237 protein-coding genes, 1 tRNA gene, 1 pseudogene, 2 riboswitches and 2 other annotated features (2 of these 243 only partly in view) are annotated in these 230686 nt (G+C 37.2%); of the genes and pseudogenes, 68 read left to right on the top strand and 171 right to left on the bottom strand.

The features are described from left to right. Positions 1 to 564, top strand: partial view of a YitT family protein gene (locus tag V2145_RS06300; RefSeq protein ID WP_094910542.1) — the 3' portion only. It extends 66 nt beyond the left edge of the window; 564 of the gene's 630 nt are visible here — the last part of the coding sequence; its start codon lies beyond the left edge, outside the window; its stop codon occupies positions 562 to 564. Between the two features lie 45 nt (positions 565 to 609). On the opposite strand, the gene V2145_RS06295 is transcribed toward V2145_RS06300, so the two are convergent. Further along, the gene (locus V2145_RS06295) at positions 610 to 1608 is read right to left on the bottom strand and encodes an NADP-dependent oxidoreductase (RefSeq protein ID WP_094913296.1); all 999 of its coding nucleotides are present in this window, start codon (positions 1606 to 1608) and stop codon (positions 610 to 612) included. Between the two features lie 132 nt (positions 1609 to 1740). Between V2145_RS06295 and V2145_RS06290 the strand changes: the two genes are divergently transcribed. After that, a complete protein-coding gene (locus V2145_RS06290) occupies positions 1741 to 1968 on the top strand; it encodes a hypothetical protein (protein ID WP_094913295.1) in 228 nt (75 codons plus the stop codon). A 1-nt stretch (position 1969) separates the two neighbouring features. Here V2145_RS06290 and V2145_RS06285 read toward each other — a convergent pair whose 3' ends face one another. Beyond that, complete coding sequence (locus V2145_RS06285; protein WP_094913294.1) at positions 1970 to 2404, bottom strand: hypothetical protein; 435 nt, start codon at positions 2402 to 2404, stop codon at positions 1970 to 1972. A gap of 203 nt (positions 2405 to 2607) precedes the next feature. Between V2145_RS06285 and V2145_RS06280 the strand changes: the two genes are divergently transcribed. Beyond that, positions 2608 to 3084, top strand: coding sequence for a GyrI-like domain-containing protein (locus V2145_RS06280; RefSeq protein WP_094913293.1), 477 nt, complete (start codon positions 2608 to 2610; stop codon positions 3082 to 3084). A 25-nt stretch (positions 3085 to 3109) separates the two neighbouring features. Here V2145_RS06280 and V2145_RS06275 read toward each other — a convergent pair whose 3' ends face one another. From V2145_RS06275 to V2145_RS06260, 4 genes are all read right to left on the bottom strand, one after another. Next, positions 3110 to 3745: a FusB/FusC family EF-G-binding protein gene (locus V2145_RS06275; protein ID WP_094913292.1), complete on the bottom strand. Its 636-nt coding sequence runs from the start codon at positions 3743 to 3745 to the stop codon at positions 3110 to 3112. Positions 3746 to 3872: 127 nt separating this feature from the next. Then, complete coding sequence (locus V2145_RS06270; RefSeq protein WP_131887971.1) at positions 3873 to 4130, bottom strand: CD3324 family protein; 258 nt, start codon at positions 4128 to 4130, stop codon at positions 3873 to 3875. Between the two features lie 325 nt (positions 4131 to 4455). Then, complete coding sequence (locus tag V2145_RS06265; RefSeq protein ID WP_094913290.1) at positions 4456 to 4935, bottom strand: hypothetical protein; 480 nt, start codon at positions 4933 to 4935, stop codon at positions 4456 to 4458. Between the two features lie 111 nt (positions 4936 to 5046). Beyond that, a complete protein-coding gene (locus V2145_RS06260) occupies positions 5047 to 5202 on the bottom strand; it encodes a YvrJ family protein (protein WP_094913289.1) in 156 nt (51 codons plus the stop codon). 154 nt (positions 5203 to 5356) lie between these two features. On the opposite strand from V2145_RS06260, the gene V2145_RS06255 reads away from it, so the two are divergent. Then, positions 5357 to 5839: a DUF2798 domain-containing protein gene (locus V2145_RS06255; protein WP_094913288.1), complete on the top strand. Its 483-nt coding sequence runs from the start codon at positions 5357 to 5359 to the stop codon at positions 5837 to 5839. Between the two features lie 98 nt (positions 5840 to 5937). On the opposite strand, the gene V2145_RS06250 is transcribed toward V2145_RS06255, so the two are convergent. From V2145_RS06250 to V2145_RS06225, 6 genes are all read right to left on the bottom strand, one after another. Further along, positions 5938 to 6339 carry a disulfide oxidoreductase gene (locus tag V2145_RS06250; RefSeq protein ID WP_094913287.1) on the bottom strand — a complete coding sequence of 134 codons (402 nt, stop codon included), beginning with the start codon at positions 6337 to 6339 and terminating at the stop codon, positions 5938 to 5940. Further along, on the bottom strand, positions 6336 to 7052 hold the full coding sequence (locus tag V2145_RS06245; RefSeq protein WP_094913286.1) for a DsbA family protein: 717 nt from the start codon (positions 7050 to 7052) through the stop codon (positions 6336 to 6338). Before V2145_RS06245 ends, V2145_RS06250 begins: the two co-directional genes overlap by 4 nt. A gap of 64 nt (positions 7053 to 7116) precedes the next feature. Then, positions 7117 to 7938, bottom strand: coding sequence for a M56 family metallopeptidase (locus V2145_RS06240; RefSeq protein WP_330987420.1), 822 nt, complete (start codon positions 7936 to 7938; stop codon positions 7117 to 7119). After that, on the bottom strand, positions 7935 to 8354 hold the full coding sequence (locus V2145_RS06235; RefSeq protein ID WP_094913284.1) for a BlaI/MecI/CopY family transcriptional regulator: 420 nt from the start codon (positions 8352 to 8354) through the stop codon (positions 7935 to 7937). The genes V2145_RS06240 and V2145_RS06235 overlap by 4 nt, the downstream gene beginning before the upstream one ends. A 64-nt stretch (positions 8355 to 8418) precedes the next feature. Further along, complete coding sequence (locus V2145_RS06230; RefSeq protein WP_094913283.1) at positions 8419 to 8631, bottom strand: DUF2922 domain-containing protein; 213 nt, start codon at positions 8629 to 8631, stop codon at positions 8419 to 8421. A gap of 15 nt (positions 8632 to 8646) precedes the next feature. Next, on the bottom strand, positions 8647 to 8868 hold the full coding sequence (locus V2145_RS06225; protein ID WP_094913282.1) for a DUF1659 domain-containing protein: 222 nt from the start codon (positions 8866 to 8868) through the stop codon (positions 8647 to 8649). Between the two features lie 120 nt (positions 8869 to 8988). Here V2145_RS06225 and V2145_RS06220 point away from each other — a divergent pair, with 120 nt between their 5' ends. After that, on the top strand, positions 8989 to 9438 hold the full coding sequence (locus V2145_RS06220; protein WP_094913281.1) for a hypothetical protein: 450 nt from the start codon (positions 8989 to 8991) through the stop codon (positions 9436 to 9438). A 59-nt stretch (positions 9439 to 9497) separates the two neighbouring features. Here the strand turns inward: V2145_RS06220 and V2145_RS06215 are convergent, their stop codons facing one another. From V2145_RS06215 to V2145_RS06190, 6 genes are all read right to left on the bottom strand, one after another. Continuing rightward, positions 9498 to 10448 carry an L-lactate dehydrogenase gene (locus tag V2145_RS06215; RefSeq protein WP_330987419.1) on the bottom strand — a complete coding sequence of 317 codons (951 nt, stop codon included), beginning with the start codon at positions 10446 to 10448 and terminating at the stop codon, positions 9498 to 9500. 18 nt (positions 10449 to 10466) lie between these two features. Continuing rightward, positions 10467 to 11132, bottom strand: a complete 666-nt coding sequence (locus V2145_RS06210) for a methionine ABC transporter permease (RefSeq protein ID WP_094913279.1) — start codon at positions 11130 to 11132, stop codon at positions 10467 to 10469. 1 nt (position 11133) lies between these two features. Next, the gene (locus V2145_RS06205; protein ID WP_094913278.1) at positions 11134 to 12147 is read right to left on the bottom strand and encodes a methionine ABC transporter ATP-binding protein; all 1014 of its coding nucleotides are present in this window, start codon (positions 12145 to 12147) and stop codon (positions 11134 to 11136) included. A gap of 12 nt (positions 12148 to 12159) precedes the next feature. Further along, entirely contained in the window at positions 12160 to 12978 is an 819-nt protein-coding gene (locus V2145_RS06200; protein ID WP_094913277.1) for a MetQ/NlpA family ABC transporter substrate-binding protein, read from the bottom strand. Between the two features lie 82 nt (positions 12979 to 13060). Then, positions 13061 to 13174, bottom strand: a riboswitch (SAM riboswitch). A gap of 158 nt (positions 13175 to 13332) precedes the next feature. Further along, positions 13333 to 13452 carry a YjcZ family sporulation protein gene (locus V2145_RS06195; RefSeq protein WP_076512449.1) on the bottom strand — a complete coding sequence of 40 codons (120 nt, stop codon included), beginning with the start codon at positions 13450 to 13452 and terminating at the stop codon, positions 13333 to 13335. An 85-nt stretch (positions 13453 to 13537) separates the two neighbouring features. Beyond that, a complete protein-coding gene (locus V2145_RS06190; RefSeq protein ID WP_094913276.1) occupies positions 13538 to 14002 on the bottom strand; it encodes a GNAT family N-acetyltransferase in 465 nt (154 codons plus the stop codon). Between the two features lie 118 nt (positions 14003 to 14120). Here V2145_RS06190 and V2145_RS06185 point away from each other — a divergent pair, with 118 nt between their 5' ends. Beyond that, on the top strand, positions 14121 to 14600 hold the full coding sequence (locus V2145_RS06185) for a DinB family protein (RefSeq protein ID WP_330987418.1): 480 nt from the start codon (positions 14121 to 14123) through the stop codon (positions 14598 to 14600). A 67-nt stretch (positions 14601 to 14667) separates the two neighbouring features. Here the strand turns inward: V2145_RS06185 and V2145_RS06180 are convergent, their stop codons facing one another. The 10 genes from V2145_RS06180 to V2145_RS06135 all read right to left on the bottom strand — a co-directional run bounded on the left by V2145_RS06180 (position 14668) and on the right by V2145_RS06135 (position 22022). Beyond that, on the bottom strand, positions 14668 to 14826 hold the full coding sequence (locus V2145_RS06180) for a hypothetical protein (RefSeq protein WP_165932575.1): 159 nt from the start codon (positions 14824 to 14826) through the stop codon (positions 14668 to 14670). A gap of 185 nt (positions 14827 to 15011) precedes the next feature. Next, the gene (locus V2145_RS06175; protein WP_256993424.1) at positions 15012 to 16340 is read right to left on the bottom strand and encodes an AlbA family DNA-binding domain-containing protein; all 1329 of its coding nucleotides are present in this window, start codon (positions 16338 to 16340) and stop codon (positions 15012 to 15014) included. 76 nt (positions 16341 to 16416) lie between these two features. Beyond that, the gene (locus tag V2145_RS06170) at positions 16417 to 16620 is read right to left on the bottom strand and encodes a zinc ribbon domain-containing protein (RefSeq protein WP_094913274.1); all 204 of its coding nucleotides are present in this window, start codon (positions 16618 to 16620) and stop codon (positions 16417 to 16419) included. An 84-nt stretch (positions 16621 to 16704) separates the two neighbouring features. Beyond that, positions 16705 to 17694 (bottom strand): ornithine cyclodeaminase family protein, encoded by a 990-nt coding sequence (locus V2145_RS06165; protein WP_094913273.1) that lies wholly within the window; start codon positions 17692 to 17694, stop codon positions 16705 to 16707. 13 nt (positions 17695 to 17707) lie between these two features. Then, entirely contained in the window at positions 17708 to 19027 is a 1320-nt protein-coding gene (locus V2145_RS06160; protein ID WP_094913272.1) for an MFS transporter, read from the bottom strand. Positions 19028 to 19070: 43 nt separating this feature from the next. Further along, positions 19071 to 19751: a FadR/GntR family transcriptional regulator gene (locus V2145_RS06155; RefSeq protein WP_094913271.1), complete on the bottom strand. Its 681-nt coding sequence runs from the start codon at positions 19749 to 19751 to the stop codon at positions 19071 to 19073. A 183-nt stretch (positions 19752 to 19934) separates the two neighbouring features. Beyond that, complete coding sequence (locus V2145_RS06150) at positions 19935 to 20207, bottom strand: hypothetical protein (RefSeq protein ID WP_442956780.1); 273 nt, start codon at positions 20205 to 20207, stop codon at positions 19935 to 19937. A 159-nt stretch (positions 20208 to 20366) separates the two neighbouring features. Then, positions 20367 to 20792: a hypothetical protein gene (locus tag V2145_RS06145; protein ID WP_094913270.1), complete on the bottom strand. Its 426-nt coding sequence runs from the start codon at positions 20790 to 20792 to the stop codon at positions 20367 to 20369. A gap of 20 nt (positions 20793 to 20812) precedes the next feature. Further along, positions 20813 to 21301: a VOC family protein gene (locus V2145_RS06140; RefSeq protein ID WP_256993423.1), complete on the bottom strand. Its 489-nt coding sequence runs from the start codon at positions 21299 to 21301 to the stop codon at positions 20813 to 20815. A 142-nt stretch (positions 21302 to 21443) separates the two neighbouring features. After that, complete coding sequence (locus tag V2145_RS06135) at positions 21444 to 22022, bottom strand: poly-gamma-glutamate hydrolase family protein (RefSeq protein ID WP_094913269.1); 579 nt, start codon at positions 22020 to 22022, stop codon at positions 21444 to 21446. Positions 22023 to 22159: 137 nt separating this feature from the next. On the opposite strand from V2145_RS06135, the gene V2145_RS06130 reads away from it, so the two are divergent. After that, on the top strand, positions 22160 to 22984 hold the full coding sequence (locus V2145_RS06130; RefSeq protein WP_094913268.1) for a glycosyl transferase family 2: 825 nt from the start codon (positions 22160 to 22162) through the stop codon (positions 22982 to 22984). A 102-nt stretch (positions 22985 to 23086) separates the two neighbouring features. After that, positions 23087 to 23413, top strand: a complete 327-nt coding sequence (locus V2145_RS06125) for a DMT family transporter (RefSeq protein ID WP_094913267.1) — start codon at positions 23087 to 23089, stop codon at positions 23411 to 23413. 31 nt (positions 23414 to 23444) lie between these two features. On the opposite strand, the gene V2145_RS06120 is transcribed toward V2145_RS06125, so the two are convergent. The 4 genes from V2145_RS06120 to V2145_RS06105 all read right to left on the bottom strand — a co-directional run bounded on the left by V2145_RS06120 (position 23445) and on the right by V2145_RS06105 (position 27322). Beyond that, entirely contained in the window at positions 23445 to 25022 is a 1578-nt protein-coding gene (locus tag V2145_RS06120; protein ID WP_094913266.1) for a peptide chain release factor 3, read from the bottom strand. Between the two features lie 142 nt (positions 25023 to 25164). Beyond that, positions 25165 to 25362 carry a cold-shock protein CspD gene (gene cspD, locus V2145_RS06115; protein WP_025909909.1) on the bottom strand — a complete coding sequence of 66 codons (198 nt, stop codon included), beginning with the start codon at positions 25360 to 25362 and terminating at the stop codon, positions 25165 to 25167. Positions 25363 to 25632: 270 nt separating this feature from the next. Further along, positions 25633 to 27123 carry a hypothetical protein gene (locus tag V2145_RS06110; protein WP_330987417.1) on the bottom strand — a complete coding sequence of 497 codons (1491 nt, stop codon included), beginning with the start codon at positions 27121 to 27123 and terminating at the stop codon, positions 25633 to 25635. A gap of 22 nt (positions 27124 to 27145) precedes the next feature. Next, positions 27146 to 27322: a hypothetical protein gene (locus V2145_RS06105; protein ID WP_165932576.1), complete on the bottom strand. Its 177-nt coding sequence runs from the start codon at positions 27320 to 27322 to the stop codon at positions 27146 to 27148. 335 nt (positions 27323 to 27657) lie between these two features. Here V2145_RS06105 and V2145_RS06100 point away from each other — a divergent pair, with 335 nt between their 5' ends. Both V2145_RS06100 and fabZ read left to right on the top strand, forming a co-directional pair. Beyond that, entirely contained in the window at positions 27658 to 28272 is a 615-nt protein-coding gene (locus V2145_RS06100) for an NAD(P)-dependent oxidoreductase (protein WP_094913264.1), read from the top strand. A 386-nt stretch (positions 28273 to 28658) separates the two neighbouring features. Next, complete coding sequence (fabZ, locus tag V2145_RS06095) at positions 28659 to 29096, top strand: 3-hydroxyacyl-ACP dehydratase FabZ (protein ID WP_025909904.1); 438 nt, start codon at positions 28659 to 28661, stop codon at positions 29094 to 29096. A gap of 371 nt (positions 29097 to 29467) precedes the next feature. On the opposite strand, the gene V2145_RS06090 is transcribed toward fabZ, so the two are convergent. Continuing rightward, on the bottom strand, positions 29468 to 30157 hold the full coding sequence (locus V2145_RS06090; RefSeq protein WP_025909903.1) for a FadR/GntR family transcriptional regulator: 690 nt from the start codon (positions 30155 to 30157) through the stop codon (positions 29468 to 29470). A 551-nt stretch (positions 30158 to 30708) separates the two neighbouring features. Between V2145_RS06090 and V2145_RS06085 the strand changes: the two genes are divergently transcribed. Beyond that, entirely contained in the window at positions 30709 to 32196 is a 1488-nt protein-coding gene (locus tag V2145_RS06085; protein ID WP_330987416.1) for a UDP-N-acetylmuramoyl-L-alanyl-D-glutamate--2,6-diaminopimelate ligase, read from the top strand. A 33-nt stretch (positions 32197 to 32229) separates the two neighbouring features. On the opposite strand, the gene V2145_RS06080 is transcribed toward V2145_RS06085, so the two are convergent. Next, entirely contained in the window at positions 32230 to 33555 is a 1326-nt protein-coding gene (locus V2145_RS06080; protein WP_131887983.1) for a D-serine ammonia-lyase, read from the bottom strand. 153 nt (positions 33556 to 33708) lie between these two features. Here V2145_RS06080 and mgrA point away from each other — a divergent pair, with 153 nt between their 5' ends. After that, entirely contained in the window at positions 33709 to 34701 is a 993-nt protein-coding gene (gene mgrA / locus V2145_RS06075) for an L-glyceraldehyde 3-phosphate reductase (RefSeq protein ID WP_131887984.1), read from the top strand. Between the two features lie 48 nt (positions 34702 to 34749). On the opposite strand, the gene V2145_RS06070 is transcribed toward mgrA, so the two are convergent. From V2145_RS06070 to V2145_RS06060, 3 genes are all read right to left on the bottom strand, one after another. After that, positions 34750 to 34896 carry a hypothetical protein gene (locus V2145_RS06070; RefSeq protein WP_025909900.1) on the bottom strand — a complete coding sequence of 49 codons (147 nt, stop codon included), beginning with the start codon at positions 34894 to 34896 and terminating at the stop codon, positions 34750 to 34752. 66 nt (positions 34897 to 34962) lie between these two features. Further along, a complete protein-coding gene (ppc, locus tag V2145_RS06065) occupies positions 34963 to 37722 on the bottom strand; it encodes a phosphoenolpyruvate carboxylase (protein ID WP_131887985.1) in 2760 nt (919 codons plus the stop codon). A gap of 166 nt (positions 37723 to 37888) precedes the next feature. Next, positions 37889 to 38329 carry a DUF5392 family protein gene (locus tag V2145_RS06060; RefSeq protein ID WP_094912199.1) on the bottom strand — a complete coding sequence of 147 codons (441 nt, stop codon included), beginning with the start codon at positions 38327 to 38329 and terminating at the stop codon, positions 37889 to 37891. A 307-nt stretch (positions 38330 to 38636) separates the two neighbouring features. Between V2145_RS06060 and V2145_RS06055 the strand changes: the two genes are divergently transcribed. After that, positions 38637 to 38918: a 3-isopropylmalate dehydratase gene (locus V2145_RS06055; RefSeq protein ID WP_210610512.1), complete on the top strand. Its 282-nt coding sequence runs from the start codon at positions 38637 to 38639 to the stop codon at positions 38916 to 38918. A gap of 60 nt (positions 38919 to 38978) precedes the next feature. Here the strand turns inward: V2145_RS06055 and V2145_RS06050 are convergent, their stop codons facing one another. Both V2145_RS06050 and V2145_RS06045 read right to left on the bottom strand, forming a co-directional pair. Further along, positions 38979 to 40061 (bottom strand): iron-containing alcohol dehydrogenase family protein, encoded by a 1083-nt coding sequence (locus V2145_RS06050; protein WP_311857443.1) that lies wholly within the window; start codon positions 40059 to 40061, stop codon positions 38979 to 38981. Positions 40062 to 40180: 119 nt separating this feature from the next. Next, positions 40181 to 41026: an SDR family oxidoreductase gene (locus V2145_RS06045; RefSeq protein WP_311857441.1), complete on the bottom strand. Its 846-nt coding sequence runs from the start codon at positions 41024 to 41026 to the stop codon at positions 40181 to 40183. 351 nt (positions 41027 to 41377) lie between these two features. Between V2145_RS06045 and V2145_RS06040 the strand changes: the two genes are divergently transcribed. Next, on the top strand, positions 41378 to 42454 hold the full coding sequence (locus V2145_RS06040; RefSeq protein WP_094912195.1) for a cyanophycinase: 1077 nt from the start codon (positions 41378 to 41380) through the stop codon (positions 42452 to 42454). A 55-nt stretch (positions 42455 to 42509) separates the two neighbouring features. Here V2145_RS06040 and V2145_RS06035 read toward each other — a convergent pair whose 3' ends face one another. Beyond that, on the bottom strand, positions 42510 to 42773 hold the full coding sequence (locus tag V2145_RS06035) for an excalibur calcium-binding domain-containing protein (RefSeq protein WP_330987414.1): 264 nt from the start codon (positions 42771 to 42773) through the stop codon (positions 42510 to 42512). Positions 42774 to 42923: 150 nt separating this feature from the next. Between V2145_RS06035 and V2145_RS06030 the strand changes: the two genes are divergently transcribed. After that, positions 42924 to 43394: a hypothetical protein gene (locus V2145_RS06030; protein ID WP_094912193.1), complete on the top strand. Its 471-nt coding sequence runs from the start codon at positions 42924 to 42926 to the stop codon at positions 43392 to 43394. A gap of 2 nt (positions 43395 to 43396) precedes the next feature. Continuing rightward, positions 43397 to 43891, top strand: a complete 495-nt coding sequence (locus V2145_RS06025) for a hypothetical protein (RefSeq protein ID WP_330987413.1) — start codon at positions 43397 to 43399, stop codon at positions 43889 to 43891. A gap of 147 nt (positions 43892 to 44038) precedes the next feature. On the opposite strand, the pseudogene V2145_RS06020 reads toward V2145_RS06025, so the two are convergent. After that, positions 44039 to 44238 (bottom strand): annotated as a pseudogene (locus tag V2145_RS06020) (aldo/keto reductase); the annotation flags it as partial. A gap of 292 nt (positions 44239 to 44530) precedes the next feature. On the opposite strand from V2145_RS06020, the gene V2145_RS06015 reads away from it, so the two are divergent. Beyond that, positions 44531 to 45826, top strand: coding sequence for an aldehyde dehydrogenase (locus tag V2145_RS06015; RefSeq protein ID WP_330987412.1), 1296 nt, complete (start codon positions 44531 to 44533; stop codon positions 45824 to 45826). A gap of 67 nt (positions 45827 to 45893) precedes the next feature. On the opposite strand, the gene V2145_RS06010 is transcribed toward V2145_RS06015, so the two are convergent. From V2145_RS06010 to V2145_RS05940, 15 genes are all read right to left on the bottom strand, one after another. After that, on the bottom strand, positions 45894 to 46571 hold the full coding sequence (locus tag V2145_RS06010) for a DUF1796 family putative cysteine peptidase (RefSeq protein ID WP_131887989.1): 678 nt from the start codon (positions 46569 to 46571) through the stop codon (positions 45894 to 45896). Between the two features lie 499 nt (positions 46572 to 47070). Further along, on the bottom strand, positions 47071 to 47676 hold the full coding sequence (locus V2145_RS06005; RefSeq protein ID WP_094912190.1) for a hypothetical protein: 606 nt from the start codon (positions 47674 to 47676) through the stop codon (positions 47071 to 47073). A 128-nt stretch (positions 47677 to 47804) separates the two neighbouring features. Next, positions 47805 to 48806, bottom strand: a complete 1002-nt coding sequence (locus V2145_RS06000) for a DUF3231 family protein (RefSeq protein WP_094912189.1) — start codon at positions 48804 to 48806, stop codon at positions 47805 to 47807. A gap of 220 nt (positions 48807 to 49026) precedes the next feature. After that, a complete protein-coding gene (tyrS, locus tag V2145_RS05995; protein ID WP_094912187.1) occupies positions 49027 to 50271 on the bottom strand; it encodes a tyrosine--tRNA ligase in 1245 nt (414 codons plus the stop codon). A 39-nt stretch (positions 50272 to 50310) separates the two neighbouring features. After that, positions 50311 to 50526, bottom strand: a binding site (T-box leader). Next, the gene (locus V2145_RS05990; protein ID WP_131887990.1) at positions 50521 to 51033 is read right to left on the bottom strand and encodes a MarR family transcriptional regulator; all 513 of its coding nucleotides are present in this window, start codon (positions 51031 to 51033) and stop codon (positions 50521 to 50523) included. (Overlaps the previous feature by 6 nt.) 134 nt (positions 51034 to 51167) lie before the next feature. After that, on the bottom strand, positions 51168 to 52031 hold the full coding sequence (locus tag V2145_RS05985) for a LysR family transcriptional regulator (RefSeq protein ID WP_094912186.1): 864 nt from the start codon (positions 52029 to 52031) through the stop codon (positions 51168 to 51170). A gap of 30 nt (positions 52032 to 52061) precedes the next feature. After that, entirely contained in the window at positions 52062 to 52667 is a 606-nt protein-coding gene (locus tag V2145_RS05980) for a substrate-binding domain-containing protein (RefSeq protein WP_311857424.1), read from the bottom strand. A gap of 65 nt (positions 52668 to 52732) precedes the next feature. Then, positions 52733 to 53020, bottom strand: coding sequence for a putative quinol monooxygenase (locus V2145_RS05975; RefSeq protein WP_094912184.1), 288 nt, complete (start codon positions 53018 to 53020; stop codon positions 52733 to 52735). Between the two features lie 16 nt (positions 53021 to 53036). Further along, positions 53037 to 54203: an iron-containing alcohol dehydrogenase gene (locus tag V2145_RS05970; protein WP_094912183.1), complete on the bottom strand. Its 1167-nt coding sequence runs from the start codon at positions 54201 to 54203 to the stop codon at positions 53037 to 53039. A gap of 13 nt (positions 54204 to 54216) precedes the next feature. Beyond that, complete coding sequence (locus V2145_RS05965; protein ID WP_330987411.1) at positions 54217 to 55200, bottom strand: zinc-binding dehydrogenase; 984 nt, start codon at positions 55198 to 55200, stop codon at positions 54217 to 54219. Between the two features lie 63 nt (positions 55201 to 55263). Continuing rightward, positions 55264 to 55926 (bottom strand): type 1 glutamine amidotransferase domain-containing protein, encoded by a 663-nt coding sequence (locus V2145_RS05960; RefSeq protein ID WP_311857419.1) that lies wholly within the window; start codon positions 55924 to 55926, stop codon positions 55264 to 55266. 136 nt (positions 55927 to 56062) lie between these two features. Further along, complete coding sequence (locus tag V2145_RS05955; RefSeq protein ID WP_330987410.1) at positions 56063 to 57676, bottom strand: putative polysaccharide biosynthesis protein; 1614 nt, start codon at positions 57674 to 57676, stop codon at positions 56063 to 56065. Positions 57677 to 57825: 149 nt separating this feature from the next. Then, entirely contained in the window at positions 57826 to 58305 is a 480-nt protein-coding gene (locus V2145_RS05950) for a DUF4188 domain-containing protein (protein WP_311857416.1), read from the bottom strand. 717 nt (positions 58306 to 59022) lie between these two features. Then, entirely contained in the window at positions 59023 to 59667 is a 645-nt protein-coding gene (locus V2145_RS05945) for a peroxiredoxin-like family protein (protein WP_330987409.1), read from the bottom strand. Between the two features lie 76 nt (positions 59668 to 59743). Then, positions 59744 to 60313, bottom strand: coding sequence for a histidine phosphatase family protein (locus V2145_RS05940; RefSeq protein ID WP_330987408.1), 570 nt, complete (start codon positions 60311 to 60313; stop codon positions 59744 to 59746). A gap of 189 nt (positions 60314 to 60502) precedes the next feature. On the opposite strand from V2145_RS05940, the gene V2145_RS05935 reads away from it, so the two are divergent. Then, positions 60503 to 60979, top strand: a complete 477-nt coding sequence (locus V2145_RS05935; RefSeq protein WP_330987407.1) for a DUF4825 domain-containing protein — start codon at positions 60503 to 60505, stop codon at positions 60977 to 60979. Positions 60980 to 61027: 48 nt separating this feature from the next. Here V2145_RS05935 and V2145_RS05930 read toward each other — a convergent pair whose 3' ends face one another. Beyond that, positions 61028 to 61762: a DsbA family oxidoreductase gene (locus V2145_RS05930; protein WP_330987406.1), complete on the bottom strand. Its 735-nt coding sequence runs from the start codon at positions 61760 to 61762 to the stop codon at positions 61028 to 61030. Between the two features lie 637 nt (positions 61763 to 62399). On the opposite strand from V2145_RS05930, the gene V2145_RS05925 reads away from it, so the two are divergent. Beyond that, the gene (locus V2145_RS05925) at positions 62400 to 62942 is read left to right on the top strand and encodes a hypothetical protein (RefSeq protein ID WP_330987405.1); all 543 of its coding nucleotides are present in this window, start codon (positions 62400 to 62402) and stop codon (positions 62940 to 62942) included. 107 nt (positions 62943 to 63049) lie between these two features. After that, complete coding sequence (locus V2145_RS05920; RefSeq protein WP_330987404.1) at positions 63050 to 63946, top strand: LysR family transcriptional regulator; 897 nt, start codon at positions 63050 to 63052, stop codon at positions 63944 to 63946. Between the two features lie 42 nt (positions 63947 to 63988). Here the strand turns inward: V2145_RS05920 and V2145_RS05915 are convergent, their stop codons facing one another. The 6 genes from V2145_RS05915 to V2145_RS05890 form a co-directional block, all read right to left on the bottom strand. Continuing rightward, a complete protein-coding gene (locus tag V2145_RS05915; RefSeq protein WP_131887998.1) occupies positions 63989 to 64765 on the bottom strand; it encodes a 3-hydroxybutyrate dehydrogenase in 777 nt (258 codons plus the stop codon). Between the two features lie 19 nt (positions 64766 to 64784). Then, positions 64785 to 66062 (bottom strand): GntP family permease, encoded by a 1278-nt coding sequence (locus tag V2145_RS05910; RefSeq protein ID WP_131887999.1) that lies wholly within the window; start codon positions 66060 to 66062, stop codon positions 64785 to 64787. 249 nt (positions 66063 to 66311) lie between these two features. After that, the gene (locus V2145_RS05905; RefSeq protein WP_094912170.1) at positions 66312 to 67781 is read right to left on the bottom strand and encodes a glycoside hydrolase family 32 protein; all 1470 of its coding nucleotides are present in this window, start codon (positions 67779 to 67781) and stop codon (positions 66312 to 66314) included. 11 nt (positions 67782 to 67792) lie between these two features. Then, the gene (locus V2145_RS05900; protein ID WP_094912169.1) at positions 67793 to 69031 is read right to left on the bottom strand and encodes an MFS transporter; all 1239 of its coding nucleotides are present in this window, start codon (positions 69029 to 69031) and stop codon (positions 67793 to 67795) included. A gap of 136 nt (positions 69032 to 69167) precedes the next feature. Next, on the bottom strand, positions 69168 to 70151 hold the full coding sequence (locus V2145_RS05895) for a LacI family DNA-binding transcriptional regulator (protein WP_330987403.1): 984 nt from the start codon (positions 70149 to 70151) through the stop codon (positions 69168 to 69170). A 101-nt stretch (positions 70152 to 70252) separates the two neighbouring features. Beyond that, complete coding sequence (locus tag V2145_RS05890; protein WP_094912167.1) at positions 70253 to 71566, bottom strand: DPP IV N-terminal domain-containing protein; 1314 nt, start codon at positions 71564 to 71566, stop codon at positions 70253 to 70255. Between the two features lie 241 nt (positions 71567 to 71807). Here V2145_RS05890 and V2145_RS05885 point away from each other — a divergent pair, with 241 nt between their 5' ends. After that, a complete protein-coding gene (locus V2145_RS05885; protein WP_094912166.1) occupies positions 71808 to 72950 on the top strand; it encodes a fused response regulator/phosphatase in 1143 nt (380 codons plus the stop codon). 29 nt (positions 72951 to 72979) lie between these two features. On the opposite strand, the gene V2145_RS05880 is transcribed toward V2145_RS05885, so the two are convergent. Both V2145_RS05880 and V2145_RS05875 read right to left on the bottom strand, forming a co-directional pair. Beyond that, positions 72980 to 73831: a CheR family methyltransferase gene (locus V2145_RS05880; RefSeq protein WP_094912165.1), complete on the bottom strand. Its 852-nt coding sequence runs from the start codon at positions 73829 to 73831 to the stop codon at positions 72980 to 72982. A 26-nt stretch (positions 73832 to 73857) separates the two neighbouring features. Further along, positions 73858 to 76611, bottom strand: a complete 2754-nt coding sequence (locus V2145_RS05875; protein ID WP_330987402.1) for a CHASE3 domain-containing protein — start codon at positions 76609 to 76611, stop codon at positions 73858 to 73860. Between the two features lie 206 nt (positions 76612 to 76817). Here V2145_RS05875 and V2145_RS05870 point away from each other — a divergent pair, with 206 nt between their 5' ends. Beyond that, positions 76818 to 77588 carry a DUF2628 domain-containing protein gene (locus tag V2145_RS05870; RefSeq protein WP_094912163.1) on the top strand — a complete coding sequence of 257 codons (771 nt, stop codon included), beginning with the start codon at positions 76818 to 76820 and terminating at the stop codon, positions 77586 to 77588. A gap of 52 nt (positions 77589 to 77640) precedes the next feature. On the opposite strand, the gene V2145_RS05865 is transcribed toward V2145_RS05870, so the two are convergent. The 5 genes from V2145_RS05865 to V2145_RS05845 form a co-directional block, all read right to left on the bottom strand. Then, entirely contained in the window at positions 77641 to 77949 is a 309-nt protein-coding gene (locus tag V2145_RS05865) for an MGMT family protein (RefSeq protein ID WP_094912162.1), read from the bottom strand. 76 nt (positions 77950 to 78025) lie between these two features. After that, the gene (locus V2145_RS05860) at positions 78026 to 78433 is read right to left on the bottom strand and encodes a hypothetical protein (RefSeq protein WP_094912161.1); all 408 of its coding nucleotides are present in this window, start codon (positions 78431 to 78433) and stop codon (positions 78026 to 78028) included. A 112-nt stretch (positions 78434 to 78545) separates the two neighbouring features. After that, positions 78546 to 80267 carry an assimilatory sulfite reductase (NADPH) hemoprotein subunit gene (gene cysI / locus V2145_RS05855; protein WP_094912160.1) on the bottom strand — a complete coding sequence of 574 codons (1722 nt, stop codon included), beginning with the start codon at positions 80265 to 80267 and terminating at the stop codon, positions 78546 to 78548. A gap of 22 nt (positions 80268 to 80289) precedes the next feature. Continuing rightward, complete coding sequence (locus tag V2145_RS05850; protein WP_330987401.1) at positions 80290 to 82095, bottom strand: assimilatory sulfite reductase (NADPH) flavoprotein subunit; 1806 nt, start codon at positions 82093 to 82095, stop codon at positions 80290 to 80292. A 467-nt stretch (positions 82096 to 82562) separates the two neighbouring features. Continuing rightward, positions 82563 to 83330, bottom strand: coding sequence for a class I SAM-dependent methyltransferase (locus V2145_RS05845; RefSeq protein WP_311857394.1), 768 nt, complete (start codon positions 83328 to 83330; stop codon positions 82563 to 82565). A gap of 114 nt (positions 83331 to 83444) precedes the next feature. On the opposite strand from V2145_RS05845, the gene V2145_RS05840 reads away from it, so the two are divergent. Then, positions 83445 to 84335 carry a LysR family transcriptional regulator gene (locus tag V2145_RS05840; protein WP_131888009.1) on the top strand — a complete coding sequence of 297 codons (891 nt, stop codon included), beginning with the start codon at positions 83445 to 83447 and terminating at the stop codon, positions 84333 to 84335. 16 nt (positions 84336 to 84351) lie between these two features. Here the strand turns inward: V2145_RS05840 and V2145_RS05835 are convergent, their stop codons facing one another. The 6 genes from V2145_RS05835 to pbp4b all read right to left on the bottom strand — a co-directional run bounded on the left by V2145_RS05835 (position 84352) and on the right by pbp4b (position 91646). Next, positions 84352 to 84948 carry a DUF6944 family repetitive protein gene (locus V2145_RS05835; RefSeq protein ID WP_094912157.1) on the bottom strand — a complete coding sequence of 199 codons (597 nt, stop codon included), beginning with the start codon at positions 84946 to 84948 and terminating at the stop codon, positions 84352 to 84354. A gap of 114 nt (positions 84949 to 85062) precedes the next feature. Further along, on the bottom strand, positions 85063 to 86277 hold the full coding sequence (locus tag V2145_RS05830; RefSeq protein ID WP_311857389.1) for a multidrug effflux MFS transporter: 1215 nt from the start codon (positions 86275 to 86277) through the stop codon (positions 85063 to 85065). Positions 86278 to 86324: 47 nt separating this feature from the next. Further along, complete coding sequence (locus tag V2145_RS05825) at positions 86325 to 86498, bottom strand: hypothetical protein (protein ID WP_165932578.1); 174 nt, start codon at positions 86496 to 86498, stop codon at positions 86325 to 86327. Between the two features lie 270 nt (positions 86499 to 86768). After that, positions 86769 to 88961 (bottom strand): alpha-galactosidase, encoded by a 2193-nt coding sequence (locus V2145_RS05820; RefSeq protein ID WP_330987399.1) that lies wholly within the window; start codon positions 88959 to 88961, stop codon positions 86769 to 86771. 27 nt (positions 88962 to 88988) lie between these two features. Then, positions 88989 to 90023, bottom strand: a complete 1035-nt coding sequence (locus V2145_RS05815; protein ID WP_311857385.1) for a LacI family DNA-binding transcriptional regulator — start codon at positions 90021 to 90023, stop codon at positions 88989 to 88991. A 264-nt stretch (positions 90024 to 90287) separates the two neighbouring features. Beyond that, the gene (gene pbp4b / locus V2145_RS05810; protein WP_330987398.1) at positions 90288 to 91646 is read right to left on the bottom strand and encodes a penicillin binding protein PBP4B; all 1359 of its coding nucleotides are present in this window, start codon (positions 91644 to 91646) and stop codon (positions 90288 to 90290) included. 240 nt (positions 91647 to 91886) lie between these two features. On the opposite strand from pbp4b, the gene V2145_RS05805 reads away from it, so the two are divergent. After that, positions 91887 to 93299 (top strand): right-handed parallel beta-helix repeat-containing protein, encoded by a 1413-nt coding sequence (locus V2145_RS05805; RefSeq protein WP_330987397.1) that lies wholly within the window; start codon positions 91887 to 91889, stop codon positions 93297 to 93299. Between the two features lie 71 nt (positions 93300 to 93370). Here the strand turns inward: V2145_RS05805 and V2145_RS05800 are convergent, their stop codons facing one another. Both V2145_RS05800 and V2145_RS05795 read right to left on the bottom strand, forming a co-directional pair. After that, the gene (locus V2145_RS05800) at positions 93371 to 94549 is read right to left on the bottom strand and encodes an MFS transporter (RefSeq protein ID WP_256993376.1); all 1179 of its coding nucleotides are present in this window, start codon (positions 94547 to 94549) and stop codon (positions 93371 to 93373) included. Positions 94550 to 94631: 82 nt separating this feature from the next. Continuing rightward, the gene (locus tag V2145_RS05795) at positions 94632 to 95615 is read right to left on the bottom strand and encodes a ring-cleaving dioxygenase (protein ID WP_094912152.1); all 984 of its coding nucleotides are present in this window, start codon (positions 95613 to 95615) and stop codon (positions 94632 to 94634) included. A gap of 307 nt (positions 95616 to 95922) precedes the next feature. On the opposite strand from V2145_RS05795, the gene V2145_RS05790 reads away from it, so the two are divergent. From V2145_RS05790 to V2145_RS05780, 3 genes are all read left to right on the top strand, one after another. Continuing rightward, positions 95923 to 96093 (top strand): hypothetical protein, encoded by a 171-nt coding sequence (locus tag V2145_RS05790; protein WP_179289263.1) that lies wholly within the window; start codon positions 95923 to 95925, stop codon positions 96091 to 96093. Between the two features lie 137 nt (positions 96094 to 96230). Beyond that, positions 96231 to 96413, top strand: coding sequence for a hypothetical protein (locus V2145_RS05785; RefSeq protein ID WP_256993375.1), 183 nt, complete (start codon positions 96231 to 96233; stop codon positions 96411 to 96413). Between the two features lie 10 nt (positions 96414 to 96423). After that, on the top strand, positions 96424 to 96825 hold the full coding sequence (locus V2145_RS05780; RefSeq protein ID WP_311857370.1) for a LysE family translocator: 402 nt from the start codon (positions 96424 to 96426) through the stop codon (positions 96823 to 96825). Positions 96826 to 96855: 30 nt separating this feature from the next. Here the strand turns inward: V2145_RS05780 and map are convergent, their stop codons facing one another. From map to V2145_RS05765, 3 genes are all read right to left on the bottom strand, one after another. After that, a complete protein-coding gene (gene map, locus V2145_RS05775) occupies positions 96856 to 97599 on the bottom strand; it encodes a type I methionyl aminopeptidase (protein WP_094912151.1) in 744 nt (247 codons plus the stop codon). A gap of 178 nt (positions 97600 to 97777) precedes the next feature. Continuing rightward, positions 97778 to 98245 (bottom strand): DUF3278 domain-containing protein, encoded by a 468-nt coding sequence (locus V2145_RS05770; RefSeq protein ID WP_311857367.1) that lies wholly within the window; start codon positions 98243 to 98245, stop codon positions 97778 to 97780. A gap of 2 nt (positions 98246 to 98247) precedes the next feature. Next, the gene (locus V2145_RS05765; protein ID WP_078989520.1) at positions 98248 to 98442 is read right to left on the bottom strand and encodes a helix-turn-helix transcriptional regulator; all 195 of its coding nucleotides are present in this window, start codon (positions 98440 to 98442) and stop codon (positions 98248 to 98250) included. Positions 98443 to 98596: 154 nt separating this feature from the next. Here V2145_RS05765 and V2145_RS05760 point away from each other — a divergent pair, with 154 nt between their 5' ends. Then, positions 98597 to 99133 carry an HAD-IIIA family hydrolase gene (locus V2145_RS05760; RefSeq protein ID WP_311857364.1) on the top strand — a complete coding sequence of 179 codons (537 nt, stop codon included), beginning with the start codon at positions 98597 to 98599 and terminating at the stop codon, positions 99131 to 99133. A 224-nt stretch (positions 99134 to 99357) separates the two neighbouring features. Here V2145_RS05760 and V2145_RS05755 read toward each other — a convergent pair whose 3' ends face one another. From V2145_RS05755 to V2145_RS05740, 4 genes are all read right to left on the bottom strand, one after another. Further along, positions 99358 to 100674, bottom strand: coding sequence for a hemolysin family protein (locus V2145_RS05755; protein WP_094912148.1), 1317 nt, complete (start codon positions 100672 to 100674; stop codon positions 99358 to 99360). 639 nt (positions 100675 to 101313) lie between these two features. Continuing rightward, entirely contained in the window at positions 101314 to 103395 is a 2082-nt protein-coding gene (gene ggt, locus V2145_RS05750; protein WP_330987396.1) for a gamma-glutamyltransferase, read from the bottom strand. A 192-nt stretch (positions 103396 to 103587) separates the two neighbouring features. Continuing rightward, positions 103588 to 104796: an MFS transporter gene (locus V2145_RS05745; RefSeq protein WP_094912146.1), complete on the bottom strand. Its 1209-nt coding sequence runs from the start codon at positions 104794 to 104796 to the stop codon at positions 103588 to 103590. 75 nt (positions 104797 to 104871) lie between these two features. Next, positions 104872 to 105441, bottom strand: a complete 570-nt coding sequence (locus V2145_RS05740; protein WP_094912145.1) for a DUF2087 domain-containing protein — start codon at positions 105439 to 105441, stop codon at positions 104872 to 104874. A 154-nt stretch (positions 105442 to 105595) separates the two neighbouring features. Here V2145_RS05740 and V2145_RS05735 point away from each other — a divergent pair, with 154 nt between their 5' ends. After that, the gene (locus tag V2145_RS05735) at positions 105596 to 106111 is read left to right on the top strand and encodes a GNAT family N-acetyltransferase (RefSeq protein WP_062686895.1); all 516 of its coding nucleotides are present in this window, start codon (positions 105596 to 105598) and stop codon (positions 106109 to 106111) included. Positions 106112 to 106172: 61 nt separating this feature from the next. Here V2145_RS05735 and V2145_RS05730 read toward each other — a convergent pair whose 3' ends face one another. Next, the gene (locus tag V2145_RS05730) at positions 106173 to 107705 is read right to left on the bottom strand and encodes an AbgT family transporter (RefSeq protein WP_330987395.1); all 1533 of its coding nucleotides are present in this window, start codon (positions 107703 to 107705) and stop codon (positions 106173 to 106175) included. 224 nt (positions 107706 to 107929) lie between these two features. On the opposite strand from V2145_RS05730, the gene V2145_RS05725 reads away from it, so the two are divergent. After that, a complete protein-coding gene (locus V2145_RS05725; protein ID WP_330987394.1) occupies positions 107930 to 108298 on the top strand; it encodes a VOC family protein in 369 nt (122 codons plus the stop codon). A gap of 37 nt (positions 108299 to 108335) precedes the next feature. Here V2145_RS05725 and brnQ read toward each other — a convergent pair whose 3' ends face one another. The 3 genes from brnQ to V2145_RS05710 form a co-directional block, all read right to left on the bottom strand. Next, positions 108336 to 109676, bottom strand: coding sequence for a branched-chain amino acid transport system II carrier protein (gene brnQ, locus V2145_RS05720; RefSeq protein ID WP_311857350.1), 1341 nt, complete (start codon positions 109674 to 109676; stop codon positions 108336 to 108338). 198 nt (positions 109677 to 109874) lie between these two features. After that, complete coding sequence (gene megL / locus V2145_RS05715; RefSeq protein ID WP_094912141.1) at positions 109875 to 111050, bottom strand: methionine gamma-lyase; 1176 nt, start codon at positions 111048 to 111050, stop codon at positions 109875 to 109877. Positions 111051 to 111169: 119 nt separating this feature from the next. Further along, entirely contained in the window at positions 111170 to 112222 is a 1053-nt protein-coding gene (locus V2145_RS05710; RefSeq protein WP_094912140.1) for an NAD(P)/FAD-dependent oxidoreductase, read from the bottom strand. 184 nt (positions 112223 to 112406) lie between these two features. On the opposite strand from V2145_RS05710, the gene V2145_RS05705 reads away from it, so the two are divergent. The 5 genes from V2145_RS05705 (at position 112407) to V2145_RS05685 (ending at position 116444) form a co-directional block, all read left to right on the top strand. Then, entirely contained in the window at positions 112407 to 113189 is a 783-nt protein-coding gene (locus tag V2145_RS05705) for an ABC transporter ATP-binding protein (RefSeq protein WP_330987393.1), read from the top strand. A 15-nt stretch (positions 113190 to 113204) separates the two neighbouring features. Then, the gene (locus tag V2145_RS05700; protein WP_094912138.1) at positions 113205 to 114122 is read left to right on the top strand and encodes an iron-hydroxamate ABC transporter substrate-binding protein; all 918 of its coding nucleotides are present in this window, start codon (positions 113205 to 113207) and stop codon (positions 114120 to 114122) included. Between the two features lie 74 nt (positions 114123 to 114196). Then, entirely contained in the window at positions 114197 to 115207 is a 1011-nt protein-coding gene (locus tag V2145_RS05695) for a FecCD family ABC transporter permease (protein ID WP_094912137.1), read from the top strand. After that, positions 115204 to 116211, top strand: a complete 1008-nt coding sequence (locus tag V2145_RS05690) for a FecCD family ABC transporter permease (protein WP_094912136.1) — start codon at positions 115204 to 115206, stop codon at positions 116209 to 116211. Before V2145_RS05695 ends, V2145_RS05690 begins: the two co-directional genes overlap by 4 nt. A gap of 92 nt (positions 116212 to 116303) precedes the next feature. Beyond that, positions 116304 to 116444: a hypothetical protein gene (locus V2145_RS05685; RefSeq protein ID WP_179289262.1), complete on the top strand. Its 141-nt coding sequence runs from the start codon at positions 116304 to 116306 to the stop codon at positions 116442 to 116444. Positions 116445 to 116489: 45 nt separating this feature from the next. On the opposite strand, the gene V2145_RS05680 is transcribed toward V2145_RS05685, so the two are convergent. Together V2145_RS05680 and V2145_RS05675 are read right to left on the bottom strand one after the other, a co-directional pair. After that, positions 116490 to 116663: a YfhD family protein gene (locus tag V2145_RS05680; protein WP_094912135.1), complete on the bottom strand. Its 174-nt coding sequence runs from the start codon at positions 116661 to 116663 to the stop codon at positions 116490 to 116492. A 74-nt stretch (positions 116664 to 116737) separates the two neighbouring features. Further along, complete coding sequence (locus tag V2145_RS05675) at positions 116738 to 116890, bottom strand: YpzG family protein (RefSeq protein WP_078989514.1); 153 nt, start codon at positions 116888 to 116890, stop codon at positions 116738 to 116740. Positions 116891 to 117135: 245 nt separating this feature from the next. Between V2145_RS05675 and rluF the strand changes: the two genes are divergently transcribed. Both rluF and V2145_RS05665 read left to right on the top strand, forming a co-directional pair. After that, a complete protein-coding gene (rluF, locus tag V2145_RS05670) occupies positions 117136 to 117843 on the top strand; it encodes a 23S rRNA pseudouridine(2604) synthase RluF (protein WP_035321142.1) in 708 nt (235 codons plus the stop codon). 284 nt (positions 117844 to 118127) lie between these two features. Then, entirely contained in the window at positions 118128 to 119204 is a 1077-nt protein-coding gene (locus V2145_RS05665; protein ID WP_094912134.1) for a DNA alkylation repair protein, read from the top strand. Between the two features lie 32 nt (positions 119205 to 119236). Here V2145_RS05665 and V2145_RS05660 read toward each other — a convergent pair whose 3' ends face one another. From V2145_RS05660 to V2145_RS05645, 4 genes are all read right to left on the bottom strand, one after another. Next, positions 119237 to 121663 carry an EAL domain-containing protein gene (locus tag V2145_RS05660; RefSeq protein WP_330987392.1) on the bottom strand — a complete coding sequence of 809 codons (2427 nt, stop codon included), beginning with the start codon at positions 121661 to 121663 and terminating at the stop codon, positions 119237 to 119239. Between the two features lie 161 nt (positions 121664 to 121824). Beyond that, positions 121825 to 122328 carry a GNAT family N-acetyltransferase gene (locus tag V2145_RS05655; protein ID WP_094912132.1) on the bottom strand — a complete coding sequence of 168 codons (504 nt, stop codon included), beginning with the start codon at positions 122326 to 122328 and terminating at the stop codon, positions 121825 to 121827. Between the two features lie 49 nt (positions 122329 to 122377). Then, a complete protein-coding gene (locus tag V2145_RS05650) occupies positions 122378 to 122638 on the bottom strand; it encodes a hypothetical protein (RefSeq protein ID WP_397428334.1) in 261 nt (86 codons plus the stop codon). A 17-nt stretch (positions 122639 to 122655) separates the two neighbouring features. Next, on the bottom strand, positions 122656 to 122880 hold the full coding sequence (locus V2145_RS05645) for a hypothetical protein (RefSeq protein WP_094912131.1): 225 nt from the start codon (positions 122878 to 122880) through the stop codon (positions 122656 to 122658). A gap of 168 nt (positions 122881 to 123048) precedes the next feature. Between V2145_RS05645 and V2145_RS05640 the strand changes: the two genes are divergently transcribed. Both V2145_RS05640 and V2145_RS05635 read left to right on the top strand, forming a co-directional pair. Next, entirely contained in the window at positions 123049 to 123753 is a 705-nt protein-coding gene (locus V2145_RS05640; protein ID WP_094912130.1) for an MBL fold metallo-hydrolase, read from the top strand. Between the two features lie 16 nt (positions 123754 to 123769). Further along, positions 123770 to 124336 carry a TetR/AcrR family transcriptional regulator gene (locus V2145_RS05635; protein ID WP_131888026.1) on the top strand — a complete coding sequence of 189 codons (567 nt, stop codon included), beginning with the start codon at positions 123770 to 123772 and terminating at the stop codon, positions 124334 to 124336. 26 nt (positions 124337 to 124362) lie between these two features. Here the strand turns inward: V2145_RS05635 and V2145_RS05630 are convergent, their stop codons facing one another. Then, a complete protein-coding gene (locus V2145_RS05630) occupies positions 124363 to 125529 on the bottom strand; it encodes a CapA family protein (RefSeq protein ID WP_286175447.1) in 1167 nt (388 codons plus the stop codon). A 299-nt stretch (positions 125530 to 125828) separates the two neighbouring features. Between V2145_RS05630 and V2145_RS05625 the strand changes: the two genes are divergently transcribed. After that, complete coding sequence (locus tag V2145_RS05625) at positions 125829 to 126236, top strand: carboxymuconolactone decarboxylase family protein (protein WP_330987391.1); 408 nt, start codon at positions 125829 to 125831, stop codon at positions 126234 to 126236. 32 nt (positions 126237 to 126268) lie between these two features. Here the strand turns inward: V2145_RS05625 and V2145_RS05620 are convergent, their stop codons facing one another. Beyond that, a complete protein-coding gene (locus V2145_RS05620) occupies positions 126269 to 127285 on the bottom strand; it encodes a S66 family peptidase (RefSeq protein ID WP_330987390.1) in 1017 nt (338 codons plus the stop codon). A 139-nt stretch (positions 127286 to 127424) separates the two neighbouring features. After that, positions 127425 to 127646, top strand: a binding site (T-box leader). A gap of 302 nt (positions 127647 to 127948) precedes the next feature. Here V2145_RS05620 and thrS point away from each other — a divergent pair. Further along, on the top strand, positions 127949 to 129145 hold the full coding sequence (gene thrS, locus V2145_RS05615) for a threonine--tRNA ligase (protein WP_330987389.1): 1197 nt from the start codon (positions 127949 to 127951) through the stop codon (positions 129143 to 129145). A 41-nt stretch (positions 129146 to 129186) separates the two neighbouring features. Here the strand turns inward: thrS and V2145_RS05610 are convergent, their stop codons facing one another. Beyond that, on the bottom strand, positions 129187 to 129669 hold the full coding sequence (locus tag V2145_RS05610) for a GNAT family N-acetyltransferase (RefSeq protein ID WP_094912125.1): 483 nt from the start codon (positions 129667 to 129669) through the stop codon (positions 129187 to 129189). A gap of 109 nt (positions 129670 to 129778) precedes the next feature. Here V2145_RS05610 and V2145_RS05605 point away from each other — a divergent pair, with 109 nt between their 5' ends. Continuing rightward, the gene (locus V2145_RS05605; RefSeq protein WP_025910872.1) at positions 129779 to 130024 is read left to right on the top strand and encodes a hypothetical protein; all 246 of its coding nucleotides are present in this window, start codon (positions 129779 to 129781) and stop codon (positions 130022 to 130024) included. 422 nt (positions 130025 to 130446) lie between these two features. Here the strand turns inward: V2145_RS05605 and V2145_RS05600 are convergent, their stop codons facing one another. The 9 genes from V2145_RS05600 to V2145_RS05560 all read right to left on the bottom strand — a co-directional run bounded on the left by V2145_RS05600 (position 130447) and on the right by V2145_RS05560 (position 141184). Further along, complete coding sequence (locus tag V2145_RS05600; protein WP_330987388.1) at positions 130447 to 131349, bottom strand: AEC family transporter; 903 nt, start codon at positions 131347 to 131349, stop codon at positions 130447 to 130449. A 71-nt stretch (positions 131350 to 131420) separates the two neighbouring features. After that, positions 131421 to 132854 carry an aldehyde dehydrogenase family protein gene (locus V2145_RS05595; RefSeq protein ID WP_311857324.1) on the bottom strand — a complete coding sequence of 478 codons (1434 nt, stop codon included), beginning with the start codon at positions 132852 to 132854 and terminating at the stop codon, positions 131421 to 131423. Between the two features lie 24 nt (positions 132855 to 132878). Then, a complete protein-coding gene (locus tag V2145_RS05590; protein ID WP_094912122.1) occupies positions 132879 to 133613 on the bottom strand; it encodes a GntR family transcriptional regulator in 735 nt (244 codons plus the stop codon). Positions 133614 to 133643: 30 nt separating this feature from the next. Beyond that, on the bottom strand, positions 133644 to 134990 hold the full coding sequence (gene sftI, locus V2145_RS05585; protein ID WP_311857321.1) for a sulfoquinovose isomerase: 1347 nt from the start codon (positions 134988 to 134990) through the stop codon (positions 133644 to 133646). Between the two features lie 131 nt (positions 134991 to 135121). Then, entirely contained in the window at positions 135122 to 137155 is a 2034-nt protein-coding gene (locus V2145_RS05580; protein ID WP_311857318.1) for an alpha-glucosidase, read from the bottom strand. Between the two features lie 30 nt (positions 137156 to 137185). After that, positions 137186 to 138964: a solute:sodium symporter family transporter gene (locus V2145_RS05575; protein ID WP_311857316.1), complete on the bottom strand. Its 1779-nt coding sequence runs from the start codon at positions 138962 to 138964 to the stop codon at positions 137186 to 137188. Between the two features lie 36 nt (positions 138965 to 139000). Continuing rightward, positions 139001 to 139666 (bottom strand): DUF4867 family protein, encoded by a 666-nt coding sequence (locus V2145_RS05570; RefSeq protein ID WP_210610365.1) that lies wholly within the window; start codon positions 139664 to 139666, stop codon positions 139001 to 139003. 98 nt (positions 139667 to 139764) lie between these two features. Then, positions 139765 to 140445 (bottom strand): transaldolase family protein, encoded by a 681-nt coding sequence (locus V2145_RS05565; protein ID WP_094912118.1) that lies wholly within the window; start codon positions 140443 to 140445, stop codon positions 139765 to 139767. Positions 140446 to 140620: 175 nt separating this feature from the next. Beyond that, the gene (locus tag V2145_RS05560; protein WP_330987387.1) at positions 140621 to 141184 is read right to left on the bottom strand and encodes a DUF3267 domain-containing protein; all 564 of its coding nucleotides are present in this window, start codon (positions 141182 to 141184) and stop codon (positions 140621 to 140623) included. Positions 141185 to 141301: 117 nt separating this feature from the next. Between V2145_RS05560 and V2145_RS05555 the strand changes: the two genes are divergently transcribed. After that, entirely contained in the window at positions 141302 to 141466 is a 165-nt protein-coding gene (locus V2145_RS05555; RefSeq protein ID WP_205687719.1) for a YvrJ family protein, read from the top strand. An 82-nt stretch (positions 141467 to 141548) separates the two neighbouring features. Here V2145_RS05555 and V2145_RS05550 read toward each other — a convergent pair whose 3' ends face one another. From V2145_RS05550 to fosB, 3 genes are read right to left on the bottom strand one after another with little or no spacing between them, the layout of a single operon-like run. Further along, the gene (locus V2145_RS05550) at positions 141549 to 142625 is read right to left on the bottom strand and encodes a dipeptide epimerase (protein WP_311857307.1); all 1077 of its coding nucleotides are present in this window, start codon (positions 142623 to 142625) and stop codon (positions 141549 to 141551) included. Positions 142626 to 142643: 18 nt separating this feature from the next. Continuing rightward, a complete protein-coding gene (locus V2145_RS05545) occupies positions 142644 to 143072 on the bottom strand; it encodes a hypothetical protein (protein WP_311857304.1) in 429 nt (142 codons plus the stop codon). Beyond that, positions 143069 to 143503, bottom strand: coding sequence for a metallothiol transferase FosB (gene fosB / locus V2145_RS05540; RefSeq protein WP_330987386.1), 435 nt, complete (start codon positions 143501 to 143503; stop codon positions 143069 to 143071). Before fosB ends, V2145_RS05545 begins: the two co-directional genes overlap by 4 nt. 145 nt (positions 143504 to 143648) lie before the next feature. On the opposite strand from fosB, the gene V2145_RS05535 reads away from it, so the two are divergent. Further along, positions 143649 to 144890, top strand: coding sequence for an erythromycin esterase family protein (locus V2145_RS05535; protein WP_330987385.1), 1242 nt, complete (start codon positions 143649 to 143651; stop codon positions 144888 to 144890). Between the two features lie 158 nt (positions 144891 to 145048). Here V2145_RS05535 and V2145_RS05530 read toward each other — a convergent pair whose 3' ends face one another. The 6 genes from V2145_RS05530 to V2145_RS05505 form a co-directional block, all read right to left on the bottom strand. Continuing rightward, a complete protein-coding gene (locus V2145_RS05530; RefSeq protein ID WP_330987384.1) occupies positions 145049 to 147454 on the bottom strand; it encodes a heavy metal translocating P-type ATPase in 2406 nt (801 codons plus the stop codon). Positions 147455 to 147530: 76 nt separating this feature from the next. Continuing rightward, complete coding sequence (gene copZ, locus V2145_RS05525) at positions 147531 to 147737, bottom strand: copper chaperone CopZ (protein WP_094912112.1); 207 nt, start codon at positions 147735 to 147737, stop codon at positions 147531 to 147533. 17 nt (positions 147738 to 147754) lie between these two features. Continuing rightward, positions 147755 to 148084 (bottom strand): metal-sensitive transcriptional regulator, encoded by a 330-nt coding sequence (locus tag V2145_RS05520; RefSeq protein ID WP_094912111.1) that lies wholly within the window; start codon positions 148082 to 148084, stop codon positions 147755 to 147757. 110 nt (positions 148085 to 148194) lie between these two features. Continuing rightward, complete coding sequence (locus tag V2145_RS05515; RefSeq protein WP_131888038.1) at positions 148195 to 149490, bottom strand: ABC transporter substrate-binding protein; 1296 nt, start codon at positions 149488 to 149490, stop codon at positions 148195 to 148197. Between the two features lie 62 nt (positions 149491 to 149552). Further along, positions 149553 to 150380 (bottom strand): carbohydrate ABC transporter permease, encoded by an 828-nt coding sequence (locus V2145_RS05510; RefSeq protein ID WP_094912109.1) that lies wholly within the window; start codon positions 150378 to 150380, stop codon positions 149553 to 149555. Beyond that, the gene (locus V2145_RS05505) at positions 150380 to 151342 is read right to left on the bottom strand and encodes a carbohydrate ABC transporter permease (protein WP_094912108.1); all 963 of its coding nucleotides are present in this window, start codon (positions 151340 to 151342) and stop codon (positions 150380 to 150382) included. Before V2145_RS05505 ends, V2145_RS05510 begins: the two co-directional genes overlap by 1 nt. 247 nt (positions 151343 to 151589) lie before the next feature. Here V2145_RS05505 and V2145_RS05500 point away from each other — a divergent pair, with 247 nt between their 5' ends. After that, entirely contained in the window at positions 151590 to 151778 is a 189-nt protein-coding gene (locus V2145_RS05500) for a hypothetical protein (RefSeq protein WP_094912107.1), read from the top strand. A 67-nt stretch (positions 151779 to 151845) separates the two neighbouring features. Here the strand turns inward: V2145_RS05500 and V2145_RS05495 are convergent, their stop codons facing one another. Then, a complete protein-coding gene (locus tag V2145_RS05495) occupies positions 151846 to 153474 on the bottom strand; it encodes a family 14 glycosylhydrolase (protein ID WP_131888039.1) in 1629 nt (542 codons plus the stop codon). 244 nt (positions 153475 to 153718) lie between these two features. Here V2145_RS05495 and V2145_RS05490 point away from each other — a divergent pair, with 244 nt between their 5' ends. The 5 genes from V2145_RS05490 (at position 153719) to V2145_RS05470 (ending at position 160145) form a co-directional block, all read left to right on the top strand. Next, on the top strand, positions 153719 to 154459 hold the full coding sequence (locus V2145_RS05490) for a Cof-type HAD-IIB family hydrolase (RefSeq protein ID WP_094912105.1): 741 nt from the start codon (positions 153719 to 153721) through the stop codon (positions 154457 to 154459). Between the two features lie 412 nt (positions 154460 to 154871). Then, positions 154872 to 155969 carry a GerAB/ArcD/ProY family transporter gene (locus tag V2145_RS05485; protein WP_165932580.1) on the top strand — a complete coding sequence of 366 codons (1098 nt, stop codon included), beginning with the start codon at positions 154872 to 154874 and terminating at the stop codon, positions 155967 to 155969. 82 nt (positions 155970 to 156051) lie between these two features. Next, positions 156052 to 156612: a maltose O-acetyltransferase gene (gene maa, locus V2145_RS05480; protein WP_311857290.1), complete on the top strand. Its 561-nt coding sequence runs from the start codon at positions 156052 to 156054 to the stop codon at positions 156610 to 156612. 312 nt (positions 156613 to 156924) lie between these two features. Further along, positions 156925 to 158094: a S8 family peptidase gene (locus tag V2145_RS05475; protein ID WP_311857288.1), complete on the top strand. Its 1170-nt coding sequence runs from the start codon at positions 156925 to 156927 to the stop codon at positions 158092 to 158094. Between the two features lie 242 nt (positions 158095 to 158336). Continuing rightward, positions 158337 to 160145 (top strand): acyltransferase family protein, encoded by a 1809-nt coding sequence (locus tag V2145_RS05470; protein WP_311857286.1) that lies wholly within the window; start codon positions 158337 to 158339, stop codon positions 160143 to 160145. A gap of 70 nt (positions 160146 to 160215) precedes the next feature. Here V2145_RS05470 and V2145_RS05465 read toward each other — a convergent pair whose 3' ends face one another. Both V2145_RS05465 and V2145_RS05460 read right to left on the bottom strand, forming a co-directional pair. Further along, positions 160216 to 160923, bottom strand: coding sequence for a TerC family protein (locus tag V2145_RS05465; protein ID WP_131888044.1), 708 nt, complete (start codon positions 160921 to 160923; stop codon positions 160216 to 160218). 156 nt (positions 160924 to 161079) lie between these two features. Further along, on the bottom strand, positions 161080 to 161631 hold the full coding sequence (locus V2145_RS05460) for a hypothetical protein (protein WP_094912101.1): 552 nt from the start codon (positions 161629 to 161631) through the stop codon (positions 161080 to 161082). 118 nt (positions 161632 to 161749) lie between these two features. Between V2145_RS05460 and V2145_RS05455 the strand changes: the two genes are divergently transcribed. Next, the gene (locus V2145_RS05455; protein ID WP_210610339.1) at positions 161750 to 162349 is read left to right on the top strand and encodes a TetR/AcrR family transcriptional regulator; all 600 of its coding nucleotides are present in this window, start codon (positions 161750 to 161752) and stop codon (positions 162347 to 162349) included. Here V2145_RS05455 and V2145_RS05450 read toward each other — a convergent pair. After that, positions 162346 to 162951, bottom strand: a complete 606-nt coding sequence (locus V2145_RS05450; protein ID WP_330987383.1) for a poly-gamma-glutamate hydrolase family protein — start codon at positions 162949 to 162951, stop codon at positions 162346 to 162348. The genes V2145_RS05455 and V2145_RS05450 overlap by 4 nt on opposite strands. A gap of 199 nt (positions 162952 to 163150) precedes the next feature. Here V2145_RS05450 and V2145_RS05445 point away from each other — a divergent pair, with 199 nt between their 5' ends. Both V2145_RS05445 and V2145_RS05440 read left to right on the top strand, forming a co-directional pair. Continuing rightward, positions 163151 to 163780, top strand: coding sequence for a TVP38/TMEM64 family protein (locus V2145_RS05445; protein ID WP_094912098.1), 630 nt, complete (start codon positions 163151 to 163153; stop codon positions 163778 to 163780). Positions 163781 to 163889: 109 nt separating this feature from the next. Beyond that, positions 163890 to 165335, top strand: coding sequence for an MDR family MFS transporter (locus V2145_RS05440; protein WP_094912097.1), 1446 nt, complete (start codon positions 163890 to 163892; stop codon positions 165333 to 165335). A 159-nt stretch (positions 165336 to 165494) separates the two neighbouring features. Here V2145_RS05440 and V2145_RS05435 read toward each other — a convergent pair whose 3' ends face one another. From V2145_RS05435 to V2145_RS05410, 6 genes are all read right to left on the bottom strand, one after another. Continuing rightward, positions 165495 to 165995, bottom strand: a complete 501-nt coding sequence (locus tag V2145_RS05435; RefSeq protein WP_311857277.1) for a GNAT family N-acetyltransferase — start codon at positions 165993 to 165995, stop codon at positions 165495 to 165497. After that, positions 165970 to 166359, bottom strand: coding sequence for a hypothetical protein (locus V2145_RS05430; RefSeq protein WP_094912095.1), 390 nt, complete (start codon positions 166357 to 166359; stop codon positions 165970 to 165972). The genes V2145_RS05435 and V2145_RS05430 overlap by 26 nt, the downstream gene beginning before the upstream one ends. Then, entirely contained in the window at positions 166356 to 166661 is a 306-nt protein-coding gene (locus V2145_RS05425; RefSeq protein WP_094912094.1) for an antibiotic biosynthesis monooxygenase family protein, read from the bottom strand. Before V2145_RS05425 ends, V2145_RS05430 begins: the two co-directional genes overlap by 4 nt. A gap of 134 nt (positions 166662 to 166795) precedes the next feature. After that, positions 166796 to 167215: an organic hydroperoxide resistance protein gene (locus tag V2145_RS05420; RefSeq protein ID WP_094912093.1), complete on the bottom strand. Its 420-nt coding sequence runs from the start codon at positions 167213 to 167215 to the stop codon at positions 166796 to 166798. Between the two features lie 99 nt (positions 167216 to 167314). Next, on the bottom strand, positions 167315 to 167617 hold the full coding sequence (locus tag V2145_RS05415) for a DUF2325 domain-containing protein (protein ID WP_094912092.1): 303 nt from the start codon (positions 167615 to 167617) through the stop codon (positions 167315 to 167317). Between the two features lie 198 nt (positions 167618 to 167815). Then, a complete protein-coding gene (locus V2145_RS05410; RefSeq protein ID WP_330987382.1) occupies positions 167816 to 169291 on the bottom strand; it encodes a glycoside hydrolase family 32 protein in 1476 nt (491 codons plus the stop codon). A 334-nt stretch (positions 169292 to 169625) separates the two neighbouring features. Here V2145_RS05410 and V2145_RS05405 point away from each other — a divergent pair, with 334 nt between their 5' ends. After that, positions 169626 to 170090, top strand: a complete 465-nt coding sequence (locus V2145_RS05405) for a YtxH domain-containing protein (protein ID WP_131888050.1) — start codon at positions 169626 to 169628, stop codon at positions 170088 to 170090. Positions 170091 to 170130: 40 nt separating this feature from the next. On the opposite strand, the gene V2145_RS05400 is transcribed toward V2145_RS05405, so the two are convergent. From V2145_RS05400 to V2145_RS05355, 10 genes are all read right to left on the bottom strand, one after another. Next, a complete protein-coding gene (locus tag V2145_RS05400; RefSeq protein WP_165932582.1) occupies positions 170131 to 170280 on the bottom strand; it encodes a hypothetical protein in 150 nt (49 codons plus the stop codon). 117 nt (positions 170281 to 170397) lie between these two features. Beyond that, positions 170398 to 170892 (bottom strand): PCYCGC motif-containing (lipo)protein, encoded by a 495-nt coding sequence (locus V2145_RS05395; RefSeq protein WP_094912089.1) that lies wholly within the window; start codon positions 170890 to 170892, stop codon positions 170398 to 170400. A gap of 182 nt (positions 170893 to 171074) precedes the next feature. Then, positions 171075 to 171203, bottom strand: coding sequence for a hypothetical protein (locus V2145_RS05390; protein ID WP_256993372.1), 129 nt, complete (start codon positions 171201 to 171203; stop codon positions 171075 to 171077). A 214-nt stretch (positions 171204 to 171417) separates the two neighbouring features. Further along, positions 171418 to 171810, bottom strand: a complete 393-nt coding sequence (locus V2145_RS05385; RefSeq protein ID WP_094912088.1) for a DoxX family protein — start codon at positions 171808 to 171810, stop codon at positions 171418 to 171420. 137 nt (positions 171811 to 171947) lie between these two features. Continuing rightward, positions 171948 to 173375: a glycosyltransferase family 2 protein gene (locus V2145_RS05380; RefSeq protein WP_131888051.1), complete on the bottom strand. Its 1428-nt coding sequence runs from the start codon at positions 173373 to 173375 to the stop codon at positions 171948 to 171950. A 15-nt stretch (positions 173376 to 173390) separates the two neighbouring features. Beyond that, complete coding sequence (locus tag V2145_RS05375) at positions 173391 to 174617, bottom strand: nucleotide sugar dehydrogenase (protein WP_131888052.1); 1227 nt, start codon at positions 174615 to 174617, stop codon at positions 173391 to 173393. Continuing rightward, positions 174607 to 176196, bottom strand: a complete 1590-nt coding sequence (locus V2145_RS05370; protein ID WP_286175448.1) for a glycosyltransferase family 2 protein — start codon at positions 176194 to 176196, stop codon at positions 174607 to 174609. Before V2145_RS05370 ends, V2145_RS05375 begins: the two co-directional genes overlap by 11 nt. Then, positions 176138 to 176338, bottom strand: coding sequence for a hypothetical protein (locus tag V2145_RS05365; protein ID WP_094912084.1), 201 nt, complete (start codon positions 176336 to 176338; stop codon positions 176138 to 176140). The genes V2145_RS05370 and V2145_RS05365 overlap by 59 nt, the downstream gene beginning before the upstream one ends. Positions 176339 to 176355: 17 nt before the next feature. Then, a complete protein-coding gene (locus V2145_RS05360; protein WP_094912083.1) occupies positions 176356 to 176703 on the bottom strand; it encodes a DUF2642 domain-containing protein in 348 nt (115 codons plus the stop codon). 221 nt (positions 176704 to 176924) lie between these two features. Continuing rightward, positions 176925 to 177593: a C40 family peptidase gene (locus V2145_RS05355; protein ID WP_094912082.1), complete on the bottom strand. Its 669-nt coding sequence runs from the start codon at positions 177591 to 177593 to the stop codon at positions 176925 to 176927. Positions 177594 to 177842: 249 nt separating this feature from the next. On the opposite strand from V2145_RS05355, the gene V2145_RS05350 reads away from it, so the two are divergent. After that, positions 177843 to 179132 (top strand): globin-coupled sensor protein, encoded by a 1290-nt coding sequence (locus V2145_RS05350; protein ID WP_311857256.1) that lies wholly within the window; start codon positions 177843 to 177845, stop codon positions 179130 to 179132. A gap of 39 nt (positions 179133 to 179171) precedes the next feature. Here the strand turns inward: V2145_RS05350 and V2145_RS05345 are convergent, their stop codons facing one another. The 3 genes from V2145_RS05345 to V2145_RS05335 form a co-directional block, all read right to left on the bottom strand. Beyond that, entirely contained in the window at positions 179172 to 180293 is a 1122-nt protein-coding gene (locus V2145_RS05345; protein ID WP_311857254.1) for a S8 family peptidase, read from the bottom strand. Between the two features lie 973 nt (positions 180294 to 181266). Next, positions 181267 to 182592, bottom strand: coding sequence for a TrkH family potassium uptake protein (locus tag V2145_RS05340; protein ID WP_311857251.1), 1326 nt, complete (start codon positions 182590 to 182592; stop codon positions 181267 to 181269). A gap of 3 nt (positions 182593 to 182595) precedes the next feature. Then, entirely contained in the window at positions 182596 to 183255 is a 660-nt protein-coding gene (locus V2145_RS05335) for a potassium channel family protein (RefSeq protein WP_094912078.1), read from the bottom strand. Positions 183256 to 183386: 131 nt separating this feature from the next. Then, positions 183387 to 183526, bottom strand: a riboswitch (cyclic di-AMP (ydaO/yuaA leader). Positions 183527 to 183717: 191 nt separating this feature from the next. On the opposite strand from V2145_RS05335, the gene V2145_RS05330 reads away from it, so the two are divergent. Next, on the top strand, positions 183718 to 184173 hold the full coding sequence (locus tag V2145_RS05330; protein ID WP_094912077.1) for an Lrp/AsnC family transcriptional regulator: 456 nt from the start codon (positions 183718 to 183720) through the stop codon (positions 184171 to 184173). A gap of 437 nt (positions 184174 to 184610) precedes the next feature. Here V2145_RS05330 and V2145_RS05325 read toward each other — a convergent pair whose 3' ends face one another. Together V2145_RS05325 and V2145_RS05320 are read right to left on the bottom strand one after the other, a co-directional pair. Further along, a complete protein-coding gene (locus tag V2145_RS05325; protein WP_094912076.1) occupies positions 184611 to 185237 on the bottom strand; it encodes a hypothetical protein in 627 nt (208 codons plus the stop codon). Next, positions 185234 to 186454, bottom strand: coding sequence for a S1C family serine protease (locus tag V2145_RS05320; RefSeq protein ID WP_094912208.1), 1221 nt, complete (start codon positions 186452 to 186454; stop codon positions 185234 to 185236). The genes V2145_RS05325 and V2145_RS05320 overlap by 4 nt, the downstream gene beginning before the upstream one ends. Positions 186455 to 186727: 273 nt before the next feature. Between V2145_RS05320 and V2145_RS05315 the strand changes: the two genes are divergently transcribed. Together V2145_RS05315 and V2145_RS05310 are read left to right on the top strand one after the other, a co-directional pair. Beyond that, positions 186728 to 187399 carry a response regulator transcription factor gene (locus V2145_RS05315; protein WP_094912075.1) on the top strand — a complete coding sequence of 224 codons (672 nt, stop codon included), beginning with the start codon at positions 186728 to 186730 and terminating at the stop codon, positions 187397 to 187399. Beyond that, positions 187396 to 188772: a sensor histidine kinase gene (locus V2145_RS05310; protein WP_094912074.1), complete on the top strand. Its 1377-nt coding sequence runs from the start codon at positions 187396 to 187398 to the stop codon at positions 188770 to 188772. Before V2145_RS05315 ends, V2145_RS05310 begins: the two co-directional genes overlap by 4 nt. A 23-nt stretch (positions 188773 to 188795) precedes the next feature. Here V2145_RS05310 and V2145_RS05305 read toward each other — a convergent pair whose 3' ends face one another. Then, positions 188796 to 190943 carry a SpoIID/LytB domain-containing protein gene (locus V2145_RS05305; RefSeq protein ID WP_094912073.1) on the bottom strand — a complete coding sequence of 716 codons (2148 nt, stop codon included), beginning with the start codon at positions 190941 to 190943 and terminating at the stop codon, positions 188796 to 188798. A gap of 281 nt (positions 190944 to 191224) precedes the next feature. On the opposite strand from V2145_RS05305, the gene V2145_RS05300 reads away from it, so the two are divergent. After that, positions 191225 to 191743: an acyl-CoA thioesterase gene (locus tag V2145_RS05300; RefSeq protein ID WP_094912072.1), complete on the top strand. Its 519-nt coding sequence runs from the start codon at positions 191225 to 191227 to the stop codon at positions 191741 to 191743. A gap of 75 nt (positions 191744 to 191818) precedes the next feature. Here V2145_RS05300 and V2145_RS05295 read toward each other — a convergent pair whose 3' ends face one another. From V2145_RS05295 to V2145_RS05275, 5 genes are all read right to left on the bottom strand, one after another. Continuing rightward, positions 191819 to 192580 carry a MerR family transcriptional regulator gene (locus tag V2145_RS05295; RefSeq protein WP_094912071.1) on the bottom strand — a complete coding sequence of 254 codons (762 nt, stop codon included), beginning with the start codon at positions 192578 to 192580 and terminating at the stop codon, positions 191819 to 191821. A 52-nt stretch (positions 192581 to 192632) separates the two neighbouring features. Next, positions 192633 to 193040 carry a ribosomal maturation YjgA family protein gene (locus V2145_RS05290; RefSeq protein ID WP_131888061.1) on the bottom strand — a complete coding sequence of 136 codons (408 nt, stop codon included), beginning with the start codon at positions 193038 to 193040 and terminating at the stop codon, positions 192633 to 192635. Between the two features lie 56 nt (positions 193041 to 193096). Beyond that, the gene (locus tag V2145_RS05285) at positions 193097 to 193375 is read right to left on the bottom strand and encodes a hypothetical protein (RefSeq protein WP_094912070.1); all 279 of its coding nucleotides are present in this window, start codon (positions 193373 to 193375) and stop codon (positions 193097 to 193099) included. A gap of 88 nt (positions 193376 to 193463) precedes the next feature. After that, positions 193464 to 193655 (bottom strand): hypothetical protein, encoded by a 192-nt coding sequence (locus V2145_RS05280; protein WP_094912069.1) that lies wholly within the window; start codon positions 193653 to 193655, stop codon positions 193464 to 193466. A 174-nt stretch (positions 193656 to 193829) separates the two neighbouring features. Then, positions 193830 to 194408: a suppressor of fused domain protein gene (locus V2145_RS05275; protein ID WP_330987381.1), complete on the bottom strand. Its 579-nt coding sequence runs from the start codon at positions 194406 to 194408 to the stop codon at positions 193830 to 193832. Between the two features lie 330 nt (positions 194409 to 194738). On the opposite strand from V2145_RS05275, the gene zupT reads away from it, so the two are divergent. Then, complete coding sequence (gene zupT / locus V2145_RS05270; protein WP_094912067.1) at positions 194739 to 195542, top strand: zinc transporter ZupT; 804 nt, start codon at positions 194739 to 194741, stop codon at positions 195540 to 195542. 29 nt (positions 195543 to 195571) lie between these two features. Here zupT and V2145_RS05265 read toward each other — a convergent pair whose 3' ends face one another. Together V2145_RS05265 and V2145_RS05260 are read right to left on the bottom strand one after the other, a co-directional pair. Next, positions 195572 to 196675 (bottom strand): M24 family metallopeptidase, encoded by a 1104-nt coding sequence (locus V2145_RS05265; protein WP_311857241.1) that lies wholly within the window; start codon positions 196673 to 196675, stop codon positions 195572 to 195574. Positions 196676 to 196778: 103 nt separating this feature from the next. Next, positions 196779 to 197426 carry a hypothetical protein gene (locus V2145_RS05260; RefSeq protein WP_330987380.1) on the bottom strand — a complete coding sequence of 216 codons (648 nt, stop codon included), beginning with the start codon at positions 197424 to 197426 and terminating at the stop codon, positions 196779 to 196781. Between the two features lie 309 nt (positions 197427 to 197735). Between V2145_RS05260 and V2145_RS05255 the strand changes: the two genes are divergently transcribed. Together V2145_RS05255 and V2145_RS05250 are read left to right on the top strand one after the other, a co-directional pair. Continuing rightward, positions 197736 to 198620, top strand: a complete 885-nt coding sequence (locus V2145_RS05255) for an LCP family protein (RefSeq protein WP_397428339.1) — start codon at positions 197736 to 197738, stop codon at positions 198618 to 198620. Positions 198621 to 198737: 117 nt separating this feature from the next. Continuing rightward, positions 198738 to 199103 carry a cupin gene (locus tag V2145_RS05250; protein WP_311857238.1) on the top strand — a complete coding sequence of 122 codons (366 nt, stop codon included), beginning with the start codon at positions 198738 to 198740 and terminating at the stop codon, positions 199101 to 199103. A gap of 213 nt (positions 199104 to 199316) precedes the next feature. Here V2145_RS05250 and V2145_RS05245 read toward each other — a convergent pair whose 3' ends face one another. The 3 genes from V2145_RS05245 to V2145_RS05235 all read right to left on the bottom strand — a co-directional run bounded on the left by V2145_RS05245 (position 199317) and on the right by V2145_RS05235 (position 202049). Continuing rightward, positions 199317 to 200846, bottom strand: a complete 1530-nt coding sequence (locus tag V2145_RS05245; protein WP_311857235.1) for an ABC transporter permease/substrate-binding protein — start codon at positions 200844 to 200846, stop codon at positions 199317 to 199319. Then, positions 200846 to 201805 carry an ABC transporter ATP-binding protein gene (locus V2145_RS05240; RefSeq protein WP_094912061.1) on the bottom strand — a complete coding sequence of 320 codons (960 nt, stop codon included), beginning with the start codon at positions 201803 to 201805 and terminating at the stop codon, positions 200846 to 200848. Before V2145_RS05240 ends, V2145_RS05245 begins: the two co-directional genes overlap by 1 nt. A 171-nt stretch (positions 201806 to 201976) precedes the next feature. After that, positions 201977 to 202049, bottom strand: a tRNA-Thr gene (locus V2145_RS05235). A 198-nt stretch (positions 202050 to 202247) separates the two neighbouring features. Between V2145_RS05235 and V2145_RS05230 the strand changes: the two genes are divergently transcribed. After that, positions 202248 to 203300, top strand: a complete 1053-nt coding sequence (locus V2145_RS05230; RefSeq protein ID WP_311857231.1) for an aromatic ring-hydroxylating oxygenase subunit alpha — start codon at positions 202248 to 202250, stop codon at positions 203298 to 203300. Positions 203301 to 203335: 35 nt separating this feature from the next. Here V2145_RS05230 and V2145_RS05225 read toward each other — a convergent pair whose 3' ends face one another. Both V2145_RS05225 and V2145_RS05220 read right to left on the bottom strand, forming a co-directional pair. Continuing rightward, positions 203336 to 203869 carry a GNAT family N-acetyltransferase gene (locus V2145_RS05225; RefSeq protein WP_311857226.1) on the bottom strand — a complete coding sequence of 178 codons (534 nt, stop codon included), beginning with the start codon at positions 203867 to 203869 and terminating at the stop codon, positions 203336 to 203338. Between the two features lie 105 nt (positions 203870 to 203974). Beyond that, positions 203975 to 205468 carry a DHA2 family efflux MFS transporter permease subunit gene (locus V2145_RS05220; RefSeq protein WP_094912058.1) on the bottom strand — a complete coding sequence of 498 codons (1494 nt, stop codon included), beginning with the start codon at positions 205466 to 205468 and terminating at the stop codon, positions 203975 to 203977. 189 nt (positions 205469 to 205657) lie between these two features. On the opposite strand from V2145_RS05220, the gene V2145_RS05215 reads away from it, so the two are divergent. Continuing rightward, positions 205658 to 206563: a TetR/AcrR family transcriptional regulator gene (locus V2145_RS05215; protein ID WP_311857223.1), complete on the top strand. Its 906-nt coding sequence runs from the start codon at positions 205658 to 205660 to the stop codon at positions 206561 to 206563. Between the two features lie 13 nt (positions 206564 to 206576). Here V2145_RS05215 and V2145_RS05210 read toward each other — a convergent pair whose 3' ends face one another. The 13 genes from V2145_RS05210 to V2145_RS05150 form a co-directional block, all read right to left on the bottom strand. Beyond that, positions 206577 to 208502, bottom strand: coding sequence for a glycoside hydrolase family 3 protein (locus tag V2145_RS05210; protein WP_330987379.1), 1926 nt, complete (start codon positions 208500 to 208502; stop codon positions 206577 to 206579). Positions 208503 to 208523: 21 nt separating this feature from the next. Next, positions 208524 to 209777 (bottom strand): exo-beta-N-acetylmuramidase NamZ family protein, encoded by a 1254-nt coding sequence (locus V2145_RS05205; protein WP_330987378.1) that lies wholly within the window; start codon positions 209775 to 209777, stop codon positions 208524 to 208526. Between the two features lie 107 nt (positions 209778 to 209884). Further along, positions 209885 to 210898 (bottom strand): MupG family TIM beta-alpha barrel fold protein, encoded by a 1014-nt coding sequence (locus V2145_RS05200; RefSeq protein WP_330987377.1) that lies wholly within the window; start codon positions 210896 to 210898, stop codon positions 209885 to 209887. Next, a complete protein-coding gene (locus tag V2145_RS05195; protein WP_311857211.1) occupies positions 210895 to 212256 on the bottom strand; it encodes a PTS transporter subunit EIIC in 1362 nt (453 codons plus the stop codon). Before V2145_RS05195 ends, V2145_RS05200 begins: the two co-directional genes overlap by 4 nt. Before the next feature lie 51 nt (positions 212257 to 212307). Further along, complete coding sequence (locus V2145_RS05190; RefSeq protein WP_094912052.1) at positions 212308 to 213165, bottom strand: MurR/RpiR family transcriptional regulator; 858 nt, start codon at positions 213163 to 213165, stop codon at positions 212308 to 212310. Between the two features lie 16 nt (positions 213166 to 213181). Continuing rightward, positions 213182 to 214087: an N-acetylmuramic acid 6-phosphate etherase gene (gene murQ / locus V2145_RS05185; protein WP_311857208.1), complete on the bottom strand. Its 906-nt coding sequence runs from the start codon at positions 214085 to 214087 to the stop codon at positions 213182 to 213184. A gap of 174 nt (positions 214088 to 214261) precedes the next feature. Beyond that, the gene (locus tag V2145_RS05180; protein WP_131888072.1) at positions 214262 to 215089 is read right to left on the bottom strand and encodes a carbohydrate ABC transporter permease; all 828 of its coding nucleotides are present in this window, start codon (positions 215087 to 215089) and stop codon (positions 214262 to 214264) included. A 12-nt stretch (positions 215090 to 215101) separates the two neighbouring features. After that, entirely contained in the window at positions 215102 to 215944 is an 843-nt protein-coding gene (locus tag V2145_RS05175; RefSeq protein ID WP_330988122.1) for a carbohydrate ABC transporter permease, read from the bottom strand. A 93-nt stretch (positions 215945 to 216037) separates the two neighbouring features. After that, positions 216038 to 217279 carry an ABC transporter substrate-binding protein gene (locus V2145_RS05170; protein WP_094912049.1) on the bottom strand — a complete coding sequence of 414 codons (1242 nt, stop codon included), beginning with the start codon at positions 217277 to 217279 and terminating at the stop codon, positions 216038 to 216040. Between the two features lie 61 nt (positions 217280 to 217340). Further along, on the bottom strand, positions 217341 to 219458 hold the full coding sequence (locus tag V2145_RS05165; protein WP_094912048.1) for an amylo-alpha-1,6-glucosidase: 2118 nt from the start codon (positions 219456 to 219458) through the stop codon (positions 217341 to 217343). An 89-nt stretch (positions 219459 to 219547) separates the two neighbouring features. Continuing rightward, positions 219548 to 220564: a LacI family DNA-binding transcriptional regulator gene (locus V2145_RS05160; protein ID WP_094912047.1), complete on the bottom strand. Its 1017-nt coding sequence runs from the start codon at positions 220562 to 220564 to the stop codon at positions 219548 to 219550. A 90-nt stretch (positions 220565 to 220654) separates the two neighbouring features. After that, the gene (locus tag V2145_RS05155; RefSeq protein WP_094912046.1) at positions 220655 to 221941 is read right to left on the bottom strand and encodes an ATP-binding protein; all 1287 of its coding nucleotides are present in this window, start codon (positions 221939 to 221941) and stop codon (positions 220655 to 220657) included. A gap of 118 nt (positions 221942 to 222059) precedes the next feature. Beyond that, positions 222060 to 223025 (bottom strand): NAD(P)H-dependent flavin oxidoreductase, encoded by a 966-nt coding sequence (locus tag V2145_RS05150; protein ID WP_311857200.1) that lies wholly within the window; start codon positions 223023 to 223025, stop codon positions 222060 to 222062. Between the two features lie 159 nt (positions 223026 to 223184). Here V2145_RS05150 and V2145_RS05145 point away from each other — a divergent pair, with 159 nt between their 5' ends. Beyond that, positions 223185 to 223934: a sulfite exporter TauE/SafE family protein gene (locus V2145_RS05145; protein ID WP_311857199.1), complete on the top strand. Its 750-nt coding sequence runs from the start codon at positions 223185 to 223187 to the stop codon at positions 223932 to 223934. Positions 223935 to 223968: 34 nt separating this feature from the next. Here V2145_RS05145 and V2145_RS05140 read toward each other — a convergent pair whose 3' ends face one another. After that, a complete protein-coding gene (locus V2145_RS05140) occupies positions 223969 to 224820 on the bottom strand; it encodes a VOC family protein (RefSeq protein WP_330987376.1) in 852 nt (283 codons plus the stop codon). A gap of 212 nt (positions 224821 to 225032) precedes the next feature. Between V2145_RS05140 and V2145_RS05135 the strand changes: the two genes are divergently transcribed. From V2145_RS05135 to V2145_RS05125, 3 genes are all read left to right on the top strand, one after another. Then, positions 225033 to 225653 carry a LysE family translocator gene (locus V2145_RS05135; RefSeq protein ID WP_094912042.1) on the top strand — a complete coding sequence of 207 codons (621 nt, stop codon included), beginning with the start codon at positions 225033 to 225035 and terminating at the stop codon, positions 225651 to 225653. Between the two features lie 93 nt (positions 225654 to 225746). Continuing rightward, complete coding sequence (locus tag V2145_RS05130) at positions 225747 to 226466, top strand: DUF421 domain-containing protein (RefSeq protein WP_094912041.1); 720 nt, start codon at positions 225747 to 225749, stop codon at positions 226464 to 226466. A 164-nt stretch (positions 226467 to 226630) separates the two neighbouring features. Beyond that, positions 226631 to 227737 carry a mechanosensitive ion channel family protein gene (locus V2145_RS05125; protein WP_094912040.1) on the top strand — a complete coding sequence of 369 codons (1107 nt, stop codon included), beginning with the start codon at positions 226631 to 226633 and terminating at the stop codon, positions 227735 to 227737. Between the two features lie 44 nt (positions 227738 to 227781). On the opposite strand, the gene safA is transcribed toward V2145_RS05125, so the two are convergent. The 3 genes from safA to V2145_RS05110 all read right to left on the bottom strand — a co-directional run. Further along, complete coding sequence (safA, locus tag V2145_RS05120) at positions 227782 to 228408, bottom strand: SafA/ExsA family spore coat assembly protein (protein ID WP_165932583.1); 627 nt, start codon at positions 228406 to 228408, stop codon at positions 227782 to 227784. Between the two features lie 111 nt (positions 228409 to 228519). Beyond that, on the bottom strand, positions 228520 to 229881 hold the full coding sequence (locus tag V2145_RS05115; RefSeq protein ID WP_311857194.1) for a hemolysin family protein: 1362 nt from the start codon (positions 229879 to 229881) through the stop codon (positions 228520 to 228522). A 665-nt stretch (positions 229882 to 230546) separates the two neighbouring features. Further along, positions 230547 to 230686, bottom strand: partial view of a 5-methyltetrahydropteroyltriglutamate--homocysteine S-methyltransferase gene (locus tag V2145_RS05110; protein WP_094912037.1) — the final stretch only. Its footprint extends 988 nt past the window's final position; only the last 140 of its 1128 coding nucleotides appear in the window; the start codon falls outside the window, past its right edge — the gene reads right to left on this strand; the stop codon is at positions 230547 to 230549.

Genomic DNA, 230686 nt, shown 5'->3' with positions numbered 1-230686 from the left:
TTTTTAACTGCTTCAAGCCTCGTTATTGGCGGAACAGCAGGATTGGGGATTGTACTTGAACAATTAAGTAACATTTCATTTGGCATGCTTTTCTTTATTATTAACCTACCATTTTATTTCATGGCCATTACTCAAATTGGTTTGCAGTTTACAATCCGAAGCTTCATAAGCGTTAGCTTAATGTCTATTATGTCAGATATTCTTGCAAGCATGTTGTCATTTCAGCTACCTCATCCACTACTCTCTGCAATTACAGCAGGTATTATCATTGGAATTGGGCTTATTATTTTGTTCCGAAACGGCTCTTCACTTGGTGGTATTAATATGCTTTGCGTTTTTTTAGACAAAAGGTTTGGAGTGAATCCTGGAAAAACGATGCTTATTACGGATCTTTTTATTGTCGGATCAGCAACTGCCGTATTTGGAGTCATTCAGGTGCTTTATTCTCTATTAGCAATTTTCATTATGACAGGGTTACTTGGTCGTTACCATAAACGCTCAGCTATTGAGCGTAATCACAAACAAGAAAGTACAGAGGAACAGCAAACGGTGTCTGTTCTTTAACAAAAACCCAGCTTTGTATAAAGGCTGGGTTTTTAATATAAGCCGTTACTCGGCTACTTTTACAAGCTGCTTTCCTAGGTTTGCACCACTAAACAATCCTAAAAATGCTTCTGGAACGTTTTCAAATCCTTCTACAATATTTTCACGATACTTGAGCTTTCCTTGCTGCACCCATTCCCCTAACTGTTGAATTCCCTCTTGAAAGCGATCTGCGTAATCAGCCACAATAAACCCTTTCATTAAAGCACTGTTAATTAAAAGCTGTGTTTGAATACGAGGACCAACATCCGGTTTTTCTAAATTATAAAGAGAAATTTGTCCACATAGTGGGATACGTGCATGCTTATTTAGAAGCCCTGCAACCACATCTGAAATTTCGCCACCAACGTTCTCAAAATATACGTCTACTCCGTTTGGACATGCTTCTTTTAAAGCCTCTTTTACGTTATCTGTTTTGTAGTTAATAACTGCATCAAAGCCAAGTTCGCCTTTTAAATAAGCAATTTTTTCTTCAGCACCTGCAATTCCAACTACGCGTGCGCCTTTTATTTTTGCGATTTGACCTACAATCATTCCAACTGCTCCTGCTGCGCCGGAAACAACTACCGTTTCGCCAGCTTTTGGCTGACCAATATCTAAAAGTCCGAAATAAGCAGTTAGACCTGGCATCCCTAATACTCCTAGTGCCGTTGAAACCGGAGCCAGTTCAGGGTCTATTTTTTGTATATGATCATCTAACACGACCGTATAACGCTGCCATGGTAGTAACCCTGTTACAATATCCCCTTGCTTATATGAGCTTGACTTTGTTTGAATAACTCGTCCAACAATTCCACCGACAAAAGGTTCACCAACTTGAAATGGGGGTACGTAAGACTTTTGGTCATTCATTCGTCCGCGCATATAAGGATCCACTGACAAATAAAGAGTTTGAACAACTACCTCTCCTTCTTTTGCTTCTGGCATAGGAATTTCTTCAAATTGAAATGTATCTGCTTCTGGCATTCCAGCTGGTCTTTTGGCAAAGATAATTTGTTCATTCATTTGTCTCGCTCCTTTTCATTCTGATTCTTTTTTTAAATATGTTAAAATAACCTTGCTTCTCTTATTGTAAAGAGAGTGCGTGCGATAATGCAAAGAATATGCTATACATATGGATAAAGGAGAAACGATTTTATGGAACTTATTCGTTGTAAACAAGACGTTGTTAAGAAACTAAATGATTATGTAGAAGTAACCCCTCCCGTCATTTTGTTTAAAGAAGGACATTTTTACTCTATTAAAATGGACATTAACTATAACTGGTTAGCACTAGATGAGGAAGGAAAAGAGCATATCCTTGCTTCTAATACTCGCAACATTCAAGAGGATTATTGGTTTAACTATCACTTCGAACTTTGCTGAGCTAGGAGATAACGTTTAGGCTTCTTGTATTTGTTTGAATGGTCACTCCGCTTGTTGAACGTGTAAAGAATTGAAGCGTCACGGTATACGTATTCGTTCCTTGAACAGCATTTTGATCTACCCATGAAAAAGGGATAGTATTATTTTGAATGAATCCCAGCGTTAATACCGCAGCTGCACCTTGGCGTAGGTTTTGGCTCATTAGCTGTTGACCATTTCGATACAAGCGCATCGTCACACCATACTCATAGCTTGTTAGTCCCAGTGGAATATTCGCTTCTACTCCTACAATTCCATCGATTTTTTTGGGCTGCTGAGGAATGGTTGTAGGCACAGCTAGTGTTAAAACTGTTGTCTCAGTGTTAAACGGAATCGATAAAGAGTTCGTAGTTTGGGTAGCAGACATTTGAATTCGGCTTTTGAATAAACTAATCATAGCGTTCGCTCCTTTATATTCGATTCATCAATGAAGAATAGACATTATTGAATATATACGAGAGCCAATTATGTCCTATACACATTTATTACATTTTATGTAAAGAAGAATTCTTTCACCTTTTTTTATCTGTTTTCCAATGCCTCATTGTATGTTAAAATCACGATAAGCTTCACTTTATCCCATTACATACGAGGTGGATTATGCAAGGTCAAATCGTTTATAAAGAAGGATTTTCAGTAGTTGGTGTTGCTCAAAAAAGATCTAAACTCAATAAAAGAGATGACGAGATAGTAAGAGCTCTTTGGGAGCAGATGGAACAGAATCAAAGTACCATTCCTCATCGAACGCATGATTATATCATGACAGGGATTTGTCTCCCTCCATGTGAAAATGACTACTTTTATATCGCTGGTATAGAAGTAAACGATTCAACCACTATCCCAAAAGGAATGAATGTTCACACGTTTCCCGCTTATACATATATACAATATGAGCACAAAGGAACATTTAAAAGCCTTGATAAAACTTACGAAATGATTCAAAAAAATTGGCTCTCTCAATCAGGATATCAAGCAATTCCTGGACCGACTTTAGAAATAGTTGATACATCTACACACTTTAACGTAGATAACGATATTGTAATAAAGATTTATATTCCTATAAAAATTGGTCAATAAAAAGCGAGGATTTACTCCTCGCTTTTTAATATAACCACTCAATAAATTCAGTTAACTTATCTCGATTTGTTAAGTGATTATTACACCATTCACTATCTTGGCAAATATAGTTTCCACGCTTTGTAAACGTGCCGTCTGAGCTTGCTTTTTTCTGGTTCATAAATAACCCTACATCAGAAATACGATGACAAATGGTACATACACCTTTATCCTGAATACGGTTAAATTCACCCGCAACTCCAATTAACTTTCCATGATGTTCTACGATAAGATATTTTTTATTGGCTCCATAATCATTCCACCCAATATAGGAGCAGAAGTTTAGATTGTCTTTAATTGTAGCAGGCACCTTTAATTTTTTTATTTTTTTAAATAGCTTTTTAATTGTTGTTTCGCTCATTTGTGGAAAAGGAATGATCAGCGAACTTAAGTGATTGAGCAGCAGCTCGCCTTCCTTACTGTCTGACAACATTGAAATAGGTGACAAGATATCTTTTTGCAACGGTGTTAGCTCTTCAAATTGATTAAACACTCGCTCAGCGGCAAGTGCTTTAATAGCACTTGTTACGTCGTGACTATTAGATTTCGCATAACTGTCAGAGATTAACTTTACTTGCTCACGTATAAGGTTGTATTGATGATGATTAATAAATGCTTCCATATTAAATCAAGCCTTTCTTTTATTCTACTTCTTATTATATGCTCAAGTCACTTTGCTAACATGGCAAAAACAGTTCTAAAAAAAGATATACATAAAAGCACTCATCATTTGATGAGCGCCTTCATAACTACTTTTTATAGACAATCTTTTTAATTGTTTCAACAGATAAAAAGTATTGCTCTGCTAGTTCATATATTGTATGGCCTTCTTGAAATGCTGTTTTAATGTCACAATTTCGTTTTTTCGTCCACTCTCGCGTACCTGAGCACGCTCCCCATTCTTTTCGGGTTGTACTTGGCACATAAATTGTTTCTCCTTGAACATATTTCTGAAGTTCTTTAACTAGCTCAGTAGGTAAAACCGTCGTTGCGTTCACATATTTCATTTCCGCTCGCTCCTTATTCTTTACTATAAATAAGGTGGCAAAGCCTATTAAATGAAGTGAACTAAGCAATGGGCGACTTAATCAAGCGTTTATCCCCATGCAAAGTATCGCCTTTCCATTTGTAGGCTTTGCATGAGTACGAACAGAAGCAGGTAAACAGCTGTTTACCATTCCCGATCACCTCCCCAAAACGAGATATCCACCTAATTATACCATTTCTCCATCCATATTCATGAAAAAAGCCGAGAAAATGTTCTCGGCTTTTCTTTCTCTTTATCCAATCTATAATTAATGATTTTATGTTCAGCTACATTATTTTTCAGAATTAGTTACGGTTCTTAAATTGTAAAAAGTCTCGATAAAGAGTAAATCGAAAGCGAGGGTAACGCTCCTTATGCTCGCGATATCCATAGGGAAGCATTAACGCAAACTTTCCTTTTTCAATTCCCATTACAAACTTGGTAGAGTCAAGAGGATATCCACGAACAACCCAGCGAGCTTTTTCAATATTTCTGACTACAACTTCTCCTAAATAAACGCCTAAACAACGTTCAAACTCTTCTTTGGTCAGATTAAAAAATGAAAAAGAATGCTGCTCTTCTACATCATAATATAGAAGTTCAATTATCTTTAAACTGTCTGGTGAAAAGTCCAAGTCAAATTCATCAACTAACTTGCTGATTTCTTTTAACTTTTGTAAGCACTGCTCTCTCACTTCATGATAATAATAGCTTGCTTCAAATTGGTTTTCACATGCTATTAAATCTGCTCCATAGCTTGTTGCGATGTCAGGGTATATGTTCATTACTTGAATCCCTCCACTTTTTATCTTAACAGCTAGACCAAGTATAACATGTCCATAAATGCAAAAAGCTTTTTTCCTCTATTTTACTAACACATGGATATTTCTCCACTTTTAAGTTGATTTATTTTCCCGCTGCCTTAGCTCATACGGTAACTTTTGAATTGACGTTACAACCATATCAAGCTTTGCTTCAATCCGATGTAGCAAATATAACGTCACTACAACCGGAAAGCCAACGTCTGAAATTAAAGAAAGCCAATCCGTCATTTTATCTTTCCCCCTTTAATGCTCTACTGCTGTATATATAGAGACTTCTCTCTTACAAAGGGATACACACATTAAAAAGTTCACACAATGTTCACTTACGAAGGAATTTTGAAATCTCTATACTTAACAAAGAATTCAAAAGGAGGATTATAATATGCCAACAACAAAAAAACAGGAAGTTTATTTTGGGATGATGATGTGCCTAGGTATGGTGTTTATTATGACAACGTATAATTTCATGCTAAGTGGAATGCTGGACGTGCTAACCCCGCTGCAAATGCTAAAAGAAATGATAATTATTTTTATTATTGCTCTTGCACTTGAATTAATAATAGTAGGTCCTATAGCTCACAAAGTTGTCTTTTCGCTACCTTTTAAGAAAGAGAAGAAACTTTATATGATCTTAACTTTATCTACTTGCATGGTAATAGGAATGGTGTTTTTCATGTCAATCTATGGACTTATTCATGCATCTATCGCTGGTTCTCTGACAAATCAACATGTACTAACTAGTTTCTTTACAATTTTTTCAAAAAATATAATGATCGCCTACCCAGCACAGATTCTTATTGTAGGACCTGCTGTCCGATTTCTCTTTTCAAGATTTCTTTCTATTAAACAAGCCTCTTCTTTGTAAGGACAGTACCTTTAGTTAATGTATAATGTGTTTATTTAGAACATATTTTATTTAAAAATAAGTAAGAGACCCTAAGCTAACAACTTAGGGTCTCTTACTTATTTTTGTCTTTTTAACATTACCATTAAAACTGTAATGATTGTAAACGCGACAAATGCTAAGAATGGTATTGTAATAAAACCAAGCCAATTAATATACTGACCTGAGCAAGGTATACCGCTTGTGCATGTTTCAAACGCTTGTAATGCAGGTATTTTCTGTAATGCATAGTGATAGCCTGATACAAGCATACCTACCACTGAAAAAGGCAGTACGTATTTACAAATTCTGTCATTTTGTTCATATACAGCTACGCCTAAAATGAGCACAAGTGGATACATTAAAATTCGCTGATACCAGCAAAATGTACATGGAATAAAATTAAATAATTCACTAAACGATAAGCTGCCAAGAGTTGCAACAATTGCAACAATCCAGCTTCCTATTAACGTTTTTTTCATTCTTGTCCCTTCTTCTCAGCTGCTTCTTTAACCATCTTATCAAAGTCTTCAGCAGTTGATCCTTCAAACGGCTTTCCATCTACAAAAAGAGCTGGTGTTCCAGAAACGTTTAGTTTTTTGGCATAAGACATGTCTTTTCGGAACGCTTCTTTAAACTCTTCGTTTTCATAAGCTTTCACTACTTTTTGCACATCTTCCTCATTTGCTACCTCACTAAGGGTATCTTGTAAAAATTGATCTGTAAAAATATCCTGCGTTTCAGCACCTGCTGAATCAGGTTGCTTCTCGTAAAGCAACTTATGGAACTTCCAGAATGTATCATTGCCTAGCTCTTTGTAAACCGTTTCAGCAAACTGAGCCGAACGAGTTGAGTCTACGTTAATAAAGGCATAGTTCATAAAGTAAAACTTCACTTTGCCTGTTTGAATGTAATCTTGATCAATCAATTGAAAGAACGTGTTGTTGAACTCTTTACAATGAGGACATTTATAATCACCAAATTCAATTACTTCAACTGGTGCATTTTCTTTCCCCAAAAATGGTTGATTTTCGTAACTAATATCAGCTTGTTCACTGCCTTTATTGATATTACCAAAGATAATAAACGCTAAAACAGCGACGCTCACAATTCCAATTGTCCAAAACAACCATTTAGAATTTGCAGACTGCTTTTTTTGAGCTCCTGTTTTTCCTTTTTTCTTTGACTTTGCCATTTTGCTTGCTGCAACTTAAATAGAAGCAGCTTTCACCTCTTTCTCAATATATTTTATTCATGCATTAATAAGCAAATACTGACCAAAGCAGTACAAACACTGTCACTGACTTTACCATCGTGAATGTTGGAATGTTCCAGGTGATAGTCATCCTTGGATTTACTAAGCACTTTATGCGATAATTTACTGCTGTTTCCGCAAAGGGTGCATATGTACAAGAAGCTTGCTCCCTTTGGTACTTAATCAGCTTTAAAAGCGCACTTCCAATTGGAAGTGGTGAATCTAGTGAATTAATTGCAGCACGATCAGCTAATAGTTCACTTATTAATTTGTAACGTTCATTGCTCCACCTAAGCACAGGGAGATACCACAGTGTGGACGCGCACAATGATAAAAGAAAAATTTTCAGTGGATCTTTATTGCGCGCATGAAACCCCTCATGATATAACACTGCTTCAAGTTCCTTTTCATTTAACAGGTTAACTAAGTTCGTTGAAACAACAATTTGAGGCTTCAGAAATCCTTTAGTTAAAGCAAACGGACGGGGGGATTTGACTACAATAACCCCTTGATAAATATTTTCATGCTTGTCTATGTAACAAGTTAAGCTTGATACTTTACTGACTTTGATTTGATAATGAAATTGGGACAAAAGCCAAAGCTGTTTAGTTAGCTTCCAGAAAACCAGCAAAAGAGTGTAAACCACAAACCCATATAAAACATACTGTGCCCACTTCCAACCGATATGCTCTACAGCGTGATAGCATAGAGTAAACACATTTAAATGGTGATCTGGATTTATGAGATAAACTGTCATTTGTACAAGCAAACTAATGGCTACTAGTATGGATGCGTAAAAAAGAATAAGAGATTGCTTTTTATTCATATTTCCTCGCTCGCTTTTAACGTTTTAATTTTTTGTTCCAAAAGCAAAAGCAGCTCTTCATCTGCTTCTTCTACTGCATCTAGCATATGACTCACGGCCAAAAGTCCAAATTCATCAATTAATTCAGACGTTAATTCCTTAGATTGCCCTTCTAAAAATTCCTGCTGTGACAGCACAGGTTGATAAACGGAAACTCTTCCTTTTACGCGCTTGTCCAATAGCCCTTTTTCTACAAGACGATTCATAACGGTCATAACCGTATTGAAATTGACTACCTTATCTTTTTCAAGGGCAATTTGAACATCTTTAATAGTCATTTGTTTTCCACGCCATATACATTCCATTACCTTTGCTTCTAGAGGTCCAAAAAAACGATTCAAGCCACTTTCCTTAAACTTAAACTGTTGAATCTTCATAAAAAAACCACCTCACACTACTCATTGTAGTGTGGAGGTGGTTTTTGGTCAAGGCAAAGCATCTTTAGATTTCAAATTCCGTTATGTTTCGCTCAATAATCTGTGCGCCTTTTTTTGATGTAAGCGTTCCACCATTTGATGTGAAAACATTGCTTGCTAGAATCTGATCCATTACTGCGCCAATGTCAGTAGCTTCAAGTCCTTCTTTTGGTTGCTCAATTGAAATACCCACTGTTTTTTGTTCTAAATTCAAAAATTGCATCGTTAATGTTTTCATTTAGCTCCCCCTCTATCATTCATTTACAAGCGTATATGTTACGACTTCTGCCACTTCAACAAGTGGCAGTAGCTGTAGACTCGCAATAGCTTTACTAGCTGTTAGCAACGCATCAGGTGAAGAAGCTAGTGCGATATTTGAGTATAATTTGGATTTTAAAATCATCGTTCCATCCTCCTTATCCCCGTTGTGAAATGTCATACGAAGCTGGCTTTTTTCCTGGATTTTTTCTGCCATTCTTCATTCCCCCTTTCGCCTTATATATAGAAATCTAAATAGGACCGAGGGATGATAGATACAAAAAAAAATCTCCTTTATAATAAAAGAAGATTGTGATAGAGAAAGAGGATTTTAACTATGAAAAGATGGATCTCACTGCTTATTTTTTTACTCACCTTGCCTATTGCTTCACATGTCTCAGCAAGTAACCATCACGTTGATGAACAAAAGCTCGGGCCGTTTTATTACACAGTATATAATGATGCACCTTCTCAAAAGTGGGATATTGGGGTATTAAACCATGAAGAAAAAACAAACATTTCTGAAACAAAGCTTAACAATGAAGGCCTACTCTTATTTAAAGAAACCATTGATGAGTTAGCAAAACTCTCTATCCAACTTGGTATTGCTTGTATGGTGTTAATGGGAATTATACTTTTTCTTATTTATCGGTTATTCAAAAGGAAGCGTTTATTTTTACGTATTTCCCTTTTAGCCTCGAGCGTTGCTTTTGCTTTTTTGCTTATTACAACTATAGAAATTTTTAAAAAGACTGAGCAAGCGAAAACTTTATTTTATTTAGTATAAGCCATGTACTTACGATAATCCATCGTTAAAAAGCACGCTTTTTAGAAAAGCGTGCTTTTTTATTGCTCTATTTTTTCAGAATAGATTGCAGAAATTGCTGTTTGAATAATGGTTGCTGAATATTCCAGCTTACGATGTTCTTCTAGTGATAAATGAAGAGGAATTCGTTTCTCAATTCCTCCGGTTCCAATAACAGATGGAATACTAATAGCTACGTCATGTAAGCCATACTCTCCCTGCAATATCGTAGAAACTGGAAAAACAGCTCGTTCGTTACTGATAATGGCTTTGGTTAGCTGTGCAATCGCGTTTCCAATACCAAATTCCGTATTTCCTTTTAGCCAATAGATTTCAAAACCTAGTTTGATCACTCCTTTTTCAATTTTTTCTTTATCTAAAGTAGACTGCTCATGTTGGTAGTAATCTTCTAGTTTTTGTCCAAAAATTGTTGAATGTGACCATAGTGCAAACTGCGAATCGCCATGTTCGCCAAGCATATACGCATGAACGTCATGTGGCTTTACCTTGAGTTCATTTGCAACAACTCGCCGAAGACGCGAACTATCTAACAAGGTTCCTGTTCCAATTACACGCTCTCTTGGCAGTCCAGACAAACTCCATACATGGTATGTAATAACATCACATGGATTTGTGGCTACAACGTAACAGCCTGAGAAACCAAGCTCTTTTAGAGTTGTAACTACTTCAATAATAATAGGTGCAGTTGCTTTTAATTCATCAAGCCTCGTTTCACCTTTTTGAGGTCTCGGACCGGCAACGCTTATAATAATTACATCTGCATCTTTAATATCGACCAATCCACCTGCATATACGTTTGTAAACCCAGACGCAGTGACAGTTGCATCCTGTAAATCAAGCGCGTCACCTTCCGCTTTTTCCTTTAAACAATCCACAAGCACCAATTCTTCTATTGCTTGCTGATTAACTAATGAAAAAGCTGTCGCTGAGCCAACATTTCCACATCCAATAATTCCAACTTTCCTTCCCATGAGCTCTTCTCCTTTCTCTTATCCCTCTCTTTTCAATCGCTTAGCTAGGTGACTACCAAATGATTGAATTACCTGCACCATGATAATTAATACGAGAATAGTGGTATACATGACCGTTGGTTCGAAGCGCAAGTGTCCGTATTGGAAAGCAATATCTCCAAGTCCACCAGCCCCAACAAGACCAGCCATTGCCGTAGCACCAATAAGACCAATGGTTGCAATTGTTAGTCCTAAAATAATACCAGAACGTGCTTCTCTTACGACTACATACCAAATAATTTTTGGTGTTGAAATTCCCATTGACTGATACGCTTCTACTATTCCTTTATCAACTTCTAACAGCGCAGACTCCATTAATCTCGCAATATAAGGTGCCGTATACACTACAAGGGGAACAATTACGCCTTGTACACCGATTGTTGTTCCAGCAATAAGTTTAGTAAATGGTAGAATAAAAAATAAAAGGATAATAAAAGGTATTGAACGAATAATATTAATAATCCAGTTAAGAGCTTGATATAACCATCTGTTTTCTGATTGCCCTCCCTGTCTAGTTACAACAAGTAAAATACCAAGCGGTAAACCAATTAAGATGGCAATAACTAATGAGATGCTTGTCATTGTTAACGTTTGAAGGAATCCTTCCCAAATAACGTCGCTCCACTCTACAAAAAATTCAGCCACCTTACTTCCACTCCTCTACAATAACGCCTTCGCTCTCTAAATATTCAATGGCTTCTTCGTAAGCTACTTTATCTCCTCTTAAATGAACAAGCAGCTTTCCTAGCGTTTCATTTTTTAATTGTTCAATTCCACCAGCTAAAATACTTGGTAACACATCAAATTTGCGTGAGACCATTGCCAGTGCCGGCTCGTTGGACTTTTCACTTCCTTTAAAATACAGTGATACCAGCTTACCAGTTTTACGATACTCGGTTTTTAAAGCCTCTGGTAGATTAAATGCAGACTCTGATCCAATAAAACGCTGAGTTGTTGGATGGTGTGGATGAGTAAACACATCCACTACTCTTCCTTCTTCTACAACTCTCCCATTTTCCATCACTGCAACACGGTCACAAATACGCTGAACAACGTTTAATTCGTGCGTAATTAGAAAAATTGTTAAGCCTAGTTCTCGATTAATTTTTAATAGTAACTCCAAGATAGCTTCCGTTGTTTCTGGATCTAAGGCACTTGTTGCCTCATCGCTTAATAAGATTTCCGGTTCGTGTGCTAAAGCTCTTGCGATGGCGACACGCTGCTTTTGACCACCTGATAGCTGAGATGGATAATGGTTGATTTTATCTGACAGCCCAACAATTTCTAAATACTTATCTGCACGCCTTTGAATGGTTTGTTTATCGATTCCTTCTAACTTTAGTGGAATTGCAATATTTTCATATACCGTTGCTGTTTTTAACAAGTTATACCCTTGAAAAATCATACCAATTTTCCGACGTGTTTTTTGCAAGTCCTGCTTCGAAAGGGAAGGTAAACTAATGCCATTAATTAACACGTCTCCAGACGTTGGCTGCTCTAACAAATTGACGCAGCGAATTAGCGTACTTTTGCCCGCACCGCTATATCCAATTACCCCAAATACTTCTCCTTTTTCAATGGTTAAGGATACATCTTTCACAGCCTCCACTTTCTTGCCGTTGACTTCATATGTTTTGGAAGTCTGCTTTAATTCAATCACATTCACCACTCCTTAAAATGCTGGGACAACTGATCCGTTAAACTCTTCTTCAATAAATTGACGAATTTCATCTGAATGGAAATATTCTTCTAACTGTTTTACAACTTCATCATCTTTATTTTCCGTGCGCACAACAACGTAGTTTGGATATGGGTTGTTTTCAATTTCTTCATGGAAAATAGCATCCTCATTAATTGTTAGTCCTGCTCCCATGGCAAAGTTTGTATTGATTGCAGCAGCTGCTACTTCACCTAATTGAGATGGAATTTGTGAAGCTTCTAGCTCAACAATCTCAAGACCCAGTTTATTTTCAGCAACGTCTTTCTTCGTAGCTTTTTCTTCAACGCCTTCTTTTAGCTTAATAACTCCAGCTGCTTCAAAGAGTTTTAACGCGCGATATTCATTACTTGGATCATTAGGTACAGCGATTTTGTCACCTTTTTTTAGCTCCTTTATATCTTTAATTCCTTCGGCATAAATACCCATTGGAAACGCTACTGTTTTAAATGCATCTTCAATTTTATAACCCTTATCTTTTACCTGCTGTTCTAAAAACGGTAGTGTTTGGTAGTTATTTAAATCTAAATCGCGCTCATCAAGTGCTGTATTCGGTGTATTATAATCGTTAAACGTTTTAATAGTAATGTCGAGCCCATCTTTTTCTGCTAGCTTTTTCACTTCTTCGTTAATTTGTTGATGAGGACCACCAGTTACGCCAATTGTAATTTTTTCTGTGCTTAAAGTTTTTGCTTCTTCTTTTCCGCACGCAGCCGTTACAATCAGTAATGCTGATGCCAATGTTACTCCTAGTACTTTTGCTGTTTTTTTCATTATGCCAATCGCTCCCTTTTCTTTTTCCCATAAAAAAAACGCCTCTTACAGATAAAGAGAAGCGATTTTAAACAATCCACTTCTCTTATCTTTCAGTGTATAAAAATACACCGCAGGATTTAGCACCGTTACAGCACGATTGCTGTTAGGTTGCCGGGTTTCATAGGGCCAGTCCCTCCACCACTCTCGATAAGAGTTGCTTTTTTATTCACTTTGTTATGATGGCTATTCTACAGGTAGTTTGTATATAGTGTCAATATTTTTTTAATTTTATTTTATGAAAATTTTTAGATTAGTTTTAATTCATACAAAAAAAGCATACAAAAGTTTCCTTTTGTATGCTTCTTTTCTTTATTAATTCCAGCAAACGCATCCTACAATCACAAGAAGAATAAACAGAACCAAGATTAAGGCAAACCCACTGCCGCCTTTATTATAGCCGTATCCTCCACAATAACCGCCGTAAAAACACATAACATACACCATCCTTTCTATCTCAGTGTATGCACACATCATCCTTTTGCTTGTCTAAACGCCCATTTTCTAAAAATATGTACCGCTAACTCAATATTTGTCGTAAGCGAATCATATCACGACATTGAATACCATTTTCATAGATTTCTTCTTCATAGTTATGAACAAAGTGATCAATTTCAATTCCTGTAATACGAAATCCACATTTTTGGTACAACGCTAGCTGTTCAATACTTGAATTACCTGTTGCAATTTCTACGCTTTTATATCCGTAGTGCTTTGAAAGCTTTAACGCTTCTTCCACCAATAGCTTGCCATATCCTTGATTTCGCACATTTTTCTTTACAACAATATTAACGATTTCAACCGTGTTAGGCCTTGTAGGAAGTAGCACAATGAGACCTACCAGCTCGCCATTTGCTATTCCCGCAATACACGTTCCTCGTTCAATATATCCTGCAATGACTTCTTCTGATGGATCAGCTTCCTTTAACAACTCAATATGACTCTTTGACACTTGCAATATTTTTTCAAAACGTAAACTAGACATGCTATCGCCCCTTCTTTCTACTATTTTCGTTAAACAAATTACACCGTAATTGACGGTTTCCCTGTTATAATTAAAAGATATTACTAGAGAAGAAACAAGTCTAAAGGAGGAATTATTTATGAATTCATTGTTATTACATCACTTAGAAACCGTTCGAAGTATTACTCTAAACGTTTTATCAACCGTAACTGAAGAAGAAGGTTTACTAACTCCCAATGGCTTTTCAAACAACATTGTGTGGAACTTAGGACACATTGCATATATTCAAGAAAAACTGGTTTTTGAACTTGCTGGACAGAAGAATCAGTTACCTGCCTCATATGAGCAATTATTCGCGGCCGGAACAAGGCCTTCTCAATGGGAAGAAGAACCTCCTACCTTAACTCAATTACAAGAAGAACTGACGGTTCAAACTGAGCGTATTAAAGAATTCATACCCGCTCATTTTGATATGAAACTAGCCAAACCATTTACTAATAAAGCTGGCATTTCGTTTGATCATGTTGGCAGCACATTTTTATTCAGCTTCTATCATGAAGGAATGCATGTGGAGACAATTAAACAAATTAAAAAAGCCGTTCAAACACAAAAATCCTAACAGATGTTAGGATTTTTGTTGCTTTTTTTTCATTTATTTACTAAAAGATTTTCGTATTACAATTACTTTATATTCGACTTTTCCCTATTTCTACTATGTATGTTTTATCCACAACAAACTTATCTACTGCTTCTTTTTGCTGCTCAAAGTGATAGTAAGCAGCACACACCCCTCCCAATCCTGCTAGCGCTAACACGATTAACAGAATGGACCCAACCTTTTTCATGTTTCATTCTCTCCCCTATGTCTCACAAAGTCTGATAGAAACCTTTTGTGATCGCCCTTTTGTCTAAAAGGTTCATTCAAGCGAGCGTGAGGAATCCCCCTTATCCTCCTCACTCTATTAGATGGTACCATACCTTTTCCAAAAAATGTGTAAATGTTTTCATCTGTTAAAAAATTGTCATTTTTTTACTTAGATTGATAAAAAGATTGCATAAGAAAATGAAGAGCTTTGTTTTTTGAAAGGCCAAATGCATTAATAATATAGTCAACGTATTGAAATAAAGACTCACCGTTTTTTTCTTTCAGCTTCATAGCGCGAAAAGATTTATTAAATCGATAATGTTTTTTGTCAGAAAACACTAGACCTTCTTCTCTGAGAAAATCTTTATATACTTCATGATTAAAATACAAAACATCATTCCGCACATTTTCAAGGTCAATCACAACAATCATATCCTCTAATTCAGCATTAAGCTGCGTCATACATTCAATATACTCACCCAGACAGCTGAGTAATAATGTTAAAAATTGATGACCATCAACGTATTGAAACTGATCAAAGATAGAGGCGTTCCTGTAGCTTGGAACACACTCTTGCAAGACAGACTTTACTTCATCAAGTTCTTCCACGTATGGAATTGGAATATGAAACTTAGCCGCTCCATTGACAAACTGTTCCCAAGCAACGGTTTCATCGTACGAGTCAATCACATCGGTGTTTCGAAAAATAATAGATTCAGCTGAATGCGATGCTTTAACAAACGGTAAATGAACGTTCATCTCAACTTCTTCATACATTGGATAAGCTTTAGGTTCATTTGATTTTGATAAAATGTACTGTTTTAATTTATCTTCATCCATGTGTTCCAGTAAGTACAGGTCATAAATTGGAATAACGTACATATTACACATTCCATAGTAAACATAGCCTTCGCCGTGGGTAAGCCCCTTTCGATTATAAATGGATAATTCCTTTGTACAAAATGCTTCTAAGCGCATCATTCGATCTTTTGATTTTTGATATAGCCGGTCCAGGTGATAGCGATCATCAATTTCTGAGATAGGAGACGTTCCACTCCCGATACGTCGATAAATTTTCCCGTATGACATATATGGGGGGTATAAGCCTTCTGGAATCCAAATGATAAAGACACCGTACTCTGTAGTATGTTCAGGCGATAGAAACCGAGTGAAGATACGAGGAATTGGATTCGTTACATCCTTCAGCATATTATGGATAAAGAGTTCATACTCTTTTCTTTCAAGTAAATTGATTGAGTAATCATCTTCATCAACTCCAAAGATTAGCCACCCACCCATTTCATTAGCAAACGATGCAATAATGTTTGGAATCTTTCTCTTCACAGTAGAACTAATTTCCCGCTTAAATTCAAGCTGATATCCTTCTTCTAGCTGTTTGGCAACCATCACTTCTACATCAGAGAAACAAATTTCAGCAATCGTTAGCTTTCTTCCCTCTTCGTTTATGAACGGCGAATAAAACGAATCACTCACAGTTTCCCCTCCTCATCATATGCCTATAACTTATCCATATGATGAAAAGTGGCTAAACAGTCGTATTTCTTCTAAATTAACCAAAGAACAAATCGAGGATATTAGATGCTTTAGACGCTTCTTTATTATAAAACTCTGAGTAACCACATGACTTACAATAGATAACAACAAATCGGTTATGCTGAACGTCTAGAAGCTTTGAGAGCCCTGTTCCTGTCATTGCAACTTCCTTTTGCCCAACGCTCTGTCCACCACATTTTATACATCCTGCCTCTTTCATTTCTATCATCTCCTTTATTAAAATAAAAACCATTTCGTATTAAGTAATACGAAATGGTTTTTAAAAAGTTTCATATTTTTCCATTTAAAACTCAAATGTTGTCCCTATTCCTAACTCAACAGCTTTTTCATATACGCTTTTTGCCACCATCGTATCTAAATAAGCAATGCCAACTGATTCATAAAATGTAATCTCTTCCTCAGCTGTGCGTCCTCCTTTACGTTCACATACAATTTCTCCTAACTCTCCGTAAATAGCTGTAGCCTCCCACAGCCCTTGATCTATAGGAACAAGTAAATCTCCAGCTTCATGCATAGCTCCTTCATACGTATCTACAACCACTTTATCGCTTTTTAAAAGTGTCTCAACATCAACTTCCTGCATATGTGGCTGATATGAGCCAATTGCATTTACATGAGTACCTGGTCGAAGTAAGCTGCCATTAAACAAAGGCGTCGAGGACTTTGAACTACAAATAACAATATCCGCTCCTTGAACAGCTTGATCTGCGTCATTTACAACTGTAATATCACCACTCCATGTAGGATACAGTGCTTTTATTTCGTCTTTTAGCGCATATGCTTTTTTCACTGTACGGTTATATAGCAAAATTTGTTCTAAACTTCTCACTTCCATCATTGCTTGAACTTGACCGATAGATTGGGTACCACATCCTAAAACAGCGCAGACTTTAGCATTATTTCGTGCGAGATACTTCGTTGCAACACCACTTGATGCGCCTGTCCGCAAAACTGTTAAATAGCTCGCGTCGAGGAGGGCCACATGCTCTCCAGTTAGCGCATTGGTTAATAGAATCATTCCTTGTAATACTTTTTTTCCTTCATTTGCGTTTTCAGGAAAAATGCTCACAACTTTAACAGCTGTGTAATCAACAGGCTCAACATAAGAAGGCATATAAAGCGTCTCTGCTTGCTTCTTTTCATGAGCTAATGATAATCTTACAGGTGCTTTCGCTTTCCCTTCTGTTCCATATCGAAACCCCTGTTCTACATCTCTTATACAATCTTTCATCGTATAAAGCTCTCGAATCATTTTTTCATTTAAAAGCAACAACGAAATCTCTCCCTTATGATTGTGTAAAATCAATATTTTGTTTGTCTTCCACTACTTTATTCTTTTTTTCTTTTACAAATAAAACCGTCACAAGTGAAATGATAGCCGTCACAATAATATACAGAGCCACCGGAACAAACGAGTTGTTGTAAGCGCTTAGTAAAGCTGTAGCCACAAGGGGAGCTGTTCCTCCTGCTAAGGCTGCGCCTAACTGATAACCAACCGTTACCCCCGTGTATCGAACATTTGTTGAAAAGATTTCAGAGAACATTGTCCCAAGAACCGCAGTAATAGGACTCCAAATCAACCCTAATCCGATAATGGTTGCAACTGTTAACAGCAAGACGGACCCCTGTGAAAGTAAATAAAAATATGGAAATGCATACAAAATCATGGCAACTGTTCCAGCAATGTATAGCGGCTTACGGCCAATCGAATCAGACCATCTTCCCATAATAGGAATTAAAATTGTCGTAACAAGTGTTGCTATGGTTACAGCATTTAAAGCTGCGCTTTGTTCAAAAGATAAAATACCCGTTGCATAGGAAATGATAAATGTTGAAAAAATGTAAAATGGAGCAGTCTCAACAAATTTAGCTCCTACAGCAATTAATACAGAGCGCCAGTGATACTTAAATGTATCTACAATTGGAACTTTTGCAATGTTTCCTGTTTCTTTCGCTTGTTTAAATGCTGGGGTTTCATCTAAACCATTTCGAATCCAAAGACCTAGAAAGACCAGTACAGCGCTTAATATAAATGGAACACGCCAGCCCCATGCTAGGAAAGCTTCATCTGGTAAAAGTGTCATCAGTGAAATCGATAACGTTCCTAACAACATTCCAATTGTCACACCCATTTGAGGAATACTGCCAAAAAAGCCTTTTTTGTTTTCGGGTGCGTATTCAACTGCTAATAGCAACGCTCCGCCCCACTCTCCGCCAATACCAAGGCCTTGCACTAATCGAAGAAAAATTAAAAGGATTGGAGCCCAAATTCCAATTGTTTCGTATGTAGGCAACAAACCAATTAAAATGGTTGCAATCCCCATTAATGACAGCGTCATGACAAGTGTTTTCTTCCGTCCAATCTTATCACCAATATGACTAAAGATTACCCCTCCAAGCGGCCGAATAAAAAATGGAATAGCAAACGATGCGTAGGCTAGCATGAGCCCTACAGTTGGATCATCGGATGGAAAATACAGCTTGCTAAATACGAGCGCTGCAACTGTCCCATATAAAAAGTAGTCATACCATTCAATTGAACTTCCAATTAAACTTGCAATTAATGCTCTGTTTGCTGTTTTCCGCTCAACACCTGTTTCCTTCATACTATACCCCACTCCTCGTATTTCGATGGCGTACGCTATGTATTTACAAGAGCTGTCTAATTGCCGATTCGACGACATCTATCAATTGATTTACTTTCTCTCGTGCTTCTTTAGGCTTTTTTTCTTTTACTGCACAAAATAATTCTTCATGTAGGTGATAGGTATCTTCAAAGATTGTCGCTAAATCAAAAGGAAAATGCCAAGATTCATAAAAAGAGTCATACACAGAGTTAATGATTTGGCAGAGAATTAGATTATGAGAAGCCTCATATAGCGTTCGGTGAAAAAGCAAATCAGCTTCTGCTGTATCTTCATTCAAAGTGCGTAACTTTTCAAAAACTGCTAAATGCTTGCTCATTTTTTGAAGCTGAGCCTCTGTTGCTAGTTCTGCTGCGAGCTCCGCCGCTCTCCCTTCTAATCCTCGGCGAACATCACAAAGGTCTAATAAAAATTGCTTTTTATCCTTTATGGTTATACGAGTTTGAATACGATGGCCCTCCACGTCTTTAACTAATACACCTTTTCCATTTACTATTTCAACGACATGTAATGCTTCCAGCACACGTAGACCTTCACGAATACTCGTTCGGCTCACACTAAACTCTGTTGCGAGATCAGCAATAGATGGTAATGACTCCCCTTTCTTGAGAGCATTGACTTTAATATATCTTTTCACTTCTTCTGCAACGATTTCATGATTTAACTGTTTTTTCCTTTTTTTCATAGATGCTTCTTTCCTTTCTTTGCTGTATCTATCTACCTATCATATAGGTAAGTATACTACATATTCAGAAAATTTAAATTATTAAAATAAATTTTTCGACAAAAACTTACTTTTTTGTTTTCTATCAAGGTTCTTTTTAAACAATGGATGCTCTTACATCATTGCTCTTCATTTATTTAAGACTTACGAAATCAGAGATCGCGTTTGTAAAAATGATACAGATTGATGGATCAGGTGTCTAAGTACGTAATCATTAAGGTCATAAAGCGTATTGGTATAGACACATTTTTTTCCAGCTTTGTTCTTTCCACGCTGTTTCAAAAGAAAGGCTCCTTGCTGATCTCCAGTTGCAAAATAAAGACTAAACTTCGCTTTATGAGGAGCAAACCCAAACAGAAACATCTCTCTCTCATGACATAGTTCATACCGATAATGAGACGTACCAAGTCCAATCATACTTTTGGAACATATCCTGTTTCTTCAACAAGAATATCTAGCAGTCGATAAACATCTTCTCTCTTTCTTATACTTTTCACCTAGTCAATCAATCCCCATGCATTTGCATCCGCTTCTTTTGTTTTCAACTGATAGCTGATACATGTTTGTCCTGCCTTTCTAGCTATCAGCCCCAAGCTCAAGCACATACAGTACATCTTTTGCATCAAATACAAAATATTGACCGTGTGCATGCCAGTAATCATTTCCTTCAATTTCATACACGTTTACATTTGCTTCGTCTATTAATTTAAATAAAAGTTGTAAAAACCCCTCAACTCGATTATCTCTTTCTGGAAGTGCAATACGATAACGCTCTTTACATTCATCTTCTCTTGCAAAAAACCAGCCGTATAGTGCATCCGTTAACCTCGGCTCATACTCTAAACAAAGTGCATGGTCCACATATTCTTCTTGAAAGTATTCCTTTATCGACTGCTCAATGGTTTCTAAGCGGGGAATTTGATCAAATACAAACGTACAGACATGATTTGTATAATGATTTACATGTTCCATTGCAAGCAAATAGCCATTGAGTTCATTCATTATTAACCCTCCCTATTTAACTAGTTCTCTGCCACTTTTTTTGCGTAATCTTTGGCCATTGATTTTGTATAGAATTCAATAATATTTGATTCCGTATCTTTAAAATACACTCTTGTTTCATTTGCTTCTTTCATTACCTTCATCTCGATACGCTCCTGTTTCAAAACCGTAAGCGCACCCTCAAAATGTTGCTTCTGCACGTGTAGAGCCAAATGAACGTGAATACCACCTTCATCATAAAGATTTTGCCAGCTCGAAACACTTCGCTGCTTCATCTTCTGATCAGCTTTTGAAAACATACGAGGAAGCCAGAGTCCTAGCCTTGTTGGGCCTCCAACGTAGAGCCATGTTGCCCAAACTTCATTTAATTCCTCGACAAACTGTCCGTTATCATATCCCCATTGTTCCACGATTGGAAAACCAAGCTGATTAGACCAAAACTGCACGGCTCGTTCCATTGACTGTACTTCAAGAACAACTTCTGATATTCCTTCTGTTTTGATTTTCATCTAATCTCCTCACTTTATAAACCAAACATTAAAGGCACAACACTTTTTTCTATATTTTAGCATATCTTCCATATGGAAAATGTGCTTTTTGACTATCTTGCAATAAAAATACAGCGCCTATTTTTTCGGCGCTGTATACATGCTATTCGCTTTCTTTAATTGCTTTGACTAGTGATTCAAGAAAAGAGTGCTTTTTCTCTACGTTAGTTAATAGTTCATCATACTGAGGCACAGTCAATTCTAACTGAAGTCCCTGATGGCGGGTATTATCATTTGCAATATTATCTGGCGAAACTCCTCTTAAATGAGCAGGAGGTTCACTGACAATAAACTGTGGTGTTAAGAATTCTTCTACGCGAGACGCAAGAGATTCATCTCGTCCTCCTATATAAATCTCTCGTTTCGTACCACGTGCACCGTGAAATGAAATAGTTATATCTGACTGATTGACTAATGATCTTGCCAGCTCTTCATCGTAATGAGTAGATGTTACATGCAATTCAAAAGGATCTTCTTCTTTCAAGCATTTAAACGCATAGAACGTCCCTTTGACTTCCTGCGCTAATTCCCTTGCTATTTCAAGTGTACCCTCTTCCATTGTACCGCCGTGAATTGCCAATACAACAATATCTTTCTTACGAATGATGCACTCAATTTCATAGTCAATTCCAGCTCGCTCACACTGAGATAACTCTTGAAACGTTTGATATACATCTCGCACAACGATCACTTCCTTTCCATTGTTTCTTAATATGACTCGATTTGTACAGAGTATACATCAAACGTACAAGCACTTTTTTTGCTCCTGCATATTATGGAATGAATGCTTTTTATTATATAGAAAGTGGTGTTAAACAATTGATTGAAAACTACAAACGTATTGAAATCAAAAAGCATCAGTTATATGATGTTGATTTGTTGAATAACAAGCCGTATGTCCTTGCAATTGAGTGGGACGGCGTATTATATGAATTTTTAATCAAGCTAAAAGAAAGCTCTTCAAACATGATTCTATTAGGCTCTGGTGCAGGCGCTAAGCAAGAACACCCGCAAGGCCCTCCTTATTTTCAGCGTCATTCATGGATGGATCTATTTGATGCATCGGTTATTTACTACAACGACCCTACTTTATATTTAGGTCCTCTCTCTTTAGGATGGGGGCAAGGAACGAAAGAACGGTTTTACCTTCAGGAAATCTCCGTGTTGCTAAAAGAAATCTTAGAAAAATTACACATACCTCTCCTAAAGGTCACCTGTTACGGTTCATCAGGAGGAGGCTTTATGTCCCTCATATTAGCCGGCTATTTAAAAGGTGCTAAAGCAGTTGTGAATAATCCGCAAACATGCTTAACAAAATGGCTTAAGACTCCCGTTCGCAACGTATTTTCCTTATCTTATCCAGATATGTCACAGGAAGAAGTGGTTCAAACGTTTCATGAACGAATTAATGTCCTAGCATTTTATCAGAAAATTGGTTACGTCCCCCCCATTGATTACCTTCAAAATGCAGCCTCAGAATTCGATATGCTAAACCACCTTATCCCTTTTTTATCAGGCCTTCACGCACTAAGCGATGATTGTGAGGTTCATGAAATTAAAGTGATATTAAACTATAACAAAAAACAAGGACACGCCGCTTTAGGAAAGCAAGAAACTGTAGATTATTTATCTCAAAAAAAATAGTAGCGAGTTTTTTTATCCTGTGATAAGATGTCGAAGTTCAATTCATCATATCTTACAGTATAGGTCGTAAAAATGTTTTTACGCAGCAAGGAGTGACTTCGAATGCAAGCCTATTTATTTTTAGCACTTGCTATTACAGCAGAACTTTTTGGAACATCCATGTTAAAAGCATCTCAGGGATTTACGAAACTTTGGCCAAGCATTGGTGTAATTGTTGGGTTTGGAATTGCGTTTTATTCACTCTCTGCTTCACTTCAACAAATCCCACTAAGCATCGCTTACGCAATCTGGTCAGGAGTAGGAACTGCTATTACAGCTATTATCGGTGTTGTCATTTGGAAGGAAAGCGGCAGCATCTCAATGGTCATTGGCATTACGTTAATTATTGCAGGGGTTGTTATTTTAAATCTAAAATCATTTGCACATTAAAGAAACGCTTGGCAGCTGCCAAGCGTTTTTTTTATAAGTTAAATGGATCTAAAAACTTTACGTCAGGATACTTATCTTGGAATAAGCGCCATACAAAATCATTTTCAAACATGAGTACAGCATGGCCATCACGATCTTCAACAAGCATAACACGAGAATCAAACATGCTGTCCTTAATTGTCTCTTTGTCCACCCATTTTGCAATGCTATGGGACATACGAACAAACTCTAAATCTACGTTATACTCGCCTTTCATGCGGTGTTCAAACACTTGAAACTGAAGCTCACCAACCGCACCTAAAATATAATCTCCAAAGAACGGTGTACGATAAAGCTGAACAGCTCCTTCTTGTACGAGCTGATTAATCCCTTTTTCAAAATGCTTTGATTTCATGGCATTTTTAGCACGCACTTTTACAAATAACTCTGGTGGGAACTTCGGAAGCGCATCAAATTGAAATACTTTACCATCGCCGACGATTGTATCTCCAATTTGATACGTACCTGAATCATAGAGACCAATAATATCTCCTGGGTATGCTGTATCAACTGTTTCACGACTTGATGCTAAAAATTGATGTGACTGAGCAAGCTTCATTTTACGATTTGTACGAGCAAGCGTTACGTTCATGCCACGCTCAAACTTTCCTGAACACACGCGCACAAAAGCAATTCGATCGCGGTGGGCTGGGTTCATATTTGCTTGAATTTTAAAGATAAAGCCTGAGAAATTGTTATCCGTCGGTTGAATTGTCCCAACAGATGATTCACGTGGCTGTGGTGGTGATGTTAATTGTAAAAATGAATTAAAGAACGACTGTACTCCAAAGTTTGCAATGGCACTACCAAAAAACACAGGTGTTAAAAGACCTTGCTTTACTTTTTCAATTGAAAAGTCGTTACCCGCTTCATCAAGAAGGGATAATTCATCCACAAGCGTCGGCAAATACATTTCATCCACGTGCTTTTTCACTTCATCATCAATGTTTTCACCATCAAAGTCTGCAAAATATGATTCTTTATTTCCTTGATACACTTCAATTTGCTTCGAAAAGCGGTCGTACGTACCTTGAAATCTTTTTCCCATTCCGATTGGCCACGTAACGGGGTATGACTCAATTCCAAGTACTTCTTCAATTTCTTCCAATAGCTCTAGTGGATCTTTCCCTTCTCGATCGAGCTTATTGATAAATGTTAAAATTGGAATTCCGCGCATACGACATACTTTAAATAACTTTAACGTCTGCGCTTCAATCCCCTTTGTACCATCAATAACCATGACAGCACTATCTACCGCGGTTAGTGTTCGATATGTATCTTCACTGAAGTCTTCGTGTCCTGGTGTATCTAGAATGTTAATAAAATGATCTTTATATTCAAACTGCATTACACTTGATGTAACGGAGATTCCACGTTGCTTTTCAATTTCCATCCAGTCAGATGTTGCAAACTTTCCTGACTTTTTACCTTTCACTGTTCCAGCAGAACGAATCATTCCACCTAGTAATAACATTTTTTCAGTTAATGTTGTTTTTCCAGCATCCGGGTGGGAAATGATCGCGAACGTACGACGTGAGTCGACCATCTGCTGTTGCTGTTGATTGCTCATAAGTTCAATTATCCTTTCTACTATACAATTCCTATTTTCATCATTTCATTATACGCTTTTTTTATACAAGATGACCAGCCTTTTTCAAAGGAAAAGAAAAAAGGCCCCCATTTGGGAGCCTCTGATAATCCTATAAAAAGAATTACTTTTGAACGTTAGCAGCTTGTGGTCCACGAGCACCTTCAACGATTTCAAATGTAACTTCTTGGCCTTCTTCTAAAGTTTTGAAGCCTTCGCCTTGGATAGCTGAGAAGTGTACGAATACATCGTCTTGTCCTTCAACTTCGATGAAACCGAAACCTTTTTCAGCGTTGAACCATTTTACTTTACCTTGTAACATAATCTCTTTTCCTCCTCGTGCAGCAAGCTACACCTTGTGTATTACTCCATTCTTGCTCTTACAATAAGTCAAGACGAAACCTATCGAACTATCCTTATGGAACAAAAATAAGCACTTTTATTGTACCAAATTATCAAAAAAATTTCAAAGGGATTTGTATAATCTTCTACTTATTTTTTCAAAAAAATCTCACTTTTTTTTGCTTTTTCATTCTCACTAACCTAGGTTAATTTTAGAAATATTCACATTTATCTCTTAATCTTTTTCAAGCTAAGAAATTGGCTCTAATTCTTTGATAGCTAATCCATAATAGACTTTTTCTAAGCGCTTAATTTCCGCCTCATATCGCTTAAGTTTACCGCTTGTTAGCCCTCGAGAGCTTTTGGTTTCGTCCAACAGTTCAAGATGCTGATTAAGCTTCAACAATGTTCTGGTTAAGCGCTCCTGTAACTCTTCGATTTCATTTTGTATATCCACACAAATCGGAAGCCGATTAGCTAGAATAAAATCCGTCATTTGCATTAGTATTTTTTTGCGCTCAACTTCCTTCACCTTACTTTTCACTACACGTTCAGCAGACCGAAACGTAAGTCGAATTCGTTCCATAATATCGCCTTTTATTGAAAGCTTTCTTCTTAATTCGTCTACATCTTCTTTTAAGGCTTCATGCTCTTCAATCATCCTTTTCATGACAAGACCGCAGTTGAGGGTTTTTAAATCCATTTGATTTAGCTGATGGCGAATAGATTCTTTTAAGCTATCTATTTTTTTAGTAAGCTGCTTTTCTATGCCTTTAAGCTGCCTAATATCTTGTTCTCCATTGTAAATAAGACCTTCTAGGCGCTCAACATCAAATTGAGCTTGTTCTTTTTTTATTTGAAAATCTTCGTACCGACGATATACAGATGACCATTTAATTAATAAAGATTGATAGTTGAGCAGCTCATCTTGGTGCTCCACCTTACACATCCACATTAAATGAACAACGGCCGCTAACAGCGGTAAAAAAGGTTCTGCTTCCTTACGCTTGGCTACAATTTCATGACTTTCCAAGCTCGCTAGCGTCCATAAAGGTGCATTGAACCCCACTAGAAGTGACGGTCCATACTGAATCGGAACAAACAAAGGCATGACTGCACAAAGTAAAGATGACAATAAGTCATATGCGTTCGGAGGAAGTTGTTTAAAAAAACTGATAATCCCTTGTCTTTGTAAGATCTCTTCCATTGCTTTTTGAGTAACTTCTCTGCTGAACAATTCCAAAATCCGATCTTGATATAAGCTTGGTAACTGTTCAATCCAAGTTAAAAGAGCTGTTTGTAAAATCAGTTGTTCTCGCTTTGAAGCGATTAAGTACTGTGAATCTGCAAGGTGAATAAACAACCGAATTTGGTGACGCAAAACGTCGTCTAGGGAATGACAGCGAGCAATAGAAAACAATTCATTATATTTCGCAACAAACATATTGGCTATTTCTTCACTAAGTTCGTATAGCTCTCCATTCGTTGTAGTGTGAGAAACAGGGAGTCGAAAATATTCAGCCATATGCAAAAACAGTTGAAGATGCAAATCTACCTCAGGCTGCTTAGCAATTTTTCTCATATTCTGCTGGAGATTTTGCTGAAACTGGACATGTTCATCCTTTTCGTTTGGTAACGTTGGTTGTAGCTTTACAATTTTATATTTACTTATAACAAACGCACTTTGTAATCCTTGTCCATTTGCTGTTAGCAAACTATAAAGAAGCTGTTGACCATTCATTTCCTCATCTCCTTTTTGACTTTTAAGACTCTTCTTGCTTTCGTAAAACCACAAGTGCAGTCCAACAAGACATTAACGCAGGTGGTATACTCCACGTTAAATATCGCCAGTCTTTTGTGATGATGGATACGATGACAAAAACGAGTGGTAGCCCTATCAATATAACGCCAATCCGAACCTTACTTATCTTTTTTCCCATTCCTGATCGCTCCCTTTTCGCTCCATTTGCTTATATACAAAATTCGCTTTCTATTGAAAAACACCTTTATAAACCGTTCGTTCATTTCTCTCTTTTCTAGACAGTCTATGACAGGAGTTTAAAAATTAGCCATCCTTTTGTCAGACGGTGGATGCAAGACTCATTCCTTTTTCCCCTCATCTTGCAAATCTCGCATTAAAACGCTAGTTTTCTGTTTTTTTCAGCAATTGCATACTTTTTATGAGAAATCCACCGTAAAATATGCTATGTTACGTATAGAATGTTTTTTATAAGAATGATATACGATAGTAATTCCACAGAAAAGGATGATGATCATGAAATTTGTTGTATTTGGAGCTAGTGGACGCACTGGACAAGCTTTCGTGACTCAGGCTTTAGAAGAAGGACATTTCGTCACAGCATTCGTTCGAACACCAGATAAGCTCACACTAACAGATAGCAATTTACACATTATAGAAGGAAATGCAACGGATTTCTTTCAGGTGTCTCATGCCATTAAAGACCATGATGCTGTTGTTTCCTGCCTAGGCACAGATGGTTTAGGCCCTTCTACGTTTTTAGAAGAAGCAATATCTACCATTATTAAAGCAATGCAAGAGCATGGCGTACACCGAATCTTATATACCGCTTCAGCTGGAATTGAAGGAGAAATTCCAGGTATGACAGGTTGGCTTGCTCAAAACATTTTAAAAAATCCACTGCGCGATCATTTAAGAGCTGTACAGCTGCTAAAAACAAGCAATCTTAATTGGACAGTCGCTCGACCGATGGGGCTAACAAATGGACCCGTAACCGCTCAATATCGAAAAGCAGTAACGGGTGTACCAGAAGACAGTAAAAATATTAGTCGTGCAGACGTAGCCCACTTTTTATTACACGCTGCAAATACAGAAATTCATTTAAAGCAATCCGTGGCTCTTTCCTATTAAAAAGCTCAGAGAATTTTTTCTCTGGGCTTTTTTATAATAAGCCCATCATAACCATATATGATAAAATATGGTATATGATTCTTATAAAAGGAAGGTCTAATTCATGACAAGCAAACTAGTCATTTACCTATTGATAATAACAGCATGCTTTTTACTCTTTTCTATAAGCATACTGCTTTCGGAAAAGTACCTTTTCTTAATTCCACTTGGCATATTGGGTTTATTTGGTCACTGTTATTTCACTTATCGTTTTACCCAAACCTTATTAGCAAAACCGAAATGAGATTCGTGCACTTTATTGATTTTACTCTTTACAAGTTGACTTTGTACGTATATAGTTTGATACTAGTATCAGGTATAAGTTTTTACATAAAGGAGAGACCATTATGCTAACAATAGAGCAAATTAAAGAAATTATCCCTCATCGCTATCCATTTTTACTTGTGGATCGTATTATTGAAGTCGAAGAAGGCAAAAGTGCCGTTGGTATTAAGAACGTGACGGCTAATGAAGAATTTTTTAATGGACACTTCCCAGAATATCCAGTTATGCCGGGTGTTCTAATTGTCGAAGCACTTGCTCAAGTCTGTGCCGTTGTTATGTTGAAAAAAGACGATAATAAAGGAAAGCTCGGTTTATTTGCAGGTATTGACAATTGCCGCTTTAAAAAGCAAGTTGTTCCTGGAGATCAGCTTCGTTTAGAAGTAGAGATGACGCGCGTGCGTGGTACAATTGCGAAAGCTCGTGCTGTTGCGTCAGTCGATGGCGAAGTGGCTTGTGAAGCGGACGTAACATTTGCACTATTTGACCCAAAACAAGCATAATTACTTAAGGTGCTAAGACATAAGTAGTTCAGCAAATGAGATATCTAAACTATCATGAGTTAATGACTTTTGATAGTTTGGGTATTTTTTATTGTTTTGAAAACAGTAGACTAGAGGGAAGAACGAGACCTGCCGAAAGCGCCTGTCTGTAGCGTAATGGCACAAACTAATTGTTAGCTCCTCAATAATCATTTCATTATGTCTCAGTCTCTTATCATCTTCTAATAATTCCTCAACTTAGCTTATTGATAACGTCTTGTTCGTCTGTATACCTAGCCCATACTGACATTGCTTCTGTTTTTAACTTTAGAGAGTTTTAGAGCTATAAAAAAAGAACGCTATTGCTAGCGTTCTTTTTTTGTAAATCTATATTAACCTTGCATTACTTTCATACGAACATGCTCTAAATGTTCACGAACTGCTTCTGCTGCGCCTTGAGCATCCCTATTTTTAATCGCTTCAAAAATGCGATCATGATCTTCATGGACCTGCTTGCGACTTTCAGGCCTTTGCGTTAACGAATATGCTAGCGCTTTTCGGTATAGATGACCTAGGTTCTCTACTGTATGAAGCAAAAATGAATTATGTGCCGCTTTTACAATATCATGGTGAAAGCGATAATCTGCTTCATAACCAATTTCAGCACTATTCTTAATGGTACCTTTGAATGCTTCTAAAGATTCTTTAATTTCTAGTAGCTCTTCTTCCGTATGACGAATAGCCGCTAGGCTTGCTGCTTCTGATTCAATGATAATTCGCATTTCAACTAACTCTAGCACTTGATCTGCTTCAACCATTTCAAACGTCATCGGATCAAGCATTCCTGCTAAATTTACTCGCTTAACGTAACTTCCTCCACCTTGTCTAGATTCAATTAATCCACTGGCCGACAAAACGCTTAACGCTTCGCGGATTGGTGCACGACTAACGCCAAACATTTTCGAAAGCTCATGTTCAGAAGGTAAGCGAGATTCAGGTGGAAACGTCTTTTCCTTTATCATCTTCTTTAACTGGTCAAGAACTTGACTTGATACTTTCTTACGCTCAATTGGTACAAACATTATTATTCCCCTCTCTGTTTGCTTTTTGTCTTATTCGTCTACAACATTCTTCTCCCTGCACGAAAGAGGGATTCACGTGCTGTAAAATCCCCCCTACTCTGTACTGAGTCCCCTTGATGAAGTGTAAACCTCTCGTATGTAACCGCTTTAAACTTTCTTTGTATTACAAGTATACATTAATTTTTAAAAAAATGTAAAAAAATTTCTATAATTATCACAATTTTCACATGAAAACAAATTATAAATGAATGAATGTTCATGTTTTTTTGACATAATTATTCCACTATTTCCCTTTTCATCAACTATTTGCAACCCTCTTTATGAATACCCGGTTACTAAGGATTAAGAAGGGATTTTTTCCATATTACCCCTTGTTTATCATGCTTATCTTTAGGGAAAAGAGTCAGAACTTGAAATCTTGTTTAGATATTTTGTATGGTTCATATATGTTCTTGCGAATAGTTCATTTCAAACTGACAAATAGTAAGAACAATATAAACGGTAATTTCTGCAAGTTGACTTGTAAAATAAACTAAATGGTGAGGAAAATCATGATACTAAACTTTGAACAGTTACCTGACATTCAAATTAAGCAATTAGTCGGCCCAGCTTCTCAGCGCGTCTTACATCTCTCTTATCACTCGAAATATGTCAAAAACTCGTCATTATTTTTTAGCATGAAAGGTGAAAACGCGGACGGATATCAATTTATAGAAGAAGCTATTCAAAAAGGCGCTGTAGGAGTCTTTGGGTCCGTTCATCATTGTTTTCAACAACTTCATGATAAATATCCGCACTGTACGTTTATCGTTGTCGATGATGTTCGAAAAACAATGGCAAGACTCGCTAAATACTACTTCCAACGAGCGGATGAAAAGCTCAAAACAATTGGTGTAACGGGTACAAATGGGAAAACAACAGTAGCTGCTTACGTACGTTCATTATTAACGCTGCTCGGATTACCAACGGGTTCAATCGGCACCACGGGGATTTGGTCTTCGCATAAAAAATTAACCTATCAAAAAAGTACTCCTACGACGCCTGAATCAACTGATTTACACCAAATTTTTCATGACTTAGAGACGTTCGGAGATCAGGCAGCTGTCATGGAAGTTTCATCCATCGCCATTGATCAACAGCGCGTTGAAGGAATTTTATTTGATGTGGCCATTCATACAAATTTTTCAGAAGAACATCTGGAATATCATAAAACAATGGAGCACTATAAAAACTGTAAAATGAAGCTATTTGAACAAGCTAAAACAGCCGTTATAAATGTTGATGATGATTTAATGGGTCAAGATTTGCTTCAATCATTTAAAAACCCAATGATTACTTATAGCCTCAACAGAAACTCTAACGCAACGCTGCGCGCTGATTCCATCACCGTAGAAGAAAAAGGGTCAACGTTTGAGCTTCATTATAATGACAACGTCTATCCAGTAACTGCACCTGTATTTGGGGAATATAATATTGCTAATGTATTGTCAGCTATCGGTACAGCGCTACTGCTTGATTATCACATTGAAGATATTCTTAACGTTCTACCACAGCTTGCTAGCCCTGAAGGACGCTTTCAAGTAATTAAAGGGCCACAAAATCAAAAGATTATCCTTGACTATGCTCATACACCTGTAGCTTTAACTCGTCTTTTACAAGAGGTAAAGAAATTAAAACATAATCGTTTAATTGTGATGATTGCTGGAATTGGCATCCGAGACTTTAACAAAATGCCCAAAATGGCAAGCATTATTGAGGGACAAGCCGATGAAGTGGTTGTTACTGTTGATCATCCTGGCTTTCATAACCCTAATGATATCATTGACCAAGTATTTACAGGATTTGCTCATCCCAATGCTTCGAACCTTCACCGAGCTCCAACAAGAAAAGAAGGAGTCTTAAAATCCTTAGAGCTTGGAGGACCAGATGATATTATTTTATTAACAAGCGGCTGTATCAACGGTTCACAAATTGTAAAAGGAGAATATATTCCTCATTCCGATGAAGATATTATTGAATCTTATTATGTAGCATTATAAGAACTCCCCTCATGTGCATGAGGGGAGTTCTTATCATCTCCTTAAAGCTTGTTTTCCTTTTTCATAGTATTCTTTTTTTATTTCTAGTGGCACCATGCTTCCGCCCGTTGCCCATACAATATGAGTCGCATGTTCAAGTGTTTCTGGAGACAGCTGTCTGTTTGTCACTATCGGTCCTATCATACCAGCTAGTGCCGATGGCTCTAATTCAATTCCTTCGCTATCAGCTAAATCTGCTAGCAGTCGATGCATTTCATCATCACTGATTGTGTAGCTTCCCTCTAGAACAGGACCAATTACTTTACCAACAAATCCAGATGGTCGCCCTACAGCTAGTCCATCTGCTTCTGTTAAATTATCAAGCCCAATATCTTGCACAGAGATTCTATCATGCAAATTTGTTGCTAAACCTAACAGCATACAAGGTGAGTGAGTTGGCTCAGCAAAAAAACAGCGAACATCATCGCCATACATAAGCTTTAAGCCAAAAGCCACTCCCCCTGGACCACCTCCCACCCCACACGGTAAATAAACGAATAAAGGATGCTTTTTGTCTACTTTCACTTTCATGTCAGCGAGCTGTTTTTTCAAACGAATGGCGCTTACAGCATAACCTAAAAATAAGTGCTTTGAATTTTCATCATCTACAAAATAGCACATCGGATCACGTAATGACTGTTTACGCCCTTCTTCTACAGCTTTACTGTAGTCATCTGTGTACTCGATAACCGTTACCCCTTTGCTTCTTAACAAATCTTTTTTCCATTGCTTTGCATCAGCAGACATGTGAACAGTTACTTGAAAGCCAAGCTTAGCACTAATTATTCCAATACTTAATCCCAAATTGCCAGTCGACCCTACCGCAATTGTATACTGCTGAAAAAACAAACGGAATTTTTCACTATCAAATTTTTGGTAATTATCCTTAAATGAAAGCATGTTATGTTTAATAGCTAAGTCTTCAGCATACTTTAAAATTTCATAAATACCACCTCGTGCTTTAATCGAACCTGAAATAGGCAAATCATGATCACACTTAAGCAAAAGCTCCCCTTCGATTTGTTGATTAAAACGGCTTTCCAAACGTGCTTTCATAGTAGGAATACCAGTTAAAGGTGACTCAATTATTCCTTTTGTCTCTTTCGTCTCAGGAAAGACTTTCTGTAGATAAGGTGCAAACCGTTCAAGCCTTGCTTCTGCATCCTTAACGTCCTGCTCAGTGAGGAATATGTTTTGTTTATGTAGTTGAAAAGACTGCTTATCTGGATTCATCCAGCAGGTTTCGGTAAGTTGAATAAGTTCTTTTATAATAGGGAATGTTTCTGTTAACCTTACTACGTCCTGTTTGACTATTTCCATCCTTATTTCCCCCTCTTGTTTCTATCCTTTATTATCATTTTATCACGAACTATTCTGTTATTAAGGCTAATCCAAAAGATAAATTAAGTGACTTTTTTTGATTTCCCTATTATCATTAAAGCGATTTCACTAAACAAAAGGGGTAGATGTGTGATGACTTACAGCGCAAATGAACAGCGGTATAAAGAAATGATTTATAACAGGTGTGGAAACTCTGGCTTACTGCTTCCCGCACTTTCACTGGGACTTTGGCATAACTTCGGAGGGGTGGATTCGTTTGAAAATGGAAAAGCCATGCTAAGACGTGCTTTTGACTTAGGAATTACTCATTTCGATTTAGCAAACAACTACGGGCCACCACCTGGCTCTGCTGAAGAGATGTTTGGCAAAATGTTAAGAGAAGATTTCGCCTCTTATCGAGATGAGTTAATTATCTCCACAAAAGCTGGCTATCGAATGTGGGAAGGGCCTTACGGAGAATGGGGGTCAAAGAAATACCTTGTTGCTAGTTTAGATCAAAGTTTGAAACGCATGGGTCTTGAATATGTAGATATTTTCTATTCTCATCGTCCCGATCCCAATACACCTCTTGAAGAAACTATGCAAGCACTTGATTTAATCGTAAAACAAGGCAAAGCGCTTTATGTAGGAATTTCAAGCTATAGCGCTGAACAAACAAAAGAAGCCGTACATATTTTAAATGAGCTGGGCACACCTCTCCTTATTCATCAGCCAAGCTACTCGATGTTTAATCGTTGGATAGAGGATGGACTTCAAGATGTGCTAACAGAGCATCAAATTGGATCCATTGCATTTTGCCCCCTTGAGCAAGGGTTACTTACAAATAAATACATACATGGCATTCCAAAAGACTCCAGAGCAGCAAAAGAAACTGGATTTTTAGATGCGGAGCGCGTAACTGCAAAGGTGGTTAACCAAGTGCAAAGACTTCATCAAATTGCACAAGAACGAGATCAAAGCTTGGCTCAAATGGCTCTTTCTTGGGTGTTAAGAGATGGAAATATTACCTCTGCTCTCATAGGAGCAAGTCGCGTAAGTCAAATTGAAGAGAACGTTGCAGCTCTTCATAACCGATTATTTACCCAAGACGAACTTCGTCAGATTGATGCGATTTTAAATAGCTAAAAAACCTTCTACTCTCTATTTGAGAGTAGAAGGTTTTTTATATCGCAGTTAGATTTTCCCATCATATTTGCGACCATCATTATGCTTTTGATTGCGCTCATCTGTCATACGCATTTGCTCAGCTTTCTCCTGAGCATTCACATGATTGGCATCAGTCGGTAAATTTTTCTTTGAACGTCCTTTTGCATTGCTCATGTTATCACCTCCAGCTTTATACCCCGTTAGCTTCTCCACTTTTTTAGGGCATCATACGCTAGAAAATCAGCCTGTATTACGCAAGCCAGCCGCAATTCCATTGATAGTTAACAACACTTCTTGTAGAAGTCTATCAGCCTGCTCTTCATCTGCTTGACGAAGCTTAGAAATAAGCTCGACTTGGAAAAAGCTTAGCGGATCAACGTATGGATTTCGCAAACGAATAGACGATTGAATATTCGGTAGGTGCTCCATTAATTCTTCTTGATTTGTAATTTGAAGAATTGCTTCTTTCGTTTCGGTATACTCTTTCTCAATTGCCCCGAAAATTCGATCAGCAATCGCTTTGTCTTCAACCATTGAAGTATAGTTTTTCGCAGTCATTAGGTCCGCTTTCGTTAAAGCCATCTGCAAGTTATCAATTGTTGAGCGGAAAAATGGCCACTCTTTATACATTTGCTGGAGTAAAGAAAGGCTTCCTTCTTTTTTAATAAGATGTACAAGCCCTGTTCCAGCTGCATACCAAGCAGGTAAAAGTTGGCGGCTTTGCGTCCAAGCAAATACCCATGGAATAGCTCGCAGGTCTTCAAAACGGTCACTGCCTTTTCGGCTCATTGGACGAGACCCAATGTTAAGAGCACCTAACTCTGGTAACGGTGTTGCTTGTTTAAAATATGTTAAAAAGTCTGGATCTTCAAACACAAGATGCTGGTAATGAGCGAGCGCTTCTTTTGATGCAATGTTCATCGCTTCTTCCCACTGAGATGTACGCACGTCTGTTTGTTCAGCTTCAGACGACACTTTGGCAGCTGCTGTTAGCAAAGTTGAAACCGCTTGTTCCAAGCTTCGATGTGCAATGTCGTATAGCGAATAGCGAGAGGATAATACTTCCCCTTGTTCTGTAATTTTCACGCCGTCTCCTAACGTTTCAGCAGGTTGTGATAAAATGCTTCGGTTTAATGGACCACCGCCTCGACCAAGAGATCCACCTCGGCCATGGAAGAACTTAAGGCGCACGTTATAGCGCTTTGCCATATCATGAATTTCCTGCTGAGCTTTGTAGAGCTTCCAGTTTGCCGTTAACGTCCCGCCGTCCTTGCTTCCATCGGAATACCCCAGCATAATCTCTTGTAAATCATTTTGTTCTGCCAAATGTTTTCGATAAAAATCTAGCTGGAACAGTTCCTCCATAATTTTTGGCCCAGCTGTTAAGTCATCAATTGTTTCTAATAAAGGAGCAACGTTTAAATAACTTTCAATTTCTCCGTTGGCATGCAAACGATAAATCCCTGCTTCTTTTGCCAAAACCATCACTTCTAATAAATCGCTAGCTGATTGAGTCATGCTAATTAAGTAAACTTCAATCGAACGCTTTCCAAATTCTTCATGCGCGCGCTTTATCATTTGAAACGCTTCAATTATTTGCTTTGTTTCTGGCGAATAGTCTTCGGTGAACGAAATGAGTGGACGAGGGTCTTGTAAAATTCCGCTTAGCAGCTCCAACTTTTCTTTTTCTGTCAAGGAAGAATAGTCTTCTACAATGCCAACGGAATATAAGATCTCTTTAATCGCAGCTTCATGTTCACCGCTATGATTTCGAATATCAAGCGTTGCTAAATGGAAACCAAATAATTCTACTTGACGAATCAATTGACGAACGCTTTTTAACTCGTACTGCATTGGATGATGTAAACGTAAGCTTTTTTGAATAAGCTTAATATCGCTAAGTAGCTCGTCTGCTTGCTTATATCCACCTTCTTGTCCAACATTTTCTAACTTGTGAAGCATAATCGTTAATTTACAGCGATATACCTCATGAGGCACACGCCATCTTTTCTTTTGAGGCAGAAGCTGCTTTTCTTGTTCAACCGATTGCACCAAGTCATCTAAAATTAAAACTCGCTTTGTTGATTGACTTAGGCGCTCCCTTAAATTCAACAAAGCTGCTCTATACTTTCGAACTGCTACGCTACGATGCTTCGTTAAAGTTTGCCATGTTACCTTTGGTGTTACGTTCGGGTTACCATCTCTGTCTCCACCAATCCAAGATCCAAAACGCAGCACGTTTGGCACTTGCCACTGTTGTTCAGGATAGTAACGTTTTAATGAATCCTCTAGCTCTTGATGAATATGTGGTAATACCTCAAACAACGTTTCATCAAAATAATATAACCCATTTGCTACTTCGTCCATTACGCGCGGCTTACGATCTCGTAGTTCAGCTGTTTGCCATAAAACCATAACTTCGTTAAAAAGCTGCTCTTCTAGCTCTTCTCTTTCACGCTTTGTTACTGATTTTTGTTCAAATGCTTGTAAAATATCGGCGATTCGCTTATGAATGTCCAGCACACTTCTTCTCGTTGCTTCTGTTGGATGTGCTGTGATAATTAACTCTAAAGACAGCGTTTGGAGAAGTTTTGTGATAACATCTGCTGTTACGCCGCTATCTTTCAAATCACTGACTGCTTTTTCAAGTGAGCCAGGCTGTACATTTGCTTCTTCTTGCTGCTGATACTCACGTTTACGGCGAATGCGATGGTTTTGTTCCGCAATATTAACTAGATGAAAATAAACAGAAAACGCACGAATAACCTGCTGTCTCATTGGGTCCTCAATGCTTGTTATTTCAGATTTTAACTGTTCGTAGATATCCTGATCATTATGTTCACGAAGCATTTTGGCTACTTCACGTATTTTTTCAACTTTATTAAGTAAATCTTGGCCACCCTCATAAATTAAAACATTCCCTAGTAGTTGTCCGAGAAACTTGACGTCTCGACGCAATGCGACGCTGTTGTCTTGCTCAGTAGTTTGTAAAACCGTCATTTCTTCTTCCACCCCTTGACAAAAAATCTAACGTTTCATTTTTTAGAAAATTGAAACTAGTTATAGTATATCATAAATAAATTCAATTTTCATGTAAAAAAACCTAACATAGTTTTTATTATATAAAAAAACAGGTACTCACGACGTAGTACCTGCCATTACAAAGTTACATATCTGCACGTTTCATTCTATTTTCTTCTTCGCTTAAAAATTGTATAAAGTGAGCCATCATTGCAAGCGGCTGTGCTTTAATTCGCTCAATATATTCTTCTTTACGATAGGAAGAGACGACTTCACTTTTTTGAATGCGCTCAATGGCGTATTCTGCCCCTACCTTCTGCATTTCTTTACGCTTTAATTTGGTCTCTCTCGATAAAGCCATACCGATTGCTCCAATCAAAGCATAGATACCTAACATCGGTAGTGCTTCACGAGTAACGGGCTCAGTAAAGAGCATGAACCCTAAATTGAAGACTGAAACCGCAATAAGCGGCAGTGACCAAAACATATAGCGTGATACTTTCTTTGTAAAAGGTGACAGTTTTTCTTGAAGCTGTTCCACCTCTTTTTGAATATACGCTGACATTTGTAATGATAATAATTTCACAAAATCCCCAACCTTATATTTAAATATGTAAATAGCCGTTACCAATTAGGTAGCGGCATATCCATAACCTAAAAGACCTCTATCTGATTTGTTGGCAAGGTCTTGCTAACAACAAAATTGTTGCCAACAAAGCCGAGAGCATATGCTCTGTACTGACGACCTTGTTGTAAAAGCTACTCCCCTTAGAGCAACATCCTATAATGACTATCATTTTAGAAAATGTAAGTTTCCTTGTCAAATGTTTCGCTTTTTTACACTGCCATGCTATCATAGCCATACAAAAGAACTTTAGGAAGGAGTTTATGACATGCCAATTTCAAGTATTATGTATTCATATGTTGTCAGAAAAGTCGATCGTTTTCAGCAACATTATATAAAAAAGGAATACGAACTCCAGCTTTTCACTAATCAAGTAAAGTGTAATGCGCGGTCGTTCACACTTGAACAGGTTTTAGACATTTCATATAAACCTTTCTCTTCAGAAAAAGGTTTATTGTATTTACATACCCACCAAGGTGTTTTTAAATATGAAATTCAAGCAGACCCTTCAGCTTTTATTAATGAATATAAGCGCTTAAAGACAACATAAGGCATGAAAAAATGATTCTCTGAAACGAGTCATTTTCTCATGCCTTTTATTTACTTTCTTCTATAGATTAGCGGTTGATGTAAATATTTCTACACGATCCATAGCATCCATTACCTCTTCTTTTGTAAACTTCCCAATAAAACGAAGAGCCTCTTCTTCCTTGATTGCATGAGCTGCTACTAGCTGTTTTGCTTCTTCTTTTTCTGTAACCCCTAAATCTGAGAGAGTCCGCGGAAATTCTAACGCTTCGTAAAATGGCATAAGTTTTTTAACTACTTCTCGTTGATTTTCTAACATGAGCTGAACCAAAATACCATACGTTACTTTTTGACCATGAAGAACATGATGAGCTTCTTTAACAAAGCTAAGTCCGTTATGAACTGCGTGTGCACCTGATACCCGACCATACTGAACCGCGAATCCTCCAACGGTTCCGGCAATCATAATAATAGATTCTACTACTCGTGTAAATGCTGGAGTAACCTTCTGTTCTTGTAAACTTTTAATAGCAGCTTCGCTATCTGCCATCAATATATCTCTGATGTATTGCGCTTGATTAAGCCCGGAGTATACCATTGCTGAAAGCTCGTGGGCGTTTTTTGTATTTCGAATAATCGCATCTGCTTCGTACCATTTTGCTAGAGTATCTCCAATGCCGCTTTTAACATAGTTAACAGGAGATGAAAGAAGAAGCTTCGGGTCTACAACTGTTAAAAAGCTCGCTCTCTTATGGTAATCAACCCGAACATACTGCCCGTTTTCATCATACATCACGCTAAGAGGCGTTGTTGCTGCACATGTTCCAGGAACCGTTGGCACAAGAATAACTTCAACGTCTAAATAATCCGCTAACGATTTTGCACTATCTAATACAATACCTCCACCAATACCAATTACTAAATCAACGTTATAAAGTTCTTTTGCATAGATATGAATATCTTCATCATAACAATATCCTTTATGCTGAATAACCGGGATGTGTTCAGGCAACGCGCTGTATTGATTAAAAGCATCAAATGATTTGAATCCTGTAAAAACTACTGGCTTAGAAAAGCTGGCTATGTATTGGTCCATTTTCTTCGCAGCACCTATTTCACAAATATAGTGATTAGGACCACTTCTTACAATATTGGGTTCACTCATGTTGTCCTCCTTAACCGTTTCATAATTTTAAATTTTTCGTTAATTAACTCAGTATACGATAGAAGAATTTAGCATGCAAACCCTAAAAACCTTCACTTATGTAAAAGGCTTTCAAGGTCTTATTTCAACAACTTTTTAATGATGATTCTCTCCCAAACGCTCCACGGAAGCATACGTTTTAACCATACAGATACCTTAACCCCTTTACCAACAGGGTATCTAAGTTTTTTTAGCTGACGTTGGTTGCATAAAGAAAGAAGTAAAGAAACAACTTGATCAGGGTCACCGAGCTTTTTCTCACCAGCCTGTAGCTCATTCTCAATTGCACGCATATAAGCACGGTAAGCAGATCCTTCATTCAATGAATGCTTTGATACCTTCTTGCCTGTTGTCCAAATATTCGTCGCATAAGAACCTGGTTCAATTAAAGCAACATCAACTCCAAACGGCTTTAGCTCAAGCCGTAAACTTTCACTATAACCTTCGAGTGCATGTTTAGATGATACATACGGTGATAGTCCTGGAAACCCAATTAACCCACTGATGCTGCTAATATTAATAATTTTGCCCTTGCGCTTTTCTCTCATAAATGGGAGCACTGCCTGAGTTACCCTCATGACACCGAATACGTTCGTTTCAAACTGCTCTTTATATTCATCTATATGAATTTCCTCGCTAAAGCCACCAAACGCAAATCCTGCGTTATTAATTAATATATCAATGCCGTTTGTGTTATGTAATAGCGTAGTTAATTCGTCAATTGAACGTTGAGACGTAACATCTAGTTCAACAAATACTACTCTTTCTTTTAACTTATCCTTTTCTAACATCCTTAACAGAGCACTTTTCTTTTCTAAATTACGCATTGAAGCAATGACTTTATATCCAGCTTTAGCTAGCTGATATGCGCTAAGTAAACCAAATCCACTTGAGGTTCCTGTAATTAATACCGTTTGTGTCTTCATCCCTATCCCTCCGTTTATCCACAGCTTGATATAGACTATATTACAGTACCAAATAAAAGATAAAAATATATTTTAAAATAAACCTAAACCATTCCAAACCTTCCTACAACATATAGGGTAAGTCGAATAAACTGACTCCCCTTCAAAAAACCATATGCTTTCTTGAACTCTGGAAATTGACTCCCAGTATCACATGCTCTCTGTCTTAGTGGTTGTTTAGCACAAATTTATTTAACCATATACACCCAATATAAATTAATTATGTATAGAAAACCTACTTGTACCTATCTTTTTAATCTTGGCACACATTTTGCAATACCTTTATGTAATTCGATTAAAGGAGGTAAACAAATGAAGAACACAAAAAAACGAAACCACTTTGGTAAACGTATGATCACATGCATCGCTTTAACGGGGGGACTACTTCTATCCACGTTACCAACCTCAGCAGCTGCAGCTAACTATACGCTCTATACAACGGGCAGTTCAGTTGATAAAACAACAACCACGACTTTTGGGCAAGTGTACATGGGAGGCAGTACCGATGTAGACGAAGCGTTTAAATGGATGATTAATAAAGCGAATGGTGGCGACTTTTTAATTCTTCGTGCAACGGGTTCAGACGGATATAATCAATATGTTTATGATTTAGCTAACTCAATAGGAAAGCCATTAAACTCTGTTAGTACAATCGTTGTAACTGACCTAGCCAGAGCAGGTTCAGACTCCTCACTAATAAGTCGCATTAATAAAGCAGAAGGAATCTTCTTTGCAGGAGGTAATCAAGCTGATTACGTTGATTTTTTAGAAGGAACACCCGCTCTTACTGCACTTAATAACCGTATTGCACAAGGAATTCCTTTTGGAGGCACAAGTGCCGGCACTATGATTCAAGGAGATCATATTTATGATTCGATATCAGCAGGTTCAACAACGCTTGATTCTGCAACAGCACTAAGAAATCCGTATAGCTCACTTATTTCTTTTACAGATTATCTCATTCAAACTCCGCATAATAATCATGTACAAACCGACACTCATTTTGAACAAAGAGACCGAATGGGGCGTTTTTTAACATTCTTAGCTCGTAATATTAAAGACGGTGAAGAAACTGGAACAAGCGCCAAAGGTATTGCTGTAAATGAACAGTCTGCTCTTTTAGTTGAGAAGGACGGGACAGCAAAGGTTGTTACGCAGCCTGGCGCTGTGAACGCTGCAGTTTATATGGCAAAAACAAACCAAGCCCCAACTACTTGTGTAAGTGGGGTACCCCTAACGTTCAACAACGTTTCTATTTATAAGCTGTTTAACGGTAACACATTTAATCTTTCAACATGGTCAGGTTCTGGCGGACTGTCTTACACGCTGAACGTCAACAATGGCACTATCACTTCTTCTACAGGCAATATTTATGGTGGAAATCGTTAAGTCGTCGTTCATAAAATAGCCCTCTTCTAACAAGAAGAGGGCTATTTACATTTGATTATTTTTCACAAGCAATAAGATCTTTGTCCCTATCTAACTTTGAATTCACATCATATAACGCTTTTGATACATAGGGCTTATGATATGTTTTTCCACCTTTATTTTTAATGTTTTCTGCGCGAGCTGCGCCTCCCTTATATGCTTTGTTTAACTCCGCACAGTTTTTATATGATTTTGGAGCGGCATCTGCAGTTAAAGGAATCATCGATGAAGCACCTACAACTAAACCAAAAGACATCACAAAAGGTAATATCCTCTTCATAATCAGTTCTTCACTCTCATTACTTTTATCATATTTTGTTCATCAATTTCCATCAATCTTTTTTGAAGTTCTCTCTAAAATACTCTTACCATTTTGGTCTTCGTATAGTTCTGCTTTCTAAAACAAATAACTATATAAAGGAGGTTTACCATGGTCTTATCTATTTTTGTTTTTATTTCATTCCTTACGATATCCCTTTTTTATATGCAGCATAAAGTATTGTCTGTTGTTGAAAATACGTTTTTGTTTTTAATCGTACTAATTATTAATATTAATGCTGCTTGGATTATTAACGAAGAGCTCAACTTGATTAATACACCAACAACCCCTATTCCCTATACAGCCTTTATCTTAGATCGAAGTCTTATCTTTCCAATGCTATTTGTTATTCAATTTAACCTTCTCTATCGCTATTCTGGGATCAAACGTTGGTTTGGCATTACACTCTTATTTTTAGCAGGGTTTGTTTGCTTAAGATTTCTGGCTGTTCGGTTGGAGGTTTACACTTATGAACAGTGGAACTTTTTGTATGATGCTGGATATACGCTCATACTACAGTTTATTTTATTTTACGTATTTAACATGTATCGCAAAATTACCTTACGAAAGGTGATGTTATAAATATGTGGTTTGGTGAATGGAGTAAGAACGAAGTCATCTTATTATGTATGATTGGATTTGCTATCGTTATTGCATTGCTGTTACCTAGAAAGTTGACGAAAGAAATTACCATTTTAAGCTGGCTTTGGGGACTTGCTAGCGGCCTTGTATTTGATTTTACAATCGGTGGTGGAATTATTGATTTTTACACGGTAAATGACTCTCCACACTATGAATTGTTTGATGGTCTCTATTATGTATTGTTTGCGCCTTTTGGCTACTTTTTCATTTATTTCTATGAGACGTTTCATATTTCAAAATATACGTTTATTTACTACATTCTTATTTGGACATTAATTGGTATCGGAATGAATTGGATTTTTATTAAGTCGGATATCATTGCGTTCCAAAACGGATTTTCACTTACATACTCATTTTCTGTCTTTTTGCTTACGCAAACTATTACCGCTTTAGCATATGAACAGTTAAAGAAAGCACAACAGCATACGGCTACCTAGTGGTAGAGCAGCCTACTCATTGTTAAAATATGCTCGCTAAAAAACTCCCCGTTGGTTGAATAAATAAAACTTAAAGGGAGCTTTTTTATGCCGCTATCACGAATTTATTAACTTGCGAAAGAACTGATCAACTTCTTCTATTCCAACCTTTGTAGCTATAATTATCTCAGAACGGTCCCTTTTTTCGCTTAGCACTTCACCGATGAGCTCTTCTGAACGTTCTGATATGCTGTATCTAAAAAGTTCATTACTTGGTTTAATACTGTGCGAACCAACTCTTTACCTGCTTCTTCATTCAAGTTCAGATATAAATTATGCCCTCCTACAGTGTTTGCACCAAAGCCAATTGAATTAACATATCAATCAGATTTCCCTAAACGATTTTGTTGAATTATTTTATCCATCTCCTTTTTTTCATTTTGTTTCCCCATCCATTCCTAAGCACAATTCTTGCTATTGCTATATAGGTATACTATATTAGTTTCCGTCGACTTATTACATTGCACAAAATTAAATAGAATACCATTTCTATCTTTGACTTAGATGATTAGACTCTAATCAAAACGGGAATGTTAGTTGGGCTACAGATTATCATTTACATTTACAATTAAATAACGATTGTTAAAGGGGACTATTAAAATGACTAGCTACCAAGAACTTGTCAAAAAACAGCGTTCATTCTTTTACAGTGGTAAAACAAAAGACGTTGCATTTCGAATTGAAACACTAACAAAGTTAAAAGAGCTAATTCAAAATCATGAACAAGATATTTTAGATGCGCTAAAAGCAGATTTAAATAAGCCAGAAGCGGAAGCTAAGCGCGCAGAGGTTGGTTTAGTATTAGGAGAGATTGAATTTACACTAAAACATCTCGAAGAATGGGCAGCTACTAAAGAAGTACCAACACCAGCTACTCACGAAGGTGCAAAAAGCTTTATCCAACCCGACCCTTACGGTGTTGCGCTTGTAATCGCACCTTGGAACTACCCTTTCCAATTAGCTGTAACTCCTCTTGCCGGAGCCATTGCTGCTGGTAACTGTGCGGTATTAAAGCCATCTGAATTGACACCAAGAACATCAAGTTTACTTGCTGCACTCATTAACGAAAACTTCCCTGAAGAGTACCTATGCGTAGTAGAAGGAGAAGTAGAAACAAGCACTGCTTTATTAAAGGAAAACTTTAATTATATCTTCTTCACAGGGAGTACGGCTGTAGGTAAAATTGTTGCAAAAGCTGCAGCTGAATACTTAACACCTACTACCCTTGAATTGGGAGGAAAAAGTCCAACCATCGTTCATAGTGATGCAAATATAGAAGAAGCTGCAGTCCGTATTGCACGCGGAAAGTTTGCGAATGCTGGACAAACATGCGTAGCACCAGATTATATCCTTGTACAAAAAAATAGTAAGCAAGCTTTAATTGAAAAGCTAAAAGAAGTAATTATAACTTCATATGGTGAAAACATTTCATCTGATTTAGATTTTTCACATATTGTTAGCGAAAAACATTTCGAGCGTCTAACTAACTATTTAGATAATGGTAAGCTTGTTGCTGGAGGAAATAGCGATCGTTCTAAGCTTTTCATTGAACCAACAATTCTTGATGAGATTTCATTTGACGATTCGGTTATGCAGGACGAGATCTTCGGTCCGATTTTACCTATTATTGAATATGACGAGTTATCAGAAGTTATAGCAGCTGTTCGTAATCGTCCAAATCCGCTAGCTCTTTATGTATTTACACAAGACCAAAGGGTACAGGACTATATTTTAAATAACTTATCGTTTGGCGGTTCTGCTGTAAACGATACAATTAGTCATATGACTTCTCACTACCTACCTTTTGGTGGAGTGGGTGAAAGCGGAATGGGCGCTTATCATGGAAAAGCAAGCTTCGATACATTTTCACACTTTAAAAGCGTGCTAATCCGTTAAATCAATTAAAAAAGCTATTTCGGTTACTTATACCGAGATAGCTTTTTTGTCTTACTGAAAACGTACACTATTGCTTTGCTAATGTAATACCGCTCAGTACGTATCGCCACGTGTCATCATCAAACGGAATATTCGGTACTTTTAGTGCACAAACGTGCTTTAAATCCCAATTTAACTCTTCCACTCCCTGAAACCCATCTTCTGGACACAGTAAAAGAATAGAAAACTTACCTCGTGTCATCGTTTTAACTGTCTCTTGTAATTCAGCGGCTTCTTCATATGACCCAGCCCAGCGAACAAACAAAATGGATGGACTCTTTTTGATTGCGTGTAAAAAGCGACGTATGCGAAACACTAACTTTCTTCTAAATGCTGGATATGTGGCATGCCAATGCTGCTGTTGAACAATAGGGAAATCATGTACGGAAATCACGTTATACAGCGTATCTTTTACAAAATAAGATCTAACTAACTTACTTTCATTAGCATTTTCTTCCTTTTCAGCTTCTTCTTCGTTAAAGAAAAAGTCCGTATCATCTAAAAGCATCATATTTCTTAATTCCATAAACCCTTGAAATCGATTCTTTAATAATCGGTTTACATCTGACAGAAACAGAGTAACTTTCCAATCCAGCGGTCCAGAAAATGTGCGGAGATTATACTCTTTCAGTTTTGAAGCAGGGTTACACGCACTTCCCAAACTTAAAACAACGTGATAAGAACCTTTGAGTTCCTCTAAGTTCAACTTCCTTCACCTTACTTTATTTAGTTTATTATTATCATATGGTGAAGGGCCAAAAAAGCTTGGACAAACGAATATTTTTTGAATTTTTTCCCACAAAGAAGTAGATTTAATTTTTATCCCATGTAAATAAAGACTTCATTTTTAACGATACAGTCCACATAAGAAGCCATGCTCTGAAATCATTCAGTTATCTCTTCCTTGTTATTAATCCAGCTTTTTTATCAAACTTGTTTAAAAGAACGGCTGGTAGAACAGCTCTTCAATAGAAAACTGAGGCTGGAATATCACGAACTAATTCCTTCCCAAAGATAACTCATTATACTTTTTTATAGTAGTTAGTTTGTTGGGACAATCTCGTTTCATTGTGCTAAAGCTACTCCCTTCCCCCCCAGTTTGTTTAATGGTTTTTCGAACCAACAAAAAATATCCAAACCATCAAAAGTAGTTAACTCAAGATAGTTTGGATATATCATTAATTAAAAGGCGCTTTTCTCATTTTTTATTTTTGTTCCTCAATATATTGTACTAATTCAAACAATACGTGATAAATTAACTCGAATGTATCATGTAGAGAAAGGCTTTCATCAAACCCCGTCATTGATTCAATATCAATATTAATGTCCCACATGCCGTCTTTATCATTAAATAGTGCTTGGAAGCTATTTTGTCCTTCTGCTAACTCATTTGTTAAAAATGCTTTAATATGAGAACCTACTTTTTTTGGCTGGCGCAGTCCGAAAAGCACTTTATAGGTACGAAACACATCATCAAGCTCTACAGAAACCCCTTCAACACGAATCACATCAAATGATTGACATTCAATATAAATAAACTCTTTTGGATGGGTTTTCACATATTGAATTGACTCTTTTAAGAATGTACTAGCAGCTTCTTCAGATAATAAATTTTCAGACTCTTTGTCTACTCTCTCCACGTACGCGTCCGCAAATCGAGTGTGATCACTTTTGGAAGAGATTGTGACGCCTTCTGGAATTAATTCATTTTTCATTGCAAAAATCTTCTCCTCTTCATAAAGCTCTACTTCTTGTCCAGAACAACCTTTTAGTTCTTCTTTAATATACTCTTTTACCGTTTCTTTTAACATTGATTTCCCCTACCCTATTACGGTTAGCCACCTAATTATCTAACAACTCATTTTCCTTTTATAATAACTGAAATGAAGGGTAATTTCTACCATGTACAAACGATTGTCTTTCACTTTTTTTACTTTTTTTATTTTGTTAAATCGATTCGATCTTCCATCTGGGGTGGTTCTTCCATCCAACCATTTTTCGCCATGATTTTTCCGCCATCTTGACCATAGGTTAAGATATCTTTCGCCGTATCAATCAAAGATAGTGGAAGATCATTTCGTAAGCTAAATGCAGTTCCTAGTGCATTGCTTCCCAATCCGAAGCTGCAGAAAATACTTGTACAGTACATCATGAGTTTATCTGAAAATGGTGCTATTTGAGAATTTGTCGCTTTACCAGCCCACGTTGATGCAGCTTGAATATCACTAGCGAGAAGTAGCTGCGTATAGTTAGCTACAATTTTCTTTGATAATTCTTTTCCTTTAATAAAGTATTTACGTACTTCAGGCTCATTCGCCACTTGTGCAAAGCCTGTTATCATTTGCATACCTAAAATATTTGTGTCGACTGCATAATGAATATGCGCTACTTCCACCGTATTAAGCGCTCGCTTTTCAGAAAACAGTTTTATGCCATTCATATACCCCGTACCTTTAGCAAACTTTACTTCTTTTGGCATGGATACCACAGGTGGTCTCACTAGAACACCTTTTTTTTGTAAATAATCTACGCATTGGCTATATACACCTTGCGTAAATCCTGTTAGCTCTTGATATAGAGATACGACATCATCACGTTGTGCCATGCTTAAATGAAGTGTATGCAATCCCATGCTCATTTGCTTTAATAAGCGTAAAAACATAATGTCAAATAGATGATCGTAAAGTTTTGGCACCCCTGGATTCACGTCTTGCTCTGTAAATCCAACGGGTACAACCGCTCCTTCTTGTTCGAAAATTTGCTTTATTCTTCCTATATAGTGAACAATTTTATTATGGGTAGATGTTAAAATTTCTTTGGCGCCTTCGTCTTCTGCATGCTCAATAAAATGTTCCAGTAGCCGCTGAGACATTGTTTTTTGTTGATATGTCATCCATAGTGTTGCTAGTTCGCTTGAACTAAGTGGTATATGACTTGTCATGTATGTTGCCCCCTATACTTTATCAGGATAAATAAAAAATTTTCGATTATTTTTTTATGTAAATTCTGAGTAACTCCTGCAAAAGCTCTACTAAATAGCATGGCTTCTAAATTGGACACTTTTCTCTCTATCTTTACTTTTTTGATACTACTACTATTTACATTTTTAATCATAATATGTAGTCCATAAAAAAAGCTCTCTATTATGAGAGCTTTTTCCATTATTTTTTAAGCTGAACAAATTTTCTTTTGCCTACTTGGACAATCAAGTCATTTTCTATTGCTACTTGTAAATTTTCATCTGTCACTTTTTTTTGATTTAGTTTTACTCCACCATTTTTTATCATTCGACGCGCTTCACTTTTAGAGGTTTGAAGTCCTAGTTCAACCAATAGTTCAATAATGGGAAGTTGTTCTGAACCTCTCCAGTTCACCACCGGAATATCATCAGGTAAAGCTCCTTTTTGAAAGACCGTTTTGAAATGATTCTCAGCTTCTTGTGCAGCTTTTTCACCATGGTACATTCGCACAATCGTTTTCCCCAGCTGCATCTTTACATCTCTAGGATGTTTCGTGTTTATTGTTAAACCTCGTTCCATTTCCTCAATCTCTTCTAAAGGGACATCCGTAGCAAGTTTGTAATACTTTATCATGAGCTCATCTGGAATTGACATTGCTTTTCCGTACATATTCCAAGGTTCTTCATCGATACCAATATAGTTCTGTTTAGATTTAGACATCTTCTCTATTCCATCTAACCCTTCTAATAAAGGCATAAGCATGGCCACTTGCTTTTCTTTTCCATACTTCTCTTGAAAGTGACGTCCCATTAAAATATTAAAGTGCTGATCGGTTCCACCAAGCTCAATGTCACATTCTAGTTCTACAGAATCGTATCCCTGCATAAGTGGGTAGAAGAATTCGTGAAGAGAAACTGGCTTTCCTTCTCCTAAACGCTTTTCAAAGTCATCTCGCTCTAATAAGCGTGATACGGTAATTTTCCCTGCCAAATTAATGACATCTTCAAAATTAAGCTTTGATAGCCAAGAGGAATTATAGTGAAGTTCTACTTTGTTCATATCTAGCACTTTTCCAAATTGTTCAAAATACGTTTTCGCATTATGTTTGACTTCCTCATCGGTTAATTGTTTTCTCGCAATAGACTTGCCGGTTGGGTCACCAATTTTACCTGTGAAATCACCAATTAAAAGCTGAATAACATGCCCATTTTCTTGAAATTGACGAAGCTTATTTAATACGACTGTATGCCCTAAGTGAACATCGGGTGCTGAAGGATCTAATCCCAGCTTAATTTTTAGCGGTACACCTGTTACAATTGACTTTGCTACTTTTTGTTTCAGCTCATCGGCAGGGATAATTTCCTGAGTCCCAACACTATATAATTTGTACTGCCTTTCAATCTCTTCTTTTTGATTCTCTGTTGCTTGCGCTAAAAAGTTTTCCATTTTACTTCCTCCTTAAAATAATAAAAACCACGCCCCTAAATAAGGGACGTGGTTCTTACACGCGTTACCACCCTTGTTGAAGAGAGTTCCCTCTCTTCCACTTCATTTTTTAACGGCTCTTCACCGTTCTTTGCTTCTACACAAAGAAAGCTCAAGGAATGTAATTCACTTTTATCTATATACCAGTTCACACCGTCCACTGGCTCTCTGAAAATAGGGAGATAAAAGCTACTAAGATCCTCTCAATGCCTATACGTTATTAATATTTTGAATTATATAGCGAAGCTGCTCAGCTAGCCGTTCTTGCTCACTTACTTCCATTGAATGAACAAGCTTCTTTTCACCTTGATGAAATTTTGGATACAGCTCTTTGATTACTTGTTCACCTTTCTTTGTTAAGCTAATGCTAACACGCCGTCGATCTCTTGGATCAGCACTGCGCTCACATAGGCCTTTGCGCTCTAATGTATTCGTAATAGTACTAATTGTGGCCGTCGTAACGCCTGAAGAAGCAGCTAATTCTTTTGTTTCCATCGGACCCCATACCCACACATCATATAATAATGAAAATGCAGTCCACGATAGCTTATGAGCTGAGAGTACGTCCCGTTCCATTACAATACGTAAAGATTGAGCTGCTCGGTAGAGGTTTGTAGCAACCGCTACTGCGTGTAAATCAACGTCTTTTCCTAGACTTTCAGATAAAACCTTTAAGCGATCTACTTCTTCTATTCGATGTTTATATTTATTTTTCTTATCCATTCGCACCTTACCTTTAATTTTCAGAATCATTAGCTACCTAACGATTAATTTGTATAGGTGTAATTAAACTATAGTTTCATCTAAAAAGCAAGCCCTACTATAAAAATAGCATGAAGCCAACACGGGGCTTCATGCTATTTTTGCAGCTTCAAAAGTGTCTCTTGAAACGCTGGATGGCTTTTATGATCCGATTTATAAGCTGCATAAATTGTATTCGATACGCACATCGTTGAAAACAATACTTTAGAGCGGTTTTGTGCAATTGAATCTTGAATTAAATATGTTGGTAGGATACTTATACCCATACCTTGCTCAATTGCTTCTAATATGGCTCTTAAATCTGGAATAACGTGAGAAGGCTGAATATCCGGACGCTTTTTAAAATGCTCGCGCCAGTATCTTCTAATAATCGGAAGCTCCAAGCCATATGTGAGCCACGTTTGTTTTTTCAACCATACTTCTAGTTCATCCTGTTGTAAGCTTGGCTCTTCAAGCTGAGCGGGAGCAGCAACCACAAACGTTTCCTCTTCAATTTTCACACAATCAATTCCAGCCTGCTGAAGCTTTTGAGTTGTAATAATGAAATCTACTTCGTCTCGCTCAAGCTTTTCTAATAGAATCTGTGCGACTCCAAACTGAACGGTAAAGCGCAGATTCAAATCTTTAATTTTGGGAAGAGATCCTTTTGTAAAATATTCAACAGGTGACCCAATTCGCATAACCGGCGCTAACGAGGAAGACTCATGCCGAAGTTCTAGAGACGCTGTCTCAAGACTTTCAATCAAGGGAACAATTTTGGTATAAAGTTCTTTTCCTTTATCTGTTGGAATCATTTTACGTGGTGCTCGAATAAAAAGAGGTTCTCCTACTTCCGCTTCTAATGCAGACAAATGCTGACTCATCGCAGGCTGTGTCAAAATACGTGCTCTAGCAGCAGCGGATACTGAACGATGTTTATATATGCTAATAAAACTGCGGTACCATTCAAAATCAATCATGTTCTATCCTCCGAGCTTATAAACTTATCTTTAGTATACCAAAAGTGCTACTTTTTCGTCGCAAGCTTGGACAATTGGCTTCACAACCTCTGCATTTCGGTAAGCTAAGTAAATTTGATTTGTAACAGCTAGGTCTAAGAAAAGAACTTGGCACTTTTTTTCAGCAACGGATTGCTCAATCAAATATGTCGGCAAGACACTCATTCCCATACCCGCTTCTATGCCTTTTAGAATTCCTCTTAAGTCAGGAATAACGTGAAAAGGTTCCATTTCTGCTCTTTCATTAAAATGTTGCTTCCAAATTCGTCGAATAATAGGAAGTTCTCTACCATAACTAATCCAGTTCTGTTGCTCCAGCCACGCTTTTCTATTACTTGCCGGAATTGCTTCAAAACTATTCGGTGCTACAATCACGAACTTCTCTTCCTCAATTTTTAAGTAGTTTACACCATCTACTTCATATTTCTTTGTCGCCAACACGGCATCAAGATTACCTTCTACAAGTTCCTCTAGCAGTGGATAGGTAAGACCAAATTGAATATCATAGCGACAGTTCGCCTGACAAAGGTAATTTAACGCTCTTTTAACAAAAAACTCAGATGGAGCCCCCATACGAATTTGATGACAAGATTCCATAGTATACATATCCTTTCTTATACACATAAACAAAGCACCGCTCCTTTCAGAAGCGATGCTTTCATTTAAAATAACCGGAGTTGGTGTACTTCTCTCAACTCAATAATGTCTCGAATAGCTTCTCGGTATTGTTGATAATGAGAGGAGTTAATATGAAGCTGAAAAGCTTTTTCTGAAGCCCAGCGTTCATAGAAAATAACTGTGCCCTTTTCCTCTTTAGACGAGTGAGCAGCATAAAGAATGCAGCCTTCTTCTTGCTTAGAAGGTTGAACAACATGAGCAACAGCTTTTTGCAATTCTTCTTCATAGCCCTTTTTGGCTTTTAACTTTGCATGGATAATAACTGGTTCCATTGAATAAATTCCTTCCTTACAAAGAGCGACGTAAGATATCTTTTACGTCTTCTTTACGAAGGGGAACATAGCTTCCTAATGTTTCACCGCGAACCATTGAACGATCTGCCATTAAATCTAGCTTTTCATCATCGATATTGTAGTCAGCTAACTTAGAAGGTGCTCCAATTGAAGTCCAGAAGGTACGTAAAGCAGCAATGGTTTCACTTGCAACTTGTGAATCTTCTTTTCCTTCACGATTAATATCAAACACTCGTTCTCCAAGCTGTGCTACTTTGGCTGGATTTTGACTAGCAACAAATTCCATCCAGTTAGGGAATAAAATAGCAAGACCTCCGCCGTGGGGAATATCATAGACAGCAGACACTGCGTGCTCAATCATATGCGTAGCCCAATCAGTTTTTACCCCCATTGAAAGCGTGCCGTTTAGCGCAAAAGTTCCGTTAAGGAGCATAACTTCACGGTGCTCATAGCTTTCTAGATTTTTCATAAGTTTCGGAGCGGTTTCAATCATTGTGCGAAGGATTGACTCACCGATACGCTCTTGAAGAGGCGCATTTTGAGAAGCATGAAAATATTGCTCAAATACATGAGACATAATATCCACGATTCCATATACCGTTTGATCTTGAGGTACAGTATACGTAAGCTGTGGATCTAAAATGCTAAACTTCGGATAAGTATGAATTGATCCAAACGAACGCTTTTCATTTGTTTCCCAGTTGGTGATAACTGCTCCACCGTTCATTTCAGAGCCCGTTGCAGCTAATGTTAGAATGGTTCCAATAGGTACAGCAGATGTCGGAACAGCTTTTTTCATGACAATATCCCAAGCACTACCTTCATAATGGGACCCAGCAGCGATCGCTTTTGCACAGTCGATAACACTACCTCCACCAACTGCTAAAATAAGGTCTACTTCATGTTGACGAACAAGCTGAATCCCTTTTTCAACCGTTGTTAGACGTGGGTTCGGCTCCACTCCACCTAATTCAACCACCTGTACATCTGCTTCATTTAAAAGCTCTTGCACTTTATCGTATAAACCGCTGCGCTTAATGCTTCCACCACCATATAGTAGTAAAACACGGTTGCCATAAGCTTTCACTTCTGCTGGTAAAGCCGCTAATTGGTCTTTTCCAAAAATTAATTTTGTGGGATTATGATATTGAAAATTTTCCATTGTTTCTCTCCTTTTATTTGTTCATATCAACGACAATTTTTCCTTTTACATGGCGCTCTGACAGCTCCGCTAGAGCTTGTGGTACTTCACTTAACGAAATCACTCTTTCAACGAGCGGAGATACTTTTTTCTCTTGTACTAACTGTAAAAATTCGTCACCCATTTTTGCCAAGTCACGTTCGGCAATTTCATCATGGTTATGATGAATAGCGTTCAGCGCTACTTCATGGAACGAAATGACTTTCGTAAAAGGCTTCACTTTCGTATAGTCAGGTGCTCCAGCAATATGGGCAATATGTCCATTGTAAGCAATTAAATCTAAAGAAGCAGTTGCGTTATCACGACTTACCGTGTCTAACACGGCATCTACGCCTCGTTCGTTTGTGATTTCCATCACTCGTGCTTTCACGTCTTCTTCTCGGTAATCAATTACATAATCTGCTCCTAGTGATTTTACGTACTCGTGATTATGAGCAGAAGCTGTTGAAATGACGGTTTTCCCTGCTGCTTTTGCTAATTGAATTCCAAAACCACCAACACCACCAGCACCTCCATGAATTAAAATTGTATCAATCGCATTCATTGGAAGTTTGCGAAATAATGCTTGGTAGGCTGTATAACCAGCTGTTGGAAGTGCTGCTGCTTCTACAAAAGTAATAGAATCTGGAATACGAGAAATCGTATGAGCCGTTGTTACACCGTACTCTGCATATCCACCTTTTTTATTGAAATCACCGTGATACACAACACGGTCACCTTTTTTCCATTCCGTAATTCCTTCTCCAACTTCTTCTATCGTACCGGCTACGTCTAACCCTAAAATATGTGGATAAACCCAGCTAGGGTTGCCGTTTGTAGCCGTTTTATAATCAACTGGATTTAAACTTGCTGCTTCTACTTTTACAACAACTTCTCCCTTTTTCGCTACAGGCTTTGCCATTTCTTCAATTTTCATTTCACGCCATGTGTTTGGCTCATGTAATAATAATGCTTTCATTGCTGATCACTCCTATTCAGAGATTCCCCCTATAAAAGCTTGTACTTCTATAGGAGGTTTTATTTATGCTAATTGTTTAATTACTTCTTTCGCTACGCTAATTGTTGATTGTGGATTTTGACCTGTAATCAAGTTTCCTTCTACTTGAAGATGGTTTGTCCAGTTCGCTGCTCCTACAAAGTTAGCACCTAGTTCACGAAGACGTGTTTCTAAAAGAAACGGCATAAACTGGTCAAGCGTTGTTTCTCTTTCTTCTTCATCTGTAAATGCTGTAACTGATTTCCCTGCTACTAGCGGTGTACCATCTGACAGTGTCACTCCAACTAAACCAGCTGGTCCGTGACAGACCGCTGCCACAATTTTGTTATCTTCATAAAGTTCACGAATAACAGCCTGCAACTTTTCATTGTCTGGAAGATCAAACATTGTACCGTGTCCACCAGGTAAGAAAATCGCATCAAATATTGATACATCCGCAATACTATCTAGTTTTACCGTATTTTCTAAATGAATAGCCGTATCAAGCATTTCTTGTGGAACATCCCCTTCAAGGCTTCGGTCATCAACCGGTGCTTTTCCACCTAAAGGACTTGCTACTGTTACGTTGTATCCCTTCTTTGTAAATTCAAGATATGCTTCACCAAACTCTGAAAGCCATAGTCCTGTTTTATGATCATCGTTCATTTTATCTGCTGTTGTTACAACCATTAAAATATGTTTTGACATATTAAGTTCCTCCTAAAAGCTTGTATTGTTTTGTACTACAAGTCATATTGTACGACCTGATTTCCGATAATACAAATTAGAAAATATATCTTTATCTATAAATATATTTATAGATAAAGAACCAAGGAGAAAAGCATCATGATGCTTTTCTCCTTGGCTTTTTAAATAGCTCTCGTATTTGCTTGTTACTAAAACTGCATCCCGCGTAAATACATGCTCCTGCTATCGTTGAAAGAGTAGCGGTAAGAACAGAAACCATGTGATCCTGCACAACGCCTGTTAACTGAACCGTTAACAATTTGTTCATGATAAACACAACGATTCCCATTAATGCAACGTGCATAATGGATATTTTCACTTTGGCAAGCTCAGGTATAATACGATACGACAGAGCTTTTTTAATAAGGTGAAAATTATATAAAACGGATACACCGTACCCTATGTACGTAGCCAAAATTGGTGCAAGTTCTTTAAAAGATGAAAGCAGTGCAATATTTAGAATGAACTTCAGTATAATACCAGTTAGTAGACCAACAATTACTTTTTTCTGCTGGTTAACCCCTTGTAAAATAGCTGCTGTAATAGTGAATAAACCAAATAAAATGGCCATGGGTGCGTACCATTGGAGAACAAAACCTCCCAGCTCATAGCTGCTGCCTGATGGAAAAATCATTCGATAAATAGGTTTTGCTAACAGCGATAAACCAACCGCAGCCGGAAACGTCAAAAAGAAAAAGAGCTGCAGAACCTGCGTGATTTTCTGCTTAACTTCATTTTCGGCGCCTTTTGTATAAGAAGTCGTAATGCTTGGTAGCAGCGACATCCCAAAAGCAGTTGCTAGTGAGACTGGAATCATTACCAAAATTTGCGCAAGGCCAATAACTGCGTTGATTGTTTCAGCTTTTTCCTGGGTATAGCCAATTGACTGAAACAATGCATTAACTGTAAACGTATCAATATTTTGATAGATAGGAATGGCTAATCCAACAATCACAAATGGAATGCTATAACTTAATAGCTCTTTTAACATTGAAGCAATGGAAATGCTTTTATTTTCTTGGCTGTTCTGTACTTGTTTGTAAATAAAATGCTTGCGCTTTTGATACACAATAACTAATACAAGAAGACCTGCGCCCCCTCCTACTGCTGCGCCAAATGTCGCCACTCCAACCGCGCTCGTTATACTACCATTAAACATCGTTAACACAGCATACGCTCCACATACAATAAATACAACGCGAACGACCTGCTCAATTACCGTACTCAAAGCCGAAGGTCCCATTGATTGATTACCTTGAAAATATCCTCGTAGCAAGCTCATTGCTGGAATAATGAGAAGAGCAAAGCTGACCATTCGAATTACGTAAATTACGTCATCCATACTATTTCCACTTCCGTCTTGCCTTCCAACGACGAAATGAGCTAGAGTTGGAGCTAAAGCATATAAAGTTGCGCATGCTATAAACCCAGTCACCATCATTAAAAATAAGCCAAACCTTAATAAATCTTGACTTGCCCGATAGTTTCCTAGCTCATTATATTTTGACACATATTTAGAAACGGCTAGCGGGAGACCCATTGTCGACAAGCTAATCATAAGACCATAAGGCCCATACGCATATTTGTAAAGAGCGTATCCTTCATCTCCGACCAAGTTCATAAATGGAATAATATAAACAAACCCTAAGATTTTTGAGATAAGCGTAGCAGCTGTTAAAAAGAGCGTGCCACGTACTAACTTGTTATTCATATTTCTCTCCTCGCTAAAAAAGCAGCTACCAGCTACTTTTAACCTCTTCACCTTTCGCTTCAACCTTGAACGTTTCATTACTTTTTTCTATTTTTCTACAAAAACGTTTGAGCACTATTAGTACTTTGAAAGTGTAACTAGCAATGAAATTATAACTGCTCTTTCGTCAATCTTTCTCTCGCAGACTCTAACCCTCGATTTACAGGTCTGTGTCCTTTTGCTTTTGCAAGCCCAAACAGCGGCATGTTTGCATAAATGGACTCATATGCATTTTCTTCGACTTTATACGTTTCATGATAGATTCCAACTGTTCCATCGCTTCCAATTCGCTGATTAAACTTCTTCCATGCTTTTAAATGACGAGATCCTTTTGCATAAGACTCAAGTTGTTCAAAGCTTTTCCAGTATTGTATTAAAGTAATGGTTTTCCATGAAAAAGATATTTCCGTATGTAAAAAACCAAGCTCTTTGTTTTGATAAAGTTCTTTAATCATAGGCGGCATGGCCATAAATACAGGAAGCCATTTTGAGAAAGAAAATAGTTTATTAATTCTCATACCGATAATAAACACAACCATATTTTCGCTTGAATCTACCGTATAGCGCCCGCTGTGAATCTGCTTTGCCAACACCTTCACCTCCCAGTAATCATGTATATTTTACCAATAATTCCAAAGGAACACTATAACTAAAATTACATTTTTTACATATTATCTGTTGATTACAGTTAGTAGAGATAGTAAAAAAATAAGTTACAGTTAACTGTAACTTCATCATTAAAATGTAAAAGTTGATAATATGCGAGTGTATACCGCTAATGAACTTACAGAAATTACACAGCAATACAATTCATAAAACTTACAACTATTCGCTACTGTACCTAACTCGGCTTATTTCCACCACTAGAACTCATTCACAATAAGCGCACATACACAGATAAACACCTCACATATGGAAAAGACACCTTAACACTCAGTCGTACAGAAGAAACACTTGATAATATCCAAAAATCTCTTCAGTCTGTTTCTTATGAAGACATTGTAAGAATTGCTGGTCAAATTAGGGACTGTAGACAAAACGTAACGTACCATCGCCAATATCAAACAAAATCAGTTATGGAAACAAAACGAAAAATTTATGCTGACTTCATAGACGTTACAATTCTTTCTGTAGGTAAAATTGTAGAAGAAGAATGATGAGGGCAGGAAATAAGCATTTCAAAACGTTATGCTTCTGAATTGTTCATAACTTCTATGTAATTCAACGATGTAGTTGAACAGCATAATGCAATATTATTCTCAAAAAAGTCACCTGCTCTATTGATAAAACAGGTGACTTTTTGGTATTTATAGATTTTTTAACACGTCTATAACTTTAGAAGGTTCTGTACGTTTTGTATAATCTGAATCAACGTCAGCAAATACCACTCTACCTTGTTGGTCAACAACAAAAGTAGCTGGCTTTGGTAGTTCCCAGTCGTTATTTCCATTATGTCCACTTACATCAAGGCCTGACTCTTTATACAAATCAATTAAATAGTCCGGCATTTTAAACACCAAGTTAAACTCTTCTGCTACTTTATTTCCTTCATCACTTAAAACAATAAACTCAAGTTCATTTTTCTCTTTTGTTGATAACGAAGAATCTGGCAATTCAGGACTAATAGCAACTAGTTCCCCACCAGCTTCTTTAATTGCTGTAAGTTCACGTTGGTAAGCTTTTAATTCAAGGTTACAATAAGGGCACCAACCTCCGCGATAGAATGTTACAATTACAGGTCCCTTTTGAAGGAGGTTTTTAAATGAAACCTTTTGGCCAGTAGCATCTAATAGTGTAAAATCAGGTGCTTGATTACCAACTTTTAAACCTTGAGCAATACCTGATTTCTCAAGCTCTTCTGTGGCTTGTTTCATTTTTTCTTGCTTTTCTTTGGACGCTTTTTGCTTAAATACTTTTTTATAGTCTTGAATTTCTTCTTGTAATGTTGACAAAGTATCTTCCTCCTTATACAAGTTTAAATCCATATTACCAACAACTTATCTGTTTTTCATCTATACTGCTCATACTTCACTCCATGACAAACTCATATGTAATGCATTTCCAATGTTTGCTGCTCATTTTTTCATATGTAACCCAGCCCATTTTCTCCAGTTCTTTTGCGAGTAAACGATTAAAAAATCCGTGACCAACAAGGACAACTGTCTGTTTATTTTTGGCATATTGAACTAAGCGTTCTGCTCCAATTTTCGCTCGCTTTTTCGCCTGTTTGTAAGATTCACATGACTGACTATAACCAGCCATCCATAAAAGTCTTAACATGACAAGCCAAACAGCTGGTTTGCATTTAATGAACTGACCAAATGTACATTGAGGGAGCTCTACTTCTCTAAAGATGCTGTCTGAGTTTAAGCGTGATCCTCTCGTCAATAGATTAGCTGAGTGTTGACTTCTTTTTAAGTCACTCGTTAGTACGATGCCGCTGCTAGCAACAATTTCGACAGTTGACTGCGGATACTCTTTTTCTTCCTGAACGCCTTTTTCGTTATAAGCTGACACCCATTGACGAAATTCTTCACTGCTTATTTTTTTATTTTCTTTCCAAGCAGATTTACCATGTCTTATAAATACTATTTTCATAGATACCCCTTTTCCCAGTTGTCCCACTTATACATTACCAAAATATTCAATTTATTTCTATTGTCAATATTGTGAAACTCAAGCTGATTTCTTGAAAGAGCGCTACATATTTGTTTAATTTTAACAATTGAGTTCTCATCTATGTTACGATTAGCAATGGGGATTGGAGATAAATCAGGAGGTCGAAAATTGCTTAAGTATATGAAACTATTTTTATTTTCCTTATCGGTACTACTCCTTTTAAACGGCTGTAGTTCAGCTAATACGACTAAAAATTTATTCGAATTTAAAGATTCCTACATCGGAGATAATAGCGCAGTGGTACATATTGTTCACCAACTCTTACATGAAGAAGAGTTTAAAAAGCTTAAGCTTCAGACAAAAAAACAGCCGTATGGTATCCATTTAACATATGAAGACATCAGTGGAGCAGACAATGAGCGTGAGAAAGTAGCTATTTATAACGCTACCTTTATCTTCGCATTAATTCAAAATGTAGATTGGATTATCTTTCAATTTGATAATGCTGAATATAAGCTTACAAAAGAGGAGCTGGAAGGCTGGTATGGTAAACAGCTAAGCGATTTCTCAAATGAAAAGTCATTAAAAGAATTGGCTACAAATTATCTAAACGACGAAGAAAAAGTGAAGAAACTATTCCATTAAAAAAAAGAGGAGCTTAGGCTCCTCTTTTTTTGTGATACAACTCACTAGTTATTGTTCATCTTTTGGTGGAACGGCACAATTGCCATCCACACAGGCTGCATCTGCAGAGCCATCTCCAGACAAATCCTGTAGCTTAGGAGCAGGGTTTTCTTCTGCCCATACTTTTTCAAGAGCACTAGTGAACGTTTCTTTTGGCTGAGCACCTGAAATTGCATACTTTTGATTAATTACGAAAAACGGAACACCTGTTACGCCGTATTGCTGGGCTAAGCTTTCATCAATACGAACATCATTTGAGTAAGCTGTTTTATCTTCTAGAACTGCTAAAGCTTCTGAGCGATTCACCCCAGCTTCTTCCGCTACGCTTACTAACACATCACGATCCCCAAGATCTTTTGAGTCCGTAAAATACGCATATAGTAATTTTTCAGTAATTGCTTCTTCTAGACCTTTTGTTTTAGCAAACTTTGCTAAACGGTGAGCATCAAAGGTATTCGTCGGCTTCATGTTATCGAAATTAAACGTTAATCCAACACTTTTAGCCTGCTGGCCAATACCTTCATTCGCTTGCTGCGCTTGTTCAACCGTCATACCATACTTTTTGGCTAACGCTTCATTAATAGTTTGACCCGTATTTAACGGAGCATTTGGATCAAGCTCAAAGCTTTTAAATTCTACTTCAACATCGTCTCTATGCGGAAACTGCGCAAGAGCATCTTCTAAACGACGTTTTCCAATATAACAAAACGGACAAACAAAGTCTGACCATACTTCAATTTTCATTTTCGCACCTCTTCAATTCAAGATATTTGTTATCATACCATATGACTGAAGAAATTATTAATAAGATGCTCAGTGCTGGCGCTTAAATATAGTAAGGTAAAATCGTTTTCGCTCAACTTCCTGCACGTGTAGTTCGTGAATGGTTTTTACTACATAGTCATTTACGTAAATCATATTCGTTCCTCCTTTTATTTCGTTGCAATGAGGGCTTTGATTATTTCATTCCAGTATTCTTTAAACATATGCTTTTTCGTTTCAACATTTTGTTTAGCTAGCATTATTGCTTCCTCCTCTGTTACTAACGCTCTCTTTCTTTCTATCTTCATTGTATGAGCAAAGAGCTTTTATCGTATCCATCACCTGCCGTATCTTTTGGCATGTTTTTCTACAACTTTAGCCTGAGTTTTTACTACGACTTTAAAAAATGATTTTTTTTCCTTTTATTGTGTTACTTTATTTAAAACAAGAAGTTATACTTTTGATATACGTATAGTGGGAGTATAGGGATTTTTCCTATTTATTAGATTTAATAGTTCCGTATTATGATTGAGAATTTAATTCTATAAAAGCATCTAGTTGAGGTGGTTGTCATATGGGATACAACTAACCTTGAATTAAGAAGGAGGAAATAAGGTAGATGAATCCGATTTTTCTAGCTATTATACTTGGAGAAGTAGCGTTTTGGATGTTCTTATCCCTAGGCTTGCTTTCTCGATACGTGTGGAAAAAAGAAAGGCTCTCTCTTATTCTATTAGCAGCAACACCGCTCATCGATTTATTTCTGCTCGGAGTTACGTTTATGGATTTGTCAAACGGAACCAAGCCAACCTTTTTTCACGGCTTATCAGCAGCATATATTGCCTTTTCAATCGTTTATGGTCATCAAACCATCAAGTGGGCAGACCAGTGGGCGAACTATCGTTGGAACAACGGTACGCTTCCCGAAAAAATAACGTTAGTAGGCGAAGTTAGAAAACAAGAGCAGTGGCGTTCCTTCTATCGCTTTTGTAAATGCTCTTTTATTATGCTTATATTAATTGGATCTGCTTTTTTTATCGTTCCCTTTCAAGATGCTTTTTGGCTCATTTACTGGCTTGTAGCAATTATTTCCTCCATATTTATTTGGTTCATTATGGGTCCGCTTCGATTCACAACAAAAAAGCAGGACACCTCTCTTTGACCATAGCTCTTTTCAATTAGAAAGGAGTTCTTTTTTAGCTAAGCCATTTACAAGTTGCACACGACTCACTAGAATGAAAGTAGACAAACAACAATGTGGGGTTTCATATGGAAATTAGAGATTTACACTATTTTATTGAGGTAGCTAACCATAAAAATTTTACAAAAGCTGCTGCTTCTGTTCATCTATCACAAACAGCGCTAAGCAAAGCCGTTAAAAAAATTGAAACAGAACTAGGTGTTGAGTTACTGGACCGCTCAATGCGTGAGCTAAAGCTCACTGATGCTGGACAAGTTGTTTATAACCAAGCATTAAAAGCGCTTTCTACATTAGATAAGCTCCCTAACCTACTTGATGACTTAATGAATTTACAAAGCGGCGAGCTAAAGCTCGGGATTCCACCGCTTATTGGTACGTTGTTTTTCCCTAGAATCGCCAAAGGGTTTAATGACCTTTATCCTAATGTTTCGCTAGAACTAGTCGAATACGGTGCAAAGCGAATCGAAACGCTTGTTGAAGAAGATCAAGTGGATTTGGGAATTATTATGCTTCCAGTTAACAAGCACCAAGATGCTTTTCATATTTATCCTTTTATTGAAGAGCAATTTTTACTTTATGTACACGAAAGCCATCCTTTTGCTAGCCGCCAATTCGTAACGCTTGAACAGCTAAAAGATGAAAAATTCATTATGTTTAGCGAAGAGTTTACCCTTCATCACCGGCTAATTCAAGAGACTTTACGCACCGGCTTTATGCCTAATATTGCTTATAAAACTTCACAGTGGGATTTAATTATTGAGTTAATCGCAGCAAAGCTGGGCATTGGTATCCTGCCTGAATCTTTGTCTAAAAAAGTAACGGACCCTTCCGTAACAACTGTGCCTATTCATGATGAATTATTAAGGTGGGAACTAGGCGTTATTACGCGTAAAGAAAAATATATGTCATTTGCCTTAAAGGAGCTTCTTGCTTTTTTAACTTCTTCTACGGACAAGAAACAATAAAAAACCTATCAAATCGGTTTCAGCGATTCGATAGGTTTTTCATTATTGAGCCGTATAACCGCCGTCCATTACAACAGCTTGACCTGTGACACCTTTAGCTTTGTCACTTGCTAAGAAAATTGCATAATCTGCAATTTCACTAACGTCTAGTAAGCGTTTTTGTGGTACGAGTGGATAGATGACTTCTTCTAATACGCTTTCCAATGGTACGTTACGTGTTTTTGCTAAGTCTTCCATTTGACCACGAACAAGTGGAGTATCAACGTAGCCCGGACATAAAGCGTTCACGGTAATACCGTGCTCAGCACCTTCTAATGCCGCTACTTTTGTCAAACCAATTACGCCGTGCTTAGCACTGTTGTATGCTGCTTTCCCAGCAAAGCCGATTAACCCGTTAATAGATGAAACATTAATAATGCGACCAAAACCTTGCTTCTTCATAAGTGGGAACGCATGCTTAATCGCCATAAATGGAGCTGTTAGCATAATTTTGAGCATCAATTCATACTTTTCAGTCGGAAACTCTTCAATTGGTGATACGTGCTGTAAGCCAGCATTGTTTATGATTGTGTGAACTGCACCAAAGTGATTGTTAGCTGTATCAATTAAGTTTTTAATCTCTTCTTCACTGGTTACGTCTGCTTTTACACCAATTGCTTCGTAACCTAAATCCCGAAGAGACGCTGCTGCTTTTTCGACTGCGTCTTGATTAATATCAGAAAGAACAATTTTTCCACCATTTTCAGCAAATTGCTTTCCAATTTCAAATCCAATCCCACGTGCTGAACCTGTAATAACAATAACTTGATCTTTAATCATGCTAATCTCCTCCTACTTTTTATACAATTCCAACTGCTGCTAGCATTATCCCTACTATTAATGCAAGCGTTGGGATAATTAACGCAACCACAAATACATCTTTATACGTTTCTTTATGTCTTAAACCCGTTACGGCAAGCAGTGTTAATAATGCCCCATTATGAGGTAATATAGAGGCACCTGATGCCACGCTGGCAATACGATGTAGCGCATCTGCACTAACTGCTCCAGTTTGAGAAAGCTGATACCAGGTATCTCCCAATGCTTGAAGCGCAATTCCCATACCACCTGATGCTGAACCGGTAATCATTGCAAGCACCTGTACGCTTAGTCCTTCTGAAACAAGCGGATTGCTTGATACGTTTAGAAGCAAATTTGTAATATCTTTAAATTCAGGAACAGCTGTAATAACTGATCCAAACCCAACAGCAGCACTTGTATTAATGACTGCCATTACTGAACCTTTGGCTCCTTCATTAACAGATGAAACAAATGTTTTATACTGCTTGGCATTTAAAATAAAAATAGAGACAATCCCAATTAATAAAGAGATAATTGGTTCCCACTTCAAGATGTTAAGAGTAAAAACAACCACGAGTAATGGAAGCAATGCAACAACAAAATTCCCTGCTGGTTTATCATTCCTTTCTTCTTTCCATCCAGCTGGTTCTGTAAAGCCCTCACCTTTGGCCTTTAGCTTTTTGTCACGATAAGCTAACCACAAATAGCCCCCGACTGCCATCATTAAGCCCGACACTATTCCAATAATGGAACCTGCCATCGCATCTGTCTTAAACGTATCAGTTGGGATTAAATTTTGAATCTGTGGCGTTCCTGGAATCGCTGTCATTGTAAAAGTAAACGCTCCAAGTGCAATTGTCGCTGGCAGCAAATTACGCGAAACGTTCGCTTCACGAAATAACGCAATGGCAAGTGGATAAATAGCAAATACAACAACAAATAAACTCACGCCGCCATATGTTAAAATTGCACATGCTACTAATACACCAAGAATTGCTCGTTTGCTGCCAAATACTTTTGCAATTCGCTGTGCCAATGATTTAGCAGCTCCTGTATCCTCCATTAGCTTCCCAAAAATTGCTCCTAATAGGAAAATTGGAAACCACTTCGCAGCAAAATCAACGAATCCTCCCATATACACATCGGCATACGTAGGAAGCACGTCCAATCCGCTAAAATAAGCCACGAATGTTGCTACCACAGGCGCTACCCAGATAATAGACCAGCCTAGATAAGCAAAAAACATAAGCAGCAGTAAACCAAGTAAAATCACCATATTATGCACCTCCTTCTAGCTGTATGTAATACGTATGTAGTAATAATTGAATCAAAACTAGTGTACATCTACCTATTCGATAAGTGAAATGAATAAAAAGAATAGAAACTATGAGAAAAAGTCGTAGTAAAAGCTTTGATAAGTAAGCGTATAACCGAATGGCACGCCCACAGTTGAAGAAGAACAAAATTTATTGAGAATAATTTTGCAAAGTAGCAAAAAGCACGGAAATAGTCCCGTGCTTTTTGCTTATTTCTCATTCCAAATATCTTTTAACTTCCAACACGTTGCTTCTTTCAGCATACTTTTTCCTGAATAGCTCGTAAATTCTACACTGCAATAGGACTCTGTTGGATAAATACGGCTTGTCATCGTAGCTTCTCCTTCATTAATAAATACTTCAATTGAAGAACGGTCAACAAAAATGCGTAGCTTCAGCTGATTGCTAGCTGCTAGTTTAACGCGACGAATTCCATCTTTTTTCTTTCCTGACTTAGAGCAATCAAGCGTGAGCTTATTTGTAGATTTGTTATAGGTAAGAACCGTGGCCTCATTCTTCTGTCCCCGAAGTACTATCTCTACTTGTTCCGCAGTTACTAAATCCATCTCAGCTTGAAACTCAAACATTGACTCTTGAACATTCATTTCATACGTAGAGGTAATCATTTTATCTTTAGCTGCTGATACCTGCTCTTTTCGAAGCTTTTTCACTTCTGTCACAGGCACCATTTTTATCTTTCCATCAGCTGCAAGCGTAAGTTCTCTAGGTAATGTAAGGGCACCGCACCAACCATCTTTCTTTGTAGGCATATCTGATTCCCACATATCCATCCACCCAATGGCAATGCGGCGGTTTTTATCATCTAAAAATGTTTGAACGGCATAAAAGTCATGACCATGATCTAACTCAATAAATTCTTCGTGAGTAAACTTGTTCTGGCAATACTCATACTCTCCAATCATATAGCCCGTTTGAAACAAGTTTTTATAGTGGTCTCCATCTTCTTTTATCCCCTGTGGTGATATCATCAGCACATGTTTACCATCAAGCTCAAAGAAATCTGGACATTCCCACATATAACCAAGGTGCTCGTTTCCTTCTGCCAGTACCCCAATATACTCCCAGTTTCGAAGATTTGGAGAGCGATATAAAATAACGCGGCCAATGTTGTTTTTAGCATTTCCTACTATCATGTACCAGTGGCTTTCGTACTTCCATACTTTTGGGTCACGAAAATGATGAGAGCTATCTGCTGGTGGTTTTTCAATAACTGGATTTTCTACTACTTTTTTAAAATGTACTCCATCTGTACTAACTGCAATATTTTGATTTTGATAAAACAAGTCTTTTTCTTTATCGATATAATGATGACCGGTATAAATTAGCGTAAGCTCTCCATCATTATCAACTGCGCTACCAGAAAAGCAGCCATCTTTATCACAAGCATCTTCTGGAGCAAGTGCAATCGGAAGATGTTCCCAATTTACTAAATCTGAACTTTTCACATGTCCCCAATGCATCGGACCCCAATTCTCATCATAAGGGTGATGCTGATAAAAGACGTGATACTCTCCTTTAAATTGAACGAGACCATTTGGATCATTGATCCAATTTGCTGGAGCCATAATATGATAGCCGAGACGATGACGGTTGTTTACCTTTTTCTTTGCTTGTTCCACTGCTTCTGTTGCTTGTTGAATTCCATTTGTTGTTAACATATTCATTCCCCCTACACTATTTTAGGTACGTTGTCAGCTTGCTTCAGGCCAGTTCTCTTTTTATGATTTAACAATGTAAAGATTGATAGAATTGTAAAAAACAATACAAATCCACCCATAATTAAATACGTAGTTCTAAAACCAACTAAATCGTATAGCCTTCCTGCAAGAGGAGACATAATAGAGGCTCCTACTTGTGAGGCAAACTGAAAGCCAACTAAGTAAAGAATAGATGATAAACGTGTATCAAAGTTAGCTGCTAAATATTTAAAAATAGCAATTAACATGATTGGTAGTTCAAGTGCATGAATGAGTTTCATAGATGAAATCCCAATTGGCCCACCAACCAAACCAGAGCCGATAATGCGAAGTGCCATCAGAAAGCCAGCTAGAATTAAGCTATTCTTTGCCCCAAGCTTATTAACAATAAAAGGTGCTAGAAACATCATTCCAGCTTCCAAGAAAACTTGAAATGAATTTAAATAACCAAAAACTTGATTTCCCAACTGCTCCGTTGGAAATAAGGATGCATAGTAGATGGGAAATTGCTGGTCATATACGCCATAAATGCACGTAACGCCAAGTATATAAATCATGAAGAACCAGAAGTCTTTCAATAAAAAAAGATTCCAAACGTCTTTCATTTTCACAGATTCGGCTTTATTCATCTCTGAATCTGTCATTTCAACTTTGACCGATAAAATGATTAAAACCAGAATGATAGCGGATACAGAAGCGACCCAAAAATTAATATTGGGATTGATATTAAACAGTTGCCCTGCAAAAAACGTCGCTGCCGCCCAGCCTAAAGATCCCCACATTCTCGATTTTCCATACTCAAAGCTATACTTTCTACTGACTTTTTCAATATAAGATTCGATAGCTCCAATTCCTGCTAAGAAGGCCACCCCAAGATATAATCCCCCTACTACTGCTCCAACTATTACATTGGCTTGGAGCAATGGGCCATAGATGAATACGTAAAAAGGTCCTACAAACACCAGTAGCGTACTAATAAAAAATAAAATATTTTTCTTTAAACCAATTTTATCAGAAACATATCCATAAATCGGCTGCATACAAAGAGCAAAGATAGCGTTTACAGAAAAGATAATACCTGTTTCAGCGCCGTTTAAATTCATCTCTTGTCCAAGCCAAATAGAAAATAATGAGTAGCTCGATGACCATGTAAAAAAGAAAAAGAAAAAATAAGCGCTTAACTTCCAATACAAACTTTTAGATTTATTCATCCCTCTAACCCCTTTGAAGTGTACTCATTCTCCCAACAATTGAAAGCACTTTCAATTACATTCTATGTCAACCGGTTTCACATGTCAACGGGTTGACATAAAAAAAAGCACATAGCCTATTTTAGGCTATGTATGGTTACGTTGTGCTTCCTTCCAATAACTGAACAGGTAGCTTGGTTTCTAAAGGCATTTCCTCAAACTTTCCTTCAATAGCTTTTAGCAGTAGATTAACAGATTCTTGAGCAATTTGTTCAATCGGCTGCTTAATAGTTGTTAACTCTGGAAGCAGCGTTTGTGTTACATCTGTGCCATCATATCCAACTACTTTTAAAGCACTAGGAACGTCTCTTCCTCGCCCCTTAGCTTCTCGTAAAACCGAAGCTGCAATGACATCATCACTAGCAAAAATCCCATCTACGTTAACTTGTTCATCAAACAGTTGTTTAATTATCCCCTGTTGACTGCGGCGATCAAACGTTGCGGGAATTTCATAAGTAATTGGTTCTTTTCCACTTTGCCTCATGACGTCTTCATATGCTTTTCGTCTAAACCTCGCTGGCGTTTCTAATTCGACTGGTCCATTTAAATGAACAATATGGTGACATCCTTTTTTCAGCAACAATTCTGTCGCTAACTTTCCACCTGCATAGTTATCTGAACTAACAACTGGTATAGTGTCAGATAAATTCCGATCGATAGCTACAACGGCAAGATGTTCTTTGTGATAGTCAATGATACCTCGGTTATGCGTCCCAACAATAATTCCATCCACTTGGTTACGCATTAACATTTCAACGTATTTCTCTTCTTCATCTACTCGGTTTAAGCTATTACACAAAAGCACTTTGTACCCTAATTTAGTACAAATATTTTCAATGTAAAACGTCAGTTCACCAAAGAATGGATTGGAAACGGTTGGAAAGATTAAACCAATGACGTTTGTTCGCTTATTAAATAGGGAACGCGCTACGTCATTCGGGAAGTAGTTAATATCTTTCATCGCTTGATGCACCCGTGCTTTTGTTTCTTCACTAATATACCCTCGATTATTTAAAACGCGAGATACCGTCGTTGGTGATACGCCAGCGCGTTTGGCCACATCGCTAATTTTTGGTTTCATTCTTTAATCCCCCTGCTTTATGAAAACGGTTCACCTTATTATACCTGTTTTTTCAAATAGAAAAAACAGGTACAGTTCGCCTGTACCTGCTGCAACTATTATTAGAGTGAATGATTACGTTTTGTTGTCACCTGTTTTATGAAAAACGCAACAAGAAATAAAATGATGCTGCATGCCGCGATGCTAATTGATAGCGTCCCTATTCCAATGCCTGCCCATGGATCGAAAACAGCCGCTGTAACAAAGCTTGCTATAACTCCTACAATCGCAATGCTAAGACTAATAATCGGTATTAAGTATGGTTTATCCTTACGAAACGAATACGTAAATAAAGAAAGTAGTACGACATATAATAGTGCAATTGTGTACACGTTTCCTATATAGCCAACTAAACTGCTCAGCACCTCATTATTCGCATCCTTAGGAATTGCTAACTCTACTTCTTGTATTTCTTTTGTTTTTAAATCAATGGTTTTTAGCTTATACTCTTCAGGCTGTGCTGCCCAGGCCGTATCATGCAGAAAGGCAACTTTATTTCGCTTATGAAAAAATACAGGAGAATTCACGCTGGATTTTAACGTTGTTAACTGCTCTGTGTTATTTGATTGAACATCGAATAAAAATAGTTCATATTCGTATAATGAACTGTTTTCAGATTCTTGTGAGACTGCTGTATAAGCTACTTGATTCCCAGTTGGAGAAAATGTTGTTTCATACATATCTCCAGGTAATTTAAGCTGCGTAACGGCCTGCTCTTTTTTTGTCTTTATATCATACTCGTATAGCTCATCACTATAATCTTGATCGTTAGGAATTTTATAATAAACTTTTTCATCATCAATTGCCAAATCACTCATGACAAAATAGTCTTTCTTTGTTAGTTGCTTAACCTTTCCCGTTTGTACATCTGCGGCGTAGAGATTATTTCCACCTTCTTCTGTTCCTTCTAATTTCCCAAGATCTGAAGCTGGCATTCCAATAAAATAGATTTGCTGACTGTTCGTTGAAAATACGGCGTCCGTTACGTGTAGAGAATCATCACTAATCTTTTGAAGAGATTGCCCATCCGCATTCGCAACGTTAAGAACGTTTGGCTCATCAACACCCGGTTTTTTTGTTAAAAATAAAATTCTTTTGCCATCACTTGAATAGCGGGGTGTATGACTGCGAGTTTCACTCGACGTTGTAAGCTGCTGCACATCCTTTCCGCTTATACTCGAACGATAAACCTGCTCATTTCCATCTTTATAATATGAAAATAAAAAGCGAGCGTCATTTGGAGAGATTGAAATTTCACTCCCTAATCCTGTAAAAAAGCGATAAGGATCGTTACTTTGCGTATATGATAGATATATACTACTAATTAATAATATAAAAACAACAATCTTAGCGCCCCATAAAAATCCTTTTTTCAATGTTACCCTTCCTTTCTTTATCCAATATTTACATATTACCTTATTTCACTTTCGTATTCTAGAAAATTATTACATTTTCACTATTATAATCTCCTTTATTTCCGTGGAAGAAAATTTTTATTACTCACATTAAGGGATGTTAATACCATAAGCTTTATAAGTTTTGTATAATATAGCTTAAAAGAAAATGTATGCTTGAAAACTGAATAGTCTTCAAACAAGATAAGGGGAAAGATAAAGAATGGCCATTTTATTGGTAGACGATAATTCCGTCAACTTATTTGTAATTGATAAAATTTTAAAAGGTGCCGGCTATACTGATACCGTATCACTAACATCAGCACAAGAGCTTTTCACCTATCTAAAAGTGGATGAACTTCATGCAAAAACACCGCCTGTTGATTTAATTCTATTAGACATTATGATGCCTGAAATCGATGGTATTGAAGCGTGTCGCCGTATTCAAACCGTCGAGCGTTTGAGGAACATCCCCATTATTTTCGTCACGGCTCTTGAGGACTCTTCCAAGCTTGTTGAAGCGCTGGACGCTGGAGGAAGCGACTATATTACCAAGCCCATTAACAAAGTAGAATTGCTAGCTCGCATACGAGTTGCGCTTCGGCTGAAATCAGAGCTTGACTGGCACTCTGAGCACGAAAAGAAGATTCAAACAGAGCTTGATTTAGCTACAAACGTTCAGCGAAACCTTCTTAGTCAATTATTAAAAGAAGATGATATTAAAATGGACGTGTCCTATTTACCATCTTTTAAGCTAGCAGGTGACATGTATTACTGTCATAAAATTGATAAGCATCGATATGGAATTATCTTATTTGATATGATGGGGCACGGAATTTCAGCTTCTCTTGTATGTATGTTTATCTCATCTGTTCTCAGAGAAGCCATTAAACTTCTTGTTGACCCTGAGCTTGTAATTAAAGAATTAAATCGCTATATGACTCTACTTCATACTGAAAAAGATCATATTCCTTATTATTTCACGGGTATTTATATTGTGATTGATACAAAGAATAAAACAGTCGAATACGTAAACGCAGGGCATCCTCCGGGCTTTATGTTGATTGATGGGAAGGACGTTTTGCCGTTGGAGCGAGGAAGCTGTGCCGTTGGTTTTTTTGATGACATTATCGTCAATAAGTTTATAGTATCATTTGAAGAGGACGTTCAGCTCTTATTATTTACAGATGGTGCGTTAGAGGCGATGGGACCTTCCGAAGTGGAGGCAACTGAACAGCTAAAATTAATTACCTCTCAAAAGTGGGAAGACACCTCCATTATCATGGATCAAATTCTTCCTCCCGAACAGCGTGAAAATCAACCTGATGACATGTGTTTACTGCTTGTTCAAGCTAAAGCTATTTAAAAAGGTCGAGAGCACGCTCTCGACCTTTTTTATGTGACTTTTTTTCGATAAATTCGCTCATTTCCTACAAATTCTTCATACAATTCAGCTCCAGCTGAGAAACGCAGCGTCTCTTTATCTCCAAGTCCTAAAAATCCACCTTCACATAAACTTTCTGAAAACAAATCATATACTTGCTCTTGAAGCTCATTTGTAAAATAAATGAGCACGTTGCGGCAAATGATAACGTGAAATTCATTGAATGACTGATCCGTTACCAAATTATGCTGTGCGAAGATAATGTTTTTCAATAAACTTCGGTGAAAATAAGCATAGAGATGATCGGTTTGGTAATATTGTGAAAATGCTTCGGTTCCACCAGCTTGTATATAGTTTTTGGTATAATCTTTCATTTTGCGAAGCGAAAATGTTCCTTGTCTTGCCTTTTGAAGGACTTCTTCGTTCATATCTGTTGCATATATAACTGATTTATCAATCAATCCCTCTTCTTGTAACAGAATAGCCATTGAAAAGACTTCTTCACCCGTTGCACAGCCAGCATGCCAAATTCGAATTTCTTTATGCTGTTTTAGTAAGGGAACGACTTTCGTACGAAATGCTTTAAAAAACGTTGGGTTTCTAAACATCTCTGTTACATTAATTGATAAATCGTTTAAAATTTGCTCTAGAAATTCCTCGTCATGCACAACTTTTTCAATTACTCTCGAAATCGTTGGAATGCCATCAATGTTCATTCGGTTTTGAATTCGTCGATATACAGAGGACTGGGCATATTTTCTAAAATCAAATCCAGATAGTCGATAAATCGCCTCTAATAGCAACTCCAGCTCTAGATTTGATTTATATGATGCCTCGTTTACTTCTAGTTGATTTGTATCCATACGTAACATCCTTTTTCATTACTTACTCAGTTTGCTAACCACACGCGCATCACCGAAAATAGCTGACTAAGATCTAACGGCTTGCTAATATAGTCAGACGCCCCTGCTTCTAAGCATTTTTCCCGATCATTTTTCATCGCTTTTGCGGTTAATGCAATAATTGGCAAATCATTTAGTTCCAACTCTTGACGAATCTTTTGCATTGTTTCGTATCCATCCATATATGGCATCATAATGTCCATTAGAACTAAGTCAATATGATGCTCTTTTGACTCTACAATTTCTAAACACTCAAGGCCATTTTGAGCCGTGATGATGTCCATTCCTTGTTTTTTCAATGCTGTTTGTAAAGCGAAAATATTTCGCTGATCATCATCAACAATTAGTACTTTCTTTCCTTTGAATACGTTTGAGTCGTTTTTAGCCGAAGTATTTTCTTCTTGATCTTCAATTGTGCTTTCCGGCTGTTCTTCCATAACTTCTACTTCATTAAACGTTACTGCCACTTGGCTGTACGCTTCTTCTAGCTGAGTATAATCCACAGCTCCATTAATTAAGCTTGGTAAATAAAGCGTAAATGAACTTCCTTTGCTTACTTCACTATGAAGCGTAATAAAACCACCTAAAAGCTTTGCAAATTCGCTACAAATAGACAACCCTAAACCTGTACCACCGTACTTACGAACCGTGGCACCATCCGCTTGTTGAAAAGCTTCAAAGATCAGTTCATGCTTTTCTTTAGGAATACCAATTCCCGTATCTCTTACTTCAAACTCGAGCCAACAGTTTGAATCCACCAATTTCTTTATTGGATGAGAGATGCTTTCACTTGCTCGTCGAATAAAAATAGATACTTCTCCTTGATGAGTAAATTTAAAAGCATTGGACAGCAAGTTCTTCAAAATTTGTTGAACACGCTTTTCATCTGTTATAAACAGATTCGGTACATCATCTTCTTTGTATACATGAAAAGCTACATTTTTCTTTTCCGATACATGAGCAAACTGACGCTCTAGCTGTTGTGGAAGCTCGCTCATATTTACTTCGCTTAAAAGTAGCTCTAGCTTTCCTGCTTCTACTTTTGATAGGTCTAAGATATCGTTAATTAACCCCAATAAATCACTGCCTGAAGAATGAATAATACGCGCATATTCTTCTTCTTCACCTGTAAGCCTGTTGTCTCCATTTTCTGCAAGCATCTCTGATAAAATTAATATACTATTAAGAGGGGTACGCAGCTCATGAGACATATTTGCTAAAAACTCAGACTTGTATTGTGAATTTAATTCAAGTTGAGTTGCTTTTTCTTCTAGCTCTTTTTTAGCGACCAAAAGCTCTTCAGACTGATGTTCTGCGTCTCGCGTGCGCTCCTCTAGCTGTTCATTAATGGTTTGAAGCTCTTCGGATTGCATCTGTAGCTCTTCGGACTGCGTTTGAAGCTCTTCGGATTGTGCTTGAAGTTCTTCAGTCATTGCTTGAGATTCTGACAGTAATCGAGCAATTTCCATTCGTCTCGTAACGCTATTTATCGTCAATCCAAACGTCTCAATCACCAGATTCATAAGCTCTTTTTCAAGCGCAGTAAAGCTTTCTAAACTTGCTAATTCTATAACTGCAATAACTTCACCTTCAAATAAAACAGGGGCAATAAACACACTCTTAGGTACGGTTGCACCTAAGCCTGATCCAATCAACTGATACCCTTCAGGTAAATCTGTTAAATATAACTGTTTCTTCTCTAATGCACACTGTCCAATAAGCCCTTGTCCCATTTTAAATGATTCTCTTCCTACGTCTTCAAATCGATCAGCAATGCTGGCTTCCTTTACAAACTCAATCTTATCGTGCTCATCATTTCGAATGTAAAAGGCGCCATATGAAGCACCCGTTATTTTAGAGACTGTTATTAAAAACTGTTCCGCTAATGTACGGACAGACGTGATGCCTTGATACATCGTCACAACTTCTGCAAGATTTGTTTGAAGCCAATTTCGCTTTTCTACACTATCTAGCAGCTCATTAGTTGCATCTCCCAGCTCTTTTATTTCGTCATTTGTTTTCACGGCAATCCGTGTATTCAACTGGTTTTTTGATGTAGCAATTTCCCTGATTGTATTTGTCACTTCTTTCATTGTATTAACAATCGACTTTGATAAAAAAAGGCCCATTATCATTGAAAATAAGGCTACAAATAAAAGGAGACCATACATGCCTAGAGTAATATTTTTATTTTGGTTATCTAATTCTGCTGCTCTTTGTTCGGTCATTGCTTTTTCCGCTTCACGAAACGAACTAAACTGACTTCGCATTTCATCCATGTAGCGACGGCCGGAATCTACTTCGAAAAACGACTCTAGCTCTTTGGTGTTACCTTCTTGCTGCCATTTAATTGTTGGTTCTCCAGCGTTTTCAATCCAACTTTCAATCGTTGACTTTATTTCCTTTAGCTTCTCTCGTTGAGAATTATCATCTAATAGCTGATATAACTTATTATAGTCATCTAGCCATTGAGATTGTCCTTGTTCATAAGGTGCTAGATAAACTGAGTCCCCTGTGAGCACATAGCCTCGTTGACCGGTTTCCATATTCAACAAACTATTTTCGATTCGGCCTGTTAACTCATGAATTTGAATATCATGATCAATAATAAAATTTCGCTCTTGTTGCAAAGACTTAATTTGGTTATTTAAAAGAATAATAGCTATAAATAAGCTACAAACAATAAAGAAATAGCCACCTAAAATCTTTGTGCGTATCCTCATTTTCCATTTCGTTTTCATATATGTTCCTGCCTTTACTTATTACTCTTACAGTGTATCTATTATACACTGAAAAACATTTTCCCTATACTATTTTTTAATTTGAAGAAAGCAACCTACTATACGGACTAAAAACTACCTATTAAACAGATAAACATACTTGTTTCATTTGTATGAATGGCGTATTCTAGATTGGATGAGAAAGAAAAAAAGAAAGGAGGACTTAGATGAAAGATTCCACAACCCATCCTTTATCACTTGATGCTCAGCATAAAGTAGTGCAAACCAATACCTCTTACTACCATACAAAATGGAGCTCGGTTGCAGACCCGGCTGAAAATAACAGCTGGAACTGGATGGCATTTTTATTTTTCCCATTCTGGCTTGCCTACCGGAAGTTATACAAACTCTTTTTAATTATTGCGCTCATTGATATCCCACTGCTTGTTGCAACATATATCGTTGATGTTCCATTTCTGGTTGAAGTACTTTTTTATTTGGTGATTGCCGTCGTAATAGGGATAAATGCTAATCGTTGGTACTATAAGCATGCTTTTAAACTGGTACAGTCCGCTATGGACCTTCCAGAAGAAAAACAAATTCTTTATTTAAAAGATAAAGGTGGCACACACATCGGTAGTTTAATTGGATTAAACGCACTTGTTATTGCTTTTAGTATTGGAGCTGATTATGGTCTATCCTATTTGCCTACTAAAACAAATGCCAAAGACATTATGAGGTACAGCGATGAAGGCATAACGTTAGAAGCATTTACGGATCATCCAACGTGGACGTATATTAAAAAAGAAGATAACCATCATATTATTCAGTTTAAAGGCTATGACTATTCGGAGAAAGAGCATGTACGTATCCTATTTTATACATATATTCATAAGCAAGTATACGAGTGGCATGAAGTCTACATAAACGGTAAAAAGCTAAGTGATGAAGAAGCTGAGGAATACGAATATTGGATTGAAGATAATACGTTTTATTAAAAAAGAGAAGGTACGTGCTACTTTCTCTTTTTTCAAGCTAATGCACGAACTATTATGCTTTTTTATCAAAGCAATACTGCTCTACTGCTACTTTTCCTTCTTGGACAGAAATTCCTTCTTTCTCTAAAAGAGTCCTTTGAGTCCAAACACCTTCTTCATTTTTAATTACAATCTCACCTTTTGCATTTACAACACGATGCCACGGTAAATTATGCTTTTGACTCATAGAGTGCAGAATGCGAGCTACTTGTCTCGCTGCCCTTGGATTTCCTGCTTCCTTTGCAATTTGTCCATATGTCATAATATACCCACTAGGGATATTTTGAATAATTTGAATAACTCGCTGCGTAAATTCTTTCAGGGACTTTCACTCTCCTTTTAGTTAATTCATTTATTTTAACATGAGAAAGGGCCTCTCCCAAGGGAGAGGCCCTTTCTCATACGGAATACTGTCGAACAATATTTTTCATTTCACTAAAAATCATATGTATTTCTACACTGATTTCAGGTTTGAAATTTGTTATATGATTTATTAGAAACAACCATCGTTCCAGGTAGACTAATACGTAATCTCCTATTAGCTGTCTTGAGATAGATGCGTCGGATAGAACATTATTAATTTCGTTAGTAGCCTGTTGCAAAAAATTAATTTGTTCAGCACTTACAGATACTCTTGCTGTAAATAACGTTAATAACGTTCCTGTTAGCGCCTTAAATTGATTGATTGCAATCGAATCTCTTATTTTAATCAACTGAGGAAGTATGGTGCTTAGACTTACAAAAGAATGATAAAAGATAGCTTCATATCGAACATCTAAAAATTGAATAGGGTCATTGATTGGCATTACAAGTTCTCCTTTTAAACCGACTTGTCTTTTTAGTATATGTACAGGCTCCTCATTCGGTTCATGAACTCAAAAAAAAAAAGACAGAGAACATTCTCTGTCTTTTTCCTTTTTAGCTGTGGAAATTCGTACCGTCCGTTACGGCCTGCACAACCCCAACACGCACAACAAAGTCACCGAAGTGTTCACCATCATGACGCTCTTTTGCATAGCGGCTAATTAGTACACGTAGCTCGCTTAAAATTTCGCTTTCACCGATATTCTCACGATATATTTTACTTAAGCGACTACCGTCAAAAGCAGCTCCTAGGTACATATTGTATTTTCCAGGCGCTTTACCGATAAAGGCAATCTCACCAAGTGCAGGTCTAGCACATCCATTTGGACAGCCAGTCATACGAATCGTAATCTCTTGATTGCGAAGACCATTTTCATCTAAAATTCCATCAATTTTCTCAATAAGAGTCGGCAAGTAGCGCTCTGCTTCTGCCATCGCTAATCCACAGGTAGGTAACGATACACAAGCCAGTGAACTACGGCGAAGTGCGGAATAATGCTTACCATCTGTTAATCCATATTGTTCAATTAATTCACTAATTTGCTTTTTGTTTTGGCTTGATATATTAGCAATAACTAAATTTTGATTGGCTGTTAAGCGGAAATCTCCAGTATGCACTTTCGCAATCTCACGCAACCCAGTCATTAACGAATAACCATCGTAATCCGTTACGCGGCCCCCTTGAACAAATAGTGTAAAATGCCATTTTCCTCTGACACCTTTTTCCCATCCATAGCGATCACCGTTATGGTCAAAGTGAAAGTTTTTCGCTTCTTCAAGCTTCCACCCTAAACGATTTTCTAACTCTTCAACGACCGTATCTAACCCTAAGCGATCAACCGTATACTTAAAGCGCGCGTATTTACGTACAGAGCGGTTACCGTAGTCACGCTGAATTGTAATAATTTTTTCAGCTACTTCAAGAATTTGGTCTGGGGTACAGAAACCAATCACTTTTGCCAATTGCGGGTATGTTTGCTTATCTCCGTGCGTCATTCCCATACCGCCTCCGATTGCAACGTTAAAGCCAACTAGCTTACCTTCTTCAACAATTGCAATAAAGCCTAAATCTTGAGAATAAACGTCAATGTCATTTGATGGTGGCACCGCAATCCCGATTTTGAATTTACGAGGTAAGTATAACGGCCCATACATTGGTTCAAGCTCTTCATCAACTTCAGGCGTTGAAGCGACTTTTTCTTCATCTAACCAAAGCTCATGATATGCTCGCGTACGTGGTAACAGATAGTCGCTGAGTTGCTTTGACCATTCAAATACTTCTTCATGAATGTCAGATTGGTAAGGATTTGGGTTGCACATCACGTTACGATTAACGTCACCACATGCTGCAATTGTATCAAGCATTGATGCATGGATATCTTGAATCGTTTGCTTCATGTTCCACTTTAGAATCCCATGCATTTGAAAAGCTTGACGCGTTGTCAACTTAAGCGTGCCGTTTCCATATTTTTGAGCTAAATCATCCATAACAAGCCATTGTTCTGGCGTTGAAACTCCGCCTGGTGTACGAACACGAAGCATAAACTGGTAAGCTGGCTCTAGCTTTTGTTTCTGACGCTCATTGCGAAGGTCACGATCATCTTGCAAATAGCTTCCATGAAATTTCATTAAGCGATTGTCATCATCTGAAATCCCTGAGCTAATCGGCTCAAGCATCGATTCCTTCAACGTACCGCGCAGATAATTACTTTCTTCTTTTATGCGCTCAACGTCACTTGGAGGACCTTCGGGCGCTTTTAAAATTTTGTTAACCATGTTGAAACTCTCCTTTCAATCCTCAATATACGTCGCGCTGATAGCGCTTTTGCTGCTGCATATTAGCTAAATATTGTTCTGCTTGTTCACGGCTTACGTTTCCTTCTTGTTCAATAATATCAATCAGCGTATTGTGCACGTCATGTGCCATATGCTTTTCATCTCCGCAAATATAAACCACTGCACCTTCTTCTAACCATTCAAAAAGCTCTTTACTATGCTTTTTCATACGATGCTGAACATATACTTTTTCAGCTGTATCACGTGAAAATGCAACATCCATCTTAGTAAGTACACCGGCTTTTAGCCACTGTTGCCACTCCGTTTGGTATAAAAAGTCCGTCACGAAATGCTGGTCCCCAAAGAACATCCATGACTTACCTTCTGCACCGACCTCTTCGCGCTCTTGCATAAACGAACGGAACGGTGCAACTCCTGTTCCTGGACCAACCATAATAATTGGCGTTTCAGGATTACTTGGAAGTTTAAAGTTTTGATTATGCTGAATATAAACAGGTAAAGTATCACCTGGCTGTAAGCGTTCTGCGCATAAAATAGAACATACGCCTTTACGCTCTCTTCCATGTGAATCGTAGCGCACAGCTCCAATTGTTAAGTGCACTTCATCAGGATTAGCTTCTAAACTGCTTGCAATGGAATACAACCGTGCTGGCAACTTACGCAATAAAGTAACAAAGTCTTCAACTGAAACGCCAAGAGGGCCGAAGTCTTTAACAAGATCTAAAAGGTCACGCCCATAAACGTACTCTTTTACTTTTGTGCTATCACTGATAAGCGCATGGAGCTCTTCATTTCCTGTAAGCTTTGCAACTTGTTCAAGCAACGGCTTTGTTAATGTAGTAATTTCAAAGTTTGAAATTAGCGCCTCACGTAGAGAACGCACATCGCCTTGTTTGTTCACCTTTACTACTTCATCTGGATTGAAACCTAGCTCTGAAATTAACAAATCAACAAGTTCAGGATCATTCTCTGGATAAACACCCAAGCTATCACCAGGTTCAAACGTTAATCCAGAACCTTCTAAAGATAACTCTAAGTGACGCGTTTCTTTATTTGATCCGCGACCATTTAAGTTTAAGTTTTCTAGTACTTCAGCTTTAAATGGGTTCGTTCTAGAATAAGTTGATGGCTGTGCCGATGTTTCTTCTACTGCCACAGCAGCCTCTTGAACACCGCTCCACTCACTTAAACCATTTAAAACACCTTCTGTCCACTCTGCTGCTAGTTCTTCATAATCTAAATCGCAGTCAACTCGTGGATATAAGTGCGTACCCCCTAGCTCTTCTAAGCGCTGATCAAACTCTTTTCCTGTTTGACAGAAAAACTCATAGGAACTGTCTCCAAGAGAAAGAACTGAAAATCGTAAATTATCAAGCTTTGGAGCGCGTTTTCCGTGTAAAAATTCATGGAAAGAAAGCGCGTTATCAGGTGGCTCTCCTTCTCCATGAGTGCTTACCACAATAAGTAAATTCTCAAGTTTTTTAAGGGTATTTGGTTTAAACTCGCTCATAGACGCGACTTTAACATTAAAACCTTTTGCTTCTAATGTTTTACCTGTTTGACCTGCTAGGTTTTGAGCATTTCCTGTTTGAGATCCATAAAGAATTGTTACATCTTTAGACACCGGCTGAGTAGCTGGTACACTCTGCGCTGGTTCAACAGCGGGTGCGGGTGCTGATGCTGAACCGCTTGCAGCCAAGTATCCACCTAGCCAACTTTTTTGGGATTCTGTTAGCGTTGGTAGTAATTTGTTAAGTAATTCTACCTGCTCTTGATTAAAAGGACTGTTTGTAACCTGAAGTTGCAAAAATATCCACCTCACAAAGGAATATAAAGCTTAGTATGTATACAAATTATACAAAATGATTTCATTATTCTGACGAATATTTCTCTAAAAATCTCTTAATCTCTACTATTCCTATTTTTTTAATTGATTTTACACTAAAATTCAAAATTAGTAAAATACAGATAATTTATTAGTTGTATTAAAAATATTAATATGAGACTTCAGGAAAGTTAATAATGATATTTAAACAAAAAGGAGATAAGACATAACAATATGATTCCTTCTCAAAGACAAAGCATTACTTTATTATAATAGTTAGGTTGTAAGAACAATTGCGTTACATTGCGCTACAGACACTCTTTTTCTAAATTATCTTCCGAACCAACCAAAAACGTCCGAACTATCAAACAGCGTTAACTGTCGACAATTCGGATAGATTATTGACTGAAATACTTATGTTCCATCCTCTAGTTTATAGATGGAATATTTCATTCTCTTATTGCCACTATTCGAATACGTTGATAATCGGCTTCAAACCGACCTTTTATATACAGCTGTGGCTTAAGATGCTTAGTGACTTGTCCAAAAAGGTGTTTCTTCTCACTATGACTAAGGCCTGTCACAAAATCACCAGCAAAACTTTCTAACCATTGCTGCATACCGTCCTCACCATCAGCTAACGGTGTAATGCGGTTAAAGTGCTGTGCAAAGAGCACTTTAAACCCGGTCTCTTCAAGCAACACGCTATATTCTCCTATACTAGGAAAATACCAAGGGTTCCTTTCCTTTGCATCAATGCTATATTCATGTTGTAGAAAATACGAAATGCTCTCAATAATGCTTTGAATATTACCTTTCCCACCGAATTCGGCAACAAATCGCCCTTTCGGTTTTAAAGCTTGGTGAACTGATGATAATACACCTTTAGCATCTTTCATCCAGTGAAGCGCTGCATTTGAAAAAATCGCATCGTATGGTTGATTAACTACGAATGACTGTCCTTCTCCGATATTAAATTGTATGTGTGAATACTTGTTTCTAGCAGCATTAATCATTTCTTCGGAATAGTCTATACCCGTGACTAACGCATTATGCTCAGCAATTTTTGCAGTTAAATCACCTGTACCGCATCCTAAATCTAAAATCCGTTCACCTTCTCTAGGAGAAAGAATATCAATTAAACTTTCACCATACTTTGAAACAAACTGCATCTTTTGGTCATATAAAGAAGGATTCCAAACATTTATTGAGTTCATTTTTAACTAACCCCTTTTTAGAAATATTTGTTATATTTATCCTACATACTAAATGATTTAATGGCTAATATATGGTAGCTATTATACTGATAGTTTAAAACTATGGAGGGAAAAATGGAGATACGCTTATTTCAATATGTAATAGAAGTCTACAAGATGAAAAGCTTTACGAAAGCTGCTGCGAATTTACATATCGCTCAGCCTTCTTTAAGTAAACAAATCTCCAAGCTAGAAGATGAGCTGGGTATTTTATTATTTAATCGTTATTCAACTGGTATTGAAATAACAGAGAAAGGCAAGCTGTTTGTTGTAAGAGCACAAGCTATTTTACGTATGCATGACAATTTACAAAAAGAGCTAGAGGATTCCAAAAACATAAAAGAAAATAGTATCACAATTGGCGTTACCCCTATCACAGGTGGGCATGTTCTTCCGCCTTTACTAAAGCAGTTTATGCATGAGTATCAAACTGTAAAAGTAAAGTTTGTGGAAGACTCAAGCGAAAATATACTGAATTTATTAGTCAACACTAAAGTAGATTTTGCTTTGCTATCGCTTCCGATTAAAGATGAACGCTTAAAATATGAACCTTTTTTAACAGAAGCTCTCTACCTTGCCGTTCCAAAGAATTCGCCCAATTGGCTACCACCTTTATCGAATCGCTTAACAGATTACAAAAATTGCCCATTCGTCTTATTAAAAAGCGGGTTTGATTTCCGCTCAAAGGTACTCTCTTTATGTGCAAATCACCAGTTCCAACCAGCAGTAGCTTATGAAACAAGTAGTATTGAAACAGCTCAATCATTAGTTTTGAACGGCCTTGGAGTTACCCTTGTTCCTGAAATGGTTATTAAACGTGACAATCCTTCCATGATTCGCTATATAAAACTAGAGCACGCTACGCGTACGCTTGTATTTGCTCACGTCAAGGATTCCTACCTTAGTCAAGCTTCAAAGAACTTTATAAATATGGCAAAAAGCACCGCAGCTTCTATCTTTAGTTAGAAACTTGGTGCTTTCTCTATTCTTCCTCTTCTTCTATAACCTGACCGATGAACGACAGTACGGATCCGCCTGCTTGAATCCAGCTTCCAAATACGTTTAATACTTCCCCTTTATCATTATCTTCACCAGAACTATCACCTATCTCCGCTGCTTCTTCTAGTTTTTCTGCTCTTAAATCATAGCCATCGCCTAGAGCCTGCATCGAATTCCCAATAATTTGCATAATATTTCCGACGATGCTATATACCTCTCCAATATTTGAGTCATCCTTTAACTCGTCTCCTAATGCAGCAGCTCCTCCTAAAGCTTGCATCAGGTTACCAGCAATCGTAAGACGAGTTTGTGTTTCTCCTTCTTCTAATAAAAGAAGGCCTGCTACAATGGTGGAGTTTCCAACCGCTTGAATTTCGTTTCCAATCTTTTCGAGAGAAACTCCTTCTTGCCCATCTGCTTCTAATGCGTTACCTGTTCCCTGTAGCAAGTTCCCCCAAAGGTTTAAATTGTACTTAGCTTGTTCTGAAAGCCACCAAAAAGGTGTGCTTCCAACCGCGGCCGTTATGGTTCCGATAGCGGCAATTGCAGCCCCAACTACTTCCAATTGTCCATTATCCATCCATTTCACGCCCCGTCGTAAAGTTCTTTTTACAGCATATGCACCATAAATTAAAAGTGATTTCAACCAAAAAAATTGCGCTTTACGGTATGTAAAGCGCAATTTTTAAGACCATTATCGTTTTTTCTTAACGAGCAACATATAAGCACATAAAGCAAGTAACTCACAAATTGCAATGACAATTCCCATCGCCAAATCCGTATTTTTTCCAAATGCTCCCACCAATGGCGCTACAGATCCTCCTAATAAAAATGGCAGTAAACCTAACAAAGCAGCTGCACTCCCTGCTTGTTTTCCTTGAGTTTGCATGGCTAATGAAAATACCGTTGTGTTAACAATCCCAACACTTGTTACTGATAAAAATAAAAAGATACATAGAAGCAAGACAGAGTCTGTCAATAGAATAGCGAGTACTAAGCTAATGCTCCCAATTGTAGCTTGAATCAAACCATACGTTAACAATGTACTTTCAGAAATTTTCCCTGCCAAACGTCCTGTCACCTGCGTGGCGATAATTAAACCTACACCATTAATAGCAAATACTCCACTAAACATTTGTGGAGATAGCCCATAAATTTCTTGAAGAACAAATGTTGAGCCCGAAATGTAAGCAAACATGGCGCTCATTACCAACCCTTGCGTCAACGCGTAACCTACAAATGTTTTATCTTTCACTAGGCTTCCGAACGTTTGTAAAATCTCTCTAAAGCCCCCTGTTTTACGGCGTTCAGGTGGTAGCGTTTCATCCAGACCAACCATAACGCTAATTAACATAACTATGCCAATTGCAGTTAAAACGCCGAATACTCCTCGCCATGATACAAACTCCAGTACTTGACCACCTGCGATGGGTGCCACAATAGGTGCTAACCCGTTAACAAGCATCAACATTGCAAAAAATTTGGTTAAGTCCGTTCCTGAAAATAAGTCTCGGACGCTAGCCCTTGAAATGACCATACCAGCCGCCCCTGCAGCTCCTTGAATAAAGCGAAGGGCAATAAACAGCCAAATAGAAGGTGCCACAACACATAAAGCTGAAGCAATTGTGTAGATAATAATTGAAATAACGAGCGGTTTTTTTCGACCTTTAATATCGCTAAAAGGACCCATTAATAGTTGGCCAAATGCTAGCCCAATCAAGCAGGCTGTTAAACTCATTTGAACTAAAGATGTTGTCGCATCAAGTTCTTTTGCGATTGTGGGAAGAGCTGGTAAATACATATCAATTGTAAAAGGACCAAATGCACCCAACCCTCCTAAAATTAAAACGAGCAGCAAGCGGCTTTTTGAACCAGCTGCTATACTTTGCGCAAACTCTCTTTGCATCATATTCTCTCCTTTTTAACCAAATGAAAAAGAGCAACTGTATCTGTTGCTCATTGAACTAAAAACAAAATTTTAACTAGTAAATATAAAATCCATATTGAGACAATTCCAATTAATCCATTTAAAAGTCGATTTTGAAACGTTTGAGTTTTTTTCTTTGGCTGAGCTTGTTTTCTTCGTTCAGAACGACTCATGGGCTGTTGACTATCATGATTCGTTAACATGATCTTGCATCTCCAATCTTACTAACAAAATCTTTTCTCGCTAAATAGTTTACCATACTCCTACTAAATAGTGGAGAATAACCATCACAAAAAAAAGTTTGAGCACTCGCTTTTTGCGAGGAGAAGTTCCAGACACGACGCTCCATTTCACTTTATTTCCAAACCGATTTTTCCCACTCCACAAAAAAACCTGAACGATTAAAAGTTGTAAGCTTTTAATTGTTCAGGCATAGGAAGAGCTGAGCTACTTATATCTCAATCTCCCCTTCTTTATCTTTTTGCTTTAAATTTCCATACATAGCTTTGAAAGTCACCTTGCAAGGAAATAGGTACATGAATTCCGCTATACATAAGCTCATCGCCTCCGTATACGTTATCCGTTCCTATTAATTCATATGACTTGTCTGAAGCTAATCCATGGAGCTTGATTGAACGCAGCGGTGTTGCTGGCTCAGCAAGTACACGATAATAAAATACCACTACTTCTTCTTTTGCTTCATCCGTAAACAACCATGCCGTTTCATTTCCTTCAAACGGACTCAAAAGTCGATAAAAATCACCGTATTGAATGAGTCTTCGAATTTCTTTGTATTCCACAATTTGCTCTTTTACAGCTTGTTTCTCTTCGTCTGTTAACTTCGTTAAATCTAATTCATAACCAAGGTTTCCAGCCATCGCTACATCACCGCGCATCTTTAACGGTGCATAGCGGTGAACTTGGTGATTCGGAATATCAGATACGTGTGCTCCCATGGATACAATTGGGTAGACAAGGCTTGTTCCATACTGAATTTTTAAGCGCTCCACTGCATCCGTGTTATCGCTGGTCCACGTTTGCGGCATATAATAAAGCATTCCTGGGTCGAAGCGTCCTCCACCACCAGAACAGCTTTCAAATAAAATATGAGGAAACGCAGTTGTAAGGTCTTCCATCATTTTATATACGCCTAAAATATGACGATGGGACGTTTCTTTTTGACGCTCAGCAGGAAGAAGCGCAGAACCCACTTCTGTTAAGTGACGGTTCATATCCCATTTAACATACGTAATTGGAACCTTTGAAAGAATAGCTGAGATACGTTTTGTAATTTCAGTGCGTACATCTTCCCTGGAAAAATCCAGAACGAGCTGCTCTCGGCTTTCTGTTCGATGACGGTTCGGTACGTGCAAGCACCAATCTGGATGTTCTCTATATAAGTCACTATCTTTTGAAACCATTTCAGGTTCAAACCATAAACCGAACTCCATATTGACGTTGTTCACACGTTTGGCTACATCTTCTAGACCGGCAGGAAGCTTTTCATTATCAACGAACCAATCTCCAAGTGATGTTGTATCTGAGTTGCGCTTTTTAAACCAACCATCATCAAGCACAAATAGCTCCATGCCGAGTTCACTACCTACCTTGGCAATTTGCTCCACTTTCTCCGCATCAAAGTCAAAGTAAGTAGCTTCCCAATTATTAACCAGAATTGGCCGATCTTTCGTTTTAAATTCGCCACGCAGTAGATGGTTTTTATAAAGGTGGTGAAATGTGTGAGACATCTCCGACAAACCAGCAGATGAATACACCATCACAACTTCTGGCGTTTGAAAAGTTTGTTCTTTTTCTAGTAACCACGTAAAATTATGAGGATGAATACCTACTGATAAACGCGCCGTTGAAAATTGATCTACTTCTATTTGAGCTAAGAAATTTCCGCTGTAAACAAAGTTAAATCCGTATACTTCTCCTGAATATTCAGTCGTATCTTTACGAAGTAGAGCAAGAAAAGGGTTCTGCTGATGACTGCTTGCTCCTCTTATACTACCAACAGATTGAATACCCGTATGCAATGACTGACGCTCAACATGCCGTTCTTTTCCCCATGCTCCTGGCAACGAAAGCATATCAAATTCTGCATCTCGAAAATCAACATTAGCACTGAGAGCACGAATTAACTTTATTGATTCTTTCCCTTGATTTTCAAACTTTATCGCCCGCGTAATCGCATTATAGTTTTCAAAAACCGTATATTGTAACGTTACATGTAAACCAATGACGCTGTCTTCTAGCAAAATTTCAAGCGTCTCTGCTTCATCATCGGAATGAATATATGTAGCTGGTAGTTCTTCTAAGTTCGGTTTCCCTTTATAAATCCGATGCTCTTTATAACGTAAATCCGTAACCACTGTACCATTCGGCAGCTCAACTTGATAAGCGGGTGAACGAAAATCACCGTTACCATGCTGAGGGTACTCTTGAGGCAACCAATCCAGTGAAAAAGTGCGGTCTCCTTGATATGGATTCGGAGAAAATGAACGGTCTAGCGGCTGAATCTGGTTTGTATGGTTGTAGTTATTGATTTTTCTTCCCCAGTAAAAATGAGCTAAGTAATTATCACGAACAAGCCCCATTGCGTAGCTGGTATCTTTCGCTTTCAAGTGAAAAACCTTATTCTTTTCATCAAATATAATACCCATTTGTCTACCGCTCCCCTAGCTTTGTTATTATTTGGTTTTTTCTGCTATACTTTCCCGAGCAATAAAGCTCGTAGGTAACATTACTTTAATCGGTAATTCTCTTCCTTTTAACCGATCGTGTAAAAGCTTTACCGCTGTTTTCCCCATTTCCTCTGTATAAATTTTCACCGTAGATAAGCTTGGAGTTAAATAAGCAGCTGCACTAATATCATCAAAACTAACAACTGATACTTCCTTTGGCACAGAAATACATGCTTCATTAAGCGCTTTTAAAGCGCCAATAGCTAAAGGGTCACTCGCTGCAATAATTGCAGTCGGCATGCTGCCCTGTTCAATTAACTCTTTTGTCATCTCATATCCGTGAATTGGATCCCATCCTGCCACTTTTATGTAGCGTGAATTAAAGTTTCCTTTTTCCTTCATCACTCGCTCATATGTTTTTTGACGGCTTTCAGAGTGATGCTCTCCAGCACTGTCACTGAGACGCTTTGTAATCACTTTTCCACCAATAAAAGCGATATCTTTATGCTTCATTTCTTCCAGTTTTTCAATCAAACCTCTAGTTGCAGCTTCGAAATCAGAGGTTACTACGTCAAAACCTGTATCTTCAGGAGCATAGTCCACAAAGATTAGCCTATTTTTATTGTAATAAAATGAAGTTAAATCTTTTTCATCAATTGCCCCTATCACAATTAAGCCGTCTAAATGATTAAGTCCGCCTTTAGGGATTTCATTTTCACCAACCACAAACACGTTTTCCACCTTAAATTGATAAGCTTCACAAATACTTTCAATGCCTAATCGAATAGATAAAAAATATGGATCATTCACTTCATCTTTTGGTGATGTTGTTAGAATTAAACCGATAGAACGAGTCTCTGTTAACTTTGAATGTGCCATGTTTTTTCTTTTTGACGACTGATAATTTAAGCTTTTTGCAGTGTTTATCACTCGCTTCCGCGTATCATCAGCGACGGATAGTGTTTGATCACTATTTAAAATTCTAGATACGGTAGCAATTGAAACACCTGCTTGCTGTGCAATATCTTTAATCGTTGCCATAAATTAGCCACTCCCTATAAAAACTTCTATTTGCTTTTATGATAGCACACGAAAATTGGTATAGACCAAATAGTTTAAGGAAAAAAGACTCCTTGCTTATTATGTAGCCGTCGATAAGTTGATTCTATTTACTTTTTTTTAGTAAAATTAACTAAATTAATCTTACCAAAACCTTTACTACAGTTCAATGTTTTTTTGAATGCGTTTTCAAAAAAAAAAAAAAAGAAGAAGCTGATTAATCTCATCTCCTTCTTTCTTATCTCTCTATTTAATGGCTTCGTAAACGCCTGTTATAACGCTTCCATATTGACCAGTTTCAAACACGTCTCCTTCAAAGCGATTCGGATTTTCCGAAGGATTAACAAGTGGTGAATGTTTCTTATTCGTTAATAAAACAATACCTAAATCTTTTTCACGGTCGATAATGGTAACCGTACCAACCCAACCAGTATGACCAATTGCATCTCGACTTGCATGAGGACCAAACATCCATTCCATGCTTTCATCCCCATTTCTTCTCCACCCAAGCGCATACGTAGAATTCATAGGTGATGGCTCTGTAAAGACTTGAATGGTTTTCTCATCAAATAATCGCTGGCGACCATATCCTCCCCCGTTTAACATTACTTGTAATAAAACAGCTAAATCATTTGTTGTTGAGAACAAACCAGCGTGTCCCGAAATACCTCCCATTGAATAGTATGCTTTTTCGTCATGAACTTCTCCTTGCAATGTATATGTTCGAACATTCGGAAAACTTATAACACCATCTCGCGTATTACCCTGTAGTTCAGTTGCCGCAAAGTTTTTAGACTTAAACCCTTTTTGTAGCGGATTAAACAGTGTATGCTTTAAGCCCAATGGTCGATAAATTTCATTTTCTACGTAATAATCTAAACGCTGATTGGTAATTCTCTCAACAATAATGCCAAGGAGCATATAGTCAACGTCGCTGTATACGTTCTTTGTTCCCGGCTCGTATTGAAGAGGTGTTTTGGAAATTAAGTTTATAGTTTTTGCTCTGTCCTGGGAGTATAAAGCACTGGCTTTTGGATGGAAGTATTGTGGGTCTGGCGGAAATCCCCCGCTATGATGCAGTAAATCAATCACTTTCATTTGATTCTTTCCTTTAATAACATCTTCTGGCTGGTCTTTAAAGTCTGATAGGTATGTTTGAACCTTTTCATTTAAATTCAGTTTCCCTTCGCTAACTAGCTTTTGGAGAGCAAAATTTACCGCATACATTTTCGTATTAGAAGCTAAATCAAACATTGTATCTTCCTTCATTTTTTCAGGATGTTTTAGTAGTGTGGAACCATTATATTTTTTAGCATAACCATAAGCAGTATTTTTCACAACCTTACCATTTTTCACAACCAATAATACGGCACCTGGAAAGCCACTTTTAATTTCTTGTTCAATCATGGCATCCACTTCTCTTAGCTTTGCAGACGACATTCCGACCTCCTCAGGTTTAGCTTTTTTTAACACTGAGTGATTGATAGGGTGAGATATATCTTGATGAACAGATGTTTCTGAATGAATATTAGCAGATGCAGATAAAGGGCTGCTTGCTAGGGCAAGTAGCCCTGCTAGAGATAATACTGCGTACGTTTTTTTCATTGCACTTCCTCCTACAAGAATAGTAGATGCATAACTAGGATTGTGCTTCTACTATTATTATAAAAGAAAACTAAATTAGAAGATATTTGATATAGGTCCTGTTTTTTTATTCCAGCCGATATTTAAATACTGCATTTGGCTTAATTTTTCCATTTACGAGCCTTATTTCTAAGGACAAGGATCACAATTTTACATTTTTTAACATAAAATAGTATAAAAAATGCAAAGGATGTTATACCATTGAGTAAAAAAGCAAAAAAGCTCGGAAAATGCTGTCCCCCTTCCCCGCCTGTCATTCCAACTCCAAACTACGGTTATGTCTTCAATACTGGTAATCAAAATATACCTGTTGAAAGTGATATTCCGTTTAGTTCAAACGGAGCGTTGCTAGGCATCTCTCATAGCACTAGCACTACACCAATTACTATTCAAAATCCTGGAACATATGCAGTTTGGTTTATCGTAAACGGAACAACCTCTAATCAATTCGCATTATACCAAAATAACACTCTTGTTCCTGGAAGTATTTACGGCACAGAAACACCTGCTGCTGGAACGTCTGCTGGAAATATCGGAATGGTCATTATTTCTGCACTCGTAGGTGACCAGCTATCGGTACGAAACCATACAAGTGCGGCCCCAGTAAACTTAGATAATGCTTCTGGAGGAACACAAACAAACGTTAGCGCTTCAATTATGCTAATTAAAGTAGGTCCTCCTATATCACCCGATCCAACTTTAGCAGCTGTTAACAGTGCTCAAACTATTGCGGAAATGCGCATTGCCATTACTAACCCTGCACTTGGCTTAAATTTAACAGCATTTAATTCGTTAACTCTTGCACAACAAGACCAGGTCTTACAAGGGTTAATTACTAACCGGCCTGCTTTAGGCTACCCGACAGTTCAAAGCGTCCAGATTGCTCTTGATAATGAAATCAGCCAATTAGTGGACCCTAATAATATTTATGTAAGAGCAGGTGCCGTAGGAGGTAACGGCAGTCTTGGAAGCCCGTTTGGAACCATTCCTCAAGGCATTGCAGCTGTAAATGTCGGAGGTACTGTTCATATTTTAGAGGGAACGTATCCAATTACCTCTCAAATCAACGTGAACAAGGTTAATATTACTCTACTTGGAGAAAATAATCCTGTCTTATTATTACAAGCTGCTGTCATCCCTCTTTTAGTTACAGCCAGTGGCGTTACGGTGGACGGATTAACGCTGACTAGCCCTATTCCATATGCAGTTGAGTTTATTCAAGTTGGTGGTAGCAATATTCGCCTACTAAATAATACAATTTACGGCCCCCCTCAACCACTGCCAATGTCAAACTGGGTTGTTAATCGTGCCGTTGTTTCTCAGGTTGGAGCATCTAATATCCTCTTAGAAGGCAATACTTTTTATTCTTTACGAACGGGAATGTACATTAATCCGAATACAACAGGTGCTATTAATAACAATGTTGTATACAATACTAAAGGTGGTTTTTTAGTGGATGGTGCTTTTACGACTTTTCTTGGAAACTCATGGGGCACTCCTCCAAATGAATTTGATATTGTGCTCTTAGCAGGTACAACTACCGGACCTCCATATAACAATATCCCTGCTCTGCAAGCAGCCAACAACAACGCGACTATCTCTGATCAACGGTAAGAAAAAAGTGGACTCTATATATAGAGTCCACTTTTTTCTTATGATTTTATTCTATTTATTTAATATATATACTATCCTCTATGTCTAGCAACTGACCTCATAGCAAGCCATTGAATAATACTCATTATAAATATTACAACGAGTAAAAAAACATACGTAGAGTAAAATTGACCAGTTAGATCAACTAAAGTTCCGATGATAATTGGCCCCAATGCGCCGATGATATAGCCAGCTGACTGGGTCATTGCTGACAAGCCGGCAGCTTCATCAGCATTTTTGGATAAATCAATCGGCAATAGCAAGTTTAGCGGAAATAGCGTTCCAGCACCGATACCAATAAAGATTGCGCCCACCCACGGAACAACTTCAAGAGCTAATAAAAGTAAACCTAACGCTTCCATCCCAGCAGCAAACCAGAGCCAAAAAAGGCGTGACGTCACTTTCTTTAGTAAAACTGGCAATAAAAATCCTACTGGGATTTGAGTTGCCGTAAAGAGCGTAAGAATACTTGCAGCATACTGCTTCGAATAACCTTGGGATTCAATTAGTGGAGCAATCCATGCTGTTGCTGAATAAAAGATCATCGCCATACAGCCAAAAGATAACGTTAATAACCACGCACGCTTGTTATTCCAAGGAATTGGCTTTACTTCTTCGTGTACCGAAAGATTAGAGGAAGCTTTGCTATTCTTCAAAACCCAGTGCCACCAAACCGGAATAGCTACGATAGCAAACAGTATCCAAATACTCAACGTCACTCTCCAAGAATTTGTGCTTTCATAAATTGAAACTGAAAGCCATGAAGCGGCCACTGCTCCCGTTGTCAATGCAGCGGTATAAAGGCTAATCATAAAAGGTACATGCTCATTAAAATATTTTTTTATAAAGCCAGACAAAAGCGGTCCCATAGCAGCAATGCCTATCCCTGCTATAAGGGAGGTCATAATTAAAAAACTGGTTGAATATGTAAAAAAACGCAAAACTGTTCCAAGTCCAATCAAGCAAAGTGCATATCCAATAATACGCTCTAGCCCAAATTTTTGACCCAAACCTGCAGCAAGTGGGGAAAACACCCCCATACACAATACAGGCACAGCTGTCAAAAGGCTGGCCGTAGATGCATTCATTTGAAGCGCTGATGTAAGCTCCTGTAAAATAGGGGAAATTGAATTAATGGCTGGCCTCATATTCAGTGCTGCAATCATAATGGAAACAGCAAATAAAATCATTTTCTTTTTATTAATAATCAACACCTCCACACCTTCTCTTTCTATTATACGTCAGTTCTTCTGACAATGACGTAAAAAAAGCAGCTTCCATTGGAAGCTGCTTTTACTCATACTCTTTCTCAAATATTTTTGTACTACGAACTGTTTCAATTGGTCGTACAAGCTTTTCAATTTGTTCACGTTTAGGCTCTAAAAATGGAGGAAGTGAAAGTTTTTCACCTAATGTTTCATACTCTTCATCTCCCATAAATCCTGGACCATCGGTTGCAAATTCAAATAAAATACCAGGAGAAACGCGAGCATATAAAGATTCAAAGAAGTGACGATCCACATAGCCTGATGTTGGAAATCTAAAGCTTGCAAGTCGATCAATCCACTCTTCAAGCACTTGACGATCATTCACTCGAAACGCTACGTGGTGAACGGTTCCGTATCCTTGAATACCTTCTGGTAAAGTTGTATTATGTTCAACGACTACTTGAGCACCGTTTCCACCTTCTCCAACTTCAAATAAATACAAGTCACCTTTTTGGTCTACTTGTCGGAATAATAATACTTTCTCTAATACTTCCTTGAAGAAATCAAAATTAGCAACGCGTACAAAGATTGGACCAAGTCCAGTAATTGCGTATTCTAATGGAATCGGGCCCTTTTGCCAAGGTGTGCCAGAGGCTACTCCCGCATTTCCTTCATCAGAAATTAATTGGTATTGCTGATCATCAAAGTCCACAAAAGATAAAATTTTCTTTCCGAATAGTTCTTGAATACCACCGTGATGAACACCTAAACGATTAAATCGCTTTTCCCAATATTGAAGTGCTTCATTGTTTGGAACACGAAATGATGTTTTAAAAATTTCATTCGTACCATGAGATCCTTTTGGAATTCCTGGGAAGTCAAAAAACGTCATATCAGTTCCAGCACTTCCTTTATCATCTGCAAAAAACAAATGATAGGTTTGAATATCGTCCTGGTTGACTGTTTTTTTCACCAAGCGCATCCCTAGTACATACGTGAAAAACTCATAATTTTTTTCAGCACTACTCGTAATAGCTGTCACGTGATGAATACCTTTTAATTCATTCATTCTAATTCCTCCTAAATGGGATTATGTTTATAGTATCATTTTATTTTCATATCAAATATCTTTAATTCGAGATAATTATATCAAATTCGCTTTCATCATGTCAATGTCAATCAATTAACTCATGATAATTAAGTAAAAATGGACTCGCCCTTTTCTACTCAATAAGGGCTTTTGCATATACCAGGTTGTCCTGTTTTTCATATCTTATATTAAGTAGAATGCATTAGAGCTTCTACTAATAAAACAACTGGGAGATGATTGTCAATGTGTAGAAAACACGACAAACACCGTAAAGGTAAAAAAGATTATGGTAAGAAAGAGTTTAAATGCTACTGCTACGAAAAAGATTCTTACAAAAAAGATTACAAGCACGATGACAAAAGAACTTGTGACAAAAAGAAACGTAGCCACGACAGAAAAGAAAAATGTTCTCACAAAAGAAGCGGCAAACGTTACGGTAAATACGACAACTAATTAAAACAAACTAGCTTTGTTTTAATTACAAGAAAAGAATAGAATGCTTTTTGTTCTATTCTTTTTTTACATATATTGGACTTTCCCTCTTACCTGTAAGCTGTTATGATAAAGAAATTATATTTAGAGGAGTATGACTTAATGGACTTGCATTATTTAATCAAAGGCTTAGCAATTGGGGTTTCAGTCGCAGCACCTGTTGGCCCAATTGGTATCTTATGCATTAATCGTACTTTAACAAAAGAAAAACTGCATGGCTTTGTATCAGGATTAGGCGCTGCTAAAGCAGATGCTTTATATGGCTTAGTAGCAGCTTTTTGTTAAGTCAAAAAATATGGCTGCAGTTAATCGGTGGCCTTTTTTATGTTATTTAGGGGTACAAACATTTCGTTCTCGACCTGCAGAAAAAGCTGCTGTTGCACAAAAAAGCACACAGCTGTTTGAATCCTTCTTTTCTATATTAATTCTTACTGTTACAAATCCAATGACGGTCCTGTTTTTTATCGGTATTTTTTCAGGTATCGGTTTAAGTAATGAATCGTTTTCATTACCTAGCGCGTTGCAAATGGTTGTTGGAGTCTTTATCGGTTCAGGATTATGGTGGCTGTCACTTAGCCTAGGAGTTGGCATATTTAAATCAGCATTCACGCCTCAAAGGCTAAGCTGGATAAACAAGTTATCCGGCTATATTATAGTAGGATTTGGACTATGGAGTTTATTGCAGCTTATTCTATAAATAAAAAAGCAGATGCATATGCATCTGCTTTTATTCTGTTACAACAATTGGTTGACCTTTTGTCACAATAATCGTATGTTCAATTTGTGCAACAAAGCTCCCGTCATTTGTCGCTAGCGTCCAGCCGTCATCCAACTGATATGCTTCTTCAGCATTTGTTGATACAAACGGTTCATACGCAATAACCATTCCATCTTTTAAAAGAGTGCGGTCTCTTGGTTCATAGTAGTTATGAACGTGATCTGGTTTATCGCGAAGTGAATGTCCTACCCCGTGACCCGTTAGGTTTGTAATAACCGTGTATCCACGTTTTCGCGCACTGTTATGAACAGCTCGCCCAACATTACTAAGCTTACCGCCAGCTTTAAACTTTTTCAGTCCCTCATCAAATACTTCTTTTGTTGCTTTACAAAGCTTCTCCAAAAACTTATTATTGTCTCCAACAACAAATGAAATACCCGTATCAGCAAAATAACCGTCCTTAGAGCCTGAAACATCAATATTAACAAGATCTCCCTCTTTAATCACGCGCTTTCCAGGAATGCCGTGAGCTACCTCTTCGTTTACACTAATACAAGAATAGCCTGGAAAATCAAATAATTCCTTTGGGGCAGAAATTGCTCCATGTTTTTCAAAAAGTTCTTTAGCTAGTTCATCTAGTTCACCTGTTGTAACTCCAGGCTTCGTTTCTTTTACTAACGTATCTCTTATCTCAGCAAGGATCTTTCCAATTTTCATTAAGCCTTGCTTTTCTTCTTCAGTACGTACTATCACTTTCTATTCACACCTTTCATATGAACATATCTTATCTTACTCCAAGGATTCAAGCAATGAGTTAGGACTACAAATAAATAAAACGAAATATTCAATTTTTTTATCATATAAAAATACAGGCCTAAGTATAGCCTGCATTTCTTTTTTTCTTCGTTTATTTTTCACACTCATTATTTCATTAATCTAAGAGTTCTTTGTTTTTTAAATAGGAGCGTTTTAACGAGGTGTATTCGGCTAGAAAAATGAATAAACCTGCAAATACAACGATCATGAAGTCAAACAGCTGTTCACCAAGTAACTGCAGACCTACAGAAACAAGATAGAGCACTGAAAAGATGATCATAAAACTCGCTGACCTTACCATGATTCGCTTTTTTTCTTTTTTAAACGCATCTTCAGACATTACATTTGCATACTCAATCCCAGAAAAAATATATCGAATAAATACGTACGCTACAAACAGTAAGATAGGTACCCCTGCAATCCACTGAGCTGGCAGATTCCATTCTGGTAGAGAGTGGGTTCCTACGACTAAGATACCACATGAAACACACATCAACAACGAGCCTTCACCTAGAAAATAAACCACTTTTTGAGCTTTGTACTCATCGTTAGGAAGCACATATGATAACCACGAATCTTTCATTGTTATTCCTCCTCCCAAAACAAATCATTTAACGTTTTGTCAAGTTCTTTTGCAATATTAACGCAGAGCTGAAGGGTAGGATTATATTTACCTTTTTCAATTAATCCAATTGTTTGCCTTGTTACATTTACTTTTTGTGCAAGGTCTGCCTGTGTTATTCCTTTTTCAATGCGGGCAAATTTAACTTTATTTTTCAAACAACCACCTTTTCCACTTTGCAATATATATATTACTTTTGTTAACTATATATTACATTTCATAGTTAAAATTGTCAACTTAATATTCCATTAATTGAACAATTATCCATATTCATATAAGATGAAAATAGTTTAATAGAAAAGAGGTTTCTTGATGGCTCCGTGTATTCAAGCAGTTTTTATTGATCGTGATGGCACAATAGGAGGCGACGATACAGTTCATTACCCAAAAGACTTTACGTTGTTTTCTTTTTCATTAAAAACCATTCATTTATTAAAAGAGCACAATATTAAACTATTTGCTTTTACCAACCAGCCTGGAATTTCAAGCGGAGAAGCAACCAAAAATGAGTTTATAAACGAATTGACTTCATTTGGGTTTGACGACTTTTGCATTTGTCCCCATCATCACACTGCGGGATGCACATGCAGAAAGCCGAGTATCGGCATGCTTATAGAAGCTGCCCGTAAGCATCAGTTAGACTTATCAAAATGTGTGGTAATTGGAGATCGGTGGTCGGACATTGAAGCTGGAAGGAAAGTAGGAGCAACAACAATTTTAGTGCAGACAGGTGCAGGAAAACAATCACTTGCTGAGCATAAGCATAAACAAACGAAAGACTTTCCTCATTATGTTGCTACAAATTTAGAAGAAGCTGCAAAGTGGCTCATTACAGCTTCGTTCTATTGAAAAGGTAGAAAGAGAATGAAAGATAAAATGTTTTATGTTTGATTGGCGATAATCGCTATCATTCCATATTTCACAGGTGAAATCGTGCTATTTATGATGCTTTACTTAGTCCTCATGGCACTCCAGGGGATACACCAAACGTTGCTGCATTTTTATGAAGATTGGAAGCGCAGAAATCACATATAAAAAAACCAGCTTGACCCTATAGTCAAGCTGGTTTTTTATTATACTTCAGCTACGTCTTCTTGCAACTTCATTACTTCTACTTCTTTTATTTGCAATCCGTCTACATCATTCACCTTAAACTCATATCCCTCGTAAACGATACAATCATGAAGCTCAATATCAGTTTTTTGCGTTAAAATCCAACCACCAATTGTATCAACTTCTTCTTCTTCGAGATGAATGCCTAATAAGTCATTTACCTCTTGAACTAGAACTTTGGCATTTAAAAGGTAGTGATTATCTGATACTCTACGAACTTCTTGAACTTCTTCAGCATCAAATTCATCTTGAATTTCTCCAACGATTTCTTCAAGAATATCTTCAATTGTAACAAGTCCAGACGTACCGCCGTATTCATCAATTAAAGCAGCCATTTGCGTACGATTCTTCTGCATTGTTAACAGTAAGTCGTGAATTGGAATAGATTCAATAACCTGAATAATTGGCTTCATATATCGCTCAACCTTCTCTTGCTTTAAGTGGTTGTGGATGACCACATCATTTAAAACTTCTTTCAGGTTAATTAGGCCAATGATTTGATCTTTATCTCCTTCTGCTACAATTGGATAACGCGTATAGCGTTCTTCTACTGCTATTTTTAAAAATTCTTCTATTGTATCTTCATTGGATACCACAATCATCTCTGTTCTTGGCACCATAATTTCACGTGCAACGCGATTATCGAATTCAAATATATTATTTACATATTTATATTCGGCTTGGTTAATTTCTCCACCTTCATAGCTTTCTGACAAAATAATACGAAGCTCTTCTTCGCTATGCGCAATTTCATGTTCAGAAGCTGGCTTTAGTCCGAAAAGACCAACTAAAATACGTGCTGATCCATTTAATAACCAGATGAAAGGATACATTAAACGATAAAACCAAATAAGAGCTGGCGCTAATAACAGTGTTACCGTTTCTGCTTTTTGAATAGCAACTGTTTTCGGAGCTAGTTCTCCTACTACAACGTGCAGGAACGTAACAATGGCAAAGGCAATTGCAAAGGATAATAAATGTGACAGAGTTGATGAAAAACCAAAATCAGCAAAGATTGGATTTAAGATTTTCTCAACAGTCGGCTCTCCTAACCAACCTAACCCTAACGCTGTAATTGTTATACCTAACTGACAGGCAGATAGATACTCGTCAAGATGTGTGGTTACCCTTTGGGCTGCAAGTGCCCCTCTGCGCCCTTCAGCAATCAGCTGATCGACCTTTGAACTACGAAGTTTTACAATGGCAAACTCAGCCGCTACGAAGAACGCGGTTAAACCAATTAAAAGCGCAACTAATAGTAAATTAAGTGTAATCAATACGTTTTCTTATTCTGGCAAAAAGCAGAATAAGAGAACACCTCCTGTTTTATAAAAGTATCGACTGGATTACACCTTTATGTATAAAGGTGATTCCAGGTGCATAAGTGTAACTTTCAATCTCTTTTTAATGCACGCTACTTTTATTACATTAACCATACTTGCAAATCTGCTTCGTCTGCTATGTCTCCCTGCCCCATGGAATCACCCCCTTTTAAACTATCACTTAATGGTTTTTACTATAATGTATAGCAAAGATTAAGAATCATTATACATGATTTTGGAGAAACGTACAGATAAGTTCATGGCGAATTTATGAACTTCATTTTAACGTTTAAAGCTTTTACATTCCTGTAACAAAAGAGTTTGAGATATAACAACATGATTGCTTCTAAAAAACGAACACTAGCTGTTTTCACCTCTTTTATCTGAACACGTTTATTCCACTGCGCTGCAGGATCTCAGGTTTTACTCTAGTTCCAGAAGGAGTCGAATGTCCTACGCTCTATTCCATACTATTTTCAAACTGTTTTTTATAAACAACAAAAAGCCTGAACAATTAAGAATTCATAACTCTTAATTGTTCAGGTATAGTAGGGGCTTACCTACTTATATCTTGGTCTCTTTTAATACTAAACTTTAGTTCGTGATAATGTCTCCATCTTCATCATCAATTGGATTATCAATTTCTACAGGGTCCCTCTCTAAAGAAAGCTCTTTTTTCTTTTCGTCCCACTTCACTTCAAATCCTGCTCCTACTGCAGTAGTAGCAGCCGGTAAGTAGGAGTGTTTCGTTGGCTTATACAGCTTCAAATCGCTCGTTTTTAAAAGCCCCAAACCAAGTAGCAGTTTATCAGCTTGTACATAAGGCTTGCCATCGATGAGCTTAAGCTGGTCATGCGTATATGGGTACTTGACATTATTCACTTTTACTGTGAACGGCCCCTCTTTTTGTTCTTGAATTGGCTTGGGCTGTTTTGCTTTATAGGAAAAGCGATCCACTCCTAAAACGGTTCCTTCGCGCGTGTTGTCAGCCCCACCGTACATCTTTCCGGTTTCTCGATCGAGAATAGCTGCTTGGACATTTCCAATATGCTGCGCTGTTTCTTCAAAAGCATGCCCTTTAGCCATTAGTTCTAATCGCGTATTTTGATCAATATCAGGCTCCCATCTAACGGTTGGATAAGCTGCTGAATAAATACGCGGTGTTAAAATTGCTTCTTGAATAGGCATCTCGTGATCTACAACATTCATAATTGTTTCAGCGACTGATGCAATAATTGTTGGGCCTCCTGGTGAACCAATTGCCATAAACAGCTTTCCATCTTTTCCTAAAAATGTTGGGGACATACTGCTCCGTGGTCGCTTGCCTGGCTCTACTTCGTTAACTCCACCTGGTGTTGCATCAAAGTCCGTCATTTCATTATTAAGCATAAAGCCATATCCAGGTACCATAATACCTGACCCAAATACTTGTTCAATAGTAGTTGTATACGAAACCATATTTCCCCACTTATCTACTACTGAAAAATGGGTGGTTTGTCCGATTGGCGTTTCTTCTTTCACGACTTCTTTCTTTTCTTTCTCCCCACCTTGATACTTCCAAGGATCTCCTTCTTTCACCTCAGGTGTTGAACGATTTTTGTTAATAAGCTTACGACGCTCATTTAAATATTCTTCGTTTAGTAAGCCTTCTTTAGGTACAGCGTAAAAATCTTCGTCAGCCATATAAGCTGCGCGATCTGCGTACGCTAAGTGCATCGCTTCTGTTAAATAATGAAGGTACTGAGGAGAGTTTGCTCCCATTTTTTTAACATCATAACCTTCCATCAGCTTTAAAATTTGTAACACCGTTAATCCACCTGAGCTTGGCGGTGCTGCACTAATAACATCATAACCTCTGTATGTAGTAGCTACAGGCTCTCTTTTCTTAACTGTATAATTTTTCAAATCTTCTTCAGTCATCGTTCCTTCTTTAGCTTGTACTTCTTCAGCTAAAGCTTTCGCAATATCTCCTTCATAAAAAGCTGCAGGACCATCCTCTTGTAAAATTCTAAACGTTTTAGCAAGATCTTTTTGTAGGAGTAAATCTCCTTCTTCAAGGGGTTCGCCATTTTGAAGGAAAATTTCGGCTGCTGCTTTATTATTTTTCAACTTCGACTTATTTTCATTAATATACTGTGCCATCGACCAATTGACCTTAACACCTTTATCCGCTTGTTTAATAGCTGGTTCAATTAGCTTTTCAAATGTCATTGTCCCATGATCTGCAAGGGCTTGTTCTAATACTTTTGCTGTACCAGGAACTCCAACTGCCTTTCCAGTTGTGTGTCTCTTGCTAAAAGGTACAGGCTTTCCTTTTTCATCTAAGAACAATTTCGATGTTACATTAGCTGGCGCCATTTCACGACCGTCAATCATTTCAATATCGTTTTCTTTCTCATCGTAAATCATCATAAATCCGCCGCCACCAATACCTGACATCATTGGCTCAACAACGTTTAAAGAAAGCTGAATAGCTACGGCTGCATCGACGGCGTTACCACCATTTTCTAACACTTCTTTCCCTACTTTAGCTGCTAAAGGGTGTGACACAGACACAAGGCCTTTCGTCGCTCCTTGCTTCATCGAGCGATTCACTCCTGGCACTTCTGCAGATCCTACTGGTGCAATAACACTAAAGACTAGCATAATAGCAAAAAAACTTTTTAACACCTTCATCTACTTCACGCTCCTTTTTAATAGGTGGAATGTATCCCTTCACATTCTATAATAAACTAAATTTTCATAATTTTTTACAAAATAAAGCAAAATAATACATTTTAACTATAAATAACAATATTTAGAAACTAATAGGTCCTAATTAACTAAAAAAGCTACTAAAATAATTGAGCAGCCTTTCAACTCATTATGTTATATTAAAGGAGTTTTTTTTTGCTTAAGAGTCCTTATGATATAAATACATACTAACCCTACACTGATGATTACATATCCCATCCCACCAATTAATCCAAGTGTTCGACTATCTATTACTGTCAATAATAAGCCTGCTCCAAACATAGATAAACCCAGAGTTACGTTGGAAATGGTTGTAAACATACCAAATACCTTTCCTTGATGTTGTAAAGGCGTCACTCTCATAACAACTGAATCCAGACAAGCATTGCTAATACCTGAAAAGAATGCTAGAACCAAATAAAAGCAAAACGCAAGCTGCCAGGAATAGGTGTTACTTATCATCATTAAGAAAATGCCTTCTACTCCAAGAGAGACTAATCCACAAATCAACAGATATTTTCGGATTCGATTCGCCACAATAAAGCTAAGCATTAGCCCCATCCCAAGTCCTCCGTAAAACAAGCCTACCCCCCAGCTTTCTATGTTAAATTCTTGAACAGCATACACGCTAATGAGTACGTTATCAATTCCATTAAAGATAGGTACAAAAAGTTCAAAGCAAAAAACCAAAATTAAAGCTACCGAAGACGTAATAATTGAATAAACAGCAGAAATTGTAATGGATTCTGTTGGTTTCGAATTTACTTGTTGTCCACCTCTATCTACTAGTTTGTATACAATTAAACTGGCAAATAAAAAAGAACACGCATTTAATATAAACGTGACATCACTTCCTATATAAAAAGAAGCAAAGCCACCAATAAGAGAGCCACCAACTAATACAATTCCTAATAATACTTGCTCTAAACTATTAACCTGTACAATACGGTTCGAATGAATAACAGTAGGTATTAAAGCCTTTCTTGTAGGAGCATAGATAGCTTCTCCCGCTGCTAATACAAACGTACTGACATAAACAAGCCAAATCATTGAAGAATCGTTTACCCATATAAAAGCTAAAGCAAACGGAATTCGAATGAGGTCTGTAACAATTAAAATCATTGGCTTTGAAAAACGATCCGCAAGCGCTCCTCCTAAGGGGCCAAAAAAAAGAAACGGAAGAACCCTAATGCCAAGTGCTGTACCTACTGCTAGGCCAGATTCCGTATATTCTAAAAGCAAAGCTAACAACGCTACTTGGCTGAAACGATCTCCTACTCCGTTCACAATCCCTGCTAAAAATAAACTTCGATATGCTTTCTCAACTTTTAATAAATAAATCATCTTTCTATCCCCTTTAACTAATTAGATAATTATCTAATTAGTTGTGTGAAATAAAAGCTAGTTGATTAAACTAGCTTACATCTTACCCCATAGCTCTTTAGGGTTCATTTCATATTGATTATCTTTTCGATACATATAATGATTCATGATTAATTCACGCCTTAACGTTGCGTAATCATCATGAAACTTTTTTAAATACTCATTCAGTTCTTTTTCTTCATAAACAATTCCATACTTAAGATCACTGATAATCTTTTCAAGCACAACCATACGCTTTTTACGCTGTGCTGGTAAATTTGTCAGCTTTCCATCAGCAGTAAAAAAGGTCTTTAAAATTTTAAAACGATCATTTTCTTCCACTGTTTCAATCACCTCTTCATTTACAATCGTTAAAATAGCCGTTGCGCTTGCTTCTAGTGCTTTTACATTGAGATAAAAATAAATCGTATTTTTGTCTCTTCGTTCTTTAATCAGTCCAATATCTCGAAGCTTTGCCATGTGGTGCGTAATCGTTGGCGGTTTTAGTCCTAGCTTGCCTGCAATTGCTTGCCCGTTCAGGGGTCCTGACTTTAGTAAACTTAGAATACGAATTCGCGTCGGATCTCCCATTGTTTTATGAAAGTCCACAATACGTTTCAACTGCATATAAACACTCCTAGTTAGATATTTATCTAATTAGACTATAATCTAATTTATAGAATATTTAAAGTTATTTTTCAGAAAATACTAATCTTTTTTACAAAGAAATGGTGTATACTCTCACCATACACGGAATTTTTTTAGTCTAAGGAGAAATTTTATGCTATCTACTGTCGCTATTAAGCAAGTCACCACTACAGACGCAAAACAAGTTGTTGCTTTTTTAGTTAAAATGCGCAGTCAACTGTTTCCCATGCTGAATAAGGATGTCCTTTCTCCAGATTTAGCAAACTTTGAAATGCACTACTTACATAAAGAAAAAACAGCTTTCTTCGCTGCTTTTTCACCTACCAATGAAGTAATTGGAACCATTTGTGTTTATCCATATGACCGTCGTTTTAGTCACCTGAACGACTTTTATCCAGAAAACACAGCTGAAATTGTTAAGTGTTATGTTGACGAAAAGTATCGCCGCTGTGGAATTGGCAAACAGCTCTTTCAACAAGCACTGTCTTTTAGTCAAGGGACGTATGATGTCTTAAGCTTACACACTCACCCATTCCTTCCTGGCGGCTTTGCATTTTGGCAATCAAGGGGCTTTCACACACGCTTCACTGAAAAAGATGGGGTATGGGATACGATTTTTATGGACATGAAACTACTGCCAAGATCCTAATGGCATTATCTCCAAAATGCGGTGATGACAAATAAAAAAGTCGCTTTACACAGCGACTTTTTTATTTATTGATAAACATCTCAATCCCCGGCCCAATCGGAAGCCCAAAAAGATTCCAAATGAGAAAGAATAAAGTCCAGGCAACCAAAATGACTACGCTATACGGGAGCATTAATGAAATGAGAGAGCCAATTCCTGACCTTTTATCATAATCTTTCATTAATGCCAAGATAATTGGAAAATACGGATTTAATGGCGTAATAACATTAGTGGACGAATCGGCAATTCGGTAAGCCATTTGCACATATGCCGGATGATAATCAAGCAACATTAACATCGGGATAAAGATAGGAGCCATTAAAGCCCACTGGGCAGACCCGCTAAAGATAAATAAATTCAATACTGCAGTCAAAAAGATGAATCCGATGATAACAGGCAGTCCTGTTAGCCCAATTCCTGTTAGTATCTCAGCTCCACTTACAGCAATCCACGTACCAATGTTCGTCCAGTTAAAGTACGCAATAAACTGAGAAGCCGCAAAAATTAAGACGATAAAGCCTGCCATGTCTTTCATTGACTCTGCCATTAAGTTAGGAACATCGGAAATAGACTTTAGATTTCCTACTGTAAATCCATAAGCCATTCCAATTAACAGAAAGAAAATGAGCGTAATTGGTACAATACCATCTAAAAATGGACTTGGAATAATAGTACCTTCATCGCTTCTTAACAGCCCACTTTTTGGAACAGTCATCATAGCAATCATTCCTATGTAAAGAAACCCTACAATACCGGCATTTCGAAGCCCTTTGACTTCAAGGTTGGATACCTTTGACATCACAGATGCTTTATTCCCTTTGTACGTACCAAGTCTTGGCTCAATAATTTTTTCTGTTACAAGTCCACCGACAAGAACAACAAGCGCTACAGATGCCGCATTAAAAAACCAGTTATCAACAGGTGTTACCGTTGCCGTATCGCTCACCGTTTTCACTACTTCATTTGCAATTCCGGATAATAAAGCATCATTACCTGAAATGACCAAGTTAGCACTGAACCCTGCACCTACTCCCGCAAAGCCAGCTGCTAAACCAGCAAAAGGATGCCTTCCTAGCGTATAAAAAACGGTTGCCGCAAGCGGAGGAATAATGACAAACGCCGCATCTGCTGCTAAATTACCAAGCACTCCTGCAAAAACAATTGCGTATGTAATAACACTTTTAGGTGCATTTATAATAGTCTTTTTAATAAATGTTTCAATTAGTCCAACCTTATCAGCCACTCCGATACCAAGCATCATAGCTAGTACTAAACCAAGAGGCTGAAACTCTGTGAAATTGGATAGCATTGATGTAAAAATAAACTGAATCCCTTCTTTAGAAACCATATTTCTAATTGGAAGTTCTTCACCTGTTCCAGGATGGACAGTCGTTACGTCGAATACACTTACAGCCCATGAAACAATCATAATGCTCATCGCAAAAACAGCAAATAATACTGCGGGGTGTGGAAGTTTATTCCCAATCCTTTCAATAGAGTCTAATACCCTTACTATAATTCCTTTTTTCTCAACCTGATTTACTTCCGGATTCATAGCTGCCTTCCCTTCTATCGATGTTTTAGGAAAATTTCCATTTAAATTCCTTTTTAAAAGGGTAACACGAAAAGAAAACAGAAATCAATAAATTTTCTAAAAAATTAGTCTTTTCATAAGAATTTCTTATTATTGTGCGCTACTTTTTCTTTCTACTACACAATAGAACTATCCACTATACTAAATTATAGAAGAAAGAAGTGAGTTTAAATGGAGGCGATTCATTGGTTTATTCTCTTAAACGCATTGATCACGTTCAGCTTGCTGCTCCACCTAATAGTGAAAATGAAGCCCGGCGTTTTTTTCATGAACTTCTTGGTTTTCAAGAAGTTCAAAAACCGACTGAACTTCAAAAAAATGGTGGAGTATGGTTTACACTCAACAACTGTGAACTTCATATTGGAATTGAACAAACATTTATACCTGCCCAAAAAGCACACCCTGCTTTTGAAGTTGAAAATTTATTTGCTTTGAAAAAGCACCTTACAACTCATCACGTTCCCTTTATCCAAGATGAAAAGTTACCAAACGCTAACCGCATTTATGTAAATGATCCTTTTGGTAATCGCTTGGAGTTTTTAGAGTGGGTGTAACAGAAAAAGCATGCTCTTCAGCATGCTCTTTTCATTTCTATTTACTTGGTCTATTTAAAACTGTTCCCGCTCGTAGCAATACAACAACATATCCCACGATGCCCCCAATGATGGCTGGAACAACCCATCCTAGCCCCACATCATATAGAGGTAATAATTGTGTAAAAGCTGAATCTACAGCCTGCATTTTCACCCCAGCAGCACCCAATCCATCAAATAAACTTACAATGAATGTTAAAAGTAAGCTTCCTTGGTATACAACAGGATGTCCTTTAAATAAAGGATGCAAAAATGTAAGCACAATAAGTACAATGGCAAGTGGATAAATAGCCGTTAGTACTGGTACAGAAACTGCAATTAGCTGTGTTAAACCGATATTAGCAACAAGTGCACTAAAGGCAGATAGAATAACAGCAATTGCTTTATAGCTAACTTTAGGAAATAGCTGGTGAAAAAAAGTAGAACAAGCAATGATTAGTCCAATGCTTGTTGTTAAGCATGCTACGGTAATCATAATACCTAGAAACACGCCTCCAAATGAACCAAAATAATAATTTGATACGCTAGCGAGCACAGACCCACCATTATCTAAATAGCCTAACTCAGATACGCTTGCTGCTCCCATGTAAGCAAGAGCAGTATAAAAAACGCCTAATACTGTCGCTGTGATAAGAGTTGCTGCTCCGCATACCGCAATGATTTGCTTCCTAGTCGTAGCCCCTTTATCACGGATAGCATTAATAATCATAATACCGAATACAAATGAAGCTAGCGTATCCATCGTTAGATATCCCTCTTGAAAGCCTTTGAAGAATGAATTGGTTTCATACGCTTCTAGAGGAGCTCTAAATTCACCGATTGGAGCTACAATCGCTACAACAACTAAAATACCAATAGAACCAATTTTAACAGGTGTTAACACCTTTCCAATAATATCGACAATCTTTCCTGGCTTAAGTGAAAAGAAGCACGCAAGCCCAAAGAAAATAATGGTGAAAATTAATAGAGGTAAGCCTCCTACGCTTTCTGATAAAAACGGCTTAACGCCAATTTCATAAGAAACTGTTCCCGCTCGAGGGATTGCAAAAAGTGGACCGATAGCTAAATAAAGGATAATCGTAAACACAAGACCAAAAACAGGGTGTGCTCGACTAGCTAAAGATTGCAAATCATCTTTGCCTGAAAACCCAAGGGCCATTACCCCGATTAAAGGAAGACCTACCCCTGTAAGTAAAAAACCAGCATTTGCGGACCATAAATTAGTACCAGCTGATTGACCAAGCATAGCTGGAAAAATTAAATTTCCCGCTCCAAAAAATAGAGCGAATAACATAAGACCAATTACAACAATAAATGAAAATGGTATTTTATTTGACAACTAAAACCCTCCGTATTTCTTGGTTGAAATTACTTTCCGAAAATATTTTTCAGAATAATTTAAAAACGTTCATTAGAAGCATGTACACCATTATAACTAGTGAATATGTATATTTCAACATAACTTTTTATTTTGAGAACAAAATTCTTGACAAAACAAAAAAGACCCTATTAAAAAGGTCTTTTCCTCCTTACATAATTAGCTAATTTTATCAAGTGCATTTTCTAAGTCTTTCCATATATCTTCCCAAAATTCTAAGCCTACAGATAGGCGCAATAGCTTGTTTGATATGCCCATTTCCTTTCTGATACCTTCAGGAACAACCGCGTGCGTCATTGAAGCAGGGTGTTGAATTAAAGTTTCTGTATCACCTAAGCTAACTGCAATGGAGATTAGGCTTAATTCATTCATAAACTCCTTCACAGATTCCTCTGATCCATTCAATTCAAAGGCTAACACCCCTCCGCTCCTTTCCATTTGTTTTTCTAATCTCCCTTTTATTTCTGGATAATATACCGTTTTTACTTTTGGATGTATTTTCAGCTTTTCAACAATTTTCTCTGCATTTTCACAATGTCGATCCACTCTAACAGGCAAGGTTTTTAAACCTCTAATTAATAGCCACGCATCAAAAGGTGCAAGAATTCCACCAATATCTTTTTGAACAGTCTTTCTTATGCTTTGAATCAGGCTTGCTTCTCCAACCATTACGCCTGCCACAACATCACCATGCCCACCAATATATTTAGTGGCGCTGTGTATAACAAGGTCACATCCAAGAGTTAACGGCTTTTGCAAATATGGCGTTAAAAATGTATTATCAACGATAACTGGAACTCCATGTTCTTTTGCTACTGACACTAAAAGGGTTAAATCAATGACCTGCATAGTAGGATTAATCGGTGTTTCAATATAAATGCACGCGGTTTTATCAGTAATGCTAGCTTTGATTTCTTCTACTGTTAGAAAGGTTGAAAAAGAATGTGTAATGCCATATTTTTCATTTAATAGCTCCAATAAACCAAACGTACAGCCGTAAAGACCTTTTGAACAAAGAATATGATCTCCAGCCTTTGTTAAACCAATTAAAGCTGCAGATACAGCAGCCATTCCTGAACTAAATGCTAGCGCTTCTTCACCTTCTTCCAGCTCTGCCATTCGACTTTCAAACTCTGCTACGGTGGGATTTGCTAATCTTGAATAGACATATCCACTCTCTTCTCCCGCAAAACGCCTTGCTCCTTGGTTTAAGCTTGAAAAGGTAAAAGTGGATGTTTGATATAGCGGTGTAGCAAGGCTGTCATGATGCATGCTTGATTCATATTTGCCATGAACCGCTTTTGTTTCAAATTTATATTTCTCTGTGTTCGCCATTCCCTTCATCTCCCTACTAATTGTAAGCGCTTACTTATAAAATTATATGAAATTGTCTAGTAGTTTGTCACGATACAATTACACGAAAAAAAGGTGGCTACTATATATGTAGCCACCTCTTACGCTTGTAACATTTGCTTTACTAGCTCTCTATTGCGCTTTTTGAACACTTCGTTATGAGAAGAAACCATTGCGACTTTATTAGCATTAGGCTCAATAAACAGCTTTGCCCGATTTACAGCGTTTGCTGCATCTTGAAACGCACCGGCAATTAAGTTTACTTTTCCTTCATGCTGCAAAATATCGCCTGCTGCATATAAGCCGGGCACAGTTGTTTCGCTTGACGAGTTTCCCGCAATATAGTAGTCATGAATCATTTCAATTGAAAGCTCACTGTTCTGAAGTAATGATGTGTCTCGCTCGTACCCATGATTAATGATTACTTCGTCAATTGGTAAATATGTAACTTCTCCAGTTAAATGATTGATAAGCTCCACTTTAGCAATTTTTTCACTGTTTCCATCAGCTATTAACTTGCTAATTGATGTATTTAACATACAAGTTGCAGAACTATTCATTAACTGGGTCACCTGTGACTCATGACCAGATAAACAGTCTTTTCGGTATGTTAAGTACACTTTTTTCGCCACAGGCTCTAATTCATTAGCCCAGTCAATGGCTGAATTTCCTCCTCCCGAAACAATTACGACTTTATCTTTAAAGCGTTGCAGTGATTTTACAGTATAATTTAAATTTGAAATCTCAAAACGCTCTGCTCCTTCAATTTCTAACTTTTGCGGATTCAAAATCCCGCCACCTACCGCTATGATTACTGTTTTAGATTGATGTATTTCGCCCGAAGAACCCATTAATAAAAAATGTCCCTCATTATTTCGAGAGATAGATTCAATTTTCTCGTTTAATACAACTGTTGGATCAAACGTTAATCCTTGAGCTACAAGCTGCTCAATTAATTGGGCTCCAGGAGTCGGGGTTAAACCTCCCACGTCCCATATCATTTTCTCGGGATAAACGTGGACTTTCCCTCCTAAACGAGGCTGAAATTCAATTAATTTCGTTTTCATTTCACGAAGCCCACTATAAAAGGTAGAGTATAGCCCAGCTGGTCCACCGCCAATTACGGTTACATCATAAAGCTCTGAGTTTTTCACGATTCGCTCACTCCTAGTAATCATCATTGATTATCATTCTCATTTAAATATACATCTTTTTAATTGAATTGACAAATAAAATAATGATTGACAGAACTCAAACAGACTATTATAGTAAAAATGAATTAGAAATGATAATCATTATCACCATTCTAATTAACACTTTTGCACTGGAGGTTTCGCCATGGTTCGCCTACATACAGAAGAGCTTAACATTGGATATGGTGAACGGGTAATCGTAAAAAATTTGAGTGTTCAAATTCCTGATAAAAAAATCACCACTATTATTGGTTCAAATGGCTGTGGAAAGTCAACGCTGTTGAAAGCTATTACACGCTTAATTCCTCATCAATCTGGCACCGTATTATTAGACGGATCTAGTATTGCAAAAGAAAATACGAAAGAGCTTGCAAAGAAAATAGCAATCCTTCCTCAGTCTCCTGAAAGCGCCAACGGACTCACCGTAGGAGAGCTCGTATCTTATGGACGATTCCCTTATCAAAAAGGTTTTGGTCGCTTAACAAAGAAAGATTACGAAGTTATTGACTGGGCACTTGAAGTAACAGGAACACTAGACTATAAGTACCGTCCTGTTGATGCCTTATCCGGTGGCCAGCGTCAGCGCGTTTGGATTGCAATGGCATTAGCTCAGGAAACTGATATAATCTTTTTAGACGAACCCACTACTTATCTCGATATGGCGCATCAGCTTGAAGTACTTGAGCTTTTACAGAAACTCAACAAAGAGCAAGAGCGCACTGTTATCATGGTTTTGCATGATTTAAACCAAGCTGCTCGCTTTGCAGATTACATTATCGCAATGAAAGATGGCGAAATTATAAAAGCGGGTACGTGCGAAGAGGTCATGCAGCAAGACGTTTTAAAGGAAGTCTTCCAAATCGATGCTGAAATTGGACGAGATCCTAGAACAAATAAACCGATGTGTATTACGTATAATTTACTATAGAAGGAGACTAGCAACATGAAAAAATTATTACTTCCCTTTATGCTTTTACTCGTGCTCATTATTAGCGCTTGCGGTAACGCAAACGAAAGTCAAGGTGATGAAGCAAAAGATAAAAAATCAGATACTGTTACATATGAATCTGAAAATGGACCAATTGAAGTTCCTGCTGATCCTAAGCGCGTAGTTGTTCTTGCTTCATTTGTTGGAAACGTTTTAGCTTTAGATACAAACGTAGTTGGAGTAGATTCATGGTCAAAAGACAATCCTCGCTTTAAAGACCAGCTAAAAGATGCGGAAGTTGTAACAGAAGACGACTTAGAAAAAATCATTGAATTAAACCCAGATTTAATCATTGGTTTATCTACAACAAAGAACATTGATAAACTACAAGAAATTGCTCCAACCGTTACGTATACGTATGGAAAAGTAGATTATTTAACTCAGCACTTAGAAATTGGTAAAGCTTTAAACAAAGAAACAGAAGCTCAAACATGGATTGATGATTTCAAAGCTGATGCAAAAGCAGCTGGTAAAGATATTAAAGCAAAAATTGGTGAAGATGCAACTGTTTCAGTTATTGAAAACTTTGACAAGCAACTCTATGTATTCGGTGATAATTGGGCACGTGGTACAGAAATTTTATATCAAGAAATGGAATTAAAAATGCCTGAAAAAGTAAAAGAAATGGCATTAAAAGATGGTTACTATGCAATTTCACCAGAGGTTCTTTCTGATTATGCTGGTGACTACGTAATCTTCAGTAAAAATGCAGATGGAGATACGTCATTCCAAGAAACGGATACGTACAAAAACATTCCTGCTGTAAAGAATAATCAACTGTTTGAAGCAAATGCAAAAGAGTTTTATTTTAATGATCCAATTTCATTAGAATATCAATTAAACTTCTTTAAAGAAAAATTCTTACAGCAGTAATACAATCATAAAAAGGAATTCTTACTTTAAGAATTCCTTTTGCTTTATTCTATAAAAGAAAAGATGAGAGGCTCATGACAACGAACAAAAAACCATTTATTCCCTTTATATTCAAACTCATTATTGGATTTTTAATCTTTATTGGAATGTTTATTATTTCAATGGTCTTTGGAGCAGCTGATATTTCTGTCAAAGATGTTTGGTTAGCGCTTATTTCAACTAGTACAAATGATCAAATCTTAATTATTCGCGAACTTCGCCTTCCTCGAGAAGTAGCGGCCATTTTTGTAGGTATCGCTCTTTCAGTATCAGGTGGCATCATGCAAGGAATGACAAGGAATCCACTTGCAGATCCTGGTTTACTTGGATTAACAGCGGGTGCTAAAGCTGCGCTTGCTCTTACAATTGCTCTCATTCCATCTGCTAACTATTTTTGGATTATGATTGCATGTTTTATTGGAGCTGGTGTTGGTGCTGGGCTGGTATTTGGAATTGGCTCTTTAAAAAGAGGCGGATTTTCTCCTCTTCGCATTGTATTAGCTGGTGCGGCAGTTTCCACTTTCCTATACGCAATCGCCGATGGAATTGGCATTTACTTTAATATTTCAAAAGATGTGTCTATGTGGACTTCCGGTGGACTTACTTTAACATCTTGGAATCAATTATCGATTGTAATTCCATTTATTATAGTAGGTACACTTATCGCACTTGCCCTTTCTAGACAGCTGACCATCCTTAGCTTAAGTGATGAGGTAGCAACAGGGCTAGGACAGCACACAACTAAGATTAAAGTCATTTTGTTTGGAGTCATTGTATTGTTAGCTGGTGCATCGGTTGCTTTAGCTGGTAACCTTGTTTTTATTGGTTTGATGATTCCTCATATCGTAAGGGCAATTGTAGGAACAGATTACCGGTTTATCATCCCGATGTCTGTACTTATTGGATCATCCTTCATGTTATTTGCGGATACGCTAGCACGTACAATTAACGCTCCGTACGAAACATCTATTATTGCAGTTGTATCAATGATTGGCCTCCCTTTCTTTTTGTTTATTATTAAAAAAGGAGGTCACGCAATCCGATGATCCATCCTACACTACGAAAAAAACAGCTATTTATTTTATTTTTACTAACAGCTCTTATTTTGCTAACAGTTGCTGTTAGTATGGGATTAGGCTATGCGGCTTTACCCTTTGACCGCTTGCTTCCGACTCTATTTGGACAAGGTACGTTTAAAGAAGAATTTATCTTATTTTCAATCCGTCTGCCTCGTATCGTTATTACTTTACTAGCTGGTATGGCGCTTGCTTTATCAGGAGCTATCTTACAAAGCATTACTCGAAATGATTTAGCAGAGCCAGGTATTATCGGCATTAATTCAGGTGCTGGAGTAGGTGTGGCTTTATTTTTCTTATTCTTTCCAATTGATCCTGGCTCATTTGTATATATGATTCCCTTTGTTGGATTTATTGGAGCAATTATGACAGCAGCCTTGATTTATGCATTTGCCTACGAAAAAAATGTAGGCCTCGCCCCTACTAAGTTAGTTCTAACTGGCGTTGGATTTTCCATGGCTCTATCGGGAGCGATGATTGTCTTAATCTCTTCCGCTGAACGTCAAAAGGTTGACTTTATTGCAAAATGGTTAGCCGGAAACATCTGGGGGGCAGACTGGCCGTTTGTTCTAGCTCTTTTGCCTTGGCTAATTGTGTTAATCCCTTTTGTTTTATACAAAGCTAACAGACTTAATATTTTATCACTCAATGAGCATACGGCCATCGGTGTTGGAATCTCTATTGAAAAAGAACGAATTACACTATTACTTGCCGCTGTAGCCCTTGCAGCTTCTGCAGTATCTGTAACGGGTGGAATTGCATTTATTGGATTAATAGCCCCTCACCTTGCTAAAAGCCTTGTAGGACCGAGAAACCAGCTATTTATTCCTGTTGCTATTTTAATGGGTGGCTTTTTCCTTTTAGTAGCTGATACAATTGGGCGTAACTTGCTGACTTCTGAAGGGATTCCAGCTGGAATTATTGTCGCATTGATTGGTGCACCATATTTCATTTATCTACTTTTGAGAAAATAAAAGACTTCCATCTGGGAGTCTTTTTTATTTTAGGCTGATATTTTATTGAGTTTTAGAAAAGCTAAAAGTGTAATCGAAAGGCGGTGATTTTATTGTCTAAGAAAAAATTAACTCCCTCACAAGAAGTAGATCAATCGAAGCTAGTTGATGATAAAGCAGCTAAGCTTAGAGAGAACGGAAATGAAGCGGAACATGCTCACCAAAAAACACTTGGTGGTGCACAAGGAGAATAACTAAGTGACGATTAAATAGCTGCCAAACGGCAGCTATTTTATTTATTAATGACTTTGACGTTCATCCGCAGCTTTTGCACGTTCTTGAGCTTTTAAATCCGCTTGATCAAGCTCGCTTGAAAACTCTTCGTAGACACCATCGGAGTGACCTGGCTTTTTCATAATTTGAGAAGAGAAATATTTAGCTTTTTCCGCTTCTACACGACTTTTTTGATTCATTGTTTATCATCCCTCCACTTTCACTGAATTAACAAAAGGCGCTATGTGCGCCTTTTGCATAGAGAATAGCATCCTTACCAACGATGCGCTTTCGCGTTACTTCGCAAAATAATGTTTGTTTGTGACATTTGAGTATGTCCATTTACCTGCGATTTCGAGCGCTTTGGTCTTGTCCAGTTGTGGCTAAAAAGTTCTGAGTGCGGATCTAATTGATCTTTATAACTCATTCTTATCACCTCAAAGTTAGGATACTTACCTTTAACGAGAAAGCCTCGCTTGGCACCTCACTTATTAGCATGGCTAAATGTACATAAAGCATGCTAACAGTTTTCTCCATCCTTTTTTCACTGTTAAAAACAGATGAAATTTGTTAATAATAAAAAGAACAACTAATGACGGAATTCCCTTGGCATGATAAGATATTAAGGCATTACTTTAAAGTAAAATGAATGAAGATATGGATGTGATGAAACTGCGAGTTAATAAATTCATTAGCGAATCTGGGAAAGCTTCTAGACGCGGTGCAGATAAATTAATTAGCGAAGGTCGCGTAACCATTAATGGTAAGAAAGCAAAGATTGGTGACCAAGTATATCCTGGCGATGATGTACGAGTAAGTGGAGAACAGCTTCGTATTGCTCGTAATAACGTATATATTGCTTTAAATAAGCCAGTTGGTATTACAAGTACAAGCGAGAAGAAAGTAAAGGGAAACATCATTGACCTTGTCAACCATCCGCTACGTATTCACCACGTAGGACGATTGGATAAAGATTCAGATGGCCTTATTCTTTTAACAAATGATAATGACATTATAAACGAAATTCTACGTGCAGAAAATCAGCATGAAAAAGAGTATGTGGTATCTGTAGACAAGCCTATCACTCCGGAATTTGTTAAAAACATGTCAGAGGGTGTACATATTTTAGGAACAAAAACACTGCCGTGTAAAGTAACACAGTTGTCGAAATATGAATTTCAAATCATTTTAACCCAAGGGCTTAACCGTCAAATTCGTCGCATGTGTGAAGTGCTAGGTTACCAGGTATTACGCCTACAGCGTACACGTATTATGAATATCCACTTAAATAATTTACCGGTTGGTCAATGGCGTGATTTAACAAAAAAAGAGCGTAACCAGCTGTTTAAAGAATTAAACTATGAACCCAAAGAGTGGTAATTAGCAGAGAAATTCTCTGCTTTTTTTATGCCCTCGACGGGATTCGAACCCGCACTCCTTTCGTAAGCTTAGGTTCGGGGGAACACGCTTCCCTACGGAGTTTCACCAACAGGAATTTCACCCGTTTCAGCTTATTTTGCTTTTCGGTGCTTCTGAAACCCTTACCTTGCGACCCGGTGGCTACAATGTTTTCCGGCGCTCTTCCCTTCTGAGCTACGAGGGCGTTTATTTTAAGAATACTGTCTCTACCTTACTTTATCAATTTATATAGAAGAGGTGTACCAATGGCTGAGCAAAGAAATATCTACAATAAACATTTTGTTAACAAGCTGGCCTATTCGATAAAAGCAGCTTATTCTTCGTTTCCAAAAGATGCTTTTGTATCAAGTGTCTTTCATAAAGAGTGGGACAATCAATCATTAAAAGACAGAATGAGGCACATTACTATAATGCTACATAAGCATTTAGCTTTAGATTATCAGGGAGCACTTGCTGTTTTATATAAAGTTGCCCCTGAATTTAAGGGACAGCTGGCAGGAATTATTTTTCCAGACTATGTAGAACAGTATGGTTTGAATGAATGGAATACATCAATGGAAGCACTTGCTGTTTTCACGACTTATTCTACTTCCGAGTTTGCAGTGCGACCCTTTTTACTGAAAGATCAAAAGCGTATGATGAAACAATTTTTGACGTGGTCCACCCATAAAAATGAACATGTTCGTCGCCTTGCTAGTGAAGGTTGTCGTCCTCGCCTTCCTTGGGGAATATCCATTGTGTCCTTTAAAAAAGATCCAACTCCAATTTTTCCAGTGTTAAATAACTTACTTCAAGACCCTTCTTTATACGTACGTAAAAGCGTCGCAAATAATTTAAATGATATTTCTAAAACGCATTCTCATCTTCTTTTAGATTTTACTGAGGCTAACCTTAATACGCATCCACATACGGATTGGATTTTAAAGCATGCATGTCGAACGCTATTGAAGAACGGTCACCCTAAGGCTCTACACCTTTTTGGCTTTAATCAAAGTCATCAAGTGACTATCTCAAATTTTCAACTTTCAGCTAATGAAGTGATAGTTGGAAATTCTTTAACGTTTCAATTTGATCTATATGGCGAAATAGAAGAGAAAATCCGTATTGAATATGCAGTAGACTATGTAAAGTCAAGGGGTAATCGCACAAGAAAAGTGTTTAAGCTAGCAGAATTCCAAGTCAAAAAGCATTTATCTAAACACTATGAAAGAAAGCTTTCCTTTAAAGATTTATCTACGCGTAAACACTATAGCGGCTTACATACTTTAACGTTACTTGTAAATGGCATTGAGATGAAATCTCTTGATTTTCATCTGCAATAAAACCTCCCTTTTCAAGGGAGGTTCTTTACTTGTTAGGATACTGTTTGCCTTTTATGAAATTGCTCTGAGAGTTCAGCTGGAGTAATCGGTCGACTAAAAAGATATCCTTGTGCTTCATCACAGTGCTTTTGACGTAAAAAGCTTAACTGTTCTTCCGTTTCTACACCTTCAGCAATTACTTTCAAATCCATATTATTAGCCATATTTATAATTGTCTCGACTAAAGCGGCATCTTTTGAGTTTTCAAAGATATTTTTTGTAAAGGACTGATCGATTTTCAGCGTATCGATTGGAAATAACTTTAAATAACTAAGAGAAGAATAGCCTGTTCCAAAGTCATCAATTGATAGGTGAATCCCCATTTTTTTTAACTCATGCATCGTTTTAATTGCATGCTTTGAGTCTTGAATGATACTTTCGGTTAGTTCAAGCTCAAGATACTCAGGGGCTAATCTACTTTCCTCTAGCGTTTGTTTTACCATCTGAACAAGGTTTGTTTGCTGAAACTGCCTCGAAGAGATGTTTACTGACATTCGCAGGGGAATATTATATTCCTCCTGCCATTCCTTATTTTGACGACAAGCTTCTTCAAGAACCCACTTTCCGATTGGAATAATAAGCCCTGTTTCTTCAGCTATGGGAATGAATTCGCCTGGAGAAATGTGTCCCCACTCCGGGTGTTGCCAACGTACAAGTGCTTCTACTCCAATTGTATTTCCTGTTAAGATATCAACTTGAGGCTGGTAGTGTAGCACAAACTCTTTCCTCTCTAGCGCTTTTCTCATTCCAATTTCAAGCTTCATCTTTGTTGAGACGATTTCATTCATATCAGGTGTGTAAAACTGAAAATTATTCTTCCCTTGTTCTTTTGCACGATACATAGCCGTGTCTGCATTTTTAATTAATGACTCAATATTTCGTCCATCGGTTGGATAACATGAGATTCCAATCGATGGTGTGATAAATATTTCATGTTCGTTAACAATGAATGACTCGCTAAACGCTTCTAACAAATGTTTTGCGAGCTTTGCAATACTATCACTTGTTGTATTCGGTAATACAATAATAAATTCATCTCCGCCTTGACGGCTAAGCGTATCTATTTTGTCTAAAAGTTTTTTCATCCTCGACGCTGCGTGAATTAAAAGTTCATCTCCCACAGCATGACCTAACGTATCGTTGACATACTTAAAGCGATCTAAATCAATAAACATTACGCCGATTATATACTTGTTAATGACTGCTTGATCAATAGCTTGGGTTAAGCGGTCATTTAATAAATGGCGATTCGGCAATCCTGTTAGAGGGTCTAAATAGACCATTTCATTTATTTTATCTGCTGCTTGCTTTCGCTCTGTAATATCTCGAATAATACTACTGAAATATGTTTGTTCATCTTCCTGCCAGCTTGCTAAAGAAAGCTCGATTGGAAATTCTATGTCTCTTTTTTTGACCCCTACTAGTTCAACCGTTTTCCCAATGACTTGCGGTGATTTGCTTTTTAAATAACGCTTCATTCCATCTGCATGGGCTTGTTGAAAACGAGGTGGAATAATAAGTCTAAGGTTTTGCCCCAACGCTTCACTTTCCTTATAGCCAAACATATGCTCAGCACCTTTATTCCAGGAAATAATTGTCCCATATGCATCTGATAAAACAATAGCATCCATCGCGGATTCAATAACGGACCGAAACTTACGCTCAGATTGAAGTGTTTGCGATTCAAACTTGCGATCAATTAACGTGCTAATTAAGGTAATACCTAATATCAGCAATGTACTAATCCCAATCGAATAAGCTAAAATCACATGATTTAAAGACGACGTAATCAGCTGATAATCATGAGTATGGGTAAAAGTTGCCGCGGCCATTCCCGTATAGTGCATCCCTGAAATAGCTGCTCCCATGATTAGTGCGCTTAACCCCTTTTGCCACCAAAAATGAGGCTTGCCTTCATTTATCCGCGCATAGCATAATAAGCGTATTGCTACAACAGAAGCAATAAAAGCAATGATAACGGATAGAATCCATAGCAAAGGATCATAGATAATTTCCGCCGCCATATCCATCGCTTCCATCCCAATATAATGCATCGCTGAAATACCTGCTGCAACCACAGCTCCGCCAATAATAACTTGTCTAGTACTGACGTTTTTTTGACCAACTATATAAAGCGCTAAACCAGACGCTATTACAGCTGGCAAGATGGACAAAACAACAACTAATAGCTTATAACTCACAGGAATACTTAGATGAAATGCAAGCATTGCAATAAAGTGCATGGACCATATGCCACCGCCCATTGCAAATCCTCCTGCTGTTAGCCAAAGCCACTTTGACATCCCTTTTGCTTTGTATATACGTGCGCCAATATTTAATGCTGCAAATGAGTCAATAATAGCAATGATAATTGACAGTATAACCAACGGCAGAGAATATGTACTTGAAACGATATCCATAAGTCTTATACTTCCTCCTATATCATCATGTTGTTATAGAAACAGATGAGAGTTAAAATACGTCGGAATCGTCTCTTTCATAAAATAAAGCGATTTTTGACACTATATATATCGACAAAAACAAAAGATTTTTAAGCTCTTCATGGATTTAGCAGAGAAACTCATTGGCTCCATTTATAATAAATGAAAGACAAAGAAGGATTGGCTGCACTGTTATTCTCTACACTTTTTTGAGCTAAAAACCCATTCTTCTCCAATACTTTCTGTGAAGCAACGTTTGTCACTGTTGTCTTAGCTTGCAGGGATTTTACCTGCTTGCGTGCTACTAGCTTATCTAAAAGTAATCTTACTGCCTCTGTTGCAATTTTTTGACCAACATGTTCTTCTCCAATGCGATAACCTAGCTTTCCCGCTTCATCATGAATATCAACTACATTGATTCGTCCAATAATACCATGATGCTCATCTTTTATCAGATAAAATAAGGAACCTGTTTGCTCCTGTTCAAGCACAAGCGCACGCATCCTTTCATGAAATCCACTTTGTGAATAATAGTCTTCACCTCTAGAGGGAACATGCTGTTCAAAATACGTACGGTTGATGACTTCAAACTGATATAAAGCTTCTTCATCTTTCATAGATAAAAGCTTTAAACACAACTTCATTTCCACTCACTCCTAAAAAAGAGAAATGTAGCTCCATGCCACATTCCTCTCAACTCGTTGGTCCTTCAATAATTGAATACTTGGTGAAATAAGCACCAGCTAACAGCAATATAATTGTAAGAGCTACGCTTACCACACCTAAAAACTGAAACCAATACGCCGCTAACTGCCATAAAGCAATCAGAGAAAAGCAAATGGGAGTTAACGCACTTTTAATTCCTTTTAACCCTAGTTTCTTTCTCTTTTGGACAACGTATAGATTTGAAACTAATAAACCAGCAATAACAACAGTTGTAAAGATAAATTCCAAAGTTCTCCTCTCCTTTTCTATGCATGTTTCTTTACGCTATGCTCATACAGCTTTTCTACAATAGCTCCCATAGCTATCCCTATGACAAATGGCATAATTGATCCAACACTTATCTCAAAACCCTTATCATCATTCATATATTCATAGTTAAAGCGAAGAATTGATATTGAAAATAGCTCTCCTATTAGCATTAATAAACTAGTTGTAAAAATAAATGTTCCAAACGTTATAAGAAATTTCATTCCGCACCCCTTTTCCTATAATTATCCATTTTATATGAATTAATTAATTTTGTGTAGGTCTTTAGGAAGAAATATTTACCTTAATACTTGAAAATCTGAGAACAAACTAATATTATTAGTTTTATAGCTAATATTATTAGTTTATTCTTGATGGGAGCTGATAAATAGATGAAAGTAACTCAATTTGATACGCTTTATCAATTAACTTTTTTTCCGAACTTATTCCCTATTAATTGCTACATTATTGAAGAAGAAACTGAACTAACACTTATTGATACAGGATTGGCTTCACATGGTCCAAAAATAATTGAAGTCATTAAATCCCTTTCTAAACCCCTGACAACTATCTTACTAACTCATGGTCATGACGATCATGTTGGATCCGTAGATATACTAAAAAAAGAGTTTCCTGACGCTCAGCTCTGTATATCTGCTCGAGATTCTCTTTTACTCAATGGAGATAAACGCTTGCTAGATGATGAAGGGATGCTGCCTATTAAGGGGGGAATATCAACCAAAATAAAAAGTTCTCCAGACCGCTTACTCTATGAACAAAATACCGTTGGCTCTTTAAAAGTTATCTCAAGCCCCGGGCATACTCCTGGCTCTATCTCTTTATTTGATGAGCGAAATCGCTTTTTAATTGCAGGAGATGCTTTTCAAACAAAAGGTGGGATAGCCGTTGCGGGAACGCTAAAGCTTACATTTCCTTTTCCTGCATTTGCAACGTGGGATAAAAATCGGTCACTTAATAGTGCTAAACAGTTAGCATCTTTACACCCAAAGCTTCTAGCTGTCGGACATGGTACATGCATAACAGATCCATATGAAGCCATGATGAAAGCGATTCAAAGAGCTGAAAATACATTTTAAAATAGGAGGACACCTCATGTCACCTCGTGCAGGTATTAACTTATCTACTATACTGCAAGCTTCATTATCACTAATAACTGAAGAAGGACATGATAATTTAACTCTTGGAAAGTTAGCAAAATCATTAAATATTAAGACTCCTTCTTTATATAATCATATTGCCAATCTAGCAGATTTGCGACAGCGCCTTGCAATTTATGGACTACAACAATTATATAAAGTAATGGCTGAAGCAGCGATTGGTCAATCTGGTGAAAGAGCTATTCTCTCTCTTAGCTTTGCTTACGTAAATTTTGCGAGACAATCTCCCGGTTTGTATGAGGCAATGTTTCGCGTTTCAAACCCTGATGACCCAGAGCTTAAAACTCATCAAGAAGCCGTTGTGCAGATTGTGACTAAGTCAATGGATGCTTATTCTATCGATAAAGTTACTAAAATTCACCTTGTACGTGGATTAAGAAGCTTACTCCATGGCTTTACCTTTATTGAACAACAGCGAGGATTTCAGCTAGACCTCGATGCTAACACTAGCCTAACTGTCATGATTCAAACATTTATAAACGGATTTTCAAATATAAAATAAGCTGATACCAACGTATCAGCTTTTTCTTATTCTCCGCCTTCATAAACAAGCCAGTTTGAATCTGTAATTTGAGCAGATAAATTAATAATTTTATTTTTCACTCGACTTGCTTCAGCTCCTTGTAAAGGTGCTGGCTGATAGTTATTTCTTGATGCTACGGATGAAATGCTAAATGGAATAACCTGAATTTCCTTTTTATTCGTTAGCTCTCCGCCTTTCAAATGAAACGTTTGCTGAAAAACAAACGTATCTTTATCACTTGGATTGCGATTTCCACCAAACATAAAGTTTCCTAGGCTATATACAATGAACTTTCCCTTATACTCTTCAATGCCTTGAACAACATGTGGATGATGTCCTAGAATTAAGTCTGCACCGTTATCGATCGTGTAGCGAGCTAGCTCTTGCTGAGTTTGTGTTGGCACAGGACTTTTTTCAATACCCCAATGGTAATGTACAATAACAATCTCTGCACCTTCTTTGCGCAAGCGCTTTATGCCAGCCTTGACTTCTTTTTTGGCTGTTTCCACATTTGAATCCCAACCTTCATACCCAAGTGCACCAATCTTAACACCCTTAACCTCTGTTATGTACTCGTTATCATAACCAAAGTAACCGATATCATTTTCATCTAATGTTTTCATCGTATCCTCATACCCTTGATCTAGATAATCAAAAATATGATTATTTGCCAAGTTTACAGCTTCAATATTTCCTAACTTTAAGATATTAACGTAGGACGGATCTCCTTTAAAACGAAAGGTTTTGGCTGCTTTTTGCGTCGAGTTAGTTAGCGTTGTTTCAAGATTAACTGTCGTAAAGTCATCGTTTTCAAATAAGTCTTTAATATGTTCTACAAAATACGGTAATCCATTTTTATCTGCTTCATGCGGAAACGACTGTTGATATGGAAAACTTTCGTCTGTACCAAGTGTAAAGTCTCCCGCTGCACTAATTTTAATCGTTGTTTCTTTTTCATTCTTGACGGATGCTGCTTTTTTCTCTTTTACTTCTTCTTTTTGCTCTTTTTTAGGTTGTTCTGTTTCCGTCGAAGCAACATTTTTACTGACAGGTTCTGAACGATTCATATTGGTAATAACAAAGTAACCCATAAGTAACAAAGCTAGAATAGTAAAAACCCCTCTTTTTTTCATCCGCCGATACTTTTGTTTTCTCCCTGTTCTTTCTTCCATCTGACCGATTCCCCTTTATACCATTTTCCCTAAAAATCTATCATTTTTTTACAAAAAATGAACCTTTCTACCAACAGGATACTATAACTTTTTAGAAAAAACTAGGAATATATCAAAATAATCTAAATAAATAACCTTTTCGGATAATTTTTACTTTGCGAATAAACTATTTTCAATTGTAATCTTTATATGCTTTTTTTGTTACATATAAAAATTATATGATAAAGATAAATTCCAAATGAAAAGGTTTGTTTTTTTCCGTTACGCTATACTAGAAAAATGAAAGGAGGATGTAAAATATGTCAAGAATTGAACTTTCTAGAGTTGGATTTACGCCTTTTCAACGGCTATTAGGTCATAACGTAGATATCATGAATAAATGGAGTGATTTAGGTGATGAGTTAGAAAAAACTCTTAGTCTATCAACACAGCTAAAGGAAGAAGTAAGGCGCGTATTAGCTGAAAAAAATGGCTGCGCTTATTGTAAAGCAAAAGGTGCGCCAAATTGGAAACAACAAGATGAGAAAACCATGCTGGCGATTGCCTTTACAGACGTTTTTTTAAAAGAAAAAGAAAGCGTTCCTGATACTGCATTTGTTGTTTTAAAAGAAGCTTTTAACGATAAGGAGATTAGCGAGCTTTGTGCCTTTATTTGTTTCACAACCGCTTCACAATATTATGGAGCTATGCTCGACTTACAGCCATAAAAATTAACAGAGGTTGCGTTATGCAACCTCTGTTAGTTTTTAAATGTTTGTTTTATATAACCTTTTCCATTTTTAATTTCAACCTTCGCAAAAGCACCGTTCACAAGCGTAAGCTGAGGCGGCATATGTCCAAAGTCAAGATCATATGCAATAGGTACTTCAAGCTCTTTAAAAAGATCTTCATACACATCTTCACCTGTATAGCCTCCGACTGGATGGTTAGCAGCGCTTCGACCAAAAAGTATGCCGCTACAATAATTAAACCAACCTGCTAGCTTCATTTGAACGAGGGTACGCCTCAGATCTGTGGCTGATAACTCGCAGTTTTCAAAATACCATATAAGCTTTCCACCATGTATAAACTTTTGCTGAAATCTTTTAACATTCCCAAACGGTGTGCCAACTACATGACGGATTACGTCAATACATCCACCAAGTAACCTTCCTTCAATCACAACCTCTTTGTTTCCAACTGTTTTCCACTCGGTAGGTTCGGTTAAATGAAAGACGCAGGGAGATGGATTATTGTGCTGCCATTCTTTTTGAAAATTAGTAGAAGAGTACTGCGTAATGCTCTTTCCTTCTTCAAGTTTTAATACTCGTTCCCACATCTTAGTCGTCTCATCCCAGTACTCGCCTCGCAAATCGACTAAGTTTGGACCATGAGCGGTTGCGATACCGGTTTGAAGTGTCAGAGCAAGCAAGAATAAGCTTGTATCAGAATAGCCTAAAACCCACTTTGGTTTAATCTCTTGAAATGGAAGATGCTCTAAAATCTCAATCAAAAGTTCTCCGCCCCAAGGCGGTATAATCAGATCGACTGCTGAATCTTCTAACAGGCTCATCAATTCGCGAGCTCTCACTTTCGCCGAAGCAGATTTTGCTTTCATTTGCGTCCAAACAGTTTGGTGGCATTGAATCTTGTACCCTCGCTCTTCCATTTTGTCACAAGTTGATCGAAACATATGATGTAAAGCTTCTGGAATACCTGAAGAAGGAGCGGTTACGCCTATCGTTACGGTATGTTTTAAACGTGGAAATTGAATCATGACTTGCACTCCCTTATTTCTCTCTTCCGAATATATTGCTCATCATACCATAATTAACTTTAACTGGGTTATTTTATCTTTATTTTCCTTTTTTTTAAAATCTCTCTTGACTTAAGGAAAATCCATCCATTATAATCATCCGTAAGCATTGATAAGGACATGAATAACTTTTCATTTCTACTCAGAGACTAGGGCCTTTGGCTGCAAGCCCTTTAGAAACAAAGTTGATTTACCACCTTTGAGCTATTGCGGGGAAATGCTTTGCAGACTATCCGTAATCGGGAAATCCGTTATCGTTTTTGAGCACGACGCTTATTTGTCGTGAAATTAGGGTGGTACCACGACCGCACTCGTCCCTTCTTTTGGGATGAGTGCGTTTTTTTATACAATTTTATAGATGGCGTTGATAAGAATACGAATCTTCTTTTACCTTTTATCCAGAGACTGGGGCCTTTGGCTGTGAGCCCTTTAAAAGCAAAGTTGATTTACCATCTTTGAGCTATTGCGGGGAAATGCTTTGCAAACTATCCGTAATCGGGAGATCCGTTATCATTTTTGAGCACGACGCTTATTTGTCGTGAAATTAGGGTGGTACCACGACCGCACTCGTCCCTTCTTTTGGGATGAGTGCGTTTTTTTATTTAATTATTGGGAGGAAAAAACATGAGAAACGCAAAACTTGAAAAACAAAACCATCAGCAGCTAGGAAAAGAGCTTGAACTCTTTTTGACTCTGGAAGAAGCACCCGGCATGCCATTTTTCTTACCAAACGGCATGTCTATTCGAAACGAACTCGTTAACGATTGGAAACAAAAGCATATTCAAGCTGAATATGCGGAGATTCAAACACCCGTTATGATGAAGCAACATTTATGGGAACAATCTGGACACTGGGACCACTATCAAGAAAATATGTATTTTTCAAACGTAGATGAACAGAGCTATGCCCTAAAGCCAATGAACTGCCCCGGTGCAATTTTATTGTTTAACAGCAAACGTAGAAGCTACCGAGAGCTTCCGGTTCGTTATGCTGAACTTGGACTCGTACACAGACATGAACTATCTGGATCTTTAAACGGTTTGTTTCGCGTTCGCTCATTTACGCAGGATGACGCACACTTATTTGTTACGCCTGCTCAAATCGAAGCAGAGCTTAATGGTGTCTTGAAGCTAGTTCATGAATTTTATGAACAGTTCGACTTTGAATATAAAGTTGAACTTTCAACACGCCCTGAAAAATACATGGGAGATTTAAGCATGTGGGAACAAGCGGAAGCGTCTCTTGAAAATGTCTTAAAAGCACGAGGATTAGCTTACGAAATTAATAGAGGAGACGGAGCGTTCTACGGACCTAAAATTGATTTTCATATTTTAGACTCCCTTGGCCGAAGCTGGCAGTGTGGAACAGTTCAACTCGATTTTCAAATGCCTGAAAAATTTGACTGCACATATATCGGAGAAGATAACACCCCTCATCGCCCAGTAATGATTCATCGCGCAGTTTACGGTTCAATCGAACGATTTATGGGTATTTTAATCGAGCATTACGGTGGAGACTTCCCTCTTTGGCTTGCACCTGTTCAAGTGAAAATTCTGCCGATTGCTGATGCTCATATAGACTACGCAAATGAAGTTGCACAGCGCTTACGTCAGCATGGAAGACGGGTTGAAGTTGATAGCCGAAAAGAAAAGATTGGCCTTAAAATTAGGGAAGCCACGCTAAGAAAAGCTCCTTATATCGTAATTATTGGCGATCAAGAAGTAGCGAATAGCAGCCTTGCTATTCGAAAACGCACGGATAATAGTCAGCACTCCCTAAAATTTGATGATTTTTTACTGGAGCTTGCACAAAATAGATAAAATAAAAGCGCTCAATATAACCATACTGAGCGCTTCCTTTTTTAAAACAACAGTTCCATCTGACGACTTTTAGTAGTAAATCCTATATTTTCATAAAATTGAATCGCGCGATCATTGAATTCTAATACGTTTAGTTCAATAGCATCTACTGACTTTTCTCTGCCGTATTTAACGATTTCATTCATTAATAGCTTACCAATTCCTTTGCTTTGATGATCCTCACTAATACCGATGCTTCGAATGAATAAAGTGCACCGGTTTTTTAAAATGGGATTAGTATCTCCTGCCTTTTTAAAATCAAGGATCACATATCCAACGACAGACTTCTCTGTATCTCGTACGACTAGTAATTCTGTTTCAGCCGATTCAAGCCATTTTTGATATTCACCACGGGACAAGGTTGAATCCTTCTTTTCATATAAATCAGGCCTTCCTTTAATATGAAGCTTCTGCACTTGATTTTTCAGCTCTGAAAATGATAAAAAATCACTTTCAACTGCCTTTGTTACCGAATATGAATTCATAGCTTTTTCTCCTTTATGTTTTTTTAAAAATAATCTACCTAAACAAGATTACTGCCCAAACGTTTTGTAGGCTGTTGCATATACTTCTAAAGAAAAAGGAGGTATTGTTATGTATCAAAACCAACACGTATACACTGAGCACGATTTTCGCAGACCTTATGGCAGACCAGGCGGCTTCGGTCGTCCATTTGGCAGACCATTCGGACGTCCTTTCGGAGGACCATTTATCTTTGGAGCTCCGTTCTTAGGGGGATTAGCTGGAGGATTACTTGCTAGCTCTCTTTACGGTGGCGGCTTCGGCCCATACCCTTATCCACCATACCCTTACTATCCACCATATGGTTACTATTATTAAGAAGACATGGCTTATGCCATGTCTTTTTTACCTATTAGTAAACCTATACTCTTAAAAGATTTATACTTATAAAAAGCGGAATAGTAGCTAACAAATCGGAAAAAAATAAAGTAAATAATTGATTCATCAATCATCCCCCTATAATTTTCCACTATGAATATAGTAACATATAAGTAAACTGTTGTTAGTGCATCGAATCTTAATGATCTAAATAAGTCGTATATTCTCTCATTAAAAATGAAACACCCGTCACAAATGAAATTAAAAAACAAACTCCGGTTACATAGTGCGAAAAACCATAGAGTAAATACATGAAAAGAAAAACGATAAATGTAAGTATGAAAAGCCACTTAACGTATTTTTTGATTACATAGGACTGTTGCTTCTGCATATTATCTATCCTTTCAGCTTTTAACTTATATCTACAGTACAATCCAAAACACAATGGGTAACGTCACTAAGCTTAAAGACGTGCTGAATAGTGTAGCAACCGAGACAAACTCCGGTTCCGTGTCGAATTGCATGGCATACATCGTTGTATTGGCAGCTGTAGGCATAGCAGCCATGATAATCATAATTTGCTTTGTCACGTCATCAACCGGGAGAAACAACGTTAAAACGTATGCAATAACCGGGGAAATAGCTAGCTTAATAGCAAGGGAGAAAGATAGTTTCTTCTTGGCTAAATTTCGAACGGATATAGTAGCAAGCTGCATTCCCAGCACAACCATAATTGTCGGGATAGCGGCATTAGCAACTAAATCAACTGCTTGATAAACTGGCTTACTAAGTTCTATATGTAAGAGCTGAAACATTACTCCAACAATTGCACCATATATAATTGGCATTCGCTTAACCGCACGCAGTGACTCTTTTATTCCACTTGTCCCTTTCCCTCCTTTAGCAGCATAATATACACCAATTGTACACATCACGAGCTGCTGAATAACCATCAGTATAATAGCCGACTCAAGCCCCGTTGCGCCAAAAAGTAATAATACAACCGGCGTGCCGTAATTTCCATTATTCATAAAAGCAGAAGCTAGAATCATTCCACACGTTTGTGAGTTTGTGTAGCGATTTATCCACGATAAGATAAATACCACGCTAATGAGTAGGAAACAAAGGCCAAACGTATATAAAATAAAATACACATACTCTTGGTTAAACACAGTCGTATAAAAGGTTCGGAACACTAAAACAGGAGACATTAAGTATAAAGCCATTGTGGAAATGGATTTCGTATCAAATCCAATCCGCTTTTGTCCAATAAATCCAAGCGCAAATATTCCAAATATCGGGATTAATACAAATAAAAATTCCATTGTTTGCACCTTCACTATTATGTTTTTATACAGAAGTAGAGGCCTTGTTTATACATAGGCCTCTGCTGTTATTATAGATTTAAAACGATGATACGCTCTTCCGTCATTTCTTCTATTGCGTATTTTGGTCCTTCTTTACCACTACCGCTGTTTTTCACACCACCATACGGCATATGATCCACTCGGTAAGCTGAAGCATCGTTAACAATTAAACCACCAACTTCAATTTCACGAGCAGCTTTCATCGCAAAGCTTAAATCGTTTGTAAATAAGCCTGCTTGAAGACCATATTCTGAATCATTCACTCTAGCAATTACTTCATCAATTTCAGTATATGTCGCAACAGCAACCACAGGGCCAAATATTTCTTGACGGCAAACCTTCATATCATCCTTTACGTTAGTTAAAACCGTTGGTAAATAAAAGGAACCGCTTGCTTTTCCGCCTATTTCAACAGTTGCCCCTTGACTCTTTGCTTCTTGAACCCAAGCGTCGACTCTCTCAACTTCTTTTAAGCGAATCATCGGGCCGATATCAGTTTCTTCGCTCATTGGATTTCCTACAATTAACTTTGCTGTTTTTTCTTTAAGCTTTTCAATAAATGCTGTATAAACGGCTTCATGTACATACACGCGCTGCACAGAAATACACACTTGACCTGCATTATTAAAGCTTTTCTGAGAAATTAGAGAAGCAGCTTGTTCTATATTAGCATCGCTATGAACAACCGTTGCTGAATTGTTTCCTAGTTCCAGCGCCACTTTTCGCAGACCTGCTTTTGAGCGAATGAACTCTCCAACGCGGGGACTACCAGTAAAAGTGAACATATTAACGTCTGGATTATCTAATAGCCATGTACCAATTTGTTCACCATCTCCGGTTACAACTTGTAAGCGTCCTGTAGGTAATCCTGCTTCCTCAAATAAAGCTGCTAACTTTAATGCACAAATAGGGGTTACCTCAGCAGGTTTTAGTACAACAGTATTTCCAGCTGCTAGTGCTGGTCCAATCTTATGACACACCAAATTGAGCGGTACGTTAAACGGTGTAATCGCAGCGATAACGCCAACCGGCACGCGAACCGTAAATGCCATTCGATTTTCAGAGCCAGCTGCGGATTCAACAGGAACTCCATCTCCATGAATACGCTTAGCTTCTTCAGCAGATAGCTGCAGTGTTTGAGCAGCACGTTCTACTTCGCCTCTTGATTCACGAATTGGTTTACCGACCTCCATCGCTAATATTTGTGCAAATTCTTCTTTTCTGGCTACTAACAATTCAGCCACCTTCATTAATACTTCGTATCGCGCATATGGTGAAAATGAGGTTTCAAGTGCTTTCTTCGCTCCCTGAACAGCTTGATTAACGTGATGTTTTTCGGCAACTGCTATTCTTGCAGCTGTTTCTTGCGTATATTTATCAAGAACATCCATTTCTTTTTTAGTCTCAATCCATTCTCCATCTACATATAACCCATATTGCTTTACGCTTGCCGTATTTACCATGTCTCCCACTCCCCAAAATGTTTGTTATCTCGTTAATTCAATATCATAATGGTACTTGTCACTACGAAACTTTGTAGTTGTAAACTCAATAGGCTTATCATCAAAACCAAAGCTCAACCTTGTCATTTCCAAGAGAGATTCTCCCGCTCTAATACCTAATAAATCTGCTTCATAAATGGTAGCATTCATTGCAGATATCTTTTCTTTTGCACGTTTTAATAAAATCCCTTCACTTTCTAAGACTTCATAAAATTTAGCTCTATTTAAATCCTCTTTATTTAAAATTTTTCCGATATGAACCGGCCAACAAGATCTTTCAATCGCAATTGGCACTTCATCAGCAAACCGTACGCGCTCAATGACTAGAATTTCTTCATCATCAGCTATCCCCAACTTTGTTTTTTCATAATAAAGATCTTTTTTAAATTCTGCTCGAATTAACTTTGATTCAGGCGTTAACCCTCTTTCAATTGCTTCTTCTGCAAATCCTTTCAACTTACCTAAGCTTCCCCCTATTAATGGCTGTGTTTTGACAATCGTTCCTTTCCCCTGCTTTTTCTCCAGCAGACCGTCTTGCACAAGCATTGTGATTGCTTGACGTAAGGTTGTACGACTAACTTCAAACTCTTCCATCAATTCTTGTTCAGTTGGAATTAGTGTATTAGGAGGCCATACTTTCTCTTGAATACGCTTTACAAGAATATCTTTAACCTGCAAATATAGCGCAATGTTTTTGGTAGGATCTATAATTGCTTTCACTTTCTTTTATCACCCTTTTCTTATAAACTTTTAACATCCAGTATATAAATTGGTTTGGATGTTTAAAATTCTTCCTAACTCTTTAAGTTCATCTACTACGTCACCGTATACTAATGCAAAATGTGGCTCGTAACCTGCATGCATTAAATCATATAAAGTCTCCGTTACATCCGTAGCTAATTCTACTTCAACTGACGTACCGGTAAAAGGCTGTTCAACGTCAAGCGCCGTTCCTTTCATAATTAATAAACGATAACCGTCTGGTGTATGACTTACTCGGAACATCGTTACTTCTCCAGCTTTTAACCCAAAGTCCATTGCCAAGCCAATCTTTCTGTTAGGATGAACACCAGCTGTAGCTCCAGTATCTGGACGAGCTAACGAATAAGCACCAGCTCCACAGTGCCAAAATACAGCTGAATTTTTCTCTTCATCAATGTGAACTAAGTCTCCCAAATATGGAGCGTTTCCGTTTGCTAATTCTCTTAAGATAAACATGGAAATTGATCCATGAATATCAGATTCGCATGATGTTACCATTCCATCCTCTGTGAACTGAGACAGAGTTGAGCACGGTGCTGCTCCTAGATCATTGAAAAAATCTGGCCAACATCGCATAGCAAGTGATGTAAAACCTTCCTTCTCAATCTCTCGTTTTATATAAGTAGAAAATTGAGCAAACTTTTGCACGGTTTCATCATCGCGCTGCAGCCCTATTACTTGTTGTTCAGCACGATCTACTTCTCCACCCCATTCTGACTTTGGAATATGAATACATTCTTTAAATGCTTTTTGCAAATCTACTTTTTTTAAGGTAACACCAAATGCTTGATGCAGTTCATCTTCATCGGCTTGAGAGAAGAAGAATCCAGGTGGATAATCTCCGACTACTCCAACCTTCATATCTTTTAATGATTGAATGACACGCATTACGCTAAGCTGTTTAGTTAACTTGCGCTGCAGCTGTTCTTCATCAGGGTTGCCAAATACAAATGAGAATGGATGGTTATGATTTCTAAGTACGTTACTTGTACTATTGCCACCTGTTAACGAGTTTAGTCGCAAGCGACCGCCAACACTTGGTTCTCGAACAGACCATACCACAACAGGATTTGTAAAATATTCAAGCGTTTTCACCATAAACTCTCCATCGGCAAACGTTACGCTTTGATATAGTAAAGTATCAATTGACTCATGACGAATTAATTGTAGAAAGTCTTCTAACTCTTCTACAGATGTAAGAATTTCATTTGGTGCTATAACTTTGGCACAAGATGCTTGCAGCCAATTTTCACTTTGCTTGCGATATTGTTCTGCCACTTCAATATCAAATGTTTTTCTCCCGATTGGCAAATATAAAACAGATGTATTTAACATAAACTTTTCCCCTTTATTCCTTGTTTCTCTCATTCATAATAATGATTATATCATACATCACTACCTTTTAGTGATCTTTTTTAACTAAACAGAAAAAACTGCTGAAGAAACCGGCAGTTTTTTCTGTTTTTTTACAGAGTAGAAATTTTTTCAAATAAAGCTTTCCATTCTGAACTTTTACGATAAAAAACTGGTGGATAACCGATAGGTGCTTCAACTGAAACTTCTCCACCTTGATACTCCTTACCACTCCACAGATGAACCCAGTCATCCTCTGGTAGATACACATCCCATTTTGTCTGTAACTCTTGGTGTACAGGTGCTACTAATAGATCCTGACCATACAAATATTGATACTGAATATCATAAGCTTTCTGATCTTGTTCATAATGCATAAACAGTGGGCGCTGTACAGGTATACCGCGATCAGCATTTTCTTTTACAAGTGTCTTTGTATACGGTGCCAATGTTGTATATACAGTCGTCATTTTTGCTAAGTGTTCTAACGTTTCATCATCTCCGTCGAATTGGAAGCAATCATCGGGACGATTTCCTTCATGAGTTCGCATAAAAGGTGTAAACGCTGCCATCTCAGTCCATCTTAACAGCAGTTCCTTTGAACGCTTATTTCCATGAAGACTTGTATAACCACCAATGTCACTATGGTGTAATCCACATCCTGTCATACCAGATGACAGTGCTGCTGGTATCACAGAAGCTAATCCGTCGTCCAGAGACCAGTCAACACTTTGATCTCCTCCCCACAGGAGCGTACAATATTTTTGAATACCCGTATAGCCAGCTCGCATAAAATAAACGACTTCTCCAAGTTTACCTGCTTCAGAAACGGCTTCATAATTTGTTTTTGCCCAAAGTGTTGGCCACGCGTTGTGCATTTTTTTCGCATCTTCCTTATTTTTAAGCACTACATCTGTTGGCAAATACTCTCCGAAATCAGCCATCCAACCATCTAACCCAAACTCAATCATATTTGTTTGAATAACCTTTTTATACCACTCAGTCGCTTCTTCATTGGTGAAATCAACGACACCACAGTAAAACTCTCCAAAGTCTACTAAGTACGTTTCACCAGCTTCGTTTAATGCTAAATACCCTTTCTCATTTGCCTCCTTATATAACTGTCCCTCAACCGCTACGTAAGGATTAATATAGCCTAAAAAGCGTATGCCTTTTTGTTTCCATTCTACTATTTTTTGATCTAGTTTCGGATATTCATCTTGATTCCATTCCCAGTTCCACATTAGTCGCTTACCAAAAGACGTAATGCGTTTACCTTGCCAGTCCTGACACCATACCCCAGCAACTTTAACACCTTTCTCTAACGCTTTGTTTAGCTTTTCTTCAACAACTTCCGTTCCACCTTGAATGCCTAAAGTTACGCCATTATATACCCAATCAGGAAGCTCAGGCTGACGACCGAAAACTGCCGTCATCTTTTCAACTAGCTCCAAATACGTATCTGCCGTCTCAAATAATACGTATTGAGGAATTTCCCATATCTGAAGCTCATGAAAATTTGGATTACGAAAATCAAAATCTGCGTACGCAGTTGTTTCTACATGGCAATAGTACTTTTTCGTAGAAACGAATGTAGGTTGAGGGTAATTAGTATTGTAATAATCCCCTCCGGCTTTATCTTTAACATCAGCTTGCCACGTCGTATACGTTTTTTTATTGCGCCCTACACCAGGTTCAGAAGTCCAAAGTGGAAAGTTTTTACCTCTCATATTAAAATGTGAAAGCTGCTCTCCGCACCCGTATACTTTTTCTAATTTATCAGCTGCAACTCGAAGCCAAAAGCGATTGATCGATTCGTCTAGTTGCGTATACTCTAACTTTAAACGCCCTTCTTCTTCTGTGATACCAACAAGAAGAATCGGATCTTCACCTTTAAATGTAGAGAATTGAATTGTATAACCACTATCAGTTGGAGTAATTGCAGCGCACTTTAAGCCCATGCGTTCAACCAGGTAGTCTTGTATATTGAAATTGCCTCGATACATTTCAATGTTTTCTTCCCCAACTCCAACAAATATACTAGGTTTTTCAACTGTGTGTTTTATAAAAAGTTGATTGTTAAAAAACAGCTCAAATCCGTTATCAATTTCCTTTAAATAAATCCCTGTCATTGTTGTCTTTAACATATAGCCGTTCTCCTTTACCTTACATTTTTATTAAGCGGGAAACTGCTTATTATCTGTCTTAACAGTTGTATTTTTTTCTACATATTGTCCATACTTTTTATTCCATCTCGTCAAAGAGACATAGCCCAAAATAGCGGTAACCACAAACAATCCTAAAAGTGCTGGCCAGAAATACGGAGAAACCACGCCACCTGCATAGGCTAAGCCGATTGGTGAAAAGACAATGTAAAATGCAAACATTAAACCAAGTAATACGATTGAGACAAGCAGTGAATATTTCCACGGCTTCATATCTACTTTTGGTCTAGGAATGAAGTTCCATGCTTCTTTTCTTGGTGAAATCTTTCCAATAATCAACATCATCGCTACTTCGGTAAAGAAAAGAATAGCGTAAACATGAATAAAGTTAATATCTACTTTAAATCCAAATAAATGATTGGTTCCCCATAAAAGCATGTAGTATGTAACAACATGAAAACCAATCGCGACTTTTGCAGCAACTGCTGGCACACGCTTTGCAAAGATACCGACTAATACAATGGCAATCACAGGAATATTAAAGAATCCTGTAAAGCGACGAATTAACTCCCATAGTCCATCCGGAGCAAACATTAGTAGCGGGGAAATAAAGAAACTAACAAGCGCTAGCACGGCCCCGAACCATTTACTTAAACTAAGTAACTTTTGATCCGTTACGTTTGGACGAAGCGGTTTATACACGTCTAAAGCAAACATCGTAGCTGCTGAGTTAATAAGAGCATTAAAGGTACTAAATACTGCTCCCAGCAGCACCACTAAAAAGAATCCCTGTAAATACCAAGGTAAAATATTAGATACTAAAGTAGGAAAAGCCAAGTCTACAGGATTCATGTCCCCTCCATATAAGTGGAAGGCAATAATTCCTGGAATCATCATAAAGACTGGAACTAACAGTTTAAAGAAGCCTGTATATAATACTCCTTTTTGTCCCTCAGCTAGATTAGCCGCTCCAAGGGTACGCTGAATTGCATACTGATTGGTTCCCCAATAAAATAGGTTTGCCCAAATCATTCCTGTAAAAATTGTTAAAAAAGGCACAGAATCTGTACTAGATCCAACTGCATTCATCTTTTCTGGATGTACAGTTGTAATGGTCTTAAGCCCCGCACCGATACTTCCATCGCCCAATTGAAACAATCCGATTAAAGGAATAATGGAACAAACGATGATTAAACCGATTCCAATAAACGTATCGGAAACCGCAATGGCTTTCATTCCTCCGAAAATAGCAAAGAATGCGCCAATAATCCCAATAGTCCAAACCATTAACCAAACAGATTGGATATAAGAAATTCCTAATAAACTCGGAATATCAAACAGTTTCATCAGGGCTAATGCACCTGAATATAAAGTAGAAGGAATCGTAACAAGGACGTACCCTAACATAAATAGTAAAACAGCTAAACGTCTTACGCCTTCATCATAACGATCTCTCAAAAACTGTGGTAGTGTTGTAAATGCTCCACCTAAATAGCGAGGTAGTAAGATAAGCGTCATAATAACAATTGCAATAACCGCTGTTACTTCCCAAGCCATATTTGTCATGTTCGCTGCATACGATTGACCATTTAACCCAATCATTTGCTCTGCAGATAAATTCGTTAAAATTAAAGCTCCAGCAATAAATCCACCGGACAAGCCACGCCCCGCTAAAAAGTATCCTTCCGTTGTGGTGTTTGTACCCTTTGTCTTTTTATACGTCCACCAACCGAGTAGTGCCATAAACACTAAACAGGACAGAAGTGTAAATAATGGACTTTGATTTTGCACGTTTTATTCCCCCTACACCAATATTTGCTTTAATATTCAGTAATTAACTTGTATATTATCACCTTTTATTCCAGGGTGTGCACCTTTATCAATGAGTATTTTACGATCTGGATGAGCTAAAAGCCATTTATTCTTCATAAAAAGCAGCTGATCACTTTCGCTATCCACTCCACCAGCTAAAGGTTCGTTCGTTCCTTTTGGCAAAATAACAATCGTTTTAAACCCTTCATCTGTTACTTTACATGGAGCAAAATGAAGCGTTGTACCATATAGCTCTACAGCAGTCCCTTCCGGAATAAAGAAAGCGTCTACATTTTTAGAGTCATATAACCCTTCTGAAATATCTTGCACCTTCCCTAGCAACAAAACCATATCGGTTACAGCAAAATTAATTTCATTACCTTGATGATACTCCAGCCCGTTTAAAGAAGTATTTAAACCATTACAGTAACCAATTTGGATAGGCATCTGACCATATGAATTTGCTTCAATCTGCTTCTTTAATGATTTTTCTTCCATTATACTGTCTGAAGCTACGTATATATTTCCCTCGCTAGGAATTTGTATCTCTTCCATATAAGCCTTTATTTCATCAAAATTATAGTCTGTGATAACCTTCCCATAATTCTTAAATTGTTTTTCTTCTACATGATAAAAAGATAGGTGTGAATTCAGGCTTTTTAACTGCTCAAACTTAGACATCAACAATCGCTTCCTTTGTTGTAAAATGCTTATCTAAAAAGCTCCTCTAAGGATTATTGATAATGCTACTAAGAGGAGCTTTCTATTTATCTAGTATATTACTTTAAAACCGTTTGTTCGGTAATTGTATTATCCCATGCTTTTCTAAATTTATCTAACCCATAATCTGTAAATGGATGATAGAAGCTTTCTTTATACACATCAAACCCACATGTCACAATATGAGCACCTGCTTTTGCCGCATCTGCAATTTGCTTACCGTTTCGTAACGCCGCTACGATAACTTCTGTTTCGTAATTATAGTTTTGATAGATTTTAATAATATCTTGAATGTAAGCTGTCGCATCGTCTCCACTATTTTCTTTCCAGCCTACAAAAGGAGAAACGAATTTGGCACCAACTCTAGCCGGTTGCAATGCCTGAGATGGAGAAAAGACAAGCGTAACGTTAGTTGATATTCCGTCTTTTTCAAGTTCTTTTGCCGCAATCAATCCAGGCTCTGTGCATGGAATTTTAATAATAAAGTTTGGTGAAAGTTGAGCAATTTTTCTACCTTCATGAACCATCTCTTTCGCATCATCTAGATGTGGATTGATCTCTGCTGAAATTGGAAAATTTGCAACGCCTTCAAACTCTTTTGCTAGCTCATCTAACACTGTTAAAAATGGTTTACCGCTATTCATTATGTGCCGTGGATTAGTTGTCACTCCATCAATTGCCCAATTCTCATAAGCATATGTAATTTCATTTAAGATTGCACTGTCTAAAAAATATTTCATTTTTTCCATCCCCTTGTTTATTATAATTATTTACTAAACATCATAACATAGGTATCTTTTTCTAAAAGTAATTACCTTTGTTTATAATAATATGAAAACGCATCCAAAATTTCAAGTCTTTTTTTGAAATTTTTTTATACAAAAAGCACATGAAGAAATTCATGCGCTTTTTAATCTATGTATTGATGTTTTTATTTTCATTCATTTCATTACAAAAATAAACCGTACAACCAATATTATCTTTATGATCTTTTACCAGCGTATCTTTAGAAAATGAGCGAATCGAACGATAAATAAGCCAATCTCCAGCACCACCCCCAACTAATAATGTTGAGATTGCTACAAGCATGCCGTTGCCAACTACCAATCCGATAATGAGCGGAACAAATCCTGTAAGAAGTACAGGTAACAACAGTGCCATGCGAAAAGCACGCATAGGAATGGCAACTTTACAGTGTGCGTAACAAATCATATATTTCCAAATAAAACCAAACTTTAAATCTGATAACTTTACCTTTCCAAACCACAAAAAACCAATTCCATGAAGCAATTCATGAAGAAAAATCAATAAAAAATAAAAACCGATAAACTTAAAAAAGAACATTAAAGTAATGGTAAATTCTAATCCCCAAAGCCATGTGTAAACAATCGTACTAAGCAATACAACCCCCAATGTGTAATAAGATGCTTTTCTATTAACATCTTTGGGATCTAAAAAAATGGAAACTTCTTGCTCCAAGGAAAATCTTCCCCCTTTCCATTTAACAACAATAAAAACGTATATAAGAACTTATTTTCAGCATAATGAACCCTTTGTGAAAGACTGCATATGATATAGCAAGTCCATATTAAGGAGGTGCCTCTAATCGAAAGCTGGTTAAATGTTATCGCCAATGTGGGTTTTCCAATTGCGGTCGCCTTTTATTTGCTCATTCGCTTTGAGAAAAAAATTGATGACTTGACCAAAACTATCAACCATATTGCAACTATCATCGAGGAGAAAAAAAAAGACGCGCAGTAAAAACGTACAAGCTTATATTTTCAAACATTCAGCAAAAAAGACAACAATGCCAACTAGATTATGCTATTAGCTGGCACTTTTTTTAGTTTCCTTGTAAAGTAGATTGCATAGCTCCCACTCCTGGAAGTGAAGATAAGATGACTTGGTCCCCTTGATAACTTAACACATCCAGATCGCTATCTAACCACAAGGGAGCATCTAAATCAAAGTACTGAACATTTGGATGTGCTGCTGCAAAGTGTGCTGCCGCCCCTACAGAAAAACAAGGTTCCATCATGCTACCAATCATACAACTCACACCGTTTGCTTCTGCAATACTCGCAATTTTCCATGCTTCGTTTATTCCACCGCACTTCATAAGCTTAATATTTAATAAATCTACATAGCGCCCTGCGACAAGCTTTAACGCGTCCTTTACCGAAAACAAGCTTTCATCTGCCATAATAAGTGTAGAAACCCGATTAGTTACAAACTTTAGGCCATCTAAATCATAGGAAGGAACTGGCTGTTCAATAAACTCAATGTTAAAGTTTCTATTTTCCATCTCATGAATAATCTGCACTGCTTGTTTCGCACGCCAACCTTGATTTGCATCTAAACGAAGCTTTATGTATGAAGGAATAGCTTCGTGAATTTTCTGTATGCGTTCAATATCTAACTCTGGATTCGCCCCAACCTTTATTTTAAGCACTTGAAAGCCGTCAGCTACGGCTAATTTAGCAGCTTTCGTCATCTTCTCTGGAGTGTCCACACCAATGGTCATACAGGTAGAAAGTGTTTTTTTACCCCCTAAGTAAGTATGAAGCGGAACTTCTATCAATCTACTATATGCGTCGTGAAGAGCAATATCAGCAGCAGCTTTAGCACTAGTATTTCCTATACAGCAAGACTGTACGCTTTGAAGTAACAGTTGAAATTCTTTAACATCTCTTCCAATTATCGCAGCTTTAATAGGCCCTTTAAGAGCTGCTAAAATGCTCTCTAACGAATCACCTGTAATCACATACGTTGGGGCAGCCGCTCCTCTACCCGTTATTCCATTTTCTAACGTAATAATCACTTCAACGCTTTCAATTTCTGTTGCTGTTCGGAGCGCTGTTTTAAATGGTACTTTTAACGGAATAGTTTCATGCTTTACTTCAAGGTTTTTAATAATCATTTGGCACACTCCCACTTTTTAATCCAAAATTATTACTTGTGTTTGCGTTTTTCCCACATACTTATAGGTAAGAGCCACTCGTTCAATTGGTTTGCTATGAGTAATTTTTAACATATATCTTTTACTGGAAGGCTCTATCTTCTTATGCACCTCTTGTAGCGTTAGCTGTTGATCAATCTGATCTGATAAGTTGATCACTTCGTTCGCTTTTATTTGCTCAAGTTCTAGCCCACTTGGATGTGCTTGATTATTTACTTGTATAGCTATGAGATGAACTGAGCTAATAGAGCTTTCATTATCTAACTCGATTGCCACTGTTTTTTTATTGTGAGGAAAAGTTGTAATGGTTCCTATTTGAAGAGATTCACCCTTTCTTATATATATGAACCCTATAACAACTCCTACCATTAGAAAAAAGATTCCGCTCAACATAAGCCACTTTTTCATTTCCCTTTCTCTTCTTCAGCGAATACCATATGAGGTTTTGTTTCTTTGTAATAGCGAAGTCTGTCTTCTAACGTGCCCGTATGTACTTCAAACTTATGCCCGTCTGGGTCCGTGAAATAAATTGACTCTCTATCACGCTCATCTCTTGTTCTTCCTTTTAAAATTGGTACATGATAAGCCGCTAGTTTTGCCTCAAAACATTTTAAATCTCCAGCTTTAATTGAAAACGCAAAATGGGTATAGGAATCGTGAATTTCATTTCTTTGAATATGTTTCTCTTCATTTAACGCTATCCATAAACCATTTAAATCCAAATAAGCTGTGGTTGTGCCAGTAACAAGAAGATTAGCACCTAGAACCTGCTTATAAAAACCGATTGACTGAGCTAAATTAGATACTGAAAAGCAGCAGTGATTTATTCCTTGAATCATGTTGTCCTCCACCTTTTGTCTAGATAGTAGAAGCACTAACTATATACATATACTACCATATCATTTTCATTTTTATCTTATTATTTTAAATTTTCTTCCTATTTTTGTATACTAAATAGGTAATTTATACAAAGGGTGGTGTCTCATGTTTTTTAGTAAAGAGAGAGAAAAGGAAGTCATTAATTGGCTAGAAGCACATTCATATCGTCTAGCTGAGCCTATAGATTGTGCTTCTCAAGACTTTTCATTTTTAAAGTCAGTTATTCAAGATAAAAGAATTGTCTGGCTTGGTGAAAATGGGCACTTCATTCGAGAACACACCATATTAAAAGAAAAGATAATTTCATTCTTGCATAAAGAGATGGGGTTTAACGTATTGGCATTCGAAAGCGGCCTTGCTGAAGCATACGGAGCAAATGAATTGAAAGAAGCTTCCACAACAGAAGCTTTCATGAAAAATAGTATTTATTCTTTGTGGGCAACAGAAGATACCGAGCCCCTTTTTCATCTATTAAAAAGACAAGATTTTCGTTTAGCTGGAATTGATATAAACCCTTCTTCAACCCCTGACACCTTTTTAAGATTTGTAGCAAAATTACAGCCATTCGTTACAGAAGAACAGCTACAAGCATTTGAATTTATTGAACGAGGTGCATATGAGTGGTACTACAAAATTGGTCAATATACAGCGGCACGAAAAAAAGTACCAAACGATGTGTTGCAGCTCTTTGAACATTTTAAAGAACAAGCAATCACAAAGGCTAACGATCTGATAAAATCAATTCAATTTCACCTTCTTAATGAACGAGAACAAGGTAAAGAAACATATCTACACGTCATGCAGCGTTCGTTAGCTAACCGCTTATATTTTCTGAATCACTTGACAGAAGATCATCGCACTTATAAAAAAGTGCGTGAACAACGACTTTGTGAAAATGTTGAATGGTTGTACAATGAACTTTATCCAAATGAAAAAATCATCATTTGGGCTCATAACATGCATATTTTTAAAAATTTCCGTTCGTTCTTTTCAAAGTTTGAACCAATGGGTTCTAAGATATCAAAAACCCTTCAAAATGACTCTTACTATATGGGTCTGTTTATGTATGAAGGCGAAACTATAACAGATACGGGTCAAGCTTATAAACTAAGCAAGCCACCTAAAAAAAGTTTGGAAGACTACCTCTCTAAGGTGAATTCACCTACTACGTTTGTAGATTTTTCTCAACTACAAAAGCAACGGGAAAACGAATGGATATTCAAAAAAACAATTTTCTTAGATAGCGGAACCATGCAAACATTAATTACGCCCCGCGAACAAATGGATGGAGCTCTTTTTGTGCAAAAAGTTTCACCTCCTCCATTCAAAAAAGAAGGTGAGAAATAACAGAACAAATGTTCAAAAAAGAAAAAATTTCTTTACGTTGTCTAAACTCGTTCCCAACATTGTTTTCACAATTAAAACAACCTGAACGATTAAAAATTCTTTCCTTTTAATCGTTCAGGTTTATCATTAGCTGAATTCCTTATGTTCCCGTCTGTCTTCTAAATCTTCATTTTCTGCAAACGCAGCGCATTTAACACAACGGATACAGAACTGAACGCCATGGCTGCTCCAGCTAACCACGGTGCCAAAAATCCTATTGCAGCAATTGGAATTCCAATAGTATTGTAGCCGAATGCCCAAAAGAGATTTTGTTTAATGTTACGCATTGTTGCTTTACTCATTTGCAAAGCATGAACGATGCTTGTAAGGTCACCTCTCATAAGCGTTAAGTCTGCTGCTTCAATCGCAACGTCCGTACCGGTTCCAATCGCCATTCCAACGTCAGCCACTGCTAGAGCCGGTGCATCATTTAAGCCGTCACCAACCATTGCCACTTTTGACCCTTGAGCCTGCAGCTTTTGAATTTCGGCTGCTTTTTCTTCTGGTAATACTTCAGCAAGCACATGATGAATTCCCACTTCATTAGCAATAGCATTTGCTGTTTGCTTATTATCACCTGTAATCATCACAACGTGAAGTCCCATTTCTTTTAGGGCCTTAATAGCTTTCGCTGACGTTTCTTTAACCGTATCAGCAACTGCTACAAACCCTGCATATTCACTGTTTAAAGCAATTAGCATAACCGTTTTCCCCTGAGACTCAATTTCTGAAATGAGTGATTCAACACCCGCAACTTCAATACCAGAATCAGACATAAGCTTTCTCGTACCCACTAAAATTTCCTCATCCTCTATAATCGCTTTTATACCATGTCCAGGTATTGCTTCAAAAGCTGAAATTTTTAGCAAACTAAGATTTTGTTCAGAAGCCTTTTTGACAATGGCGCGTGCTAATGGATGCTCAGACTGACTTTCAGCAGAGGCAACAAGCTGTAAAAGCTTTTCTTGGCTTGCGCCTGTTTCCGTCACAATATCCGTTACTTGTGGCTCACCCTTTGTCACGGTACCAGTTTTGTCTAACACGATCGTATCTACTTCATGAGCTGCTTCTAGATGCTCACCGCCTTTAAATAAAACACCTAGTTCGGCTGCTCGACCTGATCCTGCCATAATTGACGTTGGGGTAGCTAGACCTAATGCACAAGGGCAGGCAATTACAAGTACAGCAATCATTTTTTCAAGCGCTGAAGCAAAGTCACTAGGATCAAGCACCATATACCAAACAAAAAACGTAACGATTGCTATTGCTACAACAATGGGAACAAAAATACCTGAAATACGGTCAGCCACGCGTTGAATAGGGGCTTTAGAACCTTGTGCGCTTTCCACAACTCTTATAATTTGTGCAAGGGCTGTTTCTTTTCCCACTTTTGTTGCTTTTACTTTTAAAAAGCCATTTTTGTTCACTGTGGCTCCCGTCACATCATCACCAATCGATTTTTCAACCGGAATACTTTCTCCTGTTAGCATGGACTCATCAATTGCAGATTGTCCTTCTATTACCTCACCGTCTACTGGAATTTTTTCGCCTGGCTTCACATAAACAACGTCTCCGTGCTTCACTTCTTCAATAGGGATTTCAACCTGTTGATTTTCTCGCTCTACAATTGCCGTTTTTGCTTGTAAACTTAAAAGCGTTCGAATTGCCTCTGAAGAGCGCCCTTTTGCTTTAGCTTCAAATAATTTCCCGAGTAAAATAAGGGTAATTAAGATTGCGCTTGTTTCATAATAAAGTTCAATCATATGAGCATTTGAACCAATGGATTGAATCGATAAATAAACGCTGTAAAAATAAGCAGCGCTCGTTCCTAAAGCCACCAAAACATCCATATTTGCACTTTTATTCCTTAGCGCTTTATAGGCTCCAACATAAAACTGTCCACCGATAAGAAATTGAACTGGCGTAGCAAGGGCCATTTGAAACCATGGATTTAAAAACATCGGCGGTACAGGAATAAAGGCCGTAAAGGAAAAGTGACTAACCATGGCCCAAAGTAGCGGGATACTTAATATTGCTGCAATTAAAAATTTGAGCTCTTGTTGATTGGTTACTTTTTCACGGATATTTTCGTTTTTTTCAGCCTTTAAAGACGCACCGTATCCTAATTTTTCAATTCTATTAATGATGGTAGATAGATCAATTTGTTCTTCATTATATTTTAGAGTTGCCGTTTCTAATGCAAGATTCACGTTTACATGAGCAATTCCCTGCTGCTTTCCTAATACCTTTTCGATTCTGCTTGAACAAGCTGCACAGGTCATCCCGGTTATGTCTAGTTCTTCTGTTTCATAAATGACATCATATCCTAGATTCTGCACTTTTTCTTCAAAAACGCGTGACTGAACTACTTCAGGTGTATAGCGAATTGTTGCTTTTTCTAATGCAAGGTTAATAGCTGCATCTTCAACTCCATCTATTTTCTTTAAACTTTTTTCAATTCGGCTTGCACAGGCTGAGCACGTCATACCCTCTATACGTAACGTAATGTCTTTTTGGCTTTTCATAGAACCCCTCCTCATATACCCTATATAGGTATATTACTTTTTAAAAGAGAACGTGCGAAGTTATTCGCACGCGATTTTACGCTACGTCATAGCCTTGATCATCAATTGATTCTTTAATCGTTTCAAGGCTGACTTTACTTTCATCATATTCAACTTCAACCGTTGCTGATTCTAAATTAACCTTTACACTTTTTACACCGCTTAATTCTGATACTGCACCTTCAACTGCTTTTACACAATGTCCACAAGACATACCTTGTACTGATAATACTGTTTGTTCCATCTTTTCCAGCTCCTTTTTTATTTCATTAATCTTTTAATTGTTGTTAATAACTCATCTACTACTTCCTCGTCGCCCTCTTGTACTCTTTCTACAACACAGTGCTTTAAATGACCTTCTAATAAAATTTTACTGACACTATTTAAAGCTGACTGAACAGCCGATATTTGCGTAATGACATCATCACAGTACGTATCCTTATCAATTAACCCTTTAATTCCCCGAATTTGTCCTTCAATTCGATTAAGGCGACTCGTTAAGTTTTTCTTTACTTCTGGAGAATGATGACTTCGCCTTGCATTACCTGCATGGCAATCTACTTTTACTTCCGACCCACGGTTTTCTTCCATCCAAAAACCACCTTTCATAATTGAAATTATAATGTACCCCCCCACCCTATGTAAAGTATTATGTACAATAAAAAGCTTCTCCACTACAGGAGAAGCTCTTATACATTAAGTTATTTTTTTAGTTTATCCCAAGTACTTTCAAATGATTTAAACAATTCTTCTTCCGTTACTTGACCACCAACATACTCTTGAAGTGAAGCACCAAATTCTTCTTTCACACCATCCGGGAACTTCATAAACTGCCAAGGCATTGTTTGTCCTTCTTCAGAGTACTTTAAGATTTCCGCACCTAATGGACCGATATCTTTTGCGTCCGCTTCAATTGTCTTAAATGCAGGAACATACTTAAACTCTTCTACAAGTGCACGCTTGCCTTCTTCCGATGTTACCATCCAGTTTAAGAAATCTTTTGCTGCTTCTTTATCTGCTTCTGGTGCACCGTTATGAACAACCCAGCTGCTTGGTACATCGACTGAGATTTTCCCTTTCACATTTCCACCGTCACCAAGAGGCATTGGCATAACACCTAAATCTAAGTCTGGATTAATTTTATCAAGCATTGGCTGAATCCAGTTTCCTTGTTGAATAATAGCTGCTTCACCCGTTGCAAAGTTTGTTACTTGCGTATTGTAATCCGTTGTCAACGAGTTTTTATTTCCATACTTAATTGTTAAATCTAATAGCTTAATATAGTCTTTAAACTGCTGGTTACCTGAAATTTTTCCAGTACCTTCGTTTAAGCTCTTGATAAAAGCATCAGGGTCTTCTTGAGCAGAGAATGGAATGTTTAAACCATGATTTCCTAATACCCACCATTCACCATATCCAATTGAAAACGGCGTGATTCCCGCTGCTTTTAACTTCTTAGCTGCTGCTTCTAGTTCATCTAACGTCTGTGGTACTTCTTTAATGCCCGCTTTTTTAAAAAGCTCTTTGTTATACGTAAAGCCGTATCCTTCTAAGTTCATCGGCTGACCATATACCTTGCCGTCAATCGTCATTGGATCTAACGTATTATCAAATGCATCTTTCACCCAAGGCTCATCAGATAAATCTTCAAGCTTGTCTTTCCAGGTAACGGCTTCTTGATAGCCACCGTTTGAGAAGATATCAGGCTCATTTCCAGAAGCAAACTTCGCTTTTAGTGCTGCTGCACCGTCTGCACCGCCTCCAACTGTTTCAATGTTGAATGTTACGTTTGGATTTTCTTTTGTATATTGATCCGTTAATGCTTTTAGCTGATCTGCAATCTCAACTTTTCCTTGGAAAATATCAACAACAACTTGATCACCTTTTGCGCCACCGCTTGCATTATCTCCAGACGAACTATCGCTAGAGCACGCTGCTGTAAATAAAAGAGATGCTGATAGTACACCTGCTGCTAAGGGAAGTTTTTTTAGTTTCATGTTTGGTTCCTCCTATGTTTGGAACCTATGCTCATTAATTATGAGCATAGGTTCCAAGTTTATTATTTAATAGACCCACTTGTAATTCCTTTGATAATATGTTTTTGCATCGAAAAGAAAAAGATTAATAATGGAATGATGCTTAACATTAATGCTGCTAGTGCTAAATCCCACTGCTTTGTGTATTGTCCAAAGAAGAAAAACGTTGCTAGTGGAATTGTACGTAATGATGGATCTTGCAGAACAAGTAATGGTAATAAGAAATCGTTCCAAATCCATAAGCTGTTTAAGATAATAATCGTTACCGTAATTGGCTTTAATAAAGGGAATACAATTCTCCAAAATACACCAAACGTGGAGCACCCATCAATAATTGCTGCTTCTTCTAATTCCACTGGTATCCCTTTAATGAACCCGTGATATAAGAAGATTGCTAACCCAGAACCAAATCCTAGATACATCACAACTAGTCCCCAAATGCTGTTCATTAATCCAAATGAACTTGCCGCTTTTACTAAAGGAATCATAATTGATTGGAAAGGAATAACCATGGCTGCTACGAAGAGCAAAAAGATAAAATTACTGAACTTTGATTTTGTACGTACAAGCATATATGCTCCCATTGAACAAAAGATCACAATAACTAGGTTGCTTGCTACTGTAATAATTAGTGAATTCTTGAAAACTCGTAAGTAATCCATTCTTTCAAAAGCTGTTACGTAGTTTTGCCATTGAAAAGCCGATGGTAAAGCTGATGTATTGGTTAAAATTTCTGCAAACGGCTTTAATGAGTTAGCAATAACATAGTAAAACGGAGCAAGGAAGATTAAACCTAAGACAATTGCTAAGATTTCAATAATAAACGTCTTTCCTGTATACTTGTTGCCCATTAAGATTCAACCTCCTTCTTCTTCGTATACATAACTTGAAGCGTTGTAATACCTGCTACGATTAAGAAGAAAATCAGTGCTTTTGCTTCTCCAATACCATAACGGTTATTAACGAAAGCCTCTGTATAAATGTTAAGCGCTAACATTTCTGTTGATTTAAACGGACCACCGTTTGTTAATGATAAGTTTACATCAAATATTTTAAATGAGGACGAAATAGTTAAGAATAAACAAATTGTGACGGCTGGTGCTACCATTGGTAGTGTAATATGGCGAAGTGTTTGCCAACGGTTTGCCCCGTCAATTCTTGCTGCTTCAAGAAGCTCTTGCGGAACGTTTTGCAAAGCTGCTACGTAGATAATCATGATATACCCTGCGCCTTGCCATACGCTGACAATAACAATTCCCCAAAATGCAGTATTAGCATCTCCTAACCAAGGAAGCTCAAAAAGTGACCAACCCGTTAATTGACCGATAGACGAAAAACCTCGAATAAAAATGAATTGCCATACAAATCCCAGTAATAGTCCGCCAATTAAGTTAGGCAAGAAGAAAACTGTTCTTAAAATATTTCTTGTCTTAAGCATCTGTGTGACCAGTAAAGCTAGGCTAAATCCGACCACATTTGTTAATAAAATAGCGACAACGGTGTACTTCGCGGTTAGAATGAAGGAAGCATGAAATTGCTTATCTTCAAAAAGTAAGTATTTAAAGTTATCTAACCCTACCCACTCAATATTTCCTGTTACACCATTCCAATTTGTAAAGGCGTAATAAACACCAGATAAAAATGGATATAAAACAATCATACTAAATGCTAAAAAGACGGGCCCTACAAACAAGGTAAATATTCCTGCTTTTTTCCACTTTTTACGATTATTTGTGCGAATTGACGACTGCGTTTGTTTTGTTTTTTGTACTGAAATTACTTCTTTTTCTTGCAATTTGCTTTGGCTCTCCATGTAACCGCACCTCCTATATGCTCTCATTTTAGTGCAGCATGAACCTTTTTGAAACCGATTACATTGACAAAAAGGGTGGAAAATATTGAACTCTTCGCCTAAAAGCAACAAAAATCGATGATTTTACACCCCCGACTTTTTAACTAGCAGCAAAATCCCTTGCTTACTCTTCTACCTTTTGTACCTTGTGAGAGAAATATGAAAAAATTATAATGTAAAAGAATTTATAAAAAAGGATGGTATCAAAATGCCTCTTCGTTATGTTTGTCCACACTGCCAAGGAAGCGGAACGAAATTTGGATTTGCGCTGCTTTCATTTATAAAGTGTAAAGTATGCGGTGGAGATGGCCATGTCATCATGTCAAACATGATGTCTTCTAGTCATGATAAACAAAGTCCAAAAGAACATGCCGACAGTCAAGACCAAGCAAAATAAAAAACGAAACTATTCAATATAAAACAGCCGCCTATTCTTGAAAGAATAGGCGGCTGTTTCAATTCCATTACCATGTTGCTAAATAAGACCCTTTTCCCTTTGCTGGTGTATGATAGTTTTGGTTCTCACCATCTTGCCAAATAATTTCCCCACCTTGATCTTTAATATAAAACTTAAATTCGTACTGACGATCCGCGGCTAAATCAAAATTTCCCTCAAAGATTCCGTCTGACTTTTGCTTTAAGATGTAGTGATAGCTGCTTGTATTCCAACGTCCTAACTCTCCTCGATTACCCGTTACATGAAGGGTTTGTCCTTTTTCTAGCTGTACACCACTTACCTTCAGCGTAACCGGTAAGGGTTCTAGCGCGAGCTTATCTTTTAACATCCTAAGTTCGTTGGTTGGATTGCCGGCTTCGTCAAATAGATACGTCATACGAAGAAGCGTAAACCCATCAAAGTCATAGTTAAATACCATTTCAGACGCGTTATCAAATCCCCACTCATTATTAATAATCGGAAGTGCATTTTCTCCATTCAACGAAAGGTTACGCTCGTTTGCTAATGTAGCAATTTGAGTTACTAACGTTTTTGGAGCACTATAATAAGGAGCTGTTTGTGCATCCTGGTCGCCCATTTCTAAACAGGTAAACGTTAATGCCATATTTGATTTTTTAAATTGATCTAGAAGCTTAGCATAATCATAATAACCTGTGCTGTACTCAGCAGCATGTGGCATTTCAGGATCATTCATCTTCCAATGCACACCGGAAATTTTTGCGCCTACTTCTACGTCAAACGTACGATCAAAATATTTATGAGCTTGCTTTGAAATGGTCTGTAGGTGATCTTCAAGAGCCCCTTGATACCATTTCATGAAATCTTTTCCATATGAAGTGTTGTAAGCTTCTCCTTTTCTAAAGAAAGCATCTCCATCAGCTGGAGGTTCAATTTTATCCCACGTCTTAAATGATGTTCCCCACGCCTTGTTAAGATTTTTAATGTTTTTATATTGATGCTTCATTTCATCTCTAAAATCTTCTTTTGCACCTTCTGTATATGCTTGTAACTGACCACGCTCTGGATAACCCCATCCGTCTGCAAACTGATAAGATGGGTAGCGGAGTTCGCCTGCTGGTCCACCGCTTAAATAAATTTTACTAATAACATCATCATAGTCAGCAAAGTTTTTAGCAAATGAACGGTATAATTCGCCATACTGCTTCTCAATTCCACCCCACCAAGGTGCTAATGCTTCTTTGTTAACAAAGCCACTTTCACTTTTGAATGCCATGTTTTCAATGTCATCTTTTTTCCATAACCAATTAGGTATCGGATAGTTACAATCATCTCCTACGTTACCACCACATTGATGTGTAGATAAAATAGGAACCCATTTCAGCCCTGAATCTTCCACAGCGCTTGCATACTTTTTATAATAAGACCAATCAAATTGATTATCTCCTTTTGCTTCAACAATTCCCCACCAAACATCTGTTGTTAATCCGTATACACCATTTTTCTTCATCTGAACAAGCTGACGTTCGAACTGATCCCAATCTGTGATTTCTCCTAAAGGAGCCATAACATACAGCTTGTAATCCGATTTGACTTCTGCTTGAGCACTCGTATAGCTTGTAAATATAATTGCTATACTCATGATGAATACTAACAGTACTTTCACACTTTTCCCCATCTCTTTTCCCCCTTATTATTGTTAAAAGTATTCATCGTTTTTTGTGCAACCGTTTGCAATTTTACAAAACATGAATTTCTTTTCTAGAAAATTATAGAAACTCCGTTCGTATTCGTCAATTCACTTTTTTATTTTTTTGAAAAATGAGTCATTTGATCTACCCTTTACCCAGCACCTTTCTTTTTTTCAAGGTGTGTTCATGCTATTCTTAAAGTAGAAAAGTATTTTGAAAGGGTGACGCGCTATGGATAAACCATCGATTAAGTTAATTGCTCTTGATATGGATGGTACACTATTAAATACAAAAGGCGAAATTTCACATGGAAACCGAAAAGCTATAGCAGAAGCAGAAGAAAAAGGAATACATGTTGTTTTAAGTACAGGACGTTCACGCCCAACTAGTATTAAATTTGCCGAGTCATTAAAGCTGTCATCTTATATTATTAATGTAAACGGGAGTGAAATCTGGGACGGTGAAGGCAATTTAATTGAGCGGACGATTTTAGAACCAGATTACATACAAGAGATGTGGGATTTAAAGCAAAAGCATGACTTAACCTTTTGGGCTGTTACAAGCGAAAAGGTATGGAAAGACGATTTTCCAACCGATATTACAAGTCATGAATGGCTAAAGTTCGGGTATGACATCCATGATGATGATACAAGAAAGCTAATTTTGAACACGCTAACTAAAAACAAAAATCTTGAGATTACGAATTCTAGCCCAACAAATCTTGAAATCAACGCTCTTGGAATCAATAAAGCAAAAGCACTAAAAACTGTTTGTGAACGTTTAAATCTATCAATAAACGAAGTAATGGCCATGGGGGATAGCCTAAACGATATCGCCATGATTACAGAAGCTGGAGTAGGCATAGCCATGGGTAATGCGCAAGATGTGGTAAAGAAAGCGGCTGACTGGATAACTGAAACTAATGATCAAGATGGTGTTGCTAAAGCTATTTACCATTGGGCTATAAAGTAAGAGTTATATTTGCAATTCCTCAAAAGAGGCTGAGACATAAGTAGTTTAGTCCCTGCTATACCTGAATGGTTAAGAGTTCTTTGCTTTTAATCGTTCAGGTTTTTTTGATTGTGAAAACAATGCTGGAAACAGAGTGGAATGGAGCGTAGGATACTCGACTCCTGGGGGAAAGAAAGGGAGAACTGAGATCCCGCACCGCAGAAAGCGAATAGGCGCAGTGCAATGAATCGAACGCGTTCTAACAATGTGAAGCGGTAAAAAAAGGAATTGCTGGTCTTTTTTTAATTTGTTTTATTATGCCCTACTTTCTTTTACTTTTTTTACATTATTCATAAGTAACGTTGAATGAGGCATACTAACGAGCATATAAGGTTCAAAGAACAATATGCCTTATATAGGAGGTACTTCCAGCATGCTCAAACATGTTAAAATCTCTGAAAAGCAATTCATCGTGCTACTTAGCCTTTACATAATCGGGAGTGCTATTTTAGTTATCCCATCTATTATTGTTTCAATTGCAAAACAAGATGCTTGGATTACGAGTATTTTAACCCTTGTTATCGCTTTGGGGATATTGCCTTTATACATAGCGCTAGGAAAGCGATATCCAACAATGCTATTTACGGAATTCACCGAAGAAATTCTCGGCAAATGGATTGGCAAAGTATTTTCTATTATCTTTTTAACCTTCCCCGTAATAGCAGGTTCTTTGACGCTTTATAATATTGGTGACTTTATCATTACGCAAGTTATGCCTGAAACCCCCATTGTTCCCATTTACGTATTTGTGTTAAGCGTATCGTTGTTTGGCGTTCGCTTAGGACTTGAGGTTTTAGCACGTTCCGGTGAAATCCTATTCCCATGGGTCATTGCTCTCTTTAGCTTACTCGTACTATTTCTTACTAAACAAATTAACTTTGATCACTTTCAGCCATTCTTTACTATGGGTTTGCGGCCTATTTTCATTTCTACAGTTCACTTTTTGACATTTCCATTTTTGGATACCGTTGTTTTTTTAATGATTTTTCCTTATGTTAAATGGACGAGTAAAAAGCGCACACCTGTTTATATCGGTACACTGATTGGCGGTGTTTTCTTAATTATCATTATTTTTCTTTGTGTTTTAGTTTTAGGAGTAGATCAGACCTCTACTCGCCTTTCTCCTACCTACCTATTGGCTAAAGAAATTAATGTGACAAATTTCATAACCCGCATTGAAGTAATTGTAGCTATCATCTGGTTTATTTCAATTTTTTTCAAGCTTAGCATTTTGCTGTTTGTATTAAATTTAGGAGTAGCTCAGCTTTTTAACCTAACTACTTACCGTTTCTTAACTTTGCCTTTAGGATTATTATTTTTAGCTTCCTCCAATATTTTCGTACCTAATGGTCCTTTTTTGGGAAGTTACACACTTACTACTTCTCCCTTTTATACAGGCACAATTGGCTTTGCTTTACCTTTTCTCCTTTTTGTCATCGATGGAATAAAGAAAAAGCTAGTTGATTCTTAGCTATTTTACTTAACGAACGTTTAATTTTACGCTACACTACCCTATGAAAGCGTTAAATTAAAAAGGATAGGGAGACTAAAAAATGACAACAGAAAAAGAAAAAATGATTGCAGGCGAAATGTACATATCTGGAGATTCTGAATTGATTAAAGATCGCACTCATGCAAGAAAGATAACAAGATTATTTAATCAAGCAGTTGAGACAGATGATACTTACCGTATGAGTTTAATAAAAGAGTTGTTTGGTTCCACTGGAGAAAATATCTATATTGAACCAATCTTCCGCTGTGACTATGGATACAACATTCATGTAGGCGAAAACTTTTATGCAAACTTTGATTGCTTAATTTTAGATATCTGTCCTGTAACTATCGGTGATAACTGTATGCTCGCACCAGGCGTTCATATTTATACAGCTACTCACCCGCTTGATCCTGTTGAACGTAACAGCGGTAGAGAATACGGAAAGCCAGTTGTCATTGGAGATAACGTTTGGATTGGGGGCCGCGCTATCATCAATCCAGGCGTTACTATTGGTGATAATGCAGTCATTGCATCAGGAGCCGTGGTAACGAAAGACGTTCCTCCAAACACAGTCGTTGGTGGAAACCCTGCACGAGTTATTAAAGAAATCACTAGATAATAGGACGAATACACGCTAGGACATAAGTCTTTCAGCCGATTAACTATCCGAATTTTTGTGAATTACCTTACAATGATTCGGATAGTTTTTATTTGCTCAGAAAATAAGTTTAAACACTTATGGAATGAATCTTAGTGGAAAACGAGCATGTTCTTATAACCCAAATTGGTTAGAAACATCTTCATTCATCTTTAAGAAGAAATCATTTCTTTATGTCTCAGCCTCTTTTTTGAAATCAGGTAGTTTGTCCAATCCCTTTTTTGTAGCAACGCATATGATATAAGGTGTTACAAAATTAGGAGGATTGGTATTATGCTGACATGGATTGCCTTAACTACAGGTTCACTTGGTGTAATTACACTTTTGTTTTTTGTTATTAAAAAATTGGTACAAGCTTTAAAGGTTAAACAACCAGTATTTGCCCAAGATCAATTTATTGTTAAATTTAATGATGACGTTGATGAAGATACAATTGCTTCAATTCATAAAAAATATAAATGTGAAGCTTCATGTTGTAATGAAACATTAGGCTTTCAAGTGGTTACTACAGCTAAAAATATTAATAAGATGATGAAAATATACTCAGAGCTCGATGAAGTTGAATACGCAGAGCCAAACTACGTTTTTGAAGCTTCCTATATTCCAAACGATTCGTTCTATTCCTTTCAATACGGCCCTCAAAAAGTAAGTGCTCCTTCTGCATGGGATGTTACTCAAAGCAATGCTGGCATTAGAATTGCAATACTTGATACGGGCGTCCAGCCAAATCACCCTGACCTTGCATCAAAATTAGTTCCAGGCTATAACTTTATTGATAATAACACTGACACAAATGACTTTAATGGTCATGGGACTCATGTAGCTGGCATTGCTGCAGCAACAACCAATAATGGGGCTGGCATTGCTGGTATGGCTCCTTTAGCATCAATTCAGCCAGTAAAAGTGCTTTCAAACAGTGGTAGCGGATTACTAAGCCAGGTTGCCGATGGCATTATTTATGCGGTTAACCAAGGAGTACAAGTTATTAATTTGAGTTTAGGATCTCCTCAAGACACCATTACGCTTGAAGGTGCTGTTAACTACGCGGCTAGCCAAGGCGTTGTTGTTATTGGGGCAGCTGGCAATAACGGTAGCAACGCCCTCACTTATCCTGCAGCTTACGCAAACGTCATTGCAGTTGCCTCTACAACTTCCTCTGATCAACGCTCTGTTTTTTCAAACTTTGGAACTTGGGTGCAAGTTGCAGCACCAGGCTCTAGTATTCTATCCACTTACCCTACAAGCACTTACTCTTATTTAAGCGGCACGTCTATGGCAGCTCCACACGTAGCTGGATTAGCAGCATTACTAGCATCTCAAGGACGTAGTGCTTCTCAAATTCGTACAGTCATTCAAAATACTTGTGACCCAATAACAGGTACAGGAACAAACTGGGTTTATGGTAGAATAAATGCAGATAGAGCCGTCCGCTCTCCTCTATAGAATTTAAATGAAAGAACCGGATTTACCAAAGGTACGTCCGGTTTTTTTGCACAAAAAAATATTTTCTTGCTAAAAGTCTTGCATTTTATGACGATATGGTAAAAAATACTTTACGGGTAAAATAATTCTTTGTACCATATATCTTGTGGTTTGTTCTGAAATTTTCAAAGGTTATCTTTGAGAATTCATAAAAATATTATTTACATACACATGACAATTTAGATTGTAAAGGAGTCTTTAATATGGCTAACACTCAGCTACAGCATCGATACGTTCATGGGTTAGATGGACTTCGAGCGCTAGCTGTTTTATTTGTATTTGCATATCATTATGGCTTTAGTTGGGCAAGCGGTGGCTTCTTAGGCGTGTCCATTTTCTTTGTTTTATCTGGATACTTAATTACATCTATTTTATTAAAACAATATGAAGAGCACCAAAAGCTGCTCCTTTCTTCGTTTTTCACAAGCCGAATAAGAAGGCTTTTTCCTGCAGCTTTTTTCATGGTTGTATGCGTAGTTGCTTGGACCGTTTTGTTCAAGCCATCTCTTTTATCTACCTTACAAGGGGATGCCATAGCGGGATTACTCTATGTAAGCAACTGGTGGTTTATTTTTCAAGATGTTTCATATTTTGATAGCTTTCAATCGCCTTCTCCAATAAAGAATTTATGGTCACTGGCAATTGAAGAACAATTTTATATTATATGGCCACTTTTATTACTAATTGGACTACGTTTTATAAAGAAGAAAAAGACTATTCTTATAGTGATAAGCTGTGGAGCAATAGTATCTGCATTATTAATGGGAGCTTTATATAAACCAGGTATGGATCCTAGTCGTGTATATTACGGCACAGATACAAGATCATTCGAATTGCTAATTGGTTGTTGCTTAGCATTCGTGTGGCCACTCTATCGCTTATCTTCTAAAAATGTCCCAAACACAGGAAAGTTTATTTTAAATGTTACGGGCCTTACAAGCTTACTGTTAGTGTTTCTATGCACTTCATTACTAACTGAATTTGCCCCGTCAATGTATCGCGGAGGTATGCTTTTAGTTAGTTTAAATGCTGCTGTCCTCGTCGCAACGATTTCACATCCTAGCAGCATAACTGGCAAACTGTTATCTTTTAAGCCGTTACGGTGGGTTGGTACACGGTCGTATGGCATTTATTTATGGCACTATCCTATCATTATATTAACAACGCCTGCTACTGAATTTGGGCAGTTCAATTATGTACATATCAGCTTACAGGTTATAGCAACATGTCTTATTGCGGAAGTTTCTTATCGAATGATTGAGCAACCTATACGAAAAGGAGGTTTTAAAACCTTCTTTGGGCAAGCACTGCCAACATTTAAATCACCGGCTACCTTTCGTTCTCATCTGAAAGTCGCTGTACCTATCGTATTTGCTATGGCCTTCTTATTATTTGTGCTTGGTGTTACCGGGATTTTAGAACCTAAAAAAACAGAAAGCAAACAACCTGCAGCTATTCATATTAAAACTGCAGCAAATCCAGTATCCAAAGATCATCATCTGAAACAAAAAGAATTACCAACAAATGAACCTCACTATACTCAAGTTCTCTCAATTGGTGATTCAGTTATGCTAAACTTAGCCGATCCACTGCAAGAAACTTATCCTAATATTGTAATTGATGGCAAAGTTGGTCGACAGCTGTCAGAAGCTTTAAACGTCGCAAAGAAGTATACTCAATATAATGAACCTTCTAGTGCAGTGATTATTCAACTTGGTACAAATGGTTACTTTACAGAAGAACAGCTAGATGAACTACTTAAACAGTTCGCAAAAGCAGATGTATACCTGGTCAACACACGGGTGCCACGACAATGGGAAACAGAAGTAAATGAGAAATTAGAAAATGCAGCAAAAGAATATAAAAACGTGGTGCTTGTTGATTGGCATACTTTAGGAACCAAACATCCAGAATATTTTACAAAAGATGGCGTTCATCTGCTTCCAGAAGGTGCCCAGCAATTAACAAAGCTCATCTATAAAGCTATGCTAAAAAGTCCACATCTCTCATAAAGCTATAATTCAAACCACGAAAAAAGAGGTGCTAAATGCACCTCTTTTTGTTTCAATTATAAGCTTGCTTCTACTTAGAAAAAGATTGAGTCTTCTCAATGGTTTCTTCTACAGGTTGCTTCTGCATTTTACTTTGCTTCATTTTACCTGCACCAATTACAGCAGCAATGACTAGTACTTCAAAACCATACTTAACAAAACCATTTTCAAAATACGGTTGTAAGAACGGCTCACCAACAATCATTTTAGAAGCAGTCCAAGCTAGTACTGCCGCTCCAATTGTAATAATAATTGGAAATCTTTCTACCCATTTTAAAATTAACGTACTTCCCCACATCACAATAGGAACTGAAATTAACAACCCAAGTACTACTAGTAAAAAGCTTCCATGAGCTGCACCCGCAACTGCCAATACGTTATCCAGTCCCATTAACGCATCTGCAATAATAATTGTACGAATTGCAGCCCACATGCTATCTCCAGCCTTTACATCATGGTCTTGATCTTCAACCAAAAGCTTGTACGCAATAATAGTTAACAAGATTCCTCCAACCAAAAGCAAACCGGGAATTTCTAGTAACCAAACAACTGCTAATGTTGCAAGCATACGAATGACGATTGCTCCAATTGTTCCCCAAATGATTACTTTTTTCTGCTGATGTTTAGGCAGTTTTCTCGCTGCTAAACCAATTACAATTGCGTTGTCGCCAGCTAAAACTAAATCAATAATAATAATAGCAAGAAGCGCTGACAAAAACTCTGCACTTAAAATGTCCATTCTCTTTCTCCTTTATCTATCATTTCTTTAACGTTTTCTATTATAAAGGATAGAAGCGTAAATAAGTTGAAAAATTTTCAGATAAATGAAAGACAATTCTATTATCCTACTTTTATAAAAAAAAGAATGCTCATCTACAAATGAGCACTCTACAGCTTACTGTTTAATTGTTGCTTTCATCTTGCGTGGCCAGATAAAGTAACTCATTGTAATACAAAAATCGATGGCTAACACAAGAGTCCATATTTGGAGTATACCACTTAAAGCCTCAGTTTGCTGTGCGTTATTCAAAAGGTTAATGATTACAACTAAAAGACCAGCTCCAATTGCGTATGCTATTAAGTGTTGAAACCATCCCTTTAATCCATGTTTAGCATGTTCGAGCCCAAATCGCCTAATTGGCTTTGCTCCTTGCTTTGTCACATAATATAAAAAACGTTCATCTGCCCATTTAATCATGCTCTTTCCAAATGCCAAAGATACCCCAATATAAATAGCTGCAATACCGTGAGCAGTCGTTGCCTTCGCACCATTATATAAATCAATCCCTGTAATAAGCAATAAAATTAAGTCAATAAATGGCGTTAACGCTAAAAAGAAAAAACCCAGTTTTTCCTTTTTAGCTATATACCGTGTTGTTAACCCTAACAGAATGACTATCCAAAAAGCAATTTCGCACCCTACAATCATCCAAGCAATAAAATTCAAGCTCCCACCCCTTTTCTAATACAATTGTATTATTTAAATGTATTTTAGCACTTCTTTTTTAGTAATACAACTGTATTATAAAATTGCAACCTGCCTTTTTTATTGCTACAATAAAGTCATGCCAAAATTAGTTGATCACCAAAAACGAAAAGAACAAATTGCCAAAGCAACATGGCGAGTTATTTTAAAGCAAGGTATGGAAGGCACTACTGTTCGAAACATTGCAAAGGAAGCAAAATTATCACTAGGTTCCTTACGTCATTATTTCTCTTCTCAAGATGACCTGTTAACTTATGCCATGGAACTGGTTAAGGAACAAGCTGAACGGCGAATTATTTCAATTGCTTCACAGGACCTTCCCCCTCAAGAAAAAGTGTTAAAGATGCTGTTAGAGATTGTTCCAACTAATGATGAAAAAATGGCTGAAATGGAGGTTTGGCTTACTTTTACAGCACATCATAAATATAAAAATCAAGGGCCAATTGACGATGGAATCTTCTCAGGTATAAAAAAAATAATGCTTTACTTAAAAAATGAAAACATATTAAAAGAACAAATAAACACGGACCTAGAATCAGAAAAGCTTTATGCCTTAATCGATGGGCTAGCACTGCATGCGATGTTCGATCGTAAGCGCGTAAACAGCGAAAGAGTGGAGGCTGTTATTCGTGATTACTTGCATGGCATTTGCTCAAAACAAGAAAACGATACACCTTAAGGTGTATCGTTTTCTAGAAATGCCGATTGAATAGCCGCTACGTAGCGATAAAAAGAACTTGTATACTGATTTTTTGTTAGAAAGAAGTTTGCTCTTTCTTCATAGCTAATTTCAAGCTGTACGCCTTTTTTTTGCCTTCCTTTATTTACAACATTGTGCCTATGTGTACCTGATAATAAATGATCTTGATTAACGATTTCAGCACTAAATCCTGCTTTTTTTAACGCGTTATATACTTGCTGCTTTCTCTCTTCATCTAACCCACCGATTAGCGTATGCTTCTTCTTTTTCTCCTTGTATCCATGAATACTAAGAACATATTGAGCTTTTTTCAACATAAATAATACAGTGGGCTCATCAAAACGAGAAGATGAGATATGCAGCTTGCGATTTTGAGCACTTTTCATTCCTTCAAATAGATAATAGCTGTTTTGTTTCTCTGCAATAGCAATAGCCACTTCTGATGTTCCTTGTTCAATCCTTCCACCATGAATAGCTAGCACTAGCAGTTCAGACGAAGTCGCTTGTGTTCTAATTCGATAATCTCTTTCAGCTTTCTCAAATCGTGATAGCTCAGCAAAATGTTTATATGTATCCTTCATATTTATCTCCTAATTGTTTTCTTACCTGTTATCCTATCACACCTTTTCTTTACCTTGTTCTTTTGCCTTTAATGTTTCTTATATAGTAAATTAATGTTCATTTTCAAAGAGCTGAGATATAATAAAAGCCTATTTACTATTTGTTAACTTAACTGATGAAAAAAGGTGATTTCACATTAAAACGTGGATAAAAGCAAGCTTGCTCTTTCTATTTGCTATTGTATTAATCGTTTTTATTATTAACACTGATCTGTTTTACTCAATTCGCACTGGCGATATGGATAACATCACAGCATTTTTGCAAGAAAATTTGCTGACAACACTATTGTTTACACTAATTGCTATGTTTGTTCAAAATGCATTTACATTGATTCCCCTTGTACTAATCATTGCAGTTAATATTAATTTACTAGGGTTAGGACTTGGATTGGTATGGAGCTGGTTTACAAGTATACTAGCAGCTGCCTGTGTGTTTTTACTTGTTCGCTATGTTTTTCAAGATGCACTATTAAAAAAAGTAAAGCCTTCTTTACTTGAAAAGATTGAAAGAAACGGAACGAGTTACGTTTTTCAAGTGCGAGTCTTTCCCTTTATTCCAACCAGCCTTATTAACTTTGTATCAGCTATTAGTTCCATTCACTTTCGCCAGTTTTTATGGGGAACAGCATCCGGAAACCTTATTTACTTCGCCATCTTGTCTTTTTTATCTGCAGGATTATTATCGGACATGATTAATGAATATGTCATTGCAGCTATTGTCCTTTTTACTGTTGTATTTTACTATGTAGGAAAATTCATTTACAAACGTAAGCAATCTCTTGCAAAATAACCAAGCACACCAAGTGCTTGGTTATTTTTTAATAGCTTTATTGTTTAATAACATTAAATAAGGTATACTGTAAAAGTTTGGAGTTATTTAAGAAAGGAAGGCTGCTTCTATGAAAAAACAAATTATGATTGCACTCATGCTTGTTACGTCACTAGCAGCGATGGAAGGTACTATCGTTAGTACTGCTACGCCTAGGATTACAAGTGATCTATCAGGCATTGAGTTAGTAAGTTGGGTCTATGCAATTTATATGTTAGCAACAGCTGTGTCGACGCCCATTTATGGAAAGCTTGCTGACTTGTTGGGACGCAAACGCGTGTTACTCGTTGGCATCGTTATCTTTTTAATTGGATCAATGCTATGTGGAATGGCAATAAACATGACGCAACTCATTGTCTTTCGTGCTATTCAAGGCTTAGGAGCTGGAGCTGTTATGCCCATTACAATGACTATCATTGGCGACTTAAATAAAGAAGCTCAGGCTCGCGTAAAAGCACAAGGTTGGATTAGCGCTGTGTGGGGTGTTTCAGGCGTCATTGGCCCTTTATTAGGTGGATTTTTGGTGGATACGCTATCGTGGCGCTACATCTTCTTTTTAAACGTTCCGTTTGGCCTTTTATCCTTGTTTATGATTGTAAAATATTACAAAGAACAAATTCAGAAAGAAAAAAGACATATTGATTATCCGGGTGCTGTTACTTTTTCATTAGGGGTTATCGCTTTACTTTATGCGCTTTTAACAGGAAGCCAGACGCAGCAGTGGACCGACAATTTACTTATCGGTTTGTTTAGCAGCTCGTTTGTGCTTTTTATTCTTTTCATTTGGATTCAGAAACAATCTCCTGAACCACTTGTACCCCTAAACCTGTTTTCGAACTCCACCATTACAACTGTTAACTTTTTAACACTATTCATGGGTGGTATTTTAATCAGCATAACAGTATACCTTCCTTTATTTACGCAAGGTATCCTTGGAAAAAGTGCTACAGCTGCTGGCTTTATGCTAATGCCAATGCCCGTTTGCTGGACGATTGGATCTATTTTTTCTGGTCAGCTCGTTTCAAAGTTAAAACCTACATATGTTATTACGCTTGGAACGATTTTTTTATTAATTGCAGCATCCTCTTTATTTTCATTAACACAGGAAGCATCTGATTGGTTCATTTATGCTTCAATTGGAATTCTTGGACTTGGTATGGGGATTATTACGCCTGTACTCATGCTGATTATTCAAGGTTCTGTACCACAACACAAACGTGGAACAGCTATTTCTTTAAATACCTTTACAAATACGTTTAGTCAGACTCTAGGAGCTGCCGTTTTTGGTACTTTGTTTAATCTTCAAGTGAATGCAAACGGCGGTAATAGCTCAATGATTAATTCATCTTTTGAACACCAAAAGATAGCTCCAAGTTCGTTAGCGTCCATTCAGGAGCATCTCTTTTCGGGTATCCATACGGTATTTACTTGCATCATGATTCTTGCATTTCTTTCCGTTGTAATCGGGTTTGTCTTAATCAAAAAAGTTGGACAAAAAGAGCTGTCCCAGTCTTAATTTGCAAAATTTATACAGTTATACTACTATTATTTCTATCCAGATAAAACAAGCCGCATTATACATTAATGCGGCTTGTTTTATCTTTGACTATATAAATTAGCAATTCGCTACTTAGCATTCTAAAGCTTATTTTCGTTTATAAAAAAGGAAGCAGCTTTATCTTAACGATAAAGCCATATGCTCTTCATCCCAATACTGTCCTTTATGCTTTAGTGCATTTCGTTCAACTGCATAGGTCACAAATCCAAGCGATTCATAAAGTGCGATTGCTTCTTTGTTCGTCGAAACAACGGTGAGCTGCAGCTGTTCAAGCCCTAATTCTTTTGCTTTATCTAACGCAACTTGCACAAGCCCTTTAGCAAGTCCATTTCCTCGTACACCTTTTTCTACATACATTGCCAACAGGTTACCTTTATGACGAATCTTCAAAGGTTGCTCTGCTTGAAGGGTAATCATTCCGACAAGCCGCTCATCTTGAAATGAACCGAATGTGTAAAAATGCTCTTTTGCTAGTTTCTCTCCCATTTCTTCTTCTAATTGAGGAGTGCTAACTTCTTCAGCATAAGTTTTTAGAAAGGCCGTCGGACTTTCCAAAAGCGATTCAAGCCTTAGTTTAACATAGTGACCTGCATCATTTCTCGTCAGTAATCGAATCATTTTTCTCCGCTCCTCGTAACACTTCATTCGCCGCTTGTAAATAAGAGAGATACGATTTAGCTGGTTCATCAACATCTCCAGCTAGTTCTAAGAGAGTTTCTTCAATTAGGATAAAATTATCAATGATATGCTTCGTTTTCATGCCTCTACTCGTTAACAAACTATTCAACCATAAAGCATAATCACTAAACACTGTTTCATTCTGAAGCAAGTATGACGTATGTAAGTATTTCATATGATAATGATTGTCTTCCGTGCACTTTTGCTTCCCTCGTTCGCCAAATTTTTGTAAAAGTGACGGCTCTTGCTCATAAATTTTTTCCGTTACCTTTTCTACAATTTCATTTATAGGAAGGCTTTTCATGTAGCCACAACCTTATACTGACGTATACTCGGAATGGTAGCAGCTAATTCTTGATCTGGATATTTTTTTTCAAGCTCATGAATTTCTTTAAACTCTTTGCTTCGCACCCATGTTAAATAAAAATCTTTCGTTTCAAATGTAAGCTGTACCGTCAGCTCTCCCAGACGCTTATCATTTTGTAACAGTTGAAAGTCCACAAAGCCAGGTGCTTGGTCAACTTTCCTTGAGCGCTTTTTATAAATATTAATCACTTCTTCTGCTTTTTCATCAGGTACATCAAATGTTGAAAACACGGTATACATTATTTCCCCTCCAATTTATTTAACTCTTATTCTTCAGTCTACTATACAAGTTTTCTAATGTATACGTATCGATTTCCCTACACCGCAATGCAAAAAGAGCTCTGATGAGAATATTGTCATCAGAGCTTACTTAATTAAACCACGTCAATTTTCACATCAACGTTACCACTAATTGCTTTTGAATATGGACAATAAGAATGTGCCATTTCTACATACTTCTTGGCATTGTCTAAATCTAATCCTTCAACATGGACCGTTAAGTCAACTTCTAATTTAACTCCTTGATCTTTAGCATCTGTTCCAAGACGAACCGTAGCGGTTACCTTGCTGCTTTCAATTTCAACGCTGTGTCTTTTCAACATAAACTCTAAAGCACTGTTAAAACATGTGCTATAGCCAGCCGCAAACAATTGCTCTGGATTTGTTTCAGTTGTTGCATTACCTCCTAGTGATGATGGTGCAGCAACTTCTAAGTTGAAAATATTATCTGGAGAATGCACTTCACCACTTCTTCCTCCGGTATTAATAACTGTTGTTTCATACAATGTTTTCATTGATTCATTTCTCCTTTTTGATTTTTGTTAATTTAATTGTACACAATTAAATTAACAAAAACAAGTTTAAAATAAAAAAAGAGCTAAGAATTTAAATTCTTAGCTTTGAGAAACAGCGTATAAAGGCATTTTCTTCACTTCCTCTTGAATAGCCCACCAAGACCGCTTAGCATAATAAACAGGTATTTTTCTTTCTTGTGCTTGTCGTTTTATTGCCAAAGATAAGTTATGGTTAATGTAATTGGTTAAAATTAAAATAGCATCTATCTTTTTTGGAATAGAAATTTTAGTCATGTTTGCCTTTCTTCCGTTACAATGGAAAACATGATCAAATCCGCTTTTTTTTAACTTTTCAATTAACCCTTCAATATTATCTCCTCCAACGACTAACAGTGATTTCATATGTATCATCTCCTTTTTTATAAAAAAAGGCTCTTACATCAGCACGTTTGTGCTACTAATGTAAGAACCTCTGGTTATCCAGTCTGGTACCTTCTTTACAGTATGTATTCAAACATTAAACTAATTATTCCAATGTGTCAAGTTGGTTTTATTCCAAACTAAAAGGCCAAGAACAATTCCTGACCTTTCTTTTTAGCTCTAAATTCCTCTTGATAAACCATAGTAGGCAATTTGATAATTTGCTTCGCCTTTTGCAAATACCGTAACTGCAGACTTTGAGTCTTTTTGTGGAAATACGCGTGAAGTAAATACTGTTTTTCCTCCGTTAATATACACTTCTAAAATGCTTTTATCAACGAAAATGCGAACATCTATAGAAGAAGTTGGCAACCATTTTTCCGTTCTTATAACCCCGTAATCCGTAGCGTATTGATGCTTAAAACGAGAACGATCTACTCGCACTTCCTCTTTTTCACGATCAAAAACAAGCATTAGCGTCTCTTCTTTGCTGTTAAAAAGCTGTAAGCCTACTTGAGAAGCATTAATATTTGTGAAGCTCATATCTATTTCATAGGCATTGTTCGTAGCTTCATCAATAATAACTTCTTCATCTGTTAAACGACCGCGAAAATGAACCGCATCGTCCCTTAGTTTTGTTAACTCCGAGACAGGCTTTTGAATTAATTCTGTTCCTTCCAACGAAAGCTCACGAGGAAGGGATAAAGCATGAGCCCAACCATATTGATCAGATGGATATTCAACGTCTGGATTTCCAATCCAGGAAAACATTAAACGCCTTCCTGTTTCATCTTCAAACGTTTGAGGAGCATAAAAGTCAAAACCTTTGTCGATTTCACGATAGTATTCCATATCAAACGTTAGCTCATCTAGGTTAAATGTGCCTACGGCATAAATAACATTATAGATATTATGGAAATTATGACCTTCTGCTTGAATGCCTTGAGGTGAAAAGACAAAAACGTCTTTGCCATCTAATTTAAAGTAATCGGGACACTCCCACATATAGCCAAAATTAGGTAATTTTGTTTTCACTTCACCTTTAAATTGCCAATCAAGCGCATCAGTTGATTCGTATACAATTAACGTTCCCGTTTCGTTTTCACGCTGCGCTCCTAAAAGCATGTAGTACATGTCGTTTTCTTTCCATACCTTTGGATCGCGAACATGACCAGTGTAACCATTTGGAACGCCTTCCACTGCAGGATTCTGACTATACTTTTCTACTGTCCCGTCTTCATGCAAGATAGCAATGCATTGATTTGCTGTACGAGATCCATCTTCATACTTTACATTTCCCGTATAGTAAAGCAACCCTTTTCCCTCTTTTACAATAGCACCTCCAGAGTACGCTCCATGTGACTCATACTTTTCGGTTGGAGTAATAGCTACAGGAAGTCTTTCCCAATTCACTAAATCTTTTGACTTTACATGACCCCAATGCTTCATGCCGTGAATTGCTCCATAAGGATACCACTGGTAAAAGACATGATATTCTCCATTAAGTTGAATTAAACCATTTGGGTCATTCATTAAGCCATATTCAGGATAGATATGATAAATAGGTTGCCAGCTATCCTGCTTCGCTTTGTTTTTTAATTCTTCAAGTTCGCCGGGTCCGGCTTCTAGAACCGTTCGATATTTTGATGTAGACATATGTATAAATCCCTCCAACACATTCAACAAACATTTTATTTCACACTCTATCATATAAAACTTTCTTTTAAAAATCCAACAGATCCAAAACGAATCTTGTCGTTTTATTGTGTCGTATTTTAAAGACAAGTTTTTTTACAATTTTCATGTCAAAAAAGAAGGGTTCTTGGAAGGATAGTTGAATATTATATAACAATCAAAATTCATCAACCTGTACGAGCATCCGACGGCAAGCGGCAGATTTTTTCAACTAACGCAATATGTTTTACAGGAAGTATTCAACAAAATGGTAGGTCCTTCATATGATTACATATTATAAGAGGAGGTATATGTCATGAAAGAAGAAAACGTAAAACAAGTTGTAAACAGAGGTAGTAAAGAGCTTTTAGTAGGTACTATTGTAGGGAGCGTTGTGGGGGTTGCAACTGCGCTGTTAGTAGCTCCGAAATCTGGAAAAGAGCTCCGCGCTAGCATTCAAGATCAAGCTAATCAAGCATTAGCAAAAACTGGGCAAGTAAAAGAAAGCGTCTATGCAAAAGGACAAGACTTAAAACAACGTACTGCACGCATCTCACAAGTTGTATCAGAACAGTCTGTTCAAGTTGTAAACAAAGTAAAATCACTTCGTCCATCGACTGAAGAACTTGAAGCCGCTGCGACTACTGAACGTACAGATATCGAGGAAGAAACGCATGAAGAAGTCCCTACATTAGAAGCAGATAGTCAAGTAAAACAAGAGCTTGAGAACATCGAAACTGAAGTGCATGAATTAGAACAATCGGTTGAAGAAGTGAAATAAAAAAAACGCTGTGTGGATTCTCACTTTCCATACAGCGTTTTTACGTTGTAAGCATACTAAACATCACCCATAATACAAAAAACACAAGCAATAATGAACTGATTAAGATGACTCTACCTAACAAATTGTAAGTTTTCCATTCATCAGACAACTTTTGATTTTTAGATTCCTTTACTAACATAGACTTCATTTCCTCTCCTTCCTAAATTGAGTTTTCTAATTATTCTAATTATAACACATTTTATTTTTAGGTGAAAATAAAATGCCTGGAAGGAATTTTATACTTATCATTCCATTCCAGGCATTACTATATCTCAGGAGTTGGAGTAGGTTTTCCATATCCTTTTTTATATTTCTCATCAATATCTTTTCGAATTTGCTTTATACTTTTACCTTGGCTGTATTCAATTACTGACTGCGCAGCAATGTCTAGACATATCCCACACCTTGTTGCGTGATCATCCCATACAACAGCTCCACTTGTCTTGTTTTCATAAATAAAACAATCGTAACTGCTTGTGTGACCTGCTGTATCACCACATCCGCAGTAACAAGGAATCTTTTCAAGAAGCTCCTTGTGTTTACCAACTGAGCGATATACAACTTTCATATTTTCGTCTTTATCATTTAAAAACGTTGGTAAAATTTCATTACTCTTTGTTTCTTCGCGAATGTCCGCTATCGTTTCAGTTTCATGATGTGAATGAGATGCATGGTCACTAATGCTCTTCTCTTTTCCACATCCCGTAAGTACCATACTTGTACTAACAACCCCTAAAATTATCCATCTCCCATACTTCATCATTTTCCCCCTGTCATACCTTGTACAATTCTCATGGAAACTTATTTATTACTAGTATACATCATATGAACCGCTCGTTTCCTCCTACTATATGTATTCATTTATTTTAAAATCAGAAGAGATAAGCAATAAAAAAAGCATGTAGAAATTATATCTACATGCTTTCGCTTATAGTTGAATGGTTAGTTTTGTTTCCAAGATTGTACTAAGTCTACAACAGCAGATACAACTTCAATTCCTTGAAAAGCAAATATACCTGCAGCAGCCATTGAGAAAAACCCTACTACAACATCTTTGAGAATGATTGGCATATGAACATCTCCTTTTCTACTTTGAAATATACGCTATTCATCCCGCTTAAGCTCCTGCTTTTCTCTATACCCTTTTTTTAAAAAGGTTATTCCTACATTCTACTCTTTTTTTAAGAATTTTCAATACCATTTAACGATAAAAATATTACCATTTCAAAACGAAAACGATTAACTTTTTCTTATAGTAAAAAGCACAGCGTTAAACTGTGCTTCTTTACGAATAGCTTTCTTCTTTCTTCAAAAGATGATCTAAAGATAATGTTCCACTTCCTGCAAAGACAAGATGTAAAGACATAGCTAGCAGTGCAATATCTAACTCATATCCACCTAAGAATGGAGCTCCTAGCTTCGCTGTAAAAATAGCTCCTAGCATAACGAAAACAAACAGCGCTGCAACAATTCGTGTACCTAGTCCGACGATAACAGCAACTCCACCAATTAATTCAATAACTGCTACTACATATGCTATAAAACCAGGAATACCAAGGCTGTCAAAAAAACCTACAGTTCCCTCAATTCCACCTTGGAACTTACTTAGACCATGAATAAAAAATGTTAAACCTAATACAATCCGTATAAAAAATGTACCAATTGCATAACCCTTCATGCTATTCCCTCCTTTTATGTATTCTCTATCACTATTGTAGTAGCAATATATATAATTACAAGTTATTTTTATATTATAATTATGTAACAAAAAATAAACCCCTTACATTTTGTTAGTAAGTAGGTTTATTCTCACTATCAACTTAAATAAAAAGCTCTCATATATTCCTTAATAATAAGCTCCGCTGTTGGGCTAATGAAATTGGTTGGAAGCTGATCATGAAATCGAAAACGATTCTGTTTATTTACGTTAACATCATGAACAGAAGCTATGCTTAATTGGTTTTGAAAGCATTTTAACATCGCCATAGGAGGACTAGCGAGAACATCAGTACCAATCTTATTTACCGTTTGTTTACTAAGTGCATGGGGAACTGCGGTTAAGGAGCTCATCCATAAATCTCCTCTATCGTTTATTTCATTCAATAGAAATTTCCAAGCCTGCACACTATGAGATAAGCTCTTTTCATCTTCACTTTTATTTAAAGCTACATCTAGGCCGTCTGCTATCGCTCTTGCAAATGGATATAAATCATAGGCTTTAATACTAAAGTCTCCATCTACAAATAAAAGGATATCTCCCTTTGAAACCTCAGCACCTATCGCTCTACCCACATCATGTCCTAACGCATTCTTATAAACAATTGTGTGTGCTCCCATACTTTTAGCAATTCGCTCTGATTCATCCGTAGAGCCGTTAACTATAACTATAACCTCAAGAGGTTCAAGCTTTCGAACCTCTTTGATCACTTCTTGTAGCGTTTTGGCTTCATTCTTTACTGGTATGACAACTGATAGCTGTTTTCCTTTATAAAAAGAGGAAAGTTTGCCCCACCCTTTGCTCATTTTTTCATATGGCTGATAATCGTTTTTTCCGTTGATCCCTTTTGAAACATTATTCGTTTTAGCTATATATTCGTCCAAAAGCATCTTATATCTTTCTTTATATTCAGCTCGTTTGTTTTCATAAGCACCAGGAACAAACTTTCCTTCTCCAAAAGTAGTAATGGAAAGGTGATGACTTATTCGAAACGAATTAGTGTGCAATTCAATAAATAAAGCAAGAGGGTCTGTGTAAACTCCAGAAGATAATTGACTATATACTTCCTTCGAAAATGCATAGGGAGGAGAAAGGTACGCATTGGCATAATGAGGTTTATCATACATATCGTGCAGAACTCTGCTCCACATGACTTCAAATCTTCCAAAATCATGCTGAAATGCTTTATCCCATTTGTTTAAAACCACATCACAGTGACTAAATAAAAGTGGTTGAACAAATTGTTTTATTTGTTTCTCTGAGATGATGTAGTCGCTATCCAAATATAAAAAGACATCTCCCTTACACATGCGAGTCATTTTCATTCGCAATTCATGTGCTGTTTCTTCACCATTCTCTATTTTTACAACACAGCTTTCTTCTTTTGCAATTAAAACCGATGCATCGGTTGACTGATTGGCTACGATAAGAACTTCATAAGGGTTTAAGCAGTGAGTACTGCGAATCACTTGTCTAATTGTTGCTTCATCATTTTGAACAATTAAAATGACCGAAAGCTTCTTCACATTACACCCTCCTTTTTAACGCCTTAATACTCCTCTTGTGTCTACTATTTTCAAAGCAGTTTTCACAAGTGACCAATCAATGTTTTGATGGTCCGTTAAGATTAAGACTACATCCGCTTGTTGTACGGCTTGTTTAGTAAGCTCTACAGACTGAATATTGCTACCATTTAGCGTAAAAGAGTCGATATATGGATCATGATATGATAGCTTATATCCTCTTGCAATTAGCTCGTTGCATATCGGCAATGCTGGTGACTCCCGTACGTCGTTTACATCTCGTTTATACGCAATGCCAATGACTAAAATATTTTTTTCATTTTTATCAAGTTGCTTTTCAACAAGTCTCACCACATGCTCAGTCATTTGTTCATTAATTTCATGAGCTGCTTGAATGAGCTCACTCTTTAAACCAACCTGTTTTAGCTTCCATACAAAGTAAAGCGGGTCTACGGGAATACAGTGCCCACCAATACCAGGCCCCGGATAATACGGAGTAAATCCAAATGGTTTCGTTGCTGCTGCTTCAAGTACTTCATAAAAATCAATGTTCAGCTGTTCACATAATACATTCGTTTCGTTCACAAGAGAAATATTAACTAATCGCTGAATATTCTCAAACAGTTTACACATTTCAGCCACGTTTGGTGACGAAACAGGAACCACTTTTTGAAAGACGCTACCATAAAATTCACTAACTTTTTGTAAGCATTTTTCCGTATATCCACTAATCACTTTAGGAATTTGTTCAATGTGATAATGCGCATTTGCCGGGTCTACTCTTTCAGGAGAATAAGCGAGATAAAAGTCGGTTCCTACTTGTAAGTTTGATTTTAAAAGAATTGGTAATACAACTTCTTCTAACGTACCTGGATAAGTTGAGCTCTCATAGATTGCCGTTTGCCCTGCAATCATTTCTTTTTGCAAAAATTCCGAAGCGCTAATCATTGCCGTTAAATCCGGCTCATGCTGATCATTAATTGGTGTTGGAACTGTCACAATTACATATTCACACTGTTTAAACTCTTCAATTCCGCTTTGTAAAAATTGAGCTTTAAAATTTTTTTCTCTTTTAATTTCCTCATTTGATACATCTGGAATATAGCTTTTTCCTTGCTGAAGTAGGTTAACTTTGCTACGGTCAACATCAAGACCTATAACATTAAATCCTTTTTTAGCAAATAATAAAGCTAAAGGTAATCCCACATACCCAAGTCCTAATACCGCTACTTTTTTAGTTTTCATCGCGCATCACCTCAGACAAAATGTCATGTCTTCTTGTATCTTTTAAAAAGAGACCTCTTTCCGTTGTTTCATTCAGTAGATAAGCAATTGCTTCAATATGATCTCCTAAGATTCTTTCCGTTGATTGAGGCAATCCTATTGTCTTTAAATGCTCTTTTCGAATGCGGTTGGTACGCGCTACGTCTACAAAGTGAATTGGTTTGACTGAAAAGCCTGCTAACAAACTTTTCAAATGAAATAAAGGAGGAATGATGAGCGAGTCATATCCGACTTTCTCCATTACTTCTCTTTTTATTGCATGGGGAATTGCTGTTGTTGTGTTAATAGTTAAATCTGGTCGCTTGCTGATAGCGTTTAAAAAATACTTTGCTGCACTAACAGAATGTAAAGGGTGCACTTGGTCTAATAAGCACTCTAAATTATTGAGCGCAACGTCAACCCCGTTTTCAGCTGCACGGATGAAAGGTTGAAGGTTTTCGGCAGAAATAACGATGTCTCCGTCAATAAACAAACAAATATCACCTGAACTGTACATTGCGCCAATTGCTCTTGGAACATTATGTCCAAGCCTATTTGGGTAAACAAGTACCGTTGCACCTGCTTCGCGTGCTCTTGAAATCGTTATTTCATCAGATCCGTTTGCTACTACAATAATCTCTTCAATTCCTGCTTTTTGTACTTCCTGAATGACAAGGTGAATTGTTTCCCTTTCTTCTCCTACCGGAATGATTGCACTTGTTTTACATCTCTCTCTTTTAAGAAGCGTAGGTGTATATTCTGATACAATCTGACGGTTACGATTTCCATCCGTAAGTCCTCCCCTTACTCCTTTTTGATAAATTAAGTGAGAAAAAGCCTTTAGATGATCAGCTAAAATTGACTCCGTAGAAAAGGGAAATGGAGAGTTAGGAACTAGGGTTTTATGGGTATTACGAATTCGGTTGGTATAAATCACATCTGTGGAACAAGGGTATACAACAGACATTCCTTTTAAGATAGCAATTGTCTGCATTAAAGGGGGATGAGCTAAATTTTCAAAGCCAATTTTTTCAGCTGATGAGCGCTTTATAGCATGTGGAATTGCAGTAACGGCTTGAACCGTTAAATCTGGTCTTTTTAAGCTTAAATTAAGCATATATTTTGAGACAGCCACTACGTGAGGACGAATTTTCCGCTTCATTGTCCATTCTAAGTCATTCAGCGCAAGGTCATGGCCATCTTTAATAGCTTGCACATACTGGTTTAGCTCTTCAAAAGGTACAACAATATCTCCATCTAGAAATAAAAGGATATCTCCCTTTGCTTTTTTTGCGCCAATTGCTCGACCAATGTTAATCCCAAGTTTCTCTTGGTACGTTAGTACTTTACATCCTTCTTGCTTTGCAATTAAAACTGTATTATCAGTAGCTCCATTTACAACAACAATAATTTCAAAAGGTGCTATTTTTTTTATTTCCTGGACGACACTTTGCAATGACTCCTCTTCATTACATGCTGGAATGATAACCGATACTTTCACTTTATTCATCTCCGCTAATAATACGAACATATGTGATAGATGTAAAAGGTATTGTAACATCAGTAGGCTCTCCATATGAGCTTGATGTACGAACAACAATTGAAGCTTCAAATACTGCAATTAATGTACCGCTAATAATATCGACTGGGGTGATAATTTGCACAAATGAACCAATGCTTGCTCTTAATGCTTCTTGAAACATGTTTTTCCCTCCTCTCTTTAAGCTTTTTGAATTGTAATAATACTAGTAAATGGTAATAAAACACTGGAAGTAGCACTTTCGGTTAACCTTAAATAGTCATCGCCTACTTCAGTAACCGTACCTTGCAAAGGTCCCGCAACTGTTGAAATGACAACCTCTTCATTTAAATATTGAAGTGCAATTTCCTTAAAAGGTGAAACATCTGCTTCTCTTATCAGCTGAATAAAGTAGTCTCGAAACCGCTGAGAATAAACAACCTCTTCTACTGCTTTTTTTGTACTGTTTTCGATAAAAGTACCAAATCTTTTTGAAAATAACAGTCTCTTAATTTTCTTTTTGAGACGATAATAGCTATAACACCACATATTTTTTCCTCCTTGTTAGTTATGAAATCATTTGAATTTTACTAGAACACTCAAACGATTACTTTACCAATATATACAAGCTGTAAGGAGGAAGTGATAGAACTTTTTTCACATTTTTCAATAAATATGCGCTTGTCTTGGATTCTAAGAAAGAAAGGATGAACAATGGTTTAACTTTTAAAAAACAAAAAAACAGTAGAAGTCTCTACTGTTTTCTCAACCTATTTTACTCTTTTAGCACCTAAATAACGTTCACTCCAATAGCTCGAGTTTTTATCACTGATTGTTACACCTTTTGAAGTAGATGTATGAATAAACTGATCATTACCTAAATAAATCCCTGCATGAGAAGGTCCTTCCTTATACGTTTCAAAATAAACAATATCTCCTACGGAAGGTTCCTTCACACTTTCACCTGCTGCATATATGTCTGCCACTGTGCGCGGGATTTCTACACCTACACTTTCCTTATATACATATTGTAAAAAACCACTGCAATCGAAGCCAGAAGGTGTTGTACCTGCCCATTTATAAGGTGTTCCAATAAGAGATTTGGCTTTACTAATAACCGCAGACTCATCCAAGCTAGACGTTCCTTCTTCAACTCCCGTTGTTTCTAGTTCTTGATGTGTCTTTGGTCCAACAATTCCATCAGCGTTTAAATTATGGTCTTGTTGAAAAGCTTGAACTGCTACTTTTGTTTCGTAATTAAAGTATGTAGAAACCTCACCCTTTAAATATCCTTCCTGCTTTAAAATATCTTTTACTTCATATACGCTTTCATTTTTCATCCCTTGCTTTAATAGCTCGTCGCTTGAAGCAGCTTGTCCAATGACTGGTGTAGACAATACGGCTCCTCCCATTAACATAGACGCAACCAATTTTTTCATTATACACACTCCTTCACCTATTTTCCCCACTACTATCGATCAAAGTGGTCACTGTATCACCTTATCATGTACGCATCACAGTCAGATAAATGGAACATAACAATTCCATGACAGCACATCACATTTTCATGACATTTTTAAAAATAACGCTCAAGCTTTTCAACAAGTAAACCGAAATACATAGTAAGGGTCCATGACCGTTATATACCCATATATGTGCTTACAACTTTAAGGATAATAGGTGATTTTATGAATTGGTTTAGGAGAAATACACGTACCGAAAAAGTAGTTGCTCTTGAAGAAATGAACGCAAGCATGCAAGTGTCTAATTTAGCAATTCAACAACAAATCAAAATGATTGGTCTAAACTTAGACGACCTTAATAGAATCGTTAGGCTACAGCCTGCAGTTGAAGAAAATCTTAATTCAATTGTAAATGAATTTTACCGAGCTATTGGAGAACAGCAACACTTAGTTACCATTATTGAAAAACACAGCAGTATTGATCGCTTAAAAAACACGCTACAAAAACATATATTAGAAATGTTTAACGGCAAAGTGGATGATGAATTTGTCCAAAAGCGCAAAATGATTTCACACATGCACGTAAAAATTGGTCTTGAACCGAATTTTTATTTATGCGCTTTTCAGAACTTACAAATTGCATTAATTGCTTTATGCCATGAGGAGATAGAAGAGAAAGAAACATGCATTCAAACCATCAAAAGTATTACAACGCTCATAAACCTGGAACAGCAAATTGTGTTAACTGCTTATGAAGAAGCTTTTGAAGAACAACGACAACTTTTATATCAAGAGAAAAAGCTCATTCAAGATGAAATTAGCCATACCTCTTCCTTATTAGCCAGCTTGTCTGAGGAAACAGCACAGTTTGTTTGCCAAATAAGCGGTCAAACAGCGGATGTTGTATCATTTGCAAATAAAAGTTCAGAGTTAGCTGAGATGGTTTCCAAAGATGCAATTGAAAGTCAAACTAAGCTCGAACAAGAGCAAGCAATGCTTAATGACATTCAGAAAAATACGTCTCTTATTCAGCAACGCATGAAAACATTAGAAGATACATCAAAGCAAATTACACAAATCGTGGCAATTGTAACCTCGATTGCTGAACAAACGAACTTACTTGCTTTAAACGCTTCAATTGAATCAGCTCGTGCAGGGGAACATGGAAAAGGGTTTGCTGTGGTTGCTCAGGAAGTTCGTAAATTAGCGGAGGAAACCAAAAAATCGATTGCAAATATTTCAACTTTCATTAAAGATATTCAAAAGCAAATCAAAAGCGTAGCTGAGATTGGAGATGAAGTTGCAGGGTTAACAAAAGATACAACGGTAAATATGAATAACATCACAACGTTTTTCACAAATGTTTTGAGTGTCACAACAGAAAATAAACAACAAAGCGTTCTAACAAAAAAAGAACTAGACAAAATATCCTCTATTATTGCAGAATTAACAAATCGTATTGATAAGATTGCTGCATCATCCGATGAGCTTTATACACTATCTGAAAAAGTATAAACAAAGCAGAGCCAAGGCTCTGCTTTGTCTTTATCTAAATTAAAAAGTGCCAGCTTGTGATAATCCGTATCCAAAGTGCGTGTCACGACCAGCTGGTCCTAAATCAATTGATTTATTGATTAACAACTGACGTAACTGTGCATTTGAATAAGATGGATATTTTTGTTTATATAGCGCTAGGATACCAGCAACATAAGGACTAGCCATTGACGTACCGCTTAACGTTGAATATTGACCGTTTAAGTATGTGCTTAGAATAGCTGCACCGGGAGCTGCTATTTCAACAGTAGAGCCAGTTGATGAGAATGAAGCACGGCGATCATAACGATCTGTAGCTCCTACAGCAATAACTGAATTATATTTCGCTGGGTAATTTACTGTATCCCCTGTTCCAGCAGAATTTCCAGAGTTTCCTGCAGCAGCCACTACAACTGCTCCACTTTGATAAGCACGATCAACTGCTGTTTTTAATGCTGTAGAGCCTACAGACGTTCCTAAACTTAAGTTAATAATATCCATATCATTTGCTACAGACCAGTCGATTCCAGCAATGATACTAGAAAGGCTGCCAGAACCGCTGCTCTCAAGTACTTTTACACCATAAATATCTGCATTATATGCAACACCAATTGTACCTGTACCATTGTTTTCAGCACCGATAATTCCTGCTACGTGCGTACCATGTCCATTATCATCATTATAAGAAGATGTATAGGACACAAATGAAGCCCCTCCAGCTACTTTTAAGTCAGGATGATTTGTTGCAACTCCAGAATCAACTACAGCAATCTTAACACCTTGACCACTTAAACCAGTAGCCCAGCTTGTAGGAGCTTTCACTTTGGAAATTCCCCAATCTTGCGTGTCTGCTGCTACTGAAACACGAATATCTTCTTCTACATAAGCTACGTTTGGATCTTTTTCAAGTTTTTTAACTTCGCTTGGAGTCATTTCTGCAACAGCAATCGGTAATTCTTTCATTTTCTTTTTCATTTTACCGTTTGCTTTTGTGATACTTTTTTCATTAACACTACTTTTAAATCCAACGATTACTTGTTCTTTTTCTTCCGTTGCTGCATACGCTCCTCCAGTAGATGGTATTAATACCCCTGCCGTAATTGCTAACGATGTTACAACTTTTAACCAACTATACTTTTTCATCCCATTGCCCCTTTCGTATTTTCTACTGCTAGTTTTAGTAGTTTCGTAGCAGCAGAGACAATCCATTAACTTTACCAGTGAAAGTTGGATTTATTAACTTTAATTATCTATTTTTACAACTTTTTGGCTATAGGTTAATAGACTGTATAGAAAAGCTGACATGAACGAATCTAAGGGCATTCAAAAAGTATTTTTTTCCCAATTAAAGAGTATACTTTACTAGAAAGTATAAAAGAACAGTTACAAAATATTCATATTATTATATCAGTATCATAAAATAATATTATAATAATATTCTAAACATTCTTCACTTTAAAAAACACTAATAAAGACCTATTCTTTTTTAGTTCTTTATAATAATTATTATATATATTGATTTCTTTCAATCTAACAAGTAAAAAAGACCATACAAAGAGTATGGTCACATACCGATCGAACCAGACAGTTGGGGGAATTGTCATGCATCGGGCCTTTATTAGAGGGCGTTATGATGTGAAAGGAAATCATAATGACTTCCTATTTTACTATATTCAATATACGTTTTTTTGCCATGGACAAACGTGGATTCTGATACTTTTTTATAAAATAGAAATGCTACACCCTACTTTATAAATGACCTTTTTTCAGTATTAAGACTTTATATCGTGAACTATTTCCTCCACTAACCGTTGGACTACAGTCTTTACCTTCTTGAAGAAGGAGTGTGCTTTTGGAAGTGCGTTAAAATATTTCAAAAAAAAAATGAATCTAAATGACTTACTTATACGTTATATAAAGGAAGTCACTTTAACGTGATAATAATTGAAAAGGAGGGATTGAGTGAATGCGCAATCAATCAAAATTGCCAGGAATCTTAATGCTTACATTTTTTTTGATGATCGCCACAATTTTAGGGGCTACTATTATGTTTTAATACAAAAAAGAAGACCGCATTCTTTGTTTTCATAGATAAACAAAGAATGCGGTCTCTTTATTACCCAATCAATACATCTTCATTTGGATAACGAATTTTTTCCCGTTTTGGTTTAGCTAAAGAAAACGCTAAGGTTAACGGACCTATTTTACCTAAAAACATGATAAAAATAATAATAACACGTCCAACGTATGATAACTCTGGCGTTGCTCCCATAGATAACCCAACTGTACCAAACGCTGACACCACTTCAAACATTAGCTTTAAAAAAGGAATATTAGGCTCAGAGATATTTAATGCAAATATAGCCAGGAACACAAACATAATGGAAATCGTCGAAATAGCTAACGCTTTTAATACATACAGCTCACTTAATCGACGCTTTAGTAGTACAATATCTTCACGCCCTCGAATAAAGGAAATGACTGCGAAAGTTATCACAATAAATGTCGTTAACTTTATTCCTCCACCAGTAGACGCACTTCCCGCCCCAATAAACATTAAAATGATCATTAAAAAGGCTGTTGAATCCGTCAAGTTAGCTATGTCAATAGAATTAAATCCAGCAGTTCTGGTAGTAACAGCCTGAAAATAGGAGGCCCAAATTTTATCACCAAGAGCTAAGCTTCCCAATGTTTTGGCATTACCGTATTCTAAGAAAAAAATAAACAGCATAGCAACGATATTAATGACGAATGTTCCAATGATCATTAACTTTGAATGGAGGCTTAACTTTTTATAAGATTTTTTCACCCACACGTCAGCAAGTACTGTAAACCCTATACCTCCAATAATAAACAAGAATGAAATTGTAATATTAATAAGTGGATCGCCAACGTATTGCATTAAACTATCCGATAAAAGACCAAATCCAGCGTTATTAAATGCTGATATTGAATGGAACAAGCTAAAAAACAGTCCTTTTCCCCATCCGAACTCTGGTACCCACCGAATTGCTAAAAAGATCAGTGCAATTAATTCAATGAGAAAAGAGAAAATAAAAAGGCGCTTTACTAGCAAAATGACGCCGCCAATATTGGTTTGATTTAAAGCTTGCTGGACTACCATTCGTTCTTTATAACCAATTTTTTTTCCAAGCATAATAAAGATTAGCACAGCAAACGACATAATCCCTAATCCACCCACTTGTATTAGAAGCATAATAATTACCTGCCCAAATACCGTAAAGCGCGTTCCTGTATCTACAACCGCTAACCCTGTTACCGTCATGGCTGAAGTAGATGTAAACAAAGCATCTACCCAGGAGATTGGTTCTGTTGTAGAAAACGGAAGCATTAAAAGTAGTGCACCAATAATAATTCCACCCCCAAAGATTGATGTTAACAATTGGGGGGGCGTTAGCTTAATACTTCTGGCTAAACTCATTGATTATACGCCTTCTTCCTCAAAGCGATTAATATCTCGATTGTGTCCAATAACAATGAGCATGTCACCTTCATGAATAATCTCATGAGCTGTTGGAGAAATTACCATTTCACCGTTTTCACGTTGAAACCCAATAATATTACACCCATACTTTGAACGGATGTTTAGATCAAATAGTGTTTTATTATGAATCTTTTTTGAAGCCATTATTTCCACAATACTATAGTCCTTTGAAAGTTCAATGTAATCAATAATCTTTTCAGAAACTACGTGGTGCGCAATTCGCTTAGCCATATCTCGCTCAGGATGAATAACCTTATCGGCTCCAATTTTTTCAAGTACTTTTTGATGGTATGAATTTACTGCTTTTACCCAAACCTGCTTCACACCCATATCTTTCAATAACATTGTTACCAATACACTCGCTTCAATATCGTCTCCAAATGATACAATTGCATGATCAACATTTCGAATTCCAAGACTTTTGAGACTTGCTTCATCTATACCATTCGCCTGCACCGCATAGGTGGCTGTATTTGTGTACTTATTTACGACTTCTTGATTGCGGTCAATAGCTAGAACATCCACATCTAGATTGACGAATTCTTCTACAAGGCTGCCGCCAAAACGCCCTAATCCTAATACCGCAAATTGCTTCTTCATTTCAAACTATCCTTTCTTGTTCCGGTTTCTCTCTTTTTTATTGTGCTCTTTTTTTAGTATCTTACTTATTTGAACGAATAATTTACGCACAAAAAAACACAGGAAGGATCCTGTGTTTTTCTACACATTACATCTCCCCCTCAAAACGCTTACGAAGTTAGCTGTCGGATTCGGGTCATGAGAGTAACCCTACCTCTAAAGGATTCACCCCGAGCACAAAACGTGCAAAATTGGTTCCTCCGCTCCTATTAGGATTCAGCGATTGTATTATGTTGATTTCTTACTTTAAATGGAAAAATAAGTTATTACTTAAGATTTCACCTTATATTACTCCCACATTTTTGGTATGTCAATACTTTTTTAAATAATAAAATCTCTCTTAAAATAAGAAGAAAAAAAGAAGAATTTTTTATCTTTTTTCACTATAATAGAATATAAAAACGGAAAAGATGATAGAAGCTTATGAACATTGATCGCATTGATTTACATATTTTAAAAGAGTTAACCAATAACGCTCGACTTTCTATGAGAGAGCTGTCCAAACTAGTCAATTTATCGGCTCCGTCCGTCGCTGAACGGGTTCGTCACCTCGAACACGTTGGTATTATTAGCGGGTATTCTGTCAATATCAACTGTGAAAAATTAGGACTTCCTATTTCTTGTTTTGTTGAGGTTACAATTAAAAACGGAGAATATAACCGTTTTAAAAAGTTTATCGCTACTTACCCATACGCCTTGTTTTGTGAAAGGATAGCTGGAAAAGCTTGCTTTATTACAAAACTACAGCTGCCTAGCCTTAAGGAACTTGAGTCTTTTATTGATGAAGTTACCCCTTTTGCACATACTTTGTCTCATGTAGGGATTTCACAAGTTGAAATCCAACCTAATTTTATCGACTGCCTTTTAAAAGAAAAATGAGTTAAACTATGGCTTACTTCAAATCATCACGTCTTTTCATAAAGCTCAACATTAACATTTAACTACAAAAAAACGTGATGCTATCATCACGTTTGAGGAATATGAATAGTTACTATCCATTTTATCTTCTGTATCCTTTTACAGGAAGTAAACAAAAAAATGCCTTTCAACCAAAAGGTGAAAGGACGATGAATTTTCCGAATAATGAAAGTTTTACACTCTTATTTTATCAGTTGTAAAACCACTTGTCTATTTCTATTTTTTTCCACTTCATTCACGTTGCTCTATCACGATAAAAGGGGGCTTCATCAATGAAAAGAACGAATAGGATGAGGCTTGGGCATAAGGAAAGATTCCTTCTCGCATACAAATCATAACTTTTCTAGAGTAGCTGAAATGTCTACGTCCCAGCCTCAGTAATCTATATAAAAGGTGAATTAGGAGACTTCAATGCGCTTAACCTGTCTCTTTAATTCATCCTGAATATAGCTATTGATAGCTTTTTGCACAAGCTTTTGCAAAATTGGCTCTTTCGCTTCTTCAACTGTTTTAAATTCAGCGCTATATTCTGCTTTGTCAAAATAATCGTTTACATCTTCTTCGGATACTTTGTCTCGAAAAAATTGTTTGGATTGATAATGAGCTTTAATGTGTTTTTTTACGCTTGCTTCCGTAATGCCTAACTCTTCATAGGCTTTCTCTCTAATTTTTTGACTATAGGAACTTTCAATTTCATTCCACAGCTGTTCTGACTGTTGATTTACCCAATCAGTATCCATAGCTTTTTCTCCTACATACTTATCAACAATAAGCTGATATAGAGCATCTTTTCGATAAGAAGAATCGTTTACCGGAGCATCCGGGTTTAGAAAACCTTGTACGGCTAAAAACTCTTGAAATTCACCATTTGTAATAGAGTCACCTCTGTATATAGCGACCACCTTATTAGACGGCTGTTCATTGTTTAGTGTTGGAAAAACCACTTCTTCTGAAGCATTTACACACCCAGTAATCAACAAGGCAGCGATTAAAAATAGAAATAGCTGCCGTGCTGTGTACATCATTCATCGTTGCCTTGTTGCTTCAACGTTAGTGAAAGGTTTATTTTTTTTCCGTTTCTGTAAACGTCAAGCTTTACTTTATCTCCAATTGCACGCTCCGTGTATAAATACTTGCGTAAATCACTGGATGTTTTTACTTCTTTACCATCTATCCCTACGATGATGTCTTTTGATTGCAAGCCAGCTTCTGAAGCAGCTGAAAAAGGTTCAACTGTTGTAATCACAACACCGTCAGAAGTATCTTCTGTTAAGCCCAGCTCATTTTCTTTAATTGCAGCTGATAAACCCGCTACATCCTGCAGGCCAACTCCCATATATGGTCGATTAATTTTGCCGTCTTTCATTAGCTTATCAATAATCGGTTGAACATCTGCAGTTGGAATAGCAAACCCAATACCTTCTACACCGTCTTCAGCAATCTTTAAACTATTAATACCAATTACTTGACCGGCAGCATTAATTAATGCTCCACCGCTATTTCCTGGGTTAATAGCTGCATCTGTTTGAATAACATCCAAGTTCCATTCTCCAGCTGATGTTGTAATGTTTACCGTTCGCTCCGTGCCGCTCACAATCCCCTGTGTAACTGTTCTTGAGAACTGCTCACCAAGAGGGTTTCCAATTGCAAGTACCGGTTCTCCGGCAACAAGTGAAGTAGAATCACCAAACTCCGCTACCGCTTCTACGTTTTTAGCTTCCATCTCTAAAACAGCTAAATCAGTGAGCGGATCCGCACCTACAATTTTGGCATCCTCTTTTTTTCCGTTTGATAACGTAACTTCAACTTTACTTGATCCTTCTATTACGTGATTGTTTGTTACAACATATGCTTTGTTATTATCTTTCTTAAAGATGACGCCTGAACCTGTTCCAGATTCTGCTGTTTGCGTATCTCCTGAAAAAGGATTGGTTCGCTCTTGAATGTTATTTACACCTACTACGGCCGGTGAAACTTTATCTACAACGGATACTAGGTCACCTTGACTTACATTAGTGCTAATGGTTTTGGTCGCAGCTGTAGTTGCAGCACTTGTTGAAGTGGATGCAGTATCGGTTTGGCTTTCATCATTGATGAACCCTAGGTGAGGTGCACTATATAACACAATTCCTCCACCTAACACAGCACCTGCGATGGACGATGCAAGAAATGGTAAAAACCTTTTTTTAGATTTTTCTTCTCTTCCATTCTCAGAACGATAAGACGAGTAGTCTTGTCTCATACTTCGTGCTTTATCGTATTCCTCATTGTATTGATTCTGTGTTTGCTCATTGTTAGAATGACTGTTATATTCATCATCATTGTGATTTTGATTAAAGTCTCTTGGTTCCATATGGTTAGCTCCTTTATATTCAATTATGTTTTTTCGTTATGTACACTATAAAACAAAATTTTGGGATAAGTATCAAAAGAATATGGGAAATTGTGAAAAATTTTTTTCTGCTTCCAAACACATAGTATAATAGCTTTGAATAGAAAGAGGAGTGTGTATAAAGTGAGCTTTACAATTTACTTAGTCGAAGATGAACAAAACTTAAATGAAGTTTTAACCCTTTATTTACAAAAAGAAGGTTGGTCTGTTACTTCATTTTCAAATGGAACAGATGCCAAGGCAATGATTCATACCCCTCCTAGCCTTTGGGTTTTAGATATCATGCTTCCTGATATCGATGGTTATCAACTCATCCGTGAAATTAAGTCCGCTACCCCTCATATTCCCGTGATTTTTATTTCTGCTAGAGACGCAGATATTGATCGAGTGTTAGGGCTAGAAATGGGAAGCGATGACTACTTGTCTAAGCCTTTCCTGCCTCGCGAGCTTGTTATTCGTGTTCAAAAGCTTTTAAATCTTGTATATGGTCAAAAACAAAAATACGAATCAACAATTGCTATCGGTCCCTATACGTTAGACCTTCATACACGAACTGTATATGAAAACAATGAGCCTATTGATTTAACGTCAAAAGAATTTGATTTTCTTGTCACATTATCTAAAGACATAGGTCAAGCATTTTCACGCGAGCAGTTATTAAACTCTATTTGGGGTGAGGATTATTTCGGTTCAGACCGAGTTGTGGATGATTTAGTACGCAGAGTTCGGAAAAAGCTCCCACACGCTCGAATTGAAACAATTTATGGATATGGTTATCGGATGATGAGCACATGAAAAATCGATCTCTTGCTTTTCAAATTTGGCTTGTCATCTCAGGCATATTACTAGTTATCTCACTTTTGTTAGCTACGTTGTTTCCAAGCGCACTTAGACAATTCTTTACGGATGAAATTTATACAAGTATTGAAAATGAACAGCATATTTTAAAAGAATACGGGTTACCTAGCCGGTCTGGTGAATATTATTTTAGCAATGATGAAGATGGACCGTCTTTACGAAACCGTACGGTAGACCACATTTTATTACCTGAAAATGTCGATATTTCCTACCTATCATCGCGTGTTCTACCTCAAGATTTTTTAAGACATGCACAGCATCTAGCTCAAAATCAAGAATCAGCTGTCGAACGGTATGAAAAAGACTTAGGTAATCGAACTTTATTTTATGTGGTTAGTAAAGTAATCATTAACGACCAGCCGGCATTTTTACTATCGTTTTCATGGGATACGTATCGAAATGCTTTAGCTTCCGCTTTATTTAAACAGCTATTAGTCGTAATGTCCATTGTTTTCCTTCTAAGCTGGATTCCTTCTATTTGGCTCGCAAAATATTTAAGTCGCCCTCTTGTATCACTTGAGAAGCATGTTAAGCGAATTGCAGAGCAAGAATGGCACGAGCCTGTAACGTTAGATCGTACGGATGAAATTGGAAAATTGGGTTCTTCTATAGAACAAATGCGACAACGACTCATTCGGAAAGAAGAAGCACAACAAACTCTTCTTCAAAATATCTCACATGATTTGAAAACGCCTGTAATGGTCATTAGAAGCTACGCTCAATCGATACAAGATGGTATTTATCCAAAAGGGGATTTATCCAATACCGTTCAAGTCATTGAAGATGAATCACTGAAATTGGAAAAGAAAATCCGTGACTTACTATATTTAACAAAGCTAGATTACTTATCTGCTCACCCTGTCAATCATGAGCCGTTTACTTTGTCAGAACTTATCGGCGAGGTAGTTGATAGGCTACGGTGGAGTCGTACTGAAATCCAGTGGGATATTAGGGATGATAGAGTGACTATTGACGGTGATAAAGAGCAATGGACCAAAGTTATTGAGAACATTTTAGAAAACCAGATTAGATACGCTGATTCATCTATTTCTATCTCTGTTCACAAAAGTTTCTATGAAGAGATGGACGTTGTAGAGTGTTGCATTGCCAATGACGGACCTCCTATCGAAGAGAACGTACTATCTACAATTTTTGAACCGTTTGAAAAAGGTTCAAAAGGAGAATTTGGCATCGGGCTTAGTATTGTAAAACGGATTGTTACTATGCATAATGCGACAATCTCCGTACAAAATTTAGATAAAGGTGTTTCTTTTACTATTCGCATTCCAGTTTTACAAGCAAAGCCGTGACGTTTTCGCCACGGCTTTGTTGTTTATTTATTTGCAATTTCTTCTAGCTCATTAACTACAGAATCGTTTACTACGCGAGTAGAACCTAGTACTGTAAAATCCTTATAGCCGCTTAAAATATCAGCTGTGCCCGCTGGCAACTTGTCTGCATCTGTGAGGATAACTGGCACACCACGTTTTCCAGCTAAAATTGAGCCAGCTAGTGCATCTGGAAAATTAGTTCCCGCTGCAACATAAGCTTGTTTTGTATTGCCAAGCAGGTTCGTCACAACTTTTTGATTTGTTGCATAGCGATGTTCTCCTGCATATCTTACTCGGTTAGCTGGAAGAGAATTATAAACTGTTGCATTTACTACCTGTTCAGAACCAATAACAATAGCTTCTGCTTTTCCTTCAAGCACTTGTGCTGTAGCTGCAGGAATTGAAGTTGGCCTTGTTAGTACAATAGGAATTCCTTCTTTCGCTGCATATGGAGCTACTGATAGAGCATCTGGGAAGTTTTGTCCATTCACTACAATTACTTTTGAAGAATTTATTTGCTTAGCAATTGCCGCTGACGTTTCAAAACGATCTGCTCCTCCTAAACGCTGGACTTCCTTAGCACCTAACTGCTTAATTTCATCTAATACTGAATCTCGAATAACCCTTGAACTTCCTAATACAATTACTTTTTCAGGCTGTAAGCGCTGAAGCTCTGCTTTTACAGTTGGATGCAATTCATGACCTGTTGTTAGTAATAGTGGAGCATTTTCCTGAACTGCAAGAGGAGCTCCTGCTAGCGCATCTGGAAAATTCCCTCCTGCTGCAATGACAACTGTTCGAGCCGTAGTCCACCCTTCTCTTGCAATTTCTGCAGCTGTATCATATCGTTCTGGGCCTGCTAAACGCTTTGCTTCTCGCTTGTATTGCTGCGTGCGCTCTGCATTCGGATAATAAAAACGTAAAATTTGATCATAGGTTTGACCAGCTTTGGCACGATAATAAGCTCCGTATTGACTCATTCCTACACCATGACCATATCCTAGACCTTTTAGTACTATTTCTTTATCAGTAGCATTTTGTTCTGTTACATAGTAACTTTTAATAAGGTTTACCCCAATAATTGGACGAATATCAGAAGCCTTTACATTGTTTAAGCTTAATGTTTTTACATTAAGTTTCCCTTCTGAATCAACATCATCTTTTACAATAAACTTCACTTCTAAACTTCCCTTATTGTAACGATTACTAGCATTCTTTTCCGTGAATTCTAGTTTTGGGATTGAGAGAACCTTAATTTCTTTTCCTTTGTAATCTTTTTGCTGTAAATAAGTTTTGATATTATCAGTAATTTCCTTATCATTTTCTTTGATGGTGCTCCACCAATTTTTATAATGAACTAAGTCTAAGTTCTCTGTGTCTATTTGCTGCTTTTTCACCGTTAAATTCCATGGATGTTTTGGATCATATGAATCCGTTTGAATTGGTAAATAAGGAAGCGGTGAGCCTGACCATGCATTAGCATTAGACTCCGTAACTCCACCATTGCTAGATGAATAAAGTGCGCTGATTAATTTCCCGTTATATGTAAGTGTCTGACCATATGATTTTTCAACAGCTGCATTCGTATTAGCGTAGACTGTTTTGCCACCATATACTTGATATTGAATTGTATCATTAATTGTTTTGTTCAAATGCCCCATTGCATATGTGCGTGCTGCAATCGCTTGAGCCGTTAGTGACTCTACAGGCCAACTTGGAATCATTTCGTTAGGAACGACTCCCTTCAAATACTCCTCCATTGATACGTGGTTAATTGGTTGTACGTATTCGTTACTTTCAATCACAAAATCAAAACTTCCACTATACACTCTTCCCTCAATAAGCGTTTCTGCTGTTTGATTAGTGTATAGCTTAAAGGTTGTATCTTCCTTTAATTTGGTCGTTCCTTTATATAAAGAAATTTTCCCTTGTTCTACCTTTAAGCGATAGGTCTGATTAGCTTCTAAACGAACTCCTTCATAAGATGTTGCTGCATCTTCTGACGTTTGAATTTGAATTTCTTTTTTGTTTTTTAGATAATTTTTTAGCTGGACGCTTATAGTTGGATTCGTTTCAGCTTTCACATTTACCATGGAATAACTCGAACTAAGCATGAACATAACAACTAAAGCAGCAAGTACTTTTTTCATACGTTCCTCCTTGACATAAATAAATCTATGAATCTTTTAAACTTTTTATCGGACAAAAGGAGGGTTTTTTAATCTTTTTTATCTATATATTCCAAAAAAATAAAGTGAATTTCAAATCTACATAACTTTATACCTAATTAATATGACAGAAAATACTCTATTTTTTTACTTTTTATCGTAAAGATTACTGGTTCAAAAATAGGGAATAAAATTGATATATGTTTTTAATATTACATATGTACATTCATTATGGATTGAGGTTTTAAAGGAGTGCTTTATAGATGACAGTTGAACAAATACCTTGCAGTGTATCAAGAGTTGTAAAATCGCAGCATATCTTCCCTAATGATTTAAATAATCACCATACGTTATTTGGAGGGAAAATTGTAGCGGATATGGACATGATCGCATCATTATCTGCTACAAAACATTCAAGAAAGCCATGCGTTACAGCATCGATTGATCACGTCGATTTTATTGAACCTGTGACGGAAGAAGATTTCATATCATATGAGTCTTTTGTTGTACTAACTGGTAAAAGCTCAATGATTATCTTTGTAAAAGTAATCGCTGAGCATTTAATTACAGGTGTTAAACGAATTGCAGCGACTTCTTTCTTAACGTTTGTTGCTTTAGAAGGTGGAAAGCCTGCTATTGTGCCAAAGGTTGTAGCTCAAACTGAAGAAGAAAAAAGCCTACAAGCGATTGCATTAGAACGCAAAAATAATAAGCGTACACAAATTGAACAAAGTAAATCCGTAGCAAAAATTCTTTCAAAAACATTGCGCAGCAGTAACTGAAAAGAGTCCCCATTATAGGGACTCTTTTCAGTTAAAAATAAATTTAATATGCGTTTGCGTTTCGAATGATTTCTTTTATCCTTTTTTCTCTTTTAACAAGTTATTTGCAAAAATCGCCATCGCTTCTTTTAAAAATTCAGCTAACCCTTCTCCGAATTGGTCAATGTTACTTTGAAACCTTTCATCTTGAACATATAGTTCCCCTAATCCTTGAAATGCCTCTGGTGAATACGTCGTAAAATTACGATTCAAAAAGTCATACCATTCTTGTATTGCTTTTTGAACAGGTTCTGATGATGATGATTCATTCATCAACTTAGCTAACTTTTTATAAATCTCATTTGCTTCTGCTGCTAAATCCGCTTGTTCGTCTTTCGTCATCCCTCTAACTTTTTTATTCGCTTCGTTTACTTTTTCGTTCCCCCATCGCTTTTTAGCTTCTTCTTCATACGGATTTTCACTAAAATCAAAACCTTCAAATCTTTGCTTATTAGTCATTGATTTTTCTCCTTTCATTGACTTAATCGTTTGTTCAGTCATGGCAATCATACGATTAAGTCGATTTCTTTTTTCAATTAGAAGCTGTTGATGTAACTCTAACGCTTCTTGTTTATTAAAGGAAGGATCATAAATGACTGCTTTAATTTCTTTTAACGAAAGCCCTAGTTCTTTAAATAATAAGATTTGTTGCAGCATTTCTAAATCTTCTTCAACATATAGCCGGTATCCTGATTCAGTTACCTCAGTAGGCTTCAATAAATCGATATCATCGTAATGATGAAGGGTGCGTATACTAATACCAGCTAAGCTAGCTACTTCCTTTACCTGCATGGCCATTTTCAATCCCTCCTCTTAATTAGTAACGATAAAGTATAACGTAGCGTGAGAGTCAATACTTTTCACCATTTATGTAAGAATTCTTTCTAAGAATCAGTTCTGTCAATCCCCCCACTGCAATTCCCACAGTATATGCAATTATGTCACTCCAAAGAAAACCGTAGCCTAAAATTAGTCCTCCTAAAGTAGTGTGTCTAAGGTGTACAATCCACTCTTCTTGGTAGAGCTGACTACATTCAATGCCATAACAAAATAAAATTGATATTACAATAATTCGAATGGTACTAGCTGTTTTATATACACTGGAAAATCCAAGAAAAATCATTATCGCCCAAAGGGTATCCCCTATATACATCCTTAAAAAAGCGGGCAAATACTCTTGAAACACCCGTGTCGATAGCCCTAGTAGAGCTATTATTAAACATAAACAAGCATAGATAACTCTATTTCTATTGTTCATTAATTTCCCCTTTTTATGACTGAATTCAAAACAAAAAGCACTTTTATCAAGTGCTTCTATTTCTTATTATAATAGATTTTTAAATTCTCTAGCTCATTAGCAGATTTAAATTTTTTATTCGTCAAAATATGATGGTTTGAAAACAATTTTTTTACTTCTTCGCTGTTTTTCCCAAGTAATGTTGTCAAATTAGTCATCATTTGAAGATATTGTTCATCGGTTATTTGCTGAGTTGCATGGAGGCAGCTTCCTACTAAATAAGCTAGAGCTGAATTATCTATATTAATAGTAATATCTACTTTTGCGTTTCCACTATCACTTACTAAGCTTTTCATGATAAACCTCCCCGTACTAACCGCTATTCACTCTTCACTAGCCCAAGCGAATTTCCACTACACCCGCTGACTAAAGAGTCCCCTTAATTTAAAAGATTAAGCCGCTATCAGACTGATCTAGCTTCTGAGACTGTTTTGATCTTTTTCCTTGTCCTAGGTTAATATTAACGCTGGAGTTTCCACTGTTGCTAATGATGTTTTTATTTCCATCCTCATTGTTTGTGCCCCCATTTGGACGAAAATCTGGATTTATTTGTGGCCTTCTGCGCGGATTATTCATCATAACTTCCCCTTTCTAATTATGTTTAATACTTATGTTCTACTATATGTAATGGGAATTTATCACGTATAGGTGTTTGCCTTAGGACAATCGTGGAGTTTTGTCCCAAAGTTTCTAGATACAAGCCTGTTTTCAATAAAAAAGACGGCCATACTTGGCCGCCTCCTTTTATCCTTATACTACCGTTCGACGTTCTAAATTAAATACATTCACTCGTTCATCGTCGAATCGGCTTAGCAGAGAGTCCACTCCATATTCTAATGCAAAAGCTCGCTCATTTTCAGAGATTGGGACCGCTTGTAAAAATGCAACTTTTTTATCTGATAACTCGATAGTAGAGAATGTGTCCCATAAAAATGGCGGAATCAATAAAATATGCTGCATATGAAGGCTATGGTCGAAAGAAGTAATAATGTCTTTATAAATTGCTCCAGGAAAGATTGAAACGTGCGACTTCATCATATGAAATACACACTTGCTTAAAATTTGCGGGAAAAGTTCAAATGAAGAATGACATGCCCCTACAATTTCAATGCGAAGTGGAATACCACCAACCGTGTATCCTGTTGGACAATGATATCCTCCTAATGTTGCGTATGCAGTTAATTCTGATCGCGGATGATTGCCTGTTGCTAAAACATGCACGCTGTGTGTTTTTTTTGCATCTTCAAATTCATCAATGCGATCCTTCCCTCCATAAACTTCAACTGCTTTATGTATAATTTTCTCATCGTCTTTTGAATAATTAGTCATCAAAAAGCCTCCTTGCTATCAAGCTTACAAAGCCTCTACTGTACAGGATATACTACCAAACGAAAAATCGATAGCAATACGATAATTTGTGAACAAAATGTTATCTGTTCGTAACATATCCTTTAAAAACCAACTTCACATTTTCTTTTTACTACTTCTTCTAAACCATAGGCAAGTTCCCAATCAAAAGAAGCTGAATATACTGTGCTAGATAAATTGAGAATTGAACATGTGATATTATTTTCCATTGCCTTTATACACTGGTCATGTCTCAGATATTTTTGGAATATAGATAAAAACTCACTCTTATTCTTTCAGGAGGACTATTTCATGACTGAACATTTATTACTAGCCTTTGGTTTAACATTAATGGCAGGTCTAGCAACAGGAATAGGAAGTATTTTAGCTTTTTTTGTATCTACAACGAATACAAAATTTCTATCAATTGCACTCGGCTTTTCAGCTGGTGTTATGATTTATGTATCCATGATTGAAATTTTTGTAAAAGCACAGGATGCACTTGTAGGATCACTTGGTAAAGTATCTGGAAATTGGGTAACAGTTGGTGGTTTTTTTGCTGGAATGCTCTTAATTGCAATGATTGATAAATTCGTACCAAAGCAAGGAAACCCCCATGAACTAAAAACCGTAGAAGATATGAAGAAACCAGAAGTAAAAGACACTGCTCTCTTAAAGATGGGTACATTTACCGCTTTAGCAATCGCTATTCATAATTTCCCTGAAGGAATTGCTACGTTTACGTCGACTCTTCAAGATCCTTCTTTAGGAATAGCGATTGCAGTAGCAATTGCTATTCACAACATTCCTGAAGGAATTGCTGTTTCAGTGCCGGTTTATTTTGCAACAGGTGATAAAAAGAAAGCATTTAAACTCTCTTTTTTGTCAGGTCTTTCAGAGCCTTTAGGAGCTATCGCTGCATATTTCTTACTCATGCCTTTTTTGAACGACGTTATGTTCGGAGTGATATTTGCCGCAGTTGCAGGAATTATGGTCTTTATTTCTTTAGATGAACTTTTACCTGCTGCTCAGCGATATGATGAGGCTCACCTTTCTATTTATGGACTTATCGGCGGAATGGCTATCATGGCTATTAGTCTTCTTCTATTCATATAGAAAAACCCCCTTTTAAAAGGGGGTTTTTCTTACGGTTTAATAATTTGTAACTTCTTAGGATACTTCGTTAACGTTTTATTTCCATCTTTCGTAATAACTACATCATCTTCAATACGTATTCCACCAACGTTAGGGATATAAACGCCCGGCTCAATGGTATAAACCATGCCTTCTTTTAGTATGTCATCATTGGTACGGTTCATAGAAGGAAATTCGTGTACACTAATTCCTAGCCCGTGACCTAGTCGATGTGGGAAGTATTCTCCGTATCCTGCTTCTGAAATAAGATTACGCGCAATCATGTCTAAGTCCCCAATCCTTGTACCAGGCTTGGATGCAGATAAAGCAGCTTCTAACGCTTTATTAACCGTCTCATACATATGCTGTTGCTTTTCAGAAATTTCCCCGAATGCCACTGTTCGCGTAATATCCGAACAATATCCATCTAACACAACGCCTAAGTCAAATAAAACCATGTCACCTTTTTTTAGTGTACGTAACCCAGGATTGCCATGAGGGTCACCCGTTTTTTCTCCAAATAAAACCATTGTAGAGAACGACATCTCGCGAATACCTTTTCGCTTTAATTCATATTCAATTTTAGCAAGAACGTCCATTTCCGTAACGCCTTCTTTTAAAGCAGATACACCTACTTCAACACCATAATCAGCGAGAGCTGCTGCTTCTTGTAAAATGTCAATTTCCGCTTGCGTTTTCACTACCCTTAATTCGTTCATTTTTTCTTCTACGCTTTCAAATACAACATCTTGATACAATGTTTTTAACTCTTCACTTCGCAGGAAAGATAGCTGCTCTTTTTCAACCGCTAAACGACCAATAGTATTAATTTCTCTTTTATGTAATGCGGCACGAATTAGCTCCCAAGGGTTTTCATGATCTTCATATCCAACAACATCATATTGCCACCCTGCACTTTTTGCTTGATTAACTTCCATAAAAGGACAAACAAGTAAAGGTTCAGTATTTGGAAATACAAATAGGCCTAAAAGTCGTTCATGCGGATCCGTATAAAAATTTGTTAAATAAAATACATTTTCTGTTGAAGAAATAAATGCAGCATCATAGCTTTTTTCAGAAAGCCAAGAAGCCACGTTGCTTAAGCGTTCATTCATCGCATACAACTTCCTTTCTTAATCTTTTAAAGTTATTATACCATAATTTCACTACTTTCTCGACTAGTGAAACAACGTCTTTAGGCACAAAAGAAATTCTAGTTTATATACTATTTTGTACTGATTCCCTAGGTTGAATAATTACTTTTTTAAGCCATTGATTATTATACTGATAAACAAGATGGTAATCTCCTCCTGTAAAGTATTGTTTCTGAAGCATCTCTTGATTTTTTAAAAAACCTGGGTCACCAATCAAATAGTGTCCTTCGTTTAACGTAAATGTTTGAATAAACGAACTTATTCCTTCTCCATCTACATCATCATCAATGACTATTTCAACAGAATTGCCATTGCTATGAAAATCAAATTCACCTGTTTGATCAAGCCGTACGACTGGTACATTAAACTCGCCTACTGTCAAAAATTGTTTCATTCCCTTCAAAACTTCAGATTCATGATCATCAAATAACAGGTAGTAGTTAAACTTATCCCCATCTGCCTGGAGTATGTTTGCAATTAGCTCAAAATGCTCTTTGCTTTGCTCATCATCAAACATGACAACGAATGACTCGTGATAAGATACCATTTGAAAAGGCGTCATTATCTTCTCTTTAAATCGTAGCATCAATTGTTCACAGCGCTTTCCCGTCACTTTTGCTCCTTTAATTGTTCCCACTCCATATGTTTTCCAGTGTGAAACAGCTTTTTGTGGAATAACGACTATATTTGAAGATGATACGTATAAGCTCATTTCCCCATCTCCTTTGCTATTCTGCATTTTTTCACCTTTTACTAATTAGAGACTTTTGGCTCATTCACCTGCAAAAAACGTATAAATTCATTAAAACCTTTTTGTTTGCTTTAATCTTACATAATACATACCTAGATACACGCCTAGCTTTTACGATTAAAATGGCTAATACTTGCTAATCATAGAATGTGATGGTAATTTTATATAAGAATATAATTGCTATACTTTTCAATTACTTTAAAATGATAGGTGAGAATATTGGAACAACGTGAACATCGCAAACGACATAAACAGAGAAAGAAAAAGCGAATGAGAAGATTTTTTCTTTTTTGCTTTGTAGTACTGATTGCTTTAGCTGGATATGTTTTTTATCAATATCAACAAGGGTTGGCTGAAGCGGACGGCGACTTTCAAAAAGATGGACAATTTGAATTTAACGGTAAAAGCGCCAATTTAGATACTATGAACGTTCTTCTTTTAGGGATTGATTCCCGTGGGGAAGAACATTCACGTGCTGATACAATTATGATTGCGCACTATGACAAGGATAATAACCAGCCAAAGATTGTATCTCTTATGCGAGATAGTTATGTAGATATACCCGGGTATGGAAAAAATAAAATCAATGCAGCATATGCATTTGGGGGACCTGAGCTTTTGCGCAAAACAATAAAGGAAAATTTCGGTATCGATGTGAATTACTATGCGGTAGTAGATTTTAAAGGCTTCTCAAAAGTTGTAGATACAATTGCTCCAAATGGTATTGAAGTTGATATTAACCAAAGAATGTCCCATGGTATCGGGATGACCTTAGAACCGGGAAAGCAGACGCTTCACGGTGAAGAGCTATTAGGCTATGTGCGATTTAGACATGATAGTCAAAGTGACTTTGGACGGGTTCAAAGACAGCAAGAAGTTTTAGGTAAACTTACAGAAGAAGCGTTAACACTTCAAACAATAGCTAAAGCACCTAAGTTATGGGGAATTATTGATCCATATGTGGATACAAATGTACCGCCAAAGACCTTCGTGTCTATCGGAAAAGACTTCTTACTTGGAAGTTCGAATGAGCTTGATTCGCTCCGCATCCCTGTTGACGGTGCGTTTACCAATGAACGCGTTTCAGGAGCAGGCGCTGTACTACGATTAGATCTAGAAAAGAACAGGCAGGAAATTCAAACATTCTTAGATTAAAAAGACCCAAAAAGCAGACAGTTTTCTGCTTTTTGGGTCTTTTTTTTATGTTCATACATATATTAGTTACGCTACGGAAACACGACAACGAAATCCGTGTCTACTGGAGGGACCAACGTGAAACTATATCAATATGCTCAGCGTAAAACTGACTCTATGCTTTATCAGCCTTATCATTTCAACACCATTCTTTCTCAAACAGGAGATGTAAAAATAAATTACATTTCATTAGCTCCTTATGATTACGCGCCTCAAACTGAAGCCACGATTCCAAAACTATTATTAGTTGTAGGCGGCGAAGGATGGGTTGGTAACAGTGAGGAGCGAATTGGTGTCAATTCCGGAGAAGCCGTATTCTGGAAAGCTGGTGAATACGTTGAATTTGGTAGTGCGAATGGAATGACCTGTATTAGTATTGAAGGCTTTGAGATTTCTCCAGATACGTGGCTTCAAGCACTACATAAAGGTACGGCTTCGTCGTAAGTAAAAAAGAGGATAGTCATAACTAAATGATTCCTTTTTTAGCATAATTATGTTGTAAAAACAAGTTCGTTCCATTATGCTTCAAACACTTGCTTTCCGCGGCGAAAGCAAGTGTTTGAAGCCAACAAAAAATATCAGAACGATTAAAAGGAGTTAACTTTCAACAGTTCTGATATCTCATTATCCTAAATACTTATGCTCAAACCTAATTTACTAATTACCTCCTGATACTAATCCCTTTTCAACCAAGAACTTACGAGCTACCTCTTCTGCTGCTTTTCCTTCAGCATTGACTTCATAGTTCATTTTACGCATTTCTTCATCCGTAATTTTCCCTGCTAACTTATTGAGAATCTCTTTTAATTCAGGGTATTCTTTTAATGTTTCTTCTCTTAAGACCGGGGCACCTTGATAAGGTGGAAAGAACTTTTCATCATCTTCTAGAACTGCTAGATTATACTGTTCAATTTCTGGATCTGTTGCATACGCATCCAATAAGTTAATATCACCTGTTTGGACTGCATTATAGCGAAGCTTTGGTTCCATCGTTTTAACATTTTTTAGAGCTAAGCCATACTCTTTTTGAAGACCTGCATATCCATCTTCTCGATCCTTAAATTCGAGGGTCAAGCCAGCCTTTACCTGATCCGCCACGTTTGTTAAGTCTGAAATGGTTTTCACATTATTTTGTTCCGCAAACTCTTTGGTCACTGTTAATGTATACGTGTTATTAAAAGCCATCGGTTGAAGGTAAGCTAAATCAAATTTCTCCTTGAGTCCTATTTTGGCTTGTTCGTACACCTCACTAGCCTCTTTGCTGTCAGGCTGCTCTTTTAAATGCGTAACAAGCGCTGTTCCCGTATATTCTGGATAAATATCAATTTCTTTATTACGAAGGGCTTCAAATACAAAAACTGTTTTTCCCAATGACGAACGTAAATCTACTTTCAAATTCGTTTCATCTTCAATTAACTGCTTATACATATTAATTAAAATATCTGGTTCTGCACCAAGTTTCCCACCAATTACAAGATCTGGTTCAGTTGTTTTCATAGCGATGAACGGGGAAGAAAGAATCAGTACTAAAATAGCCACCATGATAATAGGACGTTTTTTTGAACCCTTCTTTGAAGAATTTTCAATTATTCGAAGAGCGACATCAAAGACAATTGCTAATAGGGCTGCTGGAATGGCCCCTAATAAAATAAGAGCATTATCGCTTCGATCGATTCCTAATAGAATTAAGCTACCTAATCCACCTGCACCAATTAATGCAACGATGGTCGCTGTTCCAATAATTAGAACCATTGCTGTACGAATACCAGCCATTATAACTGGAAGAGCTAATGGGAGTTCGACTTTTACCAGTCGCCTAAATGAATTCATCCCCATTGCTCTTGCTGCTTCAATTAAAGATGGATCTACTTCTTTAATTCCTGTATATGTATTGCGAACAATTGGTAATAAAGCATAGAGAAACAAAGCAATAACAGCGGGAACGGTTCCTATTCCTACTACTGGAATTAATAACCCTAATAAAGCTAATGAAGGAATCGTTTGTAGAACAGCCGTTACGCCAATAATAGGCTCAGCAATTCGTTCATGCCTTGTTAAATACAGACCAAGAGGTACGGAAATTAACACTGCAATTAATAGCGCGAGTACGGAAATCTGAACATGTTCAAGCAGTGCTTGAAGAAGCGCGTCTCCCCTTTGTTCTAACAGAGTAGTTAATCCGTTCATTATACCATCGCTCCTTGTTTTGATTTATTAGACAAGAAGGCAAGGATATTTTTGTTTGTTACAATACCAATTTTTCTTGAACCTTTATAAACACCAACATAATCGTTTTCTTGTAAAAGTTCTATCGCTTCGCTAATAGATGCGGATGACTTTAATTGTACGGGTGCTTCAATGTGCTCAAAATCTTGCTGGTTTGTTTCATTAACGAATACTTCCAATGGTTGGAGCAATATGCTTCCCTGATTACCAATAAATGATTTCACAAAATCATTTTTAGGCTTTTGAATAAATTCTTCCGGTGTGCCAATTTGAACTACTTCCCCATCTTTCATTAAACAAATACGATCGCCAAGCGTCATTGCTTCGCTCATATCATGCGTAACAAAGACGAATGTCTTTTTTATCTTTTCTTTTAAAGCTAAAACGTCTTGCTGCAGTTGATCACGACTTAGCGGGTCCAATGCACTGAAAGGTTCGTCCATCAGAATAACGGGCGGATCGGCTGCGAGGGCTCTAGCTACACCAATGCGCTGCTGTTGCCCACCGGAAAGCTCAGAAGGTTTGCGATTGCGGTACTGCTTAGGGTCAAGTCCAACAAGTTCTAATAACTCGTCTACACGCTTTTTAATTTTATTCTTTTTCCACCCCTTCATCTCAGGTACTACCGCTATGTTTTCAGCAATGGTCATATGAGGGAATAGAGCAATTTGCTGGAGTACGTAACCGATTTCCCAGCGAAGTTCATTGATGTTGTGATCAGTTACTTTTTTATCTGCTATGTATAGATTACCACTAGTTACATCGTGTAAGCGATTTATCATTTTGAGCGTTGTTGTTTTTCCACATCCACTAGGACCAATAAGAACAAAAAACTCTCCTTGCTTTATTTCTAAATTAATTTCTTTAACAGCTATAGTTCCATCCTCATACTGTTTTGAAACATTTTTAAATGTAATCAAATTTAGATGCACTCCTCGTCCAATTTTTATTGCTAACCTCTTTTACCCCTGGTTTTTATTGCTTAAACATTTTTATCGTTTCTCTCTTTTTTGAAAATAAACCTTTTAAAGAATACCAAAAAAAAACGAGATCCCTTACTTAAAAAGGCTCTCGTTTTACTACACTTATTATGCTAGCGACAGGGATTGAACCTGCGACCTCTTGCTTACCATGCAAGTGCTCTACCTACTGAGCTACGCCAGCGTCAATCATAATTATATCATATTCTTGTATTTTTTCAAAACACTTTATTTCATTTATTATCCAAAATATATTTATCTAATCCACCATAGTCTACAAAAATTCAAATGAATGTAAGAATACCTAACAATAAAAATGAGAATTTTCTAAAAATGAGTTACACTGGTAAAACATTCAAGAAACTAGAAAGGAAGAAGATAAATGGACCAACAACAAATGCTTAAAAAATCTCCCCCAAAAACACCTTACCCACGTGACTGTACGTTTAGCAAGGAGGACTGGACTACTCTTTCAACTTATTGGTATCCCGTCGCACAAATAGCTGAAGTAAACGAAAAGCCGCTTAGCGTTAAGCTGCTAGATGTTAATTTAGTGGTATATCGAACTAAAAAACAAGTTGTTGTAGCCCGAGATCTCTGCGTTCACCGCGGAACTCCGCTTAGTATGGGTTGGATAGAGGACGATGAAATTGTATGTCCTTATCATGGATTCCGCTACAACACAGAAGGAGCTTGCACATCAATACCAGCGCACCCTGATGCAAATATATCTCCCCGCCTTTGCATGACAGTGTACCCTGCTATCGAGCGTTTTGGACTCATTTGGACATCGTTAACAGGGGAAATAGATAACATTCCACAGTTTCAGGCTTGGGATGACCCTGACTTTCAACAAATTGTTTGTCCTAGCTTTGATATAGGTGGTTCAGCAGGTCGACAGATGGAAGGCTTTTTGGATGTTGCACATTTTGCCTGGGTTCATACGGAGACATTTGGTGATCGGAATAATGCATTCGTTCCCAGATATAAAGTTGATAAAACAGACTATGGTTTAAACGTGGAGTATTTAAGCACTGTGAGTAATTATTCTAAAGAGCAAGCCCACTTAAATCCGGAAAACTTTAAATGGCTGCGAGTATTTGACGTGTATCCACCTTTCACTGCTACGCTAAAAGTTTATTTTCCTGAAGGGGGCCAGCTTTGGATTATGAATGCAGTTTGTCCGGTTTCTGCCCGTGAAACACGCTTATTTGTACCTATTGCCCGCAACTTTGACAAGGACTCTCCTGTTGAAGGTGTTTATGACTTTAATCTTCGAGTATTTGATGAGGATCGTGAGATGGTCGAAAATCAAAAGCCTGAAGATCTTCCTCTTGATTTACAAATGGAAGCTCATATCGCGGCTGACCAAACATCCATTGCTTATCGAAAACTGCTAAAATCAATGGGCTTAAGCTTTATTTATACGAGCTAATAAAAAGCGCGTCAGGTTGAAACTTGACGCGCTTTTTATTGATCATGTTTGAGTCGGGCATACATGCATAAATCAATAAACGTTCCTTTTGACTTTTCAGCTTTTCGCAAGGTCCCTTCATATTGAAAGCGATTCTTCTCTAATACATGAATCGAAGCTTTATTTGCTGCTTCTACTTTAGCCGATATTCTAACCATATGAAGGTACGAAAAACCATGATTAACTAATTGTTCAACTACCTCTGAACCATACCCTTGTCTCCAGAACGCTTCGTCTAGTTCATAACCAATCTCTCCATGCTGATTATGAGTATCAATTTGATTAAACCCGCATGAACCCATAATTTTTGCTTGCTCTTTATGAAAGATCGTATAGCGTAGCGCTTTTTGTTCCTTCGCGAGATTCTTTAGATACACAATCATTTCCCCTGCTTGCTTTTCATCACAAAAAGGATCAATATTCATGAATTCAGTTATTTTTGGATTAGACCATATTTTAAAAAGCTCCGGTGCGTGCGCAAGTTGGATTGGAATTAGGCAAATCCGTTCACCTTGAAGAGGTTGCCCCATAACTCCTCCTCCTTTCAATACTCATCATACTTTTTTCACTATACAATGAACACATTCATAAAAAAAGGTAAGGTTCACTTATAAATGAACCTTACCTTTTTCATTTTATTTAGCAAACTGTTCTCTTTTAACAGCTTGTTGATCTTGTTTAACTCCGCTAACTGTCACGCGCTTCATAAAGAGAGATAAAATTAATGCCACCACTATAAGTATCGATGAAATTAAAAATGAATCATTAATTCCTTCAACCATTGCCTGTAGTCCAATTTGCTGTTGCAAATCAGCCGTTGGTGCAACCACTCCATTACTCATTGCTTCTTTCGCTAATTCTTCTGCATGAAATTCTGTGCGGTTAGACATAACTGTTACAAGTAAAGCCGAACCAATAGCTCCTGACACTTGTTGTAATGTATTATTCATCGCTGTGCCATGTGGATTAAACTGCTGCGGAAGCTGATTTAACCCATTTGTCATAATTGGCATCATAACCATTGACATACCGAACATACGAGCCGTATATAGAATAATTAACTCCGTATACGTAGTTGTTAACGATAACTGACTAAACATATACGTCGTAATACCTGTGATAGCTAGCCCAATTACAGCTAGTACGCGTGCACCAAATTTATCAAACAGCTTCCCAGTAATTGGAGACATAATCCCCATGACTAAGGCTCCTGGTAATAACAAGAGTCCTGAATCTAAAGGCGAAATCCCTCGAGCACTCTGTACGTACATTGGAAGCAATAGCATTGCAGAGAACAATGCCATCGTAATAACAATTGAAATGGCAGATGACAATGCAAACATTGGATATTTAAAGATACGAAACTCTAGCATTGGCTTTTCAAGCTTAAATTGACGAGTAATAAATAGGACTAACCCAATCACTCCAACGATGATTGTTCCGTATACTTCTAGTGATCCCCATCCTTTGTCTCCAGCTGAACTAAATCCGTACAGTAACCCCCCAAATCCAAATACAGAAAGAATTAAAGAAAGCTTATCTAACTGAATATCTACCTTTTCCTTTTGATCTTTCAACAAGAAAAATGCTAACACAAGAACAATAACTGCAATTGGCGTTACAACGTGAAATAGCATTCTCCAGTCATAATGTTCAATTAACCATCCTGAAAGAGTTGGGCCGATTGCAGGTGCAAAAATCATCACCAATCCAAAAATACCCATTGCTCCCCCGCGCTTTTCAATTGGAAAGCTCGTTAACAGCACATTCATTAATAGCGGCATCATAATAGCTGCTCCCGATGCTTGAATAACACGAGCAGCTAACAATACTCCAAATTCCGGTGCTACCCCAGCTACTATTGTACCCGTTGTAAAAAGAGCCATCGCTGTTAAAAACAAGCTGCGGACCGAGTATCGTTGAATTAAAAAAGCAGTGGTTGGAATCATGATACCATTGACAAGCATATAACCTGTCGTTAGCCACTGAACGGTTGATGTTGTTACTCCTAATTCATTTTTTATGGATGGTAAAGCAATGTTTAATAATGTCTCATTAAGTAATGAAATAAATGCTCCTATAAGTAAAATACCAATAATTCCATATGGTGGTTTTTTTGTAGTTTGCATAAAGTTCCTCCTCTCATTAAACCATTAGTATATTTTTTTATACCATCAGTTTACATATTGTATATTATACCTTCAGTCCACTTTTTGCAACAAAAAAAAGCCCTTATTTTAAAAGAGTTTGTGTAAACGCTTTTTCTCTTGTATCATAAATAAATAGACAGGTAGTACACTTTTATTGCAGGTGATAAAATGAATAAAAAACAAGAATTGATGCTAAAGAGTGCTCATAAGCTCTTTGTTGAAAAAGGATTCCAAGCAACATCTATACAAGATATCGTTGAAGATAGTGGAATTTCAAAAGGCACGTTTTATAATTACTTTTCGTCTAAGAATGAGCTAGTCATTAAAATTTTCGAGTCCGTTTATAATGAGTTAGAAACCAAAAGAAATGAATTTTTAATTGGCCAAAATCGTTCAGACTTAGATATATTCATTAAGCAAATTGAACTTCAAGTACAAATGCATCATCAAAATCAATTGTTTACACTATTTGAAGAGATTTTCTTTTCAAATAACGCTGAGCTAAAGGAGCATTTTAAACAAGCTCAGCTTTACGAATTACACTGGCTTTATAATCGATTAATTGACTTGTTTGGCTCAGACAAAAAAGCTTATTTACTGGACTGCGCCATTATGTTTTTAGGACTTCTACACCGTAACTTTCACTACAGCGTTATGGCACATCATAACCAAATTAACGCACCTAAAATCATTCGCTATACGGTTAATCGATTAGTTCATCTAGTGAAAGACGTTTCTACTAACCAAGAAATGCTTTTTGATCCTGACTTACTAACACAGTGGGTTCCTTTTCACAATCATTCTCCTCAAACAACTGAACAAAAGATTCGGGCATCTATCTTATTAGTAACGAAAGAAGCAGAAGACGCTAATGATGTAGATAAGCCAAAAATTCTTGAACTACTAACCTTCTTACAAGAAGAGCTGATTCGTCAACCTAAATTACGCTCCTTTGTCATTAGCAGTACTTTGTATTCTTTAAGCAAAACAGTAGTAGGTACATCAGACGAGTTTAAACGTTTAGAAGAGCTTATTGATCTCCTAATTGAAGAACAAAAAGAGCCACCTATGTAGGTAGCTCTTTTGTTTATTTTAAAGGCTTGTTATTTTTAATATTTAATCCTGAACCAAACGGGTATAGCGTCTCTCCTTTATTAATGACAGAAGGAATGGCTACGGGAAGCTTCCCTTTTGGATTAGCAACCCCAAAAATGGTTTTAACACCCGCTGGAATATTTGGCTGACGATAGCGTCCATTTGTGAATCCTTTAAAACCGTAGACCGCCAAAACAGCATTTGCTTCCTCAAAGTTTGCTACATCATAAGGATTTCGCACACTCATCAATACAAACTTTTTACCCTGTGATTGGCTATAGTTCATAACAGCTCTTGGGAAAGCTGTTGCCCATTTGGATGAATCTTGAACTGCGTCATCGATTACCCCATCGTTCACTGCTGGATCATTTTTTACTACATATGAACTTGTAATAACATAATCAGCTTCATTTATCTTTTCTTTAGTTTCTTCTGTAAACGTCTTATTCTCGAATTCTAAGCGTTCCACTTCTACTGACTTAATGTGCTTTTTATCTACTAACTCTTGAATTGTTCGCGCCATTGCATCCGTTTGGTCTTTGAAAGGTGCAACTACCAGTACTTTTTCATGCTTTTTAGGCTTAAATGGCAAAGTACGCTTATCATTTTTTAGTAATGTCACCGCTTCTTCTGCTATTTTTTCTTCTGCTTTTAGGTGCTCTTTGTTTCCTACTACGCTTAAAGCATTTTCCACTTGTTCATCTACGTTGTGATCAGTTGCTTCGTAAATTCCTCGCTTTATTTTTAAATCTATAATTCGTTCAGCTGAGTCATTAATCTCAGCCATTGGAATTTCTCCACTATGGACTGCATTTATTACTCCATTATAAACATCTTCTAAATTTTTTTCCATTTCAATAGAGTTGACTTGAGCAGGCATAAGTGCAATATCTACACCAGCATTAATAGCCATAATAACAGCCTCTTCTTGACCAAAATTATCCGAAATAGCTTTCATATTCAATGCATCTGTAACCACAATTCCATTGTATCCAAGCTCTTTCCGTAAAAGGTCGGTTATAATTCCTTTTGACAAAGTAGCTGGAACCATAATTTGTTGACCATCTTTTTTACTTGTATATGTTGTGTCATCAAGAGCAGGAAACTGTAGGTGCGCCGTCATAATCATGTCTACACCTGCATTCATCGCTTCTTTAAACGGATAAAGCTCCACTTCGTCTAAGCGCTTTTTATCATGTGGTACAACTGGTAAACCATAGTGACTATCTACAGCGGTATCTCCATGTCCTGGGAAATGCTTGGCTGCCGTTGCGATATTTTGTTTTTGCAACCCTTTAATTGTTTGAACACCTAACTTTGCTACTAACTGTGGATCTGAACTAAATGACCGAACACCAATTACCGGGTTTCCTGGGTTATTATTTACGTCAAGCGTCGGTGAAAAGTTTACGTTAACCCCCAAAGAAGACAGCTCTTTACCGATAATCTCTCCAGTTTTGTATGCATTTTGTTCGCTTCTAGTAGCACCAAGTGCCATATTTCCTGGCAAGTTGGTTCCCGACTGCAGCCTTGTAACAATTCCGCCCTCTTGATCAATTGTAATGAGAAGAGGAATATCTTCGCTGGCATTTTGCAGGCCGTTAACTAATCGAACTGTTTGTTCAGTATCTACCACATTTTCTGCAAACAAAATCACGCCGCCAAGATGGTATTTCTTTATAATACTTCCTACTTCATCGTTCATTTCAGTAAATCCTACAGCCGTTTTTTCCCCTTGCTTCTTCCAGTTACGAAAATCTGGCATCAGCATTTGACCAACTTTTTCTTCTAGCGTCATTTCTGAAACAATTCTTTTAGCATCACTCACTTCTTTTGCTGATACTAAAGGAGCCTTAAAAGGAATAAAGATTGAGGTGGCTAAAGCTGCTACAAGTCCTGCACAGATTACCTTTTTCATGAGATCGCTCTCCTCTTTATTTTATTTATACAGCAAATATCCTTTTCTCAACTTTTGAAATTCGCTTAGCTCCGGCTTCCATTCTGCAACAATGTCTTGAATTGATTTTCCATTTTCAATGCCTTGTCGAACTAAATTATTGCCTGTTAGTAAATCAAAGAATGGTTTATTTCCAGCGTTAAACGCAAAGTGATCTGGGTACAAATCGTGAATAGTCTTTACAATTGCTACCCCTGTTTTCACAGGTTCATATGTTGATTCATTACTTACATGGATTTCAATTCCTCCTGAAAGTTTACCGCTATGCTTAGAGAAAGAAGGTGTGAAATAAGATGGACGGAACGTAACGCCTGGAAGTGCAAGTTTATTGAGTTCTTCAGCCAGATCACTTCCGTTAATAAACGGTGCTCCAATTGTTTCAAACGGCTTAGTTGTTCCTCTTCCCTCTGAAACATTTGTCCCTTCAATTAACGAAGCTCCCGGATATACAATGGCTGTGTCTGCTGTTGGCATGTTAGGTGAAGGAGCAATCCATTCTGTAGGTAAATCCTTTGCGGTCATTGATCGTTTCCAGCCTTGCATTTTGACTACTTTTAAATCAGCTCCAATATTGAACTCTTGATTAAATAACTGTGCCAATTCACCTACTGTCATGCCGTGACGAATTGGAATTGGATACATGCCGACAAAGGAAGCATACTCTGCTTGTAAAACCGGTCCTTCTATCTTCTCACCACCTAAGGGATTCGGTCGATCTAAAACAACGATAGGAATATTATTTTCTTTTGCAGCTTCCATTGCGTAAGCCATTGTATAAATATAAGTGTAAAAGCGCGTACCTACATCTTGAATATCAAAAACCAGAACTTCTACACCCTTTAACATTTCAGGAGTTGGCTTTTTAGTTGGACCATACAGACTGTACACAGGAAGCCCCGTTTTTTGATCGATATAGAATTCTACGTGCTGACCAGCTTGAGCATCTCCCCTTACTCCGTGTTCCGGTCCATATAAGGAGACAAGGTCAAAAGCTTTATGTTCATTAAAAATATCAACAATACTTTTAAGCTCTTGATTAACACCTGTTGGATTTGTAATGAGTCCTACTTTTTTTCCTTCTAGAAGTTTCAAATCATCTTCTAAAAGAACTTCAACACCTAACTTAAACTGTTGTTTCTTCCCAGGACCTTTTGCTTCACTGGATGAAGTAAAAAAAGGCACTGCTATACTAAATAAAAGAACAGCTATTAAAACTCCCATTGACCATCTCTTCATTTATAATCCGCTCCATTTCGTTTATTGTGTGAAATGGCTCCTTCTCATGCTGCAGAGTATAAAATGTCTAAAAAGGATACCCATTAGGTTTTGCAAATGAAAATCTTTTATTCTTTTATCAATCTGAGACTATAAGCTTGCTGAGTAAGTTCTAATAATTCTATATCTTCTGGATGGATTTTCCCTATTACGTTGACCCGATCATCAGCCGGTAAGTCATTCAAAACAACATGAACCTCACCTTGGTACCTCCCGTAACGTTCATTGTCCATTGTAATAGTTCCTCGCGTTCGACTAACCGTTTGAATTGGATTTATAACCTCACTTGTACGCGTTCCTTGTAACCGCACAACATCTCGTGAGCGATCCGGACGTAGTCGGTATGTACACGCTGGCAGCGTTTCTGTCAACATACGAAGATTTAATATCTTATACTTATTCCAATCATCTAACGCATTCACTATTCTTTCATCGAATTCAGGATCTCCAATATAAATATTGCTAATCCCTTCTTCAACTAGACGAACTGCTGCTAACAGCATGTTTACTGTACGATGCTGTTCTAAAGTAGGTAATCCTTCAAACAAAGGTCCTCGTTTTTCTTTTTGACCCGCCACAAACGCAACAACGGGAATCTGATATTGAAAAAACATACGATTTTGCTGTTGAAAAAACACTTCATCCAATCCTGTTTCACGCCTTGGATAAAAATTGTGCCATCCCACTAGCTGATTGGCTTCTATGCCCGCTGTAAACAGCGCGTTAAGAAAACTTTCTGACACCGTACTGGCATTAAGAGCCAACTTAAAAAATTGAGAAAGACGAACAATATCCTCTACCTCAAACCCGTCGTCTAATCGAATACCCGTCACGCCCAAGGAAGCCAAATCTTCCAACTGGTGAATCTGCAGATGAGTAGGTGTATGTTTAGAAACATCAGCATAAACTTCCATTTGATGTTTCTTTGCTACTTGCAGTAAATATTTAGCTCTTTGAGCAAGATGACCTGTTTCCTCAGGAATGTGAAGCGAGGTAAACGCTCGCTTCACTCCACTTTTACTTGCTTCTATAATTCTCTGTTCAGCAAATTGATCATTTAAATAAAAAGAAATACCTATCAATCGAACTCTCCTGCCATTTCATCTTTAAATCCAAATCCGTATGTGAATAAAAATCCTGCTATATATGCAATCAATAGCCCAACTAAATATAAAACGATTTGCTGTGCATGAACCAGGAAGGTTAGCGGTAATCCAGAAACCCCTACTGCAACTGTTGCAATATTAAAGTATGCTTGGAAAGCACCTCCAACTCCAGCACCTAAACAAGCTGTTAAAAACGGTCGACCTAATGGTAACGTCACTCCAAAGATAAGTGGTTCTCCAATACCCAGCATTCCTGAAGGTAACGCTCCACCAATAGCTCGTTTCAAACGCTTTTTCTTTGTCTTTGCATAAATCGCAAAGGCCGCCCCGACTTGACCAGCTCCACCCATGGCAAGAATAGGTAGCAAAGGGTCATCCCCAATTGAGTTGATTAGTTCTAAATGAACAGGCGTTAATCCTTGATGCAGTCCTGTTACAACAAGTGGCAAGAATGCTGCTCCTAGAACAAAGCCAGCCACAATTCCTCCAAGATCAAGCACGCTCAGTAATCCTTTTGTAATTAAGTCTGAAATGAATCCTCCAAGAGGCATAAAAACAATATATGTGACAACTCCTGTAACAAGAAGAGCTACAGTAGGTGTTACAATAATATCTAAAGATTGAGGTACAAACGGTCGAACTTTTTTCTCAACAATTGCAATGAAAATAGCTGCAAACAATACGCCAATTAAACCGCCTCGACCGGGTAATAACGCTTCTCCAAAAAGTTGAATGTCTCCCACCGCTGGATTAATAACTAAGATGCCAGCCAGACCTCCTAAAGCTGGAGATCCACCAAACTCTTTTGCTGCATTAATTCCAACTAAGATACCTAGATACGCAAATAAACCGCTTCCAATGGCTGTTAGAATTAAAGCCAGCTGTGAATCTGCTGCTAACCACTCCGCCTGCACAACTGACTTTGTAATTCCGGTAATTAATCCAGAAGCTACTAGAGCTGGAATTAATGGAATAAAAATACTTGCAATTCTTCGTAAAAACAACTTAAACGGTGTTTGATTCTTTGCTTTTAGTTCACTCTTCTTTTGAGCAGCTCTTTCGCTTAAATCTAGCCCCCCAGCTTCATCTATCAGCTGACCAAATGCTTCTGTTACCACCGTAACTTTTCCTGGACCCAAAATAATTTGAAGCGTCTCTTCTTCTACGACCCCCAATACACCATCTATACGCTTAATAGCGTCCAAGTTTACTAGACTCGAATCTAGTACTTTTACTCTTAAGCGCGTCATACAATGCGTATACTCGTTAATATTACTAGCGCCTCCGAGGTTTTCTAATATTGACTTTGCTAACACTTTATTTTCTGTTGACATGCTAGCTCCCCCTTTGTTTTACTGGTTCTCCAAAGTTTGATGTATAAAGCCTTACTTTTGCTTATCCTTTAAAAATTGAATTGCATCTCTTGTACGATCTATATATTCAACGGTTTCATCGTATTTAGTACTTGCCATAGCTAAAAACAATGTATCAATGACGTACAACTGAGCTAACCTAGATGAAGTAGCTGCACTTCGAAACGGCGCTTCTCTTGTGTAGGAAGTATGCAGTGAAATATCCGTTAAAGCTGATACTGCAGATAAACCTTGCTTCGTTAAGCTAATGGTTGTTAAACCTTGCTTTTTCGCTAAGGATAAAATATTAATGACCTCAGACGTTTCTCCTGAAAAAGAAATTCCTACGACAACATCATCAGCTCCTGCGTTTGCAATTAAAGTCGCTACTATATGAACATCAGTAAAGGCCGTCGCTCCCTTATTTACTCGTAAAAACTTCTGCTGTGCATCCATGGCGATGATATGAGAAGCTCCAACACCAAAAAAGTGTATCGTTTTTGCCTTGCTTAAAGCCCTAACGGCTCTTTCAATCTCCTCGTGCTGCAATAGCTCAGAAGTATCACTAATACTTTGAACACTATTGATTGTTGTTTTTTTTACAATAGATTGTATCGTATCATGAGGCGTAATATCACGGTACCCTTGCTCTACCTTTTTGCTTAAGTCTCCTGCTATCCGAACCTTTAAGTCTTGAAATCCCTTTACACCCAACGATTTACAAAGGCGAATAACGGCAGCTCCGCTAGCACCCGCTAATGAACCTAGTTCACCAGCTGTGTAATCCATTACGGCTTCAGGCTGAGCTAAAATATATTCGGCGATTTTCTTCTCAGAAGCTGGTAGCTGTGGAAGGAGAGCGTGAATAATTCTTAATCCACCTGTCGCCATTTTTTCTCTCTCCTTTTCACTTGCTTTGTTGGATTGCTTTTCGAACATATCCATCATTTTTTTCTAGAAGAGTTCGCGCTTCTTCAACTGTTGCTTGCGTTTTAATCATAACAATGGCTGTCTTCACTTCATTATTGGCTTCTTCTAGCGCTGCTTTTGCTTCTTCATATGAAGCTGCAGTTACTTTTTCGATGATCCCAATCGCTCGTTCTTTTAACTTGTAGTTACTGACATTTACGTCAATCATTAAATTTTCATATGCTTTCCCAAGTTTAATCATAGAAGCTGTTGAAATCATGTTTAAAATCATTTTATGAGCTGTTGCGGACTTTAAACGTGTTGATCCTGTTAAAATTTCAGGGCCTACAACGACTTCTATTGCTCGATCTGCCACTTGTGAAATAGCTGCATTTTCATTACATGATAAGGCAATGGCCTTCGCTCCAATACTTTTCGCATACTTCAAAGCTCCAATTACATACGGAGTTCTTCCACTAGCAGCGATCCCAATAACTGTATCAGCGCTTGTTAATTCAATTCTTTGTAAATCTTGCACGCCACCTTCTTCACTGTCTTCTGCTCCTTCAACAGCTTTTACAAATGCACCTTCTCCTCCAGCCATAATTCCTTGTACAGTAGATGGATCCGTACTAAAAGTAGGAGGGCACTCTACAGCATCCAGAACACCTAATCGACCACTTGTACCAGCTCCAATATAAATGAGTCGACCACCCGATTTTAAAGACTGAACAACATATTCAACAGTTGCTTCAATATCTGGTAAAACCGCATTAACAGCTGCAGCTACCTTTTGATCTTCTTCGTTCATAATGCGTAAAATATCAGCTGTGTTTTCAACATCGATATTCATTGTGCGTTCATTGCGAGATTCTGTTGTTAGTATAGTTAGATTTTTATCCATGACTTTTCCTCCTGTAACACAGTTAAATTTACATTCATTATAATTTTATTAAAATTAAATTTCAATAACTAATTAATATTATTAAAATCAAATTTCAATTAGAACTTTTCCTTCTCTTTTCCACAAAAAAAACATGCGCTAACTAATAATCAGCACATGCTTCTAAGTAAAGCTTTATTTTCCGCCTGTAAACGAGATGCCTTTAACAAAGTATTTATTAAAAAAGGCATATAGCAATAACATTGGTAATGTAAAGACCATTGACGCAGCCATAATATAATTCCAATAACTAATATATTGACCTTTGAACGTATTAAGACCGAGGGTTAGCGTGAACATCTCCGTGTCTGACATCACAATTAAAGGTCGCATAAAATCATTCCAAAAGCCCATGAACACAAAAATTGCTTGAGCAGCTAGAGCCGGCTTGGCCAGTGGAAGAACGACTTTAAAGAATGTTCCAAATTTAGATAACCCATCTAGTTCCGCTGCTTCTTCAAGCTCTTTTGGAAAATTAATAAAAAATTGTCGCATCATAAAGATAAACGTTGCATTTACCATTGCCGGTACAATCATTCCCTGATACGTGTTTAACCAACCAAGCTCTTTTAAAATTAAAAAATTGGGAATCATAGTAACCTGTCCTGGGATCATAAGCACAGCTAAAATCATCATAAATATGCTCTTTTTCCCAGGAAAGCTAAGCCTAGCAAGTGCATATCCCGCCATCGAATTAAACAATAAATTTAAAGCTGTTCCAACAACAGCTATAAATAAACTATTAAACAACCAGCGAGGGAACAATTTTTGTTCAATGAAAATTTGCTTGTAATTTTCGAAAGTAAAATCTTTTGGTATAAAGTTCATCGTTCCTGAAACAATTTCTTCTAACGTTTTAAAAGAGGCTGACATTGCCCAAATAAAAGGTATTAACGTAATAAGCGCGTATACTGTTAAAACAACATAAGCAACAACTTTCCAGGCACTTTGGGTCTTTTTCATATCTTCCCCTCCTTAATACATGCTTTCTTCTTTTGAAAATTTACGCTGAATTAATGTCGCGATTAAAATAACAAACGCTAATAAAAATGCTAAAGCAGCTGCATAACCCATCGTTCCTAGGTTTTTAAATGCATATTGATAAATTAACAGAACAACAGTAAGCGTTGAGTTATTTGGACCTCCAGATCCTCCTGAGAAGATAAATGATTGATCAAACAATTGAAATGTTCCAATGAGACCCATAATAACTACAAATGATGTGATTGGCCTTAAATTTGGAACGGTAATATGCCAAAATCGTTGAAAAGCATTGGCTCCATCAAGCTGTGCTGCCTCGTATAAAGAGTCTGGTACATCTTGTAAAGCTGCTAAGTAAATAACCATATAAAATGGTGCCGTTGCCCAAATATTCATAATCATGATTGCAACAAGAGCTACTTGAGGATCTCCCAACCAGTTGTATGTAGGAAGTCCTAATATAGCTAAAGATTGATTAACTAATCCGTTTTGATTATACATCCACATAAAAATTAACGTTAAAACCGCAGATGATGTAAGCGTTGGCAGAAAATAAATAATCCTAAAAAATTTCTCTGCTTTTAGTCCTGCATTTAATGTAGCTGCTAATACTAAAGCTAAAATAGTTTGTGCAGGTACAACAATAATTACATACTTCAGCGTGTTCCAAAGCGCAATATGTGCTTTGTCATCCTCTAACACCTTCATATAGTTTTCTAGCCCTCGAAAGCTAAATTCAGTACCACCTAGTAGCTGGACTTTATTTAACGATAGAAAGATAGCATAGAAGATGGGAGTAATTACAAATAACAATAATACAAAAAGCGTTGGTGACATGAACCCGTAGCCTTGCCCAATATCACGTAGCTTATACTGTTGTTTTTGTCTTTTAGCTTTTTTCATTTTATCCACTCCATTGTTGAGCTTGCTTTATTCGTAGATACTGATTTCTTTATTCGCCTGCTCTTCTGCTTTTTGTAGCGCTTCTTTTAACTCACTTTGTCCAAGAAAAGCACTTAAAAATTGGTTGTTAAAATTGTTCATGATGATAGGGAGGTATGGACCGTCCTGCCACACAGTTGCATAGGAAGCTCCAGCGACAAGTGCTTTTCTTTTTTCATCATTTGCATATCCCAGTCTATCTGCAACAGACTTTCTTGTTGGTAAAGCAAAACCTTTGCTTGTCCAAATTTCCATCCCTTCTTTTCCTGTTAAATATTCAATAAGTTTCCAAGATGCCTCTTTTTGCTTGGATTCTGCATTCATCACATATCCCACTGCAAAAGCCATGGTTCCTCGTTTCTTATTCACCGTTGGTACTTCGGCTGTACCATAATCTAAATGCGGAAATGATTGATCAAGAAATGGAATCATCCAATTTCCTTCTACTACCATTGCCACTTTTTCTTGAGCAAACATATCAGTACCTGAATTAGCTCCAACATCAGATGGCTGAACAGACGTTTTATCCTTTTGATACTGATCTACAATAGGTTGTAGCGCATCGATTACTTCTTTGCTTGCAAAATTAGCTTTGTTATCTTTTACAACATCTCCACCATTTGATTCAGCAATATAGAAAAGCCTCGCTAACTCAGGCGATACGCCTAGACCTTTGATACCTTGTTTTTCAAAAACCTTTGATACTTCAATGAGCTCATCCCAGGTTGTTGGAACTTCTACCCCTGCTTCTTTAAAGAGCTTTTTATTATAAAAAAGTGCTAAAGTTGAATAATCTTTTGGAAATCCATACGTTTTACCATCCTTTTGAAACGCTTTCAACATTGGGGTTTCAAAGTCTTCAACATCAAATTCTTTCTTCACGTAAGGGGTTAAGTCTTCAATAATTCCCGTTTCAATTAGGCCTGGTGCTTCTAACGCATCTAAATAAAACACATCAGGTCCATTGCCTCCAATTAAACGTGTTTTTAAAATATCCATGTACTGATCCGTAATAACTTCATGTTTTACAGAGATTTCTGGATGCTTCTTTTCAAATTCAGCGATTGTTTGCTTCAATAATCGCATTTCTTCAGGATTTCCTCCCCATCCTGCTAACACCACTTCGGTTTTTTCAGCACTGCTTTTGGTTTCATTTGAACACCCTACTAAAGCGGTACTGGCTACAACCAAAAGTATGCTGAACATCATTAACCACTTTTTATAGCTCATCAACCATTCCTCCTTCGTCATCTATGAGCCGAGCAGGATTTTCCACTCGACTCATAAATGATTATGAACAATTTACCATGCGACAATTTGTTATTAATTCGTAGCCCGTTGAGTTTTCTAGCACTTGTAATACGTGTTCATTGTTGTCCTTCACTACTTTTACGGAAAGCATTCCTTCACCAATCTGAATATGCTGAACCGTTAAATCATGCATGTTATTCATTAAGATTGGGTTGATCTTAATCTGCTTCTTCATGCTGTTTGGAAACAACTGCAACATTGTCTGAACAAACGTTAACGGTGTCCCTGCCGCCCACGCTTGAGGAGAACAAGCAACCGGATATTTCACTGGTTTGCCATTTGATTTGGAATAGCCACAAAACAGTTCTGGCAAGCGGTCATATTCAAAGTATGTTGATGCATTAACTAAGCCTTCTATGACTTTATTTGCTTCACGTTGTTTTCCTACCTTGCTAAGCCCTAGCAAAATCATACTGTTATCGTGAGGCCATATGCTTCCATCATGATAGCTCATTGGGTTATACCCTGCCTCTCCCTCACCCATTGTACGAATACCATAGCCAGAAAACATTTTATCGGATAACAACATGCTTGCTACGTGGTCTACTTTGTCTGAACTTAACATATCCGCAAATAAAATGTGACCTGGATTAGAAGTAATCGTTTCTACCTTTTTCTTATGCTCGTCTAGTGCAATTGCATAGAAGGACACATCATCCATCCAAAACTCTTGTTCAAACTTTTCTTTTAGTAGAGCTGCTTCATTACGTAACTTCTCAGCTTTCTCTGTTTTCCCAATTTGCTCATAGAGATTTGCAACTTCAAATTTCGCCTGATATGCGTAGCCTTGTACTTCTGCTAAAGCGATTGGTGTTTTAGCATATTCACCATTTTTATGCACTACTGAATCTGCTGAATCTTTCCAACCTTGATTAGCAATTCCTTTACTAGATTCTTGGTGGTATTCTAAAAATAAATCCCCGTCTCGATCTCCATATTCATCAATCCACATTAGTGCTTTATCAATATTGTTTTCAAGCTCATATACAAGCTTCATGTCTCCTGTCCACTTTACATACTCTGTTAATAAAATTAGAAATAAAGGAGTAGCATCAATCGTTCCGTAATACGGCGTAAATGGAATTTGATTCGTGTTAGCCAACTCTCCATATCGAATCTCATGCATGATTTTCCCTGGTTGTTCATCTCTCCATGAATTTAAAGTTTCACCTTGATACGCTGCCATAGTTAAAAGTGTACCCTTTGCAATGCTTGAATTGAAAGGAAGCATTTGTAAAGCGGCGATTAAACTGTCTCGACCGAATGGAACACCAAACCACGGTAAACCAGCAACAGGGAACTCTCCATATCCTACGTCAGTTAATAGCACACGCAGATCGTTCATCCCTCGATTTATTAACCTTTGAATTGATTCATGATTTGTTTGTACTTTCGTCGATTGTTCTTCCCACTTTTTATATGAATCTTTTAGCTCAGAGAGTGCTACCTTAACTGGAAGTTTAGCTTTAGGATCATCCTGTCCAATCTGTGGTTGGATAGTGAACACCACTTCTTCTGCTTCCTGATGATCTAATGAAAAATGAAAGTCAATTTGCCCTTCTTCCGTTACTGAAGTTGCTGGACGATCCCATGCAATATTTGTAGCACGATAAATATCATCTGCTCCCATATATTTAAATACTAAGCTTTGCTCACCAATGGTTTGTCCACTTCTTTTTCCTACATGACCCGTTTGAAAACCTCGAACAATAAACATGTCATTAAAATCAACATCCATATGAACTGTAATCGTAAAATCTACACGCTTTGGAAAGTAATTTTTAAGCTTAATTGTCTCATATAATACACCGTCATAAATAAAGCGCTCACGTAAAATTTCAATCGATTCACGCCATAGAATAAGATTTTCTTCATTTTCCATATGGGGGTTGGTTAACCGAATAGTTGCCATATAGTTTTCATCAGCATCTGAAGCTAGTAAAATTGGATTCTCACCATTTATCTTTATATTAAGTCCGCTCAAAAAGCGAGTATCCTTTGTATATAAACCTAAGCCATACTGATGATTTTTAGTGATATTTCCCATTTGATCTGTTAACAGAAATAAATCATTTTCTTTAATTACACGATAATCCATTACTACTCCTCCTATTTACCAAAACGTTTTGGATTTATTTCATAAGAAAAATCCGAAACGTTTCGGATTTTTCTTATATTAAAAACCACTTATTCGTGGCTTTTAGCTGTCGTCTCTCTAATAATGAGTTCTGTCTCTAAATATCGCTCCATATTTGTAGACCGATTCTCTAATATCTCAATCAATAAATCTGCGGCTTCATACCCTATCTGATACACTTCTTGCCCTACTGTTGTCAGTTGAGGTGATGAGTAAGCAGCGAGCATAATATTGTCATAGCCTACGATAGAAATTTGATCAGGTACCCTTCTCCCCAAGCGCTTACAAGCCTTTAATGCACCTAATGCCATCAAGTCACTTGCACAAAAAAGAGATGTGATTTCCTCGTTAGCTTTTAGTAACTCATATGCTTGTTGTTCTGCAACGGCTTCTTCAAACTCTCCGTTTACAATCCAGCTTTGACGTATATCAATACCGTGCTCTTCCAAAGTGTCTAAATACCCTTTAAGCCTTTCTTGGCTCACAAACGCATCTTCACTTCCGTTTATCATTCCAATGTGCACGTGTCCTAATTGCACTAAATGTTCAACTGCTTTCTTAGCACCTAGCTTGTTATCTGTTGTAACATAACCAACTAAATCTGAACGAATTGGAATATCGACAAGGACGCAGGGAATGTTGCTTTCAAGTACTTCCGTTAGGTACGGATCATCCTTTTTAATTCCTTGAATGATTGCTCCATCCACTCTTCTTTCTTTGCAAAGCTGCGTATACGTTTTCTCGCGTTGTTTTGTTGTATTAGTGTTAAATAAAATCAAATCATAGCCTAAAAGAGAGGCTCTTTCATTTACTCCACATAACACCTCAAAGGTGAAATTATCTTTTACACTTTCTCGACTGATTCCTGACACAAGTAAACCAATTGTTTTCGACTTTTGCATAACCAAACCACGAGCTAAAGTATTTGGGCTATAATTCAGCTCTTTAGCTACATTCATAATCTTTTGCCTAGTCTTCTCATTCACATCAGAATAGCCATTTAACGCACGAGATACCGTCGTAATAGAGACACCTGCAACTTTCGCAATATCTTTTATAGTTGTCAATTACACTCCTCCAAAACGTTTCGGATAACTTATGAGAACATTGTAACGCTTTCAAAATGATTTTTCAAGACAAAAAACACCTAAAACAGATTAATCTATTTTAGGTGACGTTTTTTCACAAAGTGGTAGCTCAATTGAAAAGCATGTTCCTTTTCCTTTTTCGCTTGTGACTTGAACCTTCCCCTGCATGTAATGAATAATACGAAAAGAGACCATTGTCCCTAGGCCCGTTCCTTTTTCTTTAGTCGTAAAATAAGGCTCTCCTAAGCGGCTAATCTGCTCGCTCGTCATTCCACACCCCGTATCATGAATCTCTACCGTAACTGTCTCTCCGCTTTTTTTTAGCTTTACTTCGAGCTTCCCCCCGTTAGGCATGGCTTCAATACTATTTTTGACTAAGTTAATAAAGCATTGTTGAAGCTTCCTTCGTTCTCCACACACTTGAGCTTGCTCATGTAAAAGAGAAGGAGGCGGTAAAACAACACCGTTCATATTTGCAAGTGGCTTCATAATTTGTAAAACATGCTGAATTTCCACTCCTACATCTACTTTTTCCGGTCGCTCAGGGGCTGAATTTGCAAAAAGTAAATAATCATCAATAATATCCTTTGCTCGATCAAGCTCATCAATTGCAATTGATAAATACCGCTTCTTTACGGGATCTTGTTCATCTTCCCCTAGCATTTGCATAAAACCTCGGCTAGCTGTTAATGGATTTCGTACTTCATGTGAAATACTCGCTGCTAGGTGACTGACAACTTCTAGCTTTTCAGCTTTCACTAATCGTTTAAGAATTGATAAATTGGTTCGAATAGCTTCCCATAAAATAGTAATAACTAGCGTACCAATTACATCTAGGCAAACAAATTCAATCCATAAAAAAGTTGGCAGCGCAATATCAAAAACAAAAATTGAGACTCCCATAGCCAACAGTGCACCTAAGAGGCTCATTAGTGTACTTGCTATAATCCTTTGTTGCAAGGACATCGTTAAGAATTTCTTTGCAAGTATGAATAATGGAATACTTAAAATTGGTAAAGCTATTAGCGTAACGTAAAACCCTACCCCTCCTATTAGAAAGCGTATTGTTAAAATCAATACAAAAAGAAAAGCACCTAATCCTGCTCCTCCGTATAATGTTCCTAAGATATATGGGATACGCCGCAGGTCAATATTGTATAAATCAGGGACAATAACAGCATCAACTGGAAAAAGCATGCATAACAAGATAGAAAGGATTGGAAATATTGCTATTGTCCAATTTTTTAACCAATCTATTTGTTTTGCATACTTTAATAAATAGTACATTTGAACTAAAAATAATGGTAATAATATAAACAAAAAGTTAATTAATAAATCTTTTGTGAAAAAGCTCATTCATTCACCGGTCTTTCAACATATTCTTCAACTAGCTCTACTTATCTACTTGTTAGAATACTGCATTCTCACCTTTTTTGAAATAGCTTTTTCACAATTTGTTACAAATTTGGTTGAATTATTGAGATAATTGGTTCAACCTACGACGACCAATTTCATACTCTTCTATCATTTGCTTAAAAAGCTCTTGTACAGTTGGAATAGTCGAAATTAAACCAATAACTTGACCAGCCCATCCAAACCCTTCTTTTTCATTGTTCTCGTATATATAACGGCAGTTAGCTTTTCCACTAATCACGTCTTGTAATTCTTCGTACCGTTCTCCCATACGCTCGCGTTCTACAATCGCAAGTGTATAATCTGACTTTAATACGCGTCCAGGGGCACCTAAAGAACGTTTTATGACAAGTGTATCTCTTTCCGTCCCTTCAACAATTGCTTGTTTGTAGCTCTCACCTGCATGTACACATTCCTTTGTAGCAATAAATCTTGTTCCCATTTCAATTCCCTCTGCTCCTAGCGCAAATGCAGCTAAAAGACCTTGACCGTTTCCAATTCCTCCACTAGCTAATACGGGAATGGACACTGCTTGAGCTACTCTAGGAATGAGTACCATCGTTCCTAAATCGTCTCTCCCAATATGTCCACCTGCTTCTTGACCAACAGCCATAACCGCATCTGCACCTAGCTCTTCTGCTTTTTGTGCTTGTCTCACGTTAGAAACAAGAACCAATGTTTTAATATTAGTGCCTTTTAACCGATCAATAATTGGAGCTGGATTCGCTCCTGTAATAGAAACAACCGGTACTTCTTCAGCGATTGCTACTTCTAAAAGCTCTTCATAAGAAGTACCACTTTGTCCTCCAACAGCAAAGTTAACACCAAAAGGAAAAGAAGTAAGTGACCTAACCTTATGAATCTCACGGGTAAGGTTTTCTTTTGTCTTTAGAGTCATAGCCGTAATTTGTCCAAGTCCACCTGCGTTTGATACAGCTGCAGCTAGCTCACTATAAGCTAGATAAGCTAAACCACCTTGAACGATTGGATAGCGAATTCCTAGTAGCTCAGTAACACGTGTTTTCATCAGTTGCCCTCCCCTTTTACATGAAATCTATCTTTTATTATGCCAAAAAGCTCCTACTACCTCTACTATATTCTGCTTCCCTTCTTCTATGTCTTTCGTGAAACTAAATATATGTTAGAATAAAAATGGAAATTACCATGGAAAGAAGGCATACTTTAAATGCATATTTCAATTATTTTAACAATGCTAGCTGTTGGGCTTATCTTAGGTTTTGTGGGAGCAGGAGGTTCTGGATTTATTATTTCTCTTTTAACATTATTCTTTAACGTTCCTGTTCATATTGCTTTAGCTACTGCTCTGGCAGCCATGATTTTCTCTTCTCTTTCCGGTGCCATCAGCCACTACCGTGAGGGAAATGTTTCACTTAAATCAGGCATTATTATTGGGGTTGTAGGTGCTTTAGGAGCATGGCTTGGCTCTCACTTTTCAAGCTTTATACCCGAGGAGCAATTAACTTGGTTGACAGCCAGCATGTTATTTTTATCGGGCGTTTTACTATGGGTGCGAACTGTTGTGCTATCAAGAAAATCCGGCAACACCCCAATACCGCAGGGCGCTCATTTTGTGATAGCGTCCATATTAATTGGAGTAGTAACCGGGCTCTTATCCGGCATGTTCGGTATAGGATCCACTCCATTCATTCAGCTTGGACTAATGATGATACTTGGTTTATCGCTTCACAAGTCAGCGGGAACAACTATGTTAATCATTATTCCCATTGCCATTGGAGGAGGAACAGGTTATTATCAACAGGGCTTTTTAGATATTCAATTATTATTTGAGGTAGTTGTTGGAACAATGGTAGGTTCATATATCGGTGCTAAGTTCACAAACCGCGTGCCAACACCCGTGTTAAAAACATCTCTTGTTGCTTTACCCATCTTTTCAGGCTTTTTGCTTATTGTATAAAAAAGCGCATTCCTATGCGCTTTTTTTTTTAAGTTTATTGGACAACTAGCTTTATTTGATTTTGTGAAGGATCTTTTGTAAAGATAGCATGCTCTTCTTTGCTGACCTCTGCGCCTATCTCTTTCAAACGATTCACCACTATATCTCGCTTTTTTTCATCTGGAAACTCAATTGTAAAATACTTCATGCCAGGGCTGCTTTCAGACGGTGCATCCGCTCCTCTTCCATTCCAAATATTCACTCCAATATGGTGATGATATCGCCCTGTGGACATAAATAATGCTTGGTTAGGAAATTTGCTAACGACATCAAACCCTAGCTTTTCATAAAATACTTTTGTTTCTTCTAAATCAGCTACGTGCAAATGAATATGCCCCATTACTGTATGACTTGGTAACCCTGCCCACTTTTCATTTTTTGCTTCTGCTAACACAGCTTGAGCATCAAGGGGAAGCGTAGCCATTTTAACTTCATTATCACTCCACTCCCAGTTAGCATTAGATCGATCTCGATATATTTCAATTCCGTTACCATCAGGATCAGCTAAATATATCGCTTCACTGACTAAGTGATCAGAAGCTCCTTGCAATGGATACCCGGTTTTAACTAAATGACGAATAACCTCGCCTAAGTCAGCACGTGATGGTAATAGTAAGGCAAAGTGATAAAGGCCGGTTTTACGTTCCTGCTTGGGCTCTGGTCTAGAAAGCTGCTCTAATGTAACGAGAGGTGTTGTTCCGTCTGTTGTTAATACAGCTTTCGTACTGGATCTTGTTAGAACTTGAAAGCCTAACACCTCTTCATAGAAACGCAGCGATTTTACAATATTATTTACGCGAAGCGCAACCTGGCTAACAAATGTATGAGGCTTTTGATGAAATGACATTTTTTTCTCTCCTTCTTTTTTATTTAAAATCCACGGATATTTATTTTATATAATTAACTTACTTTATGTAAGTTAATTATATTATAAAAAGAAAATTCGTCAAGTTGTTTTACTCCTTTACTTTAGTAATAAACTACTTTATTACTTCATTAGCACGGACTCTTGAGAATCGTCATAAAGACATGATTTAATCAATGTCAGGAGGGGTGATTATGACATTATCTTGGATTTTATCTTACATAGTTGTTTCATTAACAATTGTATTAATTCCAGGTCAAGACATGCTCTTTGTCCTGACTCAAAGCTTAACATCAGGCATTAAAGCAGGAATGAAAACAGTACTAGGCTCCATTACCGGTACTTTCATTCATACGCTCTTGGCAGCTGGAGGTCTGTCTATTATTTTTCAGCAGTCCGTATTAGCATTCAATATTTTAAAAATTGTTGGTGTGCTTTACCTTTTATTTTTAGCTATTCAGTCATTTCGTTCTAAATCTGAACCTTTATCTTTGACTTCCCATCAAATGAGTACAACACGCTTCTTTAAAAAAGGTTTTTTCACCAACTTGTCTAACCCAAAGGTAGCTATATTCTTTATCACATTTTTGCCTCAGTTTGTGAATCCATCCTTAGGTTATGTAGGTCTACAGATGTTTGCTTTTGGGTTAATTTTTATTTTAGAAACGCTAGTTATCTTTTCGCTTGTAGCATTTTTTGCTTCTTATCTTGGAAAACGTGCAAAAAATAATGGGCGCGTGCAGTCATCATTAAAATATATACAGGGTACAGTATTTGGCATTTTAGGTTTAAAATTGTTATTTACAGATCACTAAAAGAGCTTGCTTATGCCAAGCTTTTTTTTATTCATATTAATTATTCTTTTATACATACTAAGTAAAAAGCCTAAAAAAGCAAGGAGTACTTTCATGGATTTATTAAAAGATTTCCTTATTTTATTATGTAGAATTATTACTATTCTGCCACTTTTGCTTATTATGACTCTGTTTATGGGCAGACGCTCAATTGGTGAGCTTCCCATATTTGACTTTCTCATTTTAATGTCTCTTGGAGCAGTTGTAGGGGCCGACATTGCTGATCCAGAAGTTGAACATATTCACACAGCTGTTGCAATTGTGATGATCGGCATCTTTCAAAAGATTATTGCTTATTGTAAGATTCGCTATCGTTCTTTTGGAGAAAAGATTACGTTTGAACCAGTTGTCGTTATTAAGGATGGCTTATTTTTAGTTAAAAACCTTCAGCGTATTCGATACTCAATTGATAATATCTTATATATGCTCCGTGAAAGTAACGTCTTTGATATTAGCATTGTAAAAATGGCTGTTATTGAATCTAATGGTAAACTAACTGTTCAAAAGAAATCGTCTAAAGAAACTTTAACACGGGAAGACCTGCATATTTCAAACAGTAAAATAGATTTGGCTTACCCTTTAATTATTGAAGGAAAAGTATATGAGGATGTATTAACTCACTGTAACCAGACAAAAGAATGGTTAGTAGGCGAGTTAAAAACACAGGGTATTGAAAGCCTCTCTGACATTTTCTTTGCGTCATTGACTGATGAAGGTAAACTACATGTCTCACTATATTCACCAAACAATTCAGCTCCTCCCCTTCATCATTAAAAATTCAGCTTGCTTTATTAAGTATTTATACTGTAGACCTCCTAATGGTAAACTGTTTTATTGAATATTTCTGAATAAATGTACAGCATGGACTTTTATAGATTTAACTGTGAAGTTATGCTATTTTAGTAGATACAAGATTGTTTGCGTATTAGGAGGTTTATATGGGCTTTATTGACTCACTATCATCAGTTGATGGTTGGAAAAATATCGGTTTAGCAGTTGGGATTTTTTTGATTTTCCTTGTGCTTCGTAAACTGTTTACAACTTATTTATTTAAATTTATTATCGGGTTTGTGAAGAATAAAAAAATTGATCTTATCACGAGTATTTTAGAAGCATTTGAAAAGCCAATGAGGTGGATTTTTGTAATCATTGGTATTCAGCTTGCGCTCCCTTATTTACCATTTGAACTTTTAACGGTTGAGCGTGAAAGCCAGATTATACGTTCTGCTTTTATTATTCTTGCAGGATGGGGACTTTACAATTTGGCGGATGCAACAGCGCTCTTTTTCTCAACTTTCTCAAAAAATTTTGATGTACAAGTAGACCGCATTGTTATTCCATTTGTTGAGAAATTCATCCGCATCATCGTTGTTGTTTTATCTGCTTCCATTATTGGTGAAGAATGGGGCTTCAATGTTAATGGATTCGTAGCCGGCCTAGGACTCGGAGGGCTAGCATTTGCCCTTGCAGCTAAAGATACGGTTAGCAACCTTTTTGGCGGAGTTGTGATTATCACAGAAAAGCCTTTTACAATTGGAGATTGGATTAAAACACCAAGCGTTGAAGGCGTAGTTGAAGATATTACATTTCGAAGCACAAAAGTACGAACATTCGCTCAAGCGCTTGTAACGGTTCCTAATGCAACGCTATCAAATGAGCCTATTGTAAACTGGGCTAAAATGGGGAAACGTCAAATATCATTTCATTTAGGATTGAATTATAATACCCCTAAAGAAAAACTGGAGACCTCAGTTGAGCGTATTAAGCAAATGCTGATGGAAGATGAAGATATTCATAAGGAAACGATTATTGTTAATTTTGAAACCTTTAATGAATCGAGCCTTGATGTGCTGTTATACTTCTTCTCTAACACAACAGCTTATGCTGACTATTTAGAGGTAAAAGAAAAGATAAACTTTAAAATTATGGACATTTTACAAGAAGAAGGCGTTGACTTTGCTTTTCCAACTCGTGCTCTTGTCATGCAACAATCCGAAGATATTATTAAACAAGATACAAACATATTGGAAAGATCTCGCGGTTAACAAAAAGGTTGCTAAATAAATTAGCAACCTTTTTCCTTTCTATTTTATTTTGAGATAAACATTTGTGTCCAGTAATGCCCATAGCTTCCGCCTTTAACATAACCTACTCCAATTTCTGTAAAGCTACTGGATAAAATATTTTTTCGATGTCCTTCACTATTCATCCATGATTTCACAACGGCTTCTGGTGTCGCTTGTCCAGCAGCAATGTTTTCACCTGCTGTTTTATAAGAGATGCCAAAGTTTTTCAGCATAGTAAAAGGACTTCCGTATGTAGGAGAAGTATGACTAAAATAGTTTTTATCAATCATATCTTGAGATTTATAGCGAGCTACTCGTGCTACTTCCCAATTAGATTTTAACGGTTTTACCCCTACTTTCGCACGCTCTTCGTTCACAAGCTTTACAACTTGCTCTTCAAAAGATTGAGCCGTAGTGTTTACGCTTGGTACATTAATTTTTTGACCAGGATAAATGACATTGTGGTTCGAAATACTCGGGTTTGCATCAATAATTTCTTGAACACCTACCTGGTATTTCACTGCAATTTTCCACATAGTATCTCCTGATTGAACAGTATGTACTGTAGATGCTTGAGCAGTATGATTTAATCCAAAAACAAGAGTGACAGACAACATTGTAATTGATGATAATTTTAATAAAGTTTTCATAATCATATTAAAGCAAATTTTTTGACAGATTAATAGCGGTAATAATCACCTATAATACTAATTTAAGAGAATAGCTTATACAAAAAAACGCACGGTTAACCGTGCGTTTTTTTATGAAGATAGGGCCTGTGACGGCTCCACTTCAGGGATCGCCATTGGTTCTGAAACGACTTCAGTTACCTGACGACGCTTGATGACTTCCACGTATTGAATATGATGGTTTTCCATTGCTTTTACTTTAAACTCATACTGTTCAAACGTAATAACATCCTGTTGTTTCACATCATATTTTTCTGTTAATACCCAGCCACCAATCGTATCGATCTCTGTATCATCAATCCGGATGTCAAGAAGCTCGTTAATTTGACTTACTAGCACTTTTCCATCCACAATATAGTGGTAGTCTTTCACTTTTTGAATAAGGGGCTTTTCATCTGTATCAAATTCGTCACGAATTTCACCAACGATTTCTTCTAAAATATCTTCAATTGTTACAATACCCGCTGTACCACCATATTCATCAACTAAAATCGCCATTTGAATACGTTCGCGCTGCATTTTTAGCAGCAAATCATGAATAGAAATCGTTTCAACCACTTGAATAATTGGACGAATATAATCTTTTAAATGAATTGATTGCGTATCTTTCATAACAATCTCAGTTAAGATTTCCTTCATGTTTAACAAACCAACAATATGATCTTTATCTCCATCAATAATAGGATAGCGAGTAAATCGCTCTTCTTTTGCCATATCTAAAATATATTCAATCGTATCTTCTTGATCAATCGAGACCACTTCTGTTCGCGGTACCATAATTTCTTTTGCCACTCGGTCATCAAAGTCAAAGATCTTACTGACATATTTAAATTCTGATTGATTAATTTCACCGCTTTTATAGCTTTCTGATAATAAGATGCGAAGCTCTTCTTCACTATGTGCTAATTCATGCTCAGATGCTAGTTTTAGTCCAAATAAACCTGTTAGCAAGCGAGCTGAACCATTAAGTACCCAGATAAAAGGATACATGATTTTATAAAAGAATATTAGCGGTTTTACAAATAATAGAGTCACCGCTTCAGCTTTTTGAATAGCAAACGTTTTAGGAGCTAATTCTCCAACTACCACATGTAGAAACGTAACGACAGCAAATGCGATGACAACTGAAATGACGGTAGATAATCCTCCCTCAATGCCGAGTTGTTCAAAAAGTGGTTCAAGCATGTGAGCTACAGTAGGCTCACCTAACCACCCAAGGCCTAATGCTGTAATTGTAATTCCTAGCTGGCAAGCGGATAAATATTCATCAAGGTTGGTAATAACTTGCTTCGCAGCTTTTGCATTTTTGCTCCCTTCCACTACTAATTGATCGATTCTAGAACTACGAATTCGAATAATTGCAAATTCTGTAGCAACGAAAAAAGCAGTTAATGCAATCAGCACCGCTAATAAAATCAAGTTAAATATGTCCAATCAAGTTCCTTAGCTCGTAATAGTACGAGTAAGGAGTCACCTCCTAAGTGATTAAAAGTTTAAAACACTTTTTATTCCTAAATAGTTATTTCTTTTTATTTTAAATCTAAAAAACTGTGTCGTCAAACCTTTTAGCTAGTGTTCTAACACGAATCTCAAGTATAAATACCTTACACCTTTTATAAAACACACTCTTACTTTTTACTTTTCAAAGGCATATAGAAGCTGACAATCACACATATTAGGCCTATCAAAAAGAGAAAAACAGGCACCTCATTTAAAAATACTGTCAGGTAATCACCTGCTTTCCTTGCGTGAATGGGAACTAAATTCAATTCCATGATGAGACTAACGAATGCAATTGCTTTTAAACAAACTCCTAACAAAAACAACCCTAGTCTACTCCTGATTCCCAATAAAAACATTCCTTTCACATATTCATCTTTTACATTCCTGTAATGACAGAATTTTCACTTATTATCAAAGTATGAATTTCCCAAACTACTTATCACTGATTATTTATATATATGAAGAAATAAACTACCCGATATTTTTTATATAAAAAAACCGCATCTTTTGTAGATACGGCTTTTTTGCTTTTATTACTAATGAAAGGAAAAATCTAATGAGATTCTTATGTAAAGCTAAAAAACAACTGATAATTTTTAGATAGTGCCCCAAACATCTTGAGCAATTTTAACGACATGACTAATTTTATTCCATTGCTCTTCTTCTGTTAGTTCATTTCCTTCTTCCGTACTTGCAAAGCCACATTGAGGACTAAGGGACAGATTTTCTAGAGGAA

It is taken from the genome of Priestia sp. GS2 (genome assembly GCF_036409025.1).
Lineage (GTDB): Bacteria > Bacillota > Bacilli > Bacillales > Bacillaceae_H > Priestia > Priestia aryabhattai_A.
Note: the sequence above shows the minus strand (reverse complement) of the source record. Positions and strands in the feature narration are given on the sequence as shown.

Excerpts from the sequence above, each read along its gene's own strand:
- V2145_RS06295 (WP_094913296.1), bottom strand. The coding sequence starts at position 1,608 with ATGAATGAACAAATTATCTTTGCCAAAAGACCAGCTGGAATGCCAGAA.
- V2145_RS06290 (WP_094913295.1), top strand. The coding sequence starts at position 1,741 with ATGGAACTTATTCGTTGTAAACAAGACGTTGTTAAGAAACTAAATGAT.
- V2145_RS06285 (WP_094913294.1), bottom strand. The coding sequence starts at position 2,404 with ATGATTAGTTTATTCAAAAGCCGAATTCAAATGTCTGCTACCCAAACT.
- V2145_RS06280 (WP_094913293.1), top strand. The coding sequence starts at position 2,608 with ATGCAAGGTCAAATCGTTTATAAAGAAGGATTTTCAGTAGTTGGTGTT.
- V2145_RS06275 (WP_094913292.1), bottom strand. The coding sequence starts at position 3,745 with ATGGAAGCATTTATTAATCATCATCAATACAACCTTATACGTGAGCAA.
- V2145_RS06270 (WP_131887971.1), bottom strand. The coding sequence starts at position 4,130 with ATGAAATATGTGAACGCAACGACGGTTTTACCTACTGAGCTAGTTAAA.
- V2145_RS06265 (WP_094913290.1), bottom strand. The coding sequence starts at position 4,935 with ATGAACATATACCCTGACATCGCAACAAGCTATGGAGCAGATTTAATA.
- V2145_RS06260 (WP_094913289.1), bottom strand. The coding sequence starts at position 5,202 with ATGACGGATTGGCTTTCTTTAATTTCAGACGTTGGCTTTCCGGTTGTA.
- V2145_RS06255 (WP_094913288.1), top strand. The coding sequence starts at position 5,357 with ATGCCAACAACAAAAAAACAGGAAGTTTATTTTGGGATGATGATGTGC.
- V2145_RS06250 (WP_094913287.1), bottom strand. The coding sequence starts at position 6,339 with ATGAAAAAAACGTTAATAGGAAGCTGGATTGTTGCAATTGTTGCAACT.
- V2145_RS06245 (WP_094913286.1), bottom strand. The coding sequence starts at position 7,052 with ATGGCAAAGTCAAAGAAAAAAGGAAAAACAGGAGCTCAAAAAAAGCAG.
- V2145_RS06240 (WP_330987420.1), bottom strand. The coding sequence starts at position 7,938 with ATGAATAAAAAGCAATCTCTTATTCTTTTTTACGCATCCATACTAGTA.
- V2145_RS06235 (WP_094913284.1), bottom strand. The coding sequence starts at position 8,354 with ATGAAGATTCAACAGTTTAAGTTTAAGGAAAGTGGCTTGAATCGTTTT.
- V2145_RS06230 (WP_094913283.1), bottom strand. The coding sequence starts at position 8,631 with ATGAAAACATTAACGATGCAATTTTTGAATTTAGAACAAAAAACAGTG.
- V2145_RS06225 (WP_094913282.1), bottom strand. The coding sequence starts at position 8,868 with ATGGCAGAAAAAATCCAGGAAAAAAGCCAGCTTCGTATGACATTTCAC.
- V2145_RS06220 (WP_094913281.1), top strand. The coding sequence starts at position 8,989 with ATGAAAAGATGGATCTCACTGCTTATTTTTTTACTCACCTTGCCTATT.
- V2145_RS06215 (WP_330987419.1), bottom strand. The coding sequence starts at position 10,448 with ATGGGAAGGAAAGTTGGAATTATTGGATGTGGAAATGTTGGCTCAGCG.
- V2145_RS06200 (WP_094913277.1), bottom strand. The coding sequence starts at position 12,978 with ATGAAAAAAACAGCAAAAGTACTAGGAGTAACATTGGCATCAGCATTA.
- V2145_RS06195 (WP_076512449.1), bottom strand. The coding sequence starts at position 13,452 with ATGTGTTTTTACGGCGGTTATTGTGGAGGATACGGCTATAATAAAGGC.
- V2145_RS06190 (WP_094913276.1), bottom strand. The coding sequence starts at position 14,002 with ATGTCTAGTTTACGTTTTGAAAAAATATTGCAAGTGTCAAAGAGTCAT.
- V2145_RS06185 (WP_330987418.1), top strand. The coding sequence starts at position 14,121 with ATGAATTCATTGTTATTACATCACTTAGAAACCGTTCGAAGTATTACT.
- V2145_RS06180 (WP_165932575.1), bottom strand. The coding sequence starts at position 14,826 with ATGAAAAAGGTTGGGTCCATTCTGTTAATCGTGTTAGCGCTAGCAGGA.
- V2145_RS06170 (WP_094913274.1), bottom strand. The coding sequence starts at position 16,620 with ATGAAAGAGGCAGGATGTATAAAATGTGGTGGACAGAGCGTTGGGCAA.
- V2145_RS06160 (WP_094913272.1), bottom strand. The coding sequence starts at position 19,027 with ATGAAGGAAACAGGTGTTGAGCGGAAAACAGCAAACAGAGCATTAATT.
- V2145_RS06155 (WP_094913271.1), bottom strand. The coding sequence starts at position 19,751 with ATGAAAAAAAGGAAAAAACAGTTAAATCATGAAATCGTTGCAGAAGAA.
- V2145_RS06150 (WP_442956780.1), bottom strand. The coding sequence starts at position 20,207 with ATGATTGGACTTGGTACGTCTCATTATCGGTATGAACTATGTCATGAG.
- V2145_RS06145 (WP_094913270.1), bottom strand. The coding sequence starts at position 20,792 with ATGAATGAACTCAATGGCTATTTGCTTGCAATGGAACATGTAAATCAT.
- V2145_RS06140 (WP_256993423.1), bottom strand. The coding sequence starts at position 21,301 with ATGAAAATCAAAACAGAAGGAATATCAGAAGTTGTTCTTGAAGTACAG.
- V2145_RS06125 (WP_094913267.1), top strand. The coding sequence starts at position 23,087 with ATGCAAGCCTATTTATTTTTAGCACTTGCTATTACAGCAGAACTTTTT.
- V2145_RS06120 (WP_094913266.1), bottom strand. The coding sequence starts at position 25,022 with ATGAGCAATCAACAGCAACAGCAGATGGTCGACTCACGTCGTACGTTC.
- cspD (WP_025909909.1), bottom strand. The coding sequence starts at position 25,362 with ATGTTACAAGGTAAAGTAAAATGGTTCAACGCTGAAAAAGGTTTCGGT.
- V2145_RS06110 (WP_330987417.1), bottom strand. The coding sequence starts at position 27,123 with ATGAATGGTCAACAGCTTCTTTATAGTTTGCTAACAGCAAATGGACAA.
- V2145_RS06105 (WP_165932576.1), bottom strand. The coding sequence starts at position 27,322 with ATGGGAAAAAAGATAAGTAAGGTTCGGATTGGCGTTATATTGATAGGG.
- V2145_RS06100 (WP_094913264.1), top strand. The coding sequence starts at position 27,658 with ATGAAATTTGTTGTATTTGGAGCTAGTGGACGCACTGGACAAGCTTTC.
- fabZ (WP_025909904.1), top strand. The coding sequence starts at position 28,659 with ATGCTAACAATAGAGCAAATTAAAGAAATTATCCCTCATCGCTATCCA.
- V2145_RS06090 (WP_025909903.1), bottom strand. The coding sequence starts at position 30,157 with ATGTTTGTACCAATTGAGCGTAAGAAAGTATCAAGTCAAGTTCTTGAC.
- V2145_RS06085 (WP_330987416.1), top strand. The coding sequence starts at position 30,709 with ATGATACTAAACTTTGAACAGTTACCTGACATTCAAATTAAGCAATTA.
- V2145_RS06080 (WP_131887983.1), bottom strand. The coding sequence starts at position 33,555 with ATGGAAATAGTCAAACAGGACGTAGTAAGGTTAACAGAAACATTCCCT.
- mgrA (WP_131887984.1), top strand. The coding sequence starts at position 33,709 with ATGACTTACAGCGCAAATGAACAGCGGTATAAAGAAATGATTTATAAC.
- V2145_RS06070 (WP_025909900.1), bottom strand. The coding sequence starts at position 34,896 with ATGAGCAATGCAAAAGGACGTTCAAAGAAAAATTTACCGACTGATGCC.
- ppc (WP_131887985.1), bottom strand. The coding sequence starts at position 37,722 with ATGACGGTTTTACAAACTACTGAGCAAGACAACAGCGTCGCATTGCGT.
- V2145_RS06055 (WP_210610512.1), top strand. The coding sequence starts at position 38,637 with ATGCCAATTTCAAGTATTATGTATTCATATGTTGTCAGAAAAGTCGAT.
- V2145_RS06050 (WP_311857443.1), bottom strand. The coding sequence starts at position 40,061 with ATGAGTGAACCCAATATTGTAAGAAGTGGTCCTAATCACTATATTTGT.
- V2145_RS06045 (WP_311857441.1), bottom strand. The coding sequence starts at position 41,026 with ATGAAGACACAAACGGTATTAATTACAGGAACCTCAAGTGGATTTGGT.
- V2145_RS06040 (WP_094912195.1), top strand. The coding sequence starts at position 41,378 with ATGAAGAACACAAAAAAACGAAACCACTTTGGTAAACGTATGATCACA.
- V2145_RS06035 (WP_330987414.1), bottom strand. The coding sequence starts at position 42,773 with ATGAAGAGGATATTACCTTTTGTGATGTCTTTTGGTTTAGTTGTAGGT.
- V2145_RS06030 (WP_094912193.1), top strand. The coding sequence starts at position 42,924 with ATGGTCTTATCTATTTTTGTTTTTATTTCATTCCTTACGATATCCCTT.
- V2145_RS06025 (WP_330987413.1), top strand. The coding sequence starts at position 43,397 with ATGTGGTTTGGTGAATGGAGTAAGAACGAAGTCATCTTATTATGTATG.
- V2145_RS06015 (WP_330987412.1), top strand. The coding sequence starts at position 44,531 with ATGACTAGCTACCAAGAACTTGTCAAAAAACAGCGTTCATTCTTTTAC.
- V2145_RS06005 (WP_094912190.1), bottom strand. The coding sequence starts at position 47,676 with ATGTTAAAAGAAACGGTAAAAGAGTATATTAAAGAAGAACTAAAAGGT.
- V2145_RS06000 (WP_094912189.1), bottom strand. The coding sequence starts at position 48,806 with ATGACAAGTCATATACCACTTAGTTCAAGCGAACTAGCAACACTATGG.
- tyrS (WP_094912187.1), bottom strand. The coding sequence starts at position 50,271 with ATGGAAAACTTTTTAGCGCAAGCAACAGAGAATCAAAAAGAAGAGATT.
- V2145_RS05990 (WP_131887990.1), bottom strand. The coding sequence starts at position 51,033 with ATGGATAAGAAAAATAAATATAAACATCGAATAGAAGAAGTAGATCGC.
- V2145_RS05985 (WP_094912186.1), bottom strand. The coding sequence starts at position 52,031 with ATGATTGATTTTGAATGGTACCGCAGTTTTATTAGCATATATAAACAT.
- V2145_RS05980 (WP_311857424.1), bottom strand. The coding sequence starts at position 52,667 with ATGGAATCTTGTCATCAAATTCGTATGGGGGCTCCATCTGAGTTTTTT.
- V2145_RS05975 (WP_094912184.1), bottom strand. The coding sequence starts at position 53,020 with ATGGAACCAGTTATTATCCATGCAAAGTTAAAAGCCAAAAAGGGCTAT.
- V2145_RS05970 (WP_094912183.1), bottom strand. The coding sequence starts at position 54,203 with ATGGAAAATTTTCAATATCATAATCCCACAAAATTAATTTTTGGAAAA.
- V2145_RS05965 (WP_330987411.1), bottom strand. The coding sequence starts at position 55,200 with ATGAAAGCATTATTATTACATGAGCCAAACACATGGCGTGAAATGAAA.
- V2145_RS05960 (WP_311857419.1), bottom strand. The coding sequence starts at position 55,926 with ATGTCAAAACATATTTTAATGGTTGTAACAACAGCAGATAAAATGAAC.
- V2145_RS05955 (WP_330987410.1), bottom strand. The coding sequence starts at position 57,676 with ATGAATAACAAGTTAGTACGTGGCACGCTCTTTTTAACAGCTGCTACG.
- V2145_RS05940 (WP_330987408.1), bottom strand. The coding sequence starts at position 60,313 with ATGAAAATAGTATTTATAAGACATGGTAAATCTGCTTGGAAAGAAAAT.
- V2145_RS05930 (WP_330987406.1), bottom strand. The coding sequence starts at position 61,762 with ATGAAAATTGAAGTATGGTCAGACTTTGTTTGTCCGTTTTGTTATATT.
- V2145_RS05925 (WP_330987405.1), top strand. The coding sequence starts at position 62,400 with ATGAATCCGATTTTTCTAGCTATTATACTTGGAGAAGTAGCGTTTTGG.
- V2145_RS05920 (WP_330987404.1), top strand. The coding sequence starts at position 63,050 with ATGGAAATTAGAGATTTACACTATTTTATTGAGGTAGCTAACCATAAA.
- V2145_RS05915 (WP_131887998.1), bottom strand. The coding sequence starts at position 64,765 with ATGATTAAAGATCAAGTTATTGTTATTACAGGTTCAGCACGTGGGATT.
- V2145_RS05910 (WP_131887999.1), bottom strand. The coding sequence starts at position 66,062 with ATGGTGATTTTACTTGGTTTACTGCTGCTTATGTTTTTTGCTTATCTA.
- V2145_RS05905 (WP_094912170.1), bottom strand. The coding sequence starts at position 67,781 with ATGTTAACAACAAATGGAATTCAACAAGCAACAGAAGCAGTGGAACAA.
- V2145_RS05900 (WP_094912169.1), bottom strand. The coding sequence starts at position 69,031 with ATGAATAAATCTAAAAGTTTGTATTGGAAGTTAAGCGCTTATTTTTTC.
- V2145_RS05895 (WP_330987403.1), bottom strand. The coding sequence starts at position 70,151 with ATGAAACCAAAAATTAGCGATGTGGCCAAACGCGCTGGCGTATCACCA.
- V2145_RS05885 (WP_094912166.1), top strand. The coding sequence starts at position 71,808 with ATGGCCATTTTATTGGTAGACGATAATTCCGTCAACTTATTTGTAATT.
- V2145_RS05880 (WP_094912165.1), bottom strand. The coding sequence starts at position 73,831 with ATGGATACAAATCAACTAGAAGTAAACGAGGCATCATATAAATCAAAT.
- V2145_RS05875 (WP_330987402.1), bottom strand. The coding sequence starts at position 76,611 with ATGAAAACGAAATGGAAAATGAGGATACGCACAAAGATTTTAGGTGGC.
- V2145_RS05870 (WP_094912163.1), top strand. The coding sequence starts at position 76,818 with ATGAAAGATTCCACAACCCATCCTTTATCACTTGATGCTCAGCATAAA.
- V2145_RS05860 (WP_094912161.1), bottom strand. The coding sequence starts at position 78,433 with ATGCCAATCAATGACCCTATTCAATTTTTAGATGTTCGATATGAAGCT.
- cysI (WP_094912160.1), bottom strand. The coding sequence starts at position 80,267 with ATGGTTAACAAAATTTTAAAAGCGCCCGAAGGTCCTCCAAGTGACGTT.
- V2145_RS05845 (WP_311857394.1), bottom strand. The coding sequence starts at position 83,330 with ATGAACTCAATAAATGTTTGGAATCCTTCTTTATATGACCAAAAGATG.
- V2145_RS05840 (WP_131888009.1), top strand. The coding sequence starts at position 83,445 with ATGGAGATACGCTTATTTCAATATGTAATAGAAGTCTACAAGATGAAA.
- V2145_RS05835 (WP_094912157.1), bottom strand. The coding sequence starts at position 84,948 with ATGGATAATGGACAATTGGAAGTAGTTGGGGCTGCAATTGCCGCTATC.
- V2145_RS05830 (WP_311857389.1), bottom strand. The coding sequence starts at position 86,277 with ATGATGCAAAGAGAGTTTGCGCAAAGTATAGCAGCTGGTTCAAAAAGC.
- V2145_RS05825 (WP_165932578.1), bottom strand. The coding sequence starts at position 86,498 with ATGTTAACGAATCATGATAGTCAACAGCCCATGAGTCGTTCTGAACGA.
- V2145_RS05820 (WP_330987399.1), bottom strand. The coding sequence starts at position 88,961 with ATGGGTATTATATTTGATGAAAAGAATAAGGTTTTTCACTTGAAAGCG.
- V2145_RS05815 (WP_311857385.1), bottom strand. The coding sequence starts at position 90,023 with ATGGCAACGATTAAAGATATTGCACAGCAAGCAGGTGTTTCAATTGCT.
- pbp4b (WP_330987398.1), bottom strand. The coding sequence starts at position 91,646 with ATGAAAAAAACGTACGCAGTATTATCTCTAGCAGGGCTACTTGCCCTA.
- V2145_RS05795 (WP_094912152.1), bottom strand. The coding sequence starts at position 95,615 with ATGAATGAATTAAAAGGTATTCATCACGTGACAGCTATTACGAGTAGT.
- V2145_RS05790 (WP_179289263.1), top strand. The coding sequence starts at position 95,923 with ATGGTAAGAAAGAGTTTAAATGCTACTGCTACGAAAAAGATTCTTACA.
- V2145_RS05785 (WP_256993375.1), top strand. The coding sequence starts at position 96,231 with ATGGACTTGCATTATTTAATCAAAGGCTTAGCAATTGGGGTTTCAGTC.
- V2145_RS05780 (WP_311857370.1), top strand. The coding sequence starts at position 96,424 with ATGGCTGCAGTTAATCGGTGGCCTTTTTTATGTTATTTAGGGGTACAA.
- V2145_RS05770 (WP_311857367.1), bottom strand. The coding sequence starts at position 98,245 with ATGAAAGATTCGTGGTTATCATATGTGCTTCCTAACGATGAGTACAAA.
- V2145_RS05760 (WP_311857364.1), top strand. The coding sequence starts at position 98,597 with ATGGCTCCGTGTATTCAAGCAGTTTTTATTGATCGTGATGGCACAATA.
- ggt (WP_330987396.1), bottom strand. The coding sequence starts at position 103,395 with ATGAAGGTGTTAAAAAGTTTTTTTGCTATTATGCTAGTCTTTAGTGTT.
- V2145_RS05745 (WP_094912146.1), bottom strand. The coding sequence starts at position 104,796 with ATGATTTATTTATTAAAAGTTGAGAAAGCATATCGAAGTTTATTTTTA.
- V2145_RS05740 (WP_094912145.1), bottom strand. The coding sequence starts at position 105,441 with ATGCAGTTGAAACGTATTGTGGACTTTCATAAAACAATGGGAGATCCG.
- V2145_RS05735 (WP_062686895.1), top strand. The coding sequence starts at position 105,596 with ATGCTATCTACTGTCGCTATTAAGCAAGTCACCACTACAGACGCAAAA.
- V2145_RS05730 (WP_330987395.1), bottom strand. The coding sequence starts at position 107,705 with ATGAATCCGGAAGTAAATCAGGTTGAGAAAAAAGGAATTATAGTAAGG.
- megL (WP_094912141.1), bottom strand. The coding sequence starts at position 111,050 with ATGGCGAACACAGAGAAATATAAATTTGAAACAAAAGCGGTTCATGGC.
- V2145_RS05705 (WP_330987393.1), top strand. The coding sequence starts at position 112,407 with ATGGTTCGCCTACATACAGAAGAGCTTAACATTGGATATGGTGAACGG.
- V2145_RS05700 (WP_094912138.1), top strand. The coding sequence starts at position 113,205 with ATGAAAAAATTATTACTTCCCTTTATGCTTTTACTCGTGCTCATTATT.
- V2145_RS05695 (WP_094912137.1), top strand. The coding sequence starts at position 114,197 with ATGACAACGAACAAAAAACCATTTATTCCCTTTATATTCAAACTCATT.
- V2145_RS05690 (WP_094912136.1), top strand. The coding sequence starts at position 115,204 with ATGATCCATCCTACACTACGAAAAAAACAGCTATTTATTTTATTTTTA.
- V2145_RS05680 (WP_094912135.1), bottom strand. The coding sequence starts at position 116,663 with ATGAATCAAAAAAGTCGTGTAGAAGCGGAAAAAGCTAAATATTTCTCT.
- V2145_RS05675 (WP_078989514.1), bottom strand. The coding sequence starts at position 116,890 with ATGAGTTATAAAGATCAATTAGATCCGCACTCAGAACTTTTTAGCCAC.
- V2145_RS05665 (WP_094912134.1), top strand. The coding sequence starts at position 118,128 with ATGGCTGAGCAAAGAAATATCTACAATAAACATTTTGTTAACAAGCTG.
- V2145_RS05660 (WP_330987392.1), bottom strand. The coding sequence starts at position 121,663 with ATGGATATCGTTTCAAGTACATATTCTCTGCCGTTGGTTATACTGTCA.
- V2145_RS05655 (WP_094912132.1), bottom strand. The coding sequence starts at position 122,328 with ATGAAGTTGTGTTTAAAGCTTTTATCTATGAAAGATGAAGAAGCTTTA.
- V2145_RS05645 (WP_094912131.1), bottom strand. The coding sequence starts at position 122,880 with ATGAAATTTCTTATAACGTTTGGAACATTTATTTTTACAACTAGTTTA.
- V2145_RS05640 (WP_094912130.1), top strand. The coding sequence starts at position 123,049 with ATGAAAGTAACTCAATTTGATACGCTTTATCAATTAACTTTTTTTCCG.
- V2145_RS05635 (WP_131888026.1), top strand. The coding sequence starts at position 123,770 with ATGTCACCTCGTGCAGGTATTAACTTATCTACTATACTGCAAGCTTCA.
- V2145_RS05630 (WP_286175447.1), bottom strand. The coding sequence starts at position 125,529 with ATGGAAGAAAGAACAGGGAGAAAACAAAAGTATCGGCGGATGAAAAAA.
- V2145_RS05625 (WP_330987391.1), top strand. The coding sequence starts at position 125,829 with ATGTCAAGAATTGAACTTTCTAGAGTTGGATTTACGCCTTTTCAACGG.
- V2145_RS05620 (WP_330987390.1), bottom strand. The coding sequence starts at position 127,285 with ATGATTCAATTTCCACGTTTAAAACATACCGTAACGATAGGCGTAACC.
- thrS (WP_330987389.1), top strand. The coding sequence starts at position 127,949 with ATGAGAAACGCAAAACTTGAAAAACAAAACCATCAGCAGCTAGGAAAA.
- V2145_RS05610 (WP_094912125.1), bottom strand. The coding sequence starts at position 129,669 with ATGAATTCATATTCGGTAACAAAGGCAGTTGAAAGTGATTTTTTATCA.
- V2145_RS05605 (WP_025910872.1), top strand. The coding sequence starts at position 129,779 with ATGTATCAAAACCAACACGTATACACTGAGCACGATTTTCGCAGACCT.
- V2145_RS05600 (WP_330987388.1), bottom strand. The coding sequence starts at position 131,349 with ATGGAATTTTTATTTGTATTAATCCCGATATTTGGAATATTTGCGCTT.
- V2145_RS05595 (WP_311857324.1), bottom strand. The coding sequence starts at position 132,854 with ATGGTAAATACGGCAAGCGTAAAGCAATATGGGTTATATGTAGATGGA.
- sftI (WP_311857321.1), bottom strand. The coding sequence starts at position 134,990 with ATGTTAAATACATCTGTTTTATATTTGCCAATCGGGAGAAAAACATTT.
- V2145_RS05580 (WP_311857318.1), bottom strand. The coding sequence starts at position 137,155 with ATGTTAAAGACAACAATGACAGGGATTTATTTAAAGGAAATTGATAAC.
- V2145_RS05570 (WP_210610365.1), bottom strand. The coding sequence starts at position 139,666 with ATGTCTAAGTTTGAGCAGTTAAAAAGCCTGAATTCACACCTATCTTTT.
- V2145_RS05565 (WP_094912118.1), bottom strand. The coding sequence starts at position 140,445 with ATGAAATATTTTTTAGACAGTGCAATCTTAAATGAAATTACATATGCT.
- V2145_RS05550 (WP_311857307.1), bottom strand. The coding sequence starts at position 142,625 with ATGATTATTAAAAACCTTGAAGTAAAGCATGAAACTATTCCGTTAAAA.
- V2145_RS05545 (WP_311857304.1), bottom strand. The coding sequence starts at position 143,072 with ATGAAAAAGTGGCTTATGTTGAGCGGAATCTTTTTTCTAATGGTAGGA.
- fosB (WP_330987386.1), bottom strand. The coding sequence starts at position 143,503 with ATGATTCAAGGAATAAATCACTGCTGCTTTTCAGTATCTAATTTAGCT.
- V2145_RS05535 (WP_330987385.1), top strand. The coding sequence starts at position 143,649 with ATGTTTTTTAGTAAAGAGAGAGAAAAGGAAGTCATTAATTGGCTAGAA.
- V2145_RS05530 (WP_330987384.1), bottom strand. The coding sequence starts at position 147,454 with ATGAAAAGCCAAAAAGACATTACGTTACGTATAGAGGGTATGACGTGC.
- copZ (WP_094912112.1), bottom strand. The coding sequence starts at position 147,737 with ATGGAACAAACAGTATTATCAGTACAAGGTATGTCTTGTGGACATTGT.
- V2145_RS05520 (WP_094912111.1), bottom strand. The coding sequence starts at position 148,084 with ATGGAAGAAAACCGTGGGTCGGAAGTAAAAGTAGATTGCCATGCAGGT.
- V2145_RS05515 (WP_131888038.1), bottom strand. The coding sequence starts at position 149,490 with ATGAAACTAAAAAAACTTCCCTTAGCAGCAGGTGTACTATCAGCATCT.
- V2145_RS05510 (WP_094912109.1), bottom strand. The coding sequence starts at position 150,380 with ATGGGCAACAAGTATACAGGAAAGACGTTTATTATTGAAATCTTAGCA.
- V2145_RS05505 (WP_094912108.1), bottom strand. The coding sequence starts at position 151,342 with ATGGAGAGCCAAAGCAAATTGCAAGAAAAAGAAGTAATTTCAGTACAA.
- V2145_RS05500 (WP_094912107.1), top strand. The coding sequence starts at position 151,590 with ATGCCTCTTCGTTATGTTTGTCCACACTGCCAAGGAAGCGGAACGAAA.
- V2145_RS05495 (WP_131888039.1), bottom strand. The coding sequence starts at position 153,474 with ATGGGGAAAAGTGTGAAAGTACTGTTAGTATTCATCATGAGTATAGCA.
- V2145_RS05490 (WP_094912105.1), top strand. The coding sequence starts at position 153,719 with ATGGATAAACCATCGATTAAGTTAATTGCTCTTGATATGGATGGTACA.
- V2145_RS05485 (WP_165932580.1), top strand. The coding sequence starts at position 154,872 with ATGCTCAAACATGTTAAAATCTCTGAAAAGCAATTCATCGTGCTACTT.
- maa (WP_311857290.1), top strand. The coding sequence starts at position 156,052 with ATGACAACAGAAAAAGAAAAAATGATTGCAGGCGAAATGTACATATCT.
- V2145_RS05475 (WP_311857288.1), top strand. The coding sequence starts at position 156,925 with ATGCTGACATGGATTGCCTTAACTACAGGTTCACTTGGTGTAATTACA.
- V2145_RS05470 (WP_311857286.1), top strand. The coding sequence starts at position 158,337 with ATGGCTAACACTCAGCTACAGCATCGATACGTTCATGGGTTAGATGGA.
- V2145_RS05465 (WP_131888044.1), bottom strand. The coding sequence starts at position 160,923 with ATGGACATTTTAAGTGCAGAGTTTTTGTCAGCGCTTCTTGCTATTATT.
- V2145_RS05455 (WP_210610339.1), top strand. The coding sequence starts at position 161,750 with ATGCCAAAATTAGTTGATCACCAAAAACGAAAAGAACAAATTGCCAAA.
- V2145_RS05450 (WP_330987383.1), bottom strand. The coding sequence starts at position 162,951 with ATGAAGGATACATATAAACATTTTGCTGAGCTATCACGATTTGAGAAA.
- V2145_RS05440 (WP_094912097.1), top strand. The coding sequence starts at position 163,890 with ATGAAAAAACAAATTATGATTGCACTCATGCTTGTTACGTCACTAGCA.
- V2145_RS05435 (WP_311857277.1), bottom strand. The coding sequence starts at position 165,995 with ATGATTCGATTACTGACGAGAAATGATGCAGGTCACTATGTTAAACTA.
- V2145_RS05430 (WP_094912095.1), bottom strand. The coding sequence starts at position 166,359 with ATGAAAAGCCTTCCTATAAATGAAATTGTAGAAAAGGTAACGGAAAAA.
- V2145_RS05425 (WP_094912094.1), bottom strand. The coding sequence starts at position 166,661 with ATGTATACCGTGTTTTCAACATTTGATGTACCTGATGAAAAAGCAGAA.
- V2145_RS05420 (WP_094912093.1), bottom strand. The coding sequence starts at position 167,215 with ATGAAAACATTGTATGAAACAACAGTTATTAATACCGGAGGAAGAAGT.
- V2145_RS05415 (WP_094912092.1), bottom strand. The coding sequence starts at position 167,617 with ATGAAATCACTGTTAGTCGTTGGAGGAGATAATATTGAAGGGTTAATT.
- V2145_RS05410 (WP_330987382.1), bottom strand. The coding sequence starts at position 169,291 with ATGTCTACATCAAAATATCGAACGGTTCTAGAAGCCGGACCCGGCGAA.
- V2145_RS05405 (WP_131888050.1), top strand. The coding sequence starts at position 169,626 with ATGAAAGAAGAAAACGTAAAACAAGTTGTAAACAGAGGTAGTAAAGAG.
- V2145_RS05400 (WP_165932582.1), bottom strand. The coding sequence starts at position 170,280 with ATGAAGTCTATGTTAGTAAAGGAATCTAAAAATCAAAAGTTGTCTGAT.
- V2145_RS05395 (WP_094912089.1), bottom strand. The coding sequence starts at position 170,892 with ATGAAGTATGGGAGATGGATAATTTTAGGGGTTGTTAGTACAAGTATG.
- V2145_RS05390 (WP_256993372.1), bottom strand. The coding sequence starts at position 171,203 with ATGCCAATCATTCTCAAAGATGTTGTAGTAGGGTTTTTCTCAATGGCT.
- V2145_RS05385 (WP_094912088.1), bottom strand. The coding sequence starts at position 171,810 with ATGAAGGGTTATGCAATTGGTACATTTTTTATACGGATTGTATTAGGT.
- V2145_RS05375 (WP_131888052.1), bottom strand. The coding sequence starts at position 174,617 with ATGAAAACTAAAAAAGTAGCGGTATTAGGACTTGGGTATGTGGGATTA.
- V2145_RS05370 (WP_286175448.1), bottom strand. The coding sequence starts at position 176,196 with ATGTTACAATACCTTTTACATCTATCACATATGTTCGTATTATTAGCG.
- V2145_RS05365 (WP_094912084.1), bottom strand. The coding sequence starts at position 176,338 with ATGTTTCAAGAAGCATTAAGAGCAAGCATTGGTTCATTTGTGCAAATT.
- V2145_RS05360 (WP_094912083.1), bottom strand. The coding sequence starts at position 176,703 with ATGTGGTGTTATAGCTATTATCGTCTCAAAAAGAAAATTAAGAGACTG.
- V2145_RS05355 (WP_094912082.1), bottom strand. The coding sequence starts at position 177,593 with ATGAAAAAATTGGTTGCGTCTATGTTAATGGGAGGAGCCGTATTGTCT.
- V2145_RS05350 (WP_311857256.1), top strand. The coding sequence starts at position 177,843 with ATGAATTGGTTTAGGAGAAATACACGTACCGAAAAAGTAGTTGCTCTT.
- V2145_RS05345 (WP_311857254.1), bottom strand. The coding sequence starts at position 180,293 with ATGAAAAAGTATAGTTGGTTAAAAGTTGTAACATCGTTAGCAATTACG.
- V2145_RS05340 (WP_311857251.1), bottom strand. The coding sequence starts at position 182,592 with ATGAGTTTAGCCAGAAGTATTAAGCTAACGCCCCCCCAATTGTTAACA.
- V2145_RS05335 (WP_094912078.1), bottom strand. The coding sequence starts at position 183,255 with ATGAAGAAGCAATTTGCGGTATTAGGATTAGGGCGTTTTGGCGGCAGC.
- V2145_RS05330 (WP_094912077.1), top strand. The coding sequence starts at position 183,718 with ATGAACATTGATCGCATTGATTTACATATTTTAAAAGAGTTAACCAAT.
- V2145_RS05325 (WP_094912076.1), bottom strand. The coding sequence starts at position 185,237 with ATGATGTACACAGCACGGCAGCTATTTCTATTTTTAATCGCTGCCTTG.
- V2145_RS05320 (WP_094912208.1), bottom strand. The coding sequence starts at position 186,454 with ATGAGACAAGACTACTCGTCTTATCGTTCTGAGAATGGAAGAGAAGAA.
- V2145_RS05310 (WP_094912074.1), top strand. The coding sequence starts at position 187,396 with ATGAAAAATCGATCTCTTGCTTTTCAAATTTGGCTTGTCATCTCAGGC.
- V2145_RS05305 (WP_094912073.1), bottom strand. The coding sequence starts at position 190,943 with ATGAAAAAAGTACTTGCTGCTTTAGTTGTTATGTTCATGCTTAGTTCG.
- V2145_RS05300 (WP_094912072.1), top strand. The coding sequence starts at position 191,225 with ATGACAGTTGAACAAATACCTTGCAGTGTATCAAGAGTTGTAAAATCG.
- V2145_RS05295 (WP_094912071.1), bottom strand. The coding sequence starts at position 192,580 with ATGGCCATGCAGGTAAAGGAAGTAGCTAGCTTAGCTGGTATTAGTATA.
- V2145_RS05290 (WP_131888061.1), bottom strand. The coding sequence starts at position 193,040 with ATGAACAATAGAAATAGAGTTATCTATGCTTGTTTATGTTTAATAATA.
- V2145_RS05285 (WP_094912070.1), bottom strand. The coding sequence starts at position 193,375 with ATGAAAAGCTTAGTAAGTGATAGTGGAAACGCAAAAGTAGATATTACT.
- V2145_RS05280 (WP_094912069.1), bottom strand. The coding sequence starts at position 193,655 with ATGAATAATCCGCGCAGAAGGCCACAAATAAATCCAGATTTTCGTCCA.
- V2145_RS05275 (WP_330987381.1), bottom strand. The coding sequence starts at position 194,408 with ATGACTAATTATTCAAAAGACGATGAGAAAATTATACATAAAGCAGTT.
- zupT (WP_094912067.1), top strand. The coding sequence starts at position 194,739 with ATGACTGAACATTTATTACTAGCCTTTGGTTTAACATTAATGGCAGGT.
- V2145_RS05265 (WP_311857241.1), bottom strand. The coding sequence starts at position 196,675 with ATGAATGAACGCTTAAGCAACGTGGCTTCTTGGCTTTCTGAAAAAAGC.
- V2145_RS05260 (WP_330987380.1), bottom strand. The coding sequence starts at position 197,426 with ATGAGCTTATACGTATCATCTTCAAATATAGTCGTTATTCCACAAAAA.
- V2145_RS05255 (WP_397428339.1), top strand. The coding sequence starts at position 197,736 with ATGAGAAGATTTTTTCTTTTTTGCTTTGTAGTACTGATTGCTTTAGCT.
- V2145_RS05245 (WP_311857235.1), bottom strand. The coding sequence starts at position 200,846 with ATGAACGGATTAACTACTCTGTTAGAACAAAGGGGAGACGCGCTTCTT.
- V2145_RS05230 (WP_311857231.1), top strand. The coding sequence starts at position 202,248 with ATGGACCAACAACAAATGCTTAAAAAATCTCCCCCAAAAACACCTTAC.
- V2145_RS05225 (WP_311857226.1), bottom strand. The coding sequence starts at position 203,869 with ATGGGGCAACCTCTTCAAGGTGAACGGATTTGCCTAATTCCAATCCAA.
- V2145_RS05220 (WP_094912058.1), bottom strand. The coding sequence starts at position 205,468 with ATGCAAACTACAAAAAAACCACCATATGGAATTATTGGTATTTTACTT.
- V2145_RS05215 (WP_311857223.1), top strand. The coding sequence starts at position 205,658 with ATGAATAAAAAACAAGAATTGATGCTAAAGAGTGCTCATAAGCTCTTT.
- V2145_RS05210 (WP_330987379.1), bottom strand. The coding sequence starts at position 208,502 with ATGAAAAAGGTAATCTGTGCAGGACTTGTAGCAGCTTTAGCCACCTCA.
- V2145_RS05205 (WP_330987378.1), bottom strand. The coding sequence starts at position 209,777 with ATGAAGAGATGGTCAATGGGAGTTTTAATAGCTGTTCTTTTATTTAGT.
- V2145_RS05195 (WP_311857211.1), bottom strand. The coding sequence starts at position 212,256 with ATGTCAACAGAAAATAAAGTGTTAGCAAAGTCAATATTAGAAAACCTC.
- V2145_RS05190 (WP_094912052.1), bottom strand. The coding sequence starts at position 213,165 with ATGGCGACAGGTGGATTAAGAATTATTCACGCTCTCCTTCCACAGCTA.
- murQ (WP_311857208.1), bottom strand. The coding sequence starts at position 214,087 with ATGGATAAAAATCTAACTATACTAACAACAGAATCTCGCAATGAACGC.
- V2145_RS05180 (WP_131888072.1), bottom strand. The coding sequence starts at position 215,089 with ATGAAAAAGACCCAAAGTGCCTGGAAAGTTGTTGCTTATGTTGTTTTA.
- V2145_RS05175 (WP_330988122.1), bottom strand. The coding sequence starts at position 215,944 with ATGTCACCAACGCTTTTTGTATTATTGTTATTTGTAATTACTCCCATC.
- V2145_RS05170 (WP_094912049.1), bottom strand. The coding sequence starts at position 217,279 with ATGAGCTATAAAAAGTGGTTAATGATGTTCAGCATACTTTTGGTTGTA.
- V2145_RS05165 (WP_094912048.1), bottom strand. The coding sequence starts at position 219,458 with ATGGATTATCGTGTAATTAAAGAAAATGATTTATTTCTGTTAACAGAT.
- V2145_RS05155 (WP_094912046.1), bottom strand. The coding sequence starts at position 221,941 with ATGAGCTTTTTCACAAAAGATTTATTAATTAACTTTTTGTTTATATTA.
- V2145_RS05150 (WP_311857200.1), bottom strand. The coding sequence starts at position 223,025 with ATGAAAACACGTGTTACTGAGCTACTAGGAATTCGCTATCCAATCGTT.
- V2145_RS05145 (WP_311857199.1), top strand. The coding sequence starts at position 223,185 with ATGCATATTTCAATTATTTTAACAATGCTAGCTGTTGGGCTTATCTTA.
- V2145_RS05140 (WP_330987376.1), bottom strand. The coding sequence starts at position 224,820 with ATGTCATTTCATCAAAAGCCTCATACATTTGTTAGCCAGGTTGCGCTT.
- V2145_RS05135 (WP_094912042.1), top strand. The coding sequence starts at position 225,033 with ATGACATTATCTTGGATTTTATCTTACATAGTTGTTTCATTAACAATT.
- V2145_RS05130 (WP_094912041.1), top strand. The coding sequence starts at position 225,747 with ATGGATTTATTAAAAGATTTCCTTATTTTATTATGTAGAATTATTACT.
- V2145_RS05125 (WP_094912040.1), top strand. The coding sequence starts at position 226,631 with ATGGGCTTTATTGACTCACTATCATCAGTTGATGGTTGGAAAAATATC.
- safA (WP_165932583.1), bottom strand. The coding sequence starts at position 228,408 with ATGAAAACTTTATTAAAATTATCATCAATTACAATGTTGTCTGTCACT.